Genomic DNA, 229014 nt, shown 5'->3' on the forward strand with positions numbered 1-229014 from the left:
TCAACCAGGCCGGCGCGCTGATCCATATCTACACCGATGGCAGCATCCACCTGAACCACGGCGGCACCGAGATGGGCCAGGGCTTGAATACCAAGGTCGCGCAAGTCGTGGCCGAGGTATTCCAGGTAGAAATCGACCGCGTCCAGATCACCGCCACCAACACCGACAAGGTACCCAACACCTCGCCCACCGCTGCCTCCAGCGGCGCCGACCTGAACGGCAAGGCCGCGCAGAATGCGGCCGAAACCATCAAGCAGCGCCTGGTGGAATTTGCGGCGCGCAAGTACGACGTAAGCGAGGCGGACGTGGAGTTTCGCAACGGCCATGTGCGCGTGCGCGAGCAGATCCTGAGCTTCGAGGCGTTGATCCAGCAGGCGTATTTCGCCCAGGTATCGCTCTCCAGCACAGGTTTCTACAAAACCCCGAAAATCTTCTACGACCGCAGCCAGTCACGCGGGCGGCCGTTCTACTACTACGCGTTCGGCGCGGCCTGCTGCGAAGTGATCGTCGACACCCTGACCGGCGAATACAAAATGCTGCGCACCGACATCCTGCATGACGTGGGCGCCTCGCTGAACCCGGCCATCGACATCGGCCAGGTGGAAGGCGGCTTCATCCAGGGCATGGGCTGGCTGACCATGGAAGAGCTGGTATGGAACAACAAAGGCAAGCTGATGACCAACGGCCCGGCCAGCTACAAGATCCCGGCAGTGGCCGACATGCCGCTGGACCTGCGGGTGAAGCTGGTAGAGAACCGCAAGAACCCGGAAGACACGGTGTTCCATTCCAAGGCCGTGGGCGAGCCGCCGTTCATGCTGGGGATTGCGTCGTGGTGTGCGATCAAGGACGCGGTGGCGAGTTTGGCTGACTATCGCCAGCAGCCCAAGATCGATGCGCCGGCCACGCCCGAGCGGGTGTTGTGGGGGTGTGAGCAGATGCGGCAGTTGCGGGCGGCGAAGGCTGTCGAGGCTGACACTGAATTGGCTTCGCTCTAGACCCAGGCGCTGCCATCGCGGGCAAGCCCGGCTCCCACATTTTGAGGTGCTAACCCGATCAAATGTGGGAGCTGGCTTGCCTGCGATAGCGGCCGAACTAACAGCAGAAATGTTGAGGTAGACATGGACAACTGGATCAGCGCCCTCGCCACCCTGCACAACCAGGGCGAACCCTGCGTGCTCGTCACCATCATCGAGGAACTCGGCTCAACCCCGCGCAACGCCGGTTCCAAGATGGTCATCAGCGCCGCGCGCACCTTCGACACCATCGGCGGCGGGCACCTGGAATACAAGGCGATGCAGATCGCCCGAGACATGTTGGTGCGCGGCCAGCAGAACACTCATCTGGAGCGCTTCAGCCTCGGCGCCAGCCTGGGCCAGTGCTGCGGTGGCGTCACCGTGCTGTTGTTCGAGCCCATGGGCCAGGCGCAGGCGCACATCGCCGTGTTTGGCGCCGGCCATGTCGGCCGTGCGTTGGTGCCATTGCTGGCAAGCCTGCCCTGCCGGGTGCGCTGGATCGATTCCCGCGAGCAGGAATTCCCGCAGCACATCCCCCAAGGCGTGCGTAAAATCGTCAGCGAAGAGCCGGTCGACGAAATTGCCGACTTGCCAGCAGGCAGTTACTGCATCGTCATGACCCACAACCACGCGCTGGACCTGGAACTGACCGCCGCCCTGCTCAAGCGCAACGACTTCGCCTACTTCGGCCTGATCGGCTCGAAAACCAAGCGGGTCAAATTCGAACACCGCCTGCGTGATCGCGGCTTTGACGCCGCGCAATTGCAACGCATGCGCTGCCCCATGGGCCTCCCCGAGGTCAAGGGCAAGCTCCCGGTGGAGATCGCCATCTCCATCGCCGGCGAAATCATTGCCACCTATAACGCCAATTTCGGCCAGCACCTTGCCGGCGCCGAACCTATTGCCAAACTGCTGCCGGCTTCACGCCGCAGCCAAGCTATCTAAATCGAGACGATCATGCCTTTGACTCGCAAAGCCTACCGTGCCGCCATCCTGCACAGCATCGCCGACCCTGCCGTGGTTGGGATCGAAGCCTCCTATGAATATTTCGAGGACGGCCTGCTGGTGATCGACAACGGCCAGATCAGCGCCCTTGGTCACGCCAGCGACCTGCTGTCGAGCCTGCCCGCCGATATCGACATCACCCATTACCAGGACGCGCTGATTACCCCTGGCTTGATCGACACCCATATCCACCTGCCACAGACCGGGATGGTCGGCGCCTATGGCGAGCAACTGCTGGACTGGCTCAACACCTACACCTTCCCTTGTGAAAGCCAGTTTGCCGACAAGGCTCACGCCGAAGAAGTCGCGGATATTTTCATCAAGGAGTTGCTGCGCAACGGCACCACCACAGCGCTGGTGTTCGGCAGCGTGCACCCGCAATCGGTGAATGCATTCTTTGAAGCGGCCGAGAAACTCGACCTGCGCATGATTGCCGGCAAGGTGATGATGGACCGCAACGCGCCTGATTACCTGACCGACACCGCCGAATCCGGCTACCAGGAAAGCAAGGCGCTGATCGAACGCTGGCACGGCAAGGGGCGCCTGCATTACGCGGTGACGCCACGCTTCGCCCCTACGAGTACGCCGGAGCAATTGACGCTGGCCGGTCAGTTGCTGGGCGAATACCCGGATTTGTACATGCAGACCCACATCAGCGAAAACAAGCAGGAAATCGAGTGGGTCAATGAGCTGTTCCCGGAGCGCAACGGCTACCTGGATGTCTACGACCACTACAAGCTGCTCGGCGAGCGCTCGGTGTTTGCCCACGGCGTACACCTGTGCGATGACGAATGCGCACGGCTGGCAGAGACCGGCTCGGCAGTCGCGTTCTGCCCGACGTCGAACTTCTTCCTCGGCAGTGGTCTGTTCAACCTGCCGATGGCCGAAAAACACAACTTGAACGTGGGCCTGGGCACCGACGTGGGCGGCGGCACCAGCTTCTCGCTGCTGCAAACCCTGAACGAAGCCTACAAGGTCATGCAACTGCAAGGTGCGCGGCTGAGCCCGTTCAAGTCGCTGTACCTGGCCACCCTGGGCGGCGCTCGAGCGCTGCGCCTGGAAGACAAGATCGGCACGTTGCAACCAGGCACCGATGCAGACTTCCTGGTGTTGGATTACAACGCCACGCCGCTGCTGAGCTATCGCCTGAAACAGGCCAATAACATTGCCGAGACGTTGTTTGTGCTGATGACGCTGGGGGATGATCGGACGGTGTTGCAGACCTATGCAGCTGGGCAGCTCGTTCACCAGCGCTGATCTCAGAGCCCCCCACAAAACCAATGTGGGAGGGGCTTGTGTGGGAGCCGGGCTTGCCCGCGATAGCATCACCGCGGTATGTCAGTTACACCGCGGTGATGCTATCGCAGGCAAGCCAGCTCCCACATTTGATTGGATTTACAACTTTACAGACGAACGCCCAGGTTTTTTAGTCTGTAAAAGATGCGAAAACACCGCATGCAAATCATCCGACGCACTCTCTTCATCGAGGTTGAGCTTGCTGTCGATGTGATCCATGTGATGCATCATCAAGTTCACCGCCAACGTCGCATCCCGGGCTTCGATCGCGTCGATCAACTGGGTGTGCTCATCGTAGGAACAGTGCGAGCGGTTGCCGCTTTCATACTGGGCGATGATCAATGAGGTCTGGGACACCAGGCTGCGCTGGAAGCTGATCAGCGGCGCGTTCTTCGCGGCTTCGGCCAGCTTCAAGTGGAATTCGCCAGAGAGACGGATACCGGCGCCACGGTCACCGCGCGAGAAGCTGTCGCGCTCGTCGTTGACCATCTGGCGCAACTCGGCCAGCTGCTCGGCCGTGGCGTGCTGCACCGCCAATTCTGTGATCGCCCGCTCCACCAGGCGCCTGGCCATGAACACCTGGCGTGCTTCTTCGACGCTTGGGCTGGCAACCACCGCACCGCGATTGGGCCGCAGCAGTACCACGCTTTCATGAGCCAGGCGCGACAGCGCGCGGCGAATGATGGTGCGGCTCACGCCGAAGATCTCGCCCAGTGCCTCTTCACTCAATTTGGTTCCGGGCGCCAGGCGTTGTTCAAGGATCGCCTCGAAGATATGCGCATAGACGATATCGTCCTGGGTTCCGCTGCGACCGGCCTTGCCGGCTCGCGGTTGTTTCTTGAGAGGTTGCAACTGTTCGTTCATGGGCACTCGGGTTTGAGAACGGCGAATTAACGGTAATACGGCAACAGCGTGTCGCTGGCAAGTATCACCTAAAAACAGCGCACATTGTACACAACCCACTGCGCCAACACACTGTACGGCTGTTTGCGGGCTCGGCTGTATTGCAATGACTCGTTACGTTTGAGTTTAGGCTTGAATCAGAGCCGCCAGCGGCAAATTCCCGGCAATAAGGAACACCTCTCCATGACCGACGCCACCCAAGCGCCCTTGCGCCCACTGGCCGACACTTCTGCGTCGGCCGTCGTCGCCGGCTTTATCGCCATGATGACCGGCTACACCAGCTCCCTGGTGCTGATGTTCCAGGCCGGCCAGGCCGCCGGCTTGACCACGGCGCAGATTTCTTCGTGGATCTGGGCGATTTCCATCGGCATGGCGGTGTGCAGCATCGGCCTGTCCCTGCGCTATCGCACACCGATCACCATCGCCTGGTCCACCCCTGGCGCGGCGCTGCTGATCACCAGCCTGGGCGGCGTGAGCTATGGCGAGGCCATCGGTGCCTACATCACCTGCGCGGTACTGGTGACGCTCTGCGGGTTGACCGGCAGCTTTGAGAAACTGGTCAAGCGGATTCCGGCGTCACTGGCGGCGGCGTTGCTGGCGGGGATCCTGTTCAAGATCGGCAGCGAGATTTTCGTCGCCGCCCAGCATCGTACCGGGCTGGTGCTGGGGATGTTCTTCACCTACCTGATCATCAAGCGCCTGTCGCCGCGTTATGCCGTGCTGGCCGCCTTGCTCATCGGTACCGCCTTGTCAGGGCTGATGGGGCTGCTGGATTTCAGCGGTTTTCATCTGGAGGTGGCGACGCCCGTTTGGACGACGCCGCACTTCTCGTTGGCGGCGACCATCAGCATCGGCATTCCGCTGTTCGTGGTGGCCATGACCTCGCAGAACATGCCCGGCGTAGCCGTGCTGCGAGCCGACGGCTACACCGTGCCGGCGTCGCCGTTGATCACTACCACTGGCCTGGCGTCATTGGTGCTGGCACCGTTCGGCTCCCACGGCATCAACCTGGCGGCGATCAGCGCCGCGATCTGCACCGGGCCGCACGCCCATGAAGACCGCAACAAGCGCTACACCGCTGCGGTGTGGTGTGGGGTGTTCTATGGGATTGCCGGGGTATTCGGCGCCACGCTGGCAGCATTGTTCGCAGCCCTGCCCAAGGAACTGGTGCTGTCGATTGCGGCGTTGGCGTTGTTTGGCTCGATCATCAATGGCTTGAGCATCGCCATGAATGAGCCGAAGGAACGGGAAGCGGCGCTGATCACCTTTATGGTCACGGCGTCAGGCTTGACGTTGTTTTCCATCGGTTCGGCGTTCTGGGGGATTGTGGCGGGGGTGTTGACGCTGCTGATTCTGAATTGGCGCAAGGCATAAAAAAACGGCGACCCTCAGGTCGCCGTTTTTTTCAGTATCACTTAGCCGCGTTGATCGGCTTTTCCGGATACCACACGTCCAGCAACGGGCTGACTTCAGCCTTGGTCAGCTCGGAACGGGTTTTCAGCCAGGCTTCCACGGCAGCACGCTGCTCTTCGGAGACCGAGCCACGCTTTTGCAGGCAAACCAGACCGTAGTCATCGCCGCCGACATAGCCCAGGCCATTGGCTTCCATGGCTTCTTTGATGAATGCTTCGAGGAAAGCGTCGATAGCTTCTTCACTCAGGCCTTCGTTGAAGTCCAGGTTCAGTTCGAAACCCAGCTCTTGAAATTCATCAACGCACAGTTTTTTGCGCAGACGCTGGGAACGGTTAGTCGCCATTGGAACAATCCTCATAAGTATTAACGGGCGGCACTTTAGCAGTTTAAGGCGGCAATTGCCCGACTCTCTGGGACCGACGGGCAAATGCGCGCAAAAAAACCATGATTAGCAGCTATCGTTCAGCTACACGTGGCGCCAGCTTGGGGCATAATGCCGACACTTTCGTGACCAATGAGGGATTTTCTTCCATACCCCTCGCCTTTTTCACCCTCCTCAGCAGTAGGGTTTTATTTCTTATGATCAAATCTTTGCGCTCAGTGTTACTTGCCAGTGTTGTCTTGCCCCTGGCCTTTTCCGTTTGCGCCGCTCCCGTCAATAACACCCTGCCACCCAGCGTTGCGCAGGCCTTGCAGAAGGCCAAGCTGCAAAATACCGCGCTGTCCCTGGTGATGCTGCCCCTGAACGGCCCTGGTACCCCTACGGTCTTCAACGCCGACGTCTCGGTGAACCCGGCTTCCACCATGAAGCTGGTCACCACTTATGCGGCCCTGGAAATGCTCGGCCCCAACCATCAGTGGAAGACCGAGTTCTACACCGATGGCACCCTCAGCGGCGGCGTGCTGCGTGGCAACCTGTACCTCAAGGGCGGCGGCGATCCCAAACTGAACATGGAAAAGCTCTGGTTGCTGATGCGCGACCTGCGTGCCAATGGCGTGCAGCAAGTCACTGGCGACCTGGTGCTAGACCGCAATTTCTTCAACCAGCCGCAATTGCCCGAGTTCAACGACGACGGCAACGATGAGAACAAGCCGTTCCTGGTCAAGCCCGACGCCTTGCTGGTCAACCTCAAGGCCCTGCGCTTCGTGACCCGCAATGATTCGGGGCGGGTGATCGTATCGGTCGAGCCGCCGATTGCCAGCATTCGCATCGACAACCAGGTGAAAGTCACCAACGCCAAGCAGTGCACCGGTGACGTGCGCTACAGCCCGGTGACCGCTGCCGACGGCAGCGTGACCGTGACCGTCAGCGGCCAACTGGGTGATGGCTGCAGCTCGCAGACTTACCTGTCGCTGCTCGACCACGCCACCTACACTGCAGGTGCTGTACGGGCGATCTGGAAGGAATTGGGCGGTACCATCCAGGGCCGTGACATCCAGGCACCGGTGCCCAAGGATGCCAAGGTACTTGCCCGCGCCTTCTCGCCGGACCTGGCGGAGATCATCCGCGACATCAACAAGTACAGTAACAACACTATGGCTCAGCAGTTATTCCTGAGCCTGGGTGCGCAGTTTCGCAACGATGCCGATGGCGACGATGCCAAGGCCGCGCAACGCGTCGTGCGCCAGTGGCTGGCCAAGAAAGGCATCACCGCGCCGCACCTGGTGATGGAAAACGGCTCCGGCCTGTCCCGCGCCGAACGGGTCAGCGCCCGCGAGATGGCGGCCATGCTGCAAGCCGCGTGGAAAAGCCCTTATGCGGCGGAGTACATCAGCTCGATGCCGATCGCCGGCACCGACGGCACCATGCGTAAACGCCTGAAAACCACCGCCCTGCGCGGCGAAGCCCATGTGAAGACCGGCACCTTGAACACCGTGCGCGCCATTGCCGGTTACAGCCGCGACAACAATGGCAATACCTGGGCGGTGGTGGCGATTCTCAACGACTCCAAGCCTTGGGGAGCCTCGTCGGTGTTGGATCAGGTGCTGCTGGACCTGTATCGCCAGCCGAAGGCCGTTGCAGCCGCACCGGTTCTCTAAAGCACCACATCACCCTGTCTGATCGTTCCCACGCTCTGCGTGGGAATGCTGTTTTGGACGCTCTGCGTCCGCGCTCAAGGCGTGACGCGGAGCGTGTAAGGATGCATCCCACGCAGAGCGTGGGAACGATCATTCAAGCGTCAGGGCTTCCTCGACGCGATCCCTGCCCGCCTGCTTGGCCACGTACACCGCCGAATCAGCGCGCAGCAGCAAGCCATCGATACCTTCGTCGATCCGCCAACTGGCCACGCCGAAGCTGGCGGTAACCACCCCCACCGGCTCCATCGCCGCATCACGCAACGACTGCCACAACTGCATCGCCAGGCTGTAAGCCTGTGCGCCATCAGTGTTGGGGCACAGCACCACAAACTCTTCCCCACCCAGCCGGCAAAATACATCGGTACGGCGCAAGCGTTGGCCGATACGCTTGCACAACTCCTGCAACACGCCGTCGCCCACAGCATGGCCGTGCTGATCGTTGATGCGCTTGAAGTGGTCGATATCGAGCATGATCAACGACAGCGCGCCAGAGGTACGGTTGAGCCGGAGCATTTCGCCCTTGAGACGATCCTGGAAATAGCGCCGGTTATAGATCCCTGTCAGGGAGTCGGTAATGGACAGTGCGCGCAGTTCATCCTCGACCCGTTTGAGATCAGAAATATCCGATACATAACCGTGCCAAAGCGTACCGCCTCCCGGCAATTCTTCCGGCGTCGCTTCGCCGCGAATCCAGCGCAGGCCTCGCTGAGGTAATTGCACGCGGTACTCTTCGCGCCAATGGCTCAGTTGCAACGCAGAAAGGCGTATCGAGGCACGCACTCGCTCCAGGTCCAAAGGGTGAATGCGCTCCAGCACCTTGCCCGCATCCTGCTGCAGCACGCCCAGTTCGATTTCATAGATATCGCGCATGCCTTCGCTGGCATAGATGAAACGCCAATTGTCCTGTGGTTCCAAAGTGAACTGGAAGATTCCACCCGGTACATGGGCACTGAGTTTTTTCAGCAGGCGGTCGCGTACCGCAAGGGCCTCATAGGCGCGCTTTTGCTCGGTGACATCCAGGTAAATCGCCAAGTGCCCGACCCACAGGCCATGGTCATCCAAGAGCACGGTCGGCAACATGTTGACCGTCAGTTGGCTGCCATCCTTGCGCACCAGCGTCCACTCACGCCCTTCATGTTGACTGTCCGGGCTCTCCACCAGCATCGCCTGGCTCGCTGGAATGCGCTTGCCCAGCGCCCTGCTCAACGGCTCAGCGCGGGCGTCGAGTTCCGCGGCCACGTGCAGGCGGTCCAAGGTCATATGCCCCAGCACCTCCTCGGCCGTAAAGCCCAACATCTGTTCGGCACCGGCATTGAAGGTGTTGATCACACCGCGCAGGTCAGTGGCAATGATCGCCACTTGAGTCGCCGCATTCAGCACGCTGCGCAGTTGCCCATGGGCACCGCGCAACTCCTGCTCACGGGCACGCAATTGAACGGTGCGTTGCTCCACCAGTTTCAGTGCGCGCTGGCGCTGGCTGACCAGCATGTAAAGCAGCGCACTGAGCAAGGCGCTGAGCAACACGCCCATCGCCAGAATGGCGTGCATCGAAGAATGGTTGGCCTTGTCGAACACTTCGCTGGCGCTCAGGCTCAGGGCGTAGACATGATCGCCCAGGGTGAGGCGGCGTGCAGCCGTCAAGCCACTGCTGCCCAAGGCGTTACTGGACGCGTACAACACCCGTTGCTGGGTGTCGGAGGTGTCTACGATCTGCATCACCAGGTTGTCCCGGTTGGGCCTGGGCAACCCCTCGGCCACCAGCTGGCGCATGCTGATCACCGCCATCACAAAGCCGTAAGGCTCGGCATCTGCGACTTTGCTCACGGGCGCCACCAACAACACGCCTGCCGCATAAGCGGGCTCCACACCCACCAATTGCATGGGCTGTGACACCGCCAACTGGCCGCTTTCTTGCGCACGCGCCAGCGCTGACCGGCGCAGGGGCTGGGCCAGCAGATCAAAGCCCAGCGGCGAGCCCAGCAAACTTTGGGTCTGGCTGTACAGCACCGGTACGTATTCATCGCGCTCGGCCGCGGGCGCCAACTCACCTGCAGTATTCAGTTCGCGGATACTGAAGGGAATGCCACGCTGGCGAGAAATGTCCTGCTCAAACAAGCTGCGCTGCGTACGAAATATCCGTGGTGCCCAGGCATAGGCACGGGCATGCAACAACAGCGGTTTGGCGAAACCGTCGAACTCGGCGCGGGATACCTCTGCGGAATTGACGAAGAAACGCTGCAGGCTGCCCAGGCGTTGTTCCTGATCTTCAAAACGTTCCTGGATGCGGCTGTAGCGTTCGTTGACCAGCAACTGGAACCGCTGGCGCACCTGCTGCTGATACAGGTCCGAAGCCGCCCACGCGACGACCACCGTCAGCGCGCTACCGACCAGTAACACCACCAATGCCACCAGCCAAGCCGATGCCTGCTCACTGATAAAACCAAGGATTTTCGGGCGAACGACTTGCATCGGCATAGGCAACACTCACAGCGCCAGTGTGCGGGGGTGTCACTTTGGCTAGGGCTTAAGTTATAGCCATCGGTCATGGGTTTGACCAGTGCAAAAACAATAGGAGCGAGCTTGCTCGCGAAGAACCTGAGAGCGCTGCGTTAAACCGGATACGCAGCGCTATCGTTGACGATCTTCGCGAGCAAGCTCGCTCCTACAGAGAAAAATCAGCGTGCGGTGATTTTCCAGGCGCGGTGGATCTTGGCATTGCGCGCAAAATCAGGGTCGATGGTCTTGTCGCTGATTTCCTCGACCGCATAGCGTTCGCTGAGGTTGTCTTCCAGCTGGAACTTGCGGAAGTTGTTGGAGAAGTACAGCACGCCACCCGGCGCCAGGCGTGCCATGGCCAGGTCGAGCAACTGCACATGGTCACGCTGCACGTCGAAGATGCCTTCCATGCGCTTGGAGTTGGAGAAGGTCGGCGGGTCGATGAAAATCATGTCGAATTCATCGCGGCTCGCTTCCAGCCACGCCATCACGTCACCCTGTTCCAGGCGGTTCTTGTCGGAGAAGCCGTTGAGGGAGAAATTGCGACGCGCCCAGTCCAGATAGGTCTTGGACAGGTCGACGCTGGTGGTGCTGCGCGCGCCGCCCTTGGCAGCATGCACACTGGCTGTGGCGGTGTAGCAATACAGATTGAGGAAGCGCTTGCCCGCCGCTTCCTTCTGGATGCGCATGCGCATCGGGCGATGGTCGAGGAACAGGCCGGTGTCCAGGTAATCGGTGAGGTTGACCAGCAACTTAACGCCGCCTTCACTGACCTCGGTGAACTTGCCTTGGGCACTCTGACGCTCGTATTGCTTGGTGCCGCTCTGACGCTCACGACGCTTGACCACCACACGGCTCTTGTCGACGTTCAGTGCCTGGGGAATTGCCGCCAAGGCATCGAACATGCGGGCCGAGGCTTTTTCCGGGTCGATGGATTTTGGCGCCGCGTATTCCTGCACGTGCACCCAATCGTGGTACAGGTCGATCGCCATGGAGTACTCAGGCATGTCGGCGTCATACACACGGTAGCAATCCACCCCTTCGCGCTTGGCCCATTTGCCCAGCAGCTTGAGGTTCTTCTGCAGGCGGTTGGCAAACATCTGCCCGCCTTCGCTCAGGCGCGCCTGCTCCACCACGGGGGCCGGGGCGGGCTTGATCGGGTTGCCGTTCTTGTTGTACTGACGCTCTGCCGGCTCGCTCGGGGCCTGGTCGTAAGCCGCCTGCTCACGTTCGGCCTGGCGCTGTTCCGGGGTGCGGCGCTCGCCGGTGACGAACTGGTCCGGATTGACCTTGATCAGCAGCAACTTGCACGGCAATGCGCCGTTCCAGAACGAATATTGTTTGTGGCTACGGATACCCATGCGCTTGCCCAGGTCCGGCGCGCCGGTGAACACTGCGGCTTCCCAGCCCATACAGGCTTGGCGCAAGCGTTCGCCGAGGTTCTGATAGAGATACAACAGGCTGGCTTCGTCACCCAGGCGCTCACCGTAGGGTGGGTTGCAGATCACCAAACCTTTCTGATTCTGATCCGGGCGCGGCTCGAACGTGCCCACTTCGCCCTGGTACACCTTGATCCAGTGGCTCAGGCCGGCGCGTTCGATGTTGTTGCGTGCGGGCTGGATCAGGCGCGGGTCGGCTTCGTAGCCACGTACCCACAGCGGCGGCTTGTTCATGCCGATGGCCGCCCGCTCAGTCGCCTCGGTATGCAGCTTTTTCCACAACGCCGGGACGTGACCCAGCCACGTGGTGAAACCCCACAGCTCGCGGTTAAGGTTGGGGGCCATGTCGGCGGCGATCATTGCGCCTTCAACCAGGAAGGTGCCGACACCGCACATCGGGTCGGTCAGCGCGCCGCCTTCGGCGGCAATACGTGGCCAGCCGGCGCGAATCAGGATCGCCGCTGCCAGGTTTTCCTTCAGGGGTGCCGCGCCCTGCTGCAGGCGGTAGCCACGCTGATGCAGGCTGTGGCCGGAAAGGTCCAGGGACAGGATCGCTTCGCCACGGTCCAGGCGCAGGTGAATGCGCAGGTCAGGGTTGATCTTGTCGATGGACGGACGCTCGCCGGTCGGGGTGCGCAGTTTGTCGACGATCGCATCCTTGACCTTCAGCGCCCCGAAGTGGGTGTTGTCGATCCCCGAGCCGTGGCCGCTGAACTCTACCGCGAGGGTACCGTCGGGGACCATGTGGTCAGCCCACTCGATGTCCAGCACGCCGTGGTAAAGATCCTCGGCGTCTTTCATCGGGAAACGCTTGAGCACCAGCAACACGCGGTTGGCCAAGCGCGACCAGAGGCACAAGCGGTAGGCGGTTTCCATGTCAGCCATGCCGCGCACGGCCGAGGTGTGCTCGCGGGCTTCCTCAAGGCCAAGCCCGACGGCTTCCTCGATCAGCAGGCCTTCGAGGCCCTTGGGGCAGGTGAGGAAGAGTTCAAAACGGTCCGACATGGGGCATTCCAGGCTTTTCAGCAATAAGTGAACCGGCGACGCATCGCCGGTTCGGTTTTCAATCAAGCACTTTTCTCGAAGAGTGCTCGCGTGGCACGAATGTGCCGTTCCACCCCGTCTGGCGGGCTCTTGAGCCTTTATTGGCGAGGCAGAAGAAGAATGTTGCGCAACAAAAAGAAATATTCCGACCCTTCGTCGAATAATAACCGACTGCAATAGGCGGGCATTCTCACTAAGGAATTAAACCTTTCCTCTTTACAGGGCACATCATAGCTGGCTTTGCCCTATAAAAGGGGCGAATAACCAGCCCAGCTTATGGCTATAGCATCGTTATCGTTACGTGCTTATGACAAAACGATCATTGAATACATGTGACCTATTGGTTAGAACTCAACACAGGTTGGCGCCGTAACGGTGCCAACACATTGGCTCGCCACGCCGGCAGCGAGCCCACCAACGGCAGAAAAACTCTGCCCGGCCTTGGACGAGGCCGAAGGATATCTAGACAGTCAACAAGTGAGGGAAACACCCTATGAGAAGACTTAAGCGTGATCCGTTGGAAAGAGCATTTTTACGCGGATATCAATATGGCGTTCATGGAAAATCCCGTGAGCTTTGCCCATTTACTCTACCGTCGGTACGCCAAGCCTGGATCAACGGCTGGCGAGAAGGACGCGGCGACAACTGGGACGGTATGACTGGCACTGCGGGCATCCACAGACTCAACGAACTTCACGCCGTCGGCTAATCAGGGGATTTAATTGCGACACACACATCTTTGAACTTGTAGCGACTTAACCACGCGCGCCCCATCCGGGCGGCGGGCTTCGGCCCAGGGGCTCCTTTATGGAGCCCTTTTTATTGCCTGATCAGCGCAAGGCAGCGATGGCATCCACCGACTGGCGAATCAATGCCGGGCCTTTGTAGATGAAGCCGGAGTACAACTGCACCAGGCTGGCGCCGGCCGCGATCTTCTCAGCCGCGTGTTTGCCTTCGGTGATACCGCCCACCGCGATGATCGGCAAACGCCCAGCCAACTCGGCCGCCAGCACCTTGACGATATGGGTGCTCTTGTCCCGCACCGGCGCGCCCGACAGGCCGCCGGCCTCGTCACCATGGGCCAGGCCTTCGACGCCCACGCGGCTGAGGGTGGTGTTGGTCGCAATCACCGCGTCCATCCCAGAATCCACCAGGGCCTGGGCCACCAGGACGGTTTCTTCATCGCTCATGTCCGGCGCGATCTTGATGGCCAGCGGCACACGCTTGCCATGCCGCACGGCCAGGTCTTCCTGGCGCTGGCGCAAGGCTTCGAGCAGTTGCTTGAGGGAATCGCCAAATTGCAGGCTGCGCAGGCCCGGGGTGTTGGGCGAGCTGACGTTGACGGTGACATAGCTGGCGTGGGCATAGACCTTGTCCAGGCAAATCAGGTAGTCATCCACCGCACGCTCCACCGGCGTGTCAAAGTTCTTGCCAATGTTGATACCCAGAATGCCGGTGTACTTTGCCGCCTGAACCCGCGACAGCAGATGGTCGACGCCGAGGTTGTTGAAGCCCATACGATTGATGATCGCCTCCGCTTCCGGCAGCCGGAAGATGCGAGGCTTGGGGTTGCCCGGTTGCGGCCGTGGGGTCACGGTGCCGATTTCGACAAAGCCGAACCCCAGTTGCGCAAACCCGTCGATGGCCGCGCCGTTCTTGTCCAGGCCGGCAGCCAGACCGACCGGGTTGGGGAAGTCGAGCCCCATCACCGACACCGGCACTTTCGCCGCTGCCTTGCATACCAGGCCATTGAGCCCCAGACGGCCACCGGCACCGATCAGGTCCAGGGACAGATCGTGGGAGGTTTCCGGGGAGAGTTTGAACAACAGCTGGCGGGCCAGGGTATACATGGGCGGGCTAGACTCGGATGGCGGCAAAAGGTGACGCTGATTATAGCCGGGGTGGCGGCCTGCATGCGAGGCGTGCCACCTGATCTCATTGACGTTGCGCCGTCAACGCCTCATAACGCACCCAGATCCTTTCGGCGTAGCGCAGGCGTAATGCCTCACGCTGTGGCCCGGGCCCCGGCCCCACGTTGTAAGCCCCCACCGCCGTCCAGTTATAGCCAAAACGCTGGATGAACTCGGCAAGAATCGAGGCGCCTACTTCTACCGACAGGCAGGGCTCGCTCAACAGCCGTTCTTCGGTAATGCCCTGCTTGAGCAAGCGCGGCAAATGGATGCTGTTGATTTGCATCAAGCCGATATCCCGCGTGCCATTGCGGTTGGTGTAGTTCATCGCTTGCGCCCGGTAACCCGATTCGACCGAGGCGATAGCTTGCAGCAACTCCGGCTCAAGGTCGTGGCGGCTGGCCGCCTCTTCCCAGCAAAAGGCCCAGGCCTGGCTGCTGCCCATCAATACCCCGAGCACCAGGCCTTTGCCCCATGCCTTAACTCTGGACATTGCTGGCCTGACCACAGACGGCGCACACGTGCGCCACTGCCCTGGGTTGATCACCTGTGCGCACCGGGCAGGTAAAGCGATAGCCCTTGCCATAAATCGTCTTGATAAAGCCTTTGTCGGCCCTCAAGTGCTTGCGCAGGGAATAGATACACCGCGTGAGTGACTCATCGGCCACTTCCCCCCGAGGCCAGGCCAGTTCCAGCAAGCGGTCCTTGGTCATCAGCGCGCCGCCGGAAGCCAGCAGCAACCGCAGCACATGCCCCTCCTTGGGAGCCAACTGAATATCCGCCTCCACACCCGTCAACCGGCCATCGCCATGCAAGGTCCAACGAGCGAAGACCAGGGACGTCGTCGTTTCATCCATTACGACGGCCATACGCACCTCTGTAGTCGACTACTGACATTCAAATCCATACTGTGTGAACCAATTCATCTGCCATTGGCATGACTATAAAAACCGCGCCCCGTACCTGCGTTAGGAAAAAACCCATTCATTTGCCTTTTTTGGGCCGAAGCCGGTCAGATAATTCGCTCGCACCCTTATTGCGGCAGCCACTCCTGAAAGGTTTCCTGCAATTCAACCCCTAGCCGATCCTCCAACTGCACCAACTCTCCCACTGCCATCAGTTGCCCATTGACCCGCACCTCCACACAGCGGGTGACGCCTGGGTCCAAGGGCAGCACCTTCCCCGGTGCGAATGCGGCCAAACGCTTGCGGCTGATCAGTTGCTCCTGCAGCAATATTTCCAGGTGCATGGACAAACGCCTTTTTCAGGGGGAAGACTCAGGGTCCGCTCGCAGGAACGCACGTCGCACGTACTCATATTGCGCGGCGGTCAACTGAGGTGCGCCGACCAGTTGCACGTCTCCACCGACAGCCTGCGCCGGCCCCGGCGAGGCTTCATCCAGCGGCTGGGCGACATCCAACTCGGCCACCCGTTTTTCGATAACCTTCACTTGGGCAGGTGAACCCTTGATCAACAGACTGTTGGTATCCGGATAAGCCATTAACACAAGGCGGCCATCGGCCAGTTGGTCCTTCTGCGCCTGGGATAACCGAGCTTTGATCATTGAAGCCATGCCCGGTACAAGGACCCTGTTGGCACCTGCGCCCTGCAGGTGATCGTCCACGAGGACGTTGATCACTTTCACCACGCCGAATAACGACGCATGCTCTGGCACCTTGCGTGGGGGGCGGTCCATCAGTTGAGCGAGGCGCAATACCTGGTCGACATAACGGGAAGGCCCGGTTACATAGAACGTACGCGCGCCGTTTTCACGCAGGGGGTAGCGCGGCTCATCCAGCCCCGCACGCCGCATGATGCCGCGCAGCCTATTGACGGAAATATGCCGCAGCACCACCGCCGAGCTTCTCTCGTCTTCGGCGCCGTAGAGCGGCAACTCCTCGCCACGGGCCGTGGCACTGCCCAGTACCAGCACGGCGCACAGCAGCGCGCTGTACAGCCAGCGGCAATTGAGGGTTGCGAGGTAATCAGCGTGCACCGTGGGTATGCCTGGCGGTCTGGCCTGAAGAAGCGGCCATACTGCGAGGCGCACGAGGTTCAATCATGATCGAAAGCTGACGGCCTGTTGCAACCGCCCCACCCATGGCATGTGCCTTGCTTTGCACTCTGTATCAGGCTCGCACCAAAGGCGGCACGGGCCTACGGACAAAGGCGTCGTTCCCCTGCAATGGCCTATACGCCAACCAGGGAAACGGCGCTTTTTTTTAGAAAAAGGCAGGTATTGATGAACGATCCGCTGGCTTGGGTAAACGGCAGCGATGCCCCGGAAAAGAGCAGCCTGGACCTGGGGTTCATGGCCCTGACCGATTGCGCCTCGCTGGTGGTCGCCGCCACCCAGGGCTTCGCCCAACCCTACGGCCTCACACTCAACCTCAAGCGCCAGGCGTCCTGGGCCAACCTGCGCGACAAGCTGGTCAGCGGTGAATTGGACGCCGCCCACAGTCTCTACGGGCTGATCTATGCCGTACACCTGGGCATCGGCGGCGTCGCCCCCAGCCCCATGGCGGTGCTGATGGGGCTGAACCAGAATGGCCAGGGCATCAACCTGTCCCATGGCCTGCAACAGCAAGGGATGATCACTCCTGAGGCGTTGAAGCGCCATGTGCACCAAAGCCGGACAAAACTCACCTTCGCCCAGACGTTTCCCACCGGCACCCACGCCATGTGGTTGTATTACTGGCTGGCGAGCCAAGGCATTCATCCCTTGCAGGATGTGAACAGCGTAGTAGTGCCGCCGCCACAAATGGTGGCGCACCTGCAAGCCGGCCGCATCGACGGCCTTTGCGTGGGTGAACCTTGGTGCGCCAGCGCAGTGCAACAGAACCAGGGCTTTACCCTGGCGACCAGCCAGGCGATCTGGCCGGACCACCCGGAAAAAGTCCTGGGCTGCACCCAAGCCTTCGTTGACGCCTACCCCAATACCGCACGCGTGCTGGTCATGGCGATCCTGGAGGCCAGCCGGTTTATCGAGCAGAGCCGTGAAAACCGCCGCTCTACCGCCCAGTTGCTCAGTGCCCCTGAATACCTCGATGCGCCTGTGGCTTGCATCGAACCACGCTTGCTGGGGGACTATGACGATGGCCTGGGCAACCAGTGGCAAGATCCCCATGCACTGCGCTTTTTCGCCGACGGCGAGGTGAACCTGCCCTACCTCAGCGATGGCATGTGGTTCATGACCCAGTTTCGGCGCTGGGGCTTGCTGCGTGAAGACCCGGACTACCTGGGCGTCGCCCGGCAGGTGCAGCAACTGGCGCTGTACCGCCAGGCGGCCGAGACGCTGGGCATTACCCCGGGCAACTCGGACATGCGCCGCAGCCAGTTGCTCGACGGCAAGACCTGGGACGGCAGCGATCCCGCCGGCTATGCCCGCAGCTTCCACCTTCACGCCTTGGCCGATGACGCCAATCGCCAAGCGCTGCGCTGACAGGAGCCCGACGATGCTGCGAATCCTGTTGATCAACGACACCCCGCGTAAAGTCGGGCGCCTCAAAGCCGCATTGACCGAGGCCGGCTTTGAGGTGATCGATGAGTCCGGCTTGACCATCGACCTGCCCGCACGCGTCGAAACAGTGCGTCCTGATGTGATCCTGATCGATACCGAGTCACCCGGGCGCGATGTGATGGAGCAAGTGGTGCTGGTCAGCCGCGATCAGCCCAGGCCGATCGTGATGTTCACCGATGAACACGACCCGAATGTGATGCGCCAGGCCATCAAGTCCGGCGTCAGTGCCTATATCGTCGAAGGCATCCAGGCCCAGCGCCTGCAACCGATCCTCGATGTGGCCATGGCGCGCTTCGAGAGTGACCAGGCCCTGCGCGCCCAGCTGCATGCCCGCGACCAGCAACTGGCCGAACGCAAGCGCATCGAGTTGGCCAAGGGCCTGCTGATGAAAATGAAAAGCTGTAACGAGGAAGAGGCCTACACCCTGATGCGCCGCCAGGCCATGAGCCGTCAACAGAAACTGATCCAGGTGGCGGAGCAGATTATTGCCATGAGCGAGTTGCTCGGCTGATCTGGCTCAGCTTGATGGTTCCCACGCTCCTGCGTGGGAACGCCGCCAGGGACGCTCCGCGTCCCGCCATGCGCCGCTGATGACGCAAAGCGCCAGAGGTCCAAGCGACAGGTGTGAATAATTCGGGTTGGCGCAGGATTTGCTAAGCATTCACCACAGGTAGCCAACGGCGGTTGCCCCCTCACGACAAAGACGTCGCCCACCCGGTTTGCGCTTGCGAACCCGGTGGCGGCGTTTTTTCGTTTCTAGACCCCCAACCGTTGAGGTGCGTGATGAAATCAAGCTTCTGGAAATCCGGGCACACCCCGACCCTGTTTGCCGCGTTCCTGTATTTCGACCTGAGCTTCATGGTCTGGTACCTGCTGGGCCCCCTGGCGGTGCAGATTGCCGCTGACTTGCACCTGACCACCCAACAGCGCGGCCTGGTGGTGGCCACCCCGATCCTGGCGGGCGCGGTGCTGCGCTTTTTGATGGGAATGCTGGCCGACAAGCTGTCGCCCAAGACCGCCGGGCTGATTGGCCAGGTGATTGTGATCGTGGCGCTGTTCTGCGCCTGGAAACTGGGGATCCACAGCTACGAACAAGCGCTGCTGCTGGGCATGTTCCTGGGCATGGCCGGTGCGTCCTTCGCCGTCGCCCTGCCCTTGGCATCACAGTGGTATCCGGCGGAGCACCAGGGCAAGGCCATGGGCATCGCCGGCGCCGGTAACTCCGGCACCGTGTTTGCGGCGTTGCTGGCGCCCGTGCTGGCGGCCGCCTTTGGTTGGAGCAATGTATTCGGCTTTGCGCTGATCCCACTGGTGCTGACCCTGATCGTATTCGCCTGGCTTGCGCGCAATGCGCCTGAACGGCCGAAAGCCAAAGCCATGGCCGACTACTTCAAGGCCTTGGGCGACCGCGACAGTTGGTGGTTCATGTTCTTCTACAGCGTGACCTTCGGCGGGTTTATCGGCCTGGCCAGCGCCCTGCCCGGCTACTTCAACGACCAGTACGGCCTGAGCCCGGTGACCGCCGGCTATTACACCGCCGCCTGTGTGTTCGGTGGCAGCCTGATGCGCCCATTGGGTGGCGCCCTGGCAGACCGGTTCGGCGGGATCAAGACTCTGCTCGGCATGTACAGCGTGGCGGTGATCTGCATTGCGGCAGTGGGGTTCAACTTGCCCAGTTCCTACGCCGCGCTGGCGCTTTTCGTCTGCACCATGCTCGGTCTGGGCGCTGGCAATGGGGCGGTATTCCAACTGGTGCCGCAGCGTTTTCGCAGTGAGATCGGCGTCATGACCGGCCTGATCGGCATGGCCGGCGGCATCGGCGGCTTCGCCCTCGCGGCAGGCATGGGCGCCATCAAGCAGAGTACTGGCAGCTATCAACTGGCCCTGTGGTTGTTCGCCAGCCTCGGTGTGTTGGCCTGGTTCGGCCTGCATGGGGTGAAACGGCGCTGGAGAACCACCTGGGGTTCGGCCGCCGTGACCGCCGCACGCGTCTGATGAGCTTACAACTGAGCATCGCCCAGGCCAGTGCCATCGGCCCGCGCAGCGAGAACCAGGATGCGCTGCGGGTGGTCACGCCCATGGCGGAACTGGCCGCGAGCAAAGGCTACCTGTGCGCGCTGGCCGACGGCGTCAGCCAGTGCGCCGACGGCGGCCTGGCCGCACGCTCGACCTTGCAGGCGCTGGCCGTGGACTACTACGCCACGCCGCAGACTTGGGGCGTGGCCCAGTCGCTCGAACGTCTGTTGGTCGCGCAGAATCGCTGGTTGCAAGCCAACGGCGGCGGCCAACCGTTGCTCACCACCCTCAGCGCCCTGGTGTTTCGCGGCCAACGCTTCACCCTGGCCCATGTCGGTGATTGCCGGGCGTATCGTTGGCTTGACGGCGAGTTGCAACGCATCAGCGAAGACCATGTGTGGGAACAGCCGGGCATGCAGCATGTGCTCAAGCGCGCCCTCGGCCTGGATCAGCACCTGGTGCTGGACTTCCTCGATGGTCCATTGCGCGAGGGCGAGTGTTTCCTGCTGCTCAGCGACGGGGTGTGGGCCACGCTGGGCGATCACAGCATCGGTGCGATCCTGCGCGAGCAAAGCGACCTCGACCTGGCCGTCAACACTCTGGTCAGCGCCGCCCACCTGGCGGGTAGCCAAGACAATGCCAGCGCCTTGCTGGTGCGCATCGATCAACTCGGCGCGGCCACCCTCGGCGACGCCCTGGTGCAGTTGCAGCAATGGCCACTGCCGCCACCGCTGAAAGTCGGACAAATCTTTGAAGGCTGGCAGGTGCAAAGCGTGCTGGCGCAGAGTCGGCAGTCGTTGCTGTACCGCGTGCACGACGCCCAGGGGCACCCCTGGCTGCTCAAGACCTTGCCGTTGCGTTGCGACGATACCGATGCGGCCCAGGCCTTGTTATCGGAGGAATGGTTTCTGCGCCGGGTCGCCGGCCGTGCCTTTCCCGAAGTGCATGCCGCCAGTGGCCGTCAGCATTTGTACTACGTGATGCGCGAATACGCCGGGCAAACCCTGGCCCAACTGTTCCAACAACAGGGCCCTCTTCCGTTGGCACAATGGCAGTCGATTGCAGAACGCTTGCTGCGCGCCGTGGGCCTGCTGCATCGCCGGCAGATCCTGCACCGCGATATCAAGCCGGAAAACCTGCTGCTGGGAGAAGATGGCGAACTGCGAGTGCTGGACTTCGGCCTGGCCTATTGCCCCGGGCTCTCCGAGGACCGTGCCCACCTGCTGCCTGGTACCCCAAGTTTTATCGCACCCGAGGCGTTCGCTGGCGAGCAGCCTACGGTACAACAGGATTTGTATAGCGTCGGCGTGACCTTGTATTACCTGCTGACCGGGCATTACCCCTACGGTGAAATCGAGGCCTTCCAACGGCCCAGGTTTTCCCAGCCCGTCAGCGCCAGCCGTTATCGCCCCGACTTGCCGGAGTGGTTGCCACACAGTCTGGAACGAGCGCTGTTCGCTGTCCCGGGCCAACGCTATGAAACCGCCGAAGAATGGCTGTTGGTGCTGGAGCAGGCCGACCGCCGCGAATTGAGCCTACGCCCACGGCCTTTGCTCGAACGCGACCCCTTGAAAGTCTGGCAGACCCTGGCGATGGCCTCGCTTTTGCTCAATCTGGTGCTGTTGTACTGGTTGATGCACCACTAACGGGCAGAATCCGCCGACTCTCTGTGTAAACGCCCAGTAAAACTGGGGCTATAGGGACTTGGCACAGCTGCTGCATTAGCTTTTGCCAACACCCCACATATAGCCGCTCCTTCAACGACGAAGGGCCGAGCTTCCCGAGAGAACGGGACCAGGACAAAGGCGTCCTCGCTAGCTGACTAGCGGGGATGCCTTTTTTGTTTGCGCACGATTTGTCGAGCCATTGCGGAGAACGACATGAAAAAACTCAAACTGGTGATGATCGGCAACGGTATGGCCGGGGTTCGCACCCTGGAAGAACTGCTCAAGCTGAGCAACGAGCTATACGACATCACCGTGTTCGGCGCCGAGCCTCACACCAACTACAACCGCATCCTGCTGTCGCCGGTACTGGCCGGTGAGCAAACCTTCGAAGAGATCGTGCTCAACGACCTGGATTGGTACCTGAACAATAACGTCAAACTGCTGCTCAACCGCAAAGTGGTGCAGATCGACCGGGTCAAGCGCAAAGTCATCGCCGAAGACGGCACCGAGGCCGAATATGACCGCCTGCTGATCGCCACCGGGTCCACGCCGTTTATCCTGCCGATTCCCGGCAACACGTTGCAGGGTGTGATTGGCTACCGTGACATTGCCGATACACAGGCGATGATCGACACCGCCAAGACCCACAAGCATGCGGTGGTGATCGGCGGCGGCCTGCTCGGCCTGGAAGCGGCCAACGGCTTGATGCTGCGCGGCATGCACGTGACGGTGGTGCACATCGGTGAATGGCTGCTGGAGCGGCAACTGGACAAGACCAGCGGCCAGCTACTGCAAACCGAACTGGAAAGTCGCGGCCTGATGTTTCGCCTGTGCGAGCAGACCCAGGCCCTGCACGATGCCGGCAATGGCCGCGTCGGCTCGGTGCAGTTCAAAAATGGCGACATCATCCCGGCCGACCTGGTGGTGATGGCTGCCGGCATCCGCCCCAATACCGAACTCGCGGAAAAGTCCGGCATCCCTTGCAACCGTGGGATCCTGGTCAACGACACGATGCAAACCTACGACCCGCGTATCTATGCGATCGGTGAATGCGCCAGCCATCGCGGCATCGCCTATGGCCTGGTGGCACCCTTGTTCGAACAGGCCAAGGTCTGCGCCAACCACCTGGCCCAATTGGGCTTTGCCACTTACAAGGGCTCGGTGACCTCCACCAAGCTGAAAGTCACCGGCATCGACCTGTTCTCCGCCGGCGACTTCATGGGCGGCGAAGGCACCGAAACCATCACGCTCTCCGACCCGATTGGCGGCGTGTACAAGAAGCTGGTGATCAAGGACGACATCCTGGTCGGCGCCTGCCTGTACGGCGATACCGCCGATGGCGGCTGGTATTTCCGCCAGATCCGTGAGAACCACGCCATCGGTGAAATCCGCGATCATCTGATGTTCGGTGAAAATGCACTCGGCGATGTCGGCCACCAAGGCCAGGACAAAGCCATGAGCATGGCCGACAGCGCCGAAGTCTGCGGCTGCAACGGCGTGTGTAAGGGCACCATCGTCAAGGCGATCCAGGAACAAGGGCTGTTCAGTGTCGATGAGGTGAAAAAACACACCAAGGCCGCCAGTTCCTGCGGCTCCTGTGCCGGGCTGGTCGAGCAGATCCTGATCAACACCGTGGGCGGCGCCGCCGACGTCAAACCCAAAAGTGAAAAAGCCATCTGTGGCTGCAGCGACCTCAACCACGGGCAGATCCGCCAGGCCATCCGCGAGCAGCACCTGCTGACCATCGACAGCACCATGCGTTACCTGAACTGGCGCACCCCCAATGGCTGCGCCACCTGCCGCCCGGCGCTCAACTATTACCTGATCTCCACCTGGCCCGGCGAAGCCAAGGACGACCCGCAATCGCGGCTGATCAACGAACGGGCCCACGCCAATATTCAAAAAGACGGCACCTATTCTGTGGTGCCACGGATGTGGGGCGGCGTGACCAACCCTTCGGAGCTGCGCCGCATCGCCGATGTGGCCGACAAGTACAACGTGCCGATGGTCAAGGTCACCGGCGGCCAGCGTATCGACTTGCTCGGTATCAAGAAGCAGGACTTGCCTGGGGTATGGAAGGACCTGGATATGCCGTCCGGGCATGCCTATGGCAAATCCATCCGTACCGTCAAAACCTGTGTGGGCAGCGAGTTCTGCCGGTTTGGTACGCAGAACTCCACACAACTGGGCATCGAGCTGGAGCATGACCTGTTCAACATGTGGTCGCCCCACAAGGTCAAGTTGGCGGTGTCCGGTTGCCCACGCAATTGCTCGGAAGCGGGCATCAAGGACGTAGGCATTATCGGTGTCGACTCGGGCTGGGAGATGTACATCGGCGGCAACGGCGGGATCAAGACCGAAGTCGCGGAGTTCTTCGTCAAGGTGAAAACCGCCGAGGAAGTGCGTGAATACAACGGCGCGTTCCTGCAGTTGTACCGCGAAGAAGCCTTCTACCTGGAGCGCACCGTGCACTACCTGCAGCGAGTGGGCATGGAGCATATCAAGAAGGCCGTATTGGAAGACCCGGCGCGCCGCCAAGCCCTCAATGAGCGTTTGCAGTTCTCGTTGTCATTCGAGCAGGACCCGTGGAAGGAACGCCTGGAGCAGCCGCTGCTGAAAAAGGAATTCGACGTGATCCCCGTCAAACAACTGGAGGTCTCGCTATGAACTGGCTGGATATCTGCGCCCTCGATGAAATCAACGCCCTGGGCTCGCGCATCATCAGCGGGCCCAAAGGTGACATCGCGATTTTTCGCACCAGTGACGATGAAGTCTTTGCCCTCGACGACCGCTGCCCGCACAAGGGCGGGCCGCTGTCCCAAGGCTTGATCTACGGCAAGCGCGTGGCCTGCCCGCTGCACAACTGGCAGATTGACCTGGCGACTGGCCAAGCCCAGGCCCCGGATATCGGCTGCGCCCACCATCATCAGGCCCGGGTCGAAAACGGCCGGGTGATGCTGGCCCTGCGGGACGCGGGTTGATGAACCGCCAGACCACCGCGTCCACCTGCTGTTATTGCGGGGTGGGCTGCGGCGTGCTGATCGAGCATGACGGCGAACAGATCCTGGGGGTGCAAGGCGACCCCAGCCATCCGGCCAACTTCGGCAAGTTGTGCAGCAAAGGTGCCAGCCTGCACTTGACCGGCGACGTGAGCGCCCGCGCCCTGTACCCGCAATTACGCTTGGGCAAAGCACTGGCACGCACTCGCACCGACTGGGACACCGCCCTGGAACACGCGGCCAACGTGTTTGCCGAGACGATTGCCGAACACGGGCCCGACAGCGTGGCGTTCTATATCTCCGGGCAACTGTTGACCGAGGACTACTACAGCTTCAACAAGTTGGCGCGGGCGTTGGTGGGCACTAATAATATCGACAGTAACTCCCGGCTGTGCATGTCTTCGGCAGTGGTCGGCTACAAGCGCAGCCTGGGCGCCGATGCGCCGCCGTGCAGCTATGAAGACCTGGAAAACAGCGACTGCGTGATGATCGTCGGCAGCAATATGGCCTACGCCCATCCGGTATTGTTCCGGCGCCTGGAGCAAGCCAAGGCGCAACGCCCGCAGATGAAAGTGCTGGTGATTGACCCTCGGCGTACCGACACCTGCGACTTGGCCGACCTGCACCTAGCGATCTTGCCGGGCACGGATGTGGCGTTGTTCCACGGCATTTTGCATCTGTTGCTGTGGGAAGACTGGGTCGACCGCGCGTTTATCCAGGCCCACACCGACGGCTTGGCCGAACTCAAGCGCCTGGTGCATGACTACACGCCGCAGATGGTCACGCAGCTATGCGGCATCAGCGTCGAACAGTTGCGCCTGTGCGCGCAGTGGGTGGGCACCTCCAGCAGCTTTCTGTCGCTGTGGTGCATGGGGCTTAACCAATCCACCGCCGGCAGCGCCAAAAACAGTGCACTGATCAACCTGCATTTAGCCACGGGGACCATTGGCCGGCCGGGCTGCGGGCCGTTTTCCCTGACCGGCCAACCGAACGCCATGGGTGGGCGCGAAACCGGCAGCCTGTCCAATTTGCTGCCGGGCCACCGCGAAGCGGCCAACCCTGAACACCGCGCTGAAGTGGCGGCCTATTGGGGCGTGGAACAACTGCCCGCGACCACCGGCCTTACCGCCATCGAACTGTTTGAACAGGTGCAGGCGGGGAAGATCAAGGCGTTGTGGATCGCCTGTACCAACCCGGCCCAATCGCTGCCCGACCAGAACGCGGTGCGCGCCGCTTTGGCAGCGTGCCCGTTCGTGGTGTTGCAGGAAGCCTTTCGTACCACCGAAACCGCCGCCTATGCCGACCTGCTACTGCCCGCCGCCAGTTGGGGTGAAAAAGACGGCACGGTGACCAACTCCGAGCGACGTATTTCCCACGTGCGCCGCGCCATCAACCCACCGGGTGAAGCACGCGCGGATTGGGCGATCACCGTGGATTTCGCACAACGCCTGGAGCGCCGTCTACGGCCGGGGTTGCCGAGCCTGTTCGCCTTTGAGCACGCGGCGCAGCTGTTTGATGAATTCAAGCCACTGACTCAAGGCCGTGACCTGGATATGTCCGGCATCAGCCACGCCCTGCTCGACCAGCTCGGCCCGCAGCAATGGCCGTTTCCCGAGGGTGCGCAAGCGGGTACGTCGCGCTTGTACACCGACGGCATTTTCCCCACTGACACTGGGCGGGCGCAGTTTGTCGCCGAGCCTTATCGCGCCGCCAAGGAACAGCGCGATGCGCGATTTCCCCTGACCCTGATCACCGGTCGACTGCGTGATCAATGGCACGGCATGAGCCGCACCGGCACGGCAGCGCAGTTGTTCGGGCACGTCAGTGAAGCATTGTTGAGCCTGCATCCGGATGAGCTACGCCGCCACCGCTTCAAAGAGGGTGACCTGGTCAGCCTGAAAAGCCGTCGCGGCAGCGTGATCGTCGCCGTCGGCAGCGATGACAGTGTGCGTCCCGGCCAAGCGTTTCTGCCCATGCACTGGGGCGACCGCTTTCTCAAGGGCGGCGTCAATACCCTCACCCAACCGGCGTTCGACCCTTTGTCCAAGCAGCCGGAGCTCAAGCACAGCGGCGTGCGCCTGGAAGCCGTGCAACTGCCGTGGCAGCTGTTTGCGCTGATCGAAGGCGATGTACAGCAACACTTCGAAGCCTTGCGCCCACTGTGTGAAACCTTTGCCTACGTCAGCCTGAGCCTGGCTGGCCGTGAACGCCCCGCGCTGCTGGTGCGCGCCGCGCATACCGAGGCGCCCGACCTGCAACTCTTGACCCGTATCGACCACCTGCTGGGCCTCAACGACGGCCCGGTAATGGCCTATGACGACCCGCGCCGCTCAATCGGCAAGCGCGTGAAGATCGAGAAAGGCCGCATCACCGCCCTGCGCCTGGCCGGCGAAACCCTGGCCCGTCACTGGCTGCAAAGCCTGTGGCTGGAAGGCCGGGCCGACGAGCAACTGCGGCGCTGGTTGCTGGCGCCCTTGAGCGCGCCACCGGGCGGTACCACGGCCAGCAACAAGATTGTGTGCAACTGCAAGAACGTCAGCGAAAACGCCGTGTGTGCCGGTATCGGCAGCGGCCTGGACCTGGATGGCCTCAAACAGGCCTTGGGCTGCGGCACCCAATGCGGCTCCTGCGTGCCGGAAATCAAACGTCTTTTGGCCAGCAACCCGCAGCCAATCGCCATCAGTGTGTAAGGGGAACAACATGAGCGCAAAAGTGTGGCTGGTAGGCGCAGGTCCGGGTGACCCGGAGTTGCTGACCCTGAAAGCGGTCCGGGCTCTGCAGTCAGCGGACGTCGTGCTGATTGATGATCTGGTCAACCCGGCAGTACTGGAACACTGCACCAGCGCCCGGGTGATTACCGTCGGCAAGCGCGGGGGATGTCGTTCTACCCCGCAGGATTTCATTCACCGCCTGATGTTGCGTTATGCACGCCAGGGCAAGTGCGTAGTACGCCTTAAAGGCGGTGACCCGTGTATTTTTGGCCGCGGTGGCGAGGAGGCAACCTGGCTGCGCGAGCGTGGTGTCGAGGTGGAATTGGTCAATGGCATCACCTCAGGGCTGGCCGGAGCAACCCAGTGCGATATCCCGTTGACCTTGCGCGGGGTGAGCCGCGGAGTGACCTTGGTCACCGCGCATACCCAGGATGACAGTAGCTTGAACTGGCGTGCGCTGGCGGAGGGTGGAACCACGCTGGTGGTGTATATGGGTGTGGCGAAGCTGGAAGAAATCCGCGAACAGCTGCTCAACGGCGGCATGGCTGCGGATATGCCGGTGGCAATGATCGAAAACGCTTCATTGCCCCAGCAACGCGAATGCCGCAGCTCCCTGGCGGCCATGCATGAAGCGGCAAAAACCTTTGCGCTGAAGAGCCCGGCCATCCTGGTGATTGGCCAGGTTGCCGGCGCCGCACAGATGGCTAGCATCGCCGCTGCGGCAAGCGCCTGAGGCAAATCGCAGGCGAAAAAAAGCCCGGCCTGAGCCGGGCTTTTCTTTACTACTCAGTAATTACTGAGCGGTAGCTTCAACCGACGCTTCTACGCGACGGTTAACAGCGCGACCAGCTTCAGTTGCGTTGTCAGCAACTGGGCGGGATTCGCCGTAACCAACAGCAGTTACACGGCTAGGAGCAACGCCGTCTTTAACCAGGACTTGCTTAACAGCGTCAGCACGACGCTGGGACAGCTTCTGGTTGTAAGCGTCTGGACCTACGGAGTCAGTGTGACCAGCAACTTCTACGTTGGTAGCTGGGTACTGAGCCATGAAGTCGGCCAGGTTTTTAACGTCGCCGTAGCTGTTAGGCTTAACAACGGCCTTGTCGAAGTCGAACTTAACGTCCAGCTCAACACGAACAACCTGAGCAACCGGAGCTTCTGGCTCTGGAACTGGCTCTGGAGCTGGTGCTGGGGTAGGAGCTGGAGCAGCTGCGCCAGCGTTACCGCCGAAGTTCACGCCCAGGCCAACCAGTGCGGAGTAGTCCCACTTGCCGTTGTCCAGACCGTAGTCAGCTTCAACACCAGCACGAGCGTACAGGTTGTTGGTGAAGTAGTACTTCACGCCGGTACCGATGGTAGCGAAAGTGGTCTGGTCGCGACCGCTGTGGCCGTCAGCCTGAACGTTGGTACGGCTCTGGTGGCCGAAACCGCCTTCAACGTATGGACGCAGGCTATCAACGCCAGCCTGACCGAAGTGGTACTGAGCAACGAGGCTGCCAGTGTCACCTTTGATCTTCTGGTTGCCAGTGCCGTCGTTCGAACGGGTGTGGTTGGTCTTGTCGTACGACAGATTCAACGACAGATCGTCGGTCAGGAAGTAACCAATGCGAGCGCCTGGGTTGAAGCCGTCTTCGATGTGCTTAACGCTATCGTTGTACTGCTTCTTGTAGAACAGCTCGCCTTCAACTGCGCCTTGGCCTTGTGCCAGAACGCCGAAAGAAGTAGCGGCAATAAGAGAACCAATGGCCAAGCCCAAGGTGTTTTTCAGTTTCATCCGTTAAATCCCCATCTGGTGATTGTAAAGCAGTCCCACAAACCGGGGGACAACTCGGCGACAAGTCTAACAGAACTTGCCTACACGTAAGAGATATTTGCTACGCACTAAGTTTCAGTCTCGCCCGCAAATTTCTCACGTAATTTATCAAGAGCACGCTTGTACCGCATTTTTGTAGCACTCAAACCCATATGCATGATGTCAGCGATTTCCTGAAATTCCAGCTCTGCGACAAATCGAAGCACCAGAATTTCGCGGTCAATCGGGTTCACATGCACCAACCAGCGATCAAGTCCGCCCTTTTCCTCGGGTGCCGGCGCCTTCTCTTCAGACGCCTCCTCAAGGGGGTCCAGACTCAAAGCGTCCATCAAGCGACGCTTTCGCCGTTCCTTCCGATACTGCGTGATGCACTCGTTGTACGTGATGCTGTACAGCCAGGTCTTGAACTTCGATTTGCCCTCGAAGTTCTTCAGGCCGTATAGCACCTTGAGCATCACTTCCTGACAGACATCATCCGCGTCTCTATCGTTCCCCAAATACCTTGAACAAACGTTGAACAGAGTGCGTTGATACCTGCGCATCAATTCTTCGTACGCGCGTGTTACGTGAAACAGCTCCGTGTGCGAGCGCGCGACCAACTCCTCATCAGAGAGCTCACGGGGGTCATAGCGCGTGGACAGCGTTTGGGCTTTATTCAAAACAAGTCGTGCCGACAGTCAGGTCAATGTCCGCTGCAACCCGGTCACCCGGGTTTGCGGCGGCGTACATTAGCAGGATTTGCCGGATTAGCGGCTACTGACCTGCTGCTCCAGGAGAATCCGGTTGGACAGCGACACCAGTTCCCCGTCATCGGTCAGCACGGTCGTCTTGACTGTGCCGATCTCCTCGATTTGCCCTTCGACCTCGCCCACACGCACCTGTTGCCCAACTTGATACAGCTCACGCACATAGATTCCCGCAAGAATCTGACCGGCAATTTCCCGGCTTCCCAACCCCATGGCCAGCGCAACTGCCAGACCAACGGTAATCAAAACAATCACAATCACGTGGTTGAGCAGGTCAGTTTTGACCTCCAACTGGCTGATCGCGACGGAAATACTGATGATGATCACCAGCCCCTGGGCAATTCGTCCCAGGCCCGCTGCGTAGTCCAACCCCACGCCTTCGGCGGCCCCGCGCACCAGCCCGTTGGCCAGTTGCGCGAGTAGAACCCCCACCAGCAGCACCAGCGCGCCGCCGAAAACTTTCGGCAAATACAGTGCCAGCATGTCGAGCGTAGCTGAAACTCGCTCAAGTCCAAGGGACTGCGCTGCAGAAACCAGAAAAATAAGTAGAACGAACCAATAGACGATCTTGCCGATCAGGGTCGAAATCGGTACTTGCAACCCCGCGCGACCGAGCAGTTTGGTCAGGCCAGTGCCAGCCATCAGGCGATCGAGCCCCAGTTTGGCGAGCAATTTGGACAGCAGGGTATCGAGCAGCTTGGCCACGACAAAACCCAGCAATACCAGGACCAGGGCACCAAACAGGTTGGGAATGAAATTCGCCACCTTGGTCCACAATGCGGTCATCGCGGTGACCAGGCTCTGGGTCCAGAGATCAAGTTCCATATTCAATCAGCCTTATCAGCAGTGCTAGCAAGAGGTTTACGACGGGAAACCGGTGACACATGGGCCGAACCGTTGTTCAGGGCCATCATCAACGCCGGCAACCAACGCCCGAGCAGACCGAACAGGTCACCCGCCCCTACCTGACGGTTGGCGGTTTTCAGTACGCGGCCCAGGCAGGCATCGTCATCACGGTTGGATGGCGAAGCATTGAGCATGTCACGCAAAGACTGTTCGAACGGATCGTGCATAGAGACCTCTCGCAAGTGATTTAAAAGACGAGGGTAAAATTCCTCGGGTCACATCGGCCCTTTCTTACGTTCAGGTCATATTCAGGTCAAACCCAGCGCAATCGTCGAAATAACCACCATTGCCCCAGTGCCACAGACACCATCAACAGGCACGCAATCATGAATCCATAAGGGCTGGCAGAGAATGGAATGCCGCCCACATTGATACCGAGCAAACCGGTGAGAAAACTCATCGGCAAGAAGATCCCGGTGATGATCCCGAAGCGGTACATGGTGCGGTTCATGCGCAGGCTCAAGCGCCGGTCTTCAGCCTCCAGCACAAGCCCCACGCGCTCTCTGGCCAATTCCAGCTCTTCCAGGTAACGGGTCAGGCTGTTGTGCAGTTCGTTCCAATAGTCGGCATCGTCGTCGCAGAACCACGCCAATTTGATTCGTGTCAGCTGGGCGAAAATATCCCGCTGGGGGGCCAGGAAGCGCTTGAGTCCGGCGGCTCTTCGACGGATCTGCAGAACGCTGCCGTGCTCCGGAGTATACCGTTCGTCGGCATCGAGTTTTTCTTCCTCGGAATCGACGATTTCAGACAAGCCGGCGACCAGATCCTGCACTTTGTTGGTCAGGTACTGAGCCATATAAAGGATGAGTTCAGACGCCGTCTTGGGGCCTTTGCCGTCTGCCAGTTGCACCAGCAACTCATCGGTAGCGCGCAAGGGGCGCAAACGCAGGGAAATCACTCGGTTGGCGGCGGCGAAAATGCGCACCGACACCATGTCTTCCGGCTCCGCGCCTGGGTTGAGATTGATCCCGCGCAGAAACAGCAGCAATTCGGCGTCCGGCAGCGGCAACAGCCGTGGACGGGTGTTTTCCTCCAGCAGCAGGTCACAGGCAAACTCGCTCAGGCCGCTGGATTTGCGCAGCCAGGTCTGGGTTTGAGGATGGCTGCGATCCCAGTGCAGCCACAGGCTTTCCTGGGGCTGCAACTGCAAATCGTCGAGCTCAGTCCGGGCAATCGAACGCGCACCGCCTTTACCGTCCAGCACCAGGGCATGCACCAGCCCCCATTGCGCGTTTTCTTCTTCGAACATCCTCACCCCGATCGGTTGCGGCAGTTTATTCAGGCATTTTCAGCGGGCTGGGTGACACGATCACCCCGTTGTTATCGGCATAAATGTACTCACCGGGGCGGAACGTCACGCCTGCGAATGTCACCGGGACGTTCAGGTCGCCAAGGCCGCGCTTGTCGGTTTTTTTCGGATGAGAGGCCAGGGCCTGCACACCCAGGTCGGTCTGAGCGATGACGTCGACGTCACGGATGCACCCGTAGATCACCAGCCCTTCCCAACCATTTTTCGCGGCTTTCTCGGCAATCATGTCACCCAGCAACGCGCAGCGCAGGGAACCACCACCGTCGACCACCAGCACTTTGCCAACGCCCGGCAGGTCAGCCTGCGCCTTGACCAGGGAGTTATCCTCGAAGCATTTGAGGGTGACAATCTCGCCACCAAAGGAGTCTCGGCCACCGAAGTTGCTGAACATCGGCTCCACTACCTGCACCAGCTCCGGGTAGGCGTCACACAGGTCGGGGGTCACGTAATGGTTCATCGAGAAACTCCTGTCATCAAAGAAGAGGTCGAACATCCACGGTGTACATCAAGAAAACGCCCCGCGACAGGCATTCTTTAAGTGCCTGGGCGTTGGCGGCGGCCATGATCAAACCCGGTTCAGCGTAACGCAATACACGTTGCGCGACTGAATATGACCAGAACCGCGTGGCGCGTCATATCTTAGCCGCAACCATTCAAGAGTGAAACGCCCTTGGTAGAGCGTTTCGTCAAACCGCTGCGGACACTTCGGATTGCGTACCGAATAAGGGTGTCAGCGGGTCGTTCAACCAGCGCTCGACCAAAGGCCACACTTGGGCCTGGGCCGCTTTACTGACCAGCATCTGCACATGGCCGAAATCCTCGCTGAAACCTTGCTGACGTCCCAGGCACAGGTACTGGCGATGCTCGCTGCCCACTTGCTCGAAGAGCTTGCGGCAGGCCCAGTCCGGGTCTTGCCGGTCGCCCGCTGCGCTCACCGCCAACAGCGGCACATCGACCTGCGCCAAGCCTTTCCACCAGTCATGCTCGGCATCGCCAAACCGGCCGAACAGGCCGTTCCAACGCATCGCTTCGATCATCACGCCGGCCGGCTCGTCCTCGGGCCCACGCTTGAAGCGCGGGCCCGACAGATGGGCAAGGCGCTTGAGGATAAAGCGAGCGCCCCACTCCACCGGTGGAATTTTCAACGGCCAGTGGGTGCGACTGACCTGGCAGCCGAACAACGCCACCGACGCCACCGCTGATGCATCCAAGTGCTGCCCACCCAAGGCCGCAGCCAGGGTGGTGGCACCGAGGGAATGCCCGATCCAGTGCGGAATCTGCCCGCTTTGCTCACACACAAACGCCCCCACGGCCGGCAAATCGTAGCGCGCATAATCGGCGACGCGGTTACTGGCGTAGTCGTGATTGCGCTTGGACAAACCATGGCCGCGCATTTCCGGGATCCACACATCAAATCCGCGACGTGCGAGGTAAGCCCCCAGGCCAATTCCTTTTGGCGAATACCAGAAACGTCGATTGGAAAAACTGCCATGCAACAAAATAATCGGCGTGCCCCGGTTTTCCGGGACATCGGCCAGGCCCAAACGGGTAACCGCCAGCTCGACGGTGCCGTCCGGGCTGTTACCGGGTTTGAGTCGGTAGACGTCTTCACTCAGGTCGCCCCGACGTTCAGCGCTGATCAGGGCGACAGGAAACAGATGGCTGCTGCTTTGCATAATGCTCTTGCACAAAAAAGGGCGGCGTCCGCAAGGATTCCCGCCCTGTACAGATAAGAATGCCGGTCACCCGCAACGAGTGACCGGCACTTTTGACCACGCGATCTTAGGCGGACGCTTGGCCTTCAGCCAGGAAGAACCAGGTTTCCAGCACGGAATCGGGGTTCAGCGAGACGCTCTCGATCCCCTGCTCCATCAGCCATTTGGCCAGGTCCGGGTGGTCCGAAGGGCCTTGGCCGCAGATACCGATGTACTTGCCAGCCTTGTTACAGGCCTGGATGGCGTTGGCCAGCAGCTTCTTGACCGCTGGGTTACGCTCGTCGAACAGGTGGGCGATGATCCCCGAGTCGCGGTCCAGGCCCAGGGTCAACTGCGTCAGGTCGTTGGAGCCGATGGAGAAACCGTCGAAGAACTCCAGGAACTCTTCAGCCAGGATGGCGTTGGACGGCAACTCGCACATCATGATCACGCGCAGGCCGTTCTCGCCACGGGTCAGGCCGTTTTCTGCCAGCAGGTCCACCACCTGGCTCGCTTCGCCCAGGGTGCGCACGAAGGGCACCATGATCTCGACGTTGGTCAGGCCCATCTCGTTGCGCACGCGCTTGAGCGCACGGCATTCAAGCTCGAAGCAGTCACGGAAGGCTTCGCTGATGTAACGCGAGGCGCCGCGGAAACCCAGCATCGGGTTTTCTTCTTCCGGCTCGTAGAGCTTGCCGCCGATCAGGTTCGCGTATTCATTGGACTTGAAGTCCGACAGGCGCACGATGACCTTTTTCGGGTAGAACGCCGCAGCCAGGGTGCTGATGCCTTCGACCAGTTTCTCGACGTAGAAACCTACCGGGTCGTTGTAGCCGGCGATGCGCTTGTCGACGCTTTCCTTGATGTCCAGCGGCAGGCCGTCATAGTTCAGGAGTGCCTTGGGGTGCACGCCGATCATGCGGTTGATGATGAATTCCAGGCGGGCCAGGCCCACGCCGGCGTTCGGCAACTGGGCGAAATCAAAGGCACGGTCCGGGTTGCCGACGTTCATCATGATCTTGAACGGCAGGTCGGGCATGGCGTCGATGGAGTTTTGCTTGATATCGAAGCCCAGCTCGCCTTCGAAGATAAAGCCGGTATCGCCTTCGGCGCAGGACACGGTCACACCCTGGCCATCCTTGAGCAGTTGGGTGGCGTTGCCGCAACCCACGACTGCCGGAATCCCCAGCTCACGGGCAATGATCGCCGCGTGGCAGGTACGCCCGCCACGGTTGGTGACAATGGCACTGGCGCGCTTCATCACCGGTTCCCAGTCTGGGTCGGTCATGTCGGAAACCAGTACGTCACCCGGCTGGACCTTGTCCATCTCGGACACGTCCTTGATGATCCGCACCTTGCCTGCGCCAATGCGCTGGCCAATGGCACGGCCTTCCACCAGCACGGTGCCCGTTTCCTTGAGCAGGTAGCGCTCCATGACGTTGGCCGAAGTGCGGCTCTTCACGGTTTCCGGGCGAGCCTGCACGATGTAAAGCTTGCCGTCGTCACCGTCCTTGGCCCACTCGATGTCCATCGGGCACTTGTAGTGCTTTTCGATGATCATCGCTTGTTTGGCCAACTCGCTGACTTCAGCGTCGGTCAGGCAGAAACGCGCACGCTCGGCCTTGTCGACTTCAACGGTTTTGACCGAGCGACCGGCCTTGGCCTCGTCGCCGTAGATCATCTTGATGGCCTTGCTGCCCAGGTTACGGCGCAGGATGGCCGGGCGGCCCGCTTCGAGGGTGCCCTTGTGTACGTAGAATTCGTCCGGGTTGACCGCGCCTTGTACGACGGTTTCGCCCAGGCCGTAGGCGCCGGTGATAAACACCACGTCACGGAAACCGGATTCGGTATCCAGGGTGAACATCACACCGGCAGTGCCGGTTTCCGAACGCACCATGCGCTGCACGCCGGCAGACAGGGCCACCAGCTTGTGGTCGAAACCCTGGTGTACGCGGTAGGAGATCGCACGGTCGTTAAAGAGGGAGGCAAACACTTCCTTGGCCGCGCGGATCACGTTTTCGACGCCGCGAATGTTGAGGAAGGTTTCCTGCTGGCCGGCAAAGGAGGCGTCCGGCAAGTCTTCGGCGGTGGCCGAGGAACGCACGGCGACGGCCATGTCCGGGTTACCGGCCGACAGGGTGGCGAAGGCGGTGCGAATTTCTTCGTTGAGCTTCTCGGGGAACTCGGCTTCCATGATCCACTGGCGGATCTGGGCGCCGGTCTTGGCCAGGGCGTTGACGTCATCGACGTCCAGGGCGTCCAGCGCGGCGTGGATCTGGGCGTTGAGGCCGCTCAGCTCTAGGAAGTCGCGGTAAGCCTGGGCCGTGGTGGCGAAACCACCGGGCACCGAGACACCAGCGCCTGCAAGATTACTGATCATCTCGCCGAGGGATGCGTTCTTGCCCCCCACATGCTCTACATCATGGACGCCGAGCTTATCGAGGGAAACTACGTACTCTACCAAGGTGATCTCTCCACTTTCTGTGTTGGAAAAGCTCAGGACGCGGGTTGCTCAGTAGGAGCTAACGCCAGCGCTTGTGGCCTGGACCTGGAAAATAAGTGAGAATGCGGCCCACTGCGGGACGGCAAAATCGCGCCTATCATATCCAAGATTCGCCATCAGCTTAAGGCCCAGGGCTCAAATGAAACGATCTGCTTTCTTTATTTCCGACGGCACCGGCATCACAGCCGAAACATTGGGCCAGAGCCTGCTCGCGCAGTTCGAAAACATTACCTTCGCCAAATTCACCCGGCCTTATATAGACAGCGTGGATAAAGCGCGGGCCATGGTACAACAAATCAATCTGGCGGCTGAAAAAGACGGTTTTCGCCCGATCATTTTCGACACCATCGTCAATCAAGACATTCGTGAGATTCTCGCAACGTCGAATGGTTTCATGATCGACATTTTCTCTACCTTCCTGGCGCCGTTGGAACAGGAGCTGAGTGAACACTCCTCCTATTCCGTCGGAAAGTCCCATTCCATCGGGCATAACTCCAACTATATGGAGCGCATCGAGGCGGTGAACTTCGCCCTCGACAACGACGACGGCGCCCGCACCCACTACTACGACAAGGCCGACCTGATCCTGGTGGGCGTGTCGCGTTGCGGCAAGACCCCCACCTGCCTGTACATGGCCATGCAATTCGGTATTCGTGCGGCCAACTATCCGCTGACCGAAGATGACATGGAACACCTGACCCTGCCCGCCGCCTTGCGCGCGCACTCACACAAACTGTTCGGCCTGACCATCGACCCGGACCGGCTGACCGCCATCCGCAACGAACGCAAGCCCAACAGCCGCTACTCCAGCTATGCCCAGTGCGAATTTGAAGTGCGGGAAGTAGAAAATCTGTTCCGTCGCGAAAATATTGCGCACATCAATTCCACGCATTTTTCGGTGGAAGAGATTTCGGCGAAGATTCTGGTGGAGAAGGGTGTGGAGCGGCGCTTCAAGTGATCTCTGTCGCCTGATCTGATCGTTCCCACGCTCTGCGTGGGAACGCCGCCTGGGACGCTCCGCGTCCCGCAATAGCGACGCGGAGCGTCGCAAGATGCATTCCCATGCAGAGCGTGGGAACGAGCAACGGTAACGCGGATTTACAGATGAAACCGCCCGCCCCCCTGCCCCAGCGCCGTCGCCAGCGCGTCAAACCCCTCGCGCAATAACTGATCATCGCCCGACGTGTTGCAGATACTCGCCCGAATAAACTGCGGCACCGCCGTCTGCCCCACGGCAAAAGCCTCGGCGGTGGCGATCAGGTAATTGTTCTGTTTGAGCTCCGCCTCGATTTCCGAGGCCCGCCAGGGCTCCGGTACTTCGATCCAGAAGTGCGGGCTGTTGAGGTGGGTGCGATAGGCCAAGCCGTTCAATAAATCTTCGACTAACGTCTTGCGGCGGCTGATCTCGTTGATCTGCTGACGCAACAAATATTCCGCCGTGCCGTTTTCAATCCACTGGGTCGCCAACTCCAGAGTCACAGGTGTGGCCATCCAGCAGGTCGAACGTAGCGCCGCCGAGATGCGACTGACCAGCGCCGGCGGCGCATGCACGTAGCCCACCCGCAAACCAGCCGACACCGCCTTGCTCAGGCTGCTGATCAAGATCGTACGCTCAGGCGCGAAGTAGCTGAGGGGCGGCGGACGGTCCTCCACCAGCACACCGTGGGCTTCGTCCTCCAGAATCAGCAGGTTATGTTCGCGACACACCCTGGCCAAGGCTTCGCGGCGCGCCACCGACAACACGGCGGTGGTCGGATTCTGGATAGTCGGCGTGCAATACAACGCCGAAATCCGGTGATTGCGACAGACCTCATCCAGCGCCGTGGGCAGCACACCCTCCTCGTCCATCTCCAGGCCGATCAGCCGCACCCCCAGCATACGCGCAGCGGTAATCAGCCCGGGATAAGTCAACTGCTCGGTGACCACCGTATCGCCAGCACGCAGCAGCGCCATCATCGCGCAGAGCAAGCCATGCTGACCGCCGTTGACGCAGATGACCTGCTCGGGAATCGGATGAAACTCGCGCTGCACCAGCCACTGCGCGCCCGCTTCACGGTAACGCGGCAGGCCGGCGTCGGGGGTGTAGGCGCTGATGTCCTGGAGGAACTTGGCATTATTCGACAGGGTTTGAAAGCTCTGGGCGAGAAACACCGTCTCTTGCCCGGGAATGTGCATGTTGCGGCTCATGTCGAAGTACTGGCGCGGCTCCTCGCTGAAATTACGAAAGCCCTCATCACGCTGGCGCTCCATCCCACGCTTGCGCACGAAGGTGCCGTCACCCACCCGTGCAACCACCAGGCCCAGGCGCTCCAATTCACCGTAAGCCCGGCTGATGGTGCCGATGGTCACGCCTAAATTGTCGGAAAGCACCCGATGGGGCGGCAGTTTTCGTCCCGGTTCAATCAAGCCTTCGAGGATGCCCCGTTCCATCACATCGGACAGGCGCTTGTACTTCACGCCCTGCCCGTTGGACAAGCCCTCACGCATAATTGACACCATGTCAATATTTGTTTTGACAGCCATCTTTCGCCCTAATAGTGTGCTTTTACGGGTTCAATCGCCGATAAACATAACTCATTACAAGTTCAATATAGAGTTCAATTCCGGCTCAGGGAAGCAATAAACGATGCCAATGTCCGCCGTTCTCGAAAACACTGCAAAAACAAAAACGCAAAAACAGTGGCTCGCCGGGCTGGTGACCAGCGTGATGTTCCTGATCGTGTGCCTGAGTTGGGGCACCACGTGGCTGGGCATCAAGATCGCCGTCGAGAGCGTGCCGCCGCTGACATCCGCCGGCCTGCGCTTTCTCATCGCGTTTCCGCTGTTCCTGTGTTTTGCCATGGTGCGCCGTGAGCCGATCCTGTTTCCCCGGGAAAGCCGCTGGTTCTTCGTGTTTGTGACCCTGTCTTACTTCAGCGTTCCCTACTATTTGCTCAACTACGGCGAAATGCATGTGTCGTCGGGCCTCACCGCCCTGCTGTTCAGTTGCATGCCGGTATTCATCCTGATCTTCTCGGCGCTGTTCCTGCGCGAGCGCATCTATTTTTCCCAGGTGGTCGGCATAGGCATCGGTTTCGGCAGCCTTTACATGATCATCAAGAGCCAGGGCCTGCACCTGGACCACGCCGAGTTCTTCGGGGTACTGGCCATTCTGAGCGCCGCGATCATGCACGCCTTGTGCTATGTCATTACCAAGCAAAAAGGCAGCGCCATCAGCGTCATCACCTACAACACCCTGCCCATCGGCATTGCCGGGCTGATGCTGTTCCTGGCCGGCCTGTGGTTTGAAACACCAACGTTCGACGCCATTACCCTGCGCTCCTGGAGCGCGCTGTTCTACCTGGGGCTGGTGGCCTCGGTGGGCGGGTTCATTGTGTATTTCATGCTGCTCAAGCGCCTGAGCCCGATCATCCTGTCGTTCGTGTTCATCATCTTCCCGGTGTTCGCGGTCATCATCGGTGCCTGGTACGAAGGCGTGGAAATTTCCCGCGACCTGATGCTGTACTCGGCGATCCTGCTGGCCGGCTTTGCGATCACCAAGTTGCCGATCGAAAAACTCATGGCCAAGAAAAAGTGACCCTCAATCAACGCGAGAGAAACATGGACGTCCTCCGCCCCACCGCCCTGGAACAGATCTACGCCCACGCCAGCCGCAGCTACCCCGAGGAGTGCTGTGGTTTCGTCTTCGCCGACGGCAGCGTGTACCTGGGCAGCAATATCCAGAATGAACTGCACCGCAAGAACCCCGAGATGTACCCACGCAGCGCGGCCAATGGCTACACCTTTTCGGTGGCCGACACCCTGCTGATGAACAAGGCGTTTCGCAGTGACAACCCGGTGGTAGTGATTTACCACTCACACCCGGATGTGGGCGCCTATTTCAGTGACGAAGACCAGGACAAGGCACTGTTCCTGGGCGAGCCGATCTTCCCCGTCAGCTACTTGGTGGTGGATGTCCGCCAGGGCCAGGCCCTGGGCTCCAAGCTGTTTGCCTGGGATGGCAAGCATTTCTCCCTTCAACCTTTCAACGACCTGCACACGGAGTTGTCCATGAACGCTGTCTCTTTCCCCGACATTCTGGTTCGCGTGGCCAAGCTGCCGGAATCGACCCTTGAGGGCGCCGGATCGACATTGCGCGAAGTCATTGAAAATCTCTGCACCCATCACCCCCAATTGCGTCAGCACCTGTTCCATGAAAAGAACGACCAGCTCAAGGAACACTTCCTGTTTACCGCCGAGGAGGCGTTGATCGACGCCGATGAACCCCTGCCAGCAAAAGCCCGGATCGAAGTGTTGCTCGCCACTTCAGGTGGCATGGACATCGATGCCCTGAGCAACGAAGAAGTGCAGCGCTATGTGCGCCACATCACCCTGCCGGGCGTCGGCCGCGAAGGCCAATTGAACCTGAAGAAAGCCAAGGTGCTGGTCATCGGTACCGGCGGTCTGGGCTCGCCCATCAGCCTGTACCTGGCGGCGGCCGGCATCGGCACCCTGGGGCTGGTGGACTTTGATGTGGTGGAAAGCAGCAACCTGCAACGCCAGATCGTGCATGGCAACAGCACCCTGGGCATGCCCAAGGTCGAGTCCGCCAAGCAGCGCCTGCTGGACCTCAATCCGCATATCCAGATCAACGCGTACAACACCGCGCTCAACAGCGACAACGCCCTGGCACTGGTGGGCGCCTATGACCTGGTGATCGACGGCACCGACAATTTCGACACCCGCTACCTGGTCAACGACGCCTGTGTGCAGCTGGGTAAACCCTTGGTGTACGGCGCCATCTACCGTTTCGACGGGCAGATCAGCGTGCTCAACTATAAAGGTGGGCCGTGCTATCGCTGCCTGTTCCCCAAGGCCCCACCCGCAGAGCTGGCGCCCAATTGCAGCGCGGGCGGTGTGATCGGCGTGTTGCCGGGCGTGGTCGGTATGATCCAGGCCACCGAGGCGATCAAATTACTGATCGGCATTGGCGAACCCTTGTCCGGCCGCTTGATGCGCTTCGACGCGCTGGCGATGAAGTTCAGCGAGATCCGCTTCAAGCGCCGCGCTGACTGCCCCTGCTGCTCGGACCTGCGCCACAGCGAAACCGTCGCGCCGGCCACCTGCGCCGATGCCTTACCGAGCCAGCCCTCCCTGGCCGCGGAACGCTACATCAAGCCCCAGGTACTCAAGCAAGTGCTCGAACACCCTAGCAGCGCCGATGTATTGCTGGACGTGCGTGACGCCAGCGAACTGGAAGTGTGCAAATTACCGGGCGTGGTGCATATCCCGCTGGCAGAACTGGATGGGCAGCTCGCCAGTCTGAGCCGCGACAACACCCACTACCTGATCTGCTACGCAGGCACCCGCGCCGAGCAAGCCGCCAGCACCCTGTTGGCCGCTGGCTTTGCCAACACCAAAGTCCTGCAGGGCGGCATGAAACATTGGGTTCGCGACGTCGAACCTGACATGCCGCTTTACTGAGAGTGGGGACGTGCTGATGCTGCATAACTCCATTCTCGACGTGATCGGCCAGACGCCGATCGTGCGTCTGGCCCAGTTTTCCGAAGACCTCGGCATCGAGGTCTACGCCAAGCTGGAGTCGCTCAACCCCGGTGGCAGCCACAAGGCGCGCATCGCCCTGGGCATGATCCTGGATGCCGAGCGCCGCGGTGTGCTGATCCGTGATTCCGGGCAGACCATCATCGAACCCAGTGGCGGCAACACCGGCATTGGCCTGGTGATGGCCGGCAATGTGCTGGGCTACAAAGTGGTGCTGGTGATCCCTGACAACTACAGCCCGGAAAAACAGAAGCTGCTGCGTCTGTACGGTGCGAGGGTAGTGCTGTCCGACAGTCGCCTGGGCAATAACTCCCACGGCGAAAAGTGCATGGAGCTGCAGTTGGAAAACCCCAACTACGTGATGCTCAACCAGCAACGCAATGGCGCCAACCCCCAAACCCACCGCGACACCACCGCTCCGGAAATCCTTCGCGCCTTCGGTGAACAGCGCGTGGACTACTTCGTCAGCGGCATTGGCACCGGGGGCCATATCACCGGTATCGGCGAAACCCTCAAGGCCGCCTGGCCCGCGCTGCGAGTGATGGGCGTAGAACCGGAAGAATGCGACCTGCTCAAAGACCGGCACGCGGCGCACGGGATCCAGGGCCTGTCGATCGGCCTGATCCCCAGCATCCTCAACCTGGACGTGATCGACGGCATGCTCAAGGTGTCGCACGCCGATTGCCTGGACATGATCAAACGCATCATGCGCACCGATGCCATCAGCCTGGGGCTGTCTTCGGCCGCCAACATGGTCGCCATCGCCCAACTCGCTCCCGAACTGCCGCCTGAAACGGTGGTGTTGACCATGGTCTACGACAATGCTGACAGCTACCTGCCCAGTTTCGAGTAACCGGGTTTTTAACCATCCAACATACGGGGGTGTCTCCATGGGGGGCTTTATCGACATGCAACAGCTGCACGATGAGTTGCTCACCCACCTCATCACCACCCTCACGCCCAGACAGATGAAGCAGCTGGAGCCGCACCTGGCGCCGTTGATTCAGAACGCCGCCCAGGCGGTGGCCGAGGACCTGATTGCCTATGCCTATCGCGACCCCGCGTCCCGTGGGCGCGGTGAGTTGATCCTGGAATCCTACGCCTCGTTCAAGGCCGTGCTGTTCTACCGCCTTGCGCACCTGGTGTGGCATTTCCAGGGCGCAGACAACGGCGATTTTTCGCGCATGGCCCTCAAGCTGAGTAACCAGGGCAAGATCCTCTCCGGTGCCGAGATTCACCCGGCAGCGCGCATCGGCCGCCGCTTTGTGCTGGACCATGGCTACGGCACCGTCATCGGCGAGACCTGCGTGATCGGCAACGACTGCTACATCCTCTGCGGCGTGACCCTGGGTGCGCGCGGTATTGCCAACAACCCGGACGGCAAACGCCACCCGCGCCTGGGCAACAACGTCGAAGTCGGCGCCGGCGCCCGGGTGCTGGGCTATGTTTCGATCGGCGATAACGTGTTTATCAGCCCCTCCTGCGTGATTACCCAAGACGTGCCGGCAGGCACCAAGGTCAAGGTGGTCAACCAGATCCAACTGCAAAAAAACGATGAATCGGACCACAGCAACTACCTCGGCGCCTTTGCCCTGGATGAGCGCTTGCACGTGGTGGGCGAAGTGAGTGCCGGCCACAAGGTCACCGTGCTGGACGCCGACTTTCATCCCCTGCAAGGGCTGATGCTTGAACCCACGGTGAAAGAGCGGCATCACCTGCAGTTTCGTCTGCGTCGCCTCGACACCGGCGAGCAACTGCCACGCCTGCCGCTGAACCTGAAGGTATGCGGGCCGGAATTTGAAATCACCCTGCTCTCTCCCCCTGGCTTGAGCGCACTGGTGCGCCACCTCTTGCAAGCCACCCCATTGATCGTCGGAGGTTGAACATGTCTGTGCATACCATGGAAACCCTGGCGCTGTTTGACAGCGCGCCCTACCAGAACGCCTTCAGCGCCCGGGTGATTGCCATCAGCGAACAGGGTATCGCCCTGGAGCACACCCTGTTCTACCCCACCGGCGGCGGGCAACCAGGCGATACCGGTCACCTCACTCTGGCCGATGGCACACGGGTGCAAGTGACCGGCACCGTGCGCGATCCGGTGTTGCGCTCGATCATCTGGCACCAGGTGGACCACTACCCCGAACAGTTGGCCGCTGGCGTCCAGGTCGACGCTGGGCTGGATTGGGAGCGGCGCTACCAGCACATGAAGATGCACACTTGCCTGCACTTGCTGTGTTCGCTCATCGACGCGCCCGTGACCGGTTGCAGCATCAGCGCAGATAAAGGCCGCCTGGATTTCGACCTGCCAGAAATGACCTTGGACAAAGACCGCCTCACCCAAGACCTCAACGCCCTTATCGAACAAGCCCACGCGGTCAAAACGCTGTCGATGCCCGCCACCGAGTACGCGACCCTGCTGCAGATCACCCGCACCCAGGCGGTTGCGCCGCCGGTGGTCTCCGGTTCGGTCCGGGTGATTGAAATCCCCGGCATCGATATCCAGCCCTGCGGCGGTACCCATGTGCTCAATACCGAGGAAATCGGCCGGGTGTTCTGCGAGAAGATCGAGAAAAAGAGCAAGCACAACCGCCGGGTGATACTGCGGTTTGAATAGATTCTGAAGCAGAAACTTCAGTCAACTGTGGGAGCTGGCTTGCCTGCGATAGCTGACATCCAGTCAATTCATGTGGGGCTGACACACCGCTATCGCAGGCAAGCCAGCTCCCACAGCGACCGTGCTGTTTTTCAGATCGTGAACAGGTCCATGAAACGGTTGACTGGCGTCGCCTCAAGCCGTGCCTGATCCTTGCACAACGCAAAGATTTCGGCGCTGCGTTGCGCAGTGAACCGCGTGGCCAGGTTGGCCTTGAACTTGTCTTCCAGCAGTGGAATGCCGTCCACCCGACGGCGACGATGGCCAATCGGATACTCCACCGCCACCTGCTCGGTGCAGGTGCCATCCGTGAAAAACACCTGCACCGCATTGGCAATGGAGCGCTTGTCGGCCTCCAGGTATTCGCGGCTATAGCGCGGGTCTTCGACGATGACCATCTTGTCGCGCAACTGATCAATGATCGGGTGGGCCGCGTGGAAATCATCTTCATACTGCTCGGCCACCAGGTTGCCGAACGCCAACGGCACGGCGGTCATGTATTGCAGGCAGTGGTCGCGATCAGCGGCGTTGGCCAATGGGCCGACCTTGGAAATAATGCGAATCGCCGACTCGTGAGTAGTGATCACGATGCGGTCGATTTCATGCAGGCGATGCTTGACCAGCGGGTGCAGGGCGACTGCCGCTTCACAGGCAGTTTGCGCGTGAAACTCGGCCGGGAAGCTGATCTTGAACAGCACGTTCTCCATCACGTAGGTGCCGTAGGGTTGGGGCAGGCTGAACGCGCGCTTATCCTCGGGCTTGAGCGCCAAGTCCTTGTTGGTGTGGCTGAACAGCACGTCGTAGAAGCCCCACTGCGGCGCACTCAATACACCGGGGATGCCCATTTCGCCACGCAAGGCGATGTCTGCCAGGCGTACGCCGCGGCTCGATGCATCGCCTGCGGCCCAGGATTTGCGCGAGCCGGCATTCGGTGCATGGCGATAGGTGCGCAGCGCCTGGCCATCGACAAAAGCGTGTGACAACGCCGATAGCAGTTGCTCGCGGTTGGCGCCCATCAGCTTGGCGGTGACCGCCGTGGTAGCGACTTTCACCAACAACACATGGTCGAGGCCTACCCGGTTGAAGGAGTTTTCCAAGGCAATCACACCTTGGATTTCGTGGGCCATGATCATCGCTTCCAGCACTGCACGCACGGTCAACGGCGCGTCGCCATTGGCCAGGCGCTTTTGCGACAGGTGATCGGCCACGGCGAGGATGCCGCCCAGGTTGTCCGAAGGGTGGCCCCATTCAGCAGCGAGCCAGGTGTCGTTGTAGTCGAGCCAGCGCACGATGCAACCGATATCCCAGGCGGCCTTGACCGGGTCCAGGCGGAACGAAGTGCCCGGCACCCGTGCGCCAAACGGCACCACGGTACCCTCTACCATCGGCCCCAGGTGCTTGGTGCACTCGGGGAAGCGCAGGGCCAGCAGGCCACAGCCGAGGGTGTCCATCAGGCAGTTGCGGGCGGTATCCAGGGCGTCCTGGGAGTCGATGCGGTAGTTGAGGACGTAGTCGGCGATGTCCTGCAACACCGGGTCGTAGTCGGGACGGTTGTTCTGGTCGACGTTGGCGCTCATGGCGGTTCTCCTAAAAGGTGGGGTTGTTCCTCAAGCTCAAGGTTGATGTTGATCGTTCCCACGCTCCGCGTGGGAATGCATCCCGTGACGCTCTGCGTCACAGCAGGACGCAGAGCGTCCCAGGCGACGTTCCCACGCGGAGCGTGGGAACGATCAAGCTAAAAGGCGTCGCCGGGGATGCGTACGTAGCCTTCCATCAACACCCGCGCACTGCGGCTCATAATGGCTTTTTTCACCACCCATTCACCGTTCACCTGGCTGGCCTCGGCCCCCACGCGCAAGGTGCCGGACGGATGCCCGAAGCGCACGGCATTGCGCTCTACGCCGCCCGCCGCCAGGTTGACCAAGGTGCCGGAAATCGCCGCGGCGGTGCCAATCGCCACCGCCGCGGTGCCCATCATCGCGTGGTGCAGTTTGCCCATCGACAAGGCGCGCACCAGCAGGTCCACATCGCCGGCCTTGATCGCCTTGCCGCTGGAGGCCACGTAATCGGCAGGTTTGGCGACGAACGCCACCTTGGGCGTGTGCTGGCGCTGGGCGGCTTCGTCCAGGTGTTTGATCAGGCCCATGCGCAACGCGCCATACGCCCGCACGGTCTCGAACATCGCCAGGGCCTTGGGGTCGCTGTTGATCGCGCCTTGCAGCTCGGTTCCGGTGTAGCCCAAGTCCTGGGCATTGATGAAAATCGTCGGGATACCGGCGTTGATCAACGTGGCCTTGAAGGTACCGACGCCGGGTACCTCCAGGTCGTCGACGAGGTTGCCAGTGGGAAACATCGAGCCACCACCGCCCTCTTCTTCCGCCGCGGGGTCCATGAATTCCAACTGCACTTCGGCAGCCGGGAAGGTCACGCCGTCCAGTTCAAAGTCGCCGGTTTCCTGCACCGCGCCGTCAGTGATTGGCACGTGGGCGATGATGGTCTTGCCGATATTGGCCTGCCACACCCGCACCACGGCCACGCCGTTATGGGGTACGCGGGCCGCATCGACCAGGCCGGCACTGATGGCGAACGAACCCACCGCCGCCGACAGGTTGCCGCAGTTGCCGCTCCAATCGACAAATGGCTTGTCGATGGAGACCTGGCCGAACAGGTAATCCACGTCGTGATCGGCGCGGCTGCTTTTGGCCAGGATCACGGTCTTGCTGGTGCTCGAGGTGGCCCCACCCATGCCGTCGATCTGCTTGTCATAGGGGTCGGGGCTGCCAATCACCCGCAGCAACAAGGCGTCGCGTGCAGGGCCCGGCACCTGCGCCGCGGCGGGCAGGTCCTGGAGGCTGAAGAACACGCCCTTGCTGGTGCCGCCACGCATGTAGGTGGCGGGGATTTTGATTTGCGCTACGTGTGCCATGGTTATCCTCTTCAGGCGGTCGCCTTTGATTCCAGGAAGTCCTGGGCGAAACGTTGCAACACGCCACCGGCTTCGTAGATCGACACTTCTTCGGCGGTGTCCAGGCGGCAGGTCACTGGCACCTCGACACGTTCGCCATTCTTGCGGTTGATCACCAGGGTCAGTTGCGCACGCGGGGTGCGCTCGCCGACCACGTCATAGGTTTCACTGCCGTCGATTTGCAGGGTGTGGCGGTCGGTGCCTGGCAGGAACTCCAGGGGCAACACGCCCATGCCCACCAGGTTGGTGCGGTGGATGCGCTCGAAGCCTTCGGCGGCAATCGCTTCCACACCGGCCAGGCGTACGCCCTTGGCCGCCCAGTCGCGGGACGAACCTTGGCCATAGTCGGCGCCGGCGATGATGATCAGCGGTTGCTTGCGCTCCATGTAAGTCTCGATGGCTTCCCACATCCGCGTGACCTTGCCTTCCGGCTCGATGCGCGCAAGAGAGCCCTGCTTGACCTTGCCGTTTTCCTGCACCATTTCGTTGAACAGTTTCGGGTTGGCGAAGGTGGCGCGCTGCGCCGTCAAATGGTCGCCCCTGTGGGTGGCGTAGGAGTTGAAGTCGACCTCGGGCAAGCCCATTTTCGCCAGGTATTCACCGGCGGCGCTGTCCAGCATGATTGCGTTGGACGGCGACAAGTGGTCGGTGGTGATGTTGTCCGGCAGCACCGCCAGCGGGCGCATACCTTTGAGCGGTCGTGCACCGGCCAGCGCGCCTTCCCAGTACGGCGGGCGGCGGATATAGGTGCTTTGTGGGCGCCAGTCGTACAGCGGCGTGACCTTGGGCCCGGTGTCTTCGTGAATGGCGAACATCGGGATATACACCGCACGGAATTGCTCGGGTTTTACCGAAGCCTTGACCACCGCGTCGATCTCTTCATCGCTCGGCCAGATGTCTTGCAGGCGGATTTCGTTGCCGTCGGCATCCAGGCCGAGCACGTCCTTCTCGATGTCGAAACGGATGGTACCGGCAATCGCATAGGCCACCACCAGCGGCGGCGACGCCAGGAAGGCTTGCTTGGCGTAAGGGTGAATGCGCCCGTCAAAGTTGCGGTTACCCGACAACACCGCGGTGGCGTACAGGTCGCGGTCGATGATCTCTTGCTGGATCACCGGGTCGAGTGCGCCGGACATGCCGTTGCAGGTGGTGCAGGCAAAGGCCACCACGCCAAAACCGAGTTTTTCCAGCTCATGGCCCAGGCCGGCTTCTTCCAGGTACATGGCCACGGTTTTCGAGCCCGGCGCCAAAGACGACTTGACCCACGGCTTGCGGGTCAGCCCCAGCTTGTTGGCGTTGCGTGCCAACAGGCCGGCGGCGATCACGTTGCGCGGGTTGCTGGTGTTGGTGCAACTGGTGATGGCGGCGATGATCACTGCGCCGTCGGGCATTTGCCCCGGCACGTCATCCCATTGGCCGGCAATGCCTTTTGACGCCAGGTCGCGGGTGGCCAGGCGGGCATGGGGGTTGCTCGGGCCGGCCATGTTGCGCACGACGCTGGAGAGGTCGAAGCTCAGGCTGCGCTCGTACTGCGCGCCTTTCAGGTCGTCCGCCCACAGGCCGGTGTGACGTGCGTATTGCTCGACCAGGGCGACTTGTTCGTCTTCGCGGCCGGTGAGTTTGAGGTAAGCGATGGTTTGCGCGTCGATGTAGAACATCGCGGCGGTGGCGCCGTACTCCGGGGCCATGTTGGAGATGGTGGCACGGTCACCCAAAGTGAGTGCCGACGCCCCTTCGCCGAAGAACTCCAGCCAGGCGCCGACCACCTTCTGCTGGCGCAGGAATTCGGTGAGCGCCAGCACCATATCGGTGGCGGTGATGCCCGGTTGCAGCTTGCCGGTCAATTCCACGCCCACGCTTTCCGGCAGGCGCATCCACGACGCACGGCCGAGCATCACGCTTTCGGCTTCCAGGCCACCGACACCGATGGCGATCACCCCCAGGGCATCCACGTGAGGCGTATGGCTGTCGGTGCCGACACAGGTATCCGGGAAGGCCACGCCGTCACGCACTTGAATCACCGGGGACATTTTCTCCAGATTGATCTGGTGCATGATGCCGTTGCCCGGCGGGATCACATCAACGTTCTTGAAGGCCTTTTTGGTCCACTCGATAAAGTGGAAGCGGTCTTCGTTGCGACGGTCTTCAATGGCGCGGTTTTTTTCGAAGGCTTGCGGGTCAAAGCCACCGGCCTCGACGGCCAGTGAATGGTCGACGATCAGTTGGGTGGGCACCACCGGGTTGACCTGCGCCGGGTCGCCGCCTTGCTGGGCGATGGCATCGCGCAGGCCGGCGAGGTCGACCAGAGCGGTCTGGCCGAGGATGTCATGGCACACCACGCGGGCGGGGAACCACGGGAAGTCGAGGTCGCGCTTGCGCTCGATCAGTTGGCTCAGGGACGCGTCGAGGGTGGCCGGGTCGCAACGGCGCACCAGGTTCTCGGCGAGCACGCGCGAAGTGTAGGGCAGCGTGGCGTAGGCGCCGGGGGTGATTGCCTCGACAGCCGCACGGGCGTCGAAGAAATCCAGGCGGCTGCCGGGGAGCGGTTTGCGAAATTCAGTGTTCATCGTCAGGACTCGGTCACGGTAAGTTCGAAAGGTGAACTGTCGACACTGGCTTTGTTTCCTGTGGGAGCTGGCTTGCCTGCGATGGCATCACTGTGGTGTGACAGGTACACCGAGGTGATGCCATCGCAGGCAAGCCAGCTCCCACACACAAGCACATGAGCCAGCGGGCACAGCCCATCCCATTCAGCGACGTTCGATTGGCACGAACTTGCGCTGCTCAACGCCGGTGTACTCGGCGCTTGGACGGATGATGCGGTTGTTGGCGCGCTGCTCGAACACGTGCGCAGCCCAGCCAGTCAGGCGCGAGCATACGAAAATCGGCGTGAACAGCTTGGTCGGGATGCCCATGAAGTGGTACGCCGAGGCATGGTAGAAATCGGCGTTAGGAAACAGCTTCTTCTGTTCCCACATGGTCTTGTCGATGGCTTCGGAGACCGGGAACAACACGGTGTCGCCCACTTCGTCAGCGAGCTTTTTCGACCAGCCCTTGATCACTTCATTGCGCGGATCGCTGTCTTTATAGATCGCGTGGCCAAAGCCCATGATCTTGTCTTTGCGCGCCAACATGCCAAGGGTGCCTTCAACCGCTTCCTGGGCCGAGGAGAAACGTTCGATCATTTCCATCGCCGCTTCGTTGGCACCGCCGTGCAGCGGGCCGCGCAGGGAGCCGATGGCAGCGGTGACGCAGGAATACAGGTCGGACAATGTCGATGCACACACCCGTGCGGTGAAGGTCGAAGCGTTGAATTCGTGTTCAGCGTAGAGGATCAGCGACACGTTCATCACTTTGACGTGCAGCTCGCTCGGTTTCTTGCCATGCAGCAGGTGCAGGAAGTGGCCACCGATGCTCGGCTCGTCGGTCACGCAGTCGATGCGCTGGCCGTCGTGGCTGAAGCGATACCAGTAGCACATGATCGCCGGGAACGCGGCGAGCAGGCGGTCGGTGACATCGCGCTGCACGCTGAAATCTTTCTCCGGCTCGATATTGCCCAGGAACGAGCACCCGGTGCGCATCACGTCCATCGGATGGGCGTCGGCGGGGATGCGTTCGAGCACTTCTTTCAGGGCCTGGGGCAGGTCACGCAGTTTGCTCAGCTTGTTGCTGTAAGCGGCCAGTTCGGCCTGGGTTGGCAGTTCACCGTACAGCAGCAGGTAGGCGACTTCTTCAAACTGGGCGTCGGCGGCCAGTTCGCGTACGTCGTAGCCACGGTAGGTCAGGCCGGCGCCGGCCTGGCCCACGGTGGACAGTGCCGTCTGCCCGGCGACCTGGCCACGCAGGCCAGCACCACTCAATACTTTTGCTTCAGCCATGTTCGTTCTCCAATTTTGTAGTTGTTCAGGGAACCACAGGGTTTATTTTTTCGCGGCGAACAGCGCGTCGAGCTTCTGCTCGAAGGTGTGGTAGTCGATGCGATCGTAAAGCTCCATGCGCGTTTGCATGGTGTCGATCACATTCTGCTGGGTACCGTCGCGACGAATCGCGGTGTAGACATTCTCGGCGGCCTTGTTCATGGCACGGAAAGCCGAGAGCGGGTACAGCACAATGGAAACATCCGCAGATTTCAACTGTTCGGTGGTGTACAGCGGTGTGGCGCCGAACTCGGTGATGTTCGCCAGGATCGGCGCCTTCACGCGGGAGGCGAACAGCTTGTACATCTCCAGTTCAGTGATGGCTTCCGGGAACACCATGTCGGCACCGGCCTCGATGCACGCGGCGGCACGCTCCAGTGCGGACTCCAGGCCCTCGACCGCCAGGGCGTCGGTGCGCGCCATGATCACGAAGCTGTCATCGGTGCGCGCATCCACGGCGGCCTTGATGCGGTCGACCATTTCTTGCTGGGACACGATTTCTTTGTTGGGGCGATGACCGCAGCGCTTGGCGCCCACCTGGTCTTCGATATGGATGGCGGCGGCGCCGAACTTGATCATCGACTTGACGGTACGTGCCACGTTGAACGCCGAGGAGCCGAAACCGGTGTCCACGTCCACCAGCAGCGGCAGGTCGCACACGTCGGTAATGCGACGCACGTCGGTGAGCACGTCATCCAGGCCGGTGATACCCAGGTCCGGCACGCCGAGAGAGCCGGCGGCTACACCGCCACCTGACAGATAAATCGCCTTGAAGCCGGCGCGCTTGGCCAAGAGCGCATGGTTGGCATTGATGGCGCCCACCACTTGCAAGGGCTGTTCGCTGGCGACGGCGTCACGGAAACGCTGGCCGGGAGTGCTGTTGTTGTTGGAACTCATGACTCACCTCGTGATGAAGGCGCACCGTCCGGGAAGTGACGGGCAATGTTGCGTTTGGAGGCGCCGATATGCCGGCGCATCAACAGTTCGGCCAGTTCACCGTCGCGATCGGCAATCGCGTCCAGAATGCGGTGATGCTCGGCAAAGGCCTGGCGTGGACGATTGGGGGTGGCGGAGAACTGGATGCGGTACATGCGCACCAGTTGATACAGCTCGCCGCAGAGCATTTGGGTGAGGGTGCGGTTACCGGCACCTTGAATGATGCGGTAGTGAAAATCGAAGTCGCCTTCCTGCTGGTAATAGCCGACACCGGCCTGGAACGCCGCATCCCGTTCGTGGGTGTGCAACACCTGGCGCAGCTCCTCGATCTCTGCGTCAGTCATACGCTCGGCGGCCAGGCGACAGGCCATGCCCTCCAGGGACTCGCGAATCTCATACAGTTCGACCAGCTCGGCGTGACTCAAAGACACCACGCGTGCGCCGACATGAGGCACCCGCACCAGCAGGCGCTGGCCTTCCAGGCGATGGATCGCTTCGCGCAGCGGGCCGCGACTGATGCCGTAGGTGCGCGCCAGCTCCGGCTCGGAAATCTTGCTACCGGGGGCGATTTCGCCTTTGACGATGGCGGCCTGGATACGCCGGAAGACGTTCTCTGACATGGTCTGGGAATCGTCTGGTGCCACCGATGGTTTTTCCAGTTGCTCCAGCATATTGTCGACACCTTTAAAATCAATGCCGCAAAAACTAGCCAATAAGCCTCTCATAGTCAAAGAATAAATACACATTGTCGACAATCGTCTAATAACCCCATCAATCGCCCGCCCAGGCATGGCCGCCTGCCAGCGCTGGCGCCAAAAAAGCATCATGTTAGAATGCCCGCCGCTTTTGCCTGACATCAGATGATGAAAGGGCGCACCCGAGATTGCGCAGCAATGCCAGTCCCCATGAAATGAACAGTGCACTGCCCTGCCTCAGGATTTATGAGACTCAAGCCTTACCTACTAGTGATGTGCCTGCTGTGCATACCGAGCCTTGGCGCTGGCGCCGAGAAGACCGTGTACGGCCTGAATGAATACGCCAAGCTTGCGGGTATCGACCTAGAAGTGGCGGCCAAACTCGACACCGGCGCCAAGACCGCCTCGTTGAGTGCCCGCGATATCAAGCGCTTCAAGCGCAATGGCGAATCCTGGGTACGCTTCTACCTGGCCATCGACACCGCCCATTCCCACCCCATCGAACTGCCCCTGGCGCGTGTCAGCAAAATCAAGCGCCGCGCCGGCGACTACGACCCCGATGAGGACAAGAACTACACCGCCCGCCCAGTGATTGCGCTGGATATTTGCATGGGCAGTGCTTTACGCAGCATCGAAGTGAACTTGACTGACCGCAGCGCATTCCAATACCCGCTGCTGATTGGCTCCGAAGCCTTGAAACGCTTTGATGCGCTGGTCGACCCCAGTCTTAAATATGCAGCAGGCAAACCCGCCTGCGCCGCCGACGCTTAATACCGCCGAGTAAACCGAATGCGCTCTCTGACCCTGCACCTGAAAATCCTGATCACCTTGCTGGTGGTGCTGGGCATTTCGGTCACCGCCTATCAGATCTTCGTGCTGGGAATTCCCGTCACCGAAGATGCCACCGACGACTTGTGGAACATCGACGCCAAGGTCGAGTTCGTCGCCAACCCGAAAGACCCGGTCAAGATCCAGATGTTCGTGCCGCCCTTGAGCCGCGACTTCGTCAGCCTCAATGAGAGCTTTATCTCGAACAACTACGGGGTGAGCGTCAACCGCATCGACGGCAACCGCAAGGTCACCTGGTCGGCGCGCCGGGCCAAGGGCAACCAGACCCTCTATTACCGTCTGGTGCTGACCAAGCGCTACAGCGGCGAAAAGATCAAGATCAAAGGCCCGACCTTCCGCGACAGCATCGCCGTGGAAGGCCCGGAAAAGATCGCCGCCGAAGCCTTGCTGGCGCCGATCCGCCAGCACTCGGCCGACGTCGAAACCTTTATCAGTGAAGCCATCAAGCGCACCAACAACCTCAACGACGACAATGTGAAGTTGCTGCTGGCCGGCGACCCCTCGACGCCGCACAAAGCCAAGATCGTCGAACTGCTGCTGTCCATCGCCCACGTGCCGGTAGAAAAAGTCCACACCATCCGCCTGGTGGCCGACCAGCCGCAAACCCCGGAACTGTGGCTGCGCAGCTTCAACGGCAACGACTGGCTGTACTTCAACCCGGAAACTGGCGAACAGGGCCTGCCCGCCGACCGCCTGCTATGGTGGACCGGCGATGAAAACCTGATCACCGTCGATGGCGGCAAGAAAGCCATGGTGACCTTCAGCCTGAACAACAGCGAGATGAATGCCATCCGCCTGGCCAAGCTGACGGACGAAAACACCGACGCCAACTTCCTCGAATACTCACTGTACGGCCTGCCGCTGCAAACCCAGCAGACCTTCATGATCATGGTGATGATCCCGATTGGCGTGCTGGTGATTCTGATCCTGCGCAACCTGATCGGCCTGCAAACCCTGGGTACCTTCACACCGGTGCTGATCGCCCTGGCGTTCCGCGAGACGCAACTGGGCTTCGGGATTGTGCTGTTCACAATTATCACAGCACTGGGGTTATCACTCAGGTCCTACCTGGAACACTTGAAACTGCAGATGTTGCCGAGGCTGTCGGTGGTGCTGACCTTTGTGGTGGTGCTGATTGCCGCCATCAGCCTGTTCAGCCACAAGCTGGGGCTGGAACGCGGCTTGTCGGTGGCGCTGTTCCCGATGGTGATCCTGACCATGACCATCGAACGCCTGTCGATTACCTGGGAGGAGCGTGGCGCCAACCATGCGCTGAAAGTGGCGATTGGCACCCTGTTCGCTGCGTCCCTGGCGCACCTGATCATGAGCGTGCCGGAGTTGGTCTACTTCGTGTTCACCTTCCCGGCGATCCTGTTGATCCTGGTGGGCTTCATGCTGGCCATGGGTCGCTACCGCGGCTATCGCCTCACCGAGCTGGTGCGTTTCAAGGCGTTCCTGAAGGCTGACTCTTGATGTTCGGCTTCTGGAAGACCTGGAAGGCCCTGGAAGCGCGGGGGATCATGGGCATTAACCGGCGTAATGCCGACTACGTGCTCAAGTACAACAAGCGCAGCCTGTACCCGATAGTGGATGACAAGATCATTACCAAGGAACGGGCGCTGGCCGCCGGTATCCATGTACCGGAAATGTACGGGGTGATCTCCACCGAAAAGGAAATCGACAAGCTCGACGAGATCATCGGCGGGCGCAGCGACTTCGTGATCAAGCCCGCCCAGGGCGCCGGTGGCGACGGCATCCTGGTGGTTGCAGACCGTTTTGAAGGGCGCTATCGCACGGTGTCCGGCAAGATCATCAGCCATGAAGAGATCGAGCACCAGATTTCCAGCATCCTCACCGGCCTGTACTCCCTCGGCGGCCACCGCGACCGCGCGTTGATCGAGTACCGCGTGGTGCCCGACCAGATCTTCAAGAGCATCAGCTATGAAGGCGTGCCGGACATCCGCATCATCGTGCTGATGGGCTACCCGGTGATGGCGATGCTGCGCTTGCCCACCCGCCAGTCCGGCGGCAAGGCCAACCTGCACCAGGGCGCGATCGGCGTGGGTGTAGACCTGGCCACCGGCCTGACCCTGCGCGGCACCTGGCTGAACAACATCATCACCAAGCACCCCGACACCACCAACGCGGTGGATGGCGTGCAACTGCCCAACTGGGACGGTTTCATGAAACTCGCAGCCGGCTGCTATGAGCTGTGCGGGCTGGGTTATATCGGCGTGGACATGGTGCTGGACCAGGAAAAAGGCCCGCTGATCCTTGAGCTGAACGCACGGCCAGGGCTGAACATCCAGATTGCCAACGACTGCGGCTTGACCTTGCGCACCCATGCGGTGGAGGCGCGGCTGGAAGAACTCAAGGCGGCCGGGGTGACAGAAACCCCAGAAGAACGGGTGAAGTTCGTGCAGGAGATGTTCGGGCATATTCCGCCGGTTGAAGGTTAAGCAGCGCATCGCAGGCAAGCCCGGGCTCGCTAGGTGGGAGCTGGCTTGCCTGCGATAGCTTTCTGACAAGCCATCCATCCCCCAGGCTATGCCCTCTATCGAGCTATCACCGACATCCCCCCTAGGAGCAAGTCCTACAGAGGACTACAATCCCCTCCCCCACGCCACTGGCTGATTCACCCTCGCATGTCGACCTGTTCCGTTTACCCCTTACCCTACCGGGCCAACCCCGCCGAGTACTTTGCGGCTATTCGCCATGCGCCTGGCGCGGTGCTGCTCGACAGCGGCCGCCCGGCTGCCGAGCGGGGGCGCTATGACCTGCTCAGCGCCTGGCCTGAAGCAACCTTGACGGTTGGGCCGGATGAAAGCGGCGGCGATTTCCTGCAACGCTTGCGAGAAAACCTGGCGCAGTTGGGTGAGGCCGCCCTGCCTGCTGGGGTTGAATTGCCCTTTGCCGGCGGTTTGATCGGTTACTTGAGCTATGACTTCGGCCGGCACCTGGAACAGGTTGCACGCCTGGCCGTGGACGACCTGCACCTGCCGGATGCGCGCCTGGGGTTGTATGCCTGGGCGCTGGTCAGCGATCACCAGGCGCGCACCAGCCAGCTGGTGTTTCACCCGGTGCTGGCCGATAGCGAGCGGCAACGGCTGATCGCTCTGTTCAGTCATGCAACGGGCAGCGCGCCCACCGCCTTCAAGCTTCAGGGCCCCATGGCGCCGGACCTCAGCCTGGAGGCATATCAGCAGGCCATCCTGCGTATTCAGGATTACATTCAGGCCGGCGACTGCTACCAGGTCAACTTTACCCAACGCTTTCGCGCACCTTGTAGCGGCGACCCGTGGGCGGCCTACTGCGCCCTGCGCGAGGCCTGCCCGACACCGTTTTCCGGGTTCCAGAGCCTGCCGGATGACGGCGCGGTGCTGAGCCTGTCGCCGGAACGCTTTGTGCGCATCAGCGAACGCCAGGTCGAGACTCGCCCGATCAAGGGCACCCGCCCTCGCGGCCTGACACCAGAAGAGGATGCCGCCAACGCCGCCGAACTGCTGGCCAGCCCCAAGGACCGCGCAGAAAACCTGATGATCGTCGACCTGCTGCGCAACGACCTTGGCCGCAGCTGCCGCATCGGCTCGGTGAACGTGCCGGAATTGTTCAGCCTGGAAAGCTACCCCAACGTGCACCACCTGGTAAGCAGCGTCACTGGCATATTGGCCGACGACAAAGACGCCCTCGACCTGATCGCCGGCAGCTTCCCCGGCGGCTCCATCACCGGCGCGCCGAAGATTCGCGCCATGCAGATCATCGACGAGCTTGAACCCAACCGTCGCGGGTTCTATTGCGGCTCGCTGATGTACCTGGACGTGCGCGGCGAGATGGACAGTTCCATCGCGATTCGCAGCTTGCTGGTCAAGGATGGGCAGGTGTGTTGCTGGGGTGGCGGCGGGATTGTGGCGGATTCGCAGTGGCAGGCGGAGTATCAGGAGTCGCTGACGAAGGTGCGGGTGTTGTTACAAACGTTGGAAAACCTGTAGGGCACAGCCCCTGCCTAGCGTTCGAGTAGAACGCCATGCGATAGAAAAAGCCTGAATCAGAACCGCTGTGGACGGAATAGACGCTTGCAGATAGCGTCCGGATCGACCGTCCACCGCCACCTGTGAAGGATCACATGAAGCGACTGCCTCCTCGTCTGGAAATATTTCCGAGATTGCCTAACCGCGCAATCGCACCTATGATCTCCCAAAACGGGAGGTTGAAGCGATGCGGATAATCGCTCTCTCTACCCTACGAATATTCTGGGAAAGCCATTCAGCTTATAGCGACGCCAGAACACCGCTGGTCGAGTGGTATCGGCACATGGAAAAGGCCAATTATCCAACACCGCAAGCACTCAAGGCCGAGCTCAGAACAGCGAGCATTCTTAAGGGCGGCAGGGTCGTGTTCAACGTCGGCGGCAACAAGTATCGAGTGATCATGGCCATCGACTACCAGCGACAACTAGGGTTTATACGGTACGTGGGGACCCACGCTCAGTACGACCAGATCAACGCGGAGACTGCGTGATGAACATCAAACCTATTCACTCCCAGGAAGACCTGACTGCGGCACTCGTACGAGTCGAGCAGATATGGGGAGCACTACCCGGCTCGCCTGAAGGTGATGAGCTGGAAATCCTGGCAATCCTCATCGAGAAGTACGAAGCCGAGCATTACCCCATGCCCCCTTCGGATCCGGTAGAGGCTATCAAGTTTCGCATGGAGCAATTGGGCATGACCGCCCGCGATCTGGAGCCGTTTATCGGCACCAGTGGGCGGGTGTCAGAGGTGCTGAACCACAAGCGCAAGCTGAGCCTGGCGATGATCAAACGCCTGCATGAAGGCTTGCGTATTCCTTATGAGCGCTTGCTGGCCGAGGGTTAGGCGGTGACGGAGCCGATGCCATCGCGGGCAACCCCGGCTCCCTCAGTTGACCGCGTCGTTTGACGTTACAGGGTCGAAGGTGGGAGCTGGCTTGCCTGCGATGGGGCAATCAGCCGCGCCGCATAACTTACAGGCTCAACTGCCGATTCGACGCCTTGATAAACTCTTTTTTCAAGTCTTCAAACGTATGCACCGCCGGGAACTGCGGGAATTCGCGAATCACATTGTCCGGCGCATGGAACAGAATCCCACGGTCAGCTTCACCCAGCATGCTGGTGTCATTGTAGGAATCACCGGCAGCGATCACGCGGTAGTAGAGGGTCTTGAATGCCAGCACTGATTGGCGCTTGGGGTCTTTCTGGCGCAGTTGGTAGCTGACCACCCGGTCGTTTTCATCGGTGATCAAGCGGTGGCAAAGCAAGGTCGGGAACCCCAGCTGACGCATCAGCGGCTGGGAGAACTCGTAGAAGGTGTCGGACAGGATCACCACCTGAAAGCGCTCGCGCAGCCAGTTGACGAACTCGATCGCGCCGTCCAGCGGCTTGAGTGTGGCGATCACGGCCTGGATATCGGCCAACTTGAGCCCATGCTCGTCGAGGATACGCAGGCGCTGTTGCATCAGCACGTCGTAGTCGGGGATGTCACGGGTGGTGGCCCGCAGGGACTCAATGCCGGTTTTCTCGGCAAAGGCGATCCAGATTTCCGGAACCAGTACCCCTTCCAGGTCAAGGCAGGCAATTTCCACACGACACTCCTATTAGATGTTGTTAGTTGAGCGAGCAAAAGGACTGCCGAACTCTAGCGACTCAAGCCAGCCGCCGCAACGCGGGACAGTTTTTGATACCATCGCCCTCCTAGAGAGCGCTCAGCGCCACTGACCTGTAGGAACCGTCCTGATGAACCAAGCCTTCGACGTCGTTGAACTCGCCACGACTTATGCCAACAAGTCTGCCCAGGACATTCTCAAGCTGGCGTTCAGCCAGTTCGGCGATGACCTGTGGATTTCCTTCAGCGGTGCCGAGGATGTGGTGCTGGTGGACATGGCCTGGAAGCTGAACAAGAACGTCAAGGTGTTCAGCCTCGACACCGGCCGCCTGCATCCGGAGACCTACCGGTTTATCGAGCAGGTGCGTGAGTTCTACAAGATCGACATCGAGCTGATCTCGCCAGACCCGAGCAAGCTGGAGCCCTTCGTCAAAGAGAAAGGCCTGTTCAGCTTCTATAAGGACGGCCATGGCGAATGCTGCGGCATCCGCAAGATCGAACCGCTGCGCCGCAAACTCGCAGGTGTCAGCGCCTGGGCCACCGGCCAGCGCCGCGACCAGAGCCCCGGCACTCGCAGCCAGGTGGCGGCGCTGGAAATCGACACGGCGTTCTCCACGCCGGAACGCACCCTGTACAAGTTCAACCCGCTGGCGCAGATGACCAGCGAAGAGGTGTGGGGCTACATCCGCATGCTGGAGCTGCCGTACAACAGCCTGCATGAGCGCGGCTTCATCAGCATCGGCTGCGAGCCCTGCACCCGGCCGGTACTGCCCCGCCAGCATGAGCGCGAAGGCCGCTGGTGGTGGGAAGAAGCCACGCAGAAGGAATGCGGGCTGCATGCGGGGAATATCATCAGCAAGGCTTGAGCCTCTCATGCCACCGCCTCTGTAGGAGCGAACTTGCTCGCTCCTACAGAAAGCGAGATTTCCTTTCGGCCGGGTAAATCTTGTACACAACCTTGTAACCATAAGTGCCATTTTTGTGTGCAACTTAATATACAACGCACCAAAACGTAACATCTCTCTGCGCCAATGGCGCCGTCTATAAATAGCCCTCCAATTAACAAAAAAATAAATACCTGTTCAAACGGTCAACTTATAGTGTCCGTAATTCAGTGAGTTATTCTCAACCTATATAAAAACGAAATTAGCCAAGATTTTCATATATCGAGAATTGGCACGCATATGGCTTAGGCAGAAGTGCGCTTTGTATACAATCAATACAAAACCTACATACACTTTGCCATCCGCCGCTTTGCTGCAGATGCGCTGGAGCCTGCCGGAATGCGTACAAGTCTCTCGAACACCCTCGCACTGGATCTGCCCTCCTCCCCGTTAAACCCTGCGGCCGCCGGCCCCGGTCCGCTGGTACTCAGCCCGCGCCTGCACAACAAGGACCTGGCGCCCACCAAGGTCGAAGGCCGACGCTGGGGGCGCTATAGCATCTTCGCGTTGTGGACCAATGACGTGCACAACATCGCCAACTACTCATTCGCCATCGGCCTCTATGCATTAGGCCTGGGCGGCTGGCAAATATTGCTGTCCCTGGGGATCGGCGCGGCGCTGGTGTACTTCTTTATGAACTTGTCGGGCTACATGGGGCAGAAGACCGGTGTGCCGTTTCCGGTTATCAGCCGTATCAGCTTCGGCATTCATGGGGCGCAGATTCCGGCGTTGATTCGGGCGGTAATTGCGATTGCCTGGTTTGGGATCCAGACCTACCTGGCCTCGGTAGTTTTTCGCGTGCTGCTGACCGCCATTCATCCAGGCTTTGCCGATTATGACCACGACTCGATTCTGGGGCTGTCGACCCTGGGTTGGGCGTGCTTTGTGGCGATCTGGCTGGTGCAGTTGGTGATCCTCGCCTATGGCATGGAAATGGTACGTCGCTATGAAGGCTTCGCCGGGCCGGTGATTCTGCTGACCGTGGCCGCACTGGCCGGCTGGATGTACTTCCAGGCGAACGGGCAAATTGCCTGGTCGATCCGCGAGCCCCTGAGTGGCGGCGAGATGTGGCGCAATATCTTTGCCGGCGGCGCGCTGTGGCTGGCCATCTACGGCACCTTGATCCTCAACTTCTGCGACTTCGCCCGTTCCTCACCCTGCCGCAGGACTATCCAGGTCGGCAACTTCTGGGGCCTGCCGGTGAATATCCTGGTGTTCGCCGCCATCACCGTGCTGCTGTGCGGCGGGCAGTTCCAGCTCAATGGCCGCGTGATCGAAAGCCCGACCGAAATCATCGCGGCGATCCCCAACACCTTCTTTCTCGTGCTCGGCTGCCTGGCCTTCCTGATCGTCACCGTGGCGGTGAACATCATGGCCAACTTCGTCGCCCCGGCCTTTGTATTAAGCAACCTGGCGCCCAAGTACCTGAACTTTCGCCGCGCCGGACTGATCAGCGCCTTCGTTGCCGTGCTGATCCTGCCGTGGAACCTCTATAACAGCCCACTGGTGATCGTGTATTTCCTCTCTGGCCTCGGCGCGCTGCTGGGGCCGTTGTACGGGGTGATCATGGTCGATTACTGGCTGATCCGTAAAAGCCAGGTGGATGTGCCGCAGCTGTACAGCGAAGACCCCCAAGGCATTTATTACTACAGCCGGGGGGTGAATATGCGTGCGGTGGCGGCGTTCATTCCGGCGGCGGTGATCGCCATCCTGCTGGCGCTGTTGCCGGGGTTTGCCAGCGTCTCGCCGTTTTCCTGGTTGTTTGGCGCCGGCATTGCAGGGTTGCTGTACCTGCTGATTGCCAAGCGTCAACCGCACTACGCCGATGTCAGCGGCGAAAGCATTGCCGTCGATAACGTCAGTCATTAAACAAGGACTTTCCATGCGTATCCTCGTGGTCAACGTCAACACCACCGAATCCATCACCGACACCATTGCCCAGCAAGCACGGGCCGTGGCTTCACCGGGCACCGAGATTGTCGGGCTCACCCCGTACTTCGGCGCAGAATCGGTGGAAGGCAATTTTGAAAGCTATCTGGCAGCCATCGCCGTGATGGATCGGGTAATGGCCTACGACCAGCCCTTTGATGCGGTGATCCAGGCCGGCTATGGCGAACATGGCCGTGAAGGCCTGCAGGAACTGCTCAATGTGCCGGTGGTGGATATCACCGAAGCGGCGGCCAGCACCGCGATGTTCCTGGGGCACGCCTACTCGGTGGTGACCACCCTGGACCGCACTGTGCCGCTGATTGAAGACCGGCTGAAACTCGCCGGCCTCTACCAGCGCTGTGCTTCGGTGCGCGCCAGCGGCATGGCGGTGCTGGAACTGGAAGAAGACCCGCTGGGCGCCACGGAGGCCATCGTGCGCCAGGCCGAACTGGCCATCCGCGACGACAAGGCCGAGGTGATCTGCCTGGGCTGCGGCGGCATGGCCGGGCTGGATGAGCAGATCCGCCAGCGCACCGGGGTGCCAGTGGTGGACGGAGTGACGGCGGCGGTGATGGTGGCCGAGTCGTTGGTGCGGTTGGGGTTGTCGACCTCGAAGATCAGGACGTATGCGGCGCCGCGGCCGAAGAAAGTCATTGGATGGCCGGGCAAGTTCGGGCGGTAGACCGATGCGCCTGCATCGCGGGCAAGCCCGGCTCCCACAGTGATCGCAATCCAATGTGGGAGCCGGGCTTGCCCGCGATGGCCACGACTCGAGGTAAGGCCCTGCTCAGATGGCACTGAACCGTTGAGCCAGTTTCTGCTCGGCGAACTGCTCAATAATGAAATCCACAAACGCCCGCGTCTTGCCCGGCAGCAACTTATGCTCGGCGTAGTAGATGGAAATATTGCCGTCGTCCACATACCAATCGGGTAACACTCGCACCAACGCACCGCTGACCAGGAACGGCACGGCCATTGGCATGCTCACCAGCGCGATGCCAAGGCCCTGGGCACTGGCGCAGCAGGCGGCTTCGGAGTCGCTCATGGTCATGGCTGGCTTCAGTACCAGTGGGCTGTGCTCGCGCTCACGGTGGGTCAGTTGCCATGAACGCACCCGGCCAGTCTGCGGCGAGCGAATCAAGATGCCGAGGCAGTGCGACAGGTCGTCGGGCGCCCGCACCGGCAAGCGTCGCGCCAGGTAATCCGGCGACGCCACCAGCACCCGGTGCGCCGGGGTCAACTTGCGCGCCACCACGCCTTGGGGCAGCTCAAACCCGCCGCCAATGGCCGCATCGAAGCCTTGCCCGATCAGGTCGACCTGGCGGTTATCGAAATGCCAGTCCGGGCTGATATCCGGACAGCGCTGCATGAATTCGCCCAACAACGGCACCACATACCGATTGCCGAACACTGGCCCCATGCTGACCTTGAGCGTGCCCACCGGCCGCCCTTCGGCACTGGCCAGGTTGGCGACCGCATTCTGAATGGTGGTGAGGCTGCCGCTGACTTCCGCCAGGAACACCTTGCCGGCTTCGGTCAGCGCCAGACGCCGAGTGCTGCGCTGGAACAGCCGCACACCGAGGCGCGCCTCCAACTTGGCGACGCTTTTACCCACCGCTGCGGGAGTGAGGCTCAGGTGCCGTGCAGCCTCGGCAAAGCTGCCACCCTCGGCGCTGCGCACAAAGCATTCGATACTGCCAAAGCTTTCCATATCGCTCCACTCTAAACTTTTGGTTTACACAGACTATAGCAACCACGGGCTACCGAGCTGCGCGGGTGAGGTCGATACTCGCTCCATCAACTACCTCGGAGATCGACATGACCACACATAACCTCACCGGCAAAGTCGCCTTGATTCAAGGCGGTTCCCGCGGCATTGGCGCCGCCATCGTCAAGCGCCTCGCCGCCCAAGGGGCAGCGGTTGCCTTTACCTACGTCAGCTCGGCCGCCAAGGCTGAAACACTGCAGAACGAGGTGATCGGCGCAGGGGGTCAGGCTCTGGCGATTCACGGCGACAGCGCCGATGCCACGGCGATTCGCGCGGCGGTCAACGCCACGGTCGAGGCGTTTGGACGCCTGGATATCCTGGTGAATAACGCTGGCGTGCTGGCCATCGCGCCGCTGGACGAATTCAAGCTGGAAGACTTCGACCAGACCTTGGCGATCAATGTGCGCAGCGTGTTTATCGCCACCCAGGAAGCCGCCAAGCACATGGGCGAAGGTGGCCGCGTGATCAATATCGGCAGCACCAACGCCGAACGCATGCCCTTTGGCGGTGGCGGGCCCTACGCCATGAGCAAGGCGGCGCTGGTGGGGTTGACCAAGGGATTGGCGCGGGACCTGGGGCCACGGGGCATCACCATCAACAACGTGCAGCCTGGGCCGGTGGACACCGACATGAACCCGGCGAACAGTGATTTTGCCGACAGCCTGATCGGGTTGATGGCGGTAGGACGGTATGGGCATGTGGAGGAGATTGCCAGTTTTGTGGCCTATCTGGCCGGGCCGGAGGCCGGCTATATCACGGGCGCCAGCCTGACCATCGACGGTGGTTTCAGCGCCTGATTTTGCAAAACTGCACACCAAATGTGGGAGCGGGCTTGCCCGCGAAGGCGTGTGTCAGTGCGACATCTGTCACTGCACTACCGCTTTCGCAGGCAAGCCAGCTCCCACACTTTTGACCGCGCGGGGTCAGGCCATGGGGGGCAAGCCGTAGGCGGCCAAATCAAAGTCGGCGAGCTTGCGAATAATCTGGTCAGCATGCTGGTACTTGCTGTCAGCCATCGCCTCATCGGGCACCGCAATAGCGGTCATGTGCGCAGCCTTCGCCGCCGTCACGCCGAACGGCGAATCTTCGAACACCAGACAATCCTCAGGCGCTACACCCAACCGGCGCGCGGCGGTGAGGAAGATATCCGGCGCGGGCTTGGCAGCGCCTACTTCCGGGTCGTCAGCGGTGACGATGGTGTCGAACAGGCCAAACCATTCACGGTGCAGGGTGGTCTTGTGGCCAAACGAGTTACGCGATGAACTGGTGCCCACCGCAATCGGAATATTGTGCGCCTTCAAGTGCCGCACCAACGCCTCGGCACCGGGCATACCCAAGGCCTTGGGAAAGCGCTCGCTCATCAGCGGTTCGCGTATTTCCAGAAACTCGGCGGGCGTGATCGGCAGGTCCAGGGCCTTGACCACGTAATCGGCCAAATCCTGGGCACCCCGCCCGATGATGTGCTGCTTGATGCCCCAGTCGTAGGTACGACCATAGCGTTCGGCAATGATCTGCGTGACTTCGGTGTAGATGCCTTCGGTATCCAGCAACAACCCGTCCATATCGAAAATCACGGCTTTGATCGGGACAGCGGTACGCGGTGCATTCATCACAACACAACCTTGGGGCGAGGACTAAAAGGATTCAGCACAATAACGGCCCTCGTTGCCTGCAAGCAACCTTCGTGGGCCTTCCGTTGATTCATACCACGCAACAGTTTTACCCGTCGGCGCTGACGGCGGCCGTCTAGGGTTTGAGAGGAAAACGTCATGACCCGTTGACGCGGATCTGAAAATACCGATTGCAAACCTTATAAAAGACTTATTAACCTCCCATGAATTCAATCCAATGGACGCGAAAAGCCGTCAAACAATTGCTTCGGTTGCATTCGTATCATCAGCAACAGGTACGCGATGCCGTGTCCGCTCTTGAACACATGCCCGATGCAATCAACGTCAAGGCACTGGTTAACCATCCTCACAGCTATCGCTTGCGGGTAGGTCATTACCGGGTCCTTTTCGACTGGGACGGCAGCATCCAGGTCGTCAGCATCCAAGAGGTTAAAAAACGTGACGAGCGAACCTACTGCCGTACAGATCATCCACAATACGCAGGGCGAGCCAGCCTATGTGGTGATTCCCTATGAACACTATGTGGCGCAGCAAAACGATCCAAACCTGATCCCCCATGCGGTAGTCAGCCGCCTGGTGGATGGCGCAACACCTATTCGCGCGTGGCGCGAGCACCTGAGCCTGACCCAGGAAGAAGTCGCCAAACGCCTGGGTATTTCACAATCGGCATTTGCCCAGCAGGAAGCGGTCAGCAAACCCCGCCGCACCACGCGGGAAAAAATAGCCAAAGCGTTCGGTATCAATGCCAGTCAACTGGAGCTATAACGGCGCGCTGCAAAAATTCACGTACCCCTTCACCTCACATCGAGCTCAAACATGCTCTACCGCCTAGCCGCCGACGGCCTCGTGCTGTTCCACCTGGCCTTTATCCTGTTCGTGCTGTTCGGCGGCCTGCTCACCCTGAAGTGGCCCAGGGTAATGTGGCTGCACCTGCCCGCCGTTGCCTGGGGCATCGCGGTGGAGGTGCTGCACCTGCCCTGCCCACTCACCCGTTGGGAAAACCTGTTTCGCCACTTGGCCGGGCAGGATGGTTATGGCGGTGGGTTTATCGAGCATTACATTCTGACGATGATCTACCCAGCCGGGCTGACTGCGAATACTCAATTAGTGCTGGGGGCCGTGGTGGTGGTGGTCAACCTCGCCGTGTATGCACGCCTGATCAAACGCAAGTAGGCAGGCAACCCAGGCCAACCAGGGTGGCCTCCACCGCCTGTTCCAGCGGTGTGTGGGGCTCATGGCCGAGCGTCGCGAGCAGGCGCTGGTTATCCAGGCGCAACGGTGTTTGCCACAGGTAGCGCATCTCCTGCATCTCACGCACGGTGACGACAAAAGGCGCCGCCCAGTTCAACAACCACCAGGGAAACGCGCCGACCCTGGGTTGCTGGCCCGTCCTGCGCAGCACCACACGCTGGATCGTCTTAGCCATCTGCGTACCGTCCGCATCCATGTACCCAGCCATATGAAAGCAGGCGAAGGCGCCAAGACTGGCACGACGCTCAATCAACTCAAGCATTGTACGCGCTACGTCCGGCAGATAAGCCCATTGATGGGCCACGCCGTAATCGCCTGGGTAGCGGATGGTGTGCACCGGTTTGCCGGGTTTGACCAAGCCTTGGGCAAACCAGTTATTGGCCACCCTGGCGCCGAAAAAATCCCCAGCGCGCACAATCACCACCCGGGCGCCCTGAGTGGAAGCGGCTCGCAAGCGCTGCTCCATCTGCACACGGATCGCGCCCTTGCGAGTCAGCGGGTGCTGGGGTGAGTCTTCGTGCAGCACAGGGAATGCATCCGGCCCGAAGTTGTAGACCGTGCCGGGCAGCACGACTGTCGCGCCTTCGCAGATGGCCGCCGCAATGGAGTTGTCGATCATCGGCAACACCCACTCGGCCCATTTGCGATAACCCGGCGGATTGACGCCGTGCACGATTACCGCGCAGCCCCGGGCGGCCGCGATTACGTCGTCGCGATTCAGGGCATCGCCTTTTAGCCACGTAAAAACAGGATTTTGGCTGCGAGCCTTGATCAGATCCCGAGTCAACGCCCGCACCTCCCAGCCCGCCGCGCTCAACTGCCGCGCCACTTCGCCACCAATGCCACCGGTTGCACCCAAAACCAGAACCTTGCTCATCACCCTCTCCCACTGTTGGTTGATGAGGGTATGTTGGATGCGGAACAGCTATAGAGGAATTGCCCAAGAGTATCGAGCCGCTATACATTTATGTATGGCTACGAATATCGGTTGGGAGCTTTACCGGTCATTTCTCGGTGTACTCAAGGAAGGATCGCTGTCGGGGGCCGCACGGCAGCTCGGCATCACCCAACCCACGGTAGGGCGGCACATCGCCGCGCTGGAAACGGCGCTGGGCGTCGTGTTGTTCACCCGCTCGCCCTCAGGCTTATTACCCACTACGGTCGCCCACACACTGCGGGCGCATGCAGAAACCATGGCGCGTACCGCCGCCGCCCTTGAACGCGCCGCCTCGTCCCAAGGCGATGAGGTGCGCGGCGTGGTACGAGTATCGGCCAGTGAAGTGGTGGGTGTGGAGGTACTGCCGCCGATCATCACGCAATTGCGCCGGGAACACCCGCACCTGAAGGTGGAACTGGTGCTGACCAACCGCTTGAGCGACCTGCTGCAGCTGGAAGCCGACATTGCCGTGCGCATGGTGCGCCCCAGCCAGGAGCAGCTGCTGGCGCGGCGTATCGGCCTGATCGAAGTCGGCCTGCATGCCCGTGACGATTACCTGCAGCAACACGGCATCCCCCAACACATGCACGACCTGGCCGGCCACTCCGTCATCGGCTTTGATCAAGCCACTGCATTTATCCGCAGCCTGGCAATCAAGGGTTTTGAGCGCAACGCCTTCGCCATCAGTAGCGACAGCGACCTGGCGCAACTGGCAATGATCCGCGCCGGTGCCGGCATCGGTGGGTGCCAGGTACAACTGGCCCAGCGCGACCCACGTCTGCGCCGAGTGCTGCCTGACGGCTTCGCGTTTAAAATGGACACTTGGGTCAGCATGCACGAAGACCTGCGCAACAGCCCACGCTGCCGGGTGACATTCGATGCACTGGTGGCAGGTTTGCAGCGTTACGTACAGGCTTGAGACAGCTGCGCTGGTGAACAATCAGCGCACCTCAATCCGTTCGCGGTCACCCCATGTCCGAAGCCTTCGAAGTTCCCAGCCCCCACGAAAAACACCTTGAACACACCACCGAGCATGCTCACGGCCGCGGCGATAGCTTTGCCAGTCGTATCGCCGTGATGACCGCGATCATGGCGACCGTCGGTGCCATGCTCAGCTATCAGGCCGGCTCCAGCGAAAGTGAAGCTGCGATGGACAAGAACAACGCCGCCATCATCAAGACCGAAGCCGCTAACCAGTGGAACTACTACCAGGCCAAATCCAGCCGCCAGAACCTGGCAGAACTGGCCAGCCATATTCCCGGCGTGGATGCGGCGCATTACCAGGCGGAGATCGAGCGCTACAAGCGCCAGAAGGAAGAAGTGCGTAAACAGGCCGAAACGCTTGAGGCCACTTCACGGGACTGGGACCACAAATCCGAGGAAGCGCTGCACCAGCACCATCGCTGGGCCCAGGCGATGACGGCGATTCAGATCGCGATTTCATTGGCGGCGATTACCCTGCTCACGCGCAAGGAATGGCTCAAACGCATGTCGTACACCGCCGGCGGGGTGGCGGTGATGTTGGGTGGCCTGGCGTGGCTGCATCTCTGACACGCCGAAGAATAAATGTGGGCGCTGTCGAGCCCCAACCAGGCTGCAATGGGATCACCGCGCAGTACCCGCCAGACTGCGACCCAGCCTCGCTGATTGATTTCAATCTGCCAACTGAGCGCTTAGAGTGTCGCCCCCCCGAGAATTGAATCTCGAGATTGAACCTATGGAGTTATGAGTGAAATACGTCAGTAAAGTCGTTGCAGCAGCCGTACTTGGTTTCACCCTGGCAGGTTGCACCGGCACCGCCATGAAAACCCAGCAATACGACGCCAGCCAATACACCGTCCTCGGCCACAGCGAAGCCAGCGCCACCGGCATCATGCTGCTGGGCGTCATCCCCATCGGCCAGAACAACCGCTTCGTACGCGCCCAGGATGCAGCCATCAAGGCCAAGGGCGGCGACGCGTTGATCAACACACAAGTGCAGGAAAAGTGGTTCTGGGCTTGGGTATTGAACGGCTACACCACCAAAATCTCCGGTGATGTGATCAAGCTGAAAACCGCGCAATAAAGTACGAAATTGCCAGGGCGCTGACCCCGGCAAGCGACGTATCATGGGCCTGACTTTCGAGGATGGCCCATGAACCTCAGCATCATTTACGCCCTCGCGGCCGCCGCCCTGTTCGGCGCCAGTACCCCGCTCGCCAAAAGTCTTGGCCTGGGCCTCTCGCCCATCCTGCTCGCCGGCCTGCTCTACCTCGGCAGCGGCATTGGCCTTGCCGGTGTGCGCTTGATCCGTGATCGCGGCTGGAAACCTACCGGGCTAACCCCATCGGAATGGCCCTGGCTACTTGGCGCCATCGCCTTCGGCGGCCTCCTCGGCCCCGTTGCACTGATGTTCGGCCTGACCCGCACCACCAGCGCCAGCGCCTCCCTGATGCTCAACCTTGAATCGGTACTGACCGCCGTGATCGCCTGGGTCGTGTTCCGCGAAAACGCCGACCGACGCATCGTCCTCGGCATGCTTGCCATTGTGTTGGGCGGCGTGGTGTTGTCGTGGTCCGGTGCTGACAGCAGCCATCAGGACTGGACCGGACCGCTCGCCGTTGCGCTGGCGTGTTTGTGCTGGGGCATTGATAACAACCTGACGCGCAAGGTGTCGGCGTCTGACGCGCTCTTTATCGCTGGCGCCAAGGGCTTGATTGCGGGATTGGTGAATTGCAGCCTGGCGCTTTACCTGGGGGCGCAGATTCCGGGCGTGGCGCAATTGGCGCCGATCCTGGTGGTGGGGTTCCTCGGCTATGGCATCAGCCTGGTGATGTTCGTGCTGGCGCTACGCGGGCTGGGCAGTGCGCGCACCGGGGCTTATTTCTCCACCGCACCTTTCCTCGGTGCCGCAGTGGCGTTGCTGGCATTTGGCGAGTCGGTGACCGTGGCGTTCTGGATTGCTTCGGCGCTGATGGCCGTAGGCGTGTGGCTGCACCTGACGGAGCGGCATGCCCATGAACATGTGCATGAAGCCACGGAACATGGGCATCGGCATGTGCATGATGAACATCACCAGCATGAGCATGGGTTTGAGTGGGATCCGGCGCAGCCGCACAGTCATGTGCATGTTCACAAGGTGATGACCCACAGCCACGCGCATTTTCCGGATGTGCATCATCGGCATAGGCATTGATGATCGTTTGGTACGAAAAGACTTCGGTATTCTCCAATCCTGAAGCCCAGTGGGAGTGGCTCCAAACATTACAGTGCAGGCGAAGGCAGGTATGATCCAGGCCAACCCGGCCCGACTGGACCTACACACATGCCTGCCTCCGACACCCGCCCTACGCCCGCGCCATTCCTCAAGCCCGGTGAAACCGTGGTGTTGTTCGACGGGGTGTGCAAGCTGTGTAACGGTTGGGCAAGGTTTCTGATCCGCCACGACCACCAACGGCGCTTGCGATTAGCCGCCGTGCAGTCACCCGAGGGTCAGGCGCTGCTGGCGTGGGCGGGGTTGCCGCTGGAGCAGTTCGACACCCTCGCAGTGATCCGCGATCGGCACTGTTGGGAGCGTTCGGAGGCGGTGTTGGAAATCATTGCGCAACTGCCTGCCCGCTGGCACCCAATGCTGCTCCTGCGCGGCATCCCGCGCTTTCTTCGGGATTGGGCTTACGACCGCATCGCGCGCAATCGCTATCGGCTGTTCGGGAAATACGATACCTGTCTGTTGCCGAACGCGGATCATGAACAGCGCTTTTTAAAGGATCAGCCATGAATTCCCTGGTGCGCATCAACTGGATCGCCCGGGGCGGCCTGGCTTTCATGTTTGCCTACCATTGGCTGGTGCCAAAGCTGCTGTGGCTAAGCCAGGGTGAGCGGGCAATGATCCAGGCGCACGGGATCGAGCAGGTGCAGTTGTTCGCCACGCTGGCGGGGGTTGGGGAAATTGCCCTGGCGATATGGATACTGCTTTCGCCACGCAGTATCTGGCCGCTTGTAGTGGCTGCGACTGCGCTGGCGGGGCTGCTGGTGGATGTGGCGGTGTTCAGCCCGTCGATGCTCAGGGAAGCGTTTAATCCTGTGTCGCTGAATGTGGCGGGTTTGGCGTTGTGTGCGGTGGCTTGGAATACCAAGCCCTGAACGGCATTTATTTCAGCCCGAGTGCCTCAAGTGCAACGGCCAGCGCTGATGTCAGCCACACAGCAACAGCCCAATCAACTGCCATGGCGTCATCTTCGTGACCATGATCAGCACGATCACAAACATCCCAGAGAAACCCAAAACACCCATCCAGAACCATTGCCTATAGACGCCGCGGTATCCATCACCAAGCGCGCTGCACGTCTCAACCGCACTGAGCGCCATCTGCTGCAAACGCTTCTGCAGCACCAGCACCGGCAGCCAAAGAGCCCCCACACACAGGAAGATGATCAGCGAAGTCAGCACCCATTCGGTGGTCAACCCAAGTCCGGCAAGCTTGACCAACACAAAGCCGGTAATGATCTGAATGACGCCCGCCGGCGTAGTGATCCAGGTATCGAACTGCACCACCATCCGCGCCACATGGGCAATCACTTGCGGGTTGGCCGTACGGCTCGCGGCGATCAGATACAGATACGAGCCCATGCCGAAGCCAAACAGGAAAATCGCCGCGATGATGTGGATGTATTTCAGGCTCAGATAGAGCATGGTCAGCCCTGCCCGTCAGAGAAATGCACGGCCAGGCTGAGGTTCGCCGGGTCGTTGATAGCGGCCATGTATTCGTCGACGGTGATTTCGCCAACGCACGGCCGCGCACCGGGTTCAGGCACATAGCCTTGGGCGACTTTAAGGGCCAGAGCAACGGCCGCGCAGCTGGGGATTTCCGGGCCTTTGTCATTCAGCGCCGTCAGTTGCACCGCCAGGGACAGCGGTTGCCCTTCTGCACCAAGGCCTTTCACGTCGATGTACATCGCGCTTTTGCCATCGCCAAAGCGCTCGAACCAAGTACCCAGCCGATGCAGCCGCGCAGCCCAGGCAAGATGGTCACGCACCACGCCCCACCGCAGCGCCTGGGCCAGCAGACAGTTGGCGACACCGCCAAGCTTGAGCCCCGCACCAGCCTTGAATCTCAGGGTGTGGGCACCATAGCGGCCAGCAAAGATGTCCATGTCAGGCACGTCCACATTCGCCAACACCCGCGTGCCAAGCTCAGGCATTTTGCGCAGCGTCAGGTCCTGCCAGCCCAGCACTTCATGCACCTGGCCATGCCTGAGCTGCTTGATGGGTTTGCCCGCGTAAGCCAGCACACCTTCGACGGTGGACAGGCCCGGCATCTTGGCCGAGGAGGAAATACCGTGCTCGATCGAGTCGATACGGGTGAAGCGATAGCGATACTGATCGATGATGGCGGACGACAGCGTCGGCACGGAGCTGCACCCGCTAAGGATCGCCACGCCTGCCTGCCGTGCTTGTGCATCCAGCACGCTCACGCCGTTGACGAAGGTGCGGCAGTCGGACAAGTCGCAGTAGTTCACGCCAGCGTCGATACAACTCTGGGCGACAGCATAGGACTGCCCCTGGAACGGGCCGCCGGTGTGGATCACCCACGTGATGTTCATCGACCGCAAAACGGAGGCGAACCCGGCTCCCATGGCATCGCCGCACCAGCCCTCGCAAGCGGTGTTCGACTGGCTTTTCAGCTCATCCACCTTGCGCTGCAGCTTATGAGGGTCGCGACCCGAGATCACCAGTTCAATGCCCGGCGCCAACACCAGGTGCCGGCAAACGATGCTGCCGAAATTGCCGTAGCCACCGACTACCAACACCCTGAGTGTCATTCCATTCTTCCCTAAACAAACGATCATGCGCTGCGCCTGAGGCAGGCTGGCGGCTGAGGCGGCAAAGATACCCGATTTGCTTAACAGCTTGGGCCAGATCAACAGAAAGAGTGAGAAGAAGGACTACGGTTTTACAGAGCCCTGATCACCAGCCCGCCCCACAAGCCGTCTCAGACCACCTGCAACGGTTTACCGCGATCAATTGACTCCAGGCCAGCTCTCCACATATTCAATAGTGAAGTCCGGATAGGAATCGACAATCTGGATCTTGTAGTCGGGATAGCTATCGACGGTTTGCCATTTCCCGACAGAATCCGGCCAGGAATCCACCTTCTTTACTTTGAGGTCGGGGAATTGATTCACCACCTTCACCTTGTAGTCGGGATAGCTGTCCACGAACTGAATCTTGCCGTAAATCTTCGACACATCGACCGTCGTACCGGCGTGAGCGCAAAAAGTGCAGGTCAACAGCAAGGAAGCGAGGGCAACTTTGAACATGAGTGCTGCATCCTGAAAAATTGAGGCGTCCAGTCTATCCGTAACCGCGCAGGCCGTGCCGAAAAACGCCTATCCCTTAAACTCACCCGCCCCATTGCCGACGGCGTCAACATACGCCACACACAACAACTCGGCGATCTGGCTTTTGACTGCTTTGGTCGATTCTGGGCGCGGGTTTCACCTTTGCTGTTTCCGGACTTTCGATAGCAACCTTGAGCCGGAAATAACATGAGGGTTCCCGTCGGCGAAGTTAGCGATAAAACACAACGCTGTGCGGGCCATAAAGTAAATAAATTCGTCCCCTTTTCCCGCTGGAGCAACTCCAGCCAGCCGCCCGCAATCAACTCGCCCGCTCTATCGGCCAGGAATTGCGACGTAGCCATCAAAGACCGTGCTCAGCGCAGTGCACCAGAGATTCGTTACGAGCAACCTGAACTATTAGGTTTCATAGACATAGACCTTGATATAATTCGCGACGCTTTACTGACAAAACCAACCCAATGAACTCTTTTTGATCGAGAACTAAAATGCAAGGAAAGCAAAACATGGCAAAGCCAAACTACAAAATGATCGTAGGCTTGTGGGTGGCTGCTTTCATACTAGCGTTTGTATCACCTATCACAGCTGGCATATTCGGCAAGCCAGAAATAGCCATATCAACATTGATCCTAGGTGTCTTTTTGGCTCTCATCATGATACTTGACCTCAAGCAGGACAGAGTGATCAAAGGGTTATTCATTATAATGTTTGGCGTGTTATTTCAAACTTTATACTTGAAAATAATTTACATCTTTTTTCCTTCCAATACCATTCCGCAGCATTACAAAGATTACTTGGATATCTACTCGCAAGTATTATTATTTGCTTGCTCAGGAGCAGGCGGAAGTATCATTGCAGCTCACGCAGACAAAAGCTCTCTCGATAATGACTCAGCAGCCTCCAGCGAAAAACACACCTGCCATGACGTAGAAATCAAAAAACTAACCACCACAATTGAAAAACTCCATAAAAAACTTAATTCTATTATCACTGCGATCGCCTCATTAGGCATGATTATTATAATTCTGGCAGTCGCTATTTTTATCCGATAGTTCGCGACGCTTCGGCGGCATCAACCTAGAAGGCGACATCACCCACAAAGGTGACTACATCCAAACCAGGAGTCAGACGTAACCGGCCAAGTCCAGGTATCTAGTGATGTGATCGCAGCCGGCGTCAGTTTGGTCAAACACCCGCACACCGGCGTCAAGGCCGGCGGCGACCAGTCTGGGGTGCCGATCCATCATGAATCGACATACCGGCGGTGCTATCAGCGAGCGCTAGCACATCAGTCAGGCGATCACCGACATTCTGACCACACGCATTGGCACGCGTGGAATGCACCGCGAATATGACAGCCTGGTGCCAGAGCTGGTGGATCACCCTTCAACGACGTCAACCGTCTGCGCGTACGAATAGATATGCCGTGCGCATGATCTAAGAACAGTAGGTTTTCCAAGCTCAAAAATTACAAACCCCCAGGTTTCTTTCGAAACCTGGGGGGGGGGTTGTTTGCTTTGAACGAGGAGGAAGAAAATCAAAAAAATCTGTCCCCCTCTCCTTGCATTTTCCCGTCTGTAGGCTTGACTGTGGAAGCAGGCGGACAATATACCCATGCAATACATTATATTTTACTTGGCGCCAGCATTGAGCGCCTCCAGTATCACTTGGATATGGCTTAATCAGCGAGTTAACCTAACTACGGTTTTTTTGTAGCAGTGGCAAGTCTGCAGCTTTATTCCAAATAGGGAGCCAACTCATGGAATTCAAAATCCAAAAGGAATGTAAATATGACTATCACAATCACAAACGGCGCAAGCAGAGTTGTAAAAGTTGCAGTAAGTTCATGGAAGACTGATAGCAACCCCAGTGAGGACTACTTCTCAATAGAGCAAGGCAATAGCGACACGTGGTCGCGTAGCGATTCAAGAGGCTATTTAATGCTCGTCCAAGACCTCGCACAGACGAGCGAGTACTACGTCTCCTCCAGCAGCAAAATCGTTATCGAGGATGACCGTGTCAAAGATCATGGCCAAACTATTAGACCACTAACATCGATAAATCAGTGATAGGTGTCGGTAATACGCATGTGGAGGTCACTCAAAACAGGGGACAGCACCTGTACCGCCACCAAATCCTGTCGCAGATTTTTCCTGGTTGCTCATTGGGTCGAAATCAATAGAGATCAGCTCAACGAGCTGCGCACGGACGCCAGGGTGGATTGCTAATACAAAAAAGCGCCCCGTCGAGAGCCACCTGGCGGCGAGGCTGCCTTTCAAAAATCCGAATGGGGAACAAAGGGAGGGAGAAAATCATCAGGCACAAAAAAGCCCCGAAAAACGGGGCTTTTTCATAACAATGTGGCGGTGAAGGAGAGATTCGAACTCTCGATACAATTTCTTGTATACACACTTTCCAGGCGTGCTCCTTAAGCCACTCGGACACTTCACCGTATCTCGTCAAACCAGTTCAGTCTGTCGAGGCGCGCTAATGTAGTCGAAAGCCTTTCTGATGGCAAAGGTTTTTTTCAGAATTTTCATGCGGTTAGACCGTTATGCCATTCACCGCGCGGCAAGGGGTGATAATTGTGCCATTCTCAGGCAGCGGCGGCACGCGTCTGGAGCGCTTGCTGCGCCCTGCTGCGGGGTGTCTACCCTTGAGGATGGGGCAAAAGCCTGACTGGGTAGTCAGTCACGGCGCTTTACCCGCGCGGGCGTGGTGAGTAACGTCTGCGCATCTACCTCTATAACAAGCCCTACAAGGAACCGCGTCATGAGTGAGTTGATTGCCTACCACTTCGAAGACGGTATCGCGACCCTGACCCTGAGCAACGGCAAGGTGAATGCCATTTCTCCGGCGGTGGTCAGTGAGTTTAATGCGGCGCTGGATCAGGCCGAGAAGGATCGGGCGGTGGTGATCATCACGGGCACGCCGGGGATTTTGTCGGGTGGTTATGATTTGAAGGTGATGACCGCCGGCCCTAAAGAGGCAATCAGCCTGGTGACCTCGGGTTCGACCCTGGCGCGGCGGATGTTGGCGCATCCGTTCCCGGTGATCGTGGCCTGCCCTGGCCATGCGGTGGCCAAAGGCGCGTTCCTGTTGTTGTCGGCCGATTATCGGATTGGCGTCGAAGGCCCGTTCAGCATTGGTCTGAATGAAGTGGCGATTGGCATGACCATGCACCACGCCGGTATCGAGCTGGCGCGGGATCGCCTGCGTAAGTCGGCGTTTCAGCGTTCGGTGATCAATGCCGAGATGTTTGATCCGCAAGGCGCCCTGCACGCAGGTTTCCTCGACAAGGTGGTTGCACCGGAAGAACTGCAAGCGGCTGCACTGGAAGCGGCGCGGCAGCTGAAGAAGATCAATATGAACGCCCACAAGCACACCAAGTTGAAAGTGCGCCGTGCACTGCTCGAAGCCCTGGACGATGCAATCATCCAGGATCAGGGCCATAGCCTGAGCTAAGCCCTACCCCTGCTGTGCCTGAGCCCGACCTTGAGTCGGGCTTTTTCTTACCTAGTAAGTGTGAAACGTCTGTAGCCGCTCTAGCTAGCCGTTATCGGCCCATGTGGAAACATGCGCTTAAACATCGGCTATCTCCTACGTCTGTAGGGGCAATTGCCGAATACAGTGCACATCCGTACACTGCGCCACCTTTTATCCCGATGGGCCGTGTCGATGCTTTTTCTGTTGCGTATGTTGTTGATGAGCCTGCATTTTATGATCGCTGGCGTGCTGGGTGTGCTGGTCGGTGTGTGCCGGCCGTTCAACCCGGACAACAGCCGTCTCTGCGCTCGCCTCTATGCGTTGCCGGCCATGCGGATCCTGGGCTTGAACGTGAAGACCGACGTCGACTCGCTGCGCGACAAGCCCGGTACCTGCGTGGTGATCGCCAACCATCAGTCCAATTACGATTTGTTTGTGTTCGGCAATGTAGTGCCGCATCGCACGGTCTGCATCGCCAAGAAAAGCCTGAAATGGGTACCGCTGTTCGGCCAGCTGTTCTGGCTGGCGGGCAATGTGCTGATTGATCGTGGCAATGCACACAAGGCGCGGCGGGCGATGCTGACCACCACGCATACCTTGCAGCATGAAGACACGTCGATCTGGGTGTTCCCGGAAGGTACGCGCAACCTGGGCAAAGGGTTGTTGCCGTTCAAGAAAGGCGCGTTTCATATGGCGATTGCGGCCGGTGTACCTATCGTACAGGTGTGCGTCAGCAATTACGTGACGCAGATGAAGCTCAATCGTTGGGACAGTGGCAGTGTGCTGATACGCTCGTTGCCGCCGATTCCTACCTGTGGCTTGACGGTGGATGACATCCCTCAGTTGCTGCTGACGTGTCAGACGCAGATGGATGAGTGCATCGCACAGATGGACCGCGAACTGCAACGCGCGTAGGCGCACGCTTAGGGTGACGCGGAGCGTCACGGGCGGCATTCCCACGCAGAGCGTGGGAACGATCAGTGATATCAGCCAGCAACAACGGAACGCCATTCAGGCTAAGCTGCCCAACATCTGTCCTCTTGATAAGAAGTGATCAGCACCATGGGTAGAGTTGTTGCGGCTGCCGTCTATAGCGCCGGTAAGAAAGTCTCGGATATCACTCTCGATGAAGGCGCGGCCTGGGCCGCCAAACCTGGGCACTTTGTGTGGATCGGCCTGGAAGAACCCAGCGCCCAGGAACTGAACAACCTGCAACGCCAGTTCAACCTGCACGAGCTGGCGATTGAAGACGCCATGGAAAAACACAGCCGCCCGAAGCTGGAAACCTTCGGCGACGCGCTGTTTATCGTCACCTACTCACCGGTGCGCGAGAACGGCAAGCTGGAGTTTATCGAAACCCATATTTTTGCCGGCAACGGCTACATCATCACCGCCCGCAACGGTCACTCGGCATCCTACGGTTTTGTGCGCCAGCGTTGTGAGGCGCGCCCGTTGTTGCTGGAGCATGGGGAAGATTTCGTACTCTATGCGTTGCTGGATTTTGTCACTGAAAACTACCAGCCGGTGAGCGAGGCGATCCACGCCGAGATTGATGAGTTGGAGCGTAACGTGCTGTGCAGTTCGCTCAACGAGCGCGATATCCAGCACCTCCACGGCCTGCGCCGCGATGTGTTACGGCTCAAGCGGCACGTGGCGCCAATGGTGGAGATCAGCCAGGAGCTGCAGAAGCTGAGCTTCCCGTTTATCGACAAGAACATGCGCCCGTATTTCCGTGATGTGCAAATCCACGTGACGCGGCAAATGGAAGACCTCACCACCCTGCGCGACATTGCCAGCCAGACCATCGAGATCGGTGTGTTGCTGGAGGCTTCGCGCCAGAGTGTGGTGCAGCGCAAGTTCGCCGCGTGGGCGGCGATCCTGGCGTTCCCCACGGCGGTGGCGGGGATTTACGGGATGAACTTCCAGAACATGCCCGAGCTGCAATGGCACTACGGCTATTTTGCGGTGCTCGGGTTTATTACCTTGGGCTGTACCGGTTTATGGGCCAGCTTCAAGCGTTCGGGCTGGCTTTAAGCCTTGGCTTCAGGCTGGTGCGCCACAAAGCGCATCATCCACTCCGCCACGGTCACGCCGTGGTGGTCGCGCTCCAGGCTGGCCACGCCGTTGCTGTAGACCTTTTCACCCAGGGTTGTCTGAAGTATTTCCAGCAACTCACGGGAATAGTCGTGAACAAACTCCGGATGGCCCTGGAAGCACAGCACTTGGTCGCCAATGTGATACGCGGCAAACGGGCAGAATTCGCTCGAGGCGATCACGGTGGCGTTTTCTGGCAAGGTGGTGACTTGGTCCTGGTGGCTGATCAATAGCGTCAGCTCCGGCACCTCGGGGCTCATCCATGGCGTCTTGGCATCCAGCTTGTAAGCGTGGGTGCCCATGCCCCAGCCCTGGCTGGCACGTTCGGCCTTGCCGCCCAAGAGCAGCGCGAGCAACTGATGGCCGAAGCACACGCCCAGCAGCTTGTCGCCGCGCTCATAACGCGTGAGCAGGTAGGTCTTGAGCGTCTGGATCCAAGGGTCGGTACCGAAGGAATCGGCCTTGCTGCCGGTGATCAGGTACGCGTCAAACACTTCGTCATCCGGTGGGTACTCGCCCTGCACCACGTTGTAGACCACAAACTCGGCGGCAATCGGTTGCTTGGCGAACAGGCGCTTGAACATCTGCCCATAGCCTTGGTACTCATCGATCAAAGCGGGGCGCAGAATATCGGTTTCCAGGATGCAGACGCGTAGCGACATAAAAAATACCTGACACGGCGATGGGAATATTGCACACCCCAGAGCCTGCCTTGAAATACACCTTCAAAGCAAGCTCTCCCCTCCTACATTTTGATTACCGGAACACTTCACCCTGCGCGGCTTTCTCCAACAACAACGCCGGCGGCGAGAAGCGCTCCCCATACTGCTCTGCCAGGTAGCGGGCGCGGGCGATGAAGTCGTTCAGCCCGTACTGGTTGATAAACTGCAACGCGCCGCCACTCCACGCGGCAAAGCCGATGCCGAAGATTGAACCAACGTTGGCATCCGCCGTGGACATCAACACGCCCTCCTCCACACAGCGCACGGTTTCGATGGCTTGGATAAACAACAAGCGGTCGCGCACGTCCTGGGGTGAGATTTGCTCGTCGGGCTGTTCAAACCGGGTTTTCAGCTCAGGCCACAAGTGCTTCTGGCCTCCAGCGGGATAGTCGTAAAAACCACCGCCGGCCGCCTTGCCCGTGCGCTTGTATTCGTTCACCAACAGATCAATCACCGCCGTCGCCGGATGGTTCGGCATAGCCTTGCCTTCGGCCTGCAGGTCCTTGGCCGTTTGCTGTCGGATATGGCTCATCAGGCTGAGGGACACTTCATCGGACACCGCCAACGGCCCCACCGGCATGCCGGCCTTGCGCGCTTCGGTCTCGATCATCGGCGCGGCCACGCCTTCGCCGAGCATGGCGATGCCTTCGTTGGTAAAGGTGCCGAATACCCGCGAGGTGAAAAAGCCGCGACTGTCGTTGACCACAATCGGGGTTTTCTTGATTTGCAGTACGAAGTCAAACCCTCGGGCCAGGGTTTCGTCGCTGGTGCGCGCCCCCTTGATGATTTCCACCAGGGCCATCTTGTCCACGGGGCTGAAGAAGTGCAGGCCGATGAACTTGGCTTGATCGGGCACCGCCGTGGCCAAGCCGCTGATGGGCAAGGTGGAGGTGTTGGAGGCGATCACCGCGTCGGCCCCCACCACACTTTGCGCCGCGGCCGAGACCTTGGCCTTGAGTGCGCGGTCTTCGAATACGGCCTCGATGATCAGGTCGCAGCCGGCCAGGCCGGCGTCATCCTGAGTAGGATGAATGCGCGCCAGGGTGGTTTCGCGCTGTTCGGCGGTCAATTGCCCACGGCTGACTTTCTTGTCCAGCAATGCGGCCGAATGGGCTTTGCCTTTTTCAGCGGCGGCCAGGGTGATGTCTTTGAGCACCACCTCGATACCCGCACAGGCACTGATATAGGCGATGCCCGCGCCCATCATCCCGGCGCCGAGCACACCGACTTTGCGCGTTACATAAGGCGCAAAGCCCTGCGGGCGCGAGCTGCCGGCGTTGATTTGGTTGAGCTGGAACCAGAAGGTGCCGATCATGTTTTTTGCCACTTGCCCGGTCACCAGTTCGGTGAAGTAGCGGGTTTCGATCAGGTGCGCGGTGTCGAAGTCCACCTGGGCGCCCTCGACCGCCGCACAGAGGATTTTCTCCGGCGCAGGGAAGCAGCCTTGGGTCTTGCTACGCAAAATCGATGGGGCAATGGCGAGCATTTGCGCGACTTTAGGGTGGGACGGCGTGCCGCCGGGAATCGCGTAGCCCTTGTTGTCCCAGGGTTGCCTGACGTCGGGATTAGCCAGAACCCAGGCACGGGCCTGTGCCAGCAATGCCTCGCGATCTGCCGCCAACTCATCAATCAGGCCCGCTTGCAGGGCCTGGGCGGGCCGCACCTTTTTGCCTTCGAGCAAATACGGCAAGGCTTTTTCCAGGCCGAGCATGCGCACCATGCGCACCACGCCGCCGCCCCCTGGCAACAGGCCAAGGGTGACTTCCGGCAAGCCCAGTTGCACGGACTTGTCGTCCAGCGCGACCCGGTGATGGCAGGCCAGGCAAATTTCCCAACCGCCGCCCAGGGCCGCGCCATTGATCGCGGCCACCACCGGTTTGCCGAGGGTTTCCAGGCGGCGTAATTGCGCTTTCAATACCAAGACACTGTCGTAGAACGCCTTGGCGTGGGCTTTATCGACCTTGATCAGCTCATTGAGGTCGCCCCCGGCAAAAAAGGTCTTCTTGGCCGAGGTGATCACCACCCCGGCGATCTCGTCCTTTTCAGCTTCCAGGCGCGTGAGGGTGGCCGCCATGGCTTCACGGTACGCGGCGTTCATGGTGTTGGCGCTCTGGCCGGGCATGTCGAGGGTCAGCACCACGATCTGGTCCTGGCCTTTTTCGTAACGAATGGCATCGGTCATGACAAATTCCTTAGGCTCAGAGACGTTCGATGATGGTGGCGATACCCATGCCACCGCCGACGCATAAAGTGGCCAGGCCGTAGCGTTGCTGGCGCGCCTCCAGCTCGTCGAGCAAGGTGCCGAGAATCGCGCAGCCGGTGGCGCCCAAGGGGTGGCCCATGGCGATGGAGCCGCCGTTGACATTGACCCGTGCGGCGTCGATGCCCATGTCCTTGATGAACTTGAGCACGACCGAAGCGAAGGCTTCGTTGACTTCGAACAGGTCGATGTCCTCGACCCGCAGGCCGGCCTTGGCCAGCGCCTTGCGAGTGGCCGGCGCGGGGCCGGTGAGCATGATGGTCGGGTCGGTACTGGTCACCGCCGTGGCGACAATACGCGCCCGCGGTTGCAGGCCCAGTTCACGGCCTTTGGCCTCGGAACCGATCAGCATCAACGCGGCGCCATCCACAATGCCGGAACTGTTGCCCGGCGTGTGCACATGGTGGATGCGCTCCACGTGGCTATAGACCCGCAACGCGGTGGCGTCGAAGCCCATCTGGCCCATCATTTCGAAGCTCGGCTTGAGCTTGCCCAAGCCCTCGAGGGTTGAGTCGCCGCGGATAAATTCGTCATGGTCCAGCAGCACGATGCCGTTCTGGTCGTGCACCGCGATTAGCGACTTATTGAAGGAACCGTCTGCCCGCGCCCTGGCTGCTTTCTGCTGGGACTGTAGGGCAAAGGCGTCGACATCCTGGCGCGTGAAGCCTTCCAGGGTGGCAATCAGGTCGGCGCCAATGCCTTGGGGCGTGAAGTGGCTGTGCATATTGGTTTGCGGGTCGAGTACCCAGGCGCCGCCATCGCTGCCCATGGGCACGCGGGACATGGACTCGACGCCGCCAACAACCACCAGGTCTTCGAAGCCGGAACGCACCTTCATCGCCCCCAGGTTCACCGCTTCCAGGCCCGACGCGCAGAAGCGATTGACCTGCACACCGGCCACACTGACATCCCAGTCGGCCACCAGCGCGGCGGTCTTGGCGATATCGGCGCCCTGGTCGCCAACGGGCGTGACGCAGCCCAGGACGATGTCATCCACTTGGCGGGTGTCGAGGTCGCTGCGCTGCGCCAGCGCCGTGAGCAAGCCAGCCACCAGGTTTACCGGCTTGACGCTGTGCAGGGCACCGTCGGCCTTGCCCTTACCCCGGGGCGTGCGTATCGCATCAAAAATCAAAGCTTGGGTCATGACATCCTCGAACCGCTGTGGGTGTGTGCTCCTACCTTAGGCCCGATTGACACGGTTTCAATGACGGATGCGCTCATTGCTTTTGACCCCCTCGCTCGGACGAACGGTAGGTTCCTACGGGAAATGCCTGATTAATCGTTTTAGCTGTCTAGCCCTAGGGCTGGCGCCAAGATGGCAATAAGCCTCATGCCGTTTTTAGCGCAAATACTTCTTAGCTGATATGAAATGAGTCTAAGCCAGAAAGAACGGGCGCTCTAAGGTTGAATCTGTAAGACGCTGTTGCCGGGTTTTGCTGGAACAGTTGTAAGAAAAGTACAACGTCACCTCGCGATACTGAAATAAACCAGCACGCATTTGACGCTCAGGAATAACAACAAAAGAAAAGGCAGTCAGCCATGTTCAAACAATCGAAAGTACGTCAGGCGGGACTTATTCTGTTCGCCACCACCTTGATTCTGATCTTGCCCAATTTAACCAAGGTTATTGGGTGACACTCCCCGCTTGCGTGCACACACCGCACCAGGCCTGCAGTTTTTGGCAGCACCTGCCAGGACATTGCGCTTAGCGCTCCTGTTGCAGGGGCTGTCTTTTTACCTGCCGTTTTCCGTTATCGTGTGCGCCCTCACTCTCTCGCAACGGGCCTGTGCCTTGAAACCGATCCTCGCCCTTTTTGCCCTGCTGCTGAGCCTGCCCGCGGCGGCGGCACAGTTGACCATCGAGTTGGACCACAGCCAAAAGACCTGGCAGACCGCCGAGTTGCTCAAGCACCCCGACGCTCAGACGGTGCAGATCGTCGATGATGTGTCCTACAAGCGCACTATGACCTATCGTGCGGTGCCCCTGGCGGTGCTCTTACCGGGCCTTAAATCTGCGAACCACCTGCAAGCCGTTGCCCTTGATGGTTTTGCCGCCGAACTTGCCGCCGCGCCGTTACTGGAAAAAAACGGCGCCCGCGCCTGGCTGGCCGTGGAAGACCCGGCCCATCCATGGCCACCGCTGGCACAGGGCAAGCCCAGCGCCGGGCCGTTCTATCTGGTCTGGACCAACCCTCAAGCCGGGCATATCAGCCCCGAACAGTGGCCGTTCCAGGTATCGAAATTCAAGCAGTTGCAGACGGTTGGCGAGCGTTTCCCGGCGTTATTGCCCGACCCGAAGCTGGCGGCGAACGACCCGATCAACCAGGGCTTTGCGTTGTTCCAGAAGAACTGCCTGGCGTGCCATCGCCTCAATGGCGGCGGTGATGCCCAGATGGGGCCGGACCTGAATGTGCCCTACAACCCCACCGAGTATTTCAGCGGGGATTTCCTCAAGCGTTACATCCGCGACCCGCAAAGCCTGAGGCAGTGGCCACAGGCGAAGATGCCGGCGTTTACAGCGAGTGTATTGCCAGACAATGAGTTGGACTTGCTGGTGGGCTATCTGCGGCATATGGCGGGCCGCAAACAGCAACCTTGAGCCTGCGCTGTATCGATCGCTCCCACTCCGCGTGGGAACGCCTCTTGTGTCACGCTTTGGGACGCGGAGCGTCCTCGGCTGCATTCCCACGCAGAGCGTGGGAACGATCAAGCAACGCAGAGCGCGGGGGCGATCATTGCTGCGGCGCCACGAATACCTTGGCATGCATCTGCTCATGCCCACCGCCACGGCGCATGCCCCGGACCGGGCAGGCGTCGAGGTAGTCCAGGCCCACGGCCAGCTTCAAGTGCCGCTCCGGCCGCGCCAGTTGGTTGGTCACGTCAAAGCTGTACCAGGCGTCATCCAGCCAGGCTTCGGCCCAGGCATGGCTGGCCAGGTGCGTGCTGTCTTCGGTATACAGATACCCCGACACATACCGCGCAGGGATCCCCAGGCTGCGTGCGCAGGCCAGGAACGCATGGGTGTGGTCCTGGCACACCCCTGCTGCACCTGCAAAGGCCTGGGCGGCGCAGGTATCGACGTCGGTCGCACCGGGGGTGTAGACCATGGTGTGGTTAAGCGCGTGCATCACGTCGATAAGCGCCGTGCGATCACGACGCTGATGGCAGTGTTGCTCGGCAAACCCGCGCAGGGCGTCGTCGGGCTCGGTGAGGCGCGTGGAGCGCAGGAACGGAAAGGCAGACTGACTTTCGTGTTCGGCCTCGCGCAATTCATCGATCTCCACCACGCCCCGGGCGCCGATGATGATGGCGTCGTGGGGTTCGTCCAGCGTGAGCACATGCAAGATATTGCCGAAGGGGTCCACCTGTGCCCGCACCGGGCGCGGCAGGTCGAGTTGCCAGCTCAGCACGTGTTGGCGCTCGCTGTCATGGGGCGTCAGGCGCAGGTACTGGATGCTGGCGCGCACCTGGTCTTCGTAGTGGTAGGTGGTGTCGTGGCTGATGGAGAGTCTCATGCCGCCTCCAGGTAGGAACTGTAGATGGCGTCGCCCAACTGGCGGACCAAGGGGATAAAGTCGGTCAGCCAGGCATGCAGGCCTTCTTCGAGGATTTCGTCGATGGCGGTAAAGCGCAGGCGCGCATCCATCTCGGCGGCCAGGCGCTGGGCCGGGCGGCCGTTGATGCCGGGCAGGCTGGCGAGGATCTGGTCGATCTCTTCGCTGCAAGCGCGCAGCGAACGCGGCACATCCGCGCGTAACAGCAGCAGCTCGGCCACTTGTCGAGCCCCCGGGGCATCGCGATAAATCTCGGTGTACGCCTCGAATGACGACAGTGCGCGCAGCAACGCACTCCATTGGTAATACGCGTGAGCCGTGCCATCGCTGACGACCGCCGCGTGTTCGCCGGCCATTTCGTAGCGGGCATCGAGCAAGCGCAGGGTGTTATCGGCGCGCTCGATAAAGGTGCCCAGGCGAATAAAGCGGAAGGCATCGTTGCGCATGATAGTGCCGTAAGTGGCGCCCCGAAACAGATGGGAGCGCTCCTTGACCCACTCACAAAACCGGCTCATGCCGTAATGGCTCAGGCCCTGCTGGGCGATATCGCGTATGTCCAGCCAAGTGGCATTGATGTTTTCCCACATGTCGGCGGTGATTCGCCCACGTACAGCGTGAGCGCTGGCCCGCGCCGCACCCAGACAGCTGTAGATGCTCGCCGGGTTGGCCGCGTCCAGGGCAAAAAAGTGCAGCAAGCGTTCAGCGTGCAAGGGGCCATGGCGCTCGTGGTAATCGTCCAGGGTGCTGGTGATCAACAGCGGCATGGCCAACTCGTGCAGGCCATCGCCGCGCCCGTCCTGGGGCATCAGCGACAGCGAATAGCTGACATCGAGCATGCGCGCGAGGTTTTCGGCACGCTCCAGGTAGCGCGACATCCAGTACAAATCCGAGGCAGTTCTACTCAACATGGCATCAGCCCTCGACCACCCAGGTGTCTTTGGTTCCGCCGCCCTGGGACGAGTTGACCACCAGCGAGCCTTCGCGCAGCGCCACGCGGGTCAGGCCACCCGGTACCACGCGGGTCTCCTTGCCGGACAACACGAAAGGGCGCAGGTCTATGTGGCGCGGGGCGATGCCGTTCTCGACAAAAGTCGGGCAGGTAGACAAGCACAGGGTCGGCTGCGCGATATAAGCGTGTGGCTTGGCCTTGATACGTGCCCGGAACGCTTCGATTTCTGCCGTGGTAGACGCCGGTCCAACCAACATGCCGTAACCACCGGAACCCTGGGTTTCCTTGACCACCAGCTCGGGCAGGTTGGCCAGTACGTGGGACAATTCGTCAGGCTTACGGCATTGGAAGGTCGGAACGTTCTGCAGGATCGGCTCTTCGTCGAGGTAGAAGCGAATCATCTCGGTGACGAACGGATACACAGATTTGTCGTCCGCAACCCCGGTGCCAATGGCGTTGGCCAGCACCACATTGCCGCAACGGTAGGCGGCGAGCAGGCCGGGCACACCGAGCATGGAGTCCGGGTTGAAGGCCAGCGGGTCAAGGAACGCATCATCAAGGCGACGGTAGATCACATCGACAGCCTTGGGCCCGTCGGTGGTGCGCATGAACACACGGTCATCGCGCACGAACAAATCCGCACCTTCCACCAATTCCACACCCATTTCCCGAGCCAGGAAGGCATGTTCGAAGAACGCGCTGTTGAAACGCCCGGGCGTCAGTACCACCACACTGGGGTTATCCAGGGGGCTGGCGCTTTTGAGGGTGTCGAGCAGCAGGTTGGGGTAATGGTCGATGGGCGCGATGCGCTGGGCCGCGAACAGCTCGGGGAACAGACGCATCATCATTTTGCGGTCTTCAAGCATGTAGCTGACACCGCTGGGCGTGCGCAGGTTGTCCTCGAGCACGTAGTACGTGCCGTCGCCATCGCGTACGAGGTCGACCCCGGAGATGTGCGAATAGATATCGCGGTGCAAATCCAGGCCCTGCATTGCCAACTGGTATTGCTCGTTGGCAAGTACCTGTTCGGCGGGGATGATGCCGGCCTTGATGATGCGTTGATCGTGGTACAGGTCGGCGAGGAACAGGTTCAGCGCCTTGACCCGCTGGATGCAGCCGCGCTCGACAATCCGCCATTCACTCGCTGGAATGCTGCGGGGGATGGTGTCGAAGGGGATCAGGCGCTCGGTGCCTTGTTCGTCCCCGTAGAGGGTGAAGGTGATACCGGCGCGGTGGAACAGCAAATCGGCTTCACGCCGGCGCTGGGCCAGCAGTTCGGCAGGGGTGTCGGCCAGCCAACGGGCGAACTCGCGATAATGGGGGCGAACCTGCCCTGCCCCATCGTACATTTCATCGTAATAAGTGCGGATCATGCCGTACTCCTTGTCACCCGGACGCAAGAACCTTCGCAAGGCCCGTGCCAGCGGCATAAACACTTAATAATCAACCAGTTGCATAATCCAAGCGCATTCCTCGCACCGTCCTGGTGCGCACAATGGCTTGGGTCACGTCGCGCGCCTCATTGCAATGCGGTCTTTGACTATCAACAGCATAGCCAGAGTTGATTTCACTGCCCGGCTGGCGCTGCGGATAATCACCTCCATCGGCTGAACAGGAGACGTCCTACAGCGAAACCTTTTGTGCAAGCGATATCGTGTTACTTGTGTACTGATCTACTCCCTTGAGCTTCCCTTTCCGCCACCCTATCCGGGTGGCTTTTTTTTGCACGTAAAACGCCGTCCAAACAAAATCGGCCGACCCAAAGGTCAGCCGATACGCTGTGGTGCTCATAAATACCAACTACATGGGTAACCCACGCACCTCCTGCTTGACGCCCCATCCTTCAATGATCCCTCCCAGGGGCTCGACCACTGCTTCAAAGTCTTGCTCGAAATCTCCTATGCCGTCGTAGGTTGCGAACATGATTTTGCTCAGTTCCAGGTACCAGGCGCCATCGTCGCGCGCGCTGACCTGGGCATTGAGGGGCTCCCCACGAAATCGACCCGCTGCCCTGCGCGCCCGTTCTTCATCCGGGAAAATGGCGTAGAACTCGATGGGGTGAAAACGCGAGAAATCAAAGCCGCCTTCTTTCATGCGGCGCAGTACGTTGGTGCTGATGTCTTCTTGATAGGCTGTGCTCATGAAACGTCCTCCTCAAACCGATGGATAGACTTTCCGTGCTTCCTGAAGCCCCGCGCCCTGCTGGCGCGGGCACCACGGCATAACAACGCCGCAGGAAAACAAGCATGTAGCTGACAAGACCAGACCTTAGCGATTCATTCGCTGATCTCGATTGCAGAGTAGCGCGAAGCTATCACCTCCACCAGAGGTGCTCGTGTGGCGTGTGAAAAATGTTTAGACGGAGGGAGAAATATCGAGAATCTGGATACTGTTCTGGTCTTTGAGAATCTTGACCGTAGGCTCGGGTTTCCGGCCTTCCAGGTCATTGAGATCGAGTTCGGCAGCAATCGGCACCAGCTTCGCACGAATCATATGCGCAGCGTCTTCGAGGCTGGGCTTTTGTTCGCAGGTGAACTGCTGCACGGACTTTTCACCGTGATCATCAACGAAGGTAATTTGCCACGTTTGCATCGGTGCCTCCTCGATAAAACCCATAGGTGGGCTTACAAGTATCTGGACCTTGGCGGCGCGCAAAACGTTCCGCTCAAGCCCGGAGGCACCGGATCAACTGCACTTATTTTTCAGCGTGTTCTTTCAAGGCTTTCAAGGTATTGAACGGCGCTTCCACCACGAACTTGTTGGCCAGCCACGAAGGTACGCTGCCACCTGGCTCGGTGTGTACCTGGTAGGTGACTTCGGTCTGGTTATCGCCCTTTGGCACCAGTTTCCAGAAACCGTCCACCTGGGCAACCCGCACGTAGCCTTTTGCTTCTGGCTTGTAGGTCGGCACACCTTCCAGTTTGCGCGTGACGGTGCCGTCAGCGGCTTTGGTGGTGGTGACGTGGATGTACGAGTCGCGGTCCGTCACGGGGAACGGGGCCTTGAACTGGGTGTAGGTCCAGGCCTCGTCGCCTTTCTTGTCGACGAGTTGCTGGGATTTGCATTCATGGATCCATGCGCAAGCACCGACCACATCTTCCTGCAGCGCCTGGACCTTGGCCAAAGGCGCCTTGATCACCGTCACACCGCGATACGCCTTGTACTTGGAACCGGCAACCTCGCTCAGGGAGACCTTGATACCGTCTTCGTCCTTGGCGACTTGCCAATCGTCAGCCTGGGCAGTAGCCGCCAACAACAGCGTAAAACCGCACAGTACAGCCACTCGTTTCAGCGAACCCATCGTTGTATTCCTTATTGTTGAAGTTCCGATAGTAAAGCCCATCAAGCCGCCGTCATCTGTTCCCACCAACCGATCAGGCGAATGGCATCGGCCTGGTCATTGCCGCACACCTCAATATCGGGCTTGAAATCACTGCATACGGCTGGCCGCTGCGGTTGACCGAACAACTGGCACAGTTGTTCCACCGACAAGTGCACGCAGCGAACGCCAGCGGGCTTGCCATGGGGCATTCCCGGCAACGGTGAACTGATGGAGGGGGCAATGCAGCATGCGCCACAGCCTTCACGGCATTTCATGACCAGCAGGTCCTCGACGACTCAATAGGGATGGCCGGGCTAGAGTACGCCCTTAAACAGACGTTTTAAAATGGCCCAACAGGGGTTTTTCGCACAAAACAAAAGTGACCGACCAGTCTGCGACAGATGGTCGGCGACCTGGGTCACCTGTGGTGCGAAAGTTTATTGCTTGAATTCGAAATCCAGCGCAGCGCCTTCAACATCACGGCGCTCTTCGTTACGCAGTTGCAGCTTCATCTCATTGCTGAGCAAGCGGCCGTTGATCTGAAACGCGCTGTTGTCGGTGGGCTTTTCGCCAAACATTGGCGGCAGCAAGGGCACACTCTTGGGCTTGGGCATGGTACCGATGGGTTGCAAGTGCCTGACCATGTCCGAAGGCAGGGACAGGTCCAACTGTGCCGGTGGCAGTTTGGTCTGGGCGACTTCATGGGCCGACTTGGACTTGCTCGCCACGGGTGCACGCTTTTTGGTCGAGGCGGCTTTCTTTTGTGCGGCGGGGGCTTTTTTCGCAGGCGCTGGCTGCTTGGCTGAGGTCTTTTGCTCGGCACCGACAGCAGGCTTGCCTTCAGCCACCGGCGCTGCAGCCAGTACGCTCCCGGCATTGCACAGGCTCAGCAGACCAAGCATCAACGTAACGCGAAAAATAGAAGTCATATCGCCAACAGCATTAACGGCAGAAGGCCATATGCTCGCTTGTTGTGCGCGGCATGACAAGGGCACAGATCAGTCTTGTGCCCTTTTGCTCGCCTCAAAAACCCGCTGCGGCCTCCTGGCACAGCTGGCTGGCAAGCATTCCCAGGGTCATCAACGCCCTCTCCGCCTCGCGGTTCCACGGCGTGCCGCAATTGAGGCGAATACAGTGGTTGAACTGTTCGGTATTACTGAAAATCAGCCCTGGCGCAATGCTGATGCCTTGTTGCAGGGCACGCACATGCAGTTCCTGAGTATTGACCCGCCCCGGCAAACTGACCCACAAGATAAAGCCGCCGGTCGGGCGGGTCATTTGGGTGCCTTCGGGGAAATACTGCTGCACCGCCAATTGGAAGGCACTGAGGTTCTTGCGGTATTCCTGGCGGATGTAGCGCAAATGACGGTCGTAGCCACCGTTTTCCAGATAGGCCGCGACGCCCATCTGCGTGACGCTGCAAGCAGAATGCGTGCTGAACATCTGCAGGCGCTGGATTTCCTGCTGGTACTTGCCGGCAATCATCCAACCAATGCGCACGCCCGGCGACAAGGTCTTGGAAAAGCTTGAGCAATAGATTACGCGGTCGAGGCGGTCGTAGGCCTTGAGGGCTTTGGTGCGGCCGAGTTCGAACATCAACTCGCCGTAAATGTCATCTTCGACGATCTGGATATCGAAGTCCGAGGCCAGGCGCAGCAACTGTTTCTGCCGCTCCTCCGGCATGGTGCCGCCCAGCGGATTACTCAGGCGCGTGGTCAACACCAGCGCCTTGATCGACCATTGGTTGGCGGCCAGTTGCAGGGCTTCCAGGCTCATGCCTGTGGCGGGGTCGCTGGGGATCTCGATAACCTTGAGGCCCAGCAGATCAGCCAATTGCAGCAGGCCGTAATAGGTGGGTGATTCAGCCGCGATCAGGTCGCCAGGGCGCGTCAGCACGCGCAACGACATTTGCAATGCATCGACACAGCCGTGGGTGATCACCACTTCGGAAGGGTCCACCACCACGCCCGCATCGCGCATACGGATCGCCACCTGGCGCCGCAATGGTTCAAAGCCAGGGCTGAACATGTAGCTGAAGGCCCGTGGGCTCTGGAAACGCGTGACCTTGGCCAACTGCTGATGCAGTGCCCGCACCGGCAGGTAGTCGACACTCGGCACCGCCGCGCCCAAGGGAAACACCCCTTCGCGGCGCGACTCGACCAGCACCTGCTGGATGATACTGCTACGGGTGACCAACCCTGGGCGCTCGACCCGTGCGATATCAGGCGTAGGCGCCGTGAGTGCTGGCGTCTGGTGCACGTAATAGCCCGACTGCGGCCGCGCCCGGATCAGCCCCTGGTCTTCCAGGTTGGCGTAGGCCTGCAGCACCGTGGCATGGCTCACATTGAGCTGGGAACTCATCTTGCGCACCGACGGCACGCGCTCCCCCGGTTGGTAGACACCGCGCCGGATGTCCTCAGCCAGTTGCTGGGCAATACGTTGGTAAAGCAACAGATTGGTCATGACGCAGCACTCGATTTCACGGGTATTTTATTTTTGTGTGAAACATACCGGCACAGTTTAGAAGTGTACGGGGACAGTTGCCACAATAGTCGAGCGCGGGCGGGAGTGACAGTAAAAACTGCGGGGGAGCTGGGGTGGGCATCGCCGAAACGAAATGTGGGAGCGGGCTTGCCCGCGAAAGCGGTATGTCAATCAGTACATTCGGTACTGAGCCACCGCATTCGCGGGCAAGCCCGCTCCCACAATTTGGATCTGCGTCAGACTTTAGCGTGCTGCGCCCAATTGGCCCTTCTCGTCAGAGAACACAATTTCCACTCGGCGATTCTGTGCACGACCACGCTCGGAGGCATTGGCTTCCACCGGGTATTGGTCGCCATAACCCTCGACCTCGATGCGCTTGTCATCAATACCCAGGTCCATCAACAGATCGGCCACCGATTGAGCACGGTCGCGGGACAGTTTCAGGTTTTCCTGCTCGCCACCGGTGTTGTCGGTGTAGCCCTCGATGCGCACCCGACGCTTGGGGTTCAGTTGCAGGAATTGCACGATCTTGAGCACCGTGCGGTTGGCGGAGTTCTGCAGTTCAGCTTCGCCGGTGTCGAACAGTACGTCCCCCAGGGTCATCACCAGGCCACGGTCGGTCTGGGTGGTGAGGCTGGCGATTTGCGCTTCAACCCACTTGCCCTGCTGTTGCACGCTGGCCAGCTTGTTTTCGCGCAAGGCCAGTTGCAGGCGCTGACGTTCCAACTCCAGTTGGGTGCCGCGCTCGGCATTCAGGCCCTGCTGGGTGTGCTCTCGGGCGATGGCGCTGTAACGCTGGCTCAGGTAAGCGTAATGCACCACATCCGCGCCGCTGCCCCAGTAGCTGGACAGGCGATCGGCGCGGGCCAGGGACTCGCCGGCGCGGATCACGTCCTTGGGGGCGAAGCGCAGTACGTTGGCGTCTTCCTTGACCTTTTGAAAGTCATCGCCGGCCTGCTGCAACGCCTGCTCGCTCGTGGGTTGGCTGGCACAGCCGCCCAAGGCCGCGCCGCCCAGCAGCAGTACACAGCTCAAACTACGGATCATCGGGCTCATTGTGCGTCTCCCAACTGCAGTTGCTTACGCAGGCGAGTGATACGGGTATTGAGCACGTTCAATTGTTCCTGGCTCTTGCCGGTCAGCACTTTGGCTTCGGCCAGGCGCGCGTCCAACTCAGCCTGCTCGGCGCGCATACGCGCACGTTTGTAGGATTGGTCGGCCATGTTGCCCTTGGCCCGGGCGAATTTTTCTTCGGCCAGCTTCAGTTCGGGGGATTCATCGGTGTTGGCCCCGACCGCGGTGGCTTGTTCCATGGCTTGCTGGGTCAGGCGCATTTGTTCGATCGGCGCAGGATCGGTTGCGCATCCCGCCAGCGCGACAACGGCAAGGGCCGCGAAAAGAGCTCGAAAAATCACTGTAAATCCCTACTTTGTTGGGGTGCCGACAGGTTGCTGCAGTTGCGCTTTCCAACGCTCCAGATTGCGCTGCAGCGCGGCTTGAGCGGCACCGGAGGCGGGCAATTCTGTCATCTTTTTAGTCAGCTGTCCGCGAAGCCAAGGATCATTGCAGGCCGAGTTGTGGGAAATCGCCAGGTACAGGCCAGGCTGATCGACAGGCACCTCATGGGCCACCAGGTCATTACTCATGCCCAGGGTCTGGGCCATGGCCATGCCGGAATAGCGCCCGGCCAGCACGTAGTCCACCTCACCCAACAGCAGTTTCTGGAAGGCCGGCGTCAAGTTGGACAGGCGTTGCAGGTTGAGTTGCTGGCTGGCGAAGGTTTCGAACTCCGCGCTCAAGCGCGCACGTTCCGAGACTGCGCCTTTGTGGCCGTGCAAATCGGCGGTGGTGGAATAGACCACGGCTGAATCCTTGCGCGTCCATACCAGGTAGTCGGTCTGCATCAGCGCCGGATGGATGTAGTCGAAGTGGTCCAGCTCACCCAGATTCAGCGGTGCGTCGGCGAGAATGTCCATGCGCCCGCTACGCGCTTCATCCAGGGCCAGGGAGCGTTTGCCACCGTAGAGCAGGTCGATTTTCAGCCCGAGGTCCTTGCCCACTTGTTGCAGCACGTCAGCGGTCGCGCCGATCAGGTGCGTAGGGTCCTGAGGGTCGCGCCAGAGCAAAGGCGGTGCGTCCGGGCTGCCGGTGATCACCAGGCGCTCGCACTTGCCGGCGGCGAGCGTCAGGCTCGGCAGCAGCGTAAGGGCCAGCAGTAAGGCCCAGGGGCGCAGTTCCATGGCAAGACTCTCCCGATCAGTAAAAAAAAACCCGGTCATAAGACCGGGCTCTTTATAAGTGAAGCGGCTGGATTAGACCAGCTTCTCCAATTCAGGTACGGCTTCGAACAAGTCCGCCACCAGGCCATAATCGGCTACCTGGAAGATCGGCGCTTCTTCGTCCTTGTTGATCGCAACGATCACCTTGGAATCTTTCATACCGGCCAAGTGCTGGATCGCGCCGGAGATACCGACGGCGATGTACAGCTGTGGCGCAACGATCTTGCCGGTCTGGCCGACCTGCATGTCGTTGGGTACAAAGCCTGCGTCGACAGCAGCGCGGGAAGCGCCGACCGCAGCGCCCAGCTTGTCGGCCAGGGCGTACAGGTGTTTGAAGTTGTCACCGTTCTGCATGCCACGCCCGCCGGAAACGACGATCTTGGCAGCGGTCAGTTCAGGACGGTCCGACTTGGCCAGCTCTTCGCCGACAAAGCTGGAAGTGCCAGCGTCGTGGGCAGCGGAGACGGCTTCAACGGCAGCCGAGCCACCTTCGGCAGCAACCGGGTCGAAACCGGTGGCGCGCACGGTGATGACCTTGACCGAGGCGTTGGACTGCACGGTAGCGATGGCGTTACCGGCGTAGATCGGGCGCTTGAAGGTGTCGGCGCTTTCTACCGAGATGATCTCGGAGATCTGGTCAACGTCCAGCTGCGCGGCAACGCGTGGCAGGATGTTTTTGCCGTTGGAGGTAGCGGCGGCCAGGATGTGGCTGTAGCCAGCGCCAAGCTCGGCGACCAGCGGTGCAACGTTTTCCGGCAGCTGATGCGCATAAGCGGCATTGTCAGCGTTCAGGACTTTGCTCACGCCTGCGATTTTCGCAGCGGCTTCAACCACGGCGCCAGCGCCCTGCCCTGCTACCAGGACGTGGATGTCCCCACCGATTTTAGCGGCAGCGGCCACGGTGTTCAGGGTGGCCGGGGCCAGTACCTTGTTGTCGTGTTCAGCGATTACCAAGATAGTCATGATTAGATTACCTTCGCTTCGTTTTTCAGTTTCTCGACCAGTTCAGCCACCGACTTGACCTTGATGCCCGCGCTGCGTGCAGCCGGCGCTTCGACTTTGACGGTCTTGTTGGTAGAGGCGGTGGAAACGCCCAAAGCGTCCGGAGTCAGCGTCTCCAGAGGCTTCTTCTTGGCTTTCATGATGTTTGGCAGGGACGCATAACGCGGCTCGTTCAAACGCAGGTCGGTGGTGACGATGGCCGGCAGTTTCAGGGAAACCGTCTGCGCGCCGCCGTCGATTTCACGGGTAACCGCAACGCTGTCGCCGCTCACTTCGACTTTCGAAGCGAAGGTGCCCTGGCCGTAACCGGTCAGTGCAGCCAGCATCTGGCCAGTCTGGTTGTTGTCGCTGTCGATGGCTTGTTTGCCCAGGATCACCAGCTGAGGCTGTTCCTTGTCGACAACGGCCTTGAGCAGTTTGGCAACGGCCAGGGAGGTCAGCTCTTCAGCAGACTCCACCAGAATGGCGCGGTCGGCGCCCAGGGCCAGAGCGGTACGCAACTGCTCTTGGGCAGTGGTCGGCCCGATGGACACCACGACGATTTCCGTCGCCACGCCTTTCTCTTTCAGGCGTACGGCTTCTTCCACAGCGATTTCGCAGAAAGGGTTCATCGACATCTTGACGTTAGCAAGGTCGACGCCGGAATTGTCCGCCTTGACGCGAACTTTCACGTTGTAATCGACAACGCGTTTGACAGCTACAAGAACCTTCATGGATTCCTCGTTACTCTCCGGTGAAAAGAAAGTCGCCTAGGCGAACCTGGCGGTTGATGCTCATCGGCACACAAGGGCACCTCCAAAGACCTCGGCAGTGGCCTTGCACACGGGAAATGACGACCGTTCGTCAGTGGTGACTGAGAGGTCATTCTTTATCGCGGCGTGTAAACTGCGCCCCAACGTTTGGGTGCGCATCACCTTTATTGCCTTCGGCCTGTCTTTGGACGTGCTCTTGAAACCTGCAGTCTGCCTACGGGAAGCGCAAAACCGACCGTATCTTGACCGGAACGCCTATTCTGGTCAATACGGCAAAATGGTCAGTCATAAGCCCCGTTGCTTTGATTTATCTAGGCTGCAGGCAATTCAAACAAACGTTTGTATTGGACGCTGTCAGTGGTCTATATATAATGCGCCACCTAGAGAGACAGGTGGGTGCTGCCTTCGCGCAGAACCACACCGAACCTCCACCCATTAGAAAAAAAAGCCTGTTGAGCCTTGAGTAGGAGATAGCCTGTGGAACGCGAATACATGGAATTCGACGTGGTCATCGTCGGCGCTGGCCCGGCTGGCCTGTCTGCCGCCTGCCGACTGAAGCAGAAGGCCGCCGAAGCCGGTAAGGAAATCAGCGTCTGCGTGGTCGAGAAAGGCTCCGAAGTCGGCGCCCACATCCTCTCCGGTGCCGTGTTTGAACCCCGTGCCCTGAATGAATTGTTCCCGGACTGGAAAGCACTCGGCGCCCCGCTCAACACCCCGGTGGTGCGCGATGACATCTATGTACTGCGCAGCCCGGAAGCCTCCACCAAGGTGCCCGACTTCTTTGTGCCCAAGACCATGCACAACGAAGGCAACTACATCATTTCCCTGGGCAACCTGTGCCGCTGGCTGGCCCAGCAGGCCGAGAACCTGGGCGTGGAAATCTACCCAGGCTTCGCCGCCCAGGAAGCGCTGTTCGACGAGAACGGCGTGGTACGCGGCATCATCACCGGCGACCTTGGCGTTGACCGTGAAGGCAAGCCAAAAGACGGCCTGTACACCCCGGGCATGGAACTGCGTGGCAAGTACACGCTGTTCGCCGAAGGCTGCCGTGGCCACATCGGTAAGCAACTGATCCAGCGCTTCAACCTGGACAGCGACGCCGACGCCCAGCACTACGGCATCGGTCTGAAGGAAATCTGGGAAATCGACCCAGCCAAGCACCAGCCGGGCCTGGTGGTGCACACCGCCGGTTGGCCGCTGGACATCATGGGTAACGAGAACACCGGTGGCTCGTTCCTCTATCACCTGGAAAACAACCAGGTGGTGGTCGGCCTGATCGTCGACCTGTCCTACAGCAACACCTTCCTGTCGCCGTTCGATGAGTTCCAGCGCCTCAAGCACCACCCGGTGCTGGCCCAGTACCTGGAAGGCGGCAAGCGGGTCAGCTACGGCGCCCGCGCGATCTGCAAAGGCGGCCTGAATTCGCTGCCGAAGATGGTCTTCAAGGGTGGCGCGCTGATCGGTTGCGATCTGGGCACCCTGAACTTCGCCAAGATCAAAGGCAGCCATACCGCGATGAAGTCCGGCATGCTCGCCGCCGACGCCGTGGCCGACCGCCTGTTTGCCGAATCCGAGGGCGGCGACGAACTGACCGCGTATGTCGACAGCTTCAAAGCCAGCTGGCTGTATGAGGAACTGTTCGCCAGCCGCAATTTCGGCCCGGCCGTGCACAAGTTCGGCGCGATCATTGGCGGCGGTTTCAACTGGCTCGACCAGAACATTTTCGGCGGCAAGATCCCTTTCACCCTGCACGACACCAAGCCGGACTACGCCTGCCTGAAGCTGGCCAAAGACAGCCAGAAGATCGACTACCCCAAACCCGACGGCAAGTTGAGCTTCGACAAGCTGAGCTCGGTGTTCATCTCTGGCACCAACCATGAAGAAGAGCAGCCGTGCCACTTGAAGCTCAAAGACCCAAGCATCCCGATCGGCACCAACCTGCCGCTCTACGATGAACCGGCGCAGCGCTACTGCCCGGCTGGCGTGTATGAAGTGGTGACCAAGGAAGACGGCGAGAAGCGCTTCCAGATCAACGCCCAGAACTGCGTGCACTGCAAGACCTGTGACATCAAGGACCCTTCGCAGAACATCACCTGGGTGACACCGGAAGGTGCGGGTGGGCCGACTTACCCGAATATGTAAGTCGTTCGCTTAACCCAAAAAGGCTCCCGAGATGGGAGCCTTTTTTGTGGGCGACATCGATAAAAATGTGGGAGCTGGCTTGCCTGCGATGGCGGCCTTCAGGTGCCAAATGTATGGCTGACCCTCCGTTATCGCAGGCAAGCCAGCTCCCACAATGACCTCGTGGTGTCAGGCGGCACGCTCTTCACCTGGGTTGCGCAGGAAATAGCGTTTGTACTCCCGGCTGAACTGCGACGTACTCTGGTACCCCACCTTGTGCGCCGCCTGCGCCACACTCATGCCTTCCACCAGCAGCAACTGCTGGGCCTTCAATAACCGCAAGCGCTTGAGGTACTGCACCGGTGACAACAAGGTGCAGCGTTTGAAATGCTCATGGAAGGTCGAGGCACTCATGTGCGCAAATCCGGCCAACGTCTCGATATTCAGCGGCTCGGCGTAATGGGCATGCAGGTGATTCAATGAGGTGGCGATGCGCGAAAACTGCCCCTGTTGTTCCACCAGCGCACGCAACACATCCGCCTGAGGCCCACGCAAGGCGGTGAACAACAATTCGCGCACCCGCGCCGGGCCCATGATCCGGCTTTCCAGCGGATCGTGCAGGCACTGCAACAACCGCTCGACGCAGCCGCGCATCGCATCGTCCAGCACCACCGAACTCATCGATTCCAAGGTCTGCGCGGTCGGCGGTGGCCCGGCCTGCATACCCATGGCAATCACCAACTCGCCCAATACCACGCGGTCGATGCCTACCGTCACGCCATACAGCGGCGCCTCGGGGGCCATGGCAAAGGTCTCGCATTCGAACGGCACCGGCATCGCCTGGATCAGGTAATGCCCGGCGCCATACTCCAGCGTGCGCGGGCCAAGGTAGGCGACTTTGCTGCCCTGGGCCACGAACATCAGGCTTGGCTCATAGATCTGCGGCCCACGCGCCACATCGCAACTGGCGCGCAGCACCTGCACACCGGGCAAGTGAGTCGGGGAAAAACCGTCGCGGGGCGTGAGCCCTTCGATCAAGGCAACCAGCGTGGCATTGGCGTCCAAATGGCGGGTCAACAGCATGGCAAAAAACTTCGCGAATAAGAGATGACAGCATCATCGCAGGTCTGGCGGCCAATATATCCAAACCTCAGGCACTGCCGGACGAATAGGCATGAGACTCGGAGCATTTGCCATGTTCGCGCCCCCAGGCCGACGCGCAGAATTCGCCACCTCTGCAGTCCAAGCTTTTGTGAGGTTTACTATGTACACCGCCATCGGTTACGCCGCCCAGTCGGCCACCACGCCCCTCGCCCCGATGTCATTTGAACGCCGCAGCCCGCGCGTCGATGACGTGGCCATCGAGATTCTCTACTGCGGCGTGTGCCACTCCGATATCCACCAGGCTCGCAACGAGTGGGGCATCGCCGTGTACCCGTTGATGCCGGGCCACGAAATTGTCGGCAAGGTCACCGCCGTCGGCGCCAATGTGACTGCCCATAAAGTCGGCGACCTGGTGGGCGTAGGCTGCATGGTGGACTCGTGCCGTCACTGCGAAGCCTGCCAATCGGACCTTGAGCAATACTGCCTCGAAGGCCCGACCATGACCTATGCCACGCCGGACCGCGTGGATGGCAGCAACACCATGGGCGGTTACTCCGACAGCATCGTGGTCAGCGAACATTTCGTGGTGAAGATCCCGGCCAAGCTCGACCTGGCCAGCGCTGCGCCGATCCTGTGTGCAGGTATCACCACTTACTCGCCGCTCAAGCACTACGGCGTGAAAGCCGGCGATAAAGTCGGGATTCTCGGCATGGGCGGTCTGGGCCACATGGGCATCAAGTTCGCCAAGGCCATGGGTGCCGAAGTGACGCTGTTCACGCGTTCGGCGAGCAAGGCCGAGGAAGGCCGTCGCCAGGGCGCCGACCATGTGATCGTGTCCACTGATGCCGAGCAGATGAAAGCTGCTGCCGGGCACTTCGATTTCCTGCTCGACACCATCCCGGTGCAGCACGACCTGAACCCCTACCTCGATGTGCTGCGCTTTGACGGCGTGCATATCCTGGTCGGCCTGATCGAGCCGGTGGACCCGCCCGTCAACGCCGCCAAGCTGGTGCTGGGCCGTAAAGTCTTGGCCGGCTCGCTGATCGGCGGCATTGCCGAAACCCAGGAAGTCCTGGATTTCTGCGCCGAGCACAACATCACCTGCGACATCGAGATGCTCGACATCCGGCAGATCAACGAAGCTTACGCACGCATGATTGCCGGTGATGTGAAGTACCGCTTTGTCATCGACATGGCAAGCCTCAAAGCCTGATCAGGCCTTGGCGCCCAACTCCGCTGACAGCCGGGCTGCGACCTGTTTGATCACAGGAATCAGCTCGGCCATTTTCTCCAGCGGCATGTAGGGCACCGTACTGGCGATGCTGATGCCGGCGACGATGCGCCCGCTGGCATCGCGCACCGGTGCGGCCACGCAGCGGATCGAAGGCTCGTTGTCTTCGAGGTCAAACGCGTAGCCACCCTCGACATACTCATGCATGCGTTGTTCGAACTGCGCCCAGGATTGCTCCGGGTGCTGCGGCCATTGCAGGCTTTTGCCCGCCGTCGGCAAGCTCGCCTCGTACAAGCGCTGCCACTCCTGCGGCGAGTCATCCAGCATCAACGCCTTGCCGATACCGGTGCGCGCCAACGGCATGCGATGGCCGACCCGCGAGCGCATTTCCGGCCCATTGCGGCCGGGGTTCTTGTGCAGGTAAAGCACCTCGTCGTACTCACGAATCGCCAGGTGAATGGTATCGCCGGTCAGCGCCGACAATTCATCCAGGTAGGGCACCGCCAGGTTCACCAAGGGCAACTCTTCACGGGCCTGGAACCCCAACTCGATCAGCTTGGGCCCCAGCAGATAACCGACCTGGGGCACCACACGCAGGTAACGCTCGTCCACCAGGCAACTGGCCAGGCGGTGCGTCGTGCTGCGCGTGGTGCCGATGCGCCGGGCGATCTCCTTGAGATCCCGCGCACCAGCCGCCACCGCTTGCACCACCCCCAAGCCGCGCAACAGGGTCTGGGTGCCGGTGGGGGCGGCGTCTTTGACGGGGGTGGGGGCGTTTTCCTGCATATCGGGCCTATAAGTATGAAAGCGGGGGCATTATGGCAAATACCGCCCTCCTGAACACAGAAGATCCAAGGTGGGAGCTGGCTTGCTGTGGCGAGGGAGCTTGCTCCCGTTCGACAGCGCAGCTGGAGCCGGCTTTTGGGGGCGCTTCGCACCCCAGCGCAAGCAAGCTTGCTCGCCACAGCAAGCCAGCTCCCACAGTTTGATCTTCACAGGGCGAACATCAGCGTTGCTTCATGCGGTCGATGATGACGGCCAGCAAGAGGATCGAGCCACGAATCACATATTGATAAAAGGTATCGATGTTCTTCAGGTTCATCGCATTCTCGATGATCGCCAGAATCAACACCCCGGCAATCACATGGCGGATCATGCCAATGCCGCCGCTCAAGGACACACCGCCCAGCACACAGGCCGAAATCACGGTCAGCTCGAACCCCTGGCCAATCATCGGCTGGCCCGAGGTCATGCGTGACGCGAGGATCACCCCGGCCAAGGCGCCGATCAAACCGTGCACGGCAAAGATGATGATCTTGGTGCGATCGACATTCACCCCCGCGAGTAACGCGGCTTCCTGGTTGCCGCCAATGGCCATGGTGTTGCGCCCGTAAGTGGTGTAATTGAGCAACCAGCCAAAGAACACAAAGCACAGCACGGTGATGATGATCGGCACCGGCACGCCCAGCAGTTGGCCGTTGCCGAACACGAAGAACCCTTCGTTCATCACCCCCACCGCCTTGCCGTTGGAGAAGATGTAGGCCAGTCCGCGCACGATCTGCATGGTCGCCAAGGTGGCAATCAACGCGTTGATGCGCAGCTTGGCGATCACAATGCCGTTGATCAGCCCTACCACCAGGCCCATGGCCAAGGCTGCCGACACGCCGAGTGCCACGCTGTCGGTGTCGCGCATCACGATGCCCGCCACCACCCCGGCACAGGCGATCACCGAACCCACCGACAAGTCGAAGTGCCCCGACGCCAGGCAGAACAGCATGGTGCAGGCGGCGATGCCCACGGTGGAAATCGCCAGACCGAGGCCGCGCATGTTCAACGGAGACAGGAAGTTATCGATGAACACCGCGCTGAGCACAAAAATGCCCAGCGCCGCCAACAGCATCACCCAATCATCGAGAAATTTGCGCTGATTGAAACCTGGCCAGAAGCCCTTTGCTGTTTTTACCTCAGACATAGCCAAACCCTCTTATTCTTGTTCAAGCCCGCGACTGTGGCAGCGCCAGTTGCAGCAGGCGCGCTTCATCCGCTTGGGCGCGGGGTAACTCACCGGTCAAGGCGCCTTCACTCATCACCAGGATGCGGTCAGAGATGCCCATCACCTCCATCAGGTCGCTGGACACCACAATCACCGCAATGCCGCTGGCCGCCAGGTTATGGATGATCTGGTAGATCTCCGACTTGGCGCCGATGTCGATACCGCGGGTGGGTTCATCCAGCAGCAGGACCTTCATCGGCATCGACAACCAGCGGCCAAGAATGGCTTTCTGTTGGTTGCCGCCGGACAGGTACAGGATCTTCTGCGCCGCGTTCGGCGTTTTGACCCGCATCGCCTGGATCTGTCGGTCGGCGTTGCCTTTCTCCCAGCCGTCGCGCAGCAACCAGCCGAACGAGGCGTGGGCGCTGCGGGCGCTGATGTTGATATTTTCCGCCACGCTGGACAGCGGAATGATGCCTTCCTTCTTGCGGTCCTCCGGGCACAGCAGCACGCCAGCGGCGATGGCGTCGCGGGGTGAACGCAACTGCAACGGTTCACCACAGAGTGCCAGGCTGCCGGCGCTGGAGCGTTCCAGGCCGCTGAGCAGGCGCAGGAGCTCTGTGCGCCCTGCCCCCACCAGCCCGAACAGGCCGAGGATCTCGCCTTTGCGTACCTGGAAACTCACCGGCTCACGCAGGCCGGGGCCGAGCAAGCCCTCGACATTGAGCGCCACCTCGCCCTGCTCTCGCGGGCGGTAATCGTAGATGTCCTGAATATCGCGACCGACCATGCAGGTCACCAACTGGTCGTGAGTCAGCGTGCTCATGTCCTCGAAAGTACGCACGTAGCGGCCGTCCTTGAACACCGTCACCGCATCGCAGATACGGAACACTTCTTCCATACGGTGCGACACGTAGAGCACCACTTTGCCCTCGTCGCGCAGGCGCGTGATGATCGCCATCAAGCGGTCGATTTCCCGCGCCGATAAACTGCTGGTGGGTTCATCAAAGGCGATCACGTTGGCGCCGCGAGACAGCGCCTTGGCGATTTCCACCAGTTGGCGCTGGCCCAGGGACAGGCGCCCGAGTTTCTCGTCGGGGTCGATTTCATCGGCCAGCCCCTTGAGACACGCCAGGGCCTGCTTACGCAGCAGGCTCCGGTTGACCACGCCAAAGCGCGTGGGCAAATGCCCGAGGAACAGGTTCTCGGCCACGCTCATTTCCGGCACCAGGTGCAGCTCTTGGTGAATCACCGCCACACCGCTGGCGATGCTGTCGGCAGCGCACTTGAAAGCCATAGTCTGCGCGCCGATCTGCACCGTACCGCTGGACGGAATGTAGGCGCCGCCGAGGATTTTCAGCAGGGTCGACTTGCCTGCGCCGTTCTCGCCCATCAGCGCGTGCACCGAATGCGGCCGCGCTTCAAAGCTGATCTGCGCCAGGGCTTTCACACCGGGAAACTCCTTGCCGATGCCATTGAAACGCAGGGCTGCGCCGCTCATTTCCACAGGCCGATCTTGGTCAGTTCTTCCTGGAAATTGGCGCGGGTGATCAAGGTCACTTCGTCCATGGCGGTGTATTTGGCCGGTTCCTTGCCGGTGGTGACCCACTCGTACATCGCCAGCGCGGTGTTGTAGCCCTCGATATGCGGGCTGGGCAGCATGGAACCGAAGAAGCCGCTGTCGGCTTTCTTCAATTCGCCAATGGCGTCGGTGCCATTGATGCCGATGCCGATCACGTTGGCGGCCTTGAAGCCGGCGCTCTCAGTAGCGCGCACGCCGCCGAGTACGGTGTTGTCGTTCATGCCACCGATGATCAGGTTCTTCGCCCCGCTCGGCAACTTGACCAGGGCCGAGTTGGTGGCGTCCATGCTGCCGGGAACATCAAGGGTTTTCAGCGCAGCGGTGAGGATGTGGTCCTTGGGAATACCGGCCTCTTCCAGTGACTTGATCGAGCCGTCGGTGCGTTTCTTGCCGGTGTCGAGTTCGTTGAAGGTATTGATCACCGCATAGGTGTCCTTCCAATCCCAACCGCGTTTTTTCGCTTCGGCGGCCATGGCGGCGCCCTGCTTCTGGCCCACCTCAAACGCGGCCATGCCCAGGTAAGGCACGTCTTCCATGAAGTTGCCCTTGGCATCGACAAAGCGGTCATCCACGGCCATCACTTTCAAGCCGTTGACCTTGGCCTTGGCGACAATCGCAGGGCCCAGGGACACGTCCGGCGGGCAGATCACGAAGCCTTTGGCGCCGTTGGCGGCCAGGCTGTCGATGGCCGACAAGGTCTTTTCGCCATCGGGCACGGCGATCTTGATCACGGTGAAACCATGCTCCTTGCCGGCTTTTTCCGCGAATGCCCACTCCGTTTGAAACCAGGGTTCCTCGGCCTGCTTGACCAGAAAACCGATCTTCACTTCTTCAGCCGATACCCAGCCGCAGAACGCCATCGCCAGTGCCACGGCACCGAGTGTTTGCTTGAACATGGACCACCTCCTTCTTGTTATTGAAAAACGCTTTAGTCGTGGTACATCACAGACCGCCCGCCATCGATCATCAGGCAAGTGGCGTTGATAAAGGGCGCCTCGTCGGTCGCCAGAAACAGTGCTGTCATGGCCACTTCGATGGGCTGGCCAATGCGTTTGGGCGGGTGCAGGTCGAACGCACGCTGGCGTTCGGCGTGGGGGTCAGGGAAACCGTTCCAGTAGTCGACGTTGAGCTGGGTTTCGATATAGCCGGGGGCGATGGCATTCACGCGGATGCCTTTGGGCGCGTACTCGATACCCAGGGCACGGGTGAGGCCGAGCAGGCCGTGCTTGGCGACAGGGTAAGGAAAGCAACCGGGAATGATGTGGCTGGAATGGGTGGACGCGATATTGATGATGTTGCCGATACCTTGCTCGATCATGTGCGGCAACACCGAGCGGCAGCCGTACCAGGCACCGTCGAGGTCGATGGCGAAACAGCGGCGCCAGTCCTCGTCGCTCATCTCCAGCGGGTCACGGAACACGTTGACGCCGGCACAGTTGACCAGCACATCCACACGGCCAAAGCGCTCGATGGCCAGGTTGACCAATGCCTGCCACTGATCCTTGGAAGTGATATCAACCGCGTGGGCGTAAACCTGCGCACCGTGTTCGCGCCAATGAGCGGCGATCTTCTCGACTTTGTCGCCCTGGATATCGGCAATGATCAACCGCGCCTGCTGGGCCTGGAAACAGGCAACGATGGCTTCGCCAATGCCTTGGGCGGCGCCAGTGACGATCACCACCTTGTTCTTCAGCCGCTCGCCGTAAGTCGGCTCGGGCACGGCGGGTAGGGACAACGGTTGCGCCTGCATCGCTTCACCTTTTTATTTTTTGTAGTGAGTGCTGATGCTGGCGACTATAAACCCATCGCCTGAAATATCTCAATATATAAATTATCGTCCCATATAATGGGCGGCGCTTGAAAAAATGTGGGAGCGGGCTTGCTCGCGAAGGCGGTCTGTCAGTTAAAGCATGTGCTGACTGATACACCGCATTCGCGAGCAAGCCCGCTCCCACATTCGATCTTTAGTGACTGTACGAAAGAGGTTTCAGCCCAGGGCGAAGTCGCGCAGGGCATCGCCTTCCATGCGATAACGCACCCATTCTTCCTGCGGCTGGGCGCCGATGGATTTGTAGAAAGCGATCGCGGGCTCGTTCCAGTCCAGCACGCTCCATTCAAAGCGTCCGCAACCATTGTCAAAGGCGATCTTGGCCAAGTGGCGCAACAACTTCTTGCCCGCCCCGCCGCCGCGTTGCTCCGGGTTGATGTACAGGTCTTCGAGGTACAGGCAGTTACTGCCCAGCCACGTCGAGTAACTGAAAAAGAACACCGCAAAGCCAATCGGCAAGCCGTCGCGCAAGCAGATCAGGCCATGGGCCGTGGCGCCTTCGCTGAAGAGGCTGCGCTCGATGTCCACCACGCTGGCGATCACTTCATGCCGAGCTTTCTCGTACTCGGCAAGTTCAGTGATAAAGGTCAGGATCTGCGCAGCATCGCTGGGCACGGCGGGGCGAATCTCGATGGTCATGGGCGAGCCTTGGGCAAATTCAAAGGCCACATACTAAGACGGTTTGATGGCCGTTTGCAGTGCAATTGATGCCGACGAGCGCGTTTCACTCCGGCGCGGGGTGATGCAAGCATCAGCAACCACAGAACAAAGCCTGCGCACGCCCATGGTAAACAATGAGCATAAATCCAACGATCAGAGACCTGCTCATGCACGTTACGCCACCCGTGGGCACGAAGACATTCGCGCTGTTCTGCCTCGCCAGTTTTCTGTTGTCGCTGTCTTACGGCTCGACCTTTTTGTTGTCACTGCTGATCCATGCCCGTGGCGGTAATGAACACGACGCGGGCAGTGTCATTGCCACGGCGATGCTCAGCACCTTTGTAGCGGTCGTGCTTTCCGGGCATCTGGCTGACGCGCTGGGCGCGGCGCGGGCCATTGCAAGCACCGGCGTATTGTTGGTGGTGGCCTGCCTGGGGTTTGCCCTGACGCCAGGGTTTGGCCAAGGCTTGATGCTGTTTGGATTGTCTCTTGGTTTGGGCTGGGGCGTGTTTTATACCCTGGGCCCGATCATCGTGACGCTGCTGGTGGAACCGCGCCAGCGGGCCAAATATTTCGCCTTGCTCTCGGGCAGTATGTTGAGCGGCATAGGTTCCGGCCCTTTGCTGGGACGCGCCGCCACTGCGCTGGACCTGCCCCTGACAACCGCGTTCTATATCGCCGGGCTCGCCAGCCTCGCCGGGGTGGTGATGTTCTGGCGCATGGGCACTCGGTTGCGACAGCACGCGAATGTGCCAACCGCCAGGATTTCCTGGCGCGCAAGCCGCCGCGTCCTGTCTTCCAAGGCGGCGTTCGCGATCCTGATGGTCGGACTGGGCGGCTGCGTATTCGGGGGGCTGTCTTCGTTCCAGACCAGCTATGCCGTGGCCCATAAGCTGGACTATTCACTGTTCTTCGCGGGTTTCCTGACAGCGGCTATTACCAGCCGCCTGCTGATCGCCGGTTTCGTGGTCAAGCGCGATGCGTACCAGGCTGCCTGCGTGTTATCCGGGGTAATGTTCGGCGCGATCGCGCTGTTCGCGTTTGGTGTCAGCGGCAACCTCAGTTATGTGCTCGCCGCCGCCACGCTAGGGATCGGGTATGGCCTGACGTATTCGGTGATCAACGGCCTGGTGGCCAACGAAGCGCCCAGCGGCACCACTTCTCAGGCGTTGTTGCTGTTCAGCCTGGCGTACTTTATCGGCGTCTTCGGGTTTCCCTGGCTCGCAGGCAAGATCATCGTCGACTTCGGCCTTGCGACAATGATGCTGAGCGTACTGGTGATCGCCGCACTCAATTGGGCGATCACGGTGGCGCGCTTGATAGCGCGTCGGGTATCGGCACACAAAGTGATACAGGTGAGCTGATACCGTTCGTCGCCATCCCGGCACGATCAGCAATCGCGGGCAGACCAATACAGGGTAAGGACATTAATTATATGGAGACACCCTGATGAAACATTCCAAATTTGCTGCCCTCGCCCTCACCGGCCTGTTGTCTGCCGCGTCCTTGAGCGCCTTCGCGGCTAGCTCGACCACTGGCCCCACCGATCCAACGCCGGACGCCACTACCGAATCGCAAAAATCGATGGGCACCGGCATGGACACCAACGGCGGCGCGATCATCGACAACAGCGCTGACCCGCGCACCAAAGGCAACGACACCCAGCGCCAGGCACCGGCGGCCGTGGGCAACGGCAAGATGGGCCCTGGCACGAGCAACAATGAGCCGAAGATCAACAAGGGCGACGACTCGAACATCCCCGGCGCGCAGAAACAACCAGCGCCTTGATGCCCCCTTGGTACGACCAACGCCCGACCATTTCCCCGTGAAGAGGTACGCATGAACGTCGATAGAAACCTTGAAAAAGAAGTCCTCACCCGCCTGCTGCACGCCCACCCGCAAGGCTTGGGCAAGGAGGTGCTGGACAATTACCGCGGTGAAAAAGAGGTCGCCAGTGTCTTGGCGTTCCTGCAGGACCGCGGGCTGATCAAGGATGGGCATGTGACCACCGACGACGCCGGCGAATACGCGTTGAACCTGCCGATCAAGCTCACCGCTTCGGGTGTGGATGAGGCGCGCAAGCTCGACGCTCAAAGCACTGAGTAATCCATTTCTGGCCTGGCCCCGCGACCGGGGCCAGAAGGAGTTTTAGCGATGCCTCGTGGAAGCAAAGCCAAATACACCGACGAACAGAAACGCAAGGCCGCTCATATCGAAGACAGTTATGAGCACAAGGGACTGCCCAAGGACGAGGCCGAAGCCCGCGCCTGGGCCACCGTGAACAAACAGTCTGGCGGTGGTGAAAGAGCCGGCGGATCAGGTCGAGGCAAGGCGCCGGCCAAGAAGGCCCAGGACCGGCAGGAATCGGCCAAGCGTGCCGCTGCCAGCCGTGAAGGCCACCCACGCAGCAGTGGGGCTTCGCTGGGTACGCAGACCAAGGAAAGTTTGATGAAAGAGGCGCGGGAAAAGAATATTCCGGGACGCTCGACCATGCGCAAAGATGAGTTGATCCAGGCCCTGAAAAAAGCCGGTTAAACGCAGGACCCATTGTGGGAGCGGGCTTGCTCGCTCCCACAGGGTTGTGCGTATTTATTCAGCCAGCAATGCGTCGACTTCGGTGACGCCAGGTGAGGTGGCCGGCCCCCAGCGGGTTACCGCCAATGCCGCCGCTGCGTTCGCTCGACGCGCCGCCTCAACCGGTTTCAAGCCCTTCGCCAACCCGGCAATAAATACCCCTGCATGCGCATCCCCCGCACCATTGCTGTCCACCGCCTTAACCTTGAAGCCAGGTACATGCTCAGTCTGTGCCCCACGCCCTACCCAGCAACCATTTGGCCCATCACGCACAACCAGCAGTGCCTGCACGTGCTGACTCAGCATGGGCAGCGCCTGACTCATATCCGCCGCCCCGGTAAACGCGAGGGCTTCAGGGCCATTGCTGGTCCAGATGTCGATACGCGGCAACAACGCGCGCATCAACGCCGAGTCCGGCGCCTTGACCAGCGGGCCTGGGTCGAACACCACCACGATCTCTCGCGGCAGCGCCAGCAGCCAGTCAAGCAACGGCTGTGCCTTACCTTCAAGCAGCAAGCTGTAGCCACTGACGTACACGTAATCATCAACACGCGGGACGATCTGGGCCAAGTCGTCGGCGCTCAGCTCACCCTCGGCGCCGAGATGGGAAATGAAGGTGCGTTCGGTGCTCGCTTCAGTCAGCGACACGCACAACCCGGTATCTTTGCCAGCGCTGGCCGCCAAGGTCATTTCAATACCTTCGGCCTGCATCGCGGCGCGCGCCAGCTCGCCAAAGCGCCCATCGCCATGGCGACCCAGGTAAACCACCGGCAACCCATTGCGCCGCGCCGCAGCCATTACGTTGAAACCGCCACCGACCTGGAAACTGGCGGAGTTGGCCAGCACGTCACCGCCGCTTGCCGGCAGGGTGTCGAGGCCCATGACCAGGTCGACAATGACCTGGCCGGTATGCAGCAATCTAGACATTGGCGCTCTCTGCTAAAGCAGGACGACGGTCAGCCGCGCCGCCCAGTACTGCATATAGTCCGCCGGCTACCAGGAAGGTCACGATCCAGCCCAGGCCGTTATGGCCCAGCCAGGAGTCGGACAACGGCCCGGCAAACCAGATGTTTTCGGCGGTGGTGCCGATGGTGGTGAAGCTGAACCCCAGCACAATGGCCACGGCCCAGGCGCCAAATGCACGCCACTCCACACCGCCGCGATACCAGTAGGCACTGCTGGGGCTGACGTCCAGCAGGTCGGTGGGGCTGTAGTAATGACGGTGAATCAAGTCGACCACGAAGATCCCGACCCACGCCGTAATCGGCACCGCCAGCAGCGAAATGAAGGTGATGAACGGGCCATAGAAGCTGTCGGCGATCAGCATGAAATAGATGGAGCCAGCAAAGATCGCGACGATATCGACAATCACCGCGTGCACGCGCTTGACCTTCAAACCCAAGGTCAACGTCGTCAGACCGGCCGAATACACCGACAGGTTGTTTGACAGCAACAGCCCGCCGAACGCGGTGATCAGGTAAGGCACCGCCATCCAGGTCGGCAGCATGTCGCGGATTGCGATGATCGGATCGGTGGCCGACGCCAGGTCGTTGTTACCCACCGACAGCAGGCCGCCCAGGGTAATCAGCAACACCAGCGGAATACCCGCGCCAAAAGCGGCGCTGGCCACCAGGCGTACAGCCTTGACGCTGCGGTGCTGGTAGCGCGACATATCGGCACCGGCGTTGGCCCAACCAATGCCGGTGCCGGCGGCCATGGTGCCTACGCCAATGATCATCGCGCTCAACGGCGCCGGGGTGGCGTTGAACACCGCACTCCAGTCGATGGTGGCGCACAGAAAGCCGCCCACCAGAATGTTCAGGCCGCCGAATACGTAGGTCGCCCACTTCTGGATCACCAACAACGTGGCGTGGCCGAGGCCCGATACGGCCAGGGTCAGCAGCACGAAGATGGCAATGAAGATCAGGGTGAGCAGCGGCGCGCTCTTGGCCTCCACTGCCGAGCCGAACAGGATAGAGCTCAACGACAACAACACGAAGGCTGCGGTGGTGGTGTTGACGGTTTCCCAACCCAGGCGCGACATCAGCGACACCAAGGTCGGGCCGATATTGCCGCGCACGCCGAAGATGGCGCGGGACAAGGTCAGGCTGGGCGCGCGACCACGGCGACCGGCAATGGAGATAATGCCAACCACGGCAAAGGAACCAGCGGCGCCAAGAATCGCGACGATGATCGCCTGCCAGATGGCCAAGCCACGAAACGCCACCAGCGTTGCACCAAGGGGCAAACCGAGGATGCTGATATTGGCCGCGAACCACACCCAGAACAGTTGCAGCGGATGGCCGTTGCACTCACCTTCCGGGACCGGCTCGATGCCGCGTGTTTCCAGTTGCCCGGCGCTTTGGCCGGAAGAGGGAATGCTCATGAAAGGGTGCTCCTGGTGCCTGTATTGTTGTGGTTGTGGCAGCGAGTCGAATCTTTATCCAGTCTTCCTGACTCAACGCTTTTGAATGTGGGAGCTGGCTTGCCTGCGATTGCGGTGGGTCAACCAACCCATCAGCCACTGGAAAACCGCTATCGCAGGCAAGCCAGCTCCCACATTTAGTTCCGTGTTTATCGCAAGGCCAATAACCCCTGGACCAGCGGCTGCAAGTCCAGGCCATTGACCCGCTTGACCTGTTCAACCAAAGCCTCAGGCCAGCACTGCATGCCCAGGCACGCCCCCAGCATGGCGCCGAGGATCGCGGCAATGGTGTCGGTGTCGCCGCCCAGGCTGGCCGCCAGGCACAGGGCTTCGAAGGCATTCATATCACCTGACGCCACTTGCTGGGCCAAGGCAAACGAGACCACCACCGATTCCTGGGAAGCCACCGAAGTACCGATCAACTCGTAAAGCAGGTCGGCAAACAACGCTTTGTCGCCGCTGCCGACGCTCAAGGTGCGAGCCCAACTGATGCGGGTAGAAATGCGTCCGCCCGCGATCCAGTGACCATGGCTTTCAGCCTGTCGGGCAATCTGGGTGCCGATATTCAGGGCTTCCCCCAGGTCCACGCCATTGATGCCTGCCGAGACCACCGCCGCCACGGCCGCAGCGCTGGAAATACCCAGGCTGGTGTTATGCGTGACCTGGCACGCCTGGATCACCGCCTGGACAAACCGCCCCGGGTCGCCAACATCGGCGGCGATGCCCACCGGGGTGATGCGCATGGCCGCGCCATTGGTAGTGCCGTAGCGCCCGGATTCTTCCGGGGTATGGCCGGCGAGGATCATGTCGATCGCGCGCTTGGTGGACGGCCCGAGCAAGTCCTGGGAACCCTTGGCGCGCATCCCCGCTTCCCAGTCGATCAGGCGCTGGGCAAGCACGGCGGGCTCGATCTGGCCCTGGCCTTGCACCAGTAACTCGGCAACCAGGATGGCTTGTTCGGTGTCATCGGTGATGGAACCGGCAGGCATGTTGGGCGCAATGGGCTGGTCCGCGTCGGCGTCTTCCAAGGCGGTGATAGCACCGAAGCGCTGTTGAACCTGCTCGCGGCTCAAGGATTGGGTGGGCATGCCCAAGGCATCGCCCAGGGCCAGGCCATAAAAGGCGCCAAGTGCGCGATTTTTTCGGGTCATTTCGACGCTCCAAACTGCAGATGCAGGCGAAAGTGCAGCGGGTCAAGCAGGCTTTCGACATGCTCCATGAAACGCTCGCGACGATCATAGGTGGTGCGCGACGCCTTGAGAAATACCGTACCGCTGGGGCGCCCGAGTAATTCGGCGTCTTCATCACTCAGGGGTTCGGCACCGATCCACTGGTCGCCGTCGGCCCCGACGTAGCCGTAGGCGGCCAGGGTGATGGTCAGGGAATTATCGATCAGCCCAATGTGGGGCAGGTTTTCCAGGTCGCCAACGGCCGGCATCAACGAGCGTTCCAGCGACACCGCTATACCGTCAGCCGTGCGCCGGAGGCGGTCGAGGGTAATGAACTGGTCGGTGCCGAAACGGCTGAACAGATCCGGGCGCGTCACGGTCTCGAAACGCAGGGTATCGGTGCTTACTTGGGCGCCCGTATCGGCCAGGGCCTGGGCCCAACCGCTGCGTTGGTCCAACACCATGCCGTCAAAGGTGACAATCGAACCGACGCCGCTTTGGGTGGCGATGTAGTTGCGACGTTTGAGCTCGGCCAGCGCCTCGCGCAGCGTGCCCCGGCTGACCGCAAACTCCTCGGCCAGTTGGTGCTCGCCCGGCAATAGGAAACCGTCGGCCATGACGCCACCTTCGATACGGCGGATGAGCTCATCGACGACGCGTTTTTTCTTATCAAATCGAACATGTCTAATCATGTACAAATTGATAACCGAAAGCGCGCGTTTACCGCAAGAGGATTATTTCAGGCTGAAGACAAAAACCGCCTCAGGGCTCCAGGCCGATGGGGAAAAACTCCCCGCCGCTCCAGACGCCAAGCCAGTTCTGACCGTTGATCGGACGGCTCACCGCCAGCTCCACCAACTGGTAAAAAACGTTGCGATGCACGAGGGCTTCGAGGTTGGTGCGAACGCGCACATAGGGGGCGGGTTCCTGGGTGATGGGGTCGGTCACCACCCGCAGCGGGTGTTCGAGGCCTGCCTCGAGCTGTTCGTCGACGTTGGTGGTAAAGCGCAATACCTGGCTTTCGCCCTGCCCTTGCACATCCAGGGTCACTGCGACAAACGGCGCATCATCCACACGGATGCCGACCTTCTCCACGGGCGTCACCAGGAAATAATCATCGCCATCGCGGCGGATGATGTTGGAGAACAGCTTGACCATCGGCTTTCGCCCGATGGGTGTGCCCTGGTAGAACCAGGTGCCATCGCGGGCGATGCGCATGTCGATGTTGCCGCAGAAATCCGGGTTCCACAGATGCACCGGTGCCGGCCCCTTGCCCTTGGGCAGTTGGGCCAATAAATCATTGGCCTTGGCGGAATCGGTCATGGCGGGCTCCTCTGTCTTACTGATCACTCATACCCAGCAAACCGCGGGCGTATTGCGCGAGGGGGCGGGCGATCAAATCTTGTGGCGATGTGTCGTGGAACGTCAGTAAACCGCCACGACTGCGAATACGTGCAGTATCAATCAAATACTGGGTGCTGGTCTCGATCAACATGACTTGGATCACCCCGCTGTCCAGGCCAAGGCGGTCCAGGGCTTGTTGGTCGGTCCACTCGTCGGCGTTGCCGATACGGTCATCGGCTGCCGCAAAGCGGCAATACAGCAGGTAATGAGCACCGGCGGCACGGGCTTCGGTCATGGCCTGTTCAAGACCTTCCGGCTGGCGGGCGCGACGCACCATGGGGAAATATTCGACGAAGCCATTGAAGGCTTCCTCGGCCACCACATTGGGCCGCGGGTAGGCGCTGCCCGGCGGCACGAAGGCGCCCTGGGCGATAAACACAAAGGAGTCCGGCTGTATGCGCACCGAGGCAGTACGGCGCGTATCGCTGTGATCGAGCAGTCCGGCATCGCTCATCTGATAGCGGGTGCCTTCGGCCATATCACTGACGGTCATGCAACCACCCAGGGCCAATGACGCCAGCAGCAAAACCAGACTACGCATCCTAATCCTCCAGAGGCCGGTGACAGGAAACCGGCGAATGGGGCGTGGGATGCAGAATCCGCGCCAGTCAGCTGCGCCACAAATCAAATGTGTGAACCCGCAATGTCTACCTTAGCCACCAATGATCTTCATGATCGTGGCACCGCCGGAGAACGCCACTTCCTGCTTGTCGGCCAAGGCTTTCATCAACAAGCCCTGCAACGCTGGCAACGCTTGATGGCGCGGCTGATCGAGCAAGTCACCGACATAATGGCGATTGCTGGACGACAGGCAGCCATGCAGCCAACCAGTAGAGGACAACCGCAATCGCGAACAGGTGCGGCAGAACGGTACGCTCTCGTTGGCGATCACACCGAAGAAGCCCTTGCCCGGCACTTCGTAGCGTACCGCCGTCGCATCGACGGGTGCGTTGGCTTGCAGGTATTCGTGTTGCTCGCCGATCAAGCTGAGCAGCTGTTGCAAGCTGACAAACTGTTGCAGGAACGCGTTGGAGTCTTTGGCCAGATGCCCCATGCGCATCAGTTCGATAAAGCGCAGCTCGTAGCCTCGCGCCAGGCAGTAATCGAGCAGCGGCATCACCTGGTCCAGGTTCTGGCCGCGCAACGGCACCATATTGACCTTGATCTTGATCCCGGCAGCACTGGCCTGGTCCATGCCATCGAGCACGGTGGCCAGGTCGCCGCCACGGGCGATGCTGCGGAAAGCGTCGGCATCCAGCGTGTCGAGGGAGACATTGATGCGTCGTATACCAGCGGCCACCAGCAACGGCAGTTTACGCGCCAGCAGTTGGCCATTGGTGGTCAGACTGATGTCGCTCAGGCCCATCTGCCCTACCGCCCCCATGAAGGCTTCCAACTTGGGGCTGACCAACGGCTCACCGCCGGTAATGCGCAAGCGCTCGATACCCGCCGCTTCTATCAGGTAAGCCACGCCTCGGGCCATGGCCTCGGCCGACAGTTCATCCTGGGCAGCCACCAGCCGCTTGCCGTCAGGCACGCAATAGGTACACGCATAATTGCAGGCTGAAGTCAGGCTGATCCGCAAATTGCGAAAACGCCTGCCTTGACGATCAACGATCATGGATCACTCCGGCAGAGGATAATTCGGGCGCGCTAAAAGCTGACTCATAACTCAGCTTTTAGCAAGGTCCTTGCCTGAGTATATTCCTGGGTTACTGCGCCTGGCAGTAAATCATTGCGCCATCACTGTGGCGAATGACTTAGGTGGCAGGGGTTTCGCCGCTCTTCTCGGCGCCCGGCAGTTCAGGGCTGTGCTTGCGCTTGTTGCCCATGCGCACGCCAATGTCCATCAGGAACTGGAAGAAACCTTCCTGGTCTTCCAGCACATTGCTCCAGAACGGCGAGTGGTACAGCGCCACAGCGCCATGCACCAAGGCCCAGGCGGCGCAGTAGTGGAAATACGGTGGCACGTCTTCAAGCTTGCCTTCGCTGATACGCCCCTTGATCAGCAGGGTCAGGCGTTCGAAGTTCGAGGCGCGGATCTTGTGCAACTCCTCGACCATCTCCGGCACCTGGTGACCTTTGACCACCTTCTCTTCCAGGCGGTCGAACAGGCGGTAGCGCTGCGGATCACGCATGCGGAACTCGAAGTAAGCGCGGGACAGGGCTTCCTTGTCTTTGTCGACATCCGCCGAGTGCAGCAACTCGTTCAAATCACGCTCGTAGTCGAGCATCAGGCGCAGGTAGATTTCGGCCTTGGATTTGAAGTGTTTGTAGATCGTGCCTTTGCCGATACCCACGGCATCCGCAATCATCTCGACGGTGACGCTGTCTTCACCTTGTTCGAGGAACAGCTTGAGCGCGGTGTCGAGAATTTCCTGCTCACGGCGGCGAAATTCACGGACCTTACGGGGTTCTTTGTGCATGAGGAAGAGTCTGTAAAGGTCGGAAATAGGGAGGGTTGCGCAGGGCCATGGATACGTGGCGATACGATTTACCCGGTGCGAGGGATTATCCCGACTGAACGGTCGTTGGGCAATGTCTATGTGAACCCGTCAGGCACATAACTTTCAATGCGCCAACGATTTCGCCGTTATCAGTCAGAAATAATACGCAACACCTGAACCTGCCCATCAGCGCAGTGAGAACTCAAGCGAAGGCCGCGTATTCCAAATCTGTTTAAAAAACGATCAATCACGACTGGACTGAATAGGATAGTGGTCAATACTTCAACTGTCGGCGCGACATCTCCCCCAAGTGACGCGTCGACCTGGGTACCGACGGACTGCGTGCCCTTGTTTTACTCCTAATGGTCTTAGCCCGGATTCACCCCCCAGAACCCGGGTTTTTTTTGCCTGGAATTCGGCCGCTCTAACCGGCTAGGTGGGCCAGCGGGAACAGGCGCTTGAAGTTCTCGGTAGTCTGCTCGGCAAAGCGTTCGTACGACTCGCCGCGCAGCATCGCCAGGTAATCAGCCACATCACGTACATATTCGGGCAAGTTCGGTTTGCCGCGATGGGGGATGGGCGCCAGGTACGGCGAGTCGGTTTCCACCAGCAGGCGGTCGGCAGGCACCTGGCGGGCCACATCGCGCAGCGCGTCGGCATTGCGGAAGGTGACGATACCCGACAGGGAAATATAGAACCCCAGGTCCAGGGCCGCCTTGGCCATGTCCCAGTCTTCGGTAAAGCAATGCAACACGCCAGCCTGCGGCAACGCGGCTTCACGTAGCAAGGCCAGGGTATCGGCACGGGCACCTCGGGTGTGGACGATCACCGGCTTGCCCGTCTGCTGGGCGGCTTGCAGGTGCAAGCGGAACGAGGCCTGCTGCAACTCGGCAGCTTCAGGCTCGTAGTGATAGTCCAGGCCTGTTTCGCCAATGGCCACCACTCGCGGGTGGTTGAGTTCGCCCAGTAGCCAGTCCAGAGCCGGCGCTTCGCCAGGCTTGAGGTCCAACGGGTGAATACCCACCGAGCAGTCTACGTCGGCATAGCGATCAGCCAGGGCTTTGACGTCGGCGGCGTTGTCGGCGCTGACGCCAATGCACAGGAAGTGCCCTACCCCACGCTGGCGGGCAGCTTCAAGGGCGGCGTCGAGGGAGCCACCGTGCTGGGCAAGGTCGAGGCGATCAAGGTGGCAATGAGAATCTACGAGCATAGGAATCTGAGCTTAAGTCACAAAAGAGGTAGGGCCAACGATACACCCGTCAGCCACGGAATTTAACGGCGCCCGAGCAGGCCGACCCACTGCACCAACAATGCCTCGAGCAACAGCACGCGGTTGAGGTTGGCCTTGCCGAGGACTTTCTGGCGCTGGGCGAGGATCCAGTCCTGGATGTTCAGCACTTTGTCCTGGGCACTTTTTTGCGCCAGGTATTGCACGACCTTGCGCATATCCGCCGGGCCCAGGCCTTGCTCATCCTGGGTAAGCTGGTAGCGCAGGATCAGGCTGGACCAGTCGCAAAACCAGTCGAACAGCAGCAATAGCGGAATGTCCTTCCAGGCGCTTTCGGCCAGTTGCGTGGCGGACAATTCCTGCTTGAGCAGTTTCTTCACGCCATCCACGACCAGTGCACGCTGTTCGCGCACGCCCTGAGCCTGCAGCTTCACTGCCGCCAAAGGCGAACCGGCCGCCAGGGTCAGCAACTCGCCTCGTTCTTCTGCGCTGCATTCCGGCAACGCCTGCGCCAGCCATTGCAGGCTCATGTCCTCGCTGGGCAACGGGCAAGCCTGCTGCACGCAACGGCTGCGAATGGTCGGCAACAAGCGGCTGGACTGGTGGCTCACCAGCAACAGCACGGTATCGCCGGACGGCTCTTCAAGGCTTTTGAGCAAGGCGTTGGCCGCGTTGATATTCATCGCCTCGACCGGCTCGATCAGCACCACTTTGCGCCCGCCCATTTGCGCAGTCTGCACCACGAAGCTCACCAGGTCGCGCACCTGGTCGACCTTGATGGCCTTGTCCGCTTCCTCGGGTTCCAGCACATAATTGTCCGGGTGACTGCCAGCCTTGAGCAACAGGCAGGACTTGCACTCGCCACACGCCTCCAAGTTGACTGGGCGTTGGCACAACAGGCTGCCCATCAGGCGTTCGGCGAGGTGGCGTTTACCGATGCCCACCGGCCCATGCAGCAGATAGGCGTGGGCGTGCTGGGCGCGCCCTGCCAGTTGCTGCCAGAGGCCGTCCTGCCACGGGTAGGACTCAGCCACGGCTACGCTCCAACAGAGTGGGCAGCAGCGCGTCGATAGCCTGTTGCACCTGACTCAGCGGCTGAGCGGCGTCCAATAGGTAATAACGTGTGGGCTCAGCCTTGGCGCGCTGCAGGAAAGCGCTGCGCACTGCATCAAAGAAGGCTTGGCCTTCCAACTCGAAACGATCCAGACGACCTCGCGCACTGGCGCGGGCCATGCCCACTTCCACCGGCAGGTCGAACAACAGGGTCAGGTCGGGGCGCAGATCGCCTTGCACAAAGGTTTCCAGGGTGGCGATGCGCTCCAGGGACAAACCCCGCCCGCCACCCTGGTAGGCGTAGGTGGAGTCGGTAAACCGGTCGCAGATCACCACCGCACCCCGCGCCAGGGCCGGGCGAATCACTTCGGCCAGGTGCTGGGCACGGGCAGCAAACACCAGGAGCAACTCGGTGTCCGGGTTCATCGGCTCGTCACCCGGGGCCAGCAAGACTTCACGGATGCGCTCAGCCAAAGGCGTACCGCCCGGCTCACGGGTCAGCACCACCTCGATGCCCTGCGCACGCAGGCGCTCGGCCAAGTAGTCACGGTTAGTGCTTTTGCCGGCGCCTTCCGGGCCTTCCAGGGTAATAAACAAGCCAGTCACAGGCAGTCCTTAGTCAGAGTCATTGCGGGCTTTGCGGCGCGGTAGTGTCCGGCGCGGGCTCGATCGGTGCGTCGGGGGTGGGTGCATCACTGGCAGGTGCCGAATCTTCCAGCGGTTTCACCACAGGCGTCGGACTGGAACGGTAATCGGCACGGCGCTTGAGCTGGAACTCACGCACGGCGGCATTATGCGCATCCAGGTCATCCGAGAATATATGGCTGCCATCACCACGGGCGACGAAATACAGGCTGCTGCCCGGTACCGGGTTCAGCGCTGCATGGATCGCCTCGCGACCGACCATTGCGATGGGCGTGGGCGGCAGGCCGGCGACCATGTAGGTGTTGTAGGGGTTGGCTTCCTTGAGATGGGCACGGGTCAATTTACCGTTGTAGCGCTCACCCAAGCCGTAGATCACGGTGGGGTCGGTCTGCAGCAGCATACCGATCTTCAGGCGACGCACAAACACACCGGCAATCTGCCCGCGCTCCTGGGGCACACCGGTCTCCTTTTCTACCAGCGACGCCATTATCAGTGCTTGGTAAGGGTCGGTGTAGGGCGCGTCGGCGGCACGCTTGCTCCACTCCTGGGCGAGTACATCGTCCAGGCGGTTGTAGGCTTTTTTCAGGAATTCGACATCGGTCATGCCGCGGACAAAACGGTAGGTGTCGGGGAAGAACCGCCCTTCAGGAAACACACCTGGGTGGCCGAGCTTATCCATCACTTCGCTGTCAGTCAGGCCCGCGAGGGTCTGCACGATCTTTTCATGCTTGGCCAGGGCGGTGCGCACCTGACGGAAATTCCAGCCCTCCACCAAGGTCAGGCTGTACTGCACCACTTCGCCGCGCTGCCACAGGCCGATCAAACCCTCGGCGGTAAGGCCCGGGCTCATGCGGTACTCGCCGCTGTGCAATGGCTGGCCTTCGAGGTTGAAGCGCCAGTACAGACGCAACCAGAATGCATCGTCGAGCACGCCGTCGGCTTCCAGACGGTTGAAGGTGCCCGTCGGCGTAGCGCCAGCAGGTACGTCGAGCAACTGCTCCTGAGGCAGCTTCAGGGGCTGCTTGAGGGCAGAGTCGAGTTTCCAGGCCGAAAAGCCCACGAGCAAAGCCGCCGAGACCAGGCTGATCTGCAGCATTAACACCAGTTTTCGTATCAACTCAAATATCCAATAGCGCGCGAACAATGCCTTGCAGTTTACGGGTGAGCGGCCCAACCGGCCAGCTCATCGCAGCGCAACCACGCACCGGCCAAATGCCATATACGCTGTTGCAGACGAAGACTTCATCGGCCTGTTGCAACTGCTCAACACTGATGTCGGCCACGGCCACCGGGACGCCCAGCGCTTGTGCCTGGGCCAGCACTTCGGCGCGCATTACGCCGGCAACGCCACAACGGCTCAGATCAGCGGTTAGTAACAAGCCGTTGCGTACCAGGAAAAGGTTGCTGAATATGCCTTCGATCACCCGACCAGACATGTCCAGCATCAGGCCTTCGGCATGTTCGGTATCTTGCCATTCGGCACGCGCGATCACCTGCTCCAGCCGATTGAGGTGCTTGATACCGGCCAGCAGCGGCTGCTGCGCCAAGCGCGTGGCACACGCAAACAGGCGGACGCCGTCGACTTCGTGGGCAAGGGGGTAAGCAGCGGGCGCACTGCCCTGCAAAATACGGCGCACCGGGGCGCCAGGGTTGATGCCATAACCGCGCAAGCTGTCGCCACGGGTGAGGATCAATTTGAGAATACCGTCGCCAAGGGCGGCGGCGAAGCTCAGCACTTCGTGGCGAATCAACCCGTGATCCACCACCAATGCCAAACGCCTGCAACCCTCTTCCAGGCGTTGCAGGTGACGGTCGAGCAGCAACGGCTGCCCGGCCTTGACGGCGATGGTCTCGAACACCCCATCGCCATAGGCCAGGCCGCGATCTTTCAGGGGCACGCTGTCCGCTGGCTGACCGTCGACCCAGCTGTGCATCACTCGGCGAACCGGCGGAACACCAGGGAGCCGTTGGTACCACCAAACCCGAACGAGTTGGAGATCACCACGTCGATTGGCATCGGTTGCGCTTCGTGCGGCACGAAGTTCAAGTCGCAGCCTTCGTCCGGCTCATCAAGGTTGATAGTTGGCGGAGCAACCTGGTCCTTGATGGCCATCACACTGAAGATCGCCTCGACCGCGCCCGCCGCACCCAGCAGGTGGCCGGTCATGGACTTGGTGGAGCTGACCGCCAGCTTGTAGGCATGCTCACCGAACACCGACTTGATGGCCTCGGCTTCCGCCAAGTCGCCAGTCGGGGTCGAAGTGCCATGGGCGTTGATGTACTGCACCTGGTCGGGGTTGACCTTCGCATCGCGCAGGGCATTGGTGATGCAACGCGCAGCACCCGCTCCGTCGGACGGCGGTGAAGTCATGTGGTACGCGTCACCGCTCATGCCGAACCCGATCAGCTCGGCGTAGATGATGGCGCCACGCGCCTTGGCGTGCTCCAACTCTTCAAGCACCAGCGCACCGGCACCGTCGGACAGCACGAAGCCGTCACGGCCTTTGTCCCACGGACGGCTGGCACGGGTCGGCTCGTCATTGCGGGTCGACAGCGCACGGGACGCGCCGAAGCCGCCCATGCCCAGGCCGCATGCGGCCATTTCGGCGCCGCCGGCGATCATCACATCGGCTTCGTCGTAGGCAATGTTGCGCGCCGCCATACCGATGCAGTGGGTGCCCGTAGTGCACGCCGTTGAAATCGCGTAGTTAGGCCCCTGTGCCCCCAGATGGATGGACAGGAAGCCGGAAATCATATTGATGATCGAGCCCGGTACGAAGAACGGTGAAATTCGACGTGGGCCAGTCTCATGCAGCGTGCGGCTGGTTTCTTCGATATTGGTCAGACCGCCAATACCCGAACCCATGGCCACACCGATGCGGTCACGGTTGGCGTCGGTGACTTCCAGGCCGGCGTTACGCACTGCCTGAAAACCGGCAGCCAGGCCGTACTGAATGAACAGGTCGAGCTTGCGGGACTCTTTGATCGAGAGATATTCCTCGACATTGAAGCCCTTTACCGAGCCGCCAAAACGGGTGGAATAGGCAGAAAGGTCCGTATGTTCGATCAGACCAATACCACTGCGGCCAGCCAGAATGCCCTGCCAACTGCTTGGCACATCCGTGCCCAGTGGCGACAACATACCCATACCGGTGACTACGACGCGTCTACGCGACACAGCACTCTCCTTTTTCTAATGACGACACTTTTCATCGCCGCTAAAGAAAAAACCGCACGCCGTTACAGCAGTGCGGTTTTTCCCTGACAGCAAGCGACGACTACAAACTATTACGCCTGGTGGCTAGTAACGTAGTCGATGGCAGCTTGAACAGTAGTGATTTTTTCAGCTTCTTCGTCCGGGATTTCGGTCTCGAATTCCTCTTCCAGAGCCATCACCAGCTCAACGGTGTCAAGGGAATCGGCACCCAGGTCTTCTACGAAGGAAGCAGTGTTGACCACTTCTTCTTCCTTAACGCCCAGTTGCTCGGCGACGATTTTCTTGACGCGCTCTTCGATGGTGCTCATACCTTGTTTAACTCCTAATGGACAAATTCAGGCAGCTGGCCAGTGGGTAAGTGTATAGAAAGCCATTTCAGCTTTTCAACTGAAAGCTTCACCCTGTACCCGGTCGGCCACCTGCCTATAAATTAAGTTGCAGCTTTATAACGGATTTTAGACAGCTCGTATGACATTTTTTTGAAGCGATCCGTCACAATTTAACTCATGTACATCCCGCCGTTAACCGGGATTGTAGCCCCAGTCACGTATGCCGCACCGTCGGATGCCAGGAAAGTGACCACATTCGCAATCTCTTGAGCCTGGCCCAGACGGCCCAGCGGAATCTGCGTCAGCAACGCTTCACGCTGTGCTTCCGGCAGTTCACGGGTCATATCGGTGTCGATGAACCCTGGGGCCACCGAGTTGACCGTAATCGACCGCGAACCGACTTCACGTGCCAGTGCACGGCTGAAACCTTCCAGACCGGCCTTGGCGGAAGCGTAGTTTACTTGGCCTGCGTTGCCCATGGCACCCACTACGGAGCCAATATTGATAATTCGCCCCCAACGCGCCTTGGTCATGCCGCGCAAAACGCCCTTGGACAGGCGAAACAGACTGTTCAGGTTGGTATCGACCACGTCGTACCACTCGTCGTCTTTCATGCGCATCATCAGGTTGTCACGCGTGATCCCGGCGTTGTTCACCAGAATTGCCGGCGCGCCGAACTGTGCAGTGATCTCGGCCAATACGGCAGCTACGGACTCATCGCTGGTTACATTCAGTTCCAGGCCGGTGCCCTGCACGCCGTTTTCCTTCAAGGTCGCGGCGATACGCTCGGCGCCCGAGGCAGAGGTGGCGGTGCCAATCACAACGGCGCCCTGACGGCCCAGCTCCAGGGCGATCGCTTGGCCAATGCCACGGCTTGCGCCGGTAACCAGTGCAACTTTACCTTGCAGACTCATGCAGGCTTCTCCTAAGTACGGGATTCAGGCCAGTGCCGCGCGAGCGGCAGCGAAGGCTTCTGGGGTATTGAGGTTGGCGGTCGACACACCGTCGGCGCAGCGCTTGTTCAAGCCGGCCAGGACTTTGCCCGGGCCGCACTCGACCAGCTCGGTGGCACCGTTGGCGGCCAGGGTCTGGACCGATTCAACCCAGCGCACTGGCTTGTACAGTTGCTCCAGCAGGTCGCGCTTGAGGGTGTCGAGGTCGGCGGCCACGGCCGCACTGACGTTCTGCACCAGCGGGATCTGCGGCGCTTGCCAGTTGATGGCAGCGATAGACTCGGCAAACCGCTCTGCCGCCGGGCGCATCAGCTCACAATGGGACGGTACGCTCACCGGCAATGGCAGGGCACGCTTGGCGCCACGGGCCTTGCAACCCTCGATGGCACGCTCGACAGCTGCCTTGGCGCCGGCGATCACCACCTGGCCTGGGGAGTTGAAGTTCACCGCACTGACCACTTCGCCTTGCGCCGCTTCGGCGCAGGCCTCGATCACCACCGCGTCGTCCAGGCCCAGGATAGCGGCCATGCCGCCCTGCCCGGCCGGAACGGCTTCTTGCATCAGTTGACCACGACGCTCGACCAGCTTGACCGCTTCAGCCAAGGTCAGGCTGCCCGCGGCCACCAGGGCGCTGTATTCGCCCAGGCTGTGACCCGCGACGAATGCAGGGCGCGCGCCGCCTTCTGCCAACCACAAGCGCCACAGGGCGATCGAGGCGGTCAGGATGGCCGGCTGGGTTTTATCGGTTTGGTTGAGCAGCGCTTCCGGCCCTTGCTGGGTCAGTGCCCACAGGTCGTAACCCAGGGCGTCAGAAGCTTCCTTGAAGGTGTCCAGGATCAGCGGGTATTGCGCGCCCAGCTCGGCCAACATGCCGAGGGACTGCGAACCCTGCCCTGGAAAGACGAATGCGAGGGATGTAGACATGTAACAAGCCCCTAATGATCTGGTCGTCAAAAATGCTCGCGCCTACGGTGGGAGCGAACGAAACTGACAGATTGGATGGTCAATTGAACTGGCCGGTCACATTTAAGCACTCCCGGGCCAATTCGCCTAAGGCAACAGATCCTCGAGACGGCCGTGCAAGCGTTGCGGCAGGTTCTCTTGAATCTCGATCAAGGCCCGTGCAATTGCACTTTGAAAGCCCAGCACCCCGGCCGAACCGTGGCTTTTCACCACTATGCCCTGCAAACCAAGAAAGCTTGCACCGTTGTGCCGTGCGGGCGCCAGGTCGGCCTGCAAGCGTCGCATCAGGGGCAGCGCCAAGGCCCCCACCATACGTGACGCCAGGTTGCGCTTGAACAAAGCTTCGATACGCGTGGCGATCATGGTCGCCAGGCCTTCGCTGGACTTGAGCAGAATATTGCCGACAAAGCCGTCGCACACCACCACGTCAGCTTCGCCACGGTACAAACCATCACCTTCAACAAAGCCGATGTAGTTCAAACCCCGCGCGCTTTGTAGCAAGGTGGCGGCAAGCTTGACTTGCTGGTTGCCCTTGATGTCCTCGGTACCGATATTCAGCAGGGCAACCCTGGGTCGGGCCACGCCCAGCGCTTCGGCGGCCACCGAGCCCATTACGGCGAACTGCAGCAGGTGCTCGGCGCTGCAATCAACATTGGCGCCCAGGTCCAGCAGCTGGCAATAGCCTTTCTGCGTAGGGATCGCCGCCACCATCGCCGGCCGATCAATACCTGGCAAGGTTTTGAGCACATGCCGCGACAAGGCCATCAACGCGCCGGTATTACCAGCACTGACACAGGCTTGCACCTTGCCATCACGCAATAGCTCAAGGGCCACCCGCATTGAAGAATCGGGCTTGCCACGCAGGGCAACCGCCGGCTTTTCATCCATGCTGATGGTTTCGCTGGCTGGCGTAATCGTCAGGCGCGCGCGATCCACCGCCGGATGGCTGGCAATCAGTTCTTCAAGTAGGGAGGGTTGACCGACGAGGGTCAGGTGCAGCGAGGGCGTGGCAGACAGGCTGGCAATGCAGGCCTGAACAATGCTGCGGGGACCGAAGTCCCCGCCCATTGCGTCAATCGCGATGACTTGAGCAGACAAGTGATTACTCGTCAGCGCCCTTGTCGATCACTTTACGGCCACGGTATACGCCTTCTGGCGATACGTGGTGACGCAGGTGAACTTCACCAGTGGTCTTTTCCACGGACAGGGTGCTAGCCTCGAGAGCGTCGTGCGAACGGCGCATGTCACGGGCGGAGCGGGATTTTTTGTTCTGCTGAACAGCCATAATTGATTAACTCCTAAACGTTTGGGTCACGCTTTAACTGCGCCAATACACTGAACGGGTTGGACCGCGTTACCTCGTCCTCGCTCGGCTCGGCCTCGTCATCGAGACCCTCCGGCTGCTGGCATTCTTCCGGATGATGAGCAGGCACAATGGGCAAGGCGAGCAAAAGCTCCTCCTCGATCAGTGCATGCAGATCCAATGGATCTTCGCCCAGTTCCAGCACGTCATAACCTTTCGGCAACGACTGGGTATTCGCACCCTCTTTCACCACAGCATAACTGCATTCGCTGTGGATCGGCAGGGTGACCAGCTCAAGACAACGCTGGCAAACCATTTTGACTTCGGTGTCGATAACGCTGTGGATTACCACAGATTTACGTTCATCTCGTTCAAAAACGAATTTCGCCTGCACCGTACCGACAGTGTCGGAAAGCGGGTCGCAGAGTCTCTCCAAATCGGCCAGCAGCACTTCACCTTGAAGGGTGGTGCCACGATCAGCCAATTTGCGCGGGTCAACGTGAGGTGGAATCGGGTCATTCAACATAGGCGCAGCATTATAGGGATGCACCCGGCCATGTCAAAGGAAATTCAGCCCTGTGCGTCAGCCGGTCACGTCGATAGAATCGGCGACTGCCTTGAGGAGACGTATATGCTGCCTTTATTACTCGCGTCCAGCTCGGTTTATCGCCGGGAATTACTGAGTCGCCTGCACCTGCCGTTCACCTGCAGCTCGCCGGATATCGACGAAAGCCACCGCCCGGATGAACCCGCCATCGAACTGGTCAAGCGCCTGGCCGAACAAAAGGCCCGCGCCCTCGCCGCCAGCCATCCTGGCCATTTAATCATTGGCTCGGATCAGGTCGCCGCACTGGAAGGCCGGATCATCGGCAAGCCGCACACCTTCGAAAATGCTCGCGAGCAACTGCTGGCTGCCAGCGGCAAGCGTGTGAGCTTCCTCACGGGCCTGGCACTGCTCAACAGCGAAACCGGGCACTACCAGGTCGACTGCGTGACGTTTACCGTACACATGCGCGAATTGGATGCAGAACGTATCGAGCGCTATCTGCGGATCGAGCAGCCTTATGACTGTGCGGGCAGCTTCAAAGCAGAAGGGCTCGGTGTGAGCTTGTTCCGGAGCACCGAGGGACCGGATGCGACCAGCCTGGTTGGGCTGCCACTGATTCGACTGGTGGACATGCTGCTGACCGAAGGCGTACAGATCCCTTGAAACCTTCGTAAAGCAATGTGGGAGCTGGCTTGCCTGCGATAGCGATGTACCAGGCGACACTAATATCGACTGATCCATCGCTATCGCGGGCAAGCCCGCTCCCACAGTTGATCTACACCTAGCTTGGAATTTCAGCGCAGGGACGGCCCCTGGAAGCCCATGTACAGCGCCAATTTCTCCGCCACACTGGCACCGAGTTTCTTGGAGAAGCGATCAAAGGGCGATTCCTCGACCGTAAAATCCACCAACTCCTTCTCGCCAATCACATCCCGTGCCACCGAGCTGGCACTGCCCAAGCCGTCAATCAGGCCCAGCGGCAATGCCTGCTCGCCCGACCAGACCAGGCCGGAGAACAGCTCCGGATGCTCTTTATCTTTCAAACGATCCCCACGCCCCTGCTTGACGCTGGCAATGAACTGACGATGGGTAGTGTCGAGCACGCCTTGCCAGAACGCGGTTTCATCCGCCTTCTGCGGCTGGAAAGGATCGAGGAACGACTTATGCTCGCCCGAGGTGTAGGTGCGACGCTCCACCCCCAGCTTCTCCATGGCACCCACAAAACCGTAACCGGCCGCTGTGACACCAATAGAGCCCACCAGGCTGGCCTTGTCGGCATAGATCTGGTCTGCGGCGCTGGCAATGTAATAGGCGCCCGAGGCACCCAGGTCGGAGATCACGGCATAGAGCTTGGTATCCGGATGCAAGGTGCGCAGACGACGAATTTCGTCATACACATAGCCCGACTGCACCGGGCTACCGCCTGGGCTATTGATGCGCAGGACCACGCCTTTGACCTTGGGGTCCTCAAACGCCGCGCGCAGGCTGGTGACGATATTGTCGGCACTGGCGGGCTCCTTGTCGGCAATCACGCCGCGCACCTCGATCAAGGCAGTGTAATGACTGCCACGGGCGGCGCTCTTTTCCATGTCCATCAGCGGACTGAACAGCGCCAGCATCCCAAGCAGGTATACAAAGGTCAGCAGCTTGAAGAAAATCCCCCAGCGCCGCGAACGTCGCTGCTCCTGGACGCTGGCCAGGAGGGTCTTCTCCAAAAGCTTCCAGCTTTTATCATCACTGCTCTGTGCCTTTTCAGGCGCCTTCCACTCGTCACTCATGCCATTAACCCCAGCAAAGACTTACAGGGCCCGGCTGAGCCAGGCCTGCAGTTCAGAAAAATGATCAATCGTCAGCCTCGGCTCGTATTGCTGCAACGCCTCGGCAGACTGGGCGCCATAGCTGACAGCGACGCTGTCCATGCCCGCATTGCGTGCCATCATCAGGTCGAAAGACGCATCCCCCACCATCAATGCCTCGCGTGGCGTTACGCCACAGTGCGCAAGGATCTGCTCCAGCATCAAGGGATGAGGCTTGCTGGCGGTTTCATCCGCAGCGCGGGTGATATCAAAGTAATCCTCCCAGCCATGGGCCTTGAGTACACGGTCCAGGCCGCGACGAGCCTTGCCGGTGGCGACCGCCAGGTGATAACCCTGGGCACGAAACGCTTCCAGCGATTGCACCACGCCTTCAAACAGCGGCGAAGGCGTAGCTTCCAGCGCAATGTAGTGGTCGGCATAGTGCTCGCGAAACGCCACCAGCTCGGCGTCGCTGATGTCGGGGTACAGGGTGCGAATGGCTTCAGGCAAACCCAGGCCGATAATGCCCTTCACCGCCAGGTCCGTGCACAATTCAAAGCCCGAGCGGGTCGACGCCATGTGCATGGACTCGACGATGCGGCCAATGGAATTGGCCAGCGTCCCGTCCCAATCGAAGATCAGCAGCTTGTAGTCAAGGTGCGACACTCAAACGCTCCACGGTCTTGGCCCACGTCTCATCGACCGGCGCCTGCAACTTCAGCTCGCCGCCATCGGGCAGCGGCACGGTGAGCATGTAGGCGTGCAGGAACAGGCGCTTGCCGCCCAGATCGCGAATTTCCTTGGAGAAATCCTCGTCGCCGTACTTGGTGTCACCCGCAATGCAGTGGCCCGCATGCAGGGTGTGCACACGAATCTGGTGAGTGCGACCAGTGACCGGCTTGGCCTCGACCATGGTGGCGAAGTCACCGAAGCGACGCAGCACCTTGAACAGGGTCAGGGCCTCTTTGCCCTCCTCGTCCACTTCGACCATACGCTCGCCGGAGCGCAGGTTGCTCTTCTGCAACGGCGCACGCACGCTTTTGATCGAGCTGGCCCAGTTGCCGCGCACCAGCGCCATGTAGCGCTTATCCACGCCATCGCCACGCAGGGCGGTGTGCAAGTGGCGCAACATGCTGCGTTTCTTGGCGATCATCAACAGGCCAGACGTGTCGCGGTCCAGGCGATGAACCAACTCCAGCTCCTTGCAATCGGGGCGCAACTGACGAAAGGCTTCGATCACGCCGAAGTTCAAGCCACTGCCGCCGTGAACCGCAATGCCACAGGGCTTGTTGATCACGATCAGCTTGTTGTCTTCGAACACGATCGACGCTTCCAGGCGCTGCAACAAGCCTTGGGCCAGCGGCACCGGCTCGTCGCGCTCAGGCACGCGCACCGGCGGCACACGGACGATATCGCCCGCCTGCAGCTTGTACTCAGGCTTGATGCGCCCCTTGTTCACGCGCACTTCGCCTTTACGCAAGATGCGGTAAATCAAGGTCTTGGGCACGCCTTTGAGCCTGGCCAGAAGAAAATTGTCGATGCGTTGGCCGGCATATTCCGGCGAGACCTCAAGCAGCTGGACGCTGGGGGTCGGGGGGGTGGTAGTCGTCATGGCGGCGATGATAACAATTTTTTATGGAATTGAAGCACTTAATCATTACTGCTATAGTCGCGAACGCCGCCAAAAGCGGCCTGGACAGAGGACATGCGGCAAACTGCCGGCCCTGACCATCGCAATTCATCAGGACGCGAGGCCGTCCTACGGGGCTTTCGCCACCCAGGAAGGCTCAAGATTGTAACAAGCGCAGGTGACATGAGGCCTGAAGCGAGTGCAGAAAGCAGAGTGAATACTCGCCTTTTGCGCCGATATTTACGGCCAGTTCACAAAGTGCAGTCAGTTTTGAGCCAGACCATGGCGAATGCTTCGGAAACAACGCCTGTTAAGAGCTGAGTGAGAGCGCAACCGCCCACACCTAGTCTTGTTTAGCCATGAGCGTGGACTCCCCATTGGAGAACACGGTAAATGCCAACCCGCTGCGGATTCTGCGCGCGGCAGCACCCGAATTATCAGGGATACGTGTAGGGTGGAGATGCACAACCGTCGGACTGTGTAGCACTAGGCTTGTTTTAGACGCTTCATCTCGTCCACAGTCGCCGGTTGATTCCTCCTCCTGACCTTAGCTTTTGTTGAAGTGGTGCCTTTGTCACCACCGCTAACGAGCAGGACGCGTCCGTCGCGATACCGGCCCAATTGGCCGATTTTGCTGGACACTGGAGTGGCCAACCACTCTTGACGCACCTGACACCGACCGTGAGAAGTCGTGTGTGCCGAACGCCGTTTCCGGCAGCCCGGAAACCGACGGTACAACATGAAAAGAATGCTGATTAACGCAACTCAACCCGAAGAGTTGCGTGTTGCACTGGTAGATGGCCAACGCCTCTACGACCTGGACATCGAATCCGGTGCACGCGAGCAGAAAAAGGCCAACATCTATAAAGGCCGTATCACTCGCATCGAACCAAGCCTTGAGGCTGCCTTTGTCGATTTCGGCTCCGAGCGCCACGGCTTCCTGCCCCTCAAAGAAATCTCCCGCGAATACTTCAAGAAAGCCCCTGAAGGCCGCGTGAACATCAAGGACGTCCTGAGCGAAGGCCAGGAAGTCATCGTCCAGGTCGAAAAAGAAGAACGTGGCAACAAGGGCGCGGCCCTGACCACCTTCATCAGCCTCGCCGGTCGTTACCTTGTACTGATGCCGAACAACCCACGTGCCGGCGGTATTTCCCGTCGCATCGAAGGCGAAGAGCGTAACGAACTGCGTGAAGCGCTGAACGGCCTGATCGCACCGGCCGACATGGGCCTGATCGTGCGCACTGCCGGCCTTGGCCGCAGCAGCGAAGAAATGCAGTGGGACCTCGACTACCTGCTGCAACTGTGGACCGCTATCAAAGAAGCGTCCCTGGATCGTTCCGCGCCGTTCCTGATCTACCAGGAAAGCAACGTGATCATCCGCGCCATCCGCGACTACCTGCGCCAGGACATCGGCGAAGTGCTGATCGACAGCGTTGAAGCCCAGGACGAAGCCCTGACCTTCATCCGCCAGGTGATGCCGCAGTACGCCAGCAAGATCAAGCTGTACGAAGACAGCGTGCCACTGTTCAACCGTTTCCAGATCGAAAGCCAGATCGAGACCGCCTTCCAGCGCGTGGTCGAACTGCCTTCCGGCGGCTCCATCGTGATCGACCCGACCGAAGCCCTGGTGTCCATCGACATCAACTCGGCACGTGCGACCAAAGGCAGCGACATCGAAGAAACCGCCCTGCAGACCAACCTGGAAGCGGCTGAAGAAATCGCCCGCCAGCTGCGCCTGCGTGACATCGGCGGCCTGATCGTGATCGACTTCATCGACATGACCCCTGCCAAGAACCAGCGCGCCGTGGAAGAGAAAGTCCGCGAGTGCCTGGAAGCTGACCGCGCTCGCGTGCAAGTCGGCCGCATCTCGCGCTTTGGCCTGCTGGAAATGTCCCGTCAGCGCCTGCGTCCATCCTTGGGCGAGAGCAGCGGCATCGTCTGCCCGCGTTGCAACGGCACCGGCATCATCCGTGACGTTGAATCGCTGTCCCTGGCGATCCTGCGCCTGATCGAAGAAGAAGCCCTGAAAGACCGTACCGCCGAAGTTCGCGCCCAAGTGCCGATTCCGGTTGCCGCCTTCCTGCTCAATGAAAAACGCAACTCGATCACCAAGATCGAACTGCGCACCCGTGCCCGTATCGTCATCCTGCCGAACGATCACCTCGAAACGCCGCACTTCGAAGTACAGCGCCTGCGTGACGACAGCCCGGAAGCCCATAGCGGGCAGTCCAGCTATGAAATCGCCGCGGCTGCCGCCGAAGTCGAAGAAGTCCAGCCAGCCGCTGCGACCCGCACCCTGGTTCGCCAGGAAGCCGCGGTGAAGACTGCACCGGCCCGTGCCAACGCACCGGTACCGACCGAAGCTGCCGCCCCGGTTGCCGCGCCGGCCGCCCTGCCTGAGCCAAGCCTGTTCAAGGGCCTGGTGAAGTCGCTGGTCAGCCTGTTCGCCACCAAGGAAGAGCCTGCTGCCCCGGTTGTGGTTGAAAAACCTGCCACCGAGCGCCCGGCGCGCAACGAAGAACGTCGCAACGGTCGCCAGCAGAGCCGTAACCGCAACGGCCGCCGTGACGAAGAGCGCAAGCCTCGCGAAGAACGTGCCCCGCGTGAAGAACGCGCACCACGTGAAGAGCGTGCGCCTCGCGAAGCCCGTGAAGACACCCCGACCGTCGCCCGTGAAGAACGTGCACCGCGTGAAGAGCGCGCCCCACGTACCCCACGCGCTCCACGTGAAGACCGCAAGCCACGTGGCGAGCGTGAAGAACGCGTGCGTGAACTGCGCGAGCCTCTGGACGCGGCACCTGCCGCTGCCGCAGCCGTTAGCACCGAAGAGCGCCCGGCCCGCCAGCCGCGTGAAGAACGCGCGCCACGCGAAGAGCGCCAACCGCGCCCGCCACGTGAAGAGCGTCAACCACGCGCCGAGCAAGCCGCTGCTGCCACCGAAGAAGAAGTACTGACCGGCGAAGAGCAGTTGCAGGAAGACGGCCAGGACAACGCCGAAGGCGATCGTCCACGCCGCCGCTCCCGTGGTCAGCGTCGTCGCAGCAACCGTCGTGAGCGTCAGCGTGATGCCAACGGCAACGTAATCGAAGGTTCGGAAGAAACCGGCGAGAACGCAGAAGCTGCCAACAACGCGCCAACAGGCGCCGAACTGGCTGCCGGCTTGGCCGTTACCGCTGCCGTTGCCAGTTCGGTCATCAGCGCCCCTGCTGAAGCCCAGGCTCACGAGCAAGCCGAACGTGCTACCGCTGCCGTCGAAGACACTGTTGCCGTAGAAGCGCCAGCCGCCGAAACCCCAGCGGTTGAAGCGCCGGTTGTTGAAGCGCCAGTCGTTGAAGCCACAACCCCTGTCGAAGCCCCAGTGGTTCCGGAAGTGGAAGTTGCCCCGGTTCGCGACGCACAGCCAGAAACTGAAGCGGTTGCCGTTGAACCGGCTCCAGTGGTTGAGCCTCAGCCAGTAGTCGAAGCGGCTGTAGAAGCTCCGGCGGTCGAAGAAGCTGCCCCGGCTGTGCGTGAAGTTCGCGAAGAACAGACCGCCTTCCAGTGGACTGCCGAACCGGCTGCACCGGTTGAAGCGCCAACGCCTGCCCCAGTGGTAGAAGAAGCACCGGCACCGGTTGCTGAAGTCGTCGCCGAGCCAGCCCCAGTGGTTGAGCCGACGCCGGTTGTGGAGCCTGCGGCCGTGGTTGAAGTTGAAGCCCCGGTGGTTGCCGAAGTGGCCGCCCCTGTGGTTGAAGCTGCGCCTGCAAGCGCCCTCACCGAAAACGGCCGTGCGCCGAATGACCCACGTGAAGTGCGTCGCCGCCGCAAGGAAGCCGAAGCTGCTGCTGCCGCTGCCGCTGCCCAGGCGGTAGAGCACAAGGCCCAGGAAGCAGAGCACGAGCCTAAACCCCTCGTCTGATTCCATAAGCCACTAAAAAGCCCCGCCTGAGTGATCAGGCGGGGCTTTTTCATGGCTGATTATCTCGACCTGGAATGCGATCACTGTGGGAGCTGGCTTGCCTGCGATAGCGTCGATTCAGCCAGCGTGGCGGTGACTGACACACCGCTATCGCAGCATAGGTATCTACACAACTTTGTGGGCTGTAACGGCAGACGGTAACCACGATGCGAAGCGAGTCGCTCTTGAACTGCTTTTGATCTTAGGCGCCCCGTCAAACCACGCTGGCCGGAATTCGACAGGGATTTGGGGGGTAAACCGGCAGGGATGCCGGTTTAGCCGCCGTCAGGGCGGAACCCTAAGTGGCCGTTACCGCAGGAATGGATATGTACACAATCCAACTGTGTTGACTGTCAGGCCGCTATCGCAGGCAAGCCAGCTCCCACATTGGACGGTGGTGCGTCAGGTAGATATGCGCCGGCTATCAGGCCGTTACGGGAGCAAGCTCCCTCGCCACAGGTCCAACGTCGGCTCTAAGTAGATACCTATGGCTATCGCAGGCAAGCCAGCTGCCACACTTAACCTGCAGTAAAACTCAACCGTTGCGGCACATCCACATCCCAAAGCACACCAGGATCATCTACCTGCACCTCTCGCACCTGAGTTTGTGCAAACAACGGCCTGGCCCCACGATCCCCACTCAGAGCCATCAGCGCCGGCCCAAACCTGTGATGGAAAGCCACCGGGTGCCCGTACTGCCCGGCAGATACCGGCACAGTGACGCCCTCCACGCTGGCGATCACCCGTTCGATACTCGATGACTGAATAAACGGCATATCCCCCAACACCACCAGCCACCCATCCGCTGCACCGCTGGCCTTGACCGCCGCCGCAATGCTGTCGCCCATACCGCTCGAATCCAGCAGTACCACCTGACAGCCATAAGCCTCTGCCAGGCGGATAACCTCCCCGCGCTCCGGCGACGTCACTAGCCAGCGTGTTACAACACGCTCAGGCAAGTTGCGCAGCACCTGCTCGATGACCGGCCGACGAACGCCATCCAGCCCCACACACGCGGCGAGCAATTTGTCTTGATCAGCTCCAGCTTCGGCACGAAAACGACTGCCCTGCCCCGCCGCCAGCACAATCGCCGTCACCGTCACTCGGCCACCACTGCCATCGGTTTTTTCTGCATCGGTGCCACACCGTTCTTGATCGCAACAATTTCCGCCATCAGCGACAGCGCAATTTCCGCCGGCGTATGGCTGCCGATGTGCAGGCCGATCGGCCCGTGCAAGCGCGCAATGGCCTCCGCCGACAGGCCTAGCGCGGCCAGGTTCTCCCGACGCTTCTGGGTATTGACCCGCGAACCCAGGGCGCCAATATAGAACGCCGTGGAGTTCAGCGCCGTCAGCAACGCCATGTCATCCAGACGTGGATCGTGGGTCAGGCAGACAATAGCCGTGCGTTCATCGGTATGAATATTCAACACCGCCTCGTCGGGCATGCCCGGCACAAAGCGGCCATGCTGATCTTCCCAGCCGTAGACGAACTCTTCGCGGGGGTCGCAGATCAGCACTTCGAAATCCAGCAGGCGCGCCATTTCCGCTACGTAGCGCGACAGCTGCCCGGCGCCGATCAACAGCAGGCGCCAGCGCGGGCCATAGATGGCGCGCAAGCGTTCGCCGTCGAAGCTCACCACGTCGGTCTTGCTGGCGGCGCTCAAGATCACTTCGCCGGTGGCCAGGTTCAGCTCGCGAGCGACAATCTGGTGATCTTCACAACGCGCCAGCAGCGCTTGGACCCAACCCCACTCCTCCACGCGCTCCTCGGTGAGCCTCAGGGTGCCGCCGCAGGGCAGGCCAAAACGCGCCGCCTCGTCGCGAGTGACGCCGTAGGTCACCAACTGCACGGGCGGGCCGTCAGCAGGCAAGCGGCCGTCTTGCAGGCGCGCGATCAAGTCATCCTCGATGCAACCGCCCGACACCGAGCCAATCACCACACCATCACCGCGCAGGGCCAGCATTGCGCCTGGCGGGCGCGGCGCGCTGCCCCAGGTTTGCACCACGCTGTACAACATCACGCGCTGCCCGGCGCGGCGCCATTGCAGCACGCTGCGCAGGACGTTCAGATCCACACTGTCCATCAGGCCTCCGGTAAGTACTGTCGCGCTCACTGTAAACCAAAAATATCCGTTGCATCCCGCCAGAAATGCAAACGCCCCGAACCAGTCGGGGCGTTTGCGGATAGCGTTGGCGTCAGTTCACGCCAGCAGCCACTTACTTGACGACAGGCGCCGGGCCTTCTGCCACGCCCAGGTCATCGAGCTCGCGGGTTTCGGAAATACCGGTACCGCCAGACGCCAGTTCGCTTTGCAGCTTGTCGGTGTCCAGTTCCTTGACCCACTTGGCCACAACGATGGTGGCAACTGCGTTACCCACCAGGTTGGTCAGGGCACGGGCTTCGGACATGAAGCGGTCGATACCCAGGATCAGCGCCAGGCCGGCAACCGGCAAGTGGCCGACAGCCGACAGGGTGGCGGCCAGTACGATGAAGCCCGAACCGGTCACGCCAGCCGCGCCTTTGGACGACAGCAGCAACACCAGCAGCAGAGTGATCTGGTGGGTGATGTCCATGTGGGTGTCGGTCGCCTGGGCGATGAACACGGCCGCCATGGTCAGGTAGATCGAAGTACCGTCGAGGTTGAAGGAGTAACCGGTTGGAATCACCAGGCCGACCACGGACTTCTTCGCGCCCAGGCGTTCCATCTTGATCAGCATACGCGGCAGTGCGGATTCCGACGACGAGGTGCCCAGTACGATCAGCAGTTCTTCACGGATGTAGCGGATCAGCTTCAACACGCTGAAACCGTGAGCGCGGCAGATAGCGCCCAGCACCAGCACCACGAACAGGATGCAGGTGATGTAGAAGCAGATCATCAACTGGCCCAACTGCACCAGGGAACCGACACCGTAGGCGCCAATGGTGAATGCCATCGCACCCAGGGCACCGATTGGCGCGAGCTTCATGATCATGTTGATGATGTTGAACATCACATGGGCGAAGCGATCGATGAAGTCCAGCACCGGCTTGCCGTAGGCACCCAGGCGGTGCAGGGCGAAACCGAAGATCACCGAGAACATCAGCACTTGCAGGATGTCGCCGTTGGCGAAGGCGCCGACGATGGTGTTCGGTATGACGTTGAGGATAAAGCCGACGATGCTCTGGTCTTTACCAGCGGTGACGTAGGCCGCCACTTTGGAAGCATCCAGGGTCGCGACGTCGATGTGCATGCCGGCGCCCGGCTGCACCACGTTGACCACGACCAGGCCAATCAGCAGGGCGATGGTGGAAACAATTTCGAAGTACAGCAGCGCGTAGCCGCCGGTCTTGCCCACCGACTTCATGCTTTGCATGCCGGCGATGCCGCTGACCACGGTACAGAAAATGATCGGGGCGATGACCATTTTGATCAGCTTGATAAAGCCGTCACCCAGTGGCTTGAGGGCCACGCCGGTCTGTGGGTAGAAGTGGCCGAGCAAGATACCGATAACGATTGCAACGATCACCTGGAAATACAGGGATTTGTAGATTGGCTGACGAGTCGTCATTGCAAAGTTCCTCAATCGTCCCGTGTGGCAAATATCCGCCATTGCCCACGGCACTTGAATTGCGAACCCTCCTGCACTGGAGGGATTTGTTGTTTGCGAAGCCTGTAGGAGCAAGCCTGCGCTGTAATCCTTATCGCAAACAGCGTGCCACTTTGCTTAAACGCGCTGAAGGCCTTTAGACATCAGGGCTTGGGGTTCACGGGCGACTCCGGAGAATGCAACAGGGTGGCGGATTTCCGCCCACTCATCCTGTCTCGTCCTACAATTTGGCGGATATCCGCCTTGTCGCCCCGCCGGGTGATGGCTACCATCCGCCCCTCCATGGATGAGGCCCTTGCATGCGTGAACGTACCATCGCCAGCCATTACGCCCGAGCGGCCCTCGGCGGTGCGCGCCGGGCCGGTTTTGACTACTCGGGGGTGTTGCAGCAGGTGGGCATCACCCCGGAACTGCTGACCGAACCCCGCGCACGCATCGCTCCAGAGCAATTTACCCGCTTGCTGCAAATGCTCTGGCTGGGGTTGGATGACGAATACCTGGGGTTTGCAGAAGGGCCGAGCAAACGTGGCACTTTCGCCATGATGTGCCATGCGCTGATTCATTGCCGCACGCTGGAGAAGGCGCTGGAGCGCGGCTTATTGTTTTATAGCCTGTTCCCCCAAGGCCCACGCTGGCAACTGACCAAAGAAGGCGACATGGCGCGTCTGAGCCTGGACGACTCACAGCTATGGGACCCGGACCACTTCCTCAGTGAATGCCTGCTGGTGATCTGGCATCGCCTGGGCAGTTGGTTGATCGGCCAGCGTATCCGGCTGCAGCAGGCCACCTTCAGTTACCCGATGCCGGCCCATGCCGGTGAATACGACCTGCTGTTCCCCTGCCCCCAGGTGTTCGGCGCGCCGACCAGCAGCCTGGTGTTTCCCAGCCGCTACCTGAGCCTGCCGCTGTTGCAGGACGAACGCACCCTCAAGCACTTCTTGCAGCGCTCGCCTGCCGACTTGCTGTCGCGGCCGGATGAAGGCGACAGCCTGAGCAGCCAGTTGCGTCGCTTGCTGAGCCGCGACCGCACGCCCTGGCCAGACCTGGAAGCCGTTGCCCAGCACCTGCACATCAGCCCACAGACCCTGCGCCGCCACCTGCGCGAAGAAGGCACGAGTTTTCAGGCATTGAAGGATGAGCTACGCCGGGATATCGCCATTTACCACCTGGGGCGGGCGGATTTGTCTTTGCAGGAGATCGCCGAGCAGTTGGGGTTTTCCGAACCGTCGGCGTTTCATCGGGCGTTCAAGAAGTGGACGGGGCTGACGCCGGGGGCCTACAGAGCGCAGGAGAGTTAGAGGCGTATTGGCTGGGAAGGCCTCATCGAAGGCAAGCCAGCTCCCACACTTGAATGTATTCACACATCAAAATTTGTAAACCCGATCAACTGTGGGAGCTGGCTTGCCTGCGATGAGGCCAGTGCAGATCACAAGGCAGGAAAGTGAATCCTGAACGCCGCCCCACCCAGCGCTGAATCCCCCAACGTCAACCGCGCGTGATAGCTTTCGATGATGTCCTTGACCACCGCCAGCCCGATCCCCTGCCCCGGGTGCTGGCGATCTAGCCGTTCGCCGCGCTGCAGGATCCGTGCACGCTGGTCCGGTGGTACGCCGGGGCCGTCGTCTTCGATACACAGCTCAATGCCATCGAGGTTTTCCACCAGGCTGATACGCACTTGCTTGAGGCACAGGCGGTAGGCGTTTTCCAGCAGGTTGCCGAGCATTTCGAGCAACGCGCCCTTTTCGATGGGTACCTCGCAGGCCTGCGGCAAATCAAAGGTCACGGTGACCCGCTTGTCGCGATAAACCTTTTCCAATGTATCGCACAGGCTTTGCACCACCGGTTCCAGGCGGACCTGGTGGCGCACCAGGCCACTTTTACGCAGGCTGGCACGCTGCAACTGGTATCCGATCTGCTGGCTCATGCGTTCGATCTGCGATTGCAGCACCCACGCCTGGCTACGTTCTTCGGGGCGCTGGGCCATGTCTTCGCTCACGCCCTGCAACACCGCCAGTGGCGTTTTCAGGCTGTGAGCCAAGTCATCGAGGGAGTCGCGGTAGCGCGCACGCTGTTCGCGCTCGCTGTGCAGCAAGCGGTTCAGGGAGCCGGTCAGGCGCAGCAGTTCGCGGGGGTGTTCTTCGCTGAGGCTTTCGCGGGTGCCACCTTCGATCTGGTCGAGTTCATGGCTCAGGCGTCGCAGGGCTTGCAGGCCCCAGGTCAGGCCCAGCCACAACAGCGTCAACAACACCAGCAAGGCCGCGCCGAACCCGAGGTAGAGGTTCTCGCGCAGGCCTTCGAGGGTCAGTTGGTATTCGCGTACCGGCTGCAGGGCGACAATGCTGAACGCCGCGCTCTTGCCTCCCAGCAGCCGGACCTCGACGTCATACACGAAAAATTCCTGGCCATTGGCCTCGCGAATGCGCGCAAACTCGTTGCCGCGCCCGTCGTAGCGCGGTTTGTAGTTGATGTTTTCTTCCTGGGTCGCCCGCGAGCGCCATACCAGATGGCCTTCACGGTCGTAGATATAGCCCAACAGCCGACTGTCGGTGAGGTTGAAACGCTCATCGGGCAACTGCGCCGGCATCAGCAGGCGGTTATTGTCGACCCGCGCCGCGGAAATCAGGGTGGTCACATCCGACGCCAGGCGCTGTTCGATGGAATCCTGCAGCGCCAGGCTGAACGCGCCTTGCATGGCCGGCAACAAGCCGAGCATAAACAGCACGGCCAGGGTGGCGGCCGCCAGCATCAGGCGCACACGTAGCGAACGAATCAACGGCAGCGCTCATTGAACAGGTAGCCCAGGCCACGCACGGTATCGATTGGCTTGAACCCGGCCGGGCCTTCCAGCTTGCGGCGCAGGCGGCCGACCAGCACTTCGATCACGTTTGGATCGCGCTCGTCGTCATCCGGGTACAGTTGCTCCATCAAACGGTCTTTGGCGACCACTTGCTGATGATGACGCATCAAGTATTCGAGGATCCGATACTCGTAGGCGGTCAGCGCCAGGGGTTGCTCGTCAAGGGAGGCTTGCTTGCGGTTGAGGTCCAGCAGCAGCGGCCCGGCAACGATAGTCGACTGGGTAAAACCGCTGGAGCGACGCAGCAAGGCGTTCATGCGCGCCTCCAGCTCTTCGAACTGGAACGGCTTGACCACGTAGTCGTCGGCCCCGGCCGCCAAGCCTTCAACCTTGTCCTGCCAGTTGCCGCGAGCGGTGAGGATCAGGATCGGGAAGGTCTTGGTCTGGGTGCGCAACTGGCGAATCAGGTCCAGGCCGCCCATGCCGGGCAGGCCAAGGTCGATGATCGCCAGGTCATGGTTGAATTGGCCGGTCTGGTACAGGGCTTCTTCGGCATTGGCCACGGCTTCGACCACATGCCCGCTGTCGGTCAGGCGGGTAAACAGGTGATGACGCAGCAGCGCCTCATCTTCCACCACCAGCAATTTCATAAGGTTCTCCACTGCAATTCAACTAGCCGACAGGGGGATATCATAGCGGCCCTGCAGCTCTTGGGGGCGCAGTTTTATGCCATTGTAGTGGCCGGTCAGGTGCGCGTAGCCGCTGCGATAGTCGGGTTGCGCAGGGGTAGCGCCCAGGGCCTGGCCCCACGGCGCAGCCTGAGTGCCAGCGTCTTCGAAGCTGACACGATGGATCAGGTTGCTGGATTTCTTGGTTTTCTCGCTGCCAAAGGCCGCAAAGGCGCCATCGGACGCCTGCACGCCAGCAGTGGCGCCAAGCATGGTCAAGGCCAACATCAGCTTTTTGATCGCAGTCATGGTGGTTACCTCATACGCGTTTGGGCTGTGGGGTCCAGACTACGCAGGCGCCCCTGAACTCCCCCTGAACAGGCTCTGAACCGCAGCTGAACCGCACCGGGCTATCCACTGGCCCGCCAACTCGGCAAAATACCGCGCATGACGCCCCTACCCGCTTGCTGCACCCCACTTGATGATCATTGGCCGTTGCCGGTTTCTTTGCCGGGCACGGTGTTTTTGAGCACGCGATTCGACCCGGCTTTATTGAGCCCGGGCGATTTCCAGCGCTGCGATGTGCCACCGCCGGCTAGCATCCAGCGCTCGGTCGCCAAGCGCCAGGCGGAATTTCTCGCCGGGCGCCTGTGCGCGCGCGAAGCGCTGCAACGACTCGATCATCTGCGCTGCGTCCCGGCCATCGGCGAAGACCGCGCCCCGGTCTGGCCAGGGCATATCAGTGGCTCCATCACCCACAGCACCGGGCACGCTGCGGCGATTGTCGGGCACAAGGCGCAATGGCGCGGGCTGGGCATGGACCTGGAGCATCTGCTGTCACTGGAGCGGGCCGAACGCCTGGCCGGGGAAATCCTGACGGCCGATGAATTACAGCGCATGGCCACCCTGCCCCGTGAGCAACTCGCCTTGCTGGTGACGCTGACGTTTTCGGTCAAGGAAAGCCTGTTCAAGGCGCTCTATCCGATCGTGCACAAGCGCTTTTATTTCGAGCATGCCGAGGTGCTGGAGTGGTCAGCGGCTGGGAGGGTGCGGTTGCGGTTGCTGACCGATCTTTCGCAAGAGTGGGGCCATGGCAAAGAGCTGGAAGGGCAGTTTGTGGTGCAAGGGGAGCAGTTGTTGAGCCTGGTGGCTATCAGCGCCTGGTAGACCACCATCGCGGGCACGCCCGGCTCCCACATTGGGAATGCATTCGCCTGTGGGAACTGGCTTGCCTGCGACAGCGGTGTCAGGGCTTATCCTGATCCCTGGGCCAGCTTAGGCTGAAGCACGCCCCGCCCAGGTTGTTGCTCTTGCTGATCAACGCCCGCCCGCCGTGCCAATAGATAATCCGCCGCACGATCGACAAACCCAGGCCATGCCCGCCAGAGGCGCGCGTACGGCTGTCATCCAGGCGCAGGAACGGCGTGAAGATCCGCTCCCAGGCGCTTTCCGGCACGCCGGGGCCGTCGTCTTCCACATCGATGCGGCAGCGTACCTGCCCCACCTGATAACTGATCAACACTTGGCCTTTGGCGTGGCGCATGGCATTGCTCACCAGGTTTTGCAGGGCGCGGTGCAGGTAGCGCGGTTCAGCGTCGACCCAGGCGTCATCCCAATGCGCCGATGACAGGCAAATACCCCGGGTGACGGTGACCTGGGGGCGCAATGGCGATAATTCGCCAATCACCTGGTCGAGCAATGCATCAAGGTCCACGCGCTGGAAATTCAGTTCCGGCGCACCCTGTTCCAAGCGGGCATAAGTGAGCATCTCGTCCACCAGGCCATCAAGGTCCTGGATATCGCCATCCATACCCTCCAGGTACTTGCGCCGCGCCTCGGGCGTGGCGGCGTCACCGATCATCTCCAGGCCAAAACGCAGGCGCGCGACCGGAGTGCGCAGCTCGTGGGAGACCGCCCGCACCAGCTCACGCTGAATCGCCAGCAATTGCTGCAGGTGCTCGGCCATGCCATTGAAAGCTGCCGCCAGCCGCCCGACCGAGTCTGCACCGCGAGCGGGTACGCGCACTTCCAGGTTGCCCTTGGCGATACGCGTGGCCGCCGCCGCCAGGCCTTTGAGCCGACGCTCAAGTTGTCGCACCAGCAGATAGACGATCAAGCCGATCAGGGTCAGGCCAATCAAGGTGATCAGGATCAGCCATTGCGCCGGGTATGGGTTCATCTGGTACAGCGGGCCGATCTCCAGTACCCACGGGGTGCCGACCATGCCGGCAAACACGCGAATCGAATCGCCGCCCTTGCCCAGCGCCATCACCGTATCGCCCTCCGCCACGCGGCGACGCTGGTCCTCGTCCATGTCGGCCTGGTCAAGGGCCGTCAAGTGCATTTCAAAACCAAAACCCTTGGCGTGCTTGATGTCGGCCAGGCGCTGGGGCTGTTCGGCCACCGGGAAGCGCACCAGTTCGTCGGCCAGCAGGTAAATGGTTGCGCGGGCCAATTGCTCGCTGATCTGCTGCACTTCGCCGGTAAGCACCAATTGCTCTTGCTCGCTGACCAACCGCAGCACCCGCGCCGCATGAGGCCCGGTCTGTTCCACCAGGACCTGGCCGCGTTGCAGGCGGTTGCGCTGGCCAAGGTCCAATTGCGCATCGGTGAACGTGCGCAGTTCCAGCGGAATACCGAGCAAACGCTCCCACACCGCCAAGGCGCGCTGTCGTTCAATGGCGCTCATGGGCTGCAGGTTATCGCCCATCAACGCAAAAGTGCCGTGGGCCAGGCGCTCACGGTACTGGCCGCTGCGCACGTCATTAAGCAGGTGCAGTGCCAGGGCGCCGAGCAACGCCACCAGGATCAGCGCCGCGCACATGCCGCCGTAGATGCGCAGGAAGATCGAGTTCACAGCGGCATATCGGCAGCAGCTTCGGGGACGAACAGGTAGCCTTTGCTGCGAATGGTCTTGATCAGGCGTGGGTGGATCGGATCGTCGCCGATCTTTGGCCGAATGCGCGAGATACGCACATCAATGGAGCGATCCTGGCCGTCATAACCAATACCGCGCAGAGCTATGAAGATTTCTTCGCGGGACAGAATGCGTCCGGCGTTTGCAACCAGCAGCCACAACAGGTCGAATTCAGCGCTGGTCAGTTCGATGCTGCCCTCATGCAACCAGGCTTCGCGCAAGGCATTGTCCACCACCAACGGACCAAACTGGAGGCGGCGCTGGTTTTCCACTGCAACGGGCAACACCGGTTCGCTGCGGCGCAGCAGCGCCTGGATACGTGCCAGCAACAAACGCGGGCGCACGGGCTTGCACACATAGTCGTCGGCGCCCATGTCCAAGCCCTGCACCTGGTCCATGTCGTCGGTGCGCGCGGTGAGCATCAGGATCACGCCGTCATAACGCTCGCGCACCTTGCGGCAGATGCTCAGGCCGTCTTCGCCGGGCAGCATCAGGTCGAGGATCACCAGGTCGGGCTGTTCGGCGATGATGCGCGCCGTGGCCTTGGCACCATCGCTTTCCACCGACACACGCAGGCCGTTGCTTTCCAGGTACTCACGGGTCAACTCGGCGAGTCGCTCGTCGTCCTCGACGATCAGTATCTGCCAGGCTTCTTGCTCCATGCATTGTCCTCGTTTTTATAAGAAGTTCTTCTGGCCGACACAATCGAATGTGAAATACGGTCGGTGTGGAGCTGGCTTGCCTGCGATGAGGGTGGGTCAGCGCGCCTGTTGGTGGCCGATACACCGCCATCGCAGGCAAGCCAGCTCCCACCTATTGATCTTTCGCAGGCATAGCCTGTTTGTCATGTTTTGAAGGCATAACAAAGGCCGATTGTAGCCATGCAACGGCCCTTGAACACAAGCCGCGAAATCCATTCGGTCATGACGATTTTTTGTGGTAGGGTTCGCGCCCTCAAAATTCCCGCCGGCAGTTTCTAGCCGGGAATATTCGGTGACAAACGGTGTAATCCAGTAGTAATGCGGCCTACACGGGTGTTCCATGATTCATACACATTTTACCCACAGCGTTATCCACAGGTAGTGCGTTGCTAAGCCCCCGAAAACGCATTATCTTGTACCTCGGCGCTAAAAAAACCCTACATGTAGGGTTTTCAGCGAAAAGACCAAACACAGATCAGACAAGAAACTCAAGCGCTTTCTTGCTCGTGCTTGGTTGAACCAAAGCATTTTTTGAAAGCCCAAACCGCGCACGCGGATGGCAACCGTTTTCCAGCCCGATTGGCAGAAAACGGTACGGGTGTTGCAGGGCTTGAATGGGGCCACTGTCACCCACCAGGAATACGGCTAAGGGCTCCCCGGCCCCGAACCAAAGACTTCGGCATGGAAGCGGCGCGATGAGCTCCCTTCCTCCTGTCCCGAAGTTGTTATGCCAGGCCCAGGCCTGCTGTAAGTGCTTCAGGACGGAACGGTGGGCACCGTGATGGTGCCCAAATAAATATAGAATGTGGAGACACCCCCTCATGCAAACCGACACAACTCGCGAGAACCCGCAGGGCTCCGTGCCGCAGGCCGCTGATTCGAATCTGGATCTGTCCGCCACTGCACCTGGCCAACTGCGTGTGATCAAGCGTAACGGCACTGTCGTTCCTTATACCGATGACAAAATCACCGTCGCCATCACCAAAGCGTTTCTTGCAGTTGAAGGCGGCACCGCTGCCGCTTCGTCGCGCATCCACGACACCGTTGCCCGTCTGACCGAACAGGTCACCGCGACCTTCAAACGTCGCATGCCATCGGGCGGCACCATCCACATCGAAGAAATCCAGGACCAGGTTGAACTGGCCCTGATGCGTGCCGGCGAGCAGAAAGTGGCCCGCGACTACGTGATCTACCGTGATTCGCGCGCCAAGGAACGTGCCGTACGTTCCCCGGCCGAAGAAGCCGCCGTACAAGCGCACCCGTCGATCCGCATCACCCTGGCTGACGGCAGCTTTGCCCCGTTGGACCTGGGCCGCCTGAACACCATCATCACCGAGGCCTGCGAAGGTCTGGAAGAAGTCGACGGTGACCTGATCCAGCGCGAAACCCTGAAGAACCTGTACGACGGCGTCGCCCTGACCGACGTCAACACCGCCCTGGTGATGACCGCCCGTACCCTGGTCGAGCGTGAGCCGAACTACTCGTTCGTGACCGCGCGCCTGTTGATGGACACCCTGCGTGCCGAAGGCCTGGGCTTCCTGAAAGTCGCCGACAGCGCCACTCACCACGAGATGGCCGACCTGTACGCCAAGGCCCTGCCGGCCTATATCGCCAAAGGTATCGAATTCGAATTGCTGAACCCGATCCTGGCCACCTTCGACCTGGAAAAACTCGGCAAGGCAATCAACCACGAGCGCGATCAGCAGTTCACCTACCTGGGCCTGCAAACCCTGTACGACCGTTACTTCATCCACAAGGACGGCATCCGCTTCGAACTGCCGCAAGTGTTCTTCATGCGCGTGGCCATGGGCCTGGCGATCGAAGAGAAGAACAAGGAAGACCGCGCGATCGAGTTCTACAACCTGCTGTCGTCCTTCGACTACATGTCGTCGACTCCGACCCTGTTCAACGCCGGTACCCTGCGTCCCCAGCTGTCGAGCTGCTACCTGACCACCGTGCCGGATGACCTGTCGGGCATCTACCACGCGATCCACGACAACGCCATGTTGTCCAAATTCGCCGGCGGCCTGGGCAACGACTGGACACCGGTGCGCGCACTGGGTTCGTACATCAAGGGCACCAACGGCAAGTCCCAGGGCGTCGTACCGTTCCTGAAAGTGGTGAACGACACCGCCGTCGCCGTGAACCAGGGTGGCAAGCGCAAAGGCGCTGTATGTGCCTACCTGGAAACCTGGCACATGGACATTGAAGAGTTCATCGAGCTGCGCAAGAACACCGGTGATGACCGTCGTCGTACCCACGACATGAACACCGCCAACTGGATCCCTGACCTGTTCATGAAGCGCGTCTTCGATGACGGCAAGTGGACACTGTTCTCGCCATCCGAAGTGCCGGACCTGCACGACCTGACCGGCAAAGCCTTCGAAGAGCGCTACGAGTACTACGAAGCCCTCACCGAGTACCCAGGCAAGGTCAAGCTGTTCAAGACCATCCAGGCCAAAGACCTGTGGCGCAAAATGCTGTCCATGCTGTTCGAAACCGGCCACCCATGGTTGACCTTCAAAGACCCATGCAACCTGCGCAGCCCGCAGCAGCACGTGGGCGTGGTCCACAGCTCGAACCTGTGCACCGAGATCACCTTGAACACCAACAAGGACGAGATCGCCGTTTGCAACCTGGGCTCGATCAACCTGCCGAACCACATCGTCAACGGCAAGCTGGACACCGTAAAGCTTGCACGCACCGTCAACACCGCCGTACGCATGCTCGATAACGTGATCGACATCAACTACTACTCGGTGCCACAGGCGCAGAACTCCAACTTCAAGCACCGTCCGGTTGGCTTGGGCATCATGGGCTTCCAGGACGCCTTGTACCTGCAGCACATCCCTTACGGTTCCGACGCTGCGGTCGAATTCGCCGACAAGTCCATGGAAGCGGTCAGCTACTACGCGATCCAGGCTTCCTGCGACCTGGCCGACGAGCGTGGCGCCTACGAGACGTTCCAGGGTTCGCTGTGGTCCAAGGGCATCCTGCCGCTGGATTCGCAACAGATCCTGATCGAAGCCCGTGGCCAGAAGTACATCGACGTTGACCTGAACGAAACCCTGGACTGGGCGCCGGTACGTGCCCGTGTGCAGAAAGGTATTCGTAACTCCAACATCATGGCCATCGCACCGACCGCCACCATCGCCAACATCACTGGCGTGTCGCAGTCGATCGAACCGACCTACCAGAACCTGTATGTGAAATCGAACCTGTCGGGCGAATTCACCGTGATCAACCCGTACCTGGTTCGCGACCTGAAGGCCCGTGGCCTGTGGGACTCGGTCATGATCAACGACCTGAAGTACTACGACGGTTCCGTGCAGCAGATCGAACGCATCCCGCAAGAACTCAAAGAGCTCTACGCGACCGCTTTCGAAGTGGACACCAAGTGGATCGTTGACGCCGCCAGCCGTCGTCAGAAGTGGATCGACCAGGCCCAGTCCCTGAACCTGTACATCGCCGGCGCCTCGGGCAAGAAGCTGGACGTGACCTACCGCATGGCGTGGTACCGTGGCCTGAAAACCACTTACTATCTCCGTGCCCTGGCTGCGACCAGCACCGAGAAGTCGACCATCAACACCGGCAAGCTGAACGCAGTGTCCAGCGGCAACCACGGTGATGACTCGGTACTCGCAGCACCCGCCGGCCCAGCACCGGTGCCAAAAGCCTGCGCGATTGACGAGCCGGATTGCGAAGCTTGCCAATAAGCTGAGCCAGTCCAGGGATATTGTCCCCCTGGATTGAAAAAGCCCGATAGACCCCGACTGCATAGGGTTTATCGGGCTTTTTGCTGACTGCCTTAGAGAAACGCGTACGCAATACCCTGCTTTGGCGCGCCACCTCGGCGCCCCCACAACTCCACGCGCCCGTCGATGACCACCATCGAATGGCGATCGTAGGCCACGACGCCGAGCTTGCCGCTCGCCAGCTCACTGCTTGAGGACTGCCTGTAAAGCCCTTTCAAACCCAGACGATCCAATGCTTCGCGGGGCATTTCGCCGTTATTCAAACTTTGCATCGCATGGGCGAAGCTTCTTTTTGATTGGCTAGGGTTGTCGTCCAAGCCATTCCCTTCCATCTGTGCCCGCTTGGCGCTCGCTGCAAACATGAAGTTGGCATCGGTCAGCATGCCCGGATTGTCACCCTTGAACTGCGCATACCTGGCCGCCTGCTTTAATTCATCCTTGGATAGATTAAGTTCGAAGCCGTCGCGCATCTTCACGTGATAACCGTCTGCCGTCTCTTTTACCTCCTTGAACACGTCAGTGGGTTTCTGACCAAACTTCATCATTGCGCCCTTTATCGCTGAAACCGTGACGCAATTGCCATCGGGGCCCTGGCTGAATCCACTCCAGATGTTGTCCGGTTTTTTTCCTGGGTTACTTTGATCAGGCTTGTAGTTGAAGTGCTTGGAGCCTTCCGTAATCGGCAGATTACTCATGGGCTCGCTGGGCCCAAAATTACCGGGGCTTGGCCTGCCACCACCGCCCCCACCGCCCCCACCTGGCGACGGGCCAGGAGAAGGCGGCGAAGGTGTGGGTGATGTATCGTCCGTTTCCGGAAACCATTCTTTCATCAGGCGCCGCAGCATCTCCAGCCAGGAGACGTCTGCCTTCTCCATCAACTCCTGCATGATCTCCTTGAACTTTTCATCACCCAGTTCTTCGCGCTTCTCGTTCAACTTGTCACGAAGGTCCTGGACGGTTTGGCTCTTGGATGTTTTCTCGGCATCTCTCAACTCATTGAGCAGTTGCCTCACTGATTCAGCATCAGAGGACTTGCCTCCCCCGGGTTCATCCGACTGACTTTTGCGTCTGTATAGACCGGCGCTGTAGTTATTCAGAACAAACCAATGGCTGCCTGCTGGCATCCCTTCCCACTGCTTGTAGATCGCCATGCCGCTCTCCCGATGGTCCATGGGCGACATGCGCCCGTGTCCCGTGCGTGGCGCAAGGGGCGTTGGGCGTTCCAGCAGCAAGGCGAGATGAAACAGGCGGTAAACTAGCAACGCGCGCGCACAAAAAAGCCCCTCGATTGAGGGGCCTTTTTGTGTGCAGGTATTTTTTGAGCAGGGGTATCAGGTCATCTGAATGATGGTCTGCATGATGGTGCTTTGGGTGGAGATGGTCTTGGCGTTCGCCTGGTAGTTGCTCTGGGCCTTGATCAGGTCCACCAGTTCGTTGGTCAGGTTGACGTTGGAGTTCTCCAGGGAGTTGGCCACGATCGAACCCAGGGTGCCGGCTTGCGGGTTGTCATAACCCGGCTGGCCCGAGGCGAAGGTCTCTTTCCAGGTGGTCGCACCGGCTGGCTGCAGGCCCTGCTCGTTGTTGAAGCTGGCCAGGGAGATCTGGCCGATGGCCTTGCTCTGCTGGTTGCTGAAGGTGGCGAACAGGACGCCGCTGCCGTCGATTTTCAGGCCGGTGATCTGGCCGGTGGCATAGCCGTCGGTGACCGGAGGGTTACGGTAGGTAGCCGAGTTGTACTGGGTAATGTTGGCCATGTTGATGGCGATGCCGCCCGGGTTGGCATCCGCACCGTTAGCCTTCCACACGCCGTCAGTCACCTTGCCTGGAACCCACCCGGCAACGGTCAGGGTCTTGTCGGACACACCATTGGTGACGACAGTAGTCAGATTGCCAGCGCCATCGAAGGTCAATGTCGACGGCACGGGTGGCGTCGAAGGGGTGCCAGTCGGGGCCGAACCATCAGGGTTGCGACCGTCAATCAGGGTATAGGCATTCCACTTGTTGCCGTCGGTTTTCACCAGGTACTGCACCATCGGGTGCGCGTTCCCCTGAGAGTCGTACAAGGTGGTGCTGTATTGGGTGGTGAAGGTCTCGGTCTTGGTCGGGTCAAACGGCTTGGCCGCCTGGTCAATCACCGGCTCCGAGGAATTCAGGTTACTGGTGGAGTCGACCTTGGTGGATGCCTTGGGCGGCAGATTCGCCAGGTTCAGTTGCAGATCGACCAAGCCGCCCTTGGTGATCTTGCCATTATCGTCCGCGGCATATCCTTGCAGGCGCGAAGTGCCGGTGTTGTTGGTGATGTAGCCGTCCTTGTCCGCACGGAACGCACCACTACGGGTGTACTCCAGCGAACCGTCGCTGCCCTTCTGCACGAAGAAGCCACCGCCCTGAATCGCCATGTCGAGGATGCCGCCGCTACCGTTGACATCGCCCTGGGTGAACTGCTGGGACACCGCCGCCAGGTTCACACCGTTGCCGATGCTGTTCTGGCCGGTGCCCAGCTTGGAAGCCGCGTAGATATCGGCGAATTCCGCACGGGATGACTTGAAGCCAGTGGTCGCGACGTTGGCGATATTGTTGCCGGTCACGTCCAGTTGTTTGTTGGCCGCATAGAGGCCGCTAAGGCCGATATTAAAAGACATGTTTCTCTCCTTCTGCCGTATTTAGCCGGCTCTATGTACCGATAGTCTGAATTTGCGACAGCTTGACGCTGCCCATGCCGCCTGCAAGGTTGAGCAGCATTTCGCCGCCAGTCTTGCTCAGGGTCACACTGGTGACCGTGGCGGGCAGCGAAGTGGCCAAGGCCACTGCGTCGCCTTTGTCGTTCTTGGTGGTGGCGTTGAAGGTGTAGGTGCCAGCTGGGGCGACCTCGCCCTTGTCGTTCTTGCCGTCCCAGATAAAGCTTTGGGTGCCGGCACTCTGGGCGCCCATGTCAACGGTGCGCACCACATTGCCGTCTTTGTCGGTGATCTTGACGGAGACATTGCCCACCGCCGAGGTCACTGCCACCGAACCGGTCATGCTCTTGCTGGTATCCACCATGGCCTTGTCGGTCTGGATGATGATTGAGCGCCCCACCAGCGACGAAGCCTGCAGCGCCTGCGAGGAGCTGAAGTTGCTGGAGATGTTGTTCACCGAGTCATTCAGGGTGTTGATGCCTTCCAGGCTGCTGAACTGGGCAAGCTGCGCGACGAACGCGCCGTTGTCCTGAGGCGACAGCGGGTTCTGGTTTTTCAGTTGAGTGACGAGCAGTTGCAGGAACGCATCCTTGCCCAGCGACTGGTTGCCCGTCGCCGTCTTGGAAGCGTCACTGACGCTGCTGTTATTCGTCGCGGTCTTGACCTTGGAATTGAAAAGGTCCTGAACCGCCGTGTTGTTAGACGTATCAACGATGGCCATTATTTGGCGCCCCTTATCACTGACCCAGGGTCAGAACCTTCTGCATCATGGTTTTGGCGGTGTTCATCATTTCCGCGTTGGTCTGGAACGAGCGACTGGCGGAGATCATGTCAGCCATTTCCTCGACCACGTTGACGTTGGGGTAGTAGACGTAACCCTTTTCGTTCGCGGCCGGATGGTTGGGCTCGTAACGGGCCTCCAGGTTGCTCTGGTCTTCGACCACGCCCAACACCTGCACGCCTGAGCCGGCGGCGTCCTGGTTCTGGAACAACGAATCGCTGCCGTTTGCCTGACCACCCTGGAACATGGTGGCAAACACCGGATGGCGGGCGCGATACGTCTGGTCAATGCTCGACGAGACGGTCTCGGCGTTGGCGATGTTACTGGCGACGGTGTTCAAACGCGTGGTCTGCGCGCTCATGCCACTGCCGGCAATATTGAAAACACTGGACAGAGACATGGCTTACTCTCCACGCAGGGCTGACATCAGCCCTTTGAATTTGCTGTTGAGCAGGGTGAAGCTGGCCTGGAAGTTCACCGAGTTTTCGGCGTAGTTCGATTGCTCCAGCTGGGCGTCGACGGTGTTCTGGTCGATCGACGGCTGCATCGGCGTGCGATACAGCAGCGACTCGTCACCCTTGCTCAGGCCTTGCGCTTCGATATGACGGCTGTTGGTCATGTTCAAGGCGAAGGTGCCGTTCTTGGTCTTGTCCTGCTGTGCGGCGAGCACGGCGGAGAAGTCCAGGTCCCGAGCCTTGTAGTTCGGGGTGTCGGCGTTGGCAATATTGTTGGCCAGGACTTCGGCACGCTGGGCGCGGAAGCCCAGGGCTTGTTCGTGGATACCGAGCGCTTTATCGAAGCTGATGCTCATGGCGGAAACCTTTAGGCTGACCTGCTGTTCGTTAGCAGGGTTATAGCAAGGTGCATGCCAATCTTGCGGGAGCCCCTATATCAAGGGTTTGGAGGGGAGTCGACGGCGGCTATGCCAGAAAAGCGGCAAGCGATTTCCGCGTAGCGCCATTAAAGCGGCAATGGGCAGTTGCCGCTTTACGCCAGCTTGCCGAGAAAAAAAATGTGGGAGCTGGCTTGCCTGCGATGGCGGAGTACCTGCCGACCAATTCATCGACTGACACAACGCCATCGCGGGCAAGCCCGGCTCCCACAGTTTTATTGCATACCCCAGGCTACTTGGCCTGGTAGATGATCCCCGGGCTGCATTGCACCATCTGGAAGTGATCCGGCAGCCCATTGAGCGCCTCGGAAGCACCGAGGAACAGATAACCTCCGCGCTTGAGCGTGCCGTGGATGCGCAACAGGATGTCTTTCTTCACTTCAGCCGAGAAATAGATCAGCACGTTGCGGCAGAACACCATGTCGAACTTGCCTAGGCTGGCGTAGCTGTCGAGCAGGTTGAACGAGCGAAATTCGACGCGGTTCTTGATCGGCGCCTTGATCGCCCAACGCCCTGCCCCTTTGGGGTCGAAGTAGCGTTGCAGGCGTTCCTGGGACAAACCTCGGCCCAGGGCCAGGCTGTCGTACTCACCGGTCTTGCAGTTGGTGAGCATGGTGCCGGACAAGTCCGTGGCCACAATTTGCGCACCGGCTTTCAACTGGCCCATGTTGGTCCGCTCGAACTCATCGATGGACATCGAGATCGAGTACGGCTCCTGCCCCGAAGAACAGGCCGCCGACCAGATACGCAGGCGCTGGCCCGGGCTGGCCTTGATGGCTTCGGGCAACACTTTGTTCTTTAGCACTTCAAAGGGATAGGTATCGCGAAACCATAAGGTTTCGTTGGTGGTCATGGCATCGACCACCATTTCCTTGAGCCCACTGCGCGGCTGCCCCTGGATCCGCTGGACCAACTCACCCAGGGACTTGATGCCCTGCTGTTCCATCAGCTTGTTGAGACGGCTGGATACCAGGTACTGCTTGTTTTCACCGAGCAATATGCCACAGGCTTTTTCCAGGAAGACCCGGAACTGTTCGAAATCCAAATTACCCGTAGACAATGATGCCGCCTCTTAAATCGTGTGACCGCCGGGGGACATCCCCTAGCCGTGATCTGCTGCCTTGATCCGGTCGACTACCCGGGATGCGAGGTCATCAGGACGGAATTTGGCCAGAAAGTCATCCGCACCGACCTTCTTGACCATTGCCTGATTGAATACCCCCGACAACGAAGTATGCAGGATGATATGCAATTTTTGCATGCGTGGATCGTTACGTATCTCGGCCGTGAGCGTATAGCCATCCATTTCCGGCATCTCGATGTCAGAGATCATCATCAAGAATTCTTCTTCGGGCTTCTTGCCTTCGTCCGCCAGCTTGCGCAGGTAATCCAGGGCTTGGCGTCCGTCATTGAGGGCCACCACCTCCACCCCGACGGTTTGCAGGCAACGCGTGACCTGCTTGCGCGCCACCGAAGAGTCGTCCACGGTCAACACGCGCAGCGAAACCGCCTTGTGTGCCGTTTCGGCATCCACCACTCCGACGGAGATGGTTTCCGAGGTGGGGGCCACTTCGGCGAGGATCTTCTCCACGTCGATGATTTCCACCAACTGGTTATCGACCCGCGTCACCGCCGTCAGGTAGTGATCGCGCCCCGTGCCCTTGGGCGGCGGATGGATCTCTTCCCAGTTCATATTGACGATGCGCTCCACCGAGCGCACCAGGAAACCCTGGGTCTTGGTGTTGTACTCGGTGATGATCACGAAAGGGTTCTGGCGGTCTTGCAAACCCGCGGCCCCCGTGGCCATGGCCAGGTCAAGAATCGGAATGGTCGCGCCCCGGATGTTGGCCACGCCACACACCACCGGACTGGACTTGGGCATGATCGTCAACTTGGGACATTGCAGCACTTCACGCACTTTAAACACGTTGATGCCATACAACTGATTGCCATCCAGGCGGAAAAGCAACAACTCCAGGCGATTCTGCCCTACCAGCTGTGTACGCTGGTTTACTGAATCCATTACACCTGCCATGCCCAGACTCCTAAATCCTAGGGGTACGACGCGTACCCAACACTAAACGGCACGAGCTTTGCTATTTACTGAGTATGGATATTAAAACGACAGTTTCCCGACACCCTGGCCGCTCACGCTACCGCAGACTGCTCTGCGCCGCGATGGCGCTGCTTGTCTCGGGCCTGGGCGTCACGGCCCGCGCCGACAACGTTACCCTGCCTGATCTACTTATCGGCGTCACCCAAGGCTTTCTTGAGTTCACTGTAGAAGATTATCTGGCGACCACCCAGACGCCGGGGCGTTATGAAATTCAGGTCAACCAGTTGGACCCACGTTTGCGCATGCCAATGTGCGACAAGGAATTGACAGCCACCCTGGAAAGCCCCGCCCAGCCTATCGGCCGTGTGACCGTGAAGGTGCGCTGTGAGGGCGCCTCGCCCTGGACGGTATTTGTGCCGGCGCAGGTCAAGCTGTTTCGCGACGTAGTGGTAGTGGCGCGGCCATTGAAGCGCACCGGCATCATCGGCTACGACGATGTGGCGCTGCGCGAGAGGGACATCAGCTTGATCAACCAGGGCTACCTGACGTCACTGGACCAGGCCGTCGGGCAAAAACTCACCCGCCCCGTGGTCACTGACCAAGTCCTCACACTGGTTCATCTGGAACAGGCGGAGGTGATTCGCAAGGGTGACCAAGTGGTGATTTCCGCCAGCAGTGGCGGCCTGAACGTCAGGATGCCGGGCGAGGCGTTGTCCAACGGCGGCATGAGCGAACAGATCCGTGTCAAGAACCTCAACTCCAATCGCGTGATCAAGGCGCGGGTCACGGCGCCAGGCCAAGTCGAGGTGGCGCTATAGATGACTGGAATCAAATGCCAGCTTTTCCTACACTGTGTGCTGGATATTGAGCCGAACAGGTTTATTGTCAATCGAGCCTAAAGTTTGCCCGGGTATGGCCGAAAACATGGCAAGCGTCCAAATACCCAGAGGTTTTTCAACATGGTCATTGATTTCAGTCGTTTGAATAACACCCCGGCCTTGCCCGGCAATACGCGCACCGGCGGTGCCAAGGACAGCGTAGAAGCCAAGCCGCAGCCCTTGCCTGCCAAAGCAGAGCAGGCCGCCGCCAGCCAGAGTGGGGAATCGGTACACCTGAGCAATGAGGCTCAACAGTTGCAGAAGGTCACTGACTCGCTGCGCGATCAACCCGTCGTCAACAAAGCCCGCGTGGCCGAGTTGAAACAGGCTATCGCCGATGGCAGCTATAAAGTCGACAGCAACCGTGTAGCCAGCAAGCTGCTCAACTTCGAAGCCGAGCGCTAGGCAAAGGCCTGCGCAGGGCTTTTGGACGCTTAAAACCCAAGGCCAGCCATGCACCACGACGAACATTTGCTCCAACTGATCATTGATGATCTGGCGCCGACGCAACAATTGCTCGAGCTGCTCAAGGAAGAATCCCTGGCCTTGTACGGCCGGGATATGCCCTTGCTGGAAGAAATCCTGGCGCGCAAACAGTCGCTGATTGTCTTGCTCGAACAGCACGGAAAGAAGCGCAGCGAGATTCTGATCAGCCTGGGCCTGCCTGCCGACCACGATGGCCTGGCACAACTGGCCAGCCACTCTTCAGTCGGCGATCAACTGCTGGCACAGAGCAAAGAACTCAATCATTTGCTCGCACAGTGCCAGGAAGCCAACCTGCTCAACGGTCAGTCGATCCAGCTTCAGCAAGCCACGACCGCCAATCAGCTGCGCATACTGCACGGCGGAGAGCCTCCGGCCCTGTATAACGCCCAAGGCTCCACCTCACGCCTGGTCAAGCCAAGCACCCGCAGCCAAGCCTGACACCGGTTTACAGCGCGACCTATCCAAGGCGCGCTACATACTGGCAAAATGCCGGTTCTTGCGTGTAGTCGTATTTTGCCTGGAGATGGAAGAACCGTGTTCAACGCCCTTAATGCGGAAGATGCACCGCAGCCACCCAAGGTGCTCACCACGCCTCTGGAAATCGCCAGCACGTTGCGGATGCTGCAAGAAAGCCATGACCCGCTGATCATCACTTTCCACGAACGCAGCCAGCGGTTCCAGAGCTACCTGGTGGACATTGACCGCGACAGCAAGACGCTGGTACTGGACGAAATGATTCCCCGTGACGGTGAACGCTATCTTGAGAATGGCGAAGCCTTCCGTATCGAAGGTTTCCATGAGGGCGTGCGGGTTGCCTGGGAAAGCAACGGCACCTTGACCATCAGCGAAAAAGGCGGCCACCGCATCTATAGCGGCAGCCTGCCCGGCGAAGTGGTTTACCATCAACGACGCAATGCCTTCCGCGCCGCACTCAAGCTTGCGCAGTTGGTGGACATTCAGTTGGGTGGCGAGAAGCTCAAGGCACCTATCAGCGGTAAGCTGCTGGATATCTCGGCAACCGGCTGCAAATTGCGCTTTGAAGGCGATATCTCCGAACGTCTGCAGTTGGGCCAGGTCTATGATCGCTTTATTGCTGCCCTGCCCTTCGGCAGCATGACCACTTCCGTGGAACTGCGCTACCTGCACTTCGAAGACAAGATCAACACCACCTTTGCCGGCGTGCGCTTTCACAACATGAGTGGTTTGGTGCAGCGACAAGTGGAACGCTTTGTCTACCAACTGCAGCGAGAAGCTCGGCGCTTCGATAAAGACGACGATCTTTAAGCGTTAGACGCTGAGATAAAAAAACGGGCAGATCCTGATGGGATCTGCCCGTTTTTTCGTTCAGGGGCGCGCCCTGCTTAAGTCATGGGGATGTTCGTCCGGGTCTGGTGGCTCGTGCGGTTCTTCGCTCGTTGGCTCCTCGGTATCAGGGACGGGCTCTGGGTCAGGAACAGTGACTTGCATCTGCTCCTGCACCACCTGCTCATCCACCCGCGGGTCAAGGGCAGCCACCAAAGGCGAACTGGACATGCTGTCGGGCATCGCCACGTGATGCAGTGGTGCGTCGTCGACCTGATGCAGGTTGGTTACCGCCTTGGGTCGAATGCGCCACACCAGGATCAGCGCACACAGGCTGAAAAACGCGTAGAGCATCTGGCTGCCGAATAGCTTCATCACCACACCGGCCAACAGCGGCCCCGCGCTGGCGCCGATCCCGTAAGTAACGAGCAACATGGCCGTCAGTGACACCCGGCGATCGCCTTCCACATGGTCGTTGGAAAAGGCCACCGCCAAGGGGTAAAGGCAGAACTGCACCAGCGAACAGAAGAAGCCCGCCACGAACAACACCTCCAACGGTACCTGCGTCATGATGGCCAACGGTAAGGCCGTTATCGCCAGGCACAAGGCAAAGCAGCGAATCAGCAGCGCGCGGTCATAGCGGTCCGACAACCAGCCCAGTGGCCACTGCACGACCAATCCAGCAAAAATGCAGCTACCCATGAACAAGCCGACTTGCTCAGTCGTCAGGCCCTGCTGAGAGGCGTAGAGCGGCGCCAAGCCGTAGAACGAACCGACGATCAACCCAGCGCCCAACACGGTGCTGAGCGATTGCGGCACGCGCTTGATAAAGAAGCGCGGCTCCATCGGAGCCGGGTGCAGTGGGGCCGGGTGAATGCGTCGGGTCATCGCCACAGGGACCAGGCACAGCGCAAAGCACAGCGCTACGAGCATCAACAGTTCAAGCCCGAGATGGGGGTGCATGACCAGGATCAATTGGCCCAGCACCAACCCAAGGTAGGACGCAATCATGTAACCGCTGAACACTACGCCGCGCTGCTTGGCGTCTGCCTGCTCATTGAGCCAACTCTCGATGACCATGTACTGGCACATCATCCCCAGGCCCACGATCATCCGCAGCACAATCCAGGCTGGCAGCCAATCAATCAAACCGTGACCCAGCACTGCTGCGCCGACGATCCCGGCGCAGGTAGCGTAGGCACGAATATGCCCGACCCGGGCAATCAAGCGGTGCCCGAGCTTGCCGCCCAGCACCAAGCCAAAATAGTTGGCAGCCATCAGCGCACCCACCCACAGGCTGTCGACGTTGTCTGCTGCCAGACGCAAAGCCAGATAAGTACTAAGCAGGCCGGAGCCGATCAGCATCATCAAAGAGGCGAAATAAAGGGCTCGAAAAGATTTCCAGATCTGGCGCATCGGCGTTCCGAGCGGCTCCTTGCGGTGAGGGGTAGGGCTATCAGCATGATAGTCCGGGGCGGTTGAGTCCGGACAGACGGTAGGGTCTGTTTCCGGGGATTATTTTGTTTCACAGCTCAGACGATACGTGGGTGTCTGTGAGGTACATAACCGTGGAGATAAATACACGGCGCACCACCTGTGAACCTTGATAACACGCAAGGTTCGACTGGTAATGGGGTATCTGTACAAAAGGCGTCAATGGAACGCTGTGCAGGCTTTGGAAGTTGGCGTTCTTTTCGAGCGCCCAAAACAAAACCCCAACTGCTTTCGCAATTGGGGTTTCGGAATTTAATCTTGACGATGACCTACTCTCACATGGGGAAACCCCACACTACCATCGGCGATGCATCGTTTCACTGCTGAGTTCGGGATGGGATCAGGTGGTTCCAATGCTCTATGGTCGTCAAGAAATTCGGGTACTGAGTCGTGGCCAACTGGCCTCGCTTCAGCAAATTGGGTATGGGATAGTTTTCGGTGTTTTGTGAGCGTCGAACTTTCGGTTCATTGCGTCTTCACACACCGCAATCTGGCCTCTCTCGAGTTCGCAAATTGCTTGGGTGTTATATGGTCAAGCCTCACGGGCAATTAGTATTGGTTAGCTCAACGCCTCACAGCGCTTACACACCCAACCTATCAACGTCGTAGTCTTCGACGGCCCTTCAGGGAACTCAAGGTTCCAGTGAGATCTCATCTTGAGGCTAGTTTCCCGCTTAGATGCTTTCAGCGGTTATCTATTCCGAACATAGCTACCCGGCAATGCCACTGGCGTGACAACCGGAACACCAGAGGTTCGTCCACTCCGGTCCTCTCGTACTAGGAGCAGCCCCTCTCAAATCTCAAACGTCCACGGCAGATAGGGACCGAACTGTCTCACGACGTTCTAAACCCAGCTCGCGTACCACTTTAAATGGCGAACAGCCATACCCTTGGGACCGGCTTCAGCCCCAGGATGTGATGAGCCGACATCGAGGTGCCAAACACCGCCGTCGATATGAACTCTTGGGCGGTATCAGCCTGTTATCCCCGGAGTACCTTTTATCCGTTGAGCGATGGCCCTTCCATACAGAACCACCGGATCACTAAGACCTACTTTCGTACCTGCTCGACGTGTCTGTCTCGCAGTCAAGCGCGCTTTTGCCTTTATACTCTACGACCGATTTCCGACCGGTCTGAGCGCACCTTCGTACTCCTCCGTTACTCTTTAGGAGGAGACCGCCCCAGTCAAACTACCCACCATACACTGTCCTCGATCCGGATAACGGACCTGAGTTAGAACCTCAAAGTTGCCAGGGTGGTATTTCAAGGATGGCTCCACGCAGACTGGCGTCCACGCTTCAAAGCCTCCCACCTATCCTACACAAGCAAATTCAAAGTCCAGTGCAAAGCTATAGTAAAGGTTCACGGGGTCTTTCCGTCTAGCCGCGGATACACTGCATCTTCACAGCGATTTCAATTTCACTGAGTCTCGGGTGGAGACAGCGCCGCCATCGTTACGCCATTCGTGCAGGTCGGAACTTACCCGACAAGGAATTTCGCTACCTTAGGACCGTTATAGTTACGGCCGCCGTTTACCGGGGCTTCGATCAAGAGCTTCGCGTTAGCTAACCCCATCAATTAACCTTCCGGCACCGGGCAGGCGTCACACCCTATACGTCCACTTTCGTGTTTGCAGAGTGCTGTGTTTTTAATAAACAGTCGCAGCGGCCTGGTATCTTCGACCGGCATGAGCTTACGGAGCAAGTCCTTCACCCTCACCGGCGCACCTTCTCCCGAAGTTACGGTGCCATTTTGCCTAGTTCCTTCACCCGAGTTCTCTCAAGCGCCTTGGTATTCTCTACCCAACCACCTGTGTCGGTTTGGGGTACGGTTCCTGGTTACCTGAAGCTTAGAAGCTTTTCTTGGAAGCATGGCATCAACCACTTCGTTACCTGAAAGGTAACTCGTCATCAGCTCTCGGCCTTAGAATCCCGGATTTACCTAAGATTCCAGCCTACCACCTTAAACTTGGACAACCAACGCCAAGCTGGCCTAGCCTTCTCCGTCCCTCCATCGCAATAACCAGAAGTACAGGAATATTAACCTGTTTTCCATCGACTACGCTTTTCAGCCTCGCCTTAGGGACCGACTAACCCTGCGTCGATTAACGTTGCGCAGGAAACCTTGGTCTTTCGGCGTGGGTGTTTTTCACACCCATTATCGTTACTCATGTCAGCATTCGCACTTCTGATACCTCCAGCAAGCTTCTCAACTCACCTTCACAGGCTTACAGAACGCTCCTCTACCGCATCACTTACGTGATACCCGTAGCTTCGGTGTATGGTTTGAGCCCCGTTACATCTTCCGCGCAGGCCGACTCGACTAGTGAGCTATTACGCTTTCTTTAAAGGGTGGCTGCTTCTAAGCCAACCTCCTAGCTGTCTAAGCCTTCCCACATCGTTTCCCACTTAACCATAACTTTGGGACCTTAGCTGACGGTCTGGGTTGTTTCCCTTTTCACGACGGACGTTAGCACCCGCCGTGTGTCTCCCATGCTCGGCACTTGTAGGTATTCGGAGTTTGCATCGGTTTGGTAAGTCGGGATGACCCCCTAGCCGAAACAGTGCTCTACCCCCTACAGTGATACATGAGGCGCTACCTAAATAGCTTTCGAGGAGAACCAGCTATCTCCGAGCTTGATTAGCCTTTCACTCCGATCCACAGGTCATCCGCTAACTTTTCAACGGTAGTCGGTTCGGTCCTCCAGTTAGTGTTACCCAACCTTCAACCTGCCCATGGATAGATCGCCCGGTTTCGGGTCTATTCCCAGCGACTAGACGCCCTATTAAGACTCGCTTTCGCTACGCCTCCCCTATTCGGTTAAGCTCGCCACTGAAAATAAGTCGCTGACCCATTATACAAAAGGTACGCAGTCACCCAACAAAGTGGGCTCCCACTGCTTGTACGCATACGGTTTCAGGATCTATTTCACTCCCCTCTCCGGGGTTCTTTTCGCCTTTCCCTCACGGTACTAGTTCACTATCGGTCAGTCAGTAGTATTTAGCCTTGGAGGATGGTCCCCCCATATTCAGACAAAGTTTCTCGTGCTCCGTCCTACTCGATTTCATGACTAAGAGATTTTCGCGTACAGGGCTATCACCCACTATGGCCGCACTTTCCAGAGCGTTCCGCTAATCTCAAAGCCACTTAAGGGCTAGTCCCCGTTCGCTCGCCACTACTAAGGGAATCTCGGTTGATTTCTTTTCCTCAGGGTACTTAGATGTTTCAGTTCCCCTGGTTCGCTTCTTGCACCTATGTATTCAGTACAAGATAACCATCTTATGATGGCTGGGTTCCCCCATTCAGACATCTCCGGATCAAAGTCTGTTTGCCGACTCCCCGAAGCTTTTCGCAGGCTACCACGTCTTTCATCGCCTCTGACTGCCAAGGCATCCACCGTATGCGCTTCTTCACTTGACCATATAACCCCAAGCAATCTGGTTATACTGTGAAGACGACATTCGCCGAAAATTCGAATTTCTCAATTAAGAGAACTCACAAATTTTACCTTAGCCTGATCCGTTACCAGTGAAAGTAACGTTCAGTCTATCTTTCTATCACATACCCAAATTTTTAAAGAACGAACTAGTCAAAGACTAGAAATCAACATTCACCATCACAACGATGGAATGCTCATTTCTAAGCTTTATACAAACAGAAGCAGTAGTGGTGGAGCCAAACGGGATCGAACCGTTGACCTCCTGCGTGCAAGGCAGGCGCTCTCCCAGCTGAGCTATGGCCCCGTATTTCTACAGGCGTTTCCCACACAAAATTGGTGGGTCTGGGCAGATTCGAACTGCCGACCTCACCCTTATCAGGGGTGCGCTCTAACCAACTGAGCTACAGACCCAATTTCGGGCTGCTTCTATCGTCTTCTTCAATGAATCAAGCAATTCGTGTGGGAACTTATGGAGCAGCTGATGTCGTCGATTAAGGAGGTGATCCAGCCGCAGGTTCCCCTACGGCTACCTTGTTACGACTTCACCCCAGTCATGAATCACACCGTGGTAACCGTCCTCCCGAAGGTTAGACTAGCTACTTCTGGTGCAACCCACTCCCATGGTGTGACGGGCGGTGTGTACAAGGCCCGGGAACGTATTCACCGCGACATTCTGATTCGCGATTACTAGCGATTCCGACTTCACGCAGTCGAGTTGCAGACTGCGATCCGGACTACGATCGGTTTTATGGGATTAGCTCCACCTCGCGGCTTGGCAACCCTCTGTACCGACCATTGTAGCACGTGTGTAGCCCAGGCCGTAAGGGCCATGATGACTTGACGTCATCCCCACCTTCCTCCGGTTTGTCACCGGCAGTCTCCTTAGAGTGCCCACCATAACGTGCTGGTAACTAAGGACAAGGGTTGCGCTCGTTACGGGACTTAACCCAACATCTCACGACACGAGCTGACGACAGCCATGCAGCACCTGTCTCAATGTTCCCGAAGGCACCAATCTATCTCTAGAAAGTTCATTGGATGTCAAGGCCTGGTAAGGTTCTTCGCGTTGCTTCGAATTAAACCACATGCTCCACCGCTTGTGCGGGCCCCCGTCAATTCATTTGAGTTTTAACCTTGCGGCCGTACTCCCCAGGCGGTCAACTTAATGCGTTAGCTGCGCCACTAAAAGCTCAAGGCTTCCAACGGCTAGTTGACATCGTTTACGGCGTGGACTACCAGGGTATCTAATCCTGTTTGCTCCCCACGCTTTCGCACCTCAGTGTCAGTATTAGTCCAGGTGGTCGCCTTCGCCACTGGTGTTCCTTCCTATATCTACGCATTTCACCGCTACACAGGAAATTCCACCACCCTCTACCATACTCTAGTCAGTCAGTTTTGAATGCAGTTCCCAGGTTGAGCCCGGGGATTTCACATCCAACTTAACAAACCACCTACACGCGCTTTACGCCCAGTAATTCCGATTAACGCTTGCACCCTCTGTATTACCGCGGCTGCTGGCACAGAGTTAGCCGGTGCTTATTCTGTCGGTAACGTCAAAATTGCAGAGTATTAATCTACAACCCTTCCTCCCAACTTAAAGTGCTTTACAATCCGAAGACCTTCTTCACACACGCGGCATGGCTGGATCAGGCTTTCGCCCATTGTCCAATATTCCCCACTGCTGCCTCCCGTAGGAGTCTGGACCGTGTCTCAGTTCCAGTGTGACTGATCATCCTCTCAGACCAGTTACGGATCGTCGCCTTGGTGAGCCATTACCTCACCAACTAGCTAATCCGACCTAGGCTCATCTGATAGCGCAAGGCCCGAAGGTCCCCTGCTTTCTCCCGTAGGACGTATGCGGTATTAGCGTCCGTTTCCGAACGTTATCCCCCACTACCAGGCAGATTCCTAGGCATTACTCACCCGTCCGCCGCTCTCAAGAGAAGCAAGCTTCTCTCTACCGCTCGACTTGCATGTGTTAGGCCTGCCGCCAGCGTTCAATCTGAGCCATGATCAAACTCTTCAGTTCAAACATCTTTGGGTTTTTAAGAAACCCTAAACTTGGCTCAGCAATCGTTGGTTACATCTTTGATTTCTCGCGGAGTAACTTGTGATGCTGATAATCTTGTTGACTATCAGTCTGACTCCACAAGCACCCACACGAATTGCTTGATTCAGTTGTTAAAGAGCGGTTGGTTAAGATCTTTCGTCTCAACCGAGGCGCGCATTCTACAGCAGCCTCATTTGCTGTCAAGTGGTTATTTTCAGAAGTTTTCGAAGATTTCTTCAACAACTTCAACCACTTGCGCTTGCGATCTCTCGTAAGCGGGAGGCGAATTCTACAGGGATCGCCATGAACGTCAACCCCCTTATCTTAAAAAAAGCGAAACACTTACTCGCCTATAAAAACCAGGGTGCCCCACCGCCTCTTCTATATAGAAGGAGCGCACAAGCTAGGGACGTGAATTATTCCCACCCACACAAATGCATCTGGATCTCAACCGAAAGAAGCGCGGCTGGATCCCGCACAGGCGAGGAACGAGGATGACTGTTGTTGAGACCGACGAATACCAGGAGGGGAAAGCTTTACAGAGATGGTGTCCCAGGGCCGGTTCGAACGGCCAACCTTCCCCTTAGGAGGGGGATGCTCTATCCAATTGAGCTACTGGGACAAATGCCACGCTTACCCTGAAGGGCTAGCGACAGACGGCGTGCATCTTAACGGCCGAGGCTGGTTTTGTCATGTCGTCCGTTGGCATTTTGACTGTAGGCCAATCCTTGCGCGTACGTTCATAGCCTCATTCAGCATGCCAAGACTTTCACCCTCATCGTGCAAATTGCACTACGCCAATATGCCATCATTGCAAACTGCAACCCAGCGGCCTCAAAAAACAATCTTAACTCCTTGTTTTTATTGGAATAATAGATTGGCACGACATCTGCAAAGTCATAAACACAAAACCAATCGTTCCAGGCACCGTGGAGACTATGATGATGAACAGCGCCCTTCTACTAGCACTGAACGCTGTGGCACTGGCTACGGTGGTGACGTTTCATTTTCAGCCGACCAGTACTGAAGACGGCGCGCAAATCAGCCAAGCCATTCCCCACCATCTGCAACAACGACCTCAGTTGGCACTGATGACTGCAAACCCCCAGTCTCCCATCCGCCTGACCCAAGATACACAATCAGCGCCAGCGGCCGAGCATTGGGTTTTCTGAGAACACTATTCATGTCGAAATCTGCCTGGTTGTTTCTGTGCTTGACGCTCCTATCTGTTGCGCTAGGCCTGGGAGCTACATCACAACAAACTCAAACCCTAGCCTTCGTCGCCAGCGCCGTGCTGGGCAGCCTACTGGTACTGACGCTAATCAAGGGTCGCCGAATCAAATTCGATCCGCTCCTGCGCTAACCCCCTTCCCCATCTCCCTCCCCTACCTTATGTCGCCTGACACTCGTAAATAGGCGAACAGCTACTAACCTTAAGCTTGAGGGCAAAAGGCCATATCGCTATAGGACGGGCGCCCTTCAACCCGGATGCCGTGCAGGCTTGGGCGAAGATTGACGAGCTTCGCTGCAGTCGCAGGATTTTTTCTAACCAGTCCGCAAAAACGTAAATCAGTACTGGCATAAAGCCTGTAGGCGGTTCAATATTTGTCACAGAATTGACGCCAATGAAATGTCAAATCTGAGGCATGATGCGGCCTCTTTGCAATTCGGGTTGAACTTTGGTCGTGAGCCTTGTCTTAACACTCATCTTGCGGCCAATTCCAGAAACCGCTCCCCTGAACTAACCGGTTAAATATATGCGCCCATTGAAACAGGCAATTTATTCCAGCCGTACGGCTGACAAATTCGTCGTACGTCTGCCAGACGGAATGCGGGAACGCATTGCCGAGGTGGCTCGCAATCATCACCGCAGCATGAACTCCGAAATCATCGCACGCCTGGAACAAAGCCTTATTCAGGAAGGTGCCTTGGGTGAAGAGTTGAGCATGCGCCTGGACAGCCCCGAGCTGTCACTGCACGAACGCGAACTGCTGCAGCGTTTTCGTCAGCTCTCCCACCGCCAGCAAAATGCTCTCGTCTCGCTTATCGCGCATGACGTGGAGGCGGCCGCAGAAGCCAATTGATTGACACCTGAAAGCCGAAGCCAGCCATGTGCTGGCTTTTTTTTGCCTGGAGTTTGGGAATAAGAAGCAAAGCGAGGGCAGATTTGCCCCCGCTGGAAGGGTCAGAGCAGGAAGATCGTTGCCAGGCCCAGGAAGATGAAGAAACCACCACTGTCAGTCATGGCCGTGATCATCACACTGGCACCCATGGCAGGATCGCGACCTAGACGCGCCAGGGTCATGGGAATCAATACCCCCATCAAGGCCGCCAGCAACAGGTTAAGGGTCATGGCCGCAGTCATTACCACGCCCAGGGACCAACTGCCGTAGAGCAAGTATGCCACCACGCCAATCACACCGCCCCACACCAATCCGTTTATGAGGCCTACCGCCAGTTCCTTACGCAGCAGCCGTGAGGAATTGGCAGTACTGACCTGATCCAGCGCCATGGCGCGCACGATCATGGTGATGGTCTGGTTCCCGGAGTTACCGCCAATACCCGCCACAATCGGCATCAACGCCGCCAAGGCCACCAGCTTCTCGATGGAGCCTTCAAACAACCCGATCACGCGAGAAGCGATAAACGCGGTAATCAGATTGATAGCCAGCCAGGCCCAGCGGTTATGCAGTGAACGCCAGACCGACGCGAAAATATCCTCCTCTTCACGCAAACCCGCCATGTTGAGGACTTCGGTTTCACTTTCTTCACGGATCAAGTCGACGATTTCATCGATGGTCAGACGACCGATCAACTTGCCGTTCTTATCCACCACCGGAGCCGAGATCAAGTCGTAACGCTCGAATGCCTGGGCCGCGTCGTAGGCATCTTCGTCCGGATGGAAGCTCACGGTATCGCTGGCCATCAGGTCAGCAACTTTCTTCTCCGGATCATTGACCAGCAGGCGCTTGATCGGCAAAACGCCCTTGAGGATCCCCTCATAGTCGACCACAAACAATTTGTCGGTGTGGCCGGGCAATTCTTTTAGACGGCGCAGGTAACGCAACACCACTTCCAGGCTGATGTCTTCGCGAATGGTGACCATCTCGAAGTCCATCAGGGCGCCGACCTGATCCTCGTCGTACGACAGCGCGGAACGCACACGCTCACGCTGCTGCGTGTCGAGCGCTTCCATCAACTCATGGACAACATCACGGGGCAGCTCAGGTGCCAGGTCAGCAAGCTCGTCCGCATCCATCTCCTTGGCGGCAGCCAGGAGTTCGTGGTCATCCATGTCGGCGATGAGCGTTTCACGCACCGAGTCCGATACTTCCAGAAGGATGTCACCGTCACGATCAGCCTTCACCAACTGCCACAGGGTCAGTCGGTCATCCAGCGGCAAGGCTTCAAGAATATAGGCGACGTCGGCGGAGTGCAGGTCATCGAGCTTGCGTTGCAACTCGACGAGGTTTTGCCGGTGAACCAGGTTTTCGACGCGGTCGTGGTTCGGACCTTCCTGGCGGTGCGTGAGGTCTTCGACCACGCGCTGGCGCTGCAGCAGCTCGATAACTTGAGCCAGACGATCCTGCAGGCTTTCTTGTGTCTTCTTTACTTCTACTTCGGTCATAGGCGAACTCCACTCCCAGCAGCGGGGCACGCCGGAAGGATCAATCAGTCAATTCATGATTGGTAAAGCGGGGTACTGAGTAACTACTGGGTAAGTCCATGGAGGTATTCCACAAGCCCCGGCGGGGCTGACGGGCGCATGATACACCGCCCGGACGTTTTAAACGTTAAAAAACTGGAAAGAACAAGCGCTTGCACGCCAAAGCTCAGTATTGGCTGCATCTATGAACTGCGACGACGCAGGCGCATGGGAAAACACATGAAGAGGGAGAAAAAGGAGGACGCCGGATAAAACCCACACAAACCCGAGACGGCAAAAAGCCCGCACTAGGCGGGCTTTTTGTTTGTATGGTGCACTCGACAGGATTCGAACCTGTGACCGCTCGGTTCGTAGCCGAGTACTCTATCCAGCTGAGCTACGAGTGCAGATTGTGTTTTTAGACCAGATCACAACTGGTTGAAGCCAAGCTACCTGCATCACTGCAACTAACTCTTAAATGGTGCACTCGACAGGATTCGAACCTGTGACCGCTCGGTTCGTAGCCGAGTACTCTATCCAGCTGAGCTACGAGTGCATTTGTTGCCGCGCATTATAGGCCGTTCAATCTCTATGTAAAGCTATTTTTTCGAGTATTTTCAACAACTTACCGAAAAAACCAGATTGCAACGTACTAAGCAAATAATGGCGGAGAACGGGGGATTCGAACCCCCGACACCCTTTTGAGGTGTACTCCCTTAGCAGGGGAGCGCCTTCGGCCACTCGGCCAGCTCTCCGCAACACGGGGCGTATATTAACCACGTTCCTCCCCGTTTGCAAACATAAAAAACGATAAAAATTAAAGGCTTGGTTCTTCGTCCTTCTCTTTCTTGATCCGCAGGTAGATTTCCTCGCGGTGGACCGCCACCTCTTTCGGAGCATTAACCCCAATACGTACTTGATTGCCTTTAACGCCGAGCACCGTCACGGTGATTTCGCCATCACCGATAATCAGGCTTTCTGCGCAACGACGAGTCAGAATCAGCATACCTTTCACCTCACGCATTTCAGTTCAGGAACAACAGTCTGCAAAAAAAAAGCATTCGACCTACAACCAAAAGGTCGTAGCCCTACTCGCTAAGTATTGTCGAGCCCATGCAAAAGACCATGTACCCCACAAAAAAATGAAAGGCGCGGTAAACCGCGCCTTCCTGGCAACGCATCACTCGCCCTGTCGGGCCGGAGCATCCAACTCAAAAGCCGTATGCAGCGCGCGTACAGCCAGTTCCAGGTACTTCTCTTCGAGCACTACCGAGACTTTGATTTCCGAGGTGGAAATCATCTGGATGTTGATACCTTCTTTGGCCAGGGCCCCGAACATACGGCTGGCAACGCCAGCATGGGAACGCATGCCCACCCCTACGATCGACACCTTGGCAATCTTGGTATCGCCGACCACTTCACGGGCGCCAATCTCGCTCGCTGTGTTCTGCAGGATTTTCAATGCTGCATCGTATTCGTTGCGATGCACGGTGAAGGTGAAATCGGTGGTGTTATCGTGCGAAACGTTCTGCACGATCATGTCGACTTCAACATTCGCATCGCTGACAGGACCCAGAATCTTGAAAGCCACGCCCGGGGTGTCTGGCACGCCACGGATCGTCAGCTTGGCTTCATCGCGATTGAAAGCGATGCCGGAAATGATCGGCTGTTCCATGGATTCCTCTTCATCAATAGTAATGAGGGTGCCCGGACCCTCCTTGAAGCTGTGCAATACGCGCAGCGGAACGTTGTACTTGCCGGCGAACTCCACCGCACGAATCTGCAACACCTTGGAACCAAGGCTGGCCATTTCCAGCATTTCTTCAAAGGTGATCTTGTCCAGCCGCTGGGCCACGGGCACGACGCGTGGGTCAGTGGTGTAGACGCCATCCACATCGGTATAGATCTGGCATTCGTCCGCCTTGAGCGCTGCCGCCAGGGCCACACCGGTGGTGTCCGAACCGCCACGACCCAGCGTGGTGATGTTGCCGTGCTCATCCACACCCTGGAAACCCGCTACAACTACCACGCGCCCTGCTTTCAGATCAGTACGAATTTTCTGATCATCAATTTGCAGGATCCGCGCCTTGGTATGTGCGCTGTCTGTAAGAATGCGCACTTGGCTACCAGTGTAGGACACCGCTGGCACGCCACGCTTGTTCAGCGCCATGGCCAACAGCGCAATGGTCACCTGCTCGCCCGTGGAGACGATCACATCCAGCTCACGCGGCAGCGGCTGTTGATCACCGCTGATGGCTTTGGCCAGATCGATCAGGCGATTGGTCTCGCCACTCATGGCCGACAGCACCACTACCAGGTCATCACCAGCATCGCGGAACTTCCTAACCTTGTCGGCGACCTGCTCGATTCTTTCGACAGAACCAACCGAGGTGCCTCCAAATTTCTGTACGATCAAAGCCATTTCCAAGCCGCCTCAGCCCGTAAAGGGGCGCCTAATATCCAATCCACCTGCACTGAACAAGCCCGTGACTAGACCACGGGCCGGTTAACAGTGCTTTAAATACCTGCCTCGACAAATGGCACGGTCAAGGCCAGGGCCGCGTCCAGCGCTGCGGCATCGACACCACCGCCTTGCGCCATGTCCGGACGACCACCGCCCTTGCCGCCCACTGTCGCAGCGGCTTGCTTCATCAAATCACCGGCTTTGAGTTGGCCAGTCAGGTCCTTGGTTACACCCGCAACCAGAACGACCTTATCCTCATGGACACTGCCGAGCAGGATCACTGCGCGGCCGAGCTTGTTCTTCAACTGATCGACCAAGGCCAACAGCGCCTTGCCATCCTGGCCGTCCAGGCGCGCCGCCAGGACTTTTACGTCCTTGACGTCAACCGCCGCGGCCGACAGGTCATCGCCCGCAGCGCTCGCCGCTTTGGCCTGCAACTGCTCCAGCTGTTTTTCCAGCGCACGGTTGCGCTCCAGAACGGCGGACAGCTTGTCGATCAGGTTGTCGCGGCTGCCCTTGACCAGGCCGGCCGCTTCCTTGAGTTGTTCTTCGGCTGCATTGAGGTAAGCCAGGGCCGCAGCACCAGTCACCGCCTCAATACGACGTACGCCCGAGGCCACCCCACCTTCGCTGATGATCTTCAGCAGGCCGATATCGCCGGTGCGGTTGGCGTGGATGCCACCACAGAGTTCTACCGAGAAGCTGCCGCCCATACTCAGTACGCGAACTTCGTCGCCGTACTTCTCGCCAAACAGCGCCATGGCGCCTTTGTTCCTGGCGGTCTCGATATCGGTTTCTTCAGTTTCAACCGGGGTGTTCTTGCGAATCTCGGCGTTGACGATGTCTTCCAGGGCCTTGATCTGCTCAGGCTTGATCGCTTCAAAGTGGCTGAAGTCAAAACGCAGGCGCTGGCTGTCCACCAACGAACCTTTTTGCTGCACGTGCTCGCCAAGGACCTGGCGCAGCGCGGCGTGCAGCAAGTGCGTGGCCGAGTGGTTCAACGCCGTGGCATGCCTTACATCGGCATCGACCTGGGTGTCTACCGGTGCGCCCACAGTCAAGTTGCCCAGCACCAGCACACCGTGATGCAGGAACGCACCGCCGGTCTTGGTGGTGTCGCGCACGTCAAAACGACCGGATGTCGAGCTCAGGAAACCGCAATCGCCAATCTGGCCACCCGACTCGGCATAAAACGGCGTCTGGTCCAGCACCACAACCGCCTCTTCACCCTCGCTCAACACGTCGACCGACTTACCGTCTTTATAGATAGCGACGATCTTGGCCGAGCCCGCAGTCGCCTTGTAGCCGGTGAACTCGGTCGGTACGTCAACCTTGACCAGGGTGTTGTAGTCCAGGCCAAAGGAGCTGGCCGAACGGGCCCGCACGCGCTGGGCTTCCATCTCACGCTCGAAACCGGCTTCGTCGACGGTCAACTCACGCTCGCGGGCGATGTCGGCAGTCAGGTCCATCGGGAAACCATAGGTGTCGTACAACTTGAACACCACATCACCCGGCACCACGGTGCCTTTGAGCTCAGCCAGGTCCTGTTCCAGAATCTTCAGGCCGTGCTCCAGGGTCTTGGAGAACTGCTCTTCTTCAGCCTTGAGCACCCGCTCGATGTTGCTTTGCTGTTGCTTGAGTTCCGGGAAGGCATCGCCCATCTCGGCAACCAGCGCGGCCACGATCTTGTAGAAGAAGCTGCCGGTAGCGCCCAGCTTGTTACCGTGGCGGCACGCGCGACGGATGATGCGACGCAGCACGTAGCCACGGCCTTCGTTGGACGGCAGCACGCCGTCTGCGATCAGGAAACCGCAGGAACGGATGTGGTCCGACACCACCTTGAGCGAAGACTGGCCTTCATTGGCGCAACCAATAGCTGCCGCCGAGGCGCTCAGCAGGTTGGTGAACAGGTCGATTTCGTAGTTGGAGTGAACGTGCTGCATCACCGCACTGATCCGCTCCAGGCCCATGCCGGTGTCTACCGACGGTGCCGGCAGCGGATGCAACACGCCATCGGCGGTGCGGTTGAACTGCATGAACACGTTGTTCCAGATCTCGATGTAGCGGTCGCCGTCTTCTTCCGGCGAGCCTGGCGGGCCACCCCAGATATCGTCGCCGTGATCGTAGAAAATCTCGGTGCACGGGCCGCACGGGCCGGTATCGCCCATGGTCCAGAAGTTATCGGACGCGTAGGGCGCGCCTTTGTTGTCACCGATACGGATCATGCGCTCGGCAGGTACACCGATTTCCTGGGTCCAGATGTCATACGCTTCATCGTCCGTCGCGTACACGGTGACCCAGAGTTTTTCCTTGGGCAGCTTCAGCACGCCGGTGAGGAAGGTCCAGGCGAACGTGATCGCGTCTTTCTTGAAATAGTCGCCGAAGCTGAAGTTACCCAGCATCTCGAAAAAGGTGTGGTGACGGGCGGTGTAGCCGACGTTTTCCAGGTCACTGTTCTTGCCGCCGGCGCGTACGCACTTCTGGCTGCTGGTAGCGCGGGTGTAGGCGCGCTTTTCCTGGCCCAGGAAACAGTCCTTGAACTGGTTCATCCCCGCGTTAGTGAACAGCAGGGTTGGGTCATTGCCTGGGATCAAGGAGCTGGAGGCTACACGGGTGTGGCCTTGCTCTTCGAAGAAGCGAAGGAAGGCTTCACGGATTTCTGCGCTTTTCATTAGGTTCTTCCACGGAGGCTGCGGCCAAAGGCCAGTGCGCAACATCATCAGACGGAGCGACGGCAAAGGGCCGCATTATATCGGCCCTTTGCCGGTGGTACAGCGTGTTTATGTGATAGAAACAGTCAATTAGACGGCCTGCACTGTCATTTCTGCGAAAACGCGACGAATGTCTGCACCACTTGCTCGATCTGCGCCCGGCTCACATCCAGATGGGTGACCATGCGCAGGCGCGGCGCGGCGCTCAACTTGACCCCACGCTCGGCCGCAAAGGCCTTCAGCGCCTGCGACTGATCACCTACCTGCACATACACCATATTGGTCTGCACCGGCTCGACGCTGTAGCCGGCCTTGCGTAACTCATCGCCCAGCCATTGCGCGTTGGCATGGTCGTCAGCCAGGCGCTGCACCTGATGATCCAGAGCATACAACCCCGCCGCCGCCAGGGAGCCCGCCTGGCGCATGCCGCCGCCGACCATCTTGCGCAAGCGCCGAGCCTTGGCGATCAGCGCCGTCGAGCCACACAGCACCGAGCCGACCGGCGCACCGAGGCCCTTGGACAGGCACACCGACACCGAATCGAAATGCTGGGCGATTTCTCGCGCATCCACCCCCAGCTTGACCGCCGCGTTGTAGAGGCGCGCGCCATCCAGGTGCAGGGCCAGGCCATGCTCGTGGGTAAATGCACGGGCCTTGGCCAGGTAATCCAGCGGCAGCACTTTGCCCTGCATGGTGTTTTCCAGCGCCAACAGGCGTGTGCGGGCGAAGTGGAAGTCGTCGGGCTTGATGGCGGCAAGCACTTGGTTCAGATCAAGGGAGCCATCAGCTTGAACTTCCAGGGGTTGCGGCTGGATCGACCCCAGCACTGCCGCACCGCCACCTTCGTATTTGTAGGTGTGGGCCTGCTGGCCGACGATGTATTCCTCGCCGCGCTCACAGTGAGCCATCAACGCCAGCAGGTTGCTCATGGTGCCGGTGGGTACGAACAGCGCCGCGGCAAAGCCCAGGCGCTTGGCCAACTCGGCCTCCAGGCGGTTGACGCTGGGGTCTTCGCCGTAAACATCATCGCCGCTGACGGCGCTGGCCATTGCGTCGAGCATGCCGGGGGTAGGTTGGGTCACGGTGTCGCTGCGCAGGTCGATCACGGTCATGAAGGGGGCCTCTAACGGAGTGGATAAGTCCTTTTGTGTGTGATTACTGCGGGCAAAGCCACGGAATATCAAGCCCCTATTGCATTCATTCGAATACCAACCAATCAAACCGATATAAGTTATCGAGACGGCAGCCGTGCAGTTTTCGAAAAACCATGTTAAAAACTCTGCGCCGCCAGGGTTCTGGTGGCAACGTTCTCAGGGCGGGGTGCAATTCCCCACCGGCGGTAATTGCACGCAATGTGCATAGCCCGCGAGCGCTTGGCGCCTCGAACTGCTCAGGCAGGACGGCGACGAGGTCAGCAGACCCGGTGTGATCCCGGGGCCGACGGTCATAGTCCGGATGAAGAGAGAACGGGATTGGCACCTAAGGGCCGCGCGCTTGTTTGCGCATGCGTACCCTTAAATCCCATTCGATTCATAACGCCCTGTTTTTTTCTTAAACAGGAGTCAGAACATGCAACCCACCGCAATCGACAGCAAAAGCAAAAACCATCACGGCGAGCGCGTCGCGTTTATCCAGGCCTGCTGGCACAAGGATATTGTCGACCAATCGCGCAAAGGCTTCCTCGCCGAAATGATCGCCCAGGGTTATCAGGAATCGGACATCGACTTCTTCGAAGTCGGCGGCGCCTTTGAAATGCCCCTGCACGCCAAGTTGCTGGCCAAGACCGGCCGTTACGCCGGCATCGTCGCTGCCGCGCTGGTGGTGGACGGTGGCATCTACCGTCACGAATTCGTCGCGCAATCGGTAGTCAGCGGCCTGATGCAGGTGCAGCTGGAAACTGAAGTGCCGGTGTTCTCGGTGTCCCTGACGCCGCACCACTTCCATGCCGGCAGCGAGCACACCACGTTTTTCTACGAGCACTTCGTGCACAAGGGCCAGGAAGCGGCGCGCACCTGCGCCGATACCCTGCACAAGGTACGCGCGATCCGTCGTAGCGAGCCGCGTGCGGTAGCGGTCTAAATCCAAGCCTCACCGCAAACCAGTGTGGGAGCTGGCTTGCCTGCGATGCAGACACCTGGGTGTATCAGTGATACCCAGGTGATGTTATCGCAGGCAAGCCAGCTCCCACATTGGACTGAGCCAGACTTGGCTCTTAGGCCAGGCCGGCATCCGTGGTGGGCACGATCAATATCCCGGCGCGCAAGCCGTTCTTCACCTTTGGGTTGGGAAAGATAATGCGGGCGCCCTCCTCCTCGATCACCCAACGGGTCTTGGCCACGTCTTCGGCCAGCAGGTAGCCCCTTTCCAATTCCGAAAAGTTTTCCACATCTGCGGGCAGGTGCATCAGGAAGGCGTCGCTGTGCTTGATCACTTCTCGCGCAACGGCGAAGAGTTGCAGGCCGTCGAGGCTACCGGTCTCAGGCTCGTTGCCCTCGATGATCTGCTTCAGACGCGCTTCCAGGCGCGACACGTCCACACCGTCGTTCTGCCCGAACGGCCGGGCCTTGCCCAACTCCAGGGTGAACGCCTCGGCGCCGAGTTGCTCGTAGGTAAACGCGGTGAAGGTAATCGAGGTTTTGTTCTGCAACAGCACCGCCTGCATGCCAGCCGCGTTCAGGCGCTCCAGCTCACGGCGCGAATGCTGTCGGTCTTCTTTCCACGGGTACAACGCGAACTGTTCGATTTTCGAACCACGAATCGCGGTATGCAGGTCGTAATGCAGGCGCGAACGGCCAGGCAGGCTGAAAAAGCTGCGGGCCAATTGCTCAAGCTCGGCGGCGCGCATGGCTTCGGGGCCGATGTTTTGTTCATGCCGGCCATTGAACAGCCGGTTGACGTCCAGCTCGAGGTAACGCTCACCGCGGCGCATGGCCTCGGTATTACCGAACAGGAACAGAATACGGGTGCGGGGTTTGATCTCCCCGCGGGCAATGCCATGCAACAGGCGGTCGAGCAATTCGATCGGCGCGGTTTCGTTGCCATGGATGCCGGACGACAGCAGCAAGTCGCTGCCGTTGTCCAGAGCTTCAGGAGGGCGCACTTCAAGCGCGCCTTCGCTGAGCCAGCGCATCTGCACGCCGTCGACAGTCAGTTGAATTTTTTGCGCCGGTTCACGACCGGCGAGGGTCAGTTCAAGCAGTTTGCCGAGGGCGAGCATAAGCAGCTTCCTTAGTGGTTGCAGCCTGGGCCATGGACATGATCGTCGTCGTCACCTTCAACGTCGGCCGGTTCCATTTCCAGTTGCAGGCTCATCAGGTTGGTGGCCAATGGGCGCATCAGCAGGTTGGCGTACTCGGCGTCGCCCTCTTCTACGTCTACGCCAATCAGCAGTTGGCCGCGGCCATCGTGCTGGATCCAGATCTCCTTGCCCTGCCAGACCACGGCGACGCGGGTGCAGGAGGTTTCCAGCTGGGTGCCGTCGGTGTCTTCAAGGATGAGTTTCAGGGTGTCGGTCATAAATAAAATATCTCAGCCGTGTGGCATTAATTGATCTGGAAAGGATAAACCGAGCCCAGTTTAAGGATTTGCGTCAGTTCATCCAATGCCGTCCGGCACTCAAGCAGCAACTGCGGGTCAGCCAGGTCGGTTTCGCGCAGGCTGTCACGGTAGTGCTTGCCCACCCATTGGGTCAGGGTTTCGTACAACGGCGCGGTCATGATAACCCCTGGGTTCACGGCCGCCAGCTCGGTTTCGTTCAACGCCACGCGCAGGCGCAGGCACGCCGGCCCACCGCCATTTTGCATGCTTTGCTTGAGGTCGAAGACCTTGACCTCGCGAATCAGCCCGCCGGCAGCGGTCAGCCCTTGCAGGTACTGCCACACGCGCTCATTGGCGCGGCACTCTTCCGGCACGATCAGCAGCATCGAACCATCAGGACGAGTCAGCAACTGGCTGTTGAACAGGTAGGAACGCACCGCGTCCTCGACACTGACCAACGCGCGAGGCACACACACCGACTGGAAGTTACCGCCCAGCTTGCCCAACTTGCCGTGCAGTTCGGCGAGCATCTGCTCGGTGTTGAGGAACGCATCCTCGTGATAGAACAGCACTTCGCCGTTGCCCACCGCGATCACATCGTTGTGGAACACACCCGCGTCGATCACCGCCGGGTTCTGCTGGGCGTAGACCACACCGTCATCCTTCAAACCATGCAGGCGCGCAACGGCCTGGGAGGCTTCGAGGGTCTGGCGCGCCGGGTACTTCTGCGGGGCCGGGTAACGAGGGTCGAAAGCACTACGGCCGAAGACGAAAAACTCGACGCCCGCCTCACCGTACTCACGACAGAAACGCGTGTGGTTGGCCGCGCCTTCATCGCCAAATTGCGCCACGGCCGGCAAGGCGGCGTGGTGAGCGAAATGCTTGCCATCGGCGAACATCGCCCCCAGCACACGGCTGGTGGTGGGGTGCTCGATGCTGCGGTGGTATTTGCAATTGAGGTTGGCGGCAGTGAAATGCACACGGCCGTCTGCGGTGTCGGCGCTTGGGCTGACGGTGGCGGCGTTGGCTACCCACATGCTGGATGCCGAGCAGCTCGCTACCAGCAAAGGCATAGCCTGCCTGGCAGCCTGCTGGATTACCTGGGCGTCGGTGCCGCTGAAACCCAAGCTGCGCAAGGCGGCTACATCCGGGCGCTCCTGGGGCGCCAATACACCTTGCACAAAGCCCATGTCCATCAGGGCTTTCATTTTCTGCAGGCCCTGCAACGCCGCTTCCTTCGGGTTGGAAGACTGCTGGCTGTTGCTTTGGGACGCGACGTTGCCGAAGGACAAACCGCCGTAGTTATGGGTCGGCCCCACTAGACCGTCAAAATTGACTTCACAGGATTTCATCGGCGAGGCTCCACGAACATCTGTTTTTATAGGCATCAACTGCAGGTCTATATCTGTTAACCCGACCCAGTGTGGGAGCTGGCTTGCCTGCGATGCAGTCGACTCGGTCTTTCAGCCAAACCGAGGTGATGCCATCGCAGCGATGCGGCGATCCGACAAGCCAGCTCCCACATTAGATCGGTGTCACCCTTACTTCAGCGTTATGCCGGGGGTCAGCGTGGCTGGCACGACCAAGCTCGGCGTCTCCAGCGACGCCACCGGGTACGCGCAATAATCCGCCGCGTAATAGGCACTGGCGCGATGATTGCCCGACGCCCCGACACCACCGAACGGTGCGGTACTGGCGGCGCCGGTCAACTGCTTGTTCCAGTTGACGATACCGGCGCGGCTTTCCAGCCAGAACTGCTGGTAACGCGCTTCGGAGTCCGACAACAGGCCAGCGGCCAGGCCGTACTGGGTGTTGTTGGCCTCCGCGATGGCACCGGCAAAATCCGCATAGCGGATCACCTGCAGCAGCGGCCCAAACAGCTCTTCGTCTTCACGCTCCGTCACACCGGTTACGTCGATGATGCCAGGGGTCAACAAAGCGGCCTGAGCCTGAGGTTGAGTCATCTCCAGCAGTGCCACGGCGCCACTGGCCAACATCAGTTCCTGGGCTTGCATCAAGGCTTTGGCCGCAGCCAGGGAGATCACCGAACCCATGAACGGCGCCGGTTGCTGATCGAAAGCGCCCACTTCAATGCTCGCACTCACCGCCACCAGGCGCGCCAGCAAGGCATCGCCCCAGGCACCTTGCGGCACCAGCAAGCGGCGCGCGCAGGTGCAACGCTGGCCTGCCGAGATAAACGCCGACTGGATGATGGTGTACACCGCCGCATCCACGTCGGCGACTTCGTCCACGACCAGCGGGTTATTACCGCCCATTTCCAGGGCCAGGATCTTGTCGGGGCGCCCTGAGAATTGCTGGTGCAAGTGGTTGCCGGTGCGGCTGGAGCCGGTAAAGAACAGGCCGTCGATGCCTGGGTTGGCCGCCAGGGCGATGCCGGTTTCCCGCGCGCCTTGCAGCAGGTTCAGCACGCCCGCCGGCAAACCGGCTTCGATCCAGCACTGCACGGTCAGCTCGGCGACCTTGGGGGTCAGCTCGCTCGGTTTGAACAGCACGGTATTGCCCGCCAGCAACGCCGGGACGATGTGCCCATTGGGCAAGTGCCCAGGGAAGTTGTAAGGGCCGAACACTGCCACCACACCGTGGGGTTTATGGCGCAACACTGCGGTGGCGTCGCCCAAAGGGCCGCTCTTCTCGCCGGTACGCTCGCGGTAGCTTTGCACCGAGATCGCAATCTTATTGGCCATGCTGGTGACTTCAGTGGCCGACTCCCACAGGGGCTTGCCGGTTTCTTCGCCAATGCAGCGGGCGATTTCATCGGCACGGCTTTTAAGCGTGGCGGCGAAGGTTTCCAGCACGCTGATGCGTTCTTCGAGCGGGCGCCTGGCCCATGCCGGGAATGCCTGACGCGCAGCCTGCACGGCGGATTCGACCTGTTCAGCGCTGGCACCGTTACCAGCCCACAGCACTTGCTGGGTCACCGGGTTGCGCGATTCAAACAACTCACCCTGGCCAGCCAGCCAGCTACCTGCGATATACAACGAATTCATTATTTGGACTCCCGAGCAGCAGACAACGCAACAGCACGTACTTGATCACCCACCACCAGCTGCAGGCGCTTGGCGGTCTGTGGATCGACCACCAGGGTACCTGCCGCCAGACGGGCCGGAGCGGCGGTGATACGGCATTCTTCGCGCTTGCGGTTATGGATCAGGAACGGCGTGGCGTCGTCCCCCGGCGTGCCGATGGCCAACACCAGTGACTGGCTGTCGCGCACCGCACGGATCTTGCTGGTTTCACATTCCACCGCCGGGCCGGCGTCGAAAATATCCACATAGCCCTGGTAGCTGAAGCCTTCGCTCTTGAGCATGCTCAGGGCCGGCTCGGTGTCCGGGTGGACCTTGCCGATCACATTGCGCGCGTCTTCGGAGAGAAAGCAGCTGTACAACGGGAACTTGGGCATCAGCTCGGCGATAAACGCCTTGTTGCCCACGCCGGTGAGGTAGTCGGCCTGACTGAACTCCATCTTGAAGAAGTGCCGGCCCAGACTTTCCCAGAACGGCGAACGCCCGGCATCGTTGGACACACCGCGCATCTCGGCAATGATCTTGTTGCCGAACAGTTGCGGGAACTCGGCGATAAACAACATGCGCGCCTTGGCGAGCATGCGACCGTTGAGGCCGTTGCGGTAATCGGCATGCAAAAACAACGAGCACAATTCGGAATTACCGGTGAGGTCGTTGGCCAGGAACAGCGTCGGTATCTCACGGTAGATATTCAGTTCCTGGGAAGCGCTGACAGTCAGCCCAACCCGGAAGTTGTACCACGGCTCGCGCAGGCCAACGGCACCAGCGATGGCAGAGATTCCCACCACGCGGCCTTCGTCGTTTTCCAGCACGAACAGGTAGTCGGCATCGCCGCGCCCGGCTTCGCCGCGAAAGGTTTTTTCCGCCCAGCCCACCCGGTGGGTCAGGCGCTCTTCGTTGGCCGGCAAGGTGGTGAGACCGGTGCCAGTGCTGCGCGCCAGATCAATCAGGGCCGGTAAATCGCTGCTGCGTACGGGACGAACGATCATGCTATCTCCTCGAACGGGCCGCTGTTGTCAGCCACCCGCGAAACTCTCTTTTTAAACCGCAACCAGGCGCACACTGGCGCCTTCACCAACACCCAGCGCTTCGGCTGCCGCCAGGTCCAGGGTCACCGGTTTGCCGGGCGCGTAGTCCAGCTCCAGCATCACCGCACGGTAATCCTGCAACTGCGCGTTGCTCACCAAGTACTGGCGGCCAACGCCCTTGACCATCTCGCCGATCTTCACCGGCACCACGCGGCTCTGGGCGATTGAGCGAATGCCCGAGACCCGGGCGTGCAGCGTCGGGCCACCGTCGAAGATGTCGATGTAATGGTCAGTTTCGAAGCCTTCACGCATGAGGATGTCGAAGGTGATTTGCGCACGCGGGTGCACCTGGCCCATGGCCTCTTGGGCTTCGTCCGGCAGCAGCGGCACGTAGATCGGGTAGTGCGGCATCAACTCGGCGAGGAAGGTACGGCTTTTCAGCCCGCACAGGCGCTCGGCGGCGGCGTAGTTGAGGTCGAAGAAGTTGCGGCCAATGGCATCCCAGAACGGTGAATCGCCGTTCTCGTCGCTGTAGCCGACAATCTCGGTCACCACCGAGTCGGCAAAGCGCTCAGGATGGCTGGCGACAAACAGCAGTCGGCCACGGGAATTGAGTTCCGACCACGGCGAACCGACCAGCTCAGGCACCACATAAAAGCTGGTGAGCAGGCTGTTGCCGGTAAGGTCGTGGCACTGGGAAAGCACGTGGATCTTGTTGTGGATCTTCAGCTCGCGGGAGGCGTGCACGAAGGTTTCGTTACGAAAGCTATAGAACGGCTCGGAGTAACCGGCCGAGGCTACGATAGCCGAGCAGCCGGCGAGCTTGCCGGTCTCGGTGTCTTCCAGCACGAAGAAATAGCTCTCTTCACCGTTGAAACTCACCTCGGCCGCGAAGGACGCTTCGCTGGCCGCGATCTTGTCGCTCAGGCGTTCCACATCATCCGGCAAGGAGGTGACACCAATCGGGCTGTCCGCAGCCAGACGCTGTACCTCGCCCAGATCAGCCATTTGCGCGGGGCGCATCACCAGCATGGTGTCACTCCTTAACTCGAAAACTCACAGAGGAAAAAATGCCGGACACAGGCCCCGGATACACATCGGTCTCAATGTGTAAGCAGATCCATGTGGGAGCTGGCTTGCCGGCGATACAGGCAACTCGGTATATCAACGGCACCGAGGTGATGCTATCGCAGGCAAGCCAGCTCCCACATTTGTTCAGGTCCGGCCAATAAAATGTGTCGCTATCAGGCTTGCGTCAACGTCTTCACAGCACGCTCAAAACGATCCAGGCCTTCATTGATGTCCGCCTCTTCCACCACCAGGCTCGGTGCAAAACGCACCACGTCGGGGCCGGCTTGCAGGATCATCAAGTTCTCTTTTTCGGCCGCGTTGAACACGTCCTTGGCCTTGCCTTTGAAGGCATCGCTCAACACGCAACCGATCAGCAGGCCCATGCCGCGCACCTGAGTGAAGATGCCGTACTGCTTGCCGATCTGCTCCAGGCGCGCCTTGAACAGGTCGTGCTTGGCATTCACACCCGCCAGCACTTCTGGGGTGTTGATCACGTCGATCACCGCTTCCGCTACCGCGCACGCCAGCGGGTTGCCGCCGTAGGTGGTGCCGTGGGTGCCGACTACCAGGTGCTTGGCCAGGTCTTCACGGGTGAGCATCGCCGCAATCGGGAAGCCGCCGCCCAGGCTCTTGGCGCTGGTGAGGATATCCGGCGTCACACCGTAATGCTGGTAGGCAAACAGGTGGCCGGTGCGGCCCATGCCGGTTTGCACTTCGTCGAATACCAACAGTGCGTCGTGGGCGTCGCACAGCTCGCGAGCGCCTTGCAGGTAAGCCAGTTCGGCCGGCAGTACACCGCCTTCGCCCTGGATCGGTTCCAGAACCACGGCGCAGGTCTTATCGGTCACTGCCGCTTTCAGCGCAGCCAGGTCGTTATAAGGAACGTGGGTGATGCCGGTGATTTTAGGCCCGAAACCATCGGAGTACTTCGACTGGCCACCGACGTTGACGGTGAACAGGGTACGGCCGTGGAAGCTGTTCAACGCGGCGATGATCTCGTACTTCTCGCTGCCAAAACGGTCGAACGCCACGCGACGGGCCAGCTTGAACGCGGCCTCGTTGGCTTCGGCGCCGGAGTTGCAGAAGAACACGCGCTCGGCAAAGGTGGCGTCGATCAGCTTGTGGGCCAGGCGCAAGGCCGGCTCGTTGGTGAACACGTTCGAGACATGCCACAGCGTGTTGGCCTGTTCGGTCAGTGCACCGACCAGCGCCGGGTGCGCATGGCCCAATACGTTGACCGCGATGCCGCCGGCAAAGTCGATCAGCTCGCGACCGGCCTGGTCCCACACGCGCGAACCTGCGCCACGTACAGGGATAAAGGCAGCAGGTGCGTAGTTGGGCACCATCACTTGGTCGAAATCGGCACGTTGCACCGGGGCTTGCTCAACGGACATCGGAGTCTCCTGAAGAGGAACGCCTGCCTGGAACTGGCGGGCGATGCAGGGATTGTAAGGACAGTTTTCAGCGCCACCTTGTCGCCAAGCGACAACTTCTTATAGCGCCAACCCCGGTTTTACGCGGGTTTACGGCAATGCGACATATTGCATCGCAATGGCGCAGTGTAAACGCTGCGTTCAGTGAGAGGCAGAGGCACGGCCCGCTGATTTTCGCCTAATGCCTTAACTATCTGCTGCCCGTGAACCCATCAGGCTTGCTGTGATGACAGTGACTCACTCCCACTGAAGGATCAGCCTCGTGCCCACGCCCTACCCCACGACCATCAGCCAGCGCCTCGCAGTCGCCGCCACCCAAGTACCCCCCGGGTTTCACACACGCCTGCCGGCCTGGCTGGCAAGCGCCTCGGATGACAAGCGCCAAGCCTTGAAGAATGCACCACTGGACATTGCCAACTGGCAGGCAGACGCCAGCCGCCAGCAGCACGCGCCACTCAAACAGGCGGTGGAGCAGAGCTGGGCCGCGCAAAACAAAGTAGACACGGCCCTGGCCGACCTCAAGACACCGCAGGCCTTCGCCGCGCCGCTTTTGCAACAGGCGTTCAAGACAAGATGGGGCGTGGAGATCGATGTCCGCACCACCCATCTGCGCCTGTATGCGCCCCTGACGATCCCACTGTTTCCTATAGAAACTGGCGGCGTCAAAGTCTGGACCGTGTCGTTGGTGGACGCCGCGCTGCATAACTTCGACGCAGCAGAAAGCGAGAAAACTGCCTTCACCGCGGACTCCAGCTTCATTACCCAACCCACCACCACCGGGCAATTCGACACCCTGCCCTCAGTGAACAGCAAAGTCAGCATCCAGACCTTCGTCGGGCTGTGCCGTGAACTGGACATCGGTGCGCAATACCAGAACTACCTCAAGACATTTTTCGGCTTCAACGATGCCAAACGCAAGGCTTCGCTGCGCAGCACTGTCATCGAGAGCCTCAAAGCCGAGGCCCAAACTGCCGTACACCTGGCGCGCCTGAAAAAGGACGGCAGCGAGCGAGTGTTACGCACGCTCCAGGCTCAACTCAAAGGCATCAGCGGCCTGACACTCGACGGTAAGACGCTGCTCAGCCACGACCTGAGCCTGATGGACGCACCACTGGCCGGCATTGTGCTGTTCGCCGCAGACCTGGAACTGCACCACAGCGCAGTGCCCGTGGTGGCGTACATTCCCGGCGACCCACAGGCACCGCTCAAGTATTACCACGATGGCATCGCATTCATTCAAGACCTGATCCGCAAATTGCGCGATGCCGATTACCAGGCATTCTTCAGCCGCTTTATAAGCCACGAGCACCGCGCCTACTTCTTTGCCAACCTGCATAACCGCTTGTCTCAGGTTACCTGGCATCACCCCGTCCCCGGCGACCCCAGGCCGACCTGGCGCGCCGAACCTGTGGCCAACCCCAACCTGCAGTTGCACGCGACGAAAATCACGGGCGAGCTGTACGAACACCTCTATGAAACCAAACTCAATAAGCTGCTCAATGACGCGCGAAGCATCGCCGTGTCCACCGCCGACGCCGACAGCAAGGCACGCTGGCAGCGCTGGGCCATCGTGCAGAAAATCGGTAAGGCCCTGCTCGAAATCGCCGCCTTCATCGCCACGCCGTTCATTCCCCCCCTGGGCTTACTGATGCTCGGCTACACCGCCTATCAACTGCTCGATGACGTATTCGAAGGCATCGTCGATTGGGCCGAGGGCCTCAAGCGCCAGGCGTTCGGGCACCTGATGTCGACCCTGGAGCAAATGGTGCAATTGGGTATGTTCGCGGTCGGCGCACCGATTGCCGAAGGGCTGCTACGCCAGGCACTGCCTCGGGAAGTCTGGGCGTTTTTCGAGCGCCTGCATCCGGTCAGCTCGGACGACGGCAAAACGCGCCTGTGGAACCCGGACCTGAGCCCCTACGCCCACGACCTTCAATTGCCCACCGCCTCACGCCCCAAGGCGGATGGATTGCATGCCTACGGGGACAAGCAGATCCTGCCCCTTGAAGGGCAACACTTTGCCGTCAAGCAACAAGCGGGCAACGCCGTGCTGGCGCACCCAAGCCATGCGCATGCCTACCAACCGCCCGTTATCGGCAATGGCAAAGGCGCCTGGATAACCCCACTGGATCACCCGCTGACATGGCATCGCAGCACCTTGTTGCGCAGACTCGGCGAGCCCGCCAACGCTCTCAGCGAAACCGGTCTGGAACAGGCGCAGCGCATCAGTAGCACCGACGATGGTGCCCTGCGCAAACTCTACATGGACCGCCAACCGCCACCGCCCTTGCTGGCCGACAGCCTCAAGCGCATCCATATCGACCAGCAACTGCAAGACTTCATCGACCAGATGAACAGCGACGACCCACTGGTTTACGCAAAAGCCGACACGCAAACCCAACTCTGGCTGCTTAGCCAGACCGGCCTGTGGCCGGAATCCAAGACCCTGCGCTTTCTGAATGCCAAAGGCGAAACCGTATGGGAACACCCAGGCAGAGAAAATGCGGCGGTAGCGCAAATTCATGAAGCGCAGATGAACAACGGCGACCTGCTCAAGACCCTGCTGGAAACCCTCGACGAGTCAGAGCGCAAGACTGTGCTGGAGGAAGACTTCGGTAGCCCGCCCCCCCAACTGCATGTGCGCGCCGCCAAGCTGCGCAAACAGCTGGCACGCAAAGCCGAGGATAAACGCGCTTCGATGTTCGACGCGCGCTATCGAGGCCTGGAGCTGACCACCGATGCGCGCGTGCAAAAGCTCATCGACAGCACACCGGGCCTGCCCGTCAGCGCGGCCGAGGAGGTCCTGCTCAGTGCCCACGGCCAGGACTTGCTCGACATCGACCAGGGCACGCTGCCTTCGCACCTGGTCGAACGCGCACGCTGGGCGGCCCATCAGGTCAGAATCAGCCGGGCCTATGAAGGCCTGTACATGGGTGCGCTGGAGAGCGGCGACACCCATCGACTCGCCCTGCACTCCCTGGAAAAATTGCCGGGCTGGTCGCCTCAGGTGCGTCTGGAAGTTCGCGACTTCAAGCGCGATGGTCACCTGCGCGACGCTATCGGCCCCGCCCAGGCGCCCATCCGACGCCTGCTGCTGCGCACCATCGAAGGCGATTACATTCCCGAAGACAGCAAGGGCACCCTGCTTGGTGAAACCGATTTCTACACCGCCGTGCTCCAGGCACTCCCCGATGCACAGCGCGACGCACTGGCTATGCAGATAGGCCAAGGCCCGCACTTGAGAGAAACCTTGCGCCAACACACATTGGCACATGACGAACTTGGCGCCCTGCTGGCCGAAGTTCCGCTGCTCAAACCGTCCTATGACCCGACATTGGTGCGCCTACCCGGCGGCATGGAGGGCTACGACGCCAGCCCGGTCACCGCTGGCAGCAGCGAAGGGGTCTCGCTGGAGAGTCAGTTGCATGCCCTGTACCCACAACTGAGCCCCAGCCAGGTGACGGCCGTACTCGCCGCCATGCAAAACGATCCCGGCACACCTTGGGGTACCCTTCAATTTCTGAAGAAAGAGTTCTCGCAACTGGAAACCAACCTGCGGACATGGCAGCAGAATGTGCCGCAGACCCTTGTCGGTACAGATTTACCGTTGAGCCGCTGGCGGATTGCTGCGGAACAGCAAAATCGCTTTCTCTGGTCACAAAAACTCATCGGCGCCTGGCGCCACAACACCCCCGTAGACCCTGCTTATGACAACGGTCACCTGCTGCAACTCAACCAGCCCATTTATGGAAAACTGCCCGCGCTCGATACCCGCCTTGGGCACATCACTACCCTGGAATTCCAGGGTTACTTGACCACCCGCGGCACGCCGGGCTTCCTGGCATCTTTCCCCGGATTGCGCCGACTGGCCATCAGCGACATGACCCTCAGAACACTGCCCGGCGAAATCAGTGCATTGACCCACCTTAACGCGCTGACACTGCGCGGCTGCGCACTCAACCTGACCACCCCAACCCGAGCAGCCCTGGCCAACCTGACCGAGCTGCATACCCTTGACCTGTCCCACAACCCGCTGGTGCTGGCGCCCAATTTCGAAAACATGGCCAACCTGCGAACACTCAACCTGAGCCACTGCGGTATTTCCATCTTTCCCACAGGCCTGCTCAATCGGCCTCGGCTGGCAAACGCCAATCTCAGCCACAATAACCTGCGCAGGCTGCCAGAAGCCCTGTATTCGTTGCCCGCCAGTGCTGCCAAGGCCTACGACCTTTCCGGCAACCCGCTGACGCGCGCAACCCTGGAACGGATAAAAACCTACTGCCAGAGCACCGGGGAACATTTTGGCGTCCAAGCCAATCCAGATGAGGTTCGCCTGGTCCAAGCGCTTTACCCGACCTACAACGTTCCCGAGGCCAATCAATTTATCTTCAGGCTACCGGGCGGGCTGGATGATTCGATGGCGAATCTCGTGCGCCTCAAGGCCGACTACGAACGCTTGCAAGCCGACCTGCAGGAATGGGTGGTGGATGTGCCTGAGAGCCACCCCGTCACGAACCTGCCCATGGATGAACAGATTCGCCCACAGCAACAACTCATTCGAGCGCAAATCCGCGCTCTGCTGGAGCAAGGCTGGCGGCGTGAAACCAGCCTGGACTTAAGCCATGACCCGCTGACGCAGTCCCATCAAATGACATTGACCTTGCCGCTGTGGGGAGACCTGCCAAGACTGAATGTGGATTTCAAGCATATTTCCAAGCTGGAGCTGAGGGCACAGGAAACCACCTCGATACCCGAAGGTTTTCTGGAACGTTTCCCCAATCTGGAAAGCCTGCTGATCCACCGCTATGCCCTGCAAGGCATTCCCGCTGGCGTCTTCAAGCTGCCCAAGTTGACCACACTCAGCCTCACGCAATGCAATCTGCGACTGACCCCCGACAGCGTCGCCGCCTTGAGCGACCTGCACGACCTGGAGTACCTGGACCTGAGCGATAACCCGCTGGCGCTGACGCCCGACGTCAGCAAAATGTCCGGCCTGGAAACCCTGATGATGGAAAACACCAGGCTTACCGAGGTGCCTCACGGGGTGTTCAACCTGACGTCGCTCACCCAACTGAACCTGAGCGATAACCACATCACCGAGTTGCCCACGGACCTGCTTGAAGTAGACCCGGACTCAGCGGCAGGCTTTGACCTGAGCGACAACCCCTTCTCACCCGCAGCACTTGCCATTCTGCGTCGCTATTACAACCGCACGGCAGTGGATTTCGATGTAGCGCAAGCCCGACAACCCGCGCCAGACCGCTCCAGCTCACGCTCTGCGACGTCATCCGAAACAGAGGGCGAAGAATAGACGCAGCTCATCCGCGCTCGGAAGGCACCGATGACAACTCGAACGGGCTGCTGCTGCGACGCTGGTTGCGATCTTCGCGAGGAGTGGCGCCGAAGAAATTGCGGTAGGCGCTGGAGAAATGCGGCCCCGAAGAGAAGCCGCAGGACAGGCCGATCTGGATGATCGACTTGCTGGTTTGCATCAGCATCTGGCGCGCCTTGTTCAGGCGCAGCTCCAGGTAATACTGGCTGGGGACGCGGTTGAGGTATTGCTTGAAGATGCGTTCAAGTTGTCGTCGTGAAACACACACGTGCTGGGCGATTTCGTCGGTGGTCAGCGGCTCTTCGATATTGGCCTCCATCAGCAATACCGCCTGGGTCAGCTTAGGGTGGCTGGAGCCCAGGCGGTTTTGCAGCGGGATACGCTGGCGCTCGCCGCCTTCGCGGATGCGCTCCACCACCAGTTCTTCAGACACAGCACCGGCCAACTCGGCGCCATGGTCACGGGCCAATACCGCCAGCAGCAGGTCAAGTACCGACATGCCGCCGCAAGCGGTCAGGCGATCACGGTCCCAGTCAAACAGGTGGCTGGTGGCGATGACCTTGGGGAAACGCTCGGCGAAATCGTCCTGCCAGCGCCAGTGCACGGCGGCGCGGTAGCCATCGAGCAGGCCCAGTTGGGCCAACGGGTACACCCCCGCTGACAAGCCGCCGATCACACACCCCGCCCGAACAAGCTGCTTGAGCGCGGAGCTCAGTGGCGAAGCGATGACCGTCGGCGGTTCGTCGGCCAACAGGAACAACTTCTGAAAACCCTCCAGCTTACCGGCCCACGGCTCGCCCGGCAGTTGCCAGGCACCTTCGACGGCGGGTTCGGCGAGCAGGAACGACAACTCGTAGATCACATCCGGATGCACCCGCTGGGCAACGCGCAAGGCCTCCTCAGCCAGCGCAAGCGTGAGGGCTTTTGTGCTGGGCCAAATCAGGAAACCAATTTTGTGGGCGGTCATGGAGTGCTATCCGGAGCGAAAACGGTGAAAGAAGCTGTGGGCCAATGCTAGCCCGTAATCAACTACAAATCCCAAAACAAACACAGATCAACAGTGGGAGCTGGCTTGCCTGCGATGGCGGTGGGTCAGTTAACACATCATTGGCTGATACATCGCTATCGCAGGCAAGCCAGCTCCCACAGGGGATCGGGGCTTACCTCAAGACTGCGGAGCATGCACTATCCCGGTGCACAAAAGCAGTCTTGATTATTTCAAACTGCCAGAGAGGAACTGCTGCAACCGTTCCGACTGCGGGTTCACCAGCACTTCCCGCGGGTTGCCACGCTCTTCAACGATGCCTTTGTGCAAAAACACCAATTGGTTCGACACTTCGCGGGCAAAGCCCATTTCGTGGGTCACGACCACCATGGTGCGGCCTTCCTGGGCCAGGTCCTGCATCACCTTGAGTACTTCGCCTACCAGCTCCGGATCCAGCGCAGAAGTAGGTTCGTCGAACAGCATCACCTCAGGCTCCATCGCCAGTGCACGGGCAATCGCTACGCGCTGCTGCTCGCCACCGGACATGTGGCCGGGGAACGCATCCTTACGATGGCCCACGCCGACTTTGGCCAGGTAATGCTCGGCCTTCTCGCGGGCTTCTTTCTTGGATATGCCCAACACGTGCACCGGGGCTTCCATCACGTTTTCAATCGCGGTCATGTGCGACCACAGGTTGAAATGCTGGAACACCATGGACAGGCGCGAACGCATGCGCTGCAACTGCTTGGGGTCGGCAGCCTTCATGGCGCCGTCCTTGTTGGCCACCAGTTTCAGCTCTTCGTTATTGAGCAAAATCTTGCCGGCGTGGGGCTGCTCCAGCAGGTTGATGCAGCGCAAAAAGGTACTTTTGCCCGAACCGCTGGAACCGATGATGCTGATCACATCACCGGCGGCGGCGGCCAGGGACACACCTTTGAGCACTTCATGACTGCCATAGCGTTTATGCAGGTCTTGGACTTCAAGCTTGTACATGCGGTCGGTTCTCACAAAAACAGGTGGTCAGTCGTTGAGCAAGCGCCCGTGACGAAGCGCTTCGCGCCCCGCCACCTTGGCCAGCCAGAAACCCGCTTGGGCATAACGCAGCCGTTCAACGGCAAACAACACCCCCGAGGTGCCCGCGCAAATAGTGCTTACGCGGTCAGTCAGGGGGTCAATCACTTCAAAAATCTCGTCGCCGGTTTCTACCCAGTCGCCCGCTTTACGCAGGTAACTGATCACCCCGGCATGGGGCGCGAACAGCAGTTCGGTGCCCTCGAAAGGCACACCTTCGCAAGGTTCGTGTTGCGGCGCGGGCCACTCGCCCTTGATCAAGCCTTGTTCGGCGAGGAACGCAAGGATGCCTTCGGCGTGGAAGATGGCTTCATCACGGCCGGTGTCGGCCTGGCCGCCCAATTCCAACGTCGTCGCCAGACAGGCCAGCGGAATTTGCGCCTCGGGGAACAGGCGCGACAAACGCAGCCACGGCAACGAGCACGCCTCGTCAAACGAACTGCCGCCGGAATCCTCCGCCAGCAGGCCGACCTTCACATTCAAATGTGCCGACAACGAACGCCACTGCGGCCAGTGCTGGGGCAGCGCGTACATATGCAGCGCTGCCTCAGCATCGCAATGCAGGTCCAGCACCACATCGGCGGTGCAGGCATGGCTCAGCAGGATACGCTGCATGCCTTGCAACTGGCTGCTCGGCTCGGGCAAGGCGGTGAGTGTATCGCTCATGGCCTGGCGAATCAGGCGCACATTGGCGTGCGGGTCGTCCCCCAGCTTGCCTTGCAGCAACTCGGCCACCGGCTCGCTCAGTTCGACGAAATCGCGGTTGAAATTCTTGCCGCTGCCGACTTCGAAACGCCCTTGGTGGCTGCCCTGCAACAACTGGCCGAGCCCCATCGGGTTGGCGACCGGCACCAACTCGATCACGCCGTTGAGGGCGCCCTGCTGTTCCAGCGTGGTGAGGCGTTTTTTCAGCTCCCACGCGGCACGCATACCCGGCAATTCATCGGCGTGCAGGCTGGCCTGGATATAGGCCTTGCGCTCGCCACTGCCGAAACGAAACACGCTCAGTTGGCGTTCGCAGCCCAAATGCCCCCAGGGCAGCAGATGATCGATACGTTCCATATCAGTGCTTCCGTGGAGCCAGGTAGCTCAGCCAGCGGCGCTCGGCCAACTTGAACAGGCGCACTAGGATGAAGGTCAAGCACAGGTAGAACACGCCGGCGGTGATATAGGCTTCGAACGGCAGGTAATACTGGGCGTTCACCGTGCGCGCGGCACCGGTGATGTCGATCAGCGTGACGATGGAGGCCAGACTGGTGGTCTGCAGCATCATGATCACTTCGTTGCTGTACTGCGGCAGCGCACGGCGCAGGGCCGACGGCAACAGGATGCGGCGGTACAGTTTGTAGCGCGACATGCCCATGGCTTTGGCCGCCTCGATTTCACCGTTAGGCGTGGCCTTGAGGCTGCCGGCGATGATCTCGGCGGTATAGGCGCTGGTGTTGATGGCAAACGCCAGGCACGCACAGAACGTGGCACTGGACAGCAGCGGCCACAGGAAGCTTTCGCGCACCACCTCGAACTGCGCCAGGCCGTAGTAGATCAAAAACAGCTGCACCAGCATCGGCGTGCCGCGGATCACGTAGGTGTAAAGCCAGGCCACGCCATTGACGATCGGCTGCTTGGACACGCGCATCAAGCCCAGGGGCAAGGCTGCGAGCAAGCCGAAGAACAGCGAGATAGCGAGCAGTTTCAGGGTGGTCAGCAAGCCGCCAAGGTACAGCGGCATGGCCTCCCAGATGACGTTGTAGTCGAAGATCATAGATCAGCCGCCCTTACGCCTACCGAGTAGCGCTTCTCAAGGTAACGCAAGGCCAGCAACGACACGCTGGTGATCACCAGGTACATCGCCGCCACTGCGAGGAAGAAGGTAAAAGGCTCGCGGGTGGCGTCTGCCGCCTGCTTGGCCTTGAACATCATGTCTTGCAGACCCACCACCGAAATCAGCGCGGTGGCCTTGGTCAATACCAGCCAGTTGTTGGTAAACCCGGGGATCGCCAGCCGAATCATCTGCGGCACCATCACCCGGAAAAACACCTGGAAGCTGCTCATGCCATACGCCAGGCCGGCTTCAGCCTGCCCCTTGGGAATGGCCATGAAGGCGCCACGGAAAGTTTCCGACAGGTAAGCGCCAAAGATAAAACCCAGGGTGCCGATACCGGCGGCCAGGGGGTTCAAGTCGATATAGTCGTCAAAGCCCAGCAACGGCGCGACGCGGTTAAGCAAGTCCTGACCGCCGTAGAAAATCAGCAGGATCAGCACCAGGTCGGGGATCCCGCGGATCACCGTGGAGTACAGGTCGCCCAGCCAAGCCAGCCAGCGTACCGGCGACAGGCGTAGCGCGACCCCGATCAGACCCAGAACGATGGCCAAGGCCATGGACGACAAGGCGAGCTGAAGCGTCAACCATGCGCCATCGAGGATGACGGCCCCGTAGCCTTTCAACATGATTCAGGTCCTCGAAAAGGGGGATGAAAAAATGGCGCAAACTTCAGGATGACTGTTGCTTGCGCCATTTCGGACGGACAGCTGCGATGAGTTACTTGGCGTCAGCGCCGTAAATATCGAAGTCGAAGTACTTGTCCTGGATTTTCTTGTATTCGCCGTTGGCACGGATTGCAGCGATGGCCGCATTGATGCGCTCAAGGTTTTCCTTGTCGCCTTTGCGTACCGCGATGCCTACGCCGTCGCCGAAGTATTTGACGTCGGTAAACGCCGGACCGGTGAACGCGTAGCCTTTGCCGGCGTCGGTTTTCAGGAAACCGTCTTGCAGCAGGGTGGCGTCAGCCACGGTACCATCGAGGCGGCCGGCAGCCACGTCCAGGTAGATTTCGTTCTGGGTGCTGTAGCCCTTGATGTCGGCACCCTTTGGCGCCAGGACTTCACGGGCGAAACGGTCGTGGATCGAACCGCGCTGCACACCGATCTTCTTGCCCTTGAGTTCATCCAGGCTGTCGCTGACGGTGGTGCCTTCCTTCATCACCAGACGAGCTGGGGTCAGGTAGTAGCGGGTGGTGAAGTCCACGGATTTCTTGCGGTCGTCAGTGATGGACATGGACGACAGGATCGCGTCGATCTTGCGCACTTTGAGTGCCGGGATCAGACCATCGAATTCCTGCTCGACCCAGGTGCACTTGACGTCCATCTGCTTGCACAGCGCATTGCCGATGTCGTAGTCAAAACCGACGATGCTGCCATCCGGCGCCTTCGAGGCAAACGGAGGGTAAGCCGCTTCGATACCAATTTTCAGCGGCTTGCCTTCGGCGAAAGCCTGCATGGACAGCACGGACAGCGCCAGGGCGCCCAACAGCACGAGTTTCTTCATCTTGGGACTCCATCGGTATAGGGCAAAAACAGCAGTATGAGCCATGGCCCACGATGCGGCGAAGGTGTAACCGAATAGCGGTGCTGCGTCCTGCGCGGGCGACACCTGCGACGACGAGCGAGTGATCGGCATTCTAACGACAGGCCGGAGGCCGATATTTCCTCAATGCGACAACAATTTACAGAAGCACTGAGAAAGCGGTTCCAGCTCATTGACAGCCTCTGAATTTTATGCAGAGACAAAAGATATTAAACCTGATGATGCTGCAAATTGCGGGCCTATTATTCGCAAACCCTTCTAGCACGGCAAGTCTGGCGTTTAATCTTATTTGTGGGGATGTCTAGAACGCGGTTTTTCGGGGCGTAGGCGTGGTCCATCGCCCCAGGTTTGTGCGGGCGGTTACACATTTGAGCGACGCGGTAACATTCAGAAACGTCCTACGGGGAAAACCGATATTTATTGGTTTGGTGGCTATGCAGGTCTGTCAGACCGCCATCCATACCCCCTTATGAAATGCAATCTGAACTGTGGGAGCTGGCTTGCCTGCGATAGGGATGCCTCAGCCAACCAACCTTTGCCTGACATACCCCTATCGCAGGCAAGCCAGCTCCCACACTAAATCTGGGCGGTCTTGAGGCCGTACAAAAAAGCCCCACCCGGCTTGCACCGAATGGGGCTTTGTCCCACCTACTCCGCTTACGCGACGTTCATGGTCTTGTGCGTTTCAATCAAATGCGCCACCACGCTTGGATCTGCCAAGGTAGAGATATCCCCCAACCCATCGTATTCAGCCGTGGCGATCTTGCGCAAAATGCGCCGCATGATTTTCCCCGAGCGCGTTTTTGGCAACCCAGGCGCCCACTGGATCACATCCGGCGAGGCAATCGGCCCGATTTCCTTGCGCACCCAGTTCTTCAGTTCCAGGCGCAGTGCTTCGTTAGGCTCTTCACCATTCTTCAAGGTGACATACACATAAATGCCCTGCCCCTTGATGTCATGCGGCACACCCACCACCGCCGCCTCGGCGACTTTGGGGTGCGCAACCATGGCGCTTTCAATCTCGGCAGTGCCCATGCGGTGGCCGGACACGTTCAACACGTCATCCACACGGCCCGTGATCCACCAGTAACCGTCCTCATCGCGACGCGCGCCGTCACCGGTGAAGTACATGCCGCGGAAGGTCTTGAAGTAGGTGTCGACAAAACGGTCATGGTCGCCGTACAGGGTACGCGCCTGGCCTGGCCAGGAATCCAGAATCACCAGGTTGCCTTCGGCGGCGCCTTCGATGATGTTGCCCAGGTTGTCCACCAACGCCGGCACCACCCCGAAGAACGGCCGTGCCGCCGAACCCGGCTTCAACGCATGGGCGCCTGGCAGTGGGCTCATCAGCGTGGCGCCGGTTTCGGTTTGCCACCAGGTGTCGACGATCGGGCAACAGGATTGGCCGACGTTCTTGTAGTACCAGTCCCAGGCTTCCGGGTTGATCGGCTCGCCCACCGAACCCAGCAGGCGCAGGCTACTGCCGTCGGCGCCTTCGCAGGCCGCGGTGCCGGAGGCCATCATGGCGCGGATCGCAGTCGGTGCGGTGTAGAGGATGTTGACCTTGTGCTTGTCGACGATCTTCGCCACGCGGGTGATGTCCGGGTAGTTCGGCACGCCTTCGAACAGCAGCGTGGTCGCGCCATTGGCCAGCGGGCCGTAGACGATGTAGGTGTGGCCGGTGACCCAGCCCACGTCGGCAGTGCACCAGTAGATTTCGCCCGGGCGATAGTCGAATACACGCTCGTGGGTCAGGGCCGCATAGAGCAGGTAGCCGCCGGTGGTGTGCTGCACGCCTTTAGGCTTGCCGGTAGAGCCAGAGGTATAGAGGATAAACAGCGCTTCTTCGGCGCCCATTTCTTTTGGCGCGCAGACGGTGCCCGCCACTTTCATCAGGTCTTCGTACCAGATGTCGCGATGCTGGTTCCACTTGATCGCGCCATTGGTGCGCTTGCACACGATCACCTTCTGGATGCTGCTGGTTTCCGGGTTGGTCAGCGCGTCGTCAACGTTAGCCTTCAGCGGAATCTTCTTACCAGCGCGGATGCCTTCGTCAGCGGTAATCACCACTTTCGACTTACAGTCGATGATGCGACCGGCCAGGGCTTCCGGGGAAAAACCGCCAAACACCACCGAATGGATCGCGCCGATGCGGGTACAGGCCAGCATGGCGACCACGGCTTCGGGAATCATCGGCATATAGATAGTCACCACATCGCCGCGGTGCACATCCTGGCCGCGCAAGGCGTTGGCGAACTTGCAGACTTCCTCATGCAACTCGCGGTAGGTGATGTTGCGGCTCTCGGCAGGGTCGTCGCCCTCCCAGATGATTGCGATCTGGTCGCCACGCTCGGCGAGGTGACGGTCCAGGCAATTGTAGGAAACGTTCAGGGTGCCATCGGCGAACCATTTGATGTCGACATGGTGGTCGTCGAAAGAGGTCTGCTTCACCGCGGTGAAAGGCTTGACCCAGTCAAGGCGCTTGGCTTGCTCGCGCCAGAAGCCATCGGGGTTGACCACCGACTGCTGGTACATGGCCTTGTAGGTCGCCTCGTCGGTCAGCGTGTTGGCTGCTACTTCGGGGCGAACGGGGTACAGGGAAGCCGCACTCATCTTTCTTACCTCGGTGACAATAGTTGTTGTTGTATGGCCCCTGTTGTAGCCGGGGTGGGCCTATAGAACCATTCGACGATGGTAGTAACAAGACCCTACAAATTGCCCTGCTATGCCGTTTCACCGCTCTGGCCCGCGTGCTGCGGCGCTTGGCAGCTTTCTGAAAAAAGCTTAATCGAGGGATTGTTACAAAAACCGCCAAAAGTGTTTATCAAAACCACGGGTATATGAATATAACCGAGGCGCCTAAAATCAACTCCGCCAACAAGGCACTCTGATTAACAACGCAACAGCCCCCACGAAGGCAACGTTAATCCGAACTTCCCAACTTTTAAGTGACACACGCGGCCTCACAAGGGCCCCGTGCCCCCTTTCGCCCTGAAGAAGGTAATGAAGCAATGAAAGCGTTATTAGTGATGGCCCTGAGCAGCCTGTGCGCCACCGCCGCCCTGGCGGACGAAGCCCCGACTGAACTGGCCGGCCAGAACGCCCCGATCGTTGAGGACTACACCTACAGCACTCACCTGGATGTGGCCAAAGTCTTGTCCATGAGCAGCATTCCAGAAGTCTGCGAAGTTGTACCGGTGAAGATGGAATATGAAGATTCGCAAGGCCAGCGGCATATTCTTAACTATCAAGTGATGGGCAATGGTTGCTCTAACGGCTAACAACTTCTGAAGTTGGATTCTTAATTGCCGCAAGAAATCGTTCTTGCGGCCAAGAACCCGCCCTTGAATACACCACGCATCAACTGTGGGAGCTGGCTTGCCTGCGATGGCGATTTCAGCCATAACACCCGCTCCGGTTAATGGACCCAATCCTCGTAAGACAACCCCGCTACGCGACTGAACTCCCGAATATTGTTGGTCACCAACGTACACCCCGAAGCAATTGCATGCCCTGCAATAGCAGTATCATTTTGGCCGATGATCGCCCCTTGCTCGGTCAGGCTTCGCTTCACCTCAACCGTCGCGTCCACCGCCGCCACGCCCCACGGCAACACTTCATCGAGTCGCTTCACAAACTCATCGACTAACGTCTTGTGTTTGGACGATGCCTTTTTCCCAATCTGTCCATATCGCATTTCGGCATAGGTTATGGCCGAAATCACGATTCGATTGCTCCTCGCCACCTCCAAGGCCAGACGTTTAAGCACGCACTCGGGCCGCTCACGCATGATGAACGAGCAAATGCAGGTATCCAGCATGTATGTCGTCACAGGTTGAACCTGCCTTCATCGCCAACAACGTCCTGACGCTCCTGAAGAAAATCTTCGTCCGCCCTGGGTAACTCACTCAGCGACCCCCAGCTAGGTCGGACAGGTCGTAATGTAATCGTATCTCCATTGCGGGTGATTTCGAGCTCACCGACTCCCTCATAGGCCATGTCGTTTGGAAATCGAATAGCCTGGTTCTTTCCATTTTTAAAAATTGAGACTGTGCGCATGATTCATCCTCTACCTATGCCTGACATATGCAATGTAAGGACACCCTGAAGCCTATGCAAGACATATGGCAATTGGCCGACGATTGGAGACGTGTGCCAGCTGCTAAAAAAACTTGCGACAGCAACAGCCCGAAAACTCTCACCCCGGCTTAAAAAGCGTCCTTTTTGTCTCTAATCAGTGACCATCCGCCGCAACACAAACCCAATTTTTTCCCTATAATGCGCGGGTAAATCGGGCCTGCAATATCCCTTTACACAGGGATAAAGAGCCAGACCTTGAGCCTGCGCTGCAGCAAGCACGCATCGCTGCGCCCCTCAAGCCTCATGCAGCACCCGCAACCTGATTCCGTTTATTTGCCTGCGCGAGCTGTTGCAACAAACGATTCCTTAAGATCCACCGCGGCCATAGGGCCGTGTGAACACCCAACCATCCGGTTTCACACGGGCACCTTTGAGCCCTCACGCAGGAGACGACACGTCATGCTGAGCTGGGACGAATTCGACAAAGAAGAAGAAGGCGAAGTAGCCGCTAAAGGCGCCAACGCCGGCCACGCCACCGAAGCCAACATGGACCGTCTCGACGGTGCCGGCGCCGCTGCCGCCGTGGAAGCCCGCGCCGTCACCGCCAACGACTCCGCCGCCATCGTGCGCGCCAAGGCCGCCCTGGACAAACTCGACGTCGCCGAAGGCCTCGCCGAGCTGGAAGGTGCCTCCGCCCGCGTCGCCGTTGATGAAAAGCGCATGATCAACTGCCGCGCCGACCTCAACCAACTCGTGCCATTCAAGTACGACTGGGCCTGGCAGAAGTACCTCGACGGCTGCGCCAACCACTGGATGCCGCAAGAGGTCAACATGACCGCCGACATCGCCCTGTGGAAAAACCCCGAAGGCCTGACCGACGACGAGCGCCGCATCGTCATGCGCAACCTGGGCTTCTTCTCCACCGCCGACTCCCTGGTAGCCAACAACCTGGTGCTGGCCGTGTACCGCCTGATCACCAACCCGGAGTGCCGCCAGTACATCCTGCGCCAGGCCTTCGAAGAAGCGATCCACACCCACGCCTACCAGTACTGCATCGAATCGCTGGCCATGGATGAAGGCGAGATCTTCAACATGTACCACGAGATTCCATCGGTGGCCAAAAAGGCCGCCTGGGGCCTCAAGTACACCCGCTCGATCTCCGATCCGAAGTTCGAAACCGGCACCGTCGACACCGACAAGGAACTGCTGCGCAACCTGGTCGCCTACTACTGCGTACTGGAAGGCATCTTCTTCTACTGCGGCTTCACCCAGATCCTGTCCATGGGCCGCCGCAACAAAATGACCGGCGTGGCCGAGCAGTTCCAGTACATCCTGCGCGATGAGTCGATGCACCTGAACTTCGGTATCGACGTGATCAACCAGATCAAAATCGAAAACCCACACCTGTGGGATGCCGAGATGAAGGAAGAAGCGACCCAGATGATTCTGCAGGGTACGCAGCTGGAGATCGAATACGCTCGCGACACCATGCCGCGTGGGGTGCTGGGCATGAACGCGGCGATGATGGAGGATTACCTCAAGTTCATCGCGAACCGTCGCCTGTCGCAGATCGGCTTGAAGGAAGAGTACCCAGGCACCACCAACCCGTTCCCGTGGATGAGCGAGATCATGGACTTGAAGAAAGAGAAAAACTTCTTCGAGACCCGTGTGATCGAGTATCAGACCGGCGGCGCGCTGAGCTGGGATTGATTCGGACTAAGCACTAAAGGAAGCCCTGGCATGTTCAGGGCTTTTTTTCGTCGGTAAAAAAGGCATTTGCCATTTCTTGAAGTACATCACCTCAAGCACCTGGCCCGGAAGGGTTCGGATCGCCCCCCCAATGCTGTAGCCTAGTGCCCCAATTGCCATCAGCGTTGTCACCGGTCAAGCGCTCGGGAAGCTTTCACCGAAGAGCTTTACGCCAAGATCGGAAGATTGGCACGGGAGTAGACTCCTGCTGTCACAGCTGATGCCCGCTTGAAAACTATCAGATAGGATCGAGGCCAACCCGTGAACCCAGACATGCTCGAAGCCGGCCCCGCAGACGCCAAAGTACTTTCCGTCTTTGACTTCGACGGCACCCTCACCCACCACGACAGTTTCGTGCCCTTCCTCAAGTTTGCCTTTGGCCCCGGCGAGTTTTATGGCCGGATGGTCAAGCTGGCGCTGCCGGGGCTGCGGTTTTTGGTGCGGCAGATCAGCCGGGATGAGTTGAAGGCGCAGTTGATTCGCACCTTTATGACCGGGGTGGAGAAGGCTTGGGTTCAGCAGCAAGCGCAGGAATATTGCCAGGCGCGCTGGAGCAAGTTGATGCGCCCGAGCGGTTTGCAGTCGGTAGCGGATGAGGTGAAGTCCGGGGCGGTGGTGACGCTGTGTTCGGCGTCGCCGGCGTTGGTGTTGCAGCCGTTTGCCGACCGGCTTGGCATCCGCTTGATCGGTACTGAGCTTGAGGTGGTGGATGGGGTGCTGACCGGCAAGCTCACCGGGAATAATTGCCGTTGTGAGAATAAGGTGCTGCGGCTTGAGGCGGTGTATGGGGACCTGGGGGAGTATCGGCTCAGGGCCTGGGGCGATACGCGTGGGGATCGGGAGTTGTTGGCGGCGGCGCAGGATGCGCATTTTCGGCATTTTCATGCGAAGAAGAAAAAGCGGGCTCGGTTGCAGCGGTGATGCGGGTGGGTGGGGTTGGCGGGAGACCGAGGCGATCCCTTCGCAGCCTCGCTGGGGCTCGACAGCTCCCACATTTGAGCTTTGTTGAGGCTTAGGCCGACGTCTTCAAGTCTACACCCAGCGCTGTGGCGAAGGCTTTTACCATCGGGCTTCTCGGCGCGTTGTGGCGCAGGATCAGGTTGAACGCGGTGCTTAAATGAACCTGCTCTGGGCACAGTGCGCGCAGGCGCCCTTCCCTTACCAGTGGCGTGGCGTAGTGTTCTGGCAGAAAGCCCAGGAAGCGGCCGGTGAGGATCAGGATGGCGACGGCTTCCACTTGTGAAGCCGAGGCGGACTGGCTGTCGTGGCTGACGAAGTTGGCCTTGTCGCGATGGATCGCATACCGATGGTTGACCACTTCGTATTGGCGAAGAGCGTCGGGGGTGATGTCGCTCGCAGTGAACAAGGGATGCCCTACGGCGCAGTAGGCGTGGGCCTTTTCTTCGTAGAGTGGGAAGTAGTCGAATTCTTCACGGCGTTGGTACACCGGGACGATGCCGGCGACCAGTCGCCCTTCCACTACCCCACGTTCAACTTCGTCCAATTGCGAGGCGTGTAGGCGCAATCTTATTTTTGGCGATTGGCGATGTAAGTTGCCCAGGGCGGTAATCAGTGGGGAACTAACGTCGGAGACGGTGTTATCGATAACGCCCACACTCAGGTCGCCGATGAGTTCATTCTGCGCCGAACTAAGCTTGTCGCGAAAACTGTCCACCGAGGTAAATAACTCGATGGATGCTTGATACACCAACTTGCCTTCTTCGGTCAGCCCGAACCCTTCGCGGCCCCGTGTGCACAGGCGCATGCCGATGCGAATCTCGAGATCGGAGATCTGTTTGCTGATGGCCGCCAGGCCCACGTTCAGCTCGTTTTGCGCGGCACTGAAGCCGCCGGCTTCGACCACGGCCATAAATACCCGCAACAATTTAAAGTCCAGCCCGCTCAGTTGCAGCGGCGCTCGTGTGCCGGGTTTTGGCGGCAGGTTTCCAGAAGTGGAAAGTGGGGTTTCCATAATGCGCGTTGACCTCGAGTGCCATATTCAACAGGCTTGAACCCAATCCTTGAACATAGCCAGGCGGCGATAATGAACATAAACATCCGCCCTTGGCAACCTTGAATACGGCGCGTCAGACGTCGGTTCTACACCGATAAACTTCTGTTGAAACTGCCTCCGACTCTTCTAAAAACAAGCGTGAGGAACACCCATGTCCCAGCCCACCGACCGCCTTTGGGGCGCTCGTTTCAAGACCGGTCCGTCTGCGGCGTTGGCCGCGTTGTCGCGTTGCCCTGAGCGCTATTTTCGCCTCACGCCCTACGACCTGGCCGGCTCCCGCGCCCATGCCCGTGAGTTGCAGCGCGCCGGTTTGCTGGATGAATCGGAAACCCTGCGCACCCTCGAAGCCCTGGACCGTATCGGTGAGGATTTCGCCGCCGGTCGCCTGCATCCCACCCTGGATGACGAGGACGTACACACCTTTATCGAACGCGTATTGACCGAGCGCATCGGTGCCCTGGGCGGCAAGTTGCGCGCCGGACGCTCGCGCAATGACCAGACGGCCAATGATCTGCGCCTGTTCCTGCGTGACCATGCACGCACCATCGCCACTGAGGTGTTGGGCCTGCAGCAGGCGTTGGTTGAACAGGCCGAGCAACATGTGCAGAGCATCTGCCCGGGCTTCACCCATTTGCAGCAGGCGCAACCCATTGTGTTTGCCCATCATTTGCTGGCTCACGCGCAGTCGATGCTGCGCGATGTGCAGCGCCTGGTGGATTGGGATGCGCGTACGGCCCTGTCGCCGTTGGGCGCGGCAGCGATGGCAGGTTCGGCGATAGCACGTCAGCCGCAGCACTCGGCCAAGGAAATGGGCTACACCGGGCCATGCGAAAACTCCATCGACGCTGTCGCCAGCCGTGACCATGTGGCGGAGTTCCTGTTTGTGGCGGGCATGCTCGGGGTGAATATTTCGCGGCTGTCTGAGGAGTTTTGCCTGTGGTCGTCGCGCCAGTTTCGCTGGGTAGTGCTGGACGACGCCTACGCCACCGGCAGTTCGATCATGCCGCAGAAAAAGAACCCGGACATTGCCGAACTGGCGCGGGGCAAGGCCGGGCGTTTGATCGGCAACCTGACCGGGCTGATGTCGACGCTCAAGTCGTTGCCACTGTCGTACAACCGCGATTTGAGTGAAGACAAGCACAGCGTGTTGGACAGTGTGGACACCTTGCTGCTGGTGTTGCCGGCGATGGCCGGGATGGTGGCGACCATGAAGGTGCAGGTAGAGGAGCTACGACGCCAGGCACCGATGGGCTTTACCTTGGCGACTGAGGTGGCGGATTGGTTGGCCACCCGTGGCGTGCCGTTCAAGGAGGCCCATGAGATTACCGGCGCGCTGGTACAGGCCTGTGAGCAGCATGAAATTGAGTTGTGGCAAGCCTCACCGGCGATGTTGGCCGAGGTGGATGGGCGGCTCACCCCGGACGTGCGTGATTGCCTGACCCTGGAGGCGGCGATTGCGGCGCGCAGTGGGTGGGGTGGTACGGCGCCGGAGCGGGTGAAGGAGCAGATTGGGCGGTTGAAGACTACTTTGGCTGAACAGCAGAAGTGGGCTGAGAGTTATCAGGGGTTTCGGATTTAAGCCTTGGTAGGTGTGGTGAGCTCACCGGCGCTTTCGCAGGCAAGCCAGCTCCCACATTTGACCGGGTTTCAACCGCAACACCGTGTACATCGGTTAAAGCGTCATTAGTTTTGGAGTGGCAACATGAATCAAACCCCGGCCGAGCGCTTGGAAGCCGAGCGCAAGTTGTCTGAAAACCAGTTCGATATCACGCAGTACGAGCATGTGCCGCGGCGGTATTACGGGCGGATGTTTTTTGCCACGTTGATCGTGATTGTGTTGGCTGCGCTGTTGCGCGCGTTTGCCAATGGCCAGATCGAATGGTCCTACATTGGCCAGTTCCTTACGTCGCAAGCCATCCTCTGGGGCCTGGTGAACACCATCGTCATGTCGATCCTGGCGATGGCATTGGGCGTGGTGATCGGCGTGATCACGGCGATCATGCGCATGTCGGCCAACCCGATCCTGCGTTACGTGGCCATCACCTACACCTGGTTGTTTCGCGGTACACCGCTGATTTTGCAATTGTTGCTGTGGTTCAACCTGGCGTTGATCTTCCCGGTGATCGCGATTCCGGGCCTGTTCAGCATCGACACCGTCGACCTGATGACGCCCTTCGTAGCCGCCCTGCTCGGCTTGAGCATCAACCAGGGCGCCTACACCGCTGAAGTGGTGCGTGCCGGCTTGCTGTCGGTGGACACCGGCCAATACGAGGCGGCCAAGTCCATCGGCATGCCGAGCCTGCAGGCGCTGCGCAGGATCATTCTGCCGCAGGCCATGCGCGTGATCATCCCGCCCGTAGGCAACGAGTTCATCAGCATGGTGAAAATGACCAGCCTGGCCAGTGTCATCCAGTACTCGGAACTGCTGCACAACGCGCAAAACATCTACTACGCCAACGCCCGGGTGATGGAGCTGCTGATTGTGGCGGGCATCTGGTACCTGGCGGTGGTGACTGTTCTTTCATTTGGTCAAAGCCGCCTCGAGCGTCGTTTTGCCCGCGGCGCCGGCAAGCGTTCGTAAGCCTGGGTTGAGGAGATTTGCCCCATGAGAAGCATCGTCAAGGCTGTCAACCTGAACAAGTATTACGACCAGTATCACGCCCTGCGTGACATCAATATCGAGGTCGAGCAAGGCGAGGTGATGTGCATCATCGGCCCGTCCGGCTCGGGCAAAAGTACCCTGCTGCGTTGCGTCAACCAGCTGGAAAAGATCGACAAGGGCGGCCTGTGGGTCGACGGCGAACTGGTCGGTTATCGGGTAGTCGGCAACAAGCTGCACGAGATGAACGAAGCGCAGATCGCCCGCCAGCGCCTGGCCACCGGCATGGTGTTCCAGCGTTTCAATTTGTTCCCGCACATGACCGTGTTGCAAAACATCATCGAAGGCCCGTGCCAGGTGCTCAAGCGCTCGCCCAAGGAAGCCATCGAAGACGCGCTGGAACTGCTGGCCCGCGTTGGCCTGGCGGACAAGCGCAATGCTTACCCGGTGGAGTTGTCCGGTGGCCAGCAACAGCGTGTGGCAATCGCCCGTGCCTTGGCGATGCGCCCCAAGTTGATGCTGTTTGACGAACCCACATCAGCCCTCGACCCGGAGCTGGTAGGCGAAGTGTTGTCGGTGATGCGCGATTTGGCCACCACCGGCATGACCATGATCGTGGTCACCCATGAATTGGGCTTCGCTCGCGAAGTGTCCAACCGCATGGTGTTTATGGACGCCGGCCAGATTGTGGAAGCCGGCAGCCCGGAAGACATTCTAATAAGCCCACAAAACCCGCGTACCCAAAGCTTTATTTCTGCCGTTCGCACTTAACTAAAAAACTAACGAGAACGCCCCCATGAAGAAGATGTTTATCCCTACCTTGCTTGCAGGCCTGATTGCCTCCTCATGTGTATTCGCGGCCTTGCCGCAAGCCATCAAGGACAAGGGTGAGATCAGCGCGGCCATCGTGCCGAACTACCCGCCGATGGACTTCAAGGACCCGGCCACCAACACACTCACCGGTTTTGATTTCGACCTGGGCAACGCCCTGGCCGAGCGACTGGGCGTGAAGATCAAATGGCAGGAAACCGGCTTCGAACAAATGCTCAGCGGCCTGACCACCAAGCGCGTCGACATCGTGCTGTCAGGCATGACCGACACCGCCGAGCGCCAGAAAGCCGTGACCTTCATCGACTACTTCACCAGCGGCCCGCAGCTGTACACCCTGGCCAAGCGTGAAGAGATCAAGGAATTGACCGACCTGTGCGGTAAAAAAGTCGGCACCAGCCGCCGCACCACCTGGCCGTCGGAAATTACCGCCTGGAGCAAGGCAAACTGCGAGGCGGCAGGTAAGCCGGCAATCGTGGTGATCGGCACCGAAGGCTCGGCGGATGCGCGGGCGCAGTTGCAGCAGAACCGCCTGGATGCGGCGATGCAGGGCAGCGAGACCATTCCTTATTTGATGTCGCTGGACAAGGGCAAGTACAAGCCGGTGGGGCTGGCGATTTCCAAGCAATTCACCGGGCTTGGGATTGAGAAGAGCAATACCGAGTTGGTCACGGCGATCAGTGAGGCGTTGCAGGGCATGATTGATGATGGGACTTACGGCAAGATCCTGAAGAAGTGGGATCTGGAACAAGGTGCGGTAGAAAAAATCACCATCAACTCTGGCCAATAACGCCATCGAATGTGGGAGCTGGCTTGCCTGCGATAACGGTGGGTCAGCTAAAACAATGTTGGCTGTTACTCCGCTATCGCAGGCAAGCCAGCTCCCACACTCAATCTGCGTTCGCTGGTGATCTGAGTCGTGTAGGTAAGAATCACAAGGAGCCCACCCCACCGTGGCCACCTACTCCCTGGTAATCCGTCGCCTGATGATCTGCTCGGTGACCATCGTGGTCAGCCGTGCCATGACCAGCCCATTGCTGGCCCTCTGGCTGAGCACACGCCTGGGCCTCAACCAGCAGGACATCGGCCTGCTGATGGGGGTCGCGGTGTTCATCGCCACGCTCATGGGGTTGTATGGCGGCTACATCATCGATCGCCTGGAAAAGCGCAAACTGCTGATCCTGGCCATGCTCTCCAGCTCCATCGGCTTTTTGTTGCTGACCTTTGCCAGCAACCTCTACCTCACCACGCTGACCCTTGTTGTGACTGAAGCCGCGTCGGCGCTGTTCCTGATCGGCTCCAAGGCGATCATCAGCGAAAACCTGCCGGTGGGTGAGCGCGCCAAGGTGTTTTCCCTGCGCTACACCCTGACCAATGTCGGCTATGCCACGGGCCCGATGTTGGGCGTAGTGATTGCCGGCCAATTGCCGTGGGCACCGTTTTTGATCGCCAGCGCCATTGCCTTTGGCAGCCTGTTCCTGATGATCGGCATTGCGCCGACCCAGCGCGACGACAGTCATAAGCCTCAGAGTTTCCTCAGCACCCTGCGCATCTTGCGCAGCGACCGCACGCTGATCCTCTTCACCAGCGGCAGCCTGTTGAGCACCATCGTCCATGGGCGCTACACCCTTTATCTGTCGCAGTTTTTGCTGGTGGCCTACACCCCCGACCAGGCACTGAAAATTCTGTCTGCGGTGCTCGCCTGCAACGCCATCACCGTGATTTTGATGCAGTACCAAATCGGCCGATTTCTCAAGCGCGAGCAACTGCGCCATTGGATCGTGCTGGGCACCCTGCTGTTTATTGTCGGGTTGGTCGGCTTCAGCCAGGCGCACAGTCTGCTGACCTGGTGCCTGGCGATGTTTGTGTTCACCTTGGGCGAGATGATCATCTATCCCTCAGAGTTCCTGTTTATCGACACCATCGCGCCGGATGCACTACGGGGCAGTTATTACGGGGCACAGAACCTGGCCGCGTTTGGCGGGGCCATGAGCCCGGTGATTTGCGGCTATCTGCTGATCAATGCGGCGCCCACCAGCATGTTCTTTGCCTTGGCCGCACTCACGGCCATGGGCGGCACCCTGTGTTTCTTGAGCGGGCGACGCGTGGCAGGTTCTTGCTGATATTTACGCAAGATCCGGCTATTAATAGCCAAACCTCTGAAGGACCCGAGCCCCATGAAATTCGACACGGCCTACAGCCTGAGTCTCGACGACAAGGTGTCGATCTATGACATACGAGACCTGAATTTCGACGAAACCACCGCGTTCGATTCCGACAAGGACAGCTTCCTGTGCCCCAACGACGCCTGCCGCGCGGCGTTCGATAGCACCAATGCGTTGAGCACTTTCAACGCCAAGAACGTCAACTACCTGCGCACGCCGCACTTCAAGAACAAACCCGGCACGCGGCATATCGACGGCTGCCGCTATGCCGGCAGCCATAAACCTGCGACGGGTGAAAATGACGACGAGCGTGAGGAAAATTTCCCATCGGAATTTGTGCTGACGCGGCGACTGTACGAGCCTAAAACGCCGGTAGTCGGCACCGCTGGAAGCGTCCTTCAGGAGCCGACGAAAGCGCCCGCAAACCGCGCTACCACCTCTTCTAGCAGCAATGACTCGATCCCGGACAAAACCAGCGTATTCGCACACCCGGTGGAGTGCTACGTGTCCAACATCGATGACAAGGACAAGCTCAAGGCCATGCCTTTGAAGATCGGTGAGCACGCGGCGACCTACTGGGCATTCTTCAAGAAGATCGAATACCTGCAAGACAACCAGGGTTTGATTTACTGGGGCAAGATCAAGACCATCAAGGACTACACCAGCAGTTTTCGCATCGACTTCGAAAAGAAGGTGTGGCTCGACAGGAAGCCTTATTCGGTGAACGTCTACCTGAGCAAAAAGCTCATCGAAAACTACCGCAAGCGCACGGCATTCCTGGAGCAGATCAAGGCGGCGGCCAGCAGTGAACGGTCGCTGTATTGCTTTTTCTATGGGGTCACGCCGCAGCTTGTGCAGGTGCCCAGCCAGAAAAACCCCGAGCAGACGTTCGGGGTATTCAGCGCCAGGATCGAGAATCTGGATCACCTGATTATTCGTGAGGCACCGGGGCTGGAATCATAAGGGGTTGCAACGCCAGTGGATGAGCGGTAGAAACAACTGTACAAAAACACAGTATAGTTGCACCTCCCCTGTCGAACCTGGAGAAACCCCATGTCCTCTCTGGCAATGAGTTCTTTCGTAGAACAACAGATCGTCCTGCATCAATTCACCGCCAAACACTGCGCGCAGGCGCGCGTCATGCTGGGCTGGAGCCGCGAAGCGCTGGCTCGCCAGGCTGGCGTGGCGGTGCAAGCCATTGAACAATTGGAAGACCACGGCGACGTGGACGATGAAACCCGTTTGATCCTGGCGTTTCGCCTGGAGGCCGAAGGGCTGGTGTTTTTCCCGGGGTTCGCACCGGGGTGGGGGATGAGTGCGCGCCGGTTCGATACCCCGGCGGCGCAACCTTCTGCACAAAGCCTTATCTCTCAATTGATGGGTTCAACCGTGGCAACCAGCCGAGGCTGACTCAACTCAGCCGTTGGTGGCCTCAACCGTTTTATCTGGACTGTCTGGTGTTTGCGTAGAAGGAGCACCTGGGAGAAAAGCCGGTTCTTGAATGGCCTGCGAGGCTTGTTCATAACCATGGGCGACTGACAGCAAGGTGGCTTCACTCTTGCCGGAGCCATACACGTAAATTGCCGTGGGCATGCCTTCATCATCCATACCTGATGGAACAGATATACCGGGGTACCCGGCGGCCGCACTATAGAAATAGTTGTGCGTCAGAAAATTCGACACCATGGCGTCGAGCTTGTGCTCCTTCAGGGGGTCATCAATGGTCTTCTGAAATACAGGAAGGATGGCTTCCCACAATACCTCGCGCTTTTGCGGCGTGGTCTCCAGCTCATTGATCATTTCCAGCAATTTCTGGTCAGGCTCATCAGGTTTCTGCGTGCGTTTGATAAAAGCAATCAGCTCAGCAAGTGACTTGACGGGCAAACCTTCCCGCCCAGCCAAATAGTCTTCCAGTTGTTGCTTGACCTCCGAGAATATCGCCTCGTTATAACCCTCATAGGCTTCATCGGGGACACCGGCGTCCAACCGCTCCAAGGGCACTAGAATTGCACCCTGGGCCTTCATCACTTCGAGCGCCGCCTCATAGTGCTTGCGGTCTGCGCGCTTGGCCGGGTCTTTGGACTCCTCTGCGGACAATTCAGGCAAAGGGGTATAGCCAATACGCTTACCCTTCAAGGCATCAGCGTGCAGGCCCTCGGTGTAGACGTTGGTCTCGGTCATTGCATTGAGTGCTTCTGCCGCATCACAGATATTGCGGGTGAAGGTCCCCACCGCGTCCATGCGGGTGCTGGTCATGACGCCTTCGGTACTGACCAGGCCCGTCGTTGTTTTCAGGCCAAACACACCGTTGTAGGCTGCGGGGCTGATGATTGATCCGTTGGTTTCCAACCCCAGTGCCACGGGCACATGCCCCTGGGCGACCGCCACGGCCGAACCTGAACTCGAGCCGGCCACCGTCCCTCCGAGTCGATGTGGGTTCAACGTCTGGCCACCTCGGGAGCTCCAGCCATCCGCCGATTTGAGTGAGCGAAAGTTGGACAGCTCACTCATATTGGTTTTGCCTACAATCACCACGCCAGCTTTCAGCAAATTGTCGACGACCTTGGCATTCCGGGCGGCAGGCGCACCCACCAACGCCTTGGAGCCTGCACTGGTCTGCATGCGGTCATTGGTTTCAAAGACATCCTTGAGCGCTATCGGCACGCCATGCAAGTACCCGCGTACGCGGCCATTGGCACGTTCCTGATCGCGGGCCTTCGCCTCCCTCATGGCATCCGGGTTGGTTTCCAAAAACGCATTGCCGCCCTGTAGCCCACGATCAATATTGGCAATTTGTTTGAGCGAGTCCTTCAACAGTGACTCTGAGGTGACGCCGCCTCCTTGGGCCATCTCCGCTGACATCTGGCAGGCACTCTTGAAACCTTGTACCGGGTTTGAAAGCTCCTGAAGCAGGCCCGTGGCCCATCCACCTGCCGAAACTGGTCCGATCATGAAGTGCCCCTCTGTTTGACTGAGTGTGAGAGCTATCGGTCGATAGCGCCGCACCAGTCTAAGAGCCGACCACCCACCACTATTTCAGGCGAATCCTGCCACTGCGTCCTACCCTTCGCAGCCCGATGTAGGCATCAATACCTACGGCCGCAGCACGCGGTAAGCTCGTACCAGTGCCGCCAAGCGATCACCCGCCCAGCGCGCACCGTAAAACCAGACCTTGGAGCCGTCTTCCAGGGTTTCACACATACTGGGGTAGCCGCTTTTACAGGCGTGATGAAAGGCGGCTTCGGGATCCTCTGACACCAAGGCATCAAGGCGAAGACCTACCACCAGCTCGTCGATTTCATGACAAGCCTGCTCACAATCACCGCTGCGCTGCATATCCACTGCCACGCATTGCGCACCAGCCTGGCGCAGGGTGTCGAAGACTCGGTTCAAGGCCGCACTGCGTGCGACCCGTTCAACCTGCTTGCCCTGCACATAATGCTCGGCATAGCCGATACGATATCCCGTCAGCGGCAGCGAGGCGGTGAAGGTGGTGTTATTCAATACCAGCGGTACCTCCACCATCACCGGTTCGGTAGGGTCAACGCCGCTGATGGCGATCAGCGATAGCGCGGGATCGCGCACCGGCCGTATATGGGGAGCCAGAGCGTTATACCCAGGTATGGGCGTGGCGCCCGCACGTTGCTCGGTGCCAAAGACAATAGAAGGGGGAGCGGCACCGTGGGGTGAAGCGGGAACGTCGACGGCGTTCATTAGCGATGGCAGCGGTTGAGCTGACGCACACGGCAAACCCATCTTCCAAAGTTTCTTACAATGGCTGTCCATCGAAACATCCTCCCGGAGATAAAATTCCCGGGGGATCATCGCACTCTCTCTTGACCTTTGTCGCAGGGCTGAAATTCGCTGAAAAGCTCTTTTCCAAACGGGCCTTTGGCTCAGCCTGCTGCGTGTTCGTTGACCGATTGAGGTTCCACTTCCAGCCACCAGGCACGCCCGCGCTCAGGCTGGTTCAAGCGAAAAGCCTGACCCATCGCCGGAGTGGTGATCGAAACATTGCGCTCCCAGGCCAGGGCCATGATGCGGTCGAAAGGCTCATGCCAGGCGTGGAAGGCCAGGTCGAAGGTGCCATTGTGAATCGGCAGCAGCCAGCGCCCTTTAAGGTCGATATGCGCCTGCAGCGTTTGCTCCGGCTGCATGTGTACATGGGGCCAATCGACATTGTAAGCGCCGGTTTCCATCAGGGTCAGGTCAAACGGCCCGTATTGCTCGCCGATGCGTTTGAAACCGTCGAAATAGCCCGTATCGCCACTAAAAAAGATACGCCGCGTGTCGTCGATCATCACCCAGGAGCACCACAGGGTCTGGTTGCCATCAAACAGGCCGCGCCCGGAAAAGTGCTGGGCCGGCGTGCAGACAAAACGAACGCCATCGACCTCGGTGCCCTGCCACCATTGCAACTGGCGGACTTTGCTGGCATCCACGCCCCATTTGACCAGTGTGTCGCCCACGCCCAGGGGCGCCAGGAAGTAGCGGGTCTTTTCGGCCAATTGGACCACCGCTTTGCGGTCGAGATGGTCGTAATGATTGTGGGAAAGGATCACCGCTTCCAGCGCAGGCAGCTCTTCAAGACTGATAGGCGGCTGATGAAAACGCTTGGGGCCGGCCCAACGCAATGGCGAGGCGCGTTCGGCAAACACCGGGTCGGTGACCCAGAATTTACCGCGCATTTTCAGCAGCACGGTTGAATGGCCGAGGCGATACACGCTGTGATCAGGGGCGGCCAATAACTGCTCGCGGGTCAGTGGCTGTACCGGAATCTGCCCCACCGGCCGTGTCGTTCGCGGCTTGTTGAATAGCATGTTCCAGAAAATGCGCAGGGTCTTGCCCAAGCCACCGTGCTGCACCGGCGTGTCGTTGCTGAAGTGCCCCAGGCCCTGCTCGGCAGGCTTGGGCGCCGAGGGCGCAGGGTCGAGACGGGTTGAAATCGTAGCCATGACAAAGTGACTCCTGCGGTCCGCTCAAGTATTACACTGCACAGTGTAGTTTCTAGATTGCAACAAAATCCGGAGCAAGTAAACTGCCCGGTGTAATTTCATTGTTGAGTCGAATGCCTTCCATGACTGCCCCCAAACGCCTCACCGAGCGTAAACGCGAAGCCATCGTGGCGGCGGCGATTGCCGAATTTCGCGAGCACGGCTTCGAGGTCACCAGCATGGACAAGATCGCCGCCAGCGCTGGCGTTTCCAAGCGCACCGTGTACAACCACTTCCCCAGCAAGGAAGAACTGTTCGCCGAGATCCTCCACCAACTGTGGGCCAGCAGCGTTGCCCAACTGGACGTGATCTACACCAGTGACCGCCCACTGCGCGACCAACTACGCACGTTGCTGGAAGCGAAAATGCAGATGATGTCAGACGCCAACTTCCTCGACCTGGCACGCGTGGCCATTGCTGCCACTATCCATTCGCCGGAGCGCGCGCAAGACATGGTCAACCGCCTCAGTGCGCGGGAAGAAGGCTTTACCCAATGGGTGCGCGCCGCCCAGGAAGACGGCCGCCTCACCGGCACCGACCCGGCGTTCGCCGCCCACCAGATCCAAAGCCTGCTCAAGGCCTTTGCATTCTGGCCGCAAATCACCCTCGGCCAGCCCACCCTCGACCCTGCCACCCAGGCCCATGTCATCGAATCGGCCATCGACCTGTTCCTCGCCGGCTACGAAGCCAGCACGCAGCGCACGCCCCAGTAAGCCCTGTTGCAGGAGCGACATTTAAGGTCGTTTATGGCGTTTTTGCCCGCTGTTTTGCGCAAATGGCCTGGAAGGACACTGATTAATCCCACAGGAATAATCGACAATCCACCTTTCTTATCCGACCACCGGCTCTGCCCGCTGACGCGTGCTGTTGCACCCGCAAAAAAGTTGACCCAGGACACTATGGAAAACAGACGAGGCAAAGGGCTTTCATTTGCCAGGCGTATCTACACGCCAAGGATTATCGGCCTGGGTATCGGTAGCATCAGCGTAATCGGGGCTTTGTATCCCTTGTCGATGCCCGGTTGGGTCTGGGCGTTGCTGCTGTTCAACGGCATTGCCTGGCCGCATGTGGCGTACCTGATTTCCACTCACTCGCCATTTCCCTACCAGGCCGAACAACGCAACCTGCTGTATGACTCAGTGCTGGGCGGATTCTGGGCCGCGGCCACTCAGTTTTCGCCACTGACAGCGGTGACTATTCTGTCGATGATGGCCATGAACAACGTCGCAGCCGGTGGCAAACGCCTGTTCCTGCGCGGGTTGCTGGCACAGGCGGCCGGTATCGCGGTGGCCTGGGGCCTGTTCGGCATCAAGTTCGACCCCAGCGTCAGCCTCACCGAGGTCTACACCTGCCTGCCGATGCTGACGCTCTACCCGATGGCCATCGGCATGGTCTGTTACCAGTTGGCGATCAAACTGTCGCAACACAAACGCGCCCTCAGCGCCCTGAGCCGCATCGACAGCCTCACCGGCCTGCTCAACCATGGTTCCTGGAAAGACCTGCTGAACCTCAAGTTTCACAAGTGCCAACAGCAACACGGCCAAGCGACCATTGCTTTGATCGATATCGACCACTTCAAGCACATCAATGACGTTCATGGCCACACCGTGGGTGACGCGGTGCTGCGCCAGTTGAGCCAAGCGCTGCGCGAACACTTGCGCGAAGAAGACCTGGCCGGCCGCTATGGCGGCGATGAGTTCTGTGTGATGCTTCCGAAAATGCCCCTGCAAGCCGCTGCGCAGGTAATGGAGCATCTACGCGAAACCTTCAGTCACTATCGGCATCCGCAAATCCCAGACCTGCGCGTCAGCCTGAGCATTGGCCTGGCGGATTTCCACCCGTCCTTCAAGGACGCGGTCATGTGGCTCGATGCTGCGGATCGCGCGTTGTACACCGCCAAAAACAGCGGCCGCAACCGCGTCAAGATCAGCGAATGCACGGTCGTTCATTCAGCCTGAGTTGTCTGATGACACCTCGTCCGAATCTTGCTCCGCCCACCTGCTGCAATAGCATAATGCCGCCATTGGTCGCCTGGCCAAAATAGTCCTGCCTGACGAGCGAACTTCCAGGCCGATTGATCACTCTGAGACCGTTGTTCTACCCCCCTCTGTCAGCACCAGGAAGCTGGCAATGAGCAAGTCAACCGTAAGGCCAGGGGCCCTACGGGGTCAGGCGCAAATACATGGACCCCGCATACGCTTGCATGCCCGAGCCCTCCACCATGCTATTTCACGCTCACAAGAAAACCATCAGTACCCTGCAACACAGCCTTGCCCAACAGACCAGCCTGCTGGACGCCATCGAGCGCTCCATGGCCGTGATCGAATTCGACCTGCAAGGTACCGTGCTGCGCGCCAATGACAACTTCTTCAAGACCATGGGCTACCGCGCCGAACAGATTCTGGGCCAGCCCCATCGGATGTTCTGTACCCCGGCGTTCGCCCGCAGCGCGGACTACAACCAGTTATGGACGCACCTGCGCAACGGCCAATTCCAGTCGGGCACCTTTGAACGAGTAGGCGGCAACGGCGCCTCGGTGTGGCTGGAAGCCAGCTATAACCCGGTACGGGATGAAGCGGGGAATGTAATCAAAGTGGTGAAATACGCCATGGACGTCACCCCGCGCCTGCAAGCCGAGAGCGAAGCCAACGCCAAGCTTGCAGCCATCGACCGCGCCATGGCGATGATCGAGTTCAACCTCGACGGCACCATCATCACCGCCAACGGCAATTTCCTGCAGCGCATGGGCTACAGCCTGGCGCAGATCCAGGGCAAGCATCACCGCCTGTTTTGCACGGCCGAACTGGCCAACAGTGCGGCCTACAGCGAGTTCTGGAAGCGCTTGAACCAGGGCGAGCTGTTCAATGGCCAGTTCGAGCGGGTGGATAAACACGGCCAGGTCGTGTGGCTGGAAGCCAACTACAACCCGGTCTACGACGCCAGCGGGCGCTTGTGCAAAGTGGTGAAGTTCGCCTCGGACGTCACCGCCCGCGTGCTACAGCATGCCGCTGACGCACAGAGCGCCGCCCAGGCTTATCACCTGTCGTTGAACACCCAGGAGATGGCGGAAAAAGGCGCTGAGGTGATTCAGAAGACCGCCAGCGGCATGCGTGAAATTGCCGTGGATATCGACACCTCTTCGCAACTGATCGCCAAGCTGGGCGAACGCTCGCAACAGATCACCGCCATCGTCAACACCATTCGCGGCATTGCCGACCAGACCAACCTGCTGGCCCTCAACGCCGCCATCGAAGCCGCCCGCGCCGGCGAGCAGGGACGTGGCTTTGCCGTGGTGGCCGATGAAGTGCGGCAACTGGCCGCGCGCACCAGCGGCTCCACCGCGGAAATCTCCGGCATGATCGCCATGATCCAGGACGAAACCCGCCAAGCCATCGACAGCATGGACGCCACCCGCGACCGCGCTGCCCAGGGTGTGGAACTGGCCAACCAGGCCGGCACGGTGATCCTGCAGATTCGCGAAGGTACCGGCGAGGCGGTACAAGCGGTAAGCGCGTTTGCCAATGAGCGGGGCAATCGCTGAACCCTTGGCGCTGGCTGTCTGAGGGTTAACTTCGCAGCCAGCGCACATGCCGCCCCAACTCATCAAACAGCGTCACCACCGAGCGCAACGCCCGACAATCAGGCCGCGTCAACAACCACAACGCCGTATCGTGCCCTGCCAGCGCAGGGCCCAGCGGTTGCACGCCATTCCCGACTAGAAAATCCGGCAGCGCCGCTACGCCCAACCCTGCGCGCACTAATTCGGCCACCGACTGCATGCTGTTGCACCGATAACGGAGACGCACGCCCGGCAAATACTCACGGCGCCAGGCGACGGTGGGGTGATCGGGTAAAAAATCGTCCGGCGCGATCCAGGCCAGATCGGCCCACTCATGGTCTGGGTGCAGGCGCGCATAGTCGGCACTGGCACACACCTGATACGCCACCGCCCCCAGGCAACGTCCGACAAGATGCTCCGGCGGCGCCGTGGTCAGGCGCAGGGCGATATCCGCATCGCGGCGGCTGAGGTTGGCGAAGTCATTGGAGGTGCTCAGTTCCAGGGTCAACGCCGGGTAGGCCGGCATGAACTGCGCGAGGGCCGGCAACAGCAAGCCTTGCAACACTGAGTCGGTGCAGGTCAGGCGCACGGTGCCGCTGATCACTTCACCGCCCTGTTCCACGCCAATGCGCGCCGCCTCCAGCGCCTGCTCGGCACGCTCGGCCTGTTGGGCCAGGTTGCTCGCCAGGCTGGTGGGCAAATAACCGGCACGGCTTTTTTCAAACAGGGTTTGGCCCAGCGCCGCCTCCAGCCGCCGCACCGCACGGAACACCGTGGATACATCGACCCGCAGCAGCGCCGCCGCCCGCGCCAGGGTACCGCCGCGCACCAGGGCCAGGACCAATGACAGGTCGGCGTAGTCGATTTGATAGTGCGTAGCTGCATTGAACATATGGGCAAACGCCAATATTGATTGCGTGAACGCCAATCTATAGTGGGTATCAACCCACCACAAGCCATGGGACGTACACGATGCCAACCCCCGCGCTGCACCTTGCCCTGATCGGTGACTACAACCCTGATGTGACCGCCCACCAAGCCATTCCCATGGCCCTGCAACAGGCCGCCGACGCTCTGGGCCTGAGCGTCCACGTGCAATGGCTGGCCACCGACACCCTTACCTCCACTTCTGCCCTGAGCGACTTCGACGGCTTCTGGTGCGTGCCCGGCAGCCCCTATCGCGACGTCGACGGCGCCCTGCGCGCGATACGTTTTGCCCGCGAACAAGGTCGCCCTTTCCTCGGTACCTGCGGCGGTTTTCAACATGCCGTGCTGGAATATGCCCGCCATGTGCTCGGCTGGGCCGATGCCCAGCACGGCGAATTAATGCCCGATACTGAGCGCGCCGTCATCACGCCGCTGGACTGCTCCCTGGTGGAAGTGAACGACACCGTGCGCCTGGCCGCGTACACGCGCATTGCCCAGGCCTACGGCAGCCTGGACATCCACGAGGGTTACCGTTGCCGCTACGGCATCAACCCCACCTTTGCCGACGCCCTGCTGGACGCCAACCTGATTCCCACCGGCCACGATTCGGCGGGCGATCTGCGCGCGGTGGAACTGCTCGACCACCCGTTCTTCGTCGCCACCCTGTTCCAGCCTGAACGCGCCGCACTCAAGGGCATCACGCCGCCGCTGGTGATTGCGCTGCTCAAGGCCTGCCAGGAGGTATCGGCATGATTGCCAAAACACCCGCCCCACCTTATTACGCGGTAATTTTCAGCTCGCTGCGCACCGACGCCGACCGGGGTTATGGCGAGGCCGCCACGCGCATGCTGGAACTGGCCAGGCAACAACCGGGGTTTCTTGGGGTGGAATCGGCGCGGGAGGATGGGCTGGGGATCACCGTGTCCTACTGGGCCAGCGAGGCGGCGATCCTGGCCTGGAAACAACAGGCTGAGCATCGGCAGGTGCGCGAGCAAGGGCGGGCCACTTGGTATGCGGCGTTTCACACGCGGGTGTGCAAGGTAGAGCGGGCCTACACCTTCTCCACTTGAATCACCGAACCCGGTGGGAGCTGGCTTGCCTGCGATGCAGACACCTCGGTGATGCAGTGAAACCGCAGTGAGACTATCGCAGGCAAGCCAGCTCCCACATTTGTTCGTCATCGTTAGCAATCGCGGACGCTCAGCTCACCAAACTGCGCAACGCGCTGATCTGCGGGATCTCTACCCGGCGCATATACACACGCAGCGGCTCGGTGATGTTGATGCGCTCGTCGATATTCTGGTCGAGCAACAACTGCAGGCGCGCTCGGCACAGGGTCATGGTGTGGTCGGCGGCCGGCAGCCAGACGAACTCGGCCGTGGGGATGATGCCGTCATCGGCCACGTCCATGCCGAATGAGTCTTCGCTGAATCGTACGATGTACTGGCCGGTCTTGCGGTTGAGGCCGACAAAACCCTGGAGTTGGTCGGCGGCCTGGCAGATAAGCTCGGAAGTGATGCGCATGGTAAACCTCACTGAAAAGTCCCACAGGGACTGGAAAGATGGTTTACACGCGTGGCAGAAAATACCGCCCTCTGGCGGGGCAGCTACCCGTAAGAATACTGCAACACCCTGCAAAAAAGTCGACAAAATTGGCCGGTGCGCACGTTAATGTCGGTTTGGTGATAGCGCCGTTCGCAATCAATTGTTAAAAAGGACACCTTCTCAAAGTTACCTCCACGAAAGGACTTCGCATATGCCTGTCACGTTTTCCAAAAGCGCCTTGCTGCTGGCGTTGATGCTCGGCCTTGGCCAGGCACAGGCTGCCGAGCCGGTCAGCCCGGCCGAATTGGCGACAAACGAAGGCATTCCCTACCCTGCCGTGATCGCTCACCGTGGTGCTTCCTACGATGCGCCTGAATCCACCGCCGCTGCCTACAAGGTTGCACGCGACCTGGGCGCCGACTACCTGGAACTGGACCTGCAACGTAGCAAGGACGGCGTGCTGTTCGCCCTGCACGACAACAACCTGCAGCGCACCACCGACGTCGCCACCAAGTTCCCCGAGCGCAAAGACGCGCCTGCCAACGAGTTCACCTGGAAAGAACTGCAAACCCTCGACGCCGGCAGCTGGTTCAACGCCGCCTACCCGGACCGCGCGCGCCCTGGTTTCGTTGGCCTGAAAATCCTGAGCCTGGACGACATCATCAAGATCGCCGAAGGCAACCCCTCGCACAAACCCGGCCTGTACATCGAGACCAAGGAGCCCAAGCAGTTCCCCGGTATCGAAGCCGACCTGAAAAACAAGCTGCTCGACAAAGGCTGGCTGAGCTCCGCCGGCTCCAAACTGGGCAAGAGCAATACCGGTGTCGGCCAAGGCAAGGGCCGCGTGGTGCTGCAAACCTTCGAAACCGCCAGCCTCAAAGAGCTGCAGAAGGAAATGCCCAACACTCCGAAAATCCTGCTGTTGTGGGTGGGTGAAGGCAGCATCGAGCCCAAATCCAAAGTGACCTTCGCCGAGTCTGGCGAATCCACCAAGGCCGCCTACTACGCCAAGCAAGAGCCTAAAGACGCTGCCGAATTCGAAAAATGGGTTGATGAAGCCAAAAGCCTCGGCGCCATCGGCACCGGCCCGTCGGCCGAGCTGACCGACCACGGCGACCAGAGCTACACCAACCTGGTGAAGCCTGAAATGAACAAGCTGACCCACGACAAGGGCCTGCTGGTGCATGTGTATACGGTGGATGAGCCGGTGGACTTCGAGAAAGTGATGAAGGCCGGCGTCGATGGCATTTTCACCAACCGCGCCGCCGAGCTGTTGAAGTTCTACAAGCGCTGGCCGTCGTCCAGCGTGCAAGACCTGCTCAACGACCATAAGTACTAAAAGCGTTAGTGTCAGTGAGCCATTAAGGATGAGTTAAGTTGCGCCGGTTAATCTGGCGCCACTTAAACAGCTCAACCTAAGAAGGACACACACCATGAAAACCTTGACTGCCCTGTTCGCTGCTACTGCCCTGACCTTGACTGCCGGCCTGGCCCAGGCTGATGTCCGTCCGGACCAGATTCCTAGCCTGCTCAAGTCCGGTGAAGTGATGGCGTTCGAAAAGCTTAACGCCGCCGCCGTCGCCCAACATGCCGGCGCGACCATCAACGATACCGAGTTGGATCACGAAGCTGGCAAGCTGGTCTACGAAGTGGACCTGACCGACACCACCGGCAAGAAATGGGATGTGAAGCTCGACGCCAAGACCGGTGCCGTGCTGGAAAACAAGCAAGACACCTGAGTTGAACCTTGAAAAAACGCGCCACCTTCGGGTGGCGCGTTTTTTTATGCGCGCCTCAAACCGTCACATAACCGTCATACCGCCTTGCAATGATTCGCTCAGGAACCTGTGAAACGTCCTACAGGCCCTTTCTCTGCGAGTCGCCATGAACCACAGCATCGACCACGGCCATCAAGATTCCGATCTGTTTGGCCTGCTTTACGGTTTTCGTTTTCGCCCCGGCGAGAAAGGCCAACAAATTGATTCCGCCACCGCCCTCGCCGCCTTACAGCACCCGCCAGACCCGGACGAATTCCTGTGGCTGCACCTGAACCTGGCGCACGCCGCCTGCGAGCGCTGGATGCAGGCGCATTTGTCGCTGCCGGAAGAGTTTTTTGAAGCCTTGCATGAGGGCTCACGCTCCACGCGCATCGAGCATGTGGACTCGGCCTTGTTGGCAGTGGTCAACGATGTGGTGTTCAACTTCAGCAGCATGGTGTCGTCGGATATTTCCACGCTATGGGTGTGCGCTCGCAGCCGCTTGTTGGTGAGCGCGCGCCTGCAGCCTTTGCACTCGGTGGATAAATTGCGCTCGTCGGTGAAGGCCGGCGAACACTTTCGCTCCCCCTTGGAGCTGTTGGTGCACCTGCTGCGCGACCAGGGCGAAGTGCTGACGCAGATCGTGCGCAAGACCAGTATCAGCGTCGACCATATCGAAGATCAGCTGTTGTCTTCGCGCCTGTCCACCAACCGCGCCGAACTGGGTGCCGCCCGCCGCGTGCTGGTGCGCCTGCAACGCCTGCTGGCGCTGGAACCGGGCTCGCTGCTGCGCCTGCTCAATCGCCCGCCGCAATGGCTGCAAAAGGAAGACGTGAAGGAGTTACGCAAATCCACCGAGGAGTTTGCGCTGATCATCAACGACCTGACCGCCTTGGGCGAACGCATCAAGCTGTTGCAGGAAGAGATCGCCGCCAACCTCAATGAACAGAGCAACCGCACGCTGTTTACCCTCACGGTGGTGACGGTGCTGGCGCTGCCGATCAATATCATTGCCGGCTTTTTTGGCATGAATGTGGGTGGGGTGCCGCTTTCCCAGGATCCGGAAGGCTTCTGGATACTGGTGGCCTTGGTCGCAACCTTCACCCTGATCGCTGGACGGTGGGCATTCCGCAAATTCTCAAATTGAAATAAGCCCCAACTGTGGAAGCTGGCTTGCCTGCGATTGCGGTGTATCAGCCAAGACAATGCAAGCTGACCCACCGCTATCGCCGGCAAGCCAGCTCCCACAGGGTTTTGCGTTTATTCAGTGTTTGAAGCGTCCAGCCACTGATCGCCGGGCATTGCGCACATTCTCAAATTGAAATGAGCCCAACTGTGGGAGCTGGCTTGCCTGCGATTGCGGTGTATCAGCCAACACAATGCAAGCTGGCCCACCGCTATCGCAGGCAAGCCAGCTCCCACAGCAGTTTGCGTTTATTCAGTGATTGAAGAGTCCCGTCATCGCTTTGAGGCGCTTCTTGTACACCCGCCGCGCCTCCAAAGCCTCCTCGAGGCTCACCGCCACAAACCCCGCTCGCTGGTTGGGCTGCATCTGCCCGATCAAGTCCAGGTCGGCGCTGATCACCGTGCCAATCATCGCGTAGCCACCGCCCGACACCGCATCGCGGTGCAACACAATCGGCTCCAGCCCCGCCGGTACTTGAATCGAGCCAATCGGGTAGCAACTGTCCACGATGTTGGAAGGATCGGAGCCCGCGCCAAACGGCTGTTCCCGTGGCTGGAAGCTCAACGCGCTGCCGCCCTTGAAGCGGTAGCCGATGCGATCGGCCTCGGAGCCCACCGTCCACGGCTCGGCAAAAAAGCTGCTTTTGGCCTCGTCAGTCAAGCGCTCGTAATACAGCCCCGGCACTACCCGCAACGTCACATCGCCGCCGACCGAACGCCGCAACGCCATCGGCAAGCTGTTGCCCGCACGCCCCATACCGCTGGCGGTACCGATCGGCAATTGATCGCCCTCCTGCAAGCGTCGGCCGTTAAACCCGCCGAGGGCGCCGAGTGTGTAGGTGGAGCGGCTGCCGAGCACCAACGGCACGTCGATACCGCCGGCGACGGCGAGGTAGGTGCGTGCGCCGGCCTTGGGAAACTCGAACCGCAGCACCTGCCCGGCGCGCACGGCAAAGGCGGTGTCCTGGTGCACCACTTCACCGTCCAGGCGCGGCGACATCAAGGCGCCGCTCAAGGCCACCAGCGCGTCCTGCTGGAACTCCAGCTCCGGCCCGATCAGCGTGCATTCCAGGCCCGCCGCGCCCACAGGATTGCCCACCAGGTGGTTGGCCGCACTCAACGCGTATTGGTCCAGCGCCCCCGACGGCGGGATGCCCAAGTGGTAATAACCTTCGCGGCCCAGGTCCTGCACGGAGGTGGCGAGGCCAGGTTTGAGGACCTTGATCATGCCAGCGCCTCCTGCAGGGTTTTCGGGTAGCCGATGGGGTCGGCGAGAAAGGCATCCAGGGAAAACTCCACCGGGCGGATGCGCAGGTCGAAACGACCGGCGTCCACCTCGGCGACCGCCAGGTCATAAGCCTCGCGGTCCATCGGCTTGAACTGCACGATATCGCCAGGGCGGAAGAACACCATGTGCTCCTTGAAGTACGCCAACTGCTGCGCCGGGTCGTAGATCGGTGCCGGGGTAACGCCGAACATCTGGTAACCGCCCGCGCCACGCACCGAGTAGATACAGCCAAAGCAGCCGCCATGGCCCAGGGTCAGTTTCGGCGTGTCGGTGCGTGGGCGCAGGTATTTGGGCACCTGCAATTGCCGCTCGCGTTCGACCATCTGGAACATGAACGGCAAGCCCGCGACAAAGCCGACCATCGACACAAACCACGGCGCGCCACTGTGGGCGGCGATGAACGCGTCCACGTCGGCCAGGCCATTGATGCGTGCCGCGTATTCCAGGTCTGTGCCGCTGGGGTCTTGGTGGCGGTCACGAAAACGCATCAGGGTTTCGTGGGTCCAGGGGTCGTTATAGAGCACCGGGATTTCGATGATGCGCGTGCGCAAGGTGCGTTCGGCCACGGCCTGGGCTTCGGCGCTTTGCACGGCGTCGAGCAGCGCCTGAGGGGCGATGCGGTCAGGGTCGAAGCGAATCTGGAACGATGCGTTGGCCAGGCAGACATCCAATACGCCTTCCAGTGCCAGGCGCTCCACGGCGCGGGTCACCGCCATGCCCTTGAAAAAAGCCTCCAGGGACATGCTGTTGCTGACCTCGGCAAACAGGTGTTCATCACCGCCGAAGCTGTAGCGGATGGGGGACGTTTCAGCCATGTCTGTTCCTCTTGGAATCATTGTAGAAAGGCAGGCAAAAAAGTAAGGGTTGGCTCTTATTGGGGAGGTCTGACGTCGATACCCGCCTGGTCCAGGGCTTCACGGGTGGCCCCCACCAGCTCCAGGGCGCCAGGGGTGTCGCTGTGCAGGCAGATGGAATCGAATTCGATCGCCAGGTCTTCGCCTTCGACGGTACGTACCAGGCCGGTCTGACACGCACGCAAGACGCGCGCGGCCACTGTGGCGGGGTCCAGCGCCCGCACATTGCGGGTAAACACGATGGAACCGCTGAGGTCGTATTCACGGTCGGCATAAAACTCGCGCACCACCGGCTGCCCCAGTTCCTTGGCAATGCGCCAGATCACCGAGTTGGGCATGCAGTACAGCATCAGCGTGGGCTCGATGATTTGCAGGTTTTGCACCAACAGCCGGGCGGCCTCTTCATCGCGGGCCAGGTGCATGTAGAGCGCGCCGTGAGGCTTGATATGTTGCAAGGTCACGCCTTGGGCGCGGGCCATTTCACGCAAGGCACCGAGCTGGTAGAGCATGTCGTCCACCAGTTCCTGGGCCGGTGCGTTGATATGCCGACGACCGAAACCCACCAGGTCACGAAAGCCTGGGTGCGCGCCAATCGCCACACCTAGTTGCTTGGCGCGCTCGACGGTGCGGCGCATGGTGCCTGGGTCGCCGGCGTGAAAGCCGGTGGCGATATTGGCCGAGCTGATATAGGCCATCAGCTCTGCGTCGACGCCGTCGCCGATGGTCCAGGGGCCAAAGCCTTCGCCCATGTCTGAATTGAAATCCACTGCCTGCATCGAGGTCGCTCCGCCAAAGGTGATGCCCGCAAAGTAGGCCGTGGCTTGACCCCTTGGGAAGATCTATTATCAGATGGCCCATCTTCTGAAAATCAGATAGCTTTTTATCCTCGACCCCCGATCGTTCCCACGCTCTGCGTGGGAATGCAGCCATGGACGCTCTGCGTCCGCACTTGAGACCGTGACGCGCAGCGTCACAAGAGGCATTCCCACGCAGAGCGTGGGAACGATCAATAAGCAGAGTGCGATATGTCTTTAACCTTGCGCCAGGTTCGCTATTTCGTCGCCACTGCGGAAATCGGCCAGATTTCCCAGGCAGCAATTCACCTGAATATTTCCCAATCGGCGGTGACCACAGCGATCAAGGAGCTGGAAGCCATGCTCGGCGTGCAGTTGTTCGTGCGCTCGGCCCAAGGCATGAACCTCACCGACGCGGGGCGGCATTTTCTCAACCGTGCCTATGTGATTGTGCGCAGCGTGGAGGATGCCCTCAACAGCCCGTTGCCGGACTACCGCGCCAGCGGCGTGCTGCGGGTGGCGGCCAGCTACACCGTGCTGGGTTATTTCCTGCCGCACCATTTACAGCGCATGGAGCATTGGCATCCGGACGTGACCATCGAGGTGTTCGAACAGGAGCGCCAGGCCATCGAACAGGGCCTGCTCGACGGCCAGTTCGACATGGCTGTGGTGCTCACTGCCAACCTCACCCACGCGGATATCGTCTCGGAAATTCTATTCAACTCCGAACGCCGCCTGTGGCTGCCCAGCCATCACCCATTGTGCGAACGCGGTGCCGTGAGCCTGGCCGACGTGGCCCAAGAACCCTACATCTTGCTCACCGTCGATGAAGCCGAACACAGCGCCATGCGCTACTGGGAACAGGCCGGGCAAACGCCCAAGGTGCGGCTGCGCACCAGCTCGGTGGAGGCGGTGCGCAGCATGGTTGCCAATGGCAGCGGCGTGGCGATCCTGTCAGACCTGGTGCACCGGCCCTGGTCCCTGGAAGGCAAACGCATCGAAACCCTGACCGTGACCGACCCGGTCACACCCATGAGCGTCGGCCTGGCCTGGCACCGCGAGCGCGCGTTTACCCCCGCGATGCAAGCGTTCCGGGATTACTTCCACGACGCGTTCCTGGCGCCCCAGCAGTTGTCGGCACGCCGTTAAAGATGAGCTTGCAGGGTGGCGGTCAACCAGTCCATGAACACCCGCACCCGCAACGGCAGATGCCGCTGGCCGGCGTACAGCAACGACACATCCAAGGGCGGCGCCTGGTAGTCGGGCAGCACCGCCACCAACTCGCCGCTGGCCAATAAGTCGCGTATGCCGAGCTGCGGCACCTGGGTGATGCCAAACCCGCCCAGGCACGCCGATTGATAGGCGTCGGTGCTGTTGACCGTCACCCGGCCTGCCATCGCCAGCCGCTGCACCTTGTTGCCCACCAGGTATTCGAACCCGGCCGAGCGTGCGCCCAGCGGCCGCACGTAATGCACCAACTGATGATGCGCCAGGTCTGCCAGGGTTTCGGGCACGCCATACCGTTGCAGGTACGCCGCGCTCGCGCAGTTGACCATCGGCATGCTGCACACCCGCCGCGCTACCACAGTTTGATCGGGCTGGGCGCCGACGCGCACCACGCAATCAAAACCTTCGGCGATCAGGTCCACCTGGCGGTCCGAACAGCTGATTTCCATGTCGATCAGCGGATGGCGCGCCATGAACGTGGGCAAGTTCGGCAAGATCACGCCCCGCGCCATGACATTGGGCATGTCCACCCGTATGCGTCCGGCCAATTGGGTTTCGTCCTGACGGAACAAACCTTCCAACTCTTCCATGTGCGCCAGTAGATCCTTGCTGCGCTCATACAACACACGACCATCCTGGGTCGCCTGCACCTTGCGCGTGGTGCGTTGCAACAGCCGAGCGCCGAGCAACTCCTCCAACGCCTGCACATGCTCAGAGACCGTAGAGCGCGGCAAGCCCAGGCTTTGGCCGGCCTGGGTAAAGCTCGACAACTCAGTAACGCGTACGAAGGTGCGCAGCAGCTCAAGCTTGTTCATTAGATTGTTCGCCTTATCCGGCCAGTGATTTCGATATCAGCCTGTTTATCACGTTATAGCCGGACAAATACACTCAGTCCCACTCACCCCATTCGAGGACTGCACCATGACCCGTAAAATCGCACTCATCACTGGCGCTAGCCGTGGCCTGGGCAAAAGCGCCGCCCTGCACCTGGCTGCGCAAGGCATCGACATCATCGGCACTTACCACAGCGCAGCGGCCGAAGCCCAAGCCGTGGTTGCCCAGGTAGAGGCCTTGGGCGGTCGCGCCGCCATGCTGCAACTGGACGTCAGCCAGAGCGCAACCTTCGATGCATTCGTTGGCCAGATCGGCACACTGCTCAAGGATGTGTTCGCCCAGGAGCATTTCAACTTCCTGATCAACAACGCCGGGGTTGGCACCTACGCAAGCTTTGCCGAAACCACCGAAGCCCAGTTCGACCAGTTGGTGGCGATCCATGTGAAGGCACCGTTTTTCCTCACGCAGAAACTGCTGCCGCTGATCAGCGATGGCGGGCGCATCATCAATATCTCCAGCGGCCTGGCGCGCTTCAGCCTGCCGGGGTATGCCGCCTACGCGTCCATGAAAGGCGCGGTGGAAGTCTTGTCGCGCTACCAAGCTAAAGAACTGGGCCCACGGGGTATTACCGTGAACACCCTAGCACCGGGCGCGATTGCCACCGACTTCGGCGGCGGCGCGGTGCGCGATAACACCGATGTGAATGCGATGGTTGCCAATAACACCGCCCTGGGCCGCGTAGGCTTGCCGGACGACATTGGCGGGGCGATTTCGACCTTGCTGGCCGATGGCAGTCATTGGATCACCGGCCAGCGGATCGAGGCGTCGGGCGGGATGTTCCTATAAGCGACGCACGCCTACGGGGTAACTGGGGTTTTACCGGCGAATTTCTCGCGCAGCACGTCATAACCCCAGTGGTACACGTAG

At 59.8% G+C, this 229014-nt stretch carries 210 protein-coding genes, 7 tRNA genes, 3 rRNA genes, 4 pseudogenes and 1 riboswitch (2 of these 225 cut by a window edge); of the genes and pseudogenes, 88 read left to right on the top strand and 136 right to left on the bottom strand.

Features of this window, described 5'->3' with window-relative positions:
• The 3 genes from xdhB to guaD form a co-directional block, all read left to right on the top strand.
• On the top strand, positions 1 to 995 hold the end of the coding sequence (xdhB, locus tag MHH62_RS16800) for a xanthine dehydrogenase molybdopterin binding subunit (RefSeq protein WP_019820507.1). Its footprint begins 1405 nt before the window's first position; only the last 995 of its 2400 coding nucleotides appear in the window; its start codon lies beyond the left edge, outside the window; its stop codon occupies positions 993 to 995.
• Positions 996 to 1118: 123 nt separating this feature from the next.
• Complete coding sequence (xdhC, locus tag MHH62_RS16805) at positions 1119 to 1958, top strand: xanthine dehydrogenase accessory protein XdhC (protein ID WP_339231457.1); 840 nt, start codon at positions 1119 to 1121, stop codon at positions 1956 to 1958.
• Positions 1959 to 1970: 12 nt separating this feature from the next.
• Positions 1971 to 3275: a guanine deaminase gene (gene guaD / locus MHH62_RS16810; RefSeq protein WP_060767346.1), complete on the top strand. Its 1305-nt coding sequence runs from the start codon at positions 1971 to 1973 to the stop codon at positions 3273 to 3275.
• 138 nt (positions 3276 to 3413) lie between these two features.
• On the opposite strand, the gene MHH62_RS16815 is transcribed toward guaD, so the two are convergent.
• Positions 3414 to 4178, bottom strand: a complete 765-nt coding sequence (locus MHH62_RS16815; RefSeq protein WP_014719469.1) for a GntR family transcriptional regulator — start codon at positions 4176 to 4178, stop codon at positions 3414 to 3416.
• 222 nt (positions 4179 to 4400) lie between these two features.
• Here MHH62_RS16815 and MHH62_RS16820 point away from each other — a divergent pair, with 222 nt between their 5' ends.
• Positions 4401 to 5591: a benzoate/H(+) symporter BenE family transporter gene (locus tag MHH62_RS16820; protein WP_019820510.1), complete on the top strand. Its 1191-nt coding sequence runs from the start codon at positions 4401 to 4403 to the stop codon at positions 5589 to 5591.
• A gap of 37 nt (positions 5592 to 5628) precedes the next feature.
• On the opposite strand, the gene MHH62_RS16825 is transcribed toward MHH62_RS16820, so the two are convergent.
• Positions 5629 to 5973, bottom strand: a complete 345-nt coding sequence (locus MHH62_RS16825; protein ID WP_003193255.1) for a YggL family protein — start codon at positions 5971 to 5973, stop codon at positions 5629 to 5631.
• Positions 5974 to 6209: 236 nt separating this feature from the next.
• Here MHH62_RS16825 and dacB point away from each other — a divergent pair, with 236 nt between their 5' ends.
• A complete protein-coding gene (dacB, locus tag MHH62_RS16830) occupies positions 6210 to 7670 on the top strand; it encodes a D-alanyl-D-alanine carboxypeptidase/D-alanyl-D-alanine-endopeptidase (protein ID WP_014719471.1) in 1461 nt (486 codons plus the stop codon).
• Positions 7671 to 7799: 129 nt separating this feature from the next.
• Here the strand turns inward: dacB and MHH62_RS16835 are convergent, their stop codons facing one another.
• Together MHH62_RS16835 and rlmKL are read right to left on the bottom strand one after the other, a co-directional pair.
• Positions 7800 to 10184 carry a diguanylate cyclase gene (locus tag MHH62_RS16835; RefSeq protein WP_020302639.1) on the bottom strand — a complete coding sequence of 795 codons (2385 nt, stop codon included), beginning with the start codon at positions 10182 to 10184 and terminating at the stop codon, positions 7800 to 7802.
• 200 nt (positions 10185 to 10384) lie between these two features.
• On the bottom strand, positions 10385 to 12649 hold the full coding sequence (rlmKL, locus tag MHH62_RS16840) for a bifunctional 23S rRNA (guanine(2069)-N(7))-methyltransferase RlmK/23S rRNA (guanine(2445)-N(2))-methyltransferase RlmL (protein WP_014719473.1): 2265 nt from the start codon (positions 12647 to 12649) through the stop codon (positions 10385 to 10387).
• Between the two features lie 532 nt (positions 12650 to 13181).
• On the opposite strand from rlmKL, the gene MHH62_RS16845 reads away from it, so the two are divergent.
• Positions 13182 to 13397, top strand: coding sequence for a ribosome modulation factor (locus MHH62_RS16845; RefSeq protein WP_002553055.1), 216 nt, complete (start codon positions 13182 to 13184; stop codon positions 13395 to 13397).
• A gap of 121 nt (positions 13398 to 13518) precedes the next feature.
• Here the strand turns inward: MHH62_RS16845 and MHH62_RS16850 are convergent, their stop codons facing one another.
• The 5 genes from MHH62_RS16850 to MHH62_RS16870 all read right to left on the bottom strand — a co-directional run bounded on the left by MHH62_RS16850 (position 13519) and on the right by MHH62_RS16870 (position 16594).
• Positions 13519 to 14538, bottom strand: a complete 1020-nt coding sequence (locus MHH62_RS16850; RefSeq protein WP_057701027.1) for a quinone-dependent dihydroorotate dehydrogenase — start codon at positions 14536 to 14538, stop codon at positions 13519 to 13521.
• 85 nt (positions 14539 to 14623) lie between these two features.
• Positions 14624 to 15091, bottom strand: coding sequence for a transglycosylase SLT domain-containing protein (locus tag MHH62_RS16855; protein WP_014719475.1), 468 nt, complete (start codon positions 15089 to 15091; stop codon positions 14624 to 14626).
• Positions 15078 to 15467, bottom strand: a complete 390-nt coding sequence (locus MHH62_RS16860; protein ID WP_014719476.1) for a winged helix-turn-helix domain-containing protein — start codon at positions 15465 to 15467, stop codon at positions 15078 to 15080. The genes MHH62_RS16855 and MHH62_RS16860 overlap by 14 nt, the downstream gene beginning before the upstream one ends.
• Positions 15468 to 15631: 164 nt before the next feature.
• Positions 15632 to 15847: a FliM/FliN family flagellar motor switch protein gene (locus tag MHH62_RS16865; protein ID WP_014719477.1), complete on the bottom strand. Its 216-nt coding sequence runs from the start codon at positions 15845 to 15847 to the stop codon at positions 15632 to 15634.
• Positions 15848 to 15862: 15 nt separating this feature from the next.
• Positions 15863 to 16594, bottom strand: coding sequence for a secretin N-terminal domain-containing protein (locus MHH62_RS16870; RefSeq protein WP_014719478.1), 732 nt, complete (start codon positions 16592 to 16594; stop codon positions 15863 to 15865).
• 246 nt (positions 16595 to 16840) lie between these two features.
• On the opposite strand from MHH62_RS16870, the gene MHH62_RS16875 reads away from it, so the two are divergent.
• From MHH62_RS16875 to cobA, 8 genes are all read left to right on the top strand, one after another.
• On the top strand, positions 16841 to 18040 hold the full coding sequence (locus MHH62_RS16875; RefSeq protein WP_014719479.1) for a CmpA/NrtA family ABC transporter substrate-binding protein: 1200 nt from the start codon (positions 16841 to 16843) through the stop codon (positions 18038 to 18040).
• 13 nt (positions 18041 to 18053) lie between these two features.
• A complete protein-coding gene (locus MHH62_RS16880) occupies positions 18054 to 18629 on the top strand; it encodes an ANTAR domain-containing protein (protein WP_003193274.1) in 576 nt (191 codons plus the stop codon).
• A 272-nt stretch (positions 18630 to 18901) separates the two neighbouring features.
• Positions 18902 to 20113, top strand: coding sequence for a nitrate/nitrite transporter (locus MHH62_RS16885; protein WP_014719480.1), 1212 nt, complete (start codon positions 18902 to 18904; stop codon positions 20111 to 20113).
• On the top strand, positions 20113 to 21780 hold the full coding sequence (locus MHH62_RS16890; protein WP_339231461.1) for a bifunctional protein-serine/threonine kinase/phosphatase: 1668 nt from the start codon (positions 20113 to 20115) through the stop codon (positions 21778 to 21780). The genes MHH62_RS16885 and MHH62_RS16890 overlap by 1 nt, the downstream gene beginning before the upstream one ends.
• 234 nt (positions 21781 to 22014) lie before the next feature.
• Complete coding sequence (gene nirB / locus MHH62_RS16895; RefSeq protein ID WP_339231463.1) at positions 22015 to 24468, top strand: nitrite reductase large subunit NirB; 2454 nt, start codon at positions 22015 to 22017, stop codon at positions 24466 to 24468.
• On the top strand, positions 24465 to 24782 hold the full coding sequence (gene nirD / locus MHH62_RS16900) for a nitrite reductase small subunit NirD (RefSeq protein ID WP_014719483.1): 318 nt from the start codon (positions 24465 to 24467) through the stop codon (positions 24780 to 24782). Before nirB ends, nirD begins: the two co-directional genes overlap by 4 nt.
• Complete coding sequence (locus tag MHH62_RS16905; RefSeq protein ID WP_014719484.1) at positions 24782 to 27490, top strand: nitrate reductase; 2709 nt, start codon at positions 24782 to 24784, stop codon at positions 27488 to 27490. The genes nirD and MHH62_RS16905 overlap by 1 nt, the downstream gene beginning before the upstream one ends.
• Before the next feature lie 10 nt (positions 27491 to 27500).
• Positions 27501 to 28244, top strand: coding sequence for a uroporphyrinogen-III C-methyltransferase (gene cobA, locus MHH62_RS16910; RefSeq protein WP_020302632.1), 744 nt, complete (start codon positions 27501 to 27503; stop codon positions 28242 to 28244).
• A 60-nt stretch (positions 28245 to 28304) separates the two neighbouring features.
• Here the strand turns inward: cobA and MHH62_RS16915 are convergent, their stop codons facing one another.
• The 8 genes from MHH62_RS16915 to ppsA form a co-directional block, all read right to left on the bottom strand.
• The gene (locus MHH62_RS16915; protein ID WP_019820540.1) at positions 28305 to 29285 is read right to left on the bottom strand and encodes an OmpA family protein; all 981 of its coding nucleotides are present in this window, start codon (positions 29283 to 29285) and stop codon (positions 28305 to 28307) included.
• Positions 29286 to 29392: 107 nt separating this feature from the next.
• On the bottom strand, positions 29393 to 29983 hold the full coding sequence (sigX, locus tag MHH62_RS16920) for an RNA polymerase sigma factor SigX (RefSeq protein WP_003193286.1): 591 nt from the start codon (positions 29981 to 29983) through the stop codon (positions 29393 to 29395).
• A gap of 87 nt (positions 29984 to 30070) precedes the next feature.
• Positions 30071 to 30895 carry a mechanosensitive ion channel domain-containing protein gene (locus MHH62_RS16925; RefSeq protein ID WP_003193288.1) on the bottom strand — a complete coding sequence of 275 codons (825 nt, stop codon included), beginning with the start codon at positions 30893 to 30895 and terminating at the stop codon, positions 30071 to 30073.
• Between the two features lie 2 nt (positions 30896 to 30897).
• Entirely contained in the window at positions 30898 to 31143 is a 246-nt protein-coding gene (locus MHH62_RS16930) for a hypothetical protein (protein WP_014719486.1), read from the bottom strand.
• An 86-nt stretch (positions 31144 to 31229) separates the two neighbouring features.
• Positions 31230 to 32225 carry a zinc transporter ZntB gene (locus MHH62_RS16935; protein WP_014719487.1) on the bottom strand — a complete coding sequence of 332 codons (996 nt, stop codon included), beginning with the start codon at positions 32223 to 32225 and terminating at the stop codon, positions 31230 to 31232.
• A gap of 25 nt (positions 32226 to 32250) precedes the next feature.
• Positions 32251 to 32742 carry a ribonuclease E activity regulator RraA gene (gene rraA, locus MHH62_RS16940; RefSeq protein WP_019820544.1) on the bottom strand — a complete coding sequence of 164 codons (492 nt, stop codon included), beginning with the start codon at positions 32740 to 32742 and terminating at the stop codon, positions 32251 to 32253.
• Between the two features lie 229 nt (positions 32743 to 32971).
• Complete coding sequence (locus tag MHH62_RS16945; RefSeq protein ID WP_019820545.1) at positions 32972 to 33961, bottom strand: alpha/beta fold hydrolase; 990 nt, start codon at positions 33959 to 33961, stop codon at positions 32972 to 32974.
• Between the two features lie 106 nt (positions 33962 to 34067).
• Entirely contained in the window at positions 34068 to 36443 is a 2376-nt protein-coding gene (ppsA, locus tag MHH62_RS16950; protein WP_003193296.1) for a phosphoenolpyruvate synthase, read from the bottom strand.
• A 178-nt stretch (positions 36444 to 36621) separates the two neighbouring features.
• On the opposite strand from ppsA, the gene MHH62_RS16955 reads away from it, so the two are divergent.
• Positions 36622 to 37440, top strand: coding sequence for a pyruvate, water dikinase regulatory protein (locus MHH62_RS16955; RefSeq protein WP_003193298.1), 819 nt, complete (start codon positions 36622 to 36624; stop codon positions 37438 to 37440).
• Positions 37441 to 37580: 140 nt separating this feature from the next.
• Here the strand turns inward: MHH62_RS16955 and MHH62_RS16960 are convergent, their stop codons facing one another.
• The gene (locus tag MHH62_RS16960) at positions 37581 to 39005 is read right to left on the bottom strand and encodes a PLP-dependent aminotransferase family protein (protein ID WP_014719490.1); all 1425 of its coding nucleotides are present in this window, start codon (positions 39003 to 39005) and stop codon (positions 37581 to 37583) included.
• 109 nt (positions 39006 to 39114) lie between these two features.
• Between MHH62_RS16960 and MHH62_RS16965 the strand changes: the two genes are divergently transcribed.
• The 5 genes from MHH62_RS16965 to MHH62_RS16985 are packed head-to-tail and all read left to right on the top strand — an operon-like array spanning position 39115 to position 44637.
• On the top strand, positions 39115 to 40059 hold the full coding sequence (locus tag MHH62_RS16965; protein WP_019820549.1) for an EamA family transporter: 945 nt from the start codon (positions 39115 to 39117) through the stop codon (positions 40057 to 40059).
• Positions 40060 to 40082: 23 nt separating this feature from the next.
• Positions 40083 to 41945 carry a molybdopterin-synthase adenylyltransferase MoeB gene (gene moeB / locus MHH62_RS16970; protein WP_060767352.1) on the top strand — a complete coding sequence of 621 codons (1863 nt, stop codon included), beginning with the start codon at positions 40083 to 40085 and terminating at the stop codon, positions 41943 to 41945.
• A gap of 16 nt (positions 41946 to 41961) precedes the next feature.
• The gene (locus tag MHH62_RS16975; protein WP_003193306.1) at positions 41962 to 42876 is read left to right on the top strand and encodes a PLP-dependent cysteine synthase family protein; all 915 of its coding nucleotides are present in this window, start codon (positions 41962 to 41964) and stop codon (positions 42874 to 42876) included.
• A gap of 37 nt (positions 42877 to 42913) precedes the next feature.
• Positions 42914 to 43906, top strand: a complete 993-nt coding sequence (locus tag MHH62_RS16980) for a serine O-acetyltransferase (RefSeq protein WP_020302626.1) — start codon at positions 42914 to 42916, stop codon at positions 43904 to 43906.
• Positions 43907 to 43908: 2 nt separating this feature from the next.
• Positions 43909 to 44637: an alanyl-tRNA editing protein gene (locus tag MHH62_RS16985; RefSeq protein WP_014719495.1), complete on the top strand. Its 729-nt coding sequence runs from the start codon at positions 43909 to 43911 to the stop codon at positions 44635 to 44637.
• Between the two features lie 131 nt (positions 44638 to 44768).
• On the opposite strand, the gene prpD is transcribed toward MHH62_RS16985, so the two are convergent.
• From prpD to MHH62_RS17015, 6 genes are all read right to left on the bottom strand, one after another.
• Entirely contained in the window at positions 44769 to 46253 is a 1485-nt protein-coding gene (gene prpD, locus MHH62_RS16990) for a 2-methylcitrate dehydratase (RefSeq protein WP_198833364.1), read from the bottom strand.
• 158 nt (positions 46254 to 46411) lie between these two features.
• Positions 46412 to 47602 carry a 2-methylaconitate cis-trans isomerase PrpF gene (gene prpF, locus MHH62_RS16995; RefSeq protein ID WP_019820556.1) on the bottom strand — a complete coding sequence of 397 codons (1191 nt, stop codon included), beginning with the start codon at positions 47600 to 47602 and terminating at the stop codon, positions 46412 to 46414.
• Positions 47603 to 47613: 11 nt separating this feature from the next.
• Entirely contained in the window at positions 47614 to 50208 is a 2595-nt protein-coding gene (gene acnD / locus MHH62_RS17000; RefSeq protein ID WP_020302623.1) for a Fe/S-dependent 2-methylisocitrate dehydratase AcnD, read from the bottom strand.
• A 183-nt stretch (positions 50209 to 50391) separates the two neighbouring features.
• Positions 50392 to 51519, bottom strand: coding sequence for a 2-methylcitrate synthase (gene prpC, locus MHH62_RS17005; protein WP_014719499.1), 1128 nt, complete (start codon positions 51517 to 51519; stop codon positions 50392 to 50394).
• 42 nt (positions 51520 to 51561) lie between these two features.
• Positions 51562 to 52455 (bottom strand): methylisocitrate lyase, encoded by an 894-nt coding sequence (gene prpB / locus MHH62_RS17010; protein ID WP_003193320.1) that lies wholly within the window; start codon positions 52453 to 52455, stop codon positions 51562 to 51564.
• The gene (locus tag MHH62_RS17015) at positions 52452 to 53165 is read right to left on the bottom strand and encodes a GntR family transcriptional regulator (protein ID WP_014719500.1); all 714 of its coding nucleotides are present in this window, start codon (positions 53163 to 53165) and stop codon (positions 52452 to 52454) included. The genes prpB and MHH62_RS17015 overlap by 4 nt, the downstream gene beginning before the upstream one ends.
• Before the next feature lie 270 nt (positions 53166 to 53435).
• On the opposite strand from MHH62_RS17015, the gene MHH62_RS17020 reads away from it, so the two are divergent.
• From MHH62_RS17020 to MHH62_RS17045, 6 genes are all read left to right on the top strand, one after another.
• Positions 53436 to 53960, top strand: coding sequence for an ATP-dependent zinc protease (locus MHH62_RS17020; RefSeq protein WP_014719501.1), 525 nt, complete (start codon positions 53436 to 53438; stop codon positions 53958 to 53960).
• 18 nt (positions 53961 to 53978) lie between these two features.
• A complete protein-coding gene (locus MHH62_RS17025; protein ID WP_014719502.1) occupies positions 53979 to 55511 on the top strand; it encodes an inactive transglutaminase family protein in 1533 nt (510 codons plus the stop codon).
• Positions 55511 to 56497 (top strand): alpha-L-glutamate ligase-like protein, encoded by a 987-nt coding sequence (locus MHH62_RS17030; RefSeq protein WP_003193326.1) that lies wholly within the window; start codon positions 55511 to 55513, stop codon positions 56495 to 56497. Before MHH62_RS17025 ends, MHH62_RS17030 begins: the two co-directional genes overlap by 1 nt.
• Positions 56498 to 56683: 186 nt before the next feature.
• Positions 56684 to 58027: an aminodeoxychorismate synthase component I gene (gene pabB / locus MHH62_RS17035; protein WP_020302620.1), complete on the top strand. Its 1344-nt coding sequence runs from the start codon at positions 56684 to 56686 to the stop codon at positions 58025 to 58027.
• A 226-nt stretch (positions 58028 to 58253) separates the two neighbouring features.
• A complete protein-coding gene (locus MHH62_RS17040) occupies positions 58254 to 58556 on the top strand; it encodes a type II toxin-antitoxin system HigB family toxin (RefSeq protein WP_058410714.1) in 303 nt (100 codons plus the stop codon).
• Positions 58556 to 58912 (top strand): transcriptional regulator, encoded by a 357-nt coding sequence (locus MHH62_RS17045; RefSeq protein ID WP_014719504.1) that lies wholly within the window; start codon positions 58556 to 58558, stop codon positions 58910 to 58912. Before MHH62_RS17040 ends, MHH62_RS17045 begins: the two co-directional genes overlap by 1 nt.
• A gap of 127 nt (positions 58913 to 59039) precedes the next feature.
• Here MHH62_RS17045 and thrH read toward each other — a convergent pair whose 3' ends face one another.
• Positions 59040 to 59657, bottom strand: a complete 618-nt coding sequence (gene thrH / locus MHH62_RS17050) for a bifunctional phosphoserine phosphatase/homoserine phosphotransferase ThrH (protein WP_014719505.1) — start codon at positions 59655 to 59657, stop codon at positions 59040 to 59042.
• A gap of 151 nt (positions 59658 to 59808) precedes the next feature.
• Between thrH and MHH62_RS17055 the strand changes: the two genes are divergently transcribed.
• From MHH62_RS17055 to MHH62_RS17065, 3 genes are all read left to right on the top strand, one after another.
• Complete coding sequence (locus MHH62_RS17055) at positions 59809 to 60543, top strand: phosphoadenylyl-sulfate reductase (protein ID WP_014719506.1); 735 nt, start codon at positions 59809 to 59811, stop codon at positions 60541 to 60543.
• Between the two features lie 417 nt (positions 60544 to 60960).
• Positions 60961 to 62490, top strand: coding sequence for an NCS1 family nucleobase:cation symporter-1 (locus MHH62_RS17060; RefSeq protein WP_019820568.1), 1530 nt, complete (start codon positions 60961 to 60963; stop codon positions 62488 to 62490).
• 13 nt (positions 62491 to 62503) lie between these two features.
• Positions 62504 to 63232, top strand: coding sequence for an aspartate/glutamate racemase family protein (locus MHH62_RS17065; RefSeq protein WP_060767355.1), 729 nt, complete (start codon positions 62504 to 62506; stop codon positions 63230 to 63232).
• Positions 63233 to 63337: 105 nt separating this feature from the next.
• Here the strand turns inward: MHH62_RS17065 and MHH62_RS17070 are convergent, their stop codons facing one another.
• The gene (locus MHH62_RS17070; protein ID WP_336826927.1) at positions 63338 to 64261 is read right to left on the bottom strand and encodes a LysR family transcriptional regulator; all 924 of its coding nucleotides are present in this window, start codon (positions 64259 to 64261) and stop codon (positions 63338 to 63340) included.
• Between the two features lie 107 nt (positions 64262 to 64368).
• Between MHH62_RS17070 and MHH62_RS17075 the strand changes: the two genes are divergently transcribed.
• Positions 64369 to 65115: a 3-oxoacyl-ACP reductase family protein gene (locus MHH62_RS17075; RefSeq protein WP_339231470.1), complete on the top strand. Its 747-nt coding sequence runs from the start codon at positions 64369 to 64371 to the stop codon at positions 65113 to 65115.
• 126 nt (positions 65116 to 65241) lie between these two features.
• Here the strand turns inward: MHH62_RS17075 and MHH62_RS17080 are convergent, their stop codons facing one another.
• Positions 65242 to 65928: an HAD-IA family hydrolase gene (locus MHH62_RS17080; protein WP_019820575.1), complete on the bottom strand. Its 687-nt coding sequence runs from the start codon at positions 65926 to 65928 to the stop codon at positions 65242 to 65244.
• 224 nt (positions 65929 to 66152) lie between these two features.
• Here MHH62_RS17080 and MHH62_RS17085 point away from each other — a divergent pair.
• The 3 genes and pseudogenes from MHH62_RS17085 to MHH62_RS17095 all read left to right on the top strand — a co-directional run.
• Positions 66153 to 66404, top strand: a pseudogene (locus MHH62_RS17085) (type II toxin-antitoxin system RelE/ParE family toxin); the annotation flags it as partial.
• Positions 66388 to 66714 carry a helix-turn-helix transcriptional regulator gene (locus MHH62_RS17090; protein WP_014719512.1) on the top strand — a complete coding sequence of 109 codons (327 nt, stop codon included), beginning with the start codon at positions 66388 to 66390 and terminating at the stop codon, positions 66712 to 66714. The pseudogene MHH62_RS17085 and the gene MHH62_RS17090, both read left to right, overlap by 17 nt.
• Positions 66715 to 66765: 51 nt before the next feature.
• On the top strand, positions 66766 to 67122 hold the full coding sequence (locus tag MHH62_RS17095; protein ID WP_014719513.1) for a DUF2784 domain-containing protein: 357 nt from the start codon (positions 66766 to 66768) through the stop codon (positions 67120 to 67122).
• On the opposite strand, the gene MHH62_RS17100 is transcribed toward MHH62_RS17095, so the two are convergent.
• On the bottom strand, positions 67109 to 68077 hold the full coding sequence (locus MHH62_RS17100) for an NAD-dependent epimerase/dehydratase family protein (protein WP_014719514.1): 969 nt from the start codon (positions 68075 to 68077) through the stop codon (positions 67109 to 67111). The genes MHH62_RS17095 and MHH62_RS17100 overlap by 14 nt on opposite strands.
• A 94-nt stretch (positions 68078 to 68171) precedes the next feature.
• Here MHH62_RS17100 and MHH62_RS17105 point away from each other — a divergent pair, with 94 nt between their 5' ends.
• The 6 genes from MHH62_RS17105 (at position 68172) to MHH62_RS17130 (ending at position 72259) form a co-directional block, all read left to right on the top strand.
• Entirely contained in the window at positions 68172 to 69056 is an 885-nt protein-coding gene (locus MHH62_RS17105; protein WP_014719515.1) for a LysR family transcriptional regulator, read from the top strand.
• A gap of 53 nt (positions 69057 to 69109) precedes the next feature.
• Positions 69110 to 69688, top strand: coding sequence for a DUF4337 domain-containing protein (locus tag MHH62_RS17110; RefSeq protein ID WP_003193347.1), 579 nt, complete (start codon positions 69110 to 69112; stop codon positions 69686 to 69688).
• A gap of 178 nt (positions 69689 to 69866) precedes the next feature.
• On the top strand, positions 69867 to 70202 hold the full coding sequence (locus MHH62_RS17115) for a hypothetical protein (RefSeq protein ID WP_003193349.1): 336 nt from the start codon (positions 69867 to 69869) through the stop codon (positions 70200 to 70202).
• A 69-nt stretch (positions 70203 to 70271) separates the two neighbouring features.
• Positions 70272 to 71312, top strand: coding sequence for a DMT family transporter (locus MHH62_RS17120; protein ID WP_236466341.1), 1041 nt, complete (start codon positions 70272 to 70274; stop codon positions 71310 to 71312).
• A gap of 129 nt (positions 71313 to 71441) precedes the next feature.
• Positions 71442 to 71894, top strand: a complete 453-nt coding sequence (locus tag MHH62_RS17125; RefSeq protein ID WP_020302615.1) for a thiol-disulfide oxidoreductase DCC family protein — start codon at positions 71442 to 71444, stop codon at positions 71892 to 71894.
• Positions 71891 to 72259 (top strand): DoxX-like family protein, encoded by a 369-nt coding sequence (locus MHH62_RS17130; RefSeq protein ID WP_339231472.1) that lies wholly within the window; start codon positions 71891 to 71893, stop codon positions 72257 to 72259. Before MHH62_RS17125 ends, MHH62_RS17130 begins: the two co-directional genes overlap by 4 nt.
• A 51-nt stretch (positions 72260 to 72310) precedes the next feature.
• On the opposite strand, the gene MHH62_RS17135 is transcribed toward MHH62_RS17130, so the two are convergent.
• The 3 genes from MHH62_RS17135 to MHH62_RS17145 form a co-directional block, all read right to left on the bottom strand.
• Positions 72311 to 72808 (bottom strand): DUF2269 domain-containing protein, encoded by a 498-nt coding sequence (locus MHH62_RS17135; protein ID WP_020302613.1) that lies wholly within the window; start codon positions 72806 to 72808, stop codon positions 72311 to 72313.
• Positions 72809 to 72810: 2 nt separating this feature from the next.
• Positions 72811 to 73938, bottom strand: coding sequence for a saccharopine dehydrogenase NADP-binding domain-containing protein (locus MHH62_RS17140; protein ID WP_020302612.1), 1128 nt, complete (start codon positions 73936 to 73938; stop codon positions 72811 to 72813).
• 198 nt (positions 73939 to 74136) lie between these two features.
• A complete protein-coding gene (locus MHH62_RS17145) occupies positions 74137 to 74436 on the bottom strand; it encodes a hypothetical protein (RefSeq protein ID WP_003193360.1) in 300 nt (99 codons plus the stop codon).
• A 545-nt stretch (positions 74437 to 74981) separates the two neighbouring features.
• On the opposite strand from MHH62_RS17145, the gene MHH62_RS17150 reads away from it, so the two are divergent.
• The 4 genes and pseudogenes from MHH62_RS17150 (at position 74982) to MHH62_RS17165 (ending at position 76544) form a co-directional block, all read left to right on the top strand.
• A complete protein-coding gene (locus tag MHH62_RS17150) occupies positions 74982 to 75527 on the top strand; it encodes a hypothetical protein (RefSeq protein ID WP_339231475.1) in 546 nt (181 codons plus the stop codon).
• A 13-nt stretch (positions 75528 to 75540) separates the two neighbouring features.
• A pseudogene (locus tag MHH62_RS17155) lies at positions 75541 to 75713 on the top strand (phage baseplate assembly protein V); the annotation flags it as partial.
• A gap of 49 nt (positions 75714 to 75762) precedes the next feature.
• Positions 75763 to 75887: pseudogene (locus MHH62_RS17160) on the top strand (baseplate assembly protein); the annotation flags it as partial.
• A gap of 378 nt (positions 75888 to 76265) precedes the next feature.
• Positions 76266 to 76544, top strand: coding sequence for a hypothetical protein (locus MHH62_RS17165; RefSeq protein ID WP_020302610.1), 279 nt, complete (start codon positions 76266 to 76268; stop codon positions 76542 to 76544).
• Between the two features lie 292 nt (positions 76545 to 76836).
• Here the strand turns inward: MHH62_RS17165 and MHH62_RS17170 are convergent.
• Positions 76837 to 76926 (bottom strand) — tRNA-Ser (locus MHH62_RS17170).
• A gap of 321 nt (positions 76927 to 77247) precedes the next feature.
• On the opposite strand from MHH62_RS17170, the gene MHH62_RS17175 reads away from it, so the two are divergent.
• The 3 genes from MHH62_RS17175 to MHH62_RS17185 all read left to right on the top strand — a co-directional run bounded on the left by MHH62_RS17175 (position 77248) and on the right by MHH62_RS17185 (position 79995).
• Positions 77248 to 77940: a crotonase/enoyl-CoA hydratase family protein gene (locus MHH62_RS17175; protein WP_003193445.1), complete on the top strand. Its 693-nt coding sequence runs from the start codon at positions 77248 to 77250 to the stop codon at positions 77938 to 77940.
• A gap of 213 nt (positions 77941 to 78153) precedes the next feature.
• A complete protein-coding gene (locus MHH62_RS17180) occupies positions 78154 to 78876 on the top strand; it encodes a 1-acylglycerol-3-phosphate O-acyltransferase (protein ID WP_096143565.1) in 723 nt (240 codons plus the stop codon).
• A 147-nt stretch (positions 78877 to 79023) separates the two neighbouring features.
• Positions 79024 to 79995, top strand: a complete 972-nt coding sequence (locus MHH62_RS17185; protein WP_003193449.1) for a magnesium and cobalt transport protein CorA — start codon at positions 79024 to 79026, stop codon at positions 79993 to 79995.
• Here MHH62_RS17185 and MHH62_RS17190 read toward each other — a convergent pair.
• From MHH62_RS17190 to MHH62_RS17200, 3 genes are all read right to left on the bottom strand, one after another.
• Complete coding sequence (locus tag MHH62_RS17190; protein WP_014719523.1) at positions 79992 to 80717, bottom strand: amidotransferase; 726 nt, start codon at positions 80715 to 80717, stop codon at positions 79992 to 79994. The genes MHH62_RS17185 and MHH62_RS17190 overlap by 4 nt on opposite strands.
• 94 nt (positions 80718 to 80811) lie before the next feature.
• Positions 80812 to 82959 carry a 3-hydroxyacyl-CoA dehydrogenase NAD-binding domain-containing protein gene (locus MHH62_RS17195; protein WP_103451587.1) on the bottom strand — a complete coding sequence of 716 codons (2148 nt, stop codon included), beginning with the start codon at positions 82957 to 82959 and terminating at the stop codon, positions 80812 to 80814.
• Between the two features lie 16 nt (positions 82960 to 82975).
• Positions 82976 to 84181, bottom strand: a complete 1206-nt coding sequence (locus MHH62_RS17200; RefSeq protein WP_014719525.1) for an acetyl-CoA C-acetyltransferase — start codon at positions 84179 to 84181, stop codon at positions 82976 to 82978.
• A 648-nt stretch (positions 84182 to 84829) separates the two neighbouring features.
• Between MHH62_RS17200 and MHH62_RS17205 the strand changes: the two genes are divergently transcribed.
• Complete coding sequence (locus MHH62_RS17205) at positions 84830 to 85636, top strand: cytochrome c (RefSeq protein WP_060767411.1); 807 nt, start codon at positions 84830 to 84832, stop codon at positions 85634 to 85636.
• A gap of 133 nt (positions 85637 to 85769) precedes the next feature.
• Here the strand turns inward: MHH62_RS17205 and MHH62_RS17210 are convergent, their stop codons facing one another.
• The 14 genes from MHH62_RS17210 to MHH62_RS17275 form a co-directional block, all read right to left on the bottom strand.
• Positions 85770 to 86552: a transglutaminase family protein gene (locus MHH62_RS17210; RefSeq protein ID WP_103451586.1), complete on the bottom strand. Its 783-nt coding sequence runs from the start codon at positions 86550 to 86552 to the stop codon at positions 85770 to 85772.
• On the bottom strand, positions 86549 to 87499 hold the full coding sequence (locus MHH62_RS17215) for an alpha-E domain-containing protein (protein WP_014719528.1): 951 nt from the start codon (positions 87497 to 87499) through the stop codon (positions 86549 to 86551). The genes MHH62_RS17210 and MHH62_RS17215 overlap by 4 nt, the downstream gene beginning before the upstream one ends.
• Positions 87500 to 87503: 4 nt before the next feature.
• Complete coding sequence (locus tag MHH62_RS17220; protein ID WP_019820591.1) at positions 87504 to 88913, bottom strand: circularly permuted type 2 ATP-grasp protein; 1410 nt, start codon at positions 88911 to 88913, stop codon at positions 87504 to 87506.
• Between the two features lie 427 nt (positions 88914 to 89340).
• Positions 89341 to 89682 (bottom strand): ribonuclease E inhibitor RraB, encoded by a 342-nt coding sequence (locus tag MHH62_RS17225; protein WP_339231481.1) that lies wholly within the window; start codon positions 89680 to 89682, stop codon positions 89341 to 89343.
• Positions 89683 to 89895: 213 nt separating this feature from the next.
• The gene (locus tag MHH62_RS17230; RefSeq protein WP_014719530.1) at positions 89896 to 90132 is read right to left on the bottom strand and encodes a hypothetical protein; all 237 of its coding nucleotides are present in this window, start codon (positions 90130 to 90132) and stop codon (positions 89896 to 89898) included.
• Between the two features lie 103 nt (positions 90133 to 90235).
• On the bottom strand, positions 90236 to 90841 hold the full coding sequence (locus MHH62_RS17235; protein WP_339231483.1) for an START domain-containing protein: 606 nt from the start codon (positions 90839 to 90841) through the stop codon (positions 90236 to 90238).
• Between the two features lie 41 nt (positions 90842 to 90882).
• Positions 90883 to 91137, bottom strand: coding sequence for a YkgJ family cysteine cluster protein (locus MHH62_RS17240; protein WP_014719532.1), 255 nt, complete (start codon positions 91135 to 91137; stop codon positions 90883 to 90885).
• A gap of 162 nt (positions 91138 to 91299) precedes the next feature.
• On the bottom strand, positions 91300 to 91791 hold the full coding sequence (locus tag MHH62_RS17245) for a hypothetical protein (protein ID WP_014719533.1): 492 nt from the start codon (positions 91789 to 91791) through the stop codon (positions 91300 to 91302).
• Between the two features lie 94 nt (positions 91792 to 91885).
• Positions 91886 to 93325, bottom strand: coding sequence for a PLP-dependent aminotransferase family protein (locus MHH62_RS17250; protein WP_003193472.1), 1440 nt, complete (start codon positions 93323 to 93325; stop codon positions 91886 to 91888).
• A 264-nt stretch (positions 93326 to 93589) separates the two neighbouring features.
• Positions 93590 to 94402 (bottom strand): OmpA family protein, encoded by an 813-nt coding sequence (locus MHH62_RS17255; RefSeq protein WP_019820595.1) that lies wholly within the window; start codon positions 94400 to 94402, stop codon positions 93590 to 93592.
• Positions 94399 to 94761 (bottom strand): DUF4398 domain-containing protein, encoded by a 363-nt coding sequence (locus MHH62_RS17260; RefSeq protein WP_339231486.1) that lies wholly within the window; start codon positions 94759 to 94761, stop codon positions 94399 to 94401. The genes MHH62_RS17255 and MHH62_RS17260 overlap by 4 nt, the downstream gene beginning before the upstream one ends.
• A gap of 9 nt (positions 94762 to 94770) precedes the next feature.
• Entirely contained in the window at positions 94771 to 95586 is an 816-nt protein-coding gene (locus MHH62_RS17265; RefSeq protein WP_339231487.1) for a transporter substrate-binding domain-containing protein, read from the bottom strand.
• A 72-nt stretch (positions 95587 to 95658) separates the two neighbouring features.
• The gene (locus MHH62_RS17270) at positions 95659 to 96588 is read right to left on the bottom strand and encodes an FAD-binding protein (RefSeq protein WP_014719537.1); all 930 of its coding nucleotides are present in this window, start codon (positions 96586 to 96588) and stop codon (positions 95659 to 95661) included.
• A gap of 2 nt (positions 96589 to 96590) precedes the next feature.
• On the bottom strand, positions 96591 to 97340 hold the full coding sequence (locus tag MHH62_RS17275; RefSeq protein WP_014719538.1) for an electron transfer flavoprotein subunit beta/FixA family protein: 750 nt from the start codon (positions 97338 to 97340) through the stop codon (positions 96591 to 96593).
• 516 nt (positions 97341 to 97856) lie between these two features.
• Here MHH62_RS17275 and MHH62_RS17280 point away from each other — a divergent pair.
• Positions 97857 to 99521, top strand: coding sequence for an electron transfer flavoprotein-ubiquinone oxidoreductase (locus MHH62_RS17280; protein ID WP_020301874.1), 1665 nt, complete (start codon positions 97857 to 97859; stop codon positions 99519 to 99521).
• A gap of 168 nt (positions 99522 to 99689) precedes the next feature.
• Here MHH62_RS17280 and MHH62_RS17285 read toward each other — a convergent pair whose 3' ends face one another.
• The gene (locus tag MHH62_RS17285) at positions 99690 to 100583 is read right to left on the bottom strand and encodes an AraC family transcriptional regulator (protein WP_003193483.1); all 894 of its coding nucleotides are present in this window, start codon (positions 100581 to 100583) and stop codon (positions 99690 to 99692) included.
• Positions 100584 to 100764: 181 nt separating this feature from the next.
• On the opposite strand from MHH62_RS17285, the gene MHH62_RS17290 reads away from it, so the two are divergent.
• Positions 100765 to 101817, top strand: a complete 1053-nt coding sequence (locus MHH62_RS17290) for an NAD(P)-dependent alcohol dehydrogenase (protein WP_014719540.1) — start codon at positions 100765 to 100767, stop codon at positions 101815 to 101817.
• On the opposite strand, the gene MHH62_RS17295 is transcribed toward MHH62_RS17290, so the two are convergent.
• From MHH62_RS17295 to MHH62_RS17320, 6 genes are all read right to left on the bottom strand, one after another.
• The gene (locus MHH62_RS17295; RefSeq protein ID WP_014719541.1) at positions 101818 to 102621 is read right to left on the bottom strand and encodes an IclR family transcriptional regulator; all 804 of its coding nucleotides are present in this window, start codon (positions 102619 to 102621) and stop codon (positions 101818 to 101820) included. It lies immediately after the preceding gene.
• 220 nt (positions 102622 to 102841) lie between these two features.
• Entirely contained in the window at positions 102842 to 103807 is a 966-nt protein-coding gene (gene araH, locus MHH62_RS17300; RefSeq protein WP_014719542.1) for an L-arabinose ABC transporter permease AraH, read from the bottom strand.
• A gap of 22 nt (positions 103808 to 103829) precedes the next feature.
• Positions 103830 to 105329, bottom strand: a complete 1500-nt coding sequence (gene araG / locus MHH62_RS17305) for an L-arabinose ABC transporter ATP-binding protein AraG (protein ID WP_339231490.1) — start codon at positions 105327 to 105329, stop codon at positions 103830 to 103832.
• Positions 105326 to 106306, bottom strand: coding sequence for a substrate-binding domain-containing protein (locus tag MHH62_RS17310; RefSeq protein WP_014719544.1), 981 nt, complete (start codon positions 106304 to 106306; stop codon positions 105326 to 105328). Before MHH62_RS17310 ends, araG begins: the two co-directional genes overlap by 4 nt.
• A 32-nt stretch (positions 106307 to 106338) precedes the next feature.
• Positions 106339 to 107160, bottom strand: coding sequence for an SDR family oxidoreductase (locus MHH62_RS17315; RefSeq protein WP_014719545.1), 822 nt, complete (start codon positions 107158 to 107160; stop codon positions 106339 to 106341).
• A 237-nt stretch (positions 107161 to 107397) separates the two neighbouring features.
• Complete coding sequence (locus MHH62_RS17320; protein ID WP_010208407.1) at positions 107398 to 107877, bottom strand: GNAT family N-acetyltransferase; 480 nt, start codon at positions 107875 to 107877, stop codon at positions 107398 to 107400.
• A gap of 188 nt (positions 107878 to 108065) precedes the next feature.
• Between MHH62_RS17320 and MHH62_RS17325 the strand changes: the two genes are divergently transcribed.
• The 4 genes from MHH62_RS17325 (at position 108066) to MHH62_RS17340 (ending at position 110433) form a co-directional block, all read left to right on the top strand.
• The gene (locus tag MHH62_RS17325) at positions 108066 to 109262 is read left to right on the top strand and encodes an MFS transporter (protein WP_038451225.1); all 1197 of its coding nucleotides are present in this window, start codon (positions 108066 to 108068) and stop codon (positions 109260 to 109262) included.
• Positions 109263 to 109347: 85 nt separating this feature from the next.
• Complete coding sequence (locus MHH62_RS17330) at positions 109348 to 109686, top strand: hypothetical protein (RefSeq protein WP_020301899.1); 339 nt, start codon at positions 109348 to 109350, stop codon at positions 109684 to 109686.
• 51 nt (positions 109687 to 109737) lie between these two features.
• Positions 109738 to 110004, top strand: coding sequence for a hypothetical protein (locus MHH62_RS17335; RefSeq protein WP_014719548.1), 267 nt, complete (start codon positions 109738 to 109740; stop codon positions 110002 to 110004).
• A gap of 48 nt (positions 110005 to 110052) precedes the next feature.
• Positions 110053 to 110433: a Rho termination factor N-terminal domain-containing protein gene (locus MHH62_RS17340; RefSeq protein ID WP_073845374.1), complete on the top strand. Its 381-nt coding sequence runs from the start codon at positions 110053 to 110055 to the stop codon at positions 110431 to 110433.
• 54 nt (positions 110434 to 110487) lie between these two features.
• Here MHH62_RS17340 and MHH62_RS17345 read toward each other — a convergent pair whose 3' ends face one another.
• The 20 genes from MHH62_RS17345 to MHH62_RS17440 form a co-directional block, all read right to left on the bottom strand.
• Positions 110488 to 111399 carry a PfkB family carbohydrate kinase gene (locus MHH62_RS17345; protein WP_072435755.1) on the bottom strand — a complete coding sequence of 304 codons (912 nt, stop codon included), beginning with the start codon at positions 111397 to 111399 and terminating at the stop codon, positions 110488 to 110490.
• A complete protein-coding gene (locus MHH62_RS17350; RefSeq protein ID WP_191949442.1) occupies positions 111392 to 112858 on the bottom strand; it encodes a cytosine permease in 1467 nt (488 codons plus the stop codon). Before MHH62_RS17350 ends, MHH62_RS17345 begins: the two co-directional genes overlap by 8 nt.
• A gap of 188 nt (positions 112859 to 113046) precedes the next feature.
• Positions 113047 to 114048: an ADP-ribosylglycohydrolase family protein gene (locus MHH62_RS17355; RefSeq protein ID WP_020301716.1), complete on the bottom strand. Its 1002-nt coding sequence runs from the start codon at positions 114046 to 114048 to the stop codon at positions 113047 to 113049.
• Positions 114045 to 114758 carry a GntR family transcriptional regulator gene (locus MHH62_RS17360; RefSeq protein WP_014719553.1) on the bottom strand — a complete coding sequence of 238 codons (714 nt, stop codon included), beginning with the start codon at positions 114756 to 114758 and terminating at the stop codon, positions 114045 to 114047. Before MHH62_RS17360 ends, MHH62_RS17355 begins: the two co-directional genes overlap by 4 nt.
• 70 nt (positions 114759 to 114828) lie before the next feature.
• Entirely contained in the window at positions 114829 to 115389 is a 561-nt protein-coding gene (locus MHH62_RS17365) for a DUF1285 domain-containing protein (RefSeq protein WP_014719554.1), read from the bottom strand.
• 16 nt (positions 115390 to 115405) lie between these two features.
• Positions 115406 to 116011: a DUF4823 domain-containing protein gene (locus tag MHH62_RS17370; protein ID WP_019817202.1), complete on the bottom strand. Its 606-nt coding sequence runs from the start codon at positions 116009 to 116011 to the stop codon at positions 115406 to 115408.
• Between the two features lie 111 nt (positions 116012 to 116122).
• The gene (locus tag MHH62_RS17375) at positions 116123 to 117091 is read right to left on the bottom strand and encodes a radical SAM protein (protein ID WP_019817203.1); all 969 of its coding nucleotides are present in this window, start codon (positions 117089 to 117091) and stop codon (positions 116123 to 116125) included.
• A gap of 139 nt (positions 117092 to 117230) precedes the next feature.
• Positions 117231 to 117896 carry a TetR/AcrR family transcriptional regulator gene (locus MHH62_RS17380; RefSeq protein ID WP_003189287.1) on the bottom strand — a complete coding sequence of 222 codons (666 nt, stop codon included), beginning with the start codon at positions 117894 to 117896 and terminating at the stop codon, positions 117231 to 117233.
• A gap of 445 nt (positions 117897 to 118341) precedes the next feature.
• On the bottom strand, positions 118342 to 119127 hold the full coding sequence (locus MHH62_RS17385; protein WP_014719557.1) for a TatD family hydrolase: 786 nt from the start codon (positions 119125 to 119127) through the stop codon (positions 118342 to 118344).
• Between the two features lie 62 nt (positions 119128 to 119189).
• Complete coding sequence (locus tag MHH62_RS17390) at positions 119190 to 120179, bottom strand: DNA polymerase III subunit delta' (RefSeq protein WP_032901585.1); 990 nt, start codon at positions 120177 to 120179, stop codon at positions 119190 to 119192.
• Complete coding sequence (gene tmk, locus MHH62_RS17395) at positions 120172 to 120804, bottom strand: dTMP kinase (RefSeq protein ID WP_014719559.1); 633 nt, start codon at positions 120802 to 120804, stop codon at positions 120172 to 120174. Before tmk ends, MHH62_RS17390 begins: the two co-directional genes overlap by 8 nt.
• A 19-nt stretch (positions 120805 to 120823) precedes the next feature.
• Positions 120824 to 121960: an endolytic transglycosylase MltG gene (gene mltG / locus MHH62_RS17400; RefSeq protein WP_339231497.1), complete on the bottom strand. Its 1137-nt coding sequence runs from the start codon at positions 121958 to 121960 to the stop codon at positions 120824 to 120826.
• Between the two features lies 1 nt (position 121961).
• A complete protein-coding gene (gene pabC / locus MHH62_RS17405) occupies positions 121962 to 122777 on the bottom strand; it encodes an aminodeoxychorismate lyase (RefSeq protein WP_014719561.1) in 816 nt (271 codons plus the stop codon).
• The gene (gene fabF, locus MHH62_RS17410) at positions 122777 to 124021 is read right to left on the bottom strand and encodes a beta-ketoacyl-ACP synthase II (protein ID WP_198833854.1); all 1245 of its coding nucleotides are present in this window, start codon (positions 124019 to 124021) and stop codon (positions 122777 to 122779) included. Before fabF ends, pabC begins: the two co-directional genes overlap by 1 nt.
• A gap of 110 nt (positions 124022 to 124131) precedes the next feature.
• A complete protein-coding gene (gene acpP / locus MHH62_RS17415; RefSeq protein WP_003175607.1) occupies positions 124132 to 124368 on the bottom strand; it encodes an acyl carrier protein in 237 nt (78 codons plus the stop codon).
• Positions 124369 to 124559: 191 nt separating this feature from the next.
• Positions 124560 to 125303, bottom strand: a complete 744-nt coding sequence (gene fabG, locus MHH62_RS17420) for a 3-oxoacyl-ACP reductase FabG (RefSeq protein WP_005790544.1) — start codon at positions 125301 to 125303, stop codon at positions 124560 to 124562.
• Positions 125304 to 125327: 24 nt separating this feature from the next.
• Positions 125328 to 126266 (bottom strand): ACP S-malonyltransferase, encoded by a 939-nt coding sequence (gene fabD / locus MHH62_RS17425; protein ID WP_014719563.1) that lies wholly within the window; start codon positions 126264 to 126266, stop codon positions 125328 to 125330.
• 126 nt (positions 126267 to 126392) lie between these two features.
• Entirely contained in the window at positions 126393 to 127403 is a 1011-nt protein-coding gene (gene plsX, locus MHH62_RS17430) for a phosphate acyltransferase PlsX (protein ID WP_084479911.1), read from the bottom strand.
• 4 nt (positions 127404 to 127407) lie between these two features.
• A complete protein-coding gene (rpmF, locus tag MHH62_RS17435) occupies positions 127408 to 127590 on the bottom strand; it encodes a 50S ribosomal protein L32 (protein WP_003179396.1) in 183 nt (60 codons plus the stop codon).
• Between the two features lie 13 nt (positions 127591 to 127603).
• The gene (locus MHH62_RS17440) at positions 127604 to 128134 is read right to left on the bottom strand and encodes a YceD family protein (RefSeq protein WP_003175611.1); all 531 of its coding nucleotides are present in this window, start codon (positions 128132 to 128134) and stop codon (positions 127604 to 127606) included.
• Positions 128135 to 128239: 105 nt separating this feature from the next.
• Here MHH62_RS17440 and MHH62_RS17445 point away from each other — a divergent pair, with 105 nt between their 5' ends.
• Entirely contained in the window at positions 128240 to 128818 is a 579-nt protein-coding gene (locus MHH62_RS17445) for a nucleoside triphosphate pyrophosphatase (RefSeq protein WP_014719565.1), read from the top strand.
• A gap of 131 nt (positions 128819 to 128949) precedes the next feature.
• On the opposite strand, the gene MHH62_RS17450 is transcribed toward MHH62_RS17445, so the two are convergent.
• The 3 genes from MHH62_RS17450 to rluC are packed head-to-tail and all read right to left on the bottom strand — an operon-like array spanning position 128950 to position 131563.
• A complete protein-coding gene (locus MHH62_RS17450) occupies positions 128950 to 129933 on the bottom strand; it encodes a S49 family peptidase (RefSeq protein ID WP_014719566.1) in 984 nt (327 codons plus the stop codon).
• A 21-nt stretch (positions 129934 to 129954) separates the two neighbouring features.
• A complete protein-coding gene (locus MHH62_RS17455; RefSeq protein WP_014719567.1) occupies positions 129955 to 130617 on the bottom strand; it encodes an HAD-IA family hydrolase in 663 nt (220 codons plus the stop codon).
• Complete coding sequence (gene rluC / locus MHH62_RS17460) at positions 130604 to 131563, bottom strand: 23S rRNA pseudouridine(955/2504/2580) synthase RluC (RefSeq protein ID WP_103452134.1); 960 nt, start codon at positions 131561 to 131563, stop codon at positions 130604 to 130606. The genes MHH62_RS17455 and rluC overlap by 14 nt, the downstream gene beginning before the upstream one ends.
• A 766-nt stretch (positions 131564 to 132329) precedes the next feature.
• Here rluC and rne point away from each other — a divergent pair.
• A complete protein-coding gene (rne, locus tag MHH62_RS17465; RefSeq protein WP_193557878.1) occupies positions 132330 to 135479 on the top strand; it encodes a ribonuclease E in 3150 nt (1049 codons plus the stop codon).
• 557 nt (positions 135480 to 136036) lie between these two features.
• Here rne and MHH62_RS17470 read toward each other — a convergent pair.
• The 3 genes from MHH62_RS17470 to MHH62_RS17480 form a co-directional block, all read right to left on the bottom strand.
• Complete coding sequence (locus MHH62_RS17470; protein ID WP_020301724.1) at positions 136037 to 136621, bottom strand: nucleotidyltransferase family protein; 585 nt, start codon at positions 136619 to 136621, stop codon at positions 136037 to 136039.
• The gene (locus tag MHH62_RS17475; protein ID WP_014719571.1) at positions 136618 to 137604 is read right to left on the bottom strand and encodes an XdhC family protein; all 987 of its coding nucleotides are present in this window, start codon (positions 137602 to 137604) and stop codon (positions 136618 to 136620) included. The genes MHH62_RS17470 and MHH62_RS17475 overlap by 4 nt, the downstream gene beginning before the upstream one ends.
• Before the next feature lie 133 nt (positions 137605 to 137737).
• Positions 137738 to 139069 carry a dicarboxylate/amino acid:cation symporter gene (locus tag MHH62_RS17480; protein WP_003189258.1) on the bottom strand — a complete coding sequence of 444 codons (1332 nt, stop codon included), beginning with the start codon at positions 139067 to 139069 and terminating at the stop codon, positions 137738 to 137740.
• A 338-nt stretch (positions 139070 to 139407) separates the two neighbouring features.
• Here MHH62_RS17480 and MHH62_RS17485 point away from each other — a divergent pair, with 338 nt between their 5' ends.
• Positions 139408 to 140406, top strand: coding sequence for an AraC family transcriptional regulator (locus MHH62_RS17485; protein WP_014719572.1), 999 nt, complete (start codon positions 139408 to 139410; stop codon positions 140404 to 140406).
• Positions 140407 to 140534: 128 nt separating this feature from the next.
• Here MHH62_RS17485 and MHH62_RS17490 read toward each other — a convergent pair whose 3' ends face one another.
• The 3 genes from MHH62_RS17490 to MHH62_RS17500 are packed head-to-tail and all read right to left on the bottom strand — an operon-like array spanning position 140535 to position 142882.
• On the bottom strand, positions 140535 to 141881 hold the full coding sequence (locus MHH62_RS17490; protein WP_019817208.1) for an ATP-binding protein: 1347 nt from the start codon (positions 141879 to 141881) through the stop codon (positions 140535 to 140537).
• A complete protein-coding gene (locus MHH62_RS17495) occupies positions 141878 to 142555 on the bottom strand; it encodes a response regulator (RefSeq protein WP_003193559.1) in 678 nt (225 codons plus the stop codon). Before MHH62_RS17495 ends, MHH62_RS17490 begins: the two co-directional genes overlap by 4 nt.
• Positions 142556 to 142573: 18 nt before the next feature.
• Positions 142574 to 142882 carry a hypothetical protein gene (locus MHH62_RS17500; RefSeq protein WP_003193560.1) on the bottom strand — a complete coding sequence of 103 codons (309 nt, stop codon included), beginning with the start codon at positions 142880 to 142882 and terminating at the stop codon, positions 142574 to 142576.
• Positions 142883 to 143020: 138 nt separating this feature from the next.
• Here MHH62_RS17500 and MHH62_RS17505 point away from each other — a divergent pair, with 138 nt between their 5' ends.
• Positions 143021 to 143740, top strand: a complete 720-nt coding sequence (locus MHH62_RS17505; protein ID WP_032872446.1) for a 4'-phosphopantetheinyl transferase superfamily protein — start codon at positions 143021 to 143023, stop codon at positions 143738 to 143740.
• Between the two features lie 79 nt (positions 143741 to 143819).
• On the opposite strand, the gene MHH62_RS17510 is transcribed toward MHH62_RS17505, so the two are convergent.
• Positions 143820 to 145430: an ATP-binding protein gene (locus MHH62_RS17510; protein WP_339231510.1), complete on the bottom strand. Its 1611-nt coding sequence runs from the start codon at positions 145428 to 145430 to the stop codon at positions 143820 to 143822.
• A complete protein-coding gene (locus MHH62_RS17515) occupies positions 145427 to 146152 on the bottom strand; it encodes a response regulator (RefSeq protein WP_060766977.1) in 726 nt (241 codons plus the stop codon). Before MHH62_RS17515 ends, MHH62_RS17510 begins: the two co-directional genes overlap by 4 nt.
• Before the next feature lie 860 nt (positions 146153 to 147012).
• Between MHH62_RS17515 and MHH62_RS17520 the strand changes: the two genes are divergently transcribed.
• Entirely contained in the window at positions 147013 to 149907 is a 2895-nt protein-coding gene (locus MHH62_RS17520; RefSeq protein WP_003193565.1) for a ribonucleoside-diphosphate reductase subunit alpha, read from the top strand.
• A 92-nt stretch (positions 149908 to 149999) separates the two neighbouring features.
• Here MHH62_RS17520 and MHH62_RS17525 read toward each other — a convergent pair whose 3' ends face one another.
• The 7 genes from MHH62_RS17525 to MHH62_RS17555 all read right to left on the bottom strand — a co-directional run bounded on the left by MHH62_RS17525 (position 150000) and on the right by MHH62_RS17555 (position 156332).
• A complete protein-coding gene (locus MHH62_RS17525; protein ID WP_172832660.1) occupies positions 150000 to 151097 on the bottom strand; it encodes a hypothetical protein in 1098 nt (365 codons plus the stop codon).
• Positions 151098 to 151277: 180 nt separating this feature from the next.
• On the bottom strand, positions 151278 to 152588 hold the full coding sequence (gene flgE, locus MHH62_RS17530) for a flagellar hook protein FlgE (protein WP_014719578.1): 1311 nt from the start codon (positions 152586 to 152588) through the stop codon (positions 151278 to 151280).
• Between the two features lie 31 nt (positions 152589 to 152619).
• Positions 152620 to 153345, bottom strand: coding sequence for a flagellar hook assembly protein FlgD (flgD, locus tag MHH62_RS17535; protein WP_014719579.1), 726 nt, complete (start codon positions 153343 to 153345; stop codon positions 152620 to 152622).
• Positions 153346 to 153361: 16 nt separating this feature from the next.
• Entirely contained in the window at positions 153362 to 153805 is a 444-nt protein-coding gene (gene flgC / locus MHH62_RS17540) for a flagellar basal body rod protein FlgC (protein WP_014719580.1), read from the bottom strand.
• Between the two features lie 3 nt (positions 153806 to 153808).
• Entirely contained in the window at positions 153809 to 154216 is a 408-nt protein-coding gene (gene flgB / locus MHH62_RS17545; RefSeq protein ID WP_003193573.1) for a flagellar basal body rod protein FlgB, read from the bottom strand.
• Positions 154217 to 154529: 313 nt separating this feature from the next.
• Positions 154530 to 155357 (bottom strand): protein-glutamate O-methyltransferase CheR, encoded by an 828-nt coding sequence (cheR, locus tag MHH62_RS17550; protein ID WP_014719581.1) that lies wholly within the window; start codon positions 155355 to 155357, stop codon positions 154530 to 154532.
• Positions 155358 to 155399: 42 nt separating this feature from the next.
• On the bottom strand, positions 155400 to 156332 hold the full coding sequence (locus MHH62_RS17555) for a chemotaxis protein CheV (RefSeq protein WP_003193578.1): 933 nt from the start codon (positions 156330 to 156332) through the stop codon (positions 155400 to 155402).
• A gap of 74 nt (positions 156333 to 156406) precedes the next feature.
• Between MHH62_RS17555 and flgA the strand changes: the two genes are divergently transcribed.
• The 4 genes from flgA to MHH62_RS17575 all read left to right on the top strand — a co-directional run bounded on the left by flgA (position 156407) and on the right by MHH62_RS17575 (position 159001).
• Positions 156407 to 157171, top strand: a complete 765-nt coding sequence (gene flgA / locus MHH62_RS17560; RefSeq protein WP_014719582.1) for a flagellar basal body P-ring formation chaperone FlgA — start codon at positions 156407 to 156409, stop codon at positions 157169 to 157171.
• 141 nt (positions 157172 to 157312) lie between these two features.
• Positions 157313 to 157636, top strand: coding sequence for a flagellar biosynthesis anti-sigma factor FlgM (gene flgM, locus MHH62_RS17565; protein WP_019817214.1), 324 nt, complete (start codon positions 157313 to 157315; stop codon positions 157634 to 157636).
• A gap of 48 nt (positions 157637 to 157684) precedes the next feature.
• Entirely contained in the window at positions 157685 to 158155 is a 471-nt protein-coding gene (locus MHH62_RS17570; RefSeq protein ID WP_014719584.1) for a flagellar protein FlgN, read from the top strand.
• Between the two features lie 96 nt (positions 158156 to 158251).
• Entirely contained in the window at positions 158252 to 159001 is a 750-nt protein-coding gene (locus MHH62_RS17575) for a flagellar brake protein (RefSeq protein ID WP_014719585.1), read from the top strand.
• Positions 159002 to 159061: 60 nt separating this feature from the next.
• Here the strand turns inward: MHH62_RS17575 and MHH62_RS17580 are convergent, their stop codons facing one another.
• The 7 genes from MHH62_RS17580 to MHH62_RS17610 all read right to left on the bottom strand — a co-directional run bounded on the left by MHH62_RS17580 (position 159062) and on the right by MHH62_RS17610 (position 166624).
• Entirely contained in the window at positions 159062 to 160435 is a 1374-nt protein-coding gene (locus MHH62_RS17580) for an MFS transporter (protein WP_339231515.1), read from the bottom strand.
• A 334-nt stretch (positions 160436 to 160769) separates the two neighbouring features.
• A 5S ribosomal RNA gene (gene rrf, locus MHH62_RS17585) occupies positions 160770 to 160885 on the bottom strand.
• Positions 160886 to 161041: 156 nt separating this feature from the next.
• A 23S ribosomal RNA gene (locus MHH62_RS17590) occupies positions 161042 to 163933 on the bottom strand.
• 247 nt (positions 163934 to 164180) lie between these two features.
• Positions 164181 to 164256, bottom strand: a tRNA-Ala gene (locus tag MHH62_RS17595).
• 30 nt (positions 164257 to 164286) lie between these two features.
• Positions 164287 to 164363 (bottom strand) — tRNA-Ile (locus MHH62_RS17600).
• 81 nt (positions 164364 to 164444) lie between these two features.
• A 16S ribosomal RNA gene (locus MHH62_RS17605) occupies positions 164445 to 165981 on the bottom strand.
• The 16S, 23S and 5S rRNA genes sit together here with 2 tRNA genes alongside, the layout of an rRNA operon.
• Before the next feature lie 566 nt (positions 165982 to 166547).
• Positions 166548 to 166624: transfer RNA gene (locus tag MHH62_RS17610), tRNA-Arg, on the bottom strand.
• A gap of 322 nt (positions 166625 to 166946) precedes the next feature.
• Here MHH62_RS17610 and MHH62_RS17615 point away from each other — a divergent pair.
• From MHH62_RS17615 to MHH62_RS17625, 3 genes are all read left to right on the top strand, one after another.
• Positions 166947 to 167174 (top strand): hypothetical protein, encoded by a 228-nt coding sequence (locus MHH62_RS17615; protein WP_014719587.1) that lies wholly within the window; start codon positions 166947 to 166949, stop codon positions 167172 to 167174.
• Between the two features lie 11 nt (positions 167175 to 167185).
• Positions 167186 to 167365 (top strand): PA3371 family protein, encoded by a 180-nt coding sequence (locus MHH62_RS17620; RefSeq protein ID WP_003193590.1) that lies wholly within the window; start codon positions 167186 to 167188, stop codon positions 167363 to 167365.
• A gap of 394 nt (positions 167366 to 167759) precedes the next feature.
• Positions 167760 to 168086 carry an Arc family DNA-binding protein gene (locus MHH62_RS17625; protein WP_003193592.1) on the top strand — a complete coding sequence of 109 codons (327 nt, stop codon included), beginning with the start codon at positions 167760 to 167762 and terminating at the stop codon, positions 168084 to 168086.
• A 101-nt stretch (positions 168087 to 168187) separates the two neighbouring features.
• Here the strand turns inward: MHH62_RS17625 and mgtE are convergent, their stop codons facing one another.
• From mgtE to ltaE, 8 genes are all read right to left on the bottom strand, one after another.
• On the bottom strand, positions 168188 to 169630 hold the full coding sequence (gene mgtE, locus MHH62_RS17630) for a magnesium transporter (RefSeq protein ID WP_339231517.1): 1443 nt from the start codon (positions 169628 to 169630) through the stop codon (positions 168188 to 168190).
• Between the two features lie 348 nt (positions 169631 to 169978).
• A tRNA-Arg gene (locus MHH62_RS17635) sits at positions 169979 to 170055 on the bottom strand.
• 72 nt (positions 170056 to 170127) lie between these two features.
• Positions 170128 to 170204: transfer RNA gene (locus tag MHH62_RS17640), tRNA-Arg, on the bottom strand.
• 108 nt (positions 170205 to 170312) lie between these two features.
• Positions 170313 to 170403: transfer RNA gene (locus MHH62_RS17645), tRNA-Ser, on the bottom strand.
• A gap of 62 nt (positions 170404 to 170465) precedes the next feature.
• Positions 170466 to 170654 carry a carbon storage regulator CsrA gene (gene csrA, locus MHH62_RS17650; protein WP_003175645.1) on the bottom strand — a complete coding sequence of 63 codons (189 nt, stop codon included), beginning with the start codon at positions 170652 to 170654 and terminating at the stop codon, positions 170466 to 170468.
• A gap of 174 nt (positions 170655 to 170828) precedes the next feature.
• A complete protein-coding gene (locus tag MHH62_RS17655; protein ID WP_339231520.1) occupies positions 170829 to 172070 on the bottom strand; it encodes an aspartate kinase in 1242 nt (413 codons plus the stop codon).
• A gap of 95 nt (positions 172071 to 172165) precedes the next feature.
• Positions 172166 to 174784 (bottom strand): alanine--tRNA ligase, encoded by a 2619-nt coding sequence (gene alaS / locus MHH62_RS17660; protein ID WP_014719590.1) that lies wholly within the window; start codon positions 174782 to 174784, stop codon positions 172166 to 172168.
• Positions 174785 to 174930: 146 nt separating this feature from the next.
• On the bottom strand, positions 174931 to 175935 hold the full coding sequence (gene ltaE / locus MHH62_RS17665; protein WP_339231522.1) for a low-specificity L-threonine aldolase: 1005 nt from the start codon (positions 175933 to 175935) through the stop codon (positions 174931 to 174933).
• Between the two features lie 190 nt (positions 175936 to 176125).
• Positions 176126 to 176295: riboswitch (FMN riboswitch) on the top strand.
• Positions 176296 to 176392: 97 nt separating this feature from the next.
• Here ltaE and MHH62_RS17670 point away from each other — a divergent pair.
• Positions 176393 to 176902 carry a 6,7-dimethyl-8-ribityllumazine synthase gene (locus MHH62_RS17670; protein ID WP_003193604.1) on the top strand — a complete coding sequence of 170 codons (510 nt, stop codon included), beginning with the start codon at positions 176393 to 176395 and terminating at the stop codon, positions 176900 to 176902.
• 133 nt (positions 176903 to 177035) lie between these two features.
• Here the strand turns inward: MHH62_RS17670 and astE are convergent, their stop codons facing one another.
• The 7 genes from astE to MHH62_RS17705 all read right to left on the bottom strand — a co-directional run bounded on the left by astE (position 177036) and on the right by MHH62_RS17705 (position 184897).
• Positions 177036 to 178040: a succinylglutamate desuccinylase gene (astE, locus tag MHH62_RS17675; RefSeq protein ID WP_014719592.1), complete on the bottom strand. Its 1005-nt coding sequence runs from the start codon at positions 178038 to 178040 to the stop codon at positions 177036 to 177038.
• 11 nt (positions 178041 to 178051) lie between these two features.
• Entirely contained in the window at positions 178052 to 178339 is a 288-nt protein-coding gene (locus tag MHH62_RS17680) for a hypothetical protein (protein WP_003175651.1), read from the bottom strand.
• A gap of 26 nt (positions 178340 to 178365) precedes the next feature.
• Entirely contained in the window at positions 178366 to 179712 is a 1347-nt protein-coding gene (gene astB, locus MHH62_RS17685; protein ID WP_168224590.1) for an N-succinylarginine dihydrolase, read from the bottom strand.
• 189 nt (positions 179713 to 179901) lie between these two features.
• Positions 179902 to 181371, bottom strand: a complete 1470-nt coding sequence (gene astD, locus MHH62_RS17690) for a succinylglutamate-semialdehyde dehydrogenase (RefSeq protein WP_339233036.1) — start codon at positions 181369 to 181371, stop codon at positions 179902 to 179904.
• Positions 181368 to 182393 carry an arginine N-succinyltransferase gene (gene astA / locus MHH62_RS17695; protein ID WP_003193612.1) on the bottom strand — a complete coding sequence of 342 codons (1026 nt, stop codon included), beginning with the start codon at positions 182391 to 182393 and terminating at the stop codon, positions 181368 to 181370. The genes astD and astA overlap by 4 nt, the downstream gene beginning before the upstream one ends.
• A 51-nt stretch (positions 182394 to 182444) precedes the next feature.
• Entirely contained in the window at positions 182445 to 183464 is a 1020-nt protein-coding gene (aruF, locus tag MHH62_RS17700; RefSeq protein WP_003175655.1) for an arginine/ornithine succinyltransferase subunit alpha, read from the bottom strand.
• 212 nt (positions 183465 to 183676) lie between these two features.
• On the bottom strand, positions 183677 to 184897 hold the full coding sequence (locus tag MHH62_RS17705; RefSeq protein WP_003193615.1) for an aspartate aminotransferase family protein: 1221 nt from the start codon (positions 184895 to 184897) through the stop codon (positions 183677 to 183679).
• 301 nt (positions 184898 to 185198) lie between these two features.
• On the opposite strand from MHH62_RS17705, the gene MHH62_RS17710 reads away from it, so the two are divergent.
• Positions 185199 to 190247, top strand: coding sequence for a DUF6543 domain-containing protein (locus MHH62_RS17710; protein WP_339231528.1), 5049 nt, complete (start codon positions 185199 to 185201; stop codon positions 190245 to 190247).
• 7 nt (positions 190248 to 190254) lie between these two features.
• On the opposite strand, the gene argR is transcribed toward MHH62_RS17710, so the two are convergent.
• From argR to acs, 7 genes are all read right to left on the bottom strand, one after another.
• The gene (gene argR, locus MHH62_RS17715; protein ID WP_014719597.1) at positions 190255 to 191235 is read right to left on the bottom strand and encodes a transcriptional regulator ArgR; all 981 of its coding nucleotides are present in this window, start codon (positions 191233 to 191235) and stop codon (positions 190255 to 190257) included.
• 246 nt (positions 191236 to 191481) lie between these two features.
• Entirely contained in the window at positions 191482 to 192246 is a 765-nt protein-coding gene (locus tag MHH62_RS17720; RefSeq protein ID WP_014719598.1) for an ATP-binding cassette domain-containing protein, read from the bottom strand.
• 27 nt (positions 192247 to 192273) lie between these two features.
• The gene (locus tag MHH62_RS17725; RefSeq protein WP_014719599.1) at positions 192274 to 193386 is read right to left on the bottom strand and encodes a succinylglutamate desuccinylase/aspartoacylase family protein; all 1113 of its coding nucleotides are present in this window, start codon (positions 193384 to 193386) and stop codon (positions 192274 to 192276) included.
• 1 nt (position 193387) lies between these two features.
• The gene (locus MHH62_RS17730; RefSeq protein ID WP_003193625.1) at positions 193388 to 194086 is read right to left on the bottom strand and encodes an ABC transporter permease; all 699 of its coding nucleotides are present in this window, start codon (positions 194084 to 194086) and stop codon (positions 193388 to 193390) included.
• Positions 194083 to 194772, bottom strand: coding sequence for an ABC transporter permease (locus MHH62_RS17735; RefSeq protein ID WP_003193627.1), 690 nt, complete (start codon positions 194770 to 194772; stop codon positions 194083 to 194085). Before MHH62_RS17735 ends, MHH62_RS17730 begins: the two co-directional genes overlap by 4 nt.
• Positions 194773 to 194863: 91 nt before the next feature.
• On the bottom strand, positions 194864 to 195649 hold the full coding sequence (locus MHH62_RS17740; protein ID WP_020302951.1) for an ABC transporter substrate-binding protein: 786 nt from the start codon (positions 195647 to 195649) through the stop codon (positions 194864 to 194866).
• Positions 195650 to 196345: 696 nt separating this feature from the next.
• On the bottom strand, positions 196346 to 198301 hold the full coding sequence (gene acs, locus MHH62_RS17745) for an acetate--CoA ligase (protein WP_339231531.1): 1956 nt from the start codon (positions 198299 to 198301) through the stop codon (positions 196346 to 196348).
• Positions 198302 to 198699: 398 nt separating this feature from the next.
• On the opposite strand from acs, the gene MHH62_RS17750 reads away from it, so the two are divergent.
• Complete coding sequence (locus MHH62_RS17750) at positions 198700 to 198969, top strand: DUF2790 domain-containing protein (RefSeq protein WP_014719601.1); 270 nt, start codon at positions 198700 to 198702, stop codon at positions 198967 to 198969.
• Positions 198970 to 199106: 137 nt separating this feature from the next.
• Here the strand turns inward: MHH62_RS17750 and MHH62_RS17755 are convergent, their stop codons facing one another.
• Together MHH62_RS17755 and vapB are read right to left on the bottom strand one after the other, a co-directional pair.
• Positions 199107 to 199520, bottom strand: a complete 414-nt coding sequence (locus MHH62_RS17755) for a type II toxin-antitoxin system VapC family toxin (protein WP_014719602.1) — start codon at positions 199518 to 199520, stop codon at positions 199107 to 199109.
• On the bottom strand, positions 199517 to 199747 hold the full coding sequence (gene vapB / locus MHH62_RS17760; protein WP_014719603.1) for a type II toxin-antitoxin system VapB family antitoxin: 231 nt from the start codon (positions 199745 to 199747) through the stop codon (positions 199517 to 199519). Before vapB ends, MHH62_RS17755 begins: the two co-directional genes overlap by 4 nt.
• Before the next feature lie 480 nt (positions 199748 to 200227).
• On the opposite strand from vapB, the gene MHH62_RS17765 reads away from it, so the two are divergent.
• The 3 genes and pseudogenes from MHH62_RS17765 (at position 200228) to MHH62_RS17775 (ending at position 202438) form a co-directional block, all read left to right on the top strand.
• Complete coding sequence (locus MHH62_RS17765; protein WP_014719604.1) at positions 200228 to 201478, top strand: ribonucleotide-diphosphate reductase subunit beta; 1251 nt, start codon at positions 200228 to 200230, stop codon at positions 201476 to 201478.
• A gap of 69 nt (positions 201479 to 201547) precedes the next feature.
• A pseudogene (locus MHH62_RS17770) lies at positions 201548 to 201718 on the top strand (HNH endonuclease); the annotation flags it as partial.
• A gap of 72 nt (positions 201719 to 201790) precedes the next feature.
• Entirely contained in the window at positions 201791 to 202438 is a 648-nt protein-coding gene (locus MHH62_RS17775) for an HAD-IB family hydrolase (RefSeq protein WP_020303103.1), read from the top strand.
• A gap of 91 nt (positions 202439 to 202529) precedes the next feature.
• On the opposite strand, the gene MHH62_RS17780 is transcribed toward MHH62_RS17775, so the two are convergent.
• Positions 202530 to 203489 carry a LysR family transcriptional regulator gene (locus MHH62_RS17780; RefSeq protein WP_014719606.1) on the bottom strand — a complete coding sequence of 320 codons (960 nt, stop codon included), beginning with the start codon at positions 203487 to 203489 and terminating at the stop codon, positions 202530 to 202532.
• Positions 203490 to 203682: 193 nt separating this feature from the next.
• Here MHH62_RS17780 and argH point away from each other — a divergent pair, with 193 nt between their 5' ends.
• The 7 genes from argH (at position 203683) to MHH62_RS17815 (ending at position 210533) form a co-directional block, all read left to right on the top strand.
• A complete protein-coding gene (gene argH, locus MHH62_RS17785) occupies positions 203683 to 205110 on the top strand; it encodes an argininosuccinate lyase (RefSeq protein ID WP_339231534.1) in 1428 nt (475 codons plus the stop codon).
• Between the two features lie 123 nt (positions 205111 to 205233).
• Positions 205234 to 206112 carry an amino acid ABC transporter permease gene (locus MHH62_RS17790; protein WP_019819278.1) on the top strand — a complete coding sequence of 293 codons (879 nt, stop codon included), beginning with the start codon at positions 205234 to 205236 and terminating at the stop codon, positions 206110 to 206112.
• Between the two features lie 24 nt (positions 206113 to 206136).
• Positions 206137 to 206901: an amino acid ABC transporter ATP-binding protein gene (locus MHH62_RS17795; protein ID WP_003193648.1), complete on the top strand. Its 765-nt coding sequence runs from the start codon at positions 206137 to 206139 to the stop codon at positions 206899 to 206901.
• 25 nt (positions 206902 to 206926) lie between these two features.
• The gene (locus MHH62_RS17800) at positions 206927 to 207748 is read left to right on the top strand and encodes an ABC transporter substrate-binding protein (protein WP_020303106.1); all 822 of its coding nucleotides are present in this window, start codon (positions 206927 to 206929) and stop codon (positions 207746 to 207748) included.
• Positions 207749 to 207911: 163 nt separating this feature from the next.
• Complete coding sequence (locus MHH62_RS17805; protein WP_019819281.1) at positions 207912 to 209081, top strand: MFS transporter; 1170 nt, start codon at positions 207912 to 207914, stop codon at positions 209079 to 209081.
• Between the two features lie 54 nt (positions 209082 to 209135).
• Entirely contained in the window at positions 209136 to 210086 is a 951-nt protein-coding gene (locus MHH62_RS17810) for a hypothetical protein (protein WP_014719610.1), read from the top strand.
• A 90-nt stretch (positions 210087 to 210176) separates the two neighbouring features.
• The gene (locus MHH62_RS17815) at positions 210177 to 210533 is read left to right on the top strand and encodes a transcriptional regulator (protein ID WP_014719611.1); all 357 of its coding nucleotides are present in this window, start codon (positions 210177 to 210179) and stop codon (positions 210531 to 210533) included.
• 6 nt (positions 210534 to 210539) lie between these two features.
• Here the strand turns inward: MHH62_RS17815 and MHH62_RS17820 are convergent, their stop codons facing one another.
• The 3 genes from MHH62_RS17820 to MHH62_RS17830 form a co-directional block, all read right to left on the bottom strand.
• On the bottom strand, positions 210540 to 211985 hold the full coding sequence (locus tag MHH62_RS17820) for an amidase family protein (protein WP_044483379.1): 1446 nt from the start codon (positions 211983 to 211985) through the stop codon (positions 210540 to 210542).
• Positions 211986 to 212216: 231 nt separating this feature from the next.
• The gene (locus MHH62_RS17825) at positions 212217 to 212837 is read right to left on the bottom strand and encodes a hypothetical protein (RefSeq protein ID WP_236466169.1); all 621 of its coding nucleotides are present in this window, start codon (positions 212835 to 212837) and stop codon (positions 212217 to 212219) included.
• Positions 212838 to 213019: 182 nt separating this feature from the next.
• Entirely contained in the window at positions 213020 to 214078 is a 1059-nt protein-coding gene (locus MHH62_RS17830; RefSeq protein WP_020303109.1) for an MBL fold metallo-hydrolase, read from the bottom strand.
• Between the two features lie 122 nt (positions 214079 to 214200).
• Here MHH62_RS17830 and MHH62_RS17835 point away from each other — a divergent pair, with 122 nt between their 5' ends.
• From MHH62_RS17835 to MHH62_RS17845, 3 genes are all read left to right on the top strand, one after another.
• Positions 214201 to 214830, top strand: coding sequence for a TetR/AcrR family transcriptional regulator (locus MHH62_RS17835; RefSeq protein ID WP_014719615.1), 630 nt, complete (start codon positions 214201 to 214203; stop codon positions 214828 to 214830).
• 186 nt (positions 214831 to 215016) lie between these two features.
• Positions 215017 to 216075 (top strand): diguanylate cyclase, encoded by a 1059-nt coding sequence (locus MHH62_RS17840; RefSeq protein WP_032902792.1) that lies wholly within the window; start codon positions 215017 to 215019, stop codon positions 216073 to 216075.
• 263 nt (positions 216076 to 216338) lie between these two features.
• The gene (locus MHH62_RS17845; RefSeq protein WP_020303112.1) at positions 216339 to 217658 is read left to right on the top strand and encodes a PAS domain-containing methyl-accepting chemotaxis protein; all 1320 of its coding nucleotides are present in this window, start codon (positions 216339 to 216341) and stop codon (positions 217656 to 217658) included.
• A 25-nt stretch (positions 217659 to 217683) separates the two neighbouring features.
• On the opposite strand, the gene MHH62_RS17850 is transcribed toward MHH62_RS17845, so the two are convergent.
• Positions 217684 to 218568, bottom strand: a complete 885-nt coding sequence (locus tag MHH62_RS17850; RefSeq protein ID WP_014719618.1) for a LysR family transcriptional regulator — start codon at positions 218566 to 218568, stop codon at positions 217684 to 217686.
• A gap of 80 nt (positions 218569 to 218648) precedes the next feature.
• Between MHH62_RS17850 and MHH62_RS17855 the strand changes: the two genes are divergently transcribed.
• The gene (locus MHH62_RS17855; protein WP_020303113.1) at positions 218649 to 219356 is read left to right on the top strand and encodes a CTP synthase; all 708 of its coding nucleotides are present in this window, start codon (positions 218649 to 218651) and stop codon (positions 219354 to 219356) included.
• Positions 219353 to 219673: an antibiotic biosynthesis monooxygenase gene (locus tag MHH62_RS17860; protein WP_019819298.1), complete on the top strand. Its 321-nt coding sequence runs from the start codon at positions 219353 to 219355 to the stop codon at positions 219671 to 219673. Before MHH62_RS17855 ends, MHH62_RS17860 begins: the two co-directional genes overlap by 4 nt.
• 130 nt (positions 219674 to 219803) lie before the next feature.
• On the opposite strand, the gene MHH62_RS17865 is transcribed toward MHH62_RS17860, so the two are convergent.
• A complete protein-coding gene (locus MHH62_RS17865) occupies positions 219804 to 220127 on the bottom strand; it encodes a DUF2025 family protein (protein ID WP_014719621.1) in 324 nt (107 codons plus the stop codon).
• 232 nt (positions 220128 to 220359) lie between these two features.
• Here MHH62_RS17865 and MHH62_RS17870 point away from each other — a divergent pair, with 232 nt between their 5' ends.
• From MHH62_RS17870 to MHH62_RS17880, 3 genes are all read left to right on the top strand, one after another.
• Entirely contained in the window at positions 220360 to 221487 is a 1128-nt protein-coding gene (locus MHH62_RS17870; protein WP_339231539.1) for a glycerophosphodiester phosphodiesterase, read from the top strand.
• Between the two features lie 94 nt (positions 221488 to 221581).
• On the top strand, positions 221582 to 221887 hold the full coding sequence (locus MHH62_RS17875; protein ID WP_014719623.1) for a PepSY domain-containing protein: 306 nt from the start codon (positions 221582 to 221584) through the stop codon (positions 221885 to 221887).
• A gap of 145 nt (positions 221888 to 222032) precedes the next feature.
• Complete coding sequence (locus MHH62_RS17880; protein ID WP_014719624.1) at positions 222033 to 223052, top strand: transporter; 1020 nt, start codon at positions 222033 to 222035, stop codon at positions 223050 to 223052.
• Between the two features lie 291 nt (positions 223053 to 223343).
• Here MHH62_RS17880 and MHH62_RS17885 read toward each other — a convergent pair whose 3' ends face one another.
• The 3 genes from MHH62_RS17885 to MHH62_RS17895 are packed head-to-tail and all read right to left on the bottom strand — an operon-like array spanning position 223344 to position 226008.
• Positions 223344 to 224318, bottom strand: a complete 975-nt coding sequence (locus MHH62_RS17885; protein WP_014719625.1) for a biotin-dependent carboxyltransferase family protein — start codon at positions 224316 to 224318, stop codon at positions 223344 to 223346.
• Positions 224315 to 225193, bottom strand: coding sequence for an allophanate hydrolase subunit 1 (locus tag MHH62_RS17890; protein ID WP_336827234.1), 879 nt, complete (start codon positions 225191 to 225193; stop codon positions 224315 to 224317). Before MHH62_RS17890 ends, MHH62_RS17885 begins: the two co-directional genes overlap by 4 nt.
• Positions 225194 to 225249: 56 nt before the next feature.
• Positions 225250 to 226008, bottom strand: a complete 759-nt coding sequence (locus MHH62_RS17895; RefSeq protein ID WP_339231542.1) for a 5-oxoprolinase subunit PxpA — start codon at positions 226006 to 226008, stop codon at positions 225250 to 225252.
• Positions 226009 to 226257: 249 nt separating this feature from the next.
• Here MHH62_RS17895 and MHH62_RS17900 point away from each other — a divergent pair, with 249 nt between their 5' ends.
• Positions 226258 to 227175 carry a LysR family transcriptional regulator gene (locus MHH62_RS17900; RefSeq protein WP_014719628.1) on the top strand — a complete coding sequence of 306 codons (918 nt, stop codon included), beginning with the start codon at positions 226258 to 226260 and terminating at the stop codon, positions 227173 to 227175.
• On the opposite strand, the gene MHH62_RS17905 is transcribed toward MHH62_RS17900, so the two are convergent.
• Positions 227172 to 228068 (bottom strand): LysR family transcriptional regulator, encoded by an 897-nt coding sequence (locus MHH62_RS17905; RefSeq protein ID WP_339231545.1) that lies wholly within the window; start codon positions 228066 to 228068, stop codon positions 227172 to 227174. The two genes, MHH62_RS17900 and MHH62_RS17905, sit on opposite strands and share 4 nt — an antisense overlap.
• Positions 228069 to 228174: 106 nt before the next feature.
• Between MHH62_RS17905 and MHH62_RS17910 the strand changes: the two genes are divergently transcribed.
• Complete coding sequence (locus MHH62_RS17910) at positions 228175 to 228933, top strand: SDR family oxidoreductase (RefSeq protein ID WP_014719630.1); 759 nt, start codon at positions 228175 to 228177, stop codon at positions 228931 to 228933.
• Between the two features lie 11 nt (positions 228934 to 228944).
• On the opposite strand, the gene MHH62_RS17915 is transcribed toward MHH62_RS17910, so the two are convergent.
• Positions 228945 to 229014, bottom strand: the end of a protein-coding gene (locus MHH62_RS17915) for a multidrug/biocide efflux PACE transporter (RefSeq protein ID WP_014719631.1). Its footprint extends 368 nt past the window's final position; 70 of the gene's 438 nt are visible here — the last part of the coding sequence; its start codon lies off the right edge, out of view; it ends in the stop codon at positions 228945 to 228947.

Source organism: Pseudomonas sp. FSL L8-0168 (genome assembly GCF_037976155.1).
In the GTDB taxonomy this organism is placed as follows: Bacteria; Pseudomonadota; Gammaproteobacteria; order Pseudomonadales; family Pseudomonadaceae; genus Aquipseudomonas; species Aquipseudomonas paracarnis.

Bases quoted from the DNA above. Each gene is read 5' to 3' on its own strand.
- xdhC (WP_339231457.1), top strand. From the start codon at position 1,119: ATGGACAACTGGATCAGCGCCCTCGCCACCCTGCACAACCAGGGCGAA.
- guaD (WP_060767346.1), top strand. From the start codon at position 1,971: ATGCCTTTGACTCGCAAAGCCTACCGTGCCGCCATCCTGCACAGCATC.
- MHH62_RS16815 (WP_014719469.1), bottom strand. From the start codon at position 4,178: ATGAACGAACAGTTGCAACCTCTCAAGAAACAACCGCGAGCCGGCAAG.
- MHH62_RS16820 (WP_019820510.1), top strand. From the start codon at position 4,401: ATGACCGACGCCACCCAAGCGCCCTTGCGCCCACTGGCCGACACTTCT.
- MHH62_RS16825 (WP_003193255.1), bottom strand. From the start codon at position 5,973: ATGGCGACTAACCGTTCCCAGCGTCTGCGCAAAAAACTGTGCGTTGAT.
- dacB (WP_014719471.1), top strand. From the start codon at position 6,210: ATGATCAAATCTTTGCGCTCAGTGTTACTTGCCAGTGTTGTCTTGCCC.
- MHH62_RS16835 (WP_020302639.1), bottom strand. From the start codon at position 10,184: ATGCCGATGCAAGTCGTTCGCCCGAAAATCCTTGGTTTTATCAGTGAG.
- rlmKL (WP_014719473.1), bottom strand. From the start codon at position 12,649: ATGTCGGACCGTTTTGAACTCTTCCTCACCTGCCCCAAGGGCCTCGAA.
- MHH62_RS16845 (WP_002553055.1), top strand. From the start codon at position 13,182: ATGAGAAGACTTAAGCGTGATCCGTTGGAAAGAGCATTTTTACGCGGA.
- MHH62_RS16850 (WP_057701027.1), bottom strand. From the start codon at position 14,538: ATGTATACCCTGGCCCGCCAGCTGTTGTTCAAACTCTCCCCGGAAACC.
- MHH62_RS16855 (WP_014719475.1), bottom strand. From the start codon at position 15,091: ATGTCCAGAGTTAAGGCATGGGGCAAAGGCCTGGTGCTCGGGGTATTG.
- MHH62_RS16860 (WP_014719476.1), bottom strand. From the start codon at position 15,467: ATGGCCGTCGTAATGGATGAAACGACGACGTCCCTGGTCTTCGCTCGT.
- MHH62_RS16865 (WP_014719477.1), bottom strand. From the start codon at position 15,847: ATGCACCTGGAAATATTGCTGCAGGAGCAACTGATCAGCCGCAAGCGT.
- MHH62_RS16875 (WP_014719479.1), top strand. From the start codon at position 16,841: ATGAACGATCCGCTGGCTTGGGTAAACGGCAGCGATGCCCCGGAAAAG.
- MHH62_RS16880 (WP_003193274.1), top strand. From the start codon at position 18,054: ATGCTGCGAATCCTGTTGATCAACGACACCCCGCGTAAAGTCGGGCGC.
- MHH62_RS16885 (WP_014719480.1), top strand. From the start codon at position 18,902: ATGAAATCAAGCTTCTGGAAATCCGGGCACACCCCGACCCTGTTTGCC.
- MHH62_RS16890 (WP_339231461.1), top strand. From the start codon at position 20,113: ATGAGCTTACAACTGAGCATCGCCCAGGCCAGTGCCATCGGCCCGCGC.
- nirB (WP_339231463.1), top strand. From the start codon at position 22,015: ATGAAAAAACTCAAACTGGTGATGATCGGCAACGGTATGGCCGGGGTT.
- nirD (WP_014719483.1), top strand. From the start codon at position 24,465: ATGAACTGGCTGGATATCTGCGCCCTCGATGAAATCAACGCCCTGGGC.
- MHH62_RS16905 (WP_014719484.1), top strand. From the start codon at position 24,782: ATGAACCGCCAGACCACCGCGTCCACCTGCTGTTATTGCGGGGTGGGC.
- cobA (WP_020302632.1), top strand. From the start codon at position 27,501: ATGAGCGCAAAAGTGTGGCTGGTAGGCGCAGGTCCGGGTGACCCGGAG.
- MHH62_RS16915 (WP_019820540.1), bottom strand. From the start codon at position 29,285: ATGAAACTGAAAAACACCTTGGGCTTGGCCATTGGTTCTCTTATTGCC.
- MHH62_RS16925 (WP_003193288.1), bottom strand. From the start codon at position 30,895: ATGGAACTTGATCTCTGGACCCAGAGCCTGGTCACCGCGATGACCGCA.
- MHH62_RS16930 (WP_014719486.1), bottom strand. From the start codon at position 31,143: ATGCACGATCCGTTCGAACAGTCTTTGCGTGACATGCTCAATGCTTCG.
- MHH62_RS16935 (WP_014719487.1), bottom strand. From the start codon at position 32,225: ATGTTCGAAGAAGAAAACGCGCAATGGGGGCTGGTGCATGCCCTGGTG.
- rraA (WP_019820544.1), bottom strand. From the start codon at position 32,742: ATGAACCATTACGTGACCCCCGACCTGTGTGACGCCTACCCGGAGCTG.
- MHH62_RS16945 (WP_019820545.1), bottom strand. From the start codon at position 33,961: ATGCAAAGCAGCAGCCATCTGTTTCCTGTCGCCCTGATCAGCGCTGAA.
- MHH62_RS16955 (WP_003193298.1), top strand. From the start codon at position 36,622: ATGAAACGATCTGCTTTCTTTATTTCCGACGGCACCGGCATCACAGCC.
- MHH62_RS16960 (WP_014719490.1), bottom strand. From the start codon at position 39,005: ATGGCTGTCAAAACAAATATTGACATGGTGTCAATTATGCGTGAGGGC.
- MHH62_RS16965 (WP_019820549.1), top strand. From the start codon at position 39,115: ATGTCCGCCGTTCTCGAAAACACTGCAAAAACAAAAACGCAAAAACAG.
- moeB (WP_060767352.1), top strand. From the start codon at position 40,083: ATGGACGTCCTCCGCCCCACCGCCCTGGAACAGATCTACGCCCACGCC.
- MHH62_RS16975 (WP_003193306.1), top strand. From the start codon at position 41,962: ATGCTGCATAACTCCATTCTCGACGTGATCGGCCAGACGCCGATCGTG.
- MHH62_RS16980 (WP_020302626.1), top strand. From the start codon at position 42,914: ATGGGGGGCTTTATCGACATGCAACAGCTGCACGATGAGTTGCTCACC.
- MHH62_RS16985 (WP_014719495.1), top strand. From the start codon at position 43,909: ATGTCTGTGCATACCATGGAAACCCTGGCGCTGTTTGACAGCGCGCCC.
- prpD (WP_198833364.1), bottom strand. From the start codon at position 46,253: ATGAGCGCCAACGTCGACCAGAACAACCGTCCCGACTACGACCCGGTG.
- prpF (WP_019820556.1), bottom strand. From the start codon at position 47,602: ATGGCACACGTAGCGCAAATCAAAATCCCCGCCACCTACATGCGTGGC.
- acnD (WP_020302623.1), bottom strand. From the start codon at position 50,208: ATGAACACTGAATTTCGCAAACCGCTCCCCGGCAGCCGCCTGGATTTC.
- prpC (WP_014719499.1), bottom strand. From the start codon at position 51,519: ATGGCTGAAGCAAAAGTATTGAGTGGTGCTGGCCTGCGTGGCCAGGTC.
- prpB (WP_003193320.1), bottom strand. From the start codon at position 52,455: ATGAGTTCCAACAACAACAGCACTCCCGGCCAGCGTTTCCGTGACGCC.
- MHH62_RS17015 (WP_014719500.1), bottom strand. From the start codon at position 53,165: ATGCTGGAGCAACTGGAAAAACCATCGGTGGCACCAGACGATTCCCAG.
- MHH62_RS17020 (WP_014719501.1), top strand. From the start codon at position 53,436: ATGAGACTCAAGCCTTACCTACTAGTGATGTGCCTGCTGTGCATACCG.
- MHH62_RS17025 (WP_014719502.1), top strand. From the start codon at position 53,979: ATGCGCTCTCTGACCCTGCACCTGAAAATCCTGATCACCTTGCTGGTG.
- MHH62_RS17030 (WP_003193326.1), top strand. From the start codon at position 55,511: ATGTTCGGCTTCTGGAAGACCTGGAAGGCCCTGGAAGCGCGGGGGATC.
- pabB (WP_020302620.1), top strand. From the start codon at position 56,684: ATGTCGACCTGTTCCGTTTACCCCTTACCCTACCGGGCCAACCCCGCC.
- MHH62_RS17040 (WP_058410714.1), top strand. From the start codon at position 58,254: ATGCGGATAATCGCTCTCTCTACCCTACGAATATTCTGGGAAAGCCAT.
- MHH62_RS17045 (WP_014719504.1), top strand. From the start codon at position 58,556: ATGAACATCAAACCTATTCACTCCCAGGAAGACCTGACTGCGGCACTC.
- MHH62_RS17055 (WP_014719506.1), top strand. From the start codon at position 59,809: ATGAACCAAGCCTTCGACGTCGTTGAACTCGCCACGACTTATGCCAAC.
- MHH62_RS17060 (WP_019820568.1), top strand. From the start codon at position 60,961: ATGCGTACAAGTCTCTCGAACACCCTCGCACTGGATCTGCCCTCCTCC.
- MHH62_RS17065 (WP_060767355.1), top strand. From the start codon at position 62,504: ATGCGTATCCTCGTGGTCAACGTCAACACCACCGAATCCATCACCGAC.
- MHH62_RS17070 (WP_336826927.1), bottom strand. From the start codon at position 64,261: ATGGAAAGCTTTGGCAGTATCGAATGCTTTGTGCGCAGCGCCGAGGGT.
- MHH62_RS17075 (WP_339231470.1), top strand. From the start codon at position 64,369: ATGACCACACATAACCTCACCGGCAAAGTCGCCTTGATTCAAGGCGGT.
- MHH62_RS17080 (WP_019820575.1), bottom strand. From the start codon at position 65,928: ATGAATGCACCGCGTACCGCTGTCCCGATCAAAGCCGTGATTTTCGAT.
- MHH62_RS17095 (WP_014719513.1), top strand. From the start codon at position 66,766: ATGCTCTACCGCCTAGCCGCCGACGGCCTCGTGCTGTTCCACCTGGCC.
- MHH62_RS17100 (WP_014719514.1), bottom strand. From the start codon at position 68,077: ATGAGCAAGGTTCTGGTTTTGGGTGCAACCGGTGGCATTGGTGGCGAA.
- MHH62_RS17105 (WP_014719515.1), top strand. From the start codon at position 68,172: ATGGCTACGAATATCGGTTGGGAGCTTTACCGGTCATTTCTCGGTGTA.
- MHH62_RS17110 (WP_003193347.1), top strand. From the start codon at position 69,110: ATGTCCGAAGCCTTCGAAGTTCCCAGCCCCCACGAAAAACACCTTGAA.
- MHH62_RS17120 (WP_236466341.1), top strand. From the start codon at position 70,272: ATGAACCTCAGCATCATTTACGCCCTCGCGGCCGCCGCCCTGTTCGGC.
- MHH62_RS17125 (WP_020302615.1), top strand. From the start codon at position 71,442: ATGCCTGCCTCCGACACCCGCCCTACGCCCGCGCCATTCCTCAAGCCC.
- MHH62_RS17130 (WP_339231472.1), top strand. From the start codon at position 71,891: ATGAATTCCCTGGTGCGCATCAACTGGATCGCCCGGGGCGGCCTGGCT.
- MHH62_RS17135 (WP_020302613.1), bottom strand. From the start codon at position 72,808: ATGCTCTATCTGAGCCTGAAATACATCCACATCATCGCGGCGATTTTC.
- MHH62_RS17140 (WP_020302612.1), bottom strand. From the start codon at position 73,938: ATGACACTCAGGGTGTTGGTAGTCGGTGGCTACGGCAATTTCGGCAGC.
- MHH62_RS17145 (WP_003193360.1), bottom strand. From the start codon at position 74,436: ATGTTCAAAGTTGCCCTCGCTTCCTTGCTGTTGACCTGCACTTTTTGC.
- MHH62_RS17150 (WP_339231475.1), top strand. From the start codon at position 74,982: ATGGCAAAGCCAAACTACAAAATGATCGTAGGCTTGTGGGTGGCTGCT.
- MHH62_RS17165 (WP_020302610.1), top strand. From the start codon at position 76,266: ATGACTATCACAATCACAAACGGCGCAAGCAGAGTTGTAAAAGTTGCA.
- MHH62_RS17175 (WP_003193445.1), top strand. From the start codon at position 77,248: ATGAGTGAGTTGATTGCCTACCACTTCGAAGACGGTATCGCGACCCTG.
- MHH62_RS17180 (WP_096143565.1), top strand. From the start codon at position 78,154: ATGCTTTTTCTGTTGCGTATGTTGTTGATGAGCCTGCATTTTATGATC.
- MHH62_RS17185 (WP_003193449.1), top strand. From the start codon at position 79,024: ATGGGTAGAGTTGTTGCGGCTGCCGTCTATAGCGCCGGTAAGAAAGTC.
- MHH62_RS17190 (WP_014719523.1), bottom strand. From the start codon at position 80,717: ATGTCGCTACGCGTCTGCATCCTGGAAACCGATATTCTGCGCCCCGCT.
- MHH62_RS17195 (WP_103451587.1), bottom strand. From the start codon at position 82,959: ATGACCGATGCCATTCGTTACGAAAAAGGCCAGGACCAGATCGTGGTG.
- MHH62_RS17200 (WP_014719525.1), bottom strand. From the start codon at position 84,181: ATGACCCAAGCTTTGATTTTTGATGCGATACGCACGCCCCGGGGTAAG.
- MHH62_RS17210 (WP_103451586.1), bottom strand. From the start codon at position 86,552: ATGAGACTCTCCATCAGCCACGACACCACCTACCACTACGAAGACCAG.
- MHH62_RS17215 (WP_014719528.1), bottom strand. From the start codon at position 87,499: ATGTTGAGTAGAACTGCCTCGGATTTGTACTGGATGTCGCGCTACCTG.
- MHH62_RS17220 (WP_019820591.1), bottom strand. From the start codon at position 88,913: ATGATCCGCACTTATTACGATGAAATGTACGATGGGGCAGGGCAGGTT.
- MHH62_RS17225 (WP_339231481.1), bottom strand. From the start codon at position 89,682: ATGAGCACAGCCTATCAAGAAGACATCAGCACCAACGTACTGCGCCGC.
- MHH62_RS17230 (WP_014719530.1), bottom strand. From the start codon at position 90,132: ATGCAAACGTGGCAAATTACCTTCGTTGATGATCACGGTGAAAAGTCC.
- MHH62_RS17235 (WP_339231483.1), bottom strand. From the start codon at position 90,841: ATGGGTTCGCTGAAACGAGTGGCTGTACTGTGCGGTTTTACGCTGTTG.
- MHH62_RS17240 (WP_014719532.1), bottom strand. From the start codon at position 91,137: ATGAAATGCCGTGAAGGCTGTGGCGCATGCTGCATTGCCCCCTCCATC.
- MHH62_RS17245 (WP_014719533.1), bottom strand. From the start codon at position 91,791: ATGACTTCTATTTTTCGCGTTACGTTGATGCTTGGTCTGCTGAGCCTG.
- MHH62_RS17250 (WP_003193472.1), bottom strand. From the start codon at position 93,325: ATGACCAATCTGTTGCTTTACCAACGTATTGCCCAGCAACTGGCTGAG.
- MHH62_RS17255 (WP_019820595.1), bottom strand. From the start codon at position 94,402: ATGAGCCCGATGATCCGTAGTTTGAGCTGTGTACTGCTGCTGGGCGGC.
- MHH62_RS17265 (WP_339231487.1), bottom strand. From the start codon at position 95,586: ATGGAACTGCGCCCCTGGGCCTTACTGCTGGCCCTTACGCTGCTGCCG.
- MHH62_RS17270 (WP_014719537.1), bottom strand. From the start codon at position 96,588: ATGACTATCTTGGTAATCGCTGAACACGACAACAAGGTACTGGCCCCG.
- MHH62_RS17275 (WP_014719538.1), bottom strand. From the start codon at position 97,340: ATGAAGGTTCTTGTAGCTGTCAAACGCGTTGTCGATTACAACGTGAAA.
- MHH62_RS17285 (WP_003193483.1), bottom strand. From the start codon at position 100,583: ATGCTGTTGACCCGCCATTTGGACGCCAATGCCACGCTGGTTGCCTTG.
- MHH62_RS17290 (WP_014719540.1), top strand. From the start codon at position 100,765: ATGTACACCGCCATCGGTTACGCCGCCCAGTCGGCCACCACGCCCCTC.
- MHH62_RS17295 (WP_014719541.1), bottom strand. From the start codon at position 102,621: ATGCAGGAAAACGCCCCCACCCCCGTCAAAGACGCCGCCCCCACCGGC.
- araH (WP_014719542.1), bottom strand. From the start codon at position 103,807: ATGTCTGAGGTAAAAACAGCAAAGGGCTTCTGGCCAGGTTTCAATCAG.
- araG (WP_339231490.1), bottom strand. From the start codon at position 105,329: ATGAGCGGCGCAGCCCTGCGTTTCAATGGCATCGGCAAGGAGTTTCCC.
- MHH62_RS17310 (WP_014719544.1), bottom strand. From the start codon at position 106,306: ATGTTCAAGCAAACACTCGGTGCCGTGGCACTGGCGATGGCGTTCTGC.
- MHH62_RS17315 (WP_014719545.1), bottom strand. From the start codon at position 107,160: ATGCAGGCGCAACCGTTGTCCCTACCCGCCGTGCCCGAGCCGACTTAC.
- MHH62_RS17320 (WP_010208407.1), bottom strand. From the start codon at position 107,877: ATGACCATCGAGATTCGCCCCGCCGTGCCCAGCGATGCTGCGCAGATC.
- MHH62_RS17325 (WP_038451225.1), top strand. From the start codon at position 108,066: ATGCACGTTACGCCACCCGTGGGCACGAAGACATTCGCGCTGTTCTGC.
- MHH62_RS17330 (WP_020301899.1), top strand. From the start codon at position 109,348: ATGAAACATTCCAAATTTGCTGCCCTCGCCCTCACCGGCCTGTTGTCT.
- MHH62_RS17335 (WP_014719548.1), top strand. From the start codon at position 109,738: ATGAACGTCGATAGAAACCTTGAAAAAGAAGTCCTCACCCGCCTGCTG.
- MHH62_RS17340 (WP_073845374.1), top strand. From the start codon at position 110,053: ATGCCTCGTGGAAGCAAAGCCAAATACACCGACGAACAGAAACGCAAG.
- MHH62_RS17345 (WP_072435755.1), bottom strand. From the start codon at position 111,399: ATGTCTAGATTGCTGCATACCGGCCAGGTCATTGTCGACCTGGTCATG.
- MHH62_RS17350 (WP_191949442.1), bottom strand. From the start codon at position 112,858: ATGAGCATTCCCTCTTCCGGCCAAAGCGCCGGGCAACTGGAAACACGC.
- MHH62_RS17355 (WP_020301716.1), bottom strand. From the start codon at position 114,048: ATGACCCGAAAAAATCGCGCACTTGGCGCCTTTTATGGCCTGGCCCTG.
- MHH62_RS17360 (WP_014719553.1), bottom strand. From the start codon at position 114,758: ATGATTAGACATGTTCGATTTGATAAGAAAAAACGCGTCGTCGATGAG.
- MHH62_RS17365 (WP_014719554.1), bottom strand. From the start codon at position 115,389: ATGACCGATTCCGCCAAGGCCAATGATTTATTGGCCCAACTGCCCAAG.
- MHH62_RS17370 (WP_019817202.1), bottom strand. From the start codon at position 116,011: ATGCGTAGTCTGGTTTTGCTGCTGGCGTCATTGGCCCTGGGTGGTTGC.
- MHH62_RS17375 (WP_019817203.1), bottom strand. From the start codon at position 117,091: ATGATCGTTGATCGTCAAGGCAGGCGTTTTCGCAATTTGCGGATCAGC.
- MHH62_RS17380 (WP_003189287.1), bottom strand. From the start codon at position 117,896: ATGCACAAAGAACCCCGTAAGGTCCGTGAATTTCGCCGCCGTGAGCAG.
- MHH62_RS17385 (WP_014719557.1), bottom strand. From the start codon at position 119,127: ATGCTCGTAGATTCTCATTGCCACCTTGATCGCCTCGACCTTGCCCAG.
- pabC (WP_014719561.1), bottom strand. From the start codon at position 122,777: ATGCACAGCTGGGTCGACGGTCAGCCAGCGGACAGCGTGCCCCTGAAA.
- acpP (WP_003175607.1), bottom strand. From the start codon at position 124,368: ATGAGCACCATCGAAGAGCGCGTCAAGAAAATCGTCGCCGAGCAACTG.
- fabG (WP_005790544.1), bottom strand. From the start codon at position 125,303: ATGAGTCTGCAAGGTAAAGTTGCACTGGTTACCGGCGCAAGCCGTGGC.
- fabD (WP_014719563.1), bottom strand. From the start codon at position 126,266: ATGTCTACATCCCTCGCATTCGTCTTTCCAGGGCAGGGTTCGCAGTCC.
- rpmF (WP_003179396.1), bottom strand. From the start codon at position 127,590: ATGGCTGTTCAGCAGAACAAAAAATCCCGCTCCGCCCGTGACATGCGC.
- MHH62_RS17440 (WP_003175611.1), bottom strand. From the start codon at position 128,134: ATGTTGAATGACCCGATTCCACCTCACGTTGACCCGCGCAAATTGGCT.
- MHH62_RS17445 (WP_014719565.1), top strand. From the start codon at position 128,240: ATGCTGCCTTTATTACTCGCGTCCAGCTCGGTTTATCGCCGGGAATTA.
- MHH62_RS17450 (WP_014719566.1), bottom strand. From the start codon at position 129,933: ATGAGTGACGAGTGGAAGGCGCCTGAAAAGGCACAGAGCAGTGATGAT.
- rluC (WP_103452134.1), bottom strand. From the start codon at position 131,563: ATGACGACTACCACCCCCCCGACCCCCAGCGTCCAGCTGCTTGAGGTC.
- rne (WP_193557878.1), top strand. From the start codon at position 132,330: ATGCTGATTAACGCAACTCAACCCGAAGAGTTGCGTGTTGCACTGGTA.
- MHH62_RS17475 (WP_014719571.1), bottom strand. From the start codon at position 137,604: ATGGACAGTGTGGATCTGAACGTCCTGCGCAGCGTGCTGCAATGGCGC.
- MHH62_RS17480 (WP_003189258.1), bottom strand. From the start codon at position 139,069: ATGACGACTCGTCAGCCAATCTACAAATCCCTGTATTTCCAGGTGATC.
- MHH62_RS17485 (WP_014719572.1), top strand. From the start codon at position 139,408: ATGCGTGAACGTACCATCGCCAGCCATTACGCCCGAGCGGCCCTCGGC.
- MHH62_RS17495 (WP_003193559.1), bottom strand. From the start codon at position 142,555: ATGAAATTGCTGGTGGTGGAAGATGAGGCGCTGCTGCGTCATCACCTG.
- MHH62_RS17500 (WP_003193560.1), bottom strand. From the start codon at position 142,882: ATGACTGCGATCAAAAAGCTGATGTTGGCCTTGACCATGCTTGGCGCC.
- MHH62_RS17505 (WP_032872446.1), top strand. From the start codon at position 143,021: ATGACGCCCCTACCCGCTTGCTGCACCCCACTTGATGATCATTGGCCG.
- MHH62_RS17515 (WP_060766977.1), bottom strand. From the start codon at position 146,152: ATGGAGCAAGAAGCCTGGCAGATACTGATCGTCGAGGACGACGAGCGA.
- MHH62_RS17520 (WP_003193565.1), top strand. From the start codon at position 147,013: ATGCAAACCGACACAACTCGCGAGAACCCGCAGGGCTCCGTGCCGCAG.
- MHH62_RS17525 (WP_172832660.1), bottom strand. From the start codon at position 151,097: ATGGCGATCTACAAGCAGTGGGAAGGGATGCCAGCAGGCAGCCATTGG.
- flgE (WP_014719578.1), bottom strand. From the start codon at position 152,588: ATGTCTTTTAATATCGGCCTTAGCGGCCTCTATGCGGCCAACAAACAA.
- flgD (WP_014719579.1), bottom strand. From the start codon at position 153,345: ATGGCCATCGTTGATACGTCTAACAACACGGCGGTTCAGGACCTTTTC.
- flgC (WP_014719580.1), bottom strand. From the start codon at position 153,805: ATGTCTCTGTCCAGTGTTTTCAATATTGCCGGCAGTGGCATGAGCGCG.
- flgB (WP_003193573.1), bottom strand. From the start codon at position 154,216: ATGAGCATCAGCTTCGATAAAGCGCTCGGTATCCACGAACAAGCCCTG.
- MHH62_RS17555 (WP_003193578.1), bottom strand. From the start codon at position 156,332: ATGGCAGGTGTAATGGATTCAGTAAACCAGCGTACACAGCTGGTAGGG.
- flgA (WP_014719582.1), top strand. From the start codon at position 156,407: ATGGATATTAAAACGACAGTTTCCCGACACCCTGGCCGCTCACGCTAC.
- flgM (WP_019817214.1), top strand. From the start codon at position 157,313: ATGGTCATTGATTTCAGTCGTTTGAATAACACCCCGGCCTTGCCCGGC.
- MHH62_RS17570 (WP_014719584.1), top strand. From the start codon at position 157,685: ATGCACCACGACGAACATTTGCTCCAACTGATCATTGATGATCTGGCG.
- MHH62_RS17580 (WP_339231515.1), bottom strand. From the start codon at position 160,435: ATGCGCCAGATCTGGAAATCTTTTCGAGCCCTTTATTTCGCCTCTTTG.
- MHH62_RS17615 (WP_014719587.1), top strand. From the start codon at position 166,947: ATGAACAGCGCCCTTCTACTAGCACTGAACGCTGTGGCACTGGCTACG.
- MHH62_RS17620 (WP_003193590.1), top strand. From the start codon at position 167,186: ATGTCGAAATCTGCCTGGTTGTTTCTGTGCTTGACGCTCCTATCTGTT.
- MHH62_RS17625 (WP_003193592.1), top strand. From the start codon at position 167,760: ATGCGCCCATTGAAACAGGCAATTTATTCCAGCCGTACGGCTGACAAA.
- mgtE (WP_339231517.1), bottom strand. From the start codon at position 169,630: ATGACCGAAGTAGAAGTAAAGAAGACACAAGAAAGCCTGCAGGATCGT.
- csrA (WP_003175645.1), bottom strand. From the start codon at position 170,654: ATGCTGATTCTGACTCGTCGTTGCGCAGAAAGCCTGATTATCGGTGAT.
- MHH62_RS17655 (WP_339231520.1), bottom strand. From the start codon at position 172,070: ATGGCTTTGATCGTACAGAAATTTGGAGGCACCTCGGTTGGTTCTGTC.
- alaS (WP_014719590.1), bottom strand. From the start codon at position 174,784: ATGAAAAGCGCAGAAATCCGTGAAGCCTTCCTTCGCTTCTTCGAAGAG.
- ltaE (WP_339231522.1), bottom strand. From the start codon at position 175,935: ATGACCGTGATCGACCTGCGCAGCGACACCGTGACCCAACCTACCCCC.
- MHH62_RS17670 (WP_003193604.1), top strand. From the start codon at position 176,393: ATGCAACCCACCGCAATCGACAGCAAAAGCAAAAACCATCACGGCGAG.
- astE (WP_014719592.1), bottom strand. From the start codon at position 178,040: ATGCTCGCCCTCGGCAAACTGCTTGAACTGACCCTCGCCGGTCGTGAA.
- MHH62_RS17680 (WP_003175651.1), bottom strand. From the start codon at position 178,339: ATGACCGACACCCTGAAACTCATCCTTGAAGACACCGACGGCACCCAG.
- astB (WP_168224590.1), bottom strand. From the start codon at position 179,712: ATGAAATCCTGTGAAGTCAATTTTGACGGTCTAGTGGGGCCGACCCAT.
- astA (WP_003193612.1), bottom strand. From the start codon at position 182,393: ATGATCGTTCGTCCCGTACGCAGCAGCGATTTACCGGCCCTGATTGAT.
- aruF (WP_003175655.1), bottom strand. From the start codon at position 183,464: ATGCTGGTGATGCGCCCCGCGCAAATGGCTGATCTGGGCGAGGTACAG.
- MHH62_RS17705 (WP_003193615.1), bottom strand. From the start codon at position 184,897: ATGTCCGTTGAGCAAGCCCCGGTGCAACGTGCCGATTTCGACCAAGTG.
- argR (WP_014719597.1), bottom strand. From the start codon at position 191,235: ATGACCGCCCACAAAATTGGTTTCCTGATTTGGCCCAGCACAAAAGCC.
- MHH62_RS17720 (WP_014719598.1), bottom strand. From the start codon at position 192,246: ATGTACAAGCTTGAAGTCCAAGACCTGCATAAACGCTATGGCAGTCAT.
- MHH62_RS17725 (WP_014719599.1), bottom strand. From the start codon at position 193,386: ATGGAACGTATCGATCATCTGCTGCCCTGGGGGCATTTGGGCTGCGAA.
- MHH62_RS17730 (WP_003193625.1), bottom strand. From the start codon at position 194,086: ATGATCTTCGACTACAACGTCATCTGGGAGGCCATGCCGCTGTACCTT.
- MHH62_RS17735 (WP_003193627.1), bottom strand. From the start codon at position 194,772: ATGTTGAAAGGCTACGGGGCCGTCATCCTCGATGGCGCATGGTTGACG.
- MHH62_RS17740 (WP_020302951.1), bottom strand. From the start codon at position 195,649: ATGAAGAAACTCGTGCTGTTGGGCGCCCTGGCGCTGTCCGTGCTGTCC.
- acs (WP_339231531.1), bottom strand. From the start codon at position 198,301: ATGAGTGCGGCTTCCCTGTACCCCGTTCGCCCCGAAGTAGCAGCCAAC.
- MHH62_RS17750 (WP_014719601.1), top strand. From the start codon at position 198,700: ATGAAAGCGTTATTAGTGATGGCCCTGAGCAGCCTGTGCGCCACCGCC.
- vapB (WP_014719603.1), bottom strand. From the start codon at position 199,747: ATGCGCACAGTCTCAATTTTTAAAAATGGAAAGAACCAGGCTATTCGA.
- MHH62_RS17765 (WP_014719604.1), top strand. From the start codon at position 200,228: ATGCTGAGCTGGGACGAATTCGACAAAGAAGAAGAAGGCGAAGTAGCC.
- MHH62_RS17775 (WP_020303103.1), top strand. From the start codon at position 201,791: ATGCTCGAAGCCGGCCCCGCAGACGCCAAAGTACTTTCCGTCTTTGAC.
- MHH62_RS17780 (WP_014719606.1), bottom strand. From the start codon at position 203,489: ATGGAAACCCCACTTTCCACTTCTGGAAACCTGCCGCCAAAACCCGGC.
- argH (WP_339231534.1), top strand. From the start codon at position 203,683: ATGTCCCAGCCCACCGACCGCCTTTGGGGCGCTCGTTTCAAGACCGGT.
- MHH62_RS17790 (WP_019819278.1), top strand. From the start codon at position 205,234: ATGAATCAAACCCCGGCCGAGCGCTTGGAAGCCGAGCGCAAGTTGTCT.
- MHH62_RS17795 (WP_003193648.1), top strand. From the start codon at position 206,137: ATGAGAAGCATCGTCAAGGCTGTCAACCTGAACAAGTATTACGACCAG.
- MHH62_RS17800 (WP_020303106.1), top strand. From the start codon at position 206,927: ATGAAGAAGATGTTTATCCCTACCTTGCTTGCAGGCCTGATTGCCTCC.
- MHH62_RS17810 (WP_014719610.1), top strand. From the start codon at position 209,136: ATGAAATTCGACACGGCCTACAGCCTGAGTCTCGACGACAAGGTGTCG.
- MHH62_RS17815 (WP_014719611.1), top strand. From the start codon at position 210,177: ATGTCCTCTCTGGCAATGAGTTCTTTCGTAGAACAACAGATCGTCCTG.
- MHH62_RS17820 (WP_044483379.1), bottom strand. From the start codon at position 211,985: ATGTCAGCGGAGATGGCCCAAGGAGGCGGCGTCACCTCAGAGTCACTG.
- MHH62_RS17825 (WP_236466169.1), bottom strand. From the start codon at position 212,837: ATGAACGCCGTCGACGTTCCCGCTTCACCCCACGGTGCCGCTCCCCCT.
- MHH62_RS17830 (WP_020303109.1), bottom strand. From the start codon at position 214,078: ATGGCTACGATTTCAACCCGTCTCGACCCTGCGCCCTCGGCGCCCAAG.
- MHH62_RS17835 (WP_014719615.1), top strand. From the start codon at position 214,201: ATGACTGCCCCCAAACGCCTCACCGAGCGTAAACGCGAAGCCATCGTG.
- MHH62_RS17840 (WP_032902792.1), top strand. From the start codon at position 215,017: ATGGAAAACAGACGAGGCAAAGGGCTTTCATTTGCCAGGCGTATCTAC.
- MHH62_RS17845 (WP_020303112.1), top strand. From the start codon at position 216,339: ATGCTATTTCACGCTCACAAGAAAACCATCAGTACCCTGCAACACAGC.
- MHH62_RS17850 (WP_014719618.1), bottom strand. From the start codon at position 218,568: ATGTTCAATGCAGCTACGCACTATCAAATCGACTACGCCGACCTGTCA.
- MHH62_RS17855 (WP_020303113.1), top strand. From the start codon at position 218,649: ATGCCAACCCCCGCGCTGCACCTTGCCCTGATCGGTGACTACAACCCT.
- MHH62_RS17860 (WP_019819298.1), top strand. From the start codon at position 219,353: ATGATTGCCAAAACACCCGCCCCACCTTATTACGCGGTAATTTTCAGC.
- MHH62_RS17865 (WP_014719621.1), bottom strand. From the start codon at position 220,127: ATGCGCATCACTTCCGAGCTTATCTGCCAGGCCGCCGACCAACTCCAG.
- MHH62_RS17870 (WP_339231539.1), top strand. From the start codon at position 220,360: ATGCCTGTCACGTTTTCCAAAAGCGCCTTGCTGCTGGCGTTGATGCTC.
- MHH62_RS17875 (WP_014719623.1), top strand. From the start codon at position 221,582: ATGAAAACCTTGACTGCCCTGTTCGCTGCTACTGCCCTGACCTTGACT.
- MHH62_RS17880 (WP_014719624.1), top strand. From the start codon at position 222,033: ATGAACCACAGCATCGACCACGGCCATCAAGATTCCGATCTGTTTGGC.
- MHH62_RS17885 (WP_014719625.1), bottom strand. From the start codon at position 224,318: ATGATCAAGGTCCTCAAACCTGGCCTCGCCACCTCCGTGCAGGACCTG.
- MHH62_RS17890 (WP_336827234.1), bottom strand. From the start codon at position 225,193: ATGGCTGAAACGTCCCCCATCCGCTACAGCTTCGGCGGTGATGAACAC.
- MHH62_RS17895 (WP_339231542.1), bottom strand. From the start codon at position 226,008: ATGCAGGCAGTGGATTTCAATTCAGACATGGGCGAAGGCTTTGGCCCC.
- MHH62_RS17900 (WP_014719628.1), top strand. From the start codon at position 226,258: ATGTCTTTAACCTTGCGCCAGGTTCGCTATTTCGTCGCCACTGCGGAA.
- MHH62_RS17905 (WP_339231545.1), bottom strand. From the start codon at position 228,068: ATGAACAAGCTTGAGCTGCTGCGCACCTTCGTACGCGTTACTGAGTTG.
- MHH62_RS17910 (WP_014719630.1), top strand. From the start codon at position 228,175: ATGACCCGTAAAATCGCACTCATCACTGGCGCTAGCCGTGGCCTGGGC.